We start from the raw sequence: 229,657 nt of genomic DNA on the forward strand, positions 1-229,657 counted from the left end.
CTGGCCGGTCCGGGCTGGCCGGGGCGATAGGTATAAAGGGCCTGCTGGTCCGCAAGGCGGGCGGTGCGTCCATCATTGACAAGCCTTGCCTTGGTGAGTTCCAGGCCCGTGGCGGTCGGGCGTGACCAGGCGATGTCGGCCGATCCATCCGCATTGGGGCTGCGTGCGATCGCGATGTCGCCCATGGCCCCGCTGTTCAGCGAAACAGGGCGGGCCAGCTTCTTCGACATCCAGAAGAGCTGGGTGCGGCCCGCATCGGCCGCGCCGCCGCTGCCGCCTTTCATTCCCGGCGCGGCCTCGATCAGGAAGCTGTTGTCGGGCAGGTAGAAAATGCGGGTGACGAATTGCGTGTCGCCGAACTTGCAGGTCAGGCAGCGCACTTTTTTCGTACGGAGATCAATCTCATAAGCCGGGCTATCGACCAGATCGTCCTTCGTGAAGGCTATCCGGCGGCCATCGGGCGACCAGTTGGGCCGGTTGCCCCAGTCCAGCAGACGCTCCTGATGGAAGGGCGCGGTCAGATAGTCGATCTTGGCATCCTTCGCCGTTGCGGCAGGCGCGGTCAGGGGGAAGGCTACGGTCAGGAGCGCCGCGCTCAAGATGCGGGCGGCTCGATTGGGCTTACGGGCCGCAATGATATGGGTCACGCTTCAGGCTCCTTTGTCGATATTTTTGTGAGTGTGTACGGGAGTGCTGCCCAGGCATTGCAGCACGGTTGCGCGATCGGGGATCGAGGCTGCCGCGCCGAAGGACTGGACAGCGATGGACGCGGCGGCATTGGCTTCGGCAGCGGCCCGCTCGATCGTGTCGCCTCGGGCAAGCCCAGCGGCGAGATAGCCGCAAAAACAGTCGCCTGCGCCGGTGGTGTCGATCACCTTGGCAGGCCGTCCCGCAATACGCTGGACCTTGTTCTCACTTATGATCGCCAGACCATCAGCGCCTAGGGTCACGAGCAGGATTTGGGCAGGCTCCAGTCCGAGCCGAGTCCTGCTCGACAGCAGGCCATTGTCGTCCAGCATGGGTCCAACATCTGATCCGGCAAGCAATGCCAGTTCGCCTTCATTGACGATAAGCAGATCGCAGAGCGGCAGCAACTCACGCGCTCCTGTCGACGCGGGCGCGGCGTTGAGGATGGTGAAGGCGCCGAGCGTACGGGCACGCCGGAACAGGACTGCCGTGGCGGGAGCAGGCGTCTCCATCTGAGCGAGGCAGACGTCGGCCGGGCCAAGATCAACCTCCGCCGCCAGAGCGGCATCGACATCGCTGTTCGCGCCCGCGATGTGAATGATCTGATTATCGTGCGGCGATGTGGCCACCAGCGCGCAGCCCGTGGCGGAGGAGGTGGCACGCACTCGTTCCACATCCACCCCATGACCGGCAAGTGCAGCTGTCATGCTGGCTCCGTCTTCATCCTTTCCGACAGCGGCCAGCAGGATGCAATGCGCCCCCGCGCGCGCCGCGCCGACGGCCTGGTTCGCGCCTTTGCCGCCCAGTTGGCGCGTCAGGCTGCTCCCCGATACGGTTTCTCCCGCAAGGGGCAGGCGCGGCGTGCTAACCAGCAGGTCGACATTGACGCTGCCCAATATGACGACCTTGCCAGCCATGCTCAGCCGCCCTGCTCCAGCAATGTGAGCTTCGCGACGCGGCGGCGGAAATGTTCTTCGTCGCTGAACTGCGCCGACAGAAAATGGCGGATGATGTCGAGGGCGATTTGCGGTCCGGTGATCCACGCGCCGATGCACAACACATTGACATCATCATGCACCACCGCCTGCCGGGCGACATAGGTGTCGTGCGCTACCGCAGCGCGGATGCCGCGCACCTTGTTGGCGGCGATGCACGCGCCCGCGCCGGTGCCGCAGAGCAGGATGACCCGATCTGTCTGCTTGTCGAGGATGGCCTGCACCGCGCGCCGCGTAACGTCGGGAAAGTCGACAGGCTCTTCCGACTGCGCCCCGACATCGATGATCCGTCCGCTATGGCGGCCAAGCAACTCCAGCACCGGCGGGCGCAAAGGGAAACCGGCATGATCGTTGGCAAAGCCGATGACATCCCGATACGGGATAAGCTGTTCGTCACCGGACAATGTTTCTGGTTTGCGCATTGATCCCCGAGCCCCCTTGCCAGTGCCGCTTCCGCAGTCTTTTACCGGCAGAATCGAACTGCCCACTGGCGCTTTGATCCTGCTGTGGTATTACCAGTTTGGAATCCGATCAAGGGGGAGGGCCGAATGACGCAGGGCAGGGAGGAAGCGATGGAGCGCGGCAGGCTCGCGGCCTTTTGCGTCACCGCACTTGCGATCCAGGCTTACGCGACCCTGGTCACGGTGTTCCTGCCTGAATTTTACGCCAATGCGCTGGCGCTGCCGGTGGGCGCGGTCGGCACTGCCTTCATGACGGTGCGGGTGCTGGACCTGATGATCGACCCATTGCTGGGCGGAATGATGGACGCCACGCGATCGCGTTGGGGACGGTATCGCCCCTGGCTAGTGGCGAGCGCGCCCATCCTGATGCTGTCGACCTATGCACTGTTCCAGGCGGAGCGGGGAGTCGGCATGGCCTATCTATGGGCATGGCTGTTCATTGCCTTCATCGGATTTTCGATGATCGTGCTGTCGCATCTTGCCTGGACCGCAACCCTCGCCACGGGAGCAGCGGAGCGGACGCGCATTTTTGCCTGGTGGCAGATTTTCGCGACGGCAGGGCAGTTTTCTATCCTCGCCATATTGCCGCTCGTCGCGAGCGCCTATCCGGGCGACCCGGGAGCGGGGATGCATGCGGCGGGTTGGGTCATGATCGTGCTGATCCCTGCCGCGATCTTGCTGGCGCTCAAGACGACGCCTGAAAAGCAGCCCTCCGAGGGTTCTCAGGCAGCCCTTGCATTGCGCGATTATGTCGCGCTCTTTTCGCAGGGGCCGGTCGTCCGGCTTGTGCTGGCAGACTTGCTGATTGCCCTGTCGACCGGCGTCGCCAACGCCGTGGCGCTGTTCTTCTATATGGGGCAATTGGGGTTCGACCGGGCGGCTGCCAGCACGCTCATCCTGATCGCCTATGCCGCAGCTTTTGCCGGAACGCCGCTGTTCGCGAAGCTTGCCGGGCGGATCGGCAAGGCGCGCGCGCTGCAAGTTGGCGCGTTGATGCAGGCGGCACTGCAACTGCTCATGGCGACGCAGCCTGCGAAGGCCTTCTGGCTGACGGCTGCCAACGTCGCGGCGCTGGGCCTCTGCATACCCATCGCCTGGTTCCTGCCGCGCGCGCTGATGGCCGATGTCGCCGACGCTACTCGCGCCCGCTTCGGCGTCGATCGCACCGGGTTGCTCTATGCGACGCTCAACGGATCGATGAAGCTGGCGTTGGGGCTGGCGGTCGGCCTTGCCTTCCTGCTGCTTGGCTGGCTCGGCTTCGATCCCGCCCATGCCAGCGATCCGCGCAACGCCTTGCCGCTGCGCACATTGATCGGCATCGTGCCCGCGCTGTTTTCCCTTGGCGTGGTCCTGTGCATGATGCGCTATCCCGAAACCTCCTTGCGGGAGGCGAGCCGCAAGGCCGCTCTCGCCTGACCCTTCCAAACTGAAAGATATGCCGATGAATCGCCGCGATCTGCTCAAATCCTCTGCTTTGTTGATGCTGGCGGCGGGCGTGCCCGCGATGGCGCGCCGCAAATCCTCTTCCTTGCTTGGGAAGGATGGGGCGGGGGTCCAGCTTTATATGTTCGATCCTGACCTCAACCGTGACTTCGACGGCGCGCTCGCCAGCATCGCGGCGACAGGCGTCCGGTCGGTGGAGCTTGCGTCGCTACACCGTCGCTCCGCCACTGAATTCCGGGCTGCGCTGGACAAAGCGGGCCTTGTCTGCCGGAGCGCGCATGTCGCCGCATCGTCGACGGTGCCGGGCGCAAGCGGGCTCAACTTCGATGATCTCGACAAGCTTGTGGACCAGCTCAATATCCTGGGTTCGCGCAACGCCGTGTTGCCGCTTTTCCAGTTCCCCAAGGACCCGATCTGGGGTCCACCGATCTCCTTCATGTCGCTGATGAAGCCCGGCGGAGCGCCCATTACCGCCGACCGTTATGAGCGCATGGCCGACTTCCTCAATGAGAAGGGCGCGGTGCTCAAGAAACACGGTATCCGCATCGGCTATCATAATCACAACGGCGAACTGGCGCCGCTGGGGAACGAGACGGGTTTGCAGATCCTGCTTGAACGAACGGACCCGAGCATCGTCGATTTCGAGCTGGATGCTGGATGGCTGGCAGCGGGCGGGCACGACACCGCCGCCTGGCTCGAACGCTATCGCGGCCGCTTCACCCAGATGCATGTGAAGGACATCGCGGCGGGTACGCAGATCAACTATCATATGCAGCAGAAGCCGACGGAGGTCGGGTCGGGCATAATGAACTGGCCCGCAATCCTGAAGGCAGCGCGAAGTGCGGGCGTGCGCAATTTCTTCGTTGAACAGGAGCCGCCTTTCACCGGCGCGCGCATCGACTCTCTCAAGAAGAGCCTTACTTATCTTCGCAAGCTGGAGACCGCATGATGAACCGTCGCCTGATGAGCCGCACGGCGATCTTCGCTTTTCTGATGGTAGGCGCGATGCCCGGGCAGGCGCAGAATGAAGCCGCGTCGACACTGATGTTCGACGATGTGACGGACACGCATGTCCCCGTTTCCAAATATCTCCACGCCCTGGATGTCGCGCTGGTTGACGTGGACGGTGATGGCGATCTGGACGCAGTGCTGGCCGTCGAAATGGGCCCGAACCGGCTCTACATCAATGACGGGCAGGGGCGCTTCACCTGGAAACAGGGCGCGCTTGGCACCAAGGCGCATGATAGCGAACATGTGCTGTCGGCCGACTTCAACCGCGATGGCTTTCCCGACCTGATCTTCGTTGCCGAGGAGGATCATGCGCACCAACTGTTCCTCGGCGGGCCGGGGGGTGTGTTTACCGAAGCGTCGGACCGGTTGCCGAAGATGAGCGAAGGCAATGGGCTGGCGGTCGGCGACGTCAATGGCGATGGCCTGCCCGACATCGCCATCGGCAATTCGGCGGAGGACCGCCCCGGCAAACCGCGCGCTTCGGGACAGAATTTCCTGTGGCTCAACGATCCCAAACAGCCCGGCACCTTCATCGACGCCACGGCAACTCATCTGCCCGCTTATGAGGATGATACACAGGACATCGCGCTGGTCGACGTGGATGGCGACGGCGATCTCGACATGGTGGTCGCTAATGAGAGCCCGCCGAACCGGCTGCTGCTGAACGGTGGCAAAGGGCATTTTCGCGAGTCGTCGAAGGGCCTCCAGTTGCTGACGCCCATGGAGACGCGCGAAGTGCATGTGTTCGATGCCAATGCCGACGGGCGGCCCGACATCCTGTTCCTGAACCTGACCAGCAACAACAAGAAATGGGACAAGGATCCGCAGGCGCGGTTGCTGATCAACAAGGGGCGGGGCAAGTTCCGCGACGAAACCAAGACGCGCCTGCCTGCCAATCGTTTTTCCAGTTGGGGCGGGATGGTGATGGACTTCAACCATGACGGCCATCCCGACGTGATTGTCGGGGCGATCGACGTGCCGGGCTTCAAGCCGTTGCAACTGCGTGCCTATGCCAATGACGGCAAGGGCCGCTTCAGCGATGTGACGGCGACCGTGATGCCCGCCACCGCCGTGGGGCGCAGCTGGAGCATGGCGAAAGGCGACGTCAACGGAGACGGCGTGGAAGACCTTTTCGTCGGCACCTGGGGTACGCAGGCCCGCCTGCTGCTGGGGAAGAAGGCCAAATAGTTCGACGACAATAGCGTTCCGCCAGATGGAATTGTCCTTTTCACGCAAGTTGCGATTTGCAGCTTCCACCTCCGCTTTGTAAGCCAAAGACATAGCGGCGGGCGAGGAACGGACATTGACGGAAGGCGACAGGGGGAAAGCGGCGCGGATTGCGCTGGCGCGGGAGATGTTCGACGTCGCCCTGACAACGGTATCGGCCGCGCGCTGTTTGCCATCGCATCTGCCGCCCCCTCCGGAAGGACGGCGGCTGGTACTGGCAGTGGGGAAGGCCGGAGCGGCGATGGCCAGCGTGGCGTTGCGCCATTCGCCGCCGGGTACGCAGGCGATCGTCCTTATTCCTTATGATCACGGGCTACCGCCAGGCACTTTGCCGGCCGATGCGCTGGTCATCGAGGCGGGGCACCCCTTGCCCGACCAGCATGGCCTGCACGCGGCGCAGATGATCCAGGAAGCCGTACGCGACCTTAGCGAACAGGATCAGCTGCTGGCGTTGATTTCTGGCGGCGGGTCGGCTCTGCTGGCGCTGCCGGTCGATGGCGTGTCGCTGGATGACAAGCGCCGCGTGACACGGGAATTACTGCTATGCGGGGCGACCATCTCGCAGATCAATTGCGTGCGCACGCACTTGTCGCAGGTCAAGGGCGGCCGTCTCGCCGCGCTGGCGCACCCGGCGGAGGTCGTCACCCTCGCCTTCTCCGATGTGCCAGGGGATGATCCCGCGCTGATCGCGTCAGGCCCGACCGTGGCGGATCGCACGACGCTGGAGGATGCGCGCCGGGTGATCGAGCGTTATCGCATCACGGTTCCCGACAATGTGATGGCTGTGCTGAACGATGACCGGCATGCAACGCCGCGTCCCGGATCGCCTGAACTTGCGCGCGCGGACACGCGGATCGTCGCGCGCAACCGCATGGCGCTGGAAGCTGCGGGGGAGGTGGCAGCGGCGGCGGGATATAGGCCGGTCTATCTGGGTGATGATCTGGAAGGGGACGCGACCGAACTCGGCATCGTTCACGCTGCGCTGGCCCTGCATCATCAGCGCAAGGGCGGGCGCTGGGCGCTGCTGTCGGGAGGAGAGACAACGGTGCTGGTCGGCAACCCGTCGGGCAGGGGCGGGCGCAACAGCGAATATATGTTGAGCCTTGCCATGTCGCTGGACGCCGCTCCGGGGATTTCCGCGCTGGCGTGCGACACAGATGGCATCGATGGCGTGGGCGGACATGCTGGCGCGATCGCTGACGAAAGCACGCTGGCGCGGGCCAGAGCGGCCGGCCTGTCAGCAAGCGGAATGCTGCGCGAGAATAACAGCTTCGGCTTCTTCGAGGCGTTGGGTGATCTGCTGTTCACCGGCCCGACCCGCACCAACGTCAACGACTTTCGCGCGATCCTGATCGACGGCTAAGCATCCGGGGTGGTCCCCTGCAGCTTCCACGCGGCGCCGATCGCGAAATGGCTGAGGATCAAATCGTCAGCCATGGACGCGTCGCCAGCGCGGACGGCCTCATAGATTTTGCGGTGATGATCGACCAGATAATCCCGCGCTTTCGGGCTGTCCGCGATGCGCCTGCGGCGTTCGACATGCGACCGTTCCAGCAGATGCGTGATCGTGCCATAAACAGTCGTCAAAGCGGGGGAATGTGCGGCGGCGACAAGTTGGGTGTGAAAATGAAGGTCGGCATGCCCCCCGCTCGACACATCGTCGATGGTCGCTTCTATCTCCTCCAGCGCTCCTTCGAGGTTGCGCTGGTCTTCAGGCGTCGCCCGGGTGCAGGCAAGGCGCAGCGCCTGCCGTTCCAGTGCGATGCGGACCTCCACAATGTCGTCGATGATCGCGGGTTGCTGCGCCAGCGCAAGCGAGAAGAACTCCCCCAAGACCGCCGCATCGGGGATGCGCACGGTGCTGGCGCGTCCGTGGCGCGTTTCCAGCACGCCGATCATCTCCATCGCGCGGACGGCTTCGCGCACGGCGGGACGGCTCACCCCCAGGCTCAACGCCAGTTCCCGTTCGCTCGGCAGGCGGTGCCCTGTCTCCACGCCGCCATTCACCAGCAGGTCACGCAGGTGCGCCAGCACCCGGCGATATCCTGAAGTCTCCGGTTCTGTGGGGACGGCGGCGCACTCGATGGTCATGCATTGGCTTTACCGCCCGCAGCGTTTCCTGACCAGCGGTTAGTCGCGCTGTCCATATGGTGAAACATCCATGACATCAGCTTGACTTGCAGCAGCGGCCAAGCTGCTTGCGCAAGGCTAAGGAGAAAGATCAATGAAGGCAAAGCATGTACTAACCGCCGCGCTCTTTGCGACCGTGCCCTTGTCCGCACTCACCGCGCAGACCTTTACACGCGGCGAGGCCGTGCCCGCGACGATGCCGCTAGGAAACAAGCCGGGCAATCCCATTCAGGACATGCCGCCCGGACAGCGGCTGATCTCCGCCTTCGGAGAAAGGCCCGTGTTCTCGACCAAGGGGGACAAGCTGGCGTTCATCGGCAAATCCTATGGCGACGCTTATGAATATGACATGGCGACCGGCCGCACGCGCAACTTGACCAGCCACTCGCCCAGCGAGGGCTATTTGCGGGTGCATTATCTCCCTGACAGCAGCTACCTTCTGCTTGGCCCCCGTATTCTGGGAAAGACGCGGGAAGAGACCCGGCATGGCCGCATCGAACTGTTCTGGATGGACGCTCAGGCGATGAGTGCGCCTGTTCCGTTGGGCATCACCGTGTTCGAAGGGATAGCGGTCAGCCCGCGCAGCAACATGATCGCGTGGAGCCAGGTGAAAGCGGCGGCTGGCGGCAAGCCGGCATCGACGACCATCTACACCGGTCGCGTCGCCGTCAACGGGCAGTCGGCAAAGCTTGAAGACGTGCGGGAAATCGTGACGACCACCGAATGCTTTGTTGAGGCACAGGACTTCTTGCCGAGCGACAAAGGCCTGACGATGCCTTGCTACGGTTTCGGCAAAGGGCCGACGGGTGTCGAGACGAAAGTTCTTTCGGTCGACTTCGCGACCAGGAAGATCACAGAATATCCCACCCCTTCTACCCTCTATGGCGAAGTTGAGGGGATATTTCCGGACGGAAAGCGAACCTTCGTCGAATGTGCGCAGGACCGTTCGAAGGGCATGGATCTGTGCATATTGGACCTTGATCCTAAGAAGCCGCGCTACACGCGCATGACCAACATAGTGCAATATGGCGGCTGGAAATATGGCAATCCCGTCGTGCGGCCGGACGGCCGGATGGTCGCGGCGCAGGTAGGGTCGGCCGATGTGATCGACGCAGGGGTCGGGCAGGGCATCGTCTTGATGGACCTCGCCCCGAATTTCTGATCCGCATTGGGCGGGGGAGAGGCGGTCAGCCGCCTCTCCCCCGCTCGTCCTTTCAGATCATAGTGAGTTGTACCGCCTCGAACGTATCGACCGGCGGCAGATCGAACCACAGATGATCGCGGTCCCCAGCGCGCCGCTTGCCCTTGACCGCCTTGCCGGCCACCAGCATCCGGGCTGTGCCGCCTACAGGGCCACGAACGCCAAGCTTCAGCCCCTGGGCAATCACCGGATCGCCATAATGGGTGTTGCGCTGGCCCGAATAGTTTATGACGTGGACCAGCATTTTGCCCGCAGCGGGTTGCCGCATCGCCATCATCTCGATCGGGCCTGCGCCTTCCAGAAGAAGGGGCGGCGGTGGGGCGTAGCGAGCGATCAGGCTTTCGAAAAGCACGCGATGCGCGTCGATCCCGTCACGATAATAGAGCCAGTCGGGCAGCCAAGGGATATGGACATGATGCCCCTTGCCATAAGCCATGACCAGCGCGCCCGCGTCGGCGCGCGCCGTGTCACCGGGCCGGGCGTAGGAAAATTCGGGGGGTCCGAAGCGCTGGTCCGGCGCGAACGGGATCAGGCTTGTCGCGCCGCTGCGGGGCGTCACCGGGAAGAATGTCTCGTCGATTGGTATCCGGCCAGGGCCCATGGGAATGGCCGCCTTGCTCATGTCGAGCGACCAGCCATGGCCGTCGCGCGGTTGGCCAAAGCTGCCTACCGGGCTCGATTTCATCGGCGATGCGGAGCGCGGCTTGCCGTCCTTGCCCAGCGCGCCGGTATAGCCAGTGGCAATGATCAAGCCCCCTGCTTCTACGAAAGCATCGAGCGCGGCGGCGTCACCTTCATCAAGGGTCATGATATGCGGCATGATGATGACATCATAGGCCCGATCGCGGGTGGCCTTGGCCACTTGCATGCCATTGGTCATCCAGAATGGCAGGCGCGCATCGACTAGCGCCTGATAGGCGCCCCGCTGCGCATTGCCGCCATAGCGGGCCAGTCCCGTGCCAGCCGACTGGAAGATCGAGCCCATATTGTAGAGTGCGACGCGCGCGCCCGGCTCCAATCCTGCATAGTGCTGCTCATTGGCGGCATGCCAATGATAGAGGCGCGAGATTGGCGGCAGGAAGCGCGGGTCATCCTGATCGCCCAGCGTCCCCATCAGATAAAGATCGAGCTTGGCTCCAGTCCCAAGTGCTTGGGCAAAGCGCAGCATGTGGTTTTGCGTGCTTTCCGTCACCTGCCGCCATGGATAATCCATATGGGCGGTCGAGGTGGCGGAAAAAGCCTTGCCCGGCGCCAGCGCCATCAAGGCTCGCGTCTGTTCACCCATGGCGTGCGGCCATTCCGGCGCCTTGCGCGAAACGCGCCGCTGCACCTCTCCGCGCGCGACGACGCCGCCGAAAAAGTCCATCAGAGGCACGTTTGGACGTGCTGTCTTTATGATGTCGCGCGCTTTGGCCGAAAGTTCCGCCATGATGCGCGATTGGAACTGTTGATAGGCGCCCCAGTTGGGATCAGTGCCGTCTTCGGTCCGGGGTAGTTCCAGCTTGTACAAGTCACGGAACCGCCGCTTGCAATTGTCGCACACGCAAATGCCGTGATCGACGTCAGAATAGTCGGTTCGGACGAAAGCCGTCATGTTGAAGAACAGGCCGTCGACATCGTGCCGCTCGACCCCTTCCTTCAAGATTTGCAGGCTGTAATCCTGCGCCCAACCGCCATTTGGGCATGCCTGGTAAGTGCCGGCATATTCGCGCGGAGTGCCGTCGCGGTTGCGCATGAACCAGTCGGGATGCGCGTCAAAAGCCGGCTTGGTCGCCTTGGAGAGGTCGAAGCGCCCGATATAGGCGAGACCCTCCGCATGTGCGGCGGCGACCATTTCACCCGCGAAATCGCTTTTCATGAAGGGGTTGCGGTAATGGAGCGGCAGCTGAGTGGGATAAAATGCGACGATCCCACCGATGTTCGACACGATGACATTCGCACCGAAAGCGCGCGTTTCGCGGGCGATCGTCCGGGGGTCCTCCAGCGCATCAATCTCACGCAGATTAGTCTGGAGGATGCGATATTCATGCTTCCACCATTGCCGCCGATCAAAGCTGCCAACATCTGCGGCGGCCCAGCTCTGAATGGGAAGGGTGCTCACGATCGCCGTTACGGGCAGGGCGCGCACAAGGTCGCGGCGCGAAATCCCGCCGTTCGCTCTCAACTTCATGCTCGTCACGCTCCTGATTGTTTCGAACTCCCCATGCCCATTCTGCTCCGACAAAGAGCGATGGACAATCATCCGGCAAACTGCATTCCGTCCTGTGGAACGCATGCCGTTCAACGGCGAATATGTTCCGCATCGCGGAAAGACGAGTTTCGTTCGCATGCTCTCCAGCCTAGCGACCGCTGACCGAGGGTGCTGAACCCGCGAAAAGCTGCGGCGCGATGGGAGCGGAAGTTGATCGGGAAAAGGGCAACGGTGGCGCAATGATCTGGGCGCAGAATTACGATCCGTTCGGCAACGGCCTGTTGTCCGCACTTGTCGCCGCCATTCCTGTCGTCGTGCTGCTTGGCGCTATCGGCCTGTTCCATGTGCGCGCGCATATCGCAGCGCTTATGGGCCTGGGTGCAGGTCTGGCGGTCGCAGTGCTCGCATTCGGCATGCCTGCGGGGCTGGCCCTTCGCGCTGCTGGGTTTGGCGCGGCTTATGGACTGCTGCCGATCGGCTGGATCGTGCTCAATATCATCTTTCTGTATCAACTGACGGAGACGACCGGGCAGTTCCATGTCCTGCGCGGGGCGATCACGTCGATCACGGCGGACAGTCGGCTACAACTGTTGCTGATCGCTTTCTGCTTTGGCGCCTTTTTCGAGGGCGCGGCAGGCTTCGGCACTCCGGTCGCGGTGACGGGCGCGATGCTGATCGGGCTTGGCTTCACGCGCTTGCAGGCGTCCGGGCTATCGCTGATCGCCAATACCGCGCCTGTGGCGTTCGGCGCGCTTGGGACGCCGCTGGTCACGCTATCCGGCGTGACGGGTCTCCCCTTGCTTGAACTGTCGGCGATGGTCGGGCGGCAGATGACGCCCTTCGCTATCATCGTGCCCTTTTGGCTGATGGTGGCATATTGCGGGTGGCGGCGAACGATGGAAGTGTTGCCCGCCGTGCTGGTCGCAGGCGTCAGCTTTGCGGTCGTGCAACTGCTCATTTCCAATCTTCACGGTCCCTGGCTGACCTCCATCGGCGCGGCGCTTGCCTCGATCGCTACGCTGATCGGCTTCCTGCGGATATGGCAGCCCGCGCGCATCATGCATGTCAATGAGGCAAAGCTCGCTGCGGGAGACGAGCGGGACGTGGCCGCGACGGTAGATGCGGCCCATGCCCAGCCGCTGCATGATCCTGCCGCAGTCCGCCGTGCGTGGATGCCGTGGATCATCCTGACCGCCTGCGTCTTCCTGTGGGGTCTGCCCTTCATGAAGCAGGGCTTGGACGCGATCTTCGCGCTGCGCCTGCCCTTCGCCGGGCTCGATGGCGTGATCCAGCGACTGCCCCCTGTCGTGACCGCGCCGGAATATGAAAAGGCGGTTTATAATCTCAACCTGCTTTCAGCGACGGGCACAGCGATACTGGTGGCCGCGCTTGCCTCTGCAGTGCTTCTGCGTGTGCCTGCGCGGACGATCGGCCTTGTCTATCTGCGAACATGGAAGCTGGTGCTGCCCTCGCTGCTCACCATCGCGGCGATGCTGGCGCTGGGCTATCTCACCCGATATGGCGGCATCGACGCTTCCATGGGGCTGGCCTTTGCGGCGACGGGCGTGCTCTATCCCTTCTTCGGCACGATGCTCGGATGGCTGGGCGTTGCCGTGACCGGATCGGATACGGCGTCGAACGTGCTGTTCGGCGGATTGCAGAAGATCACCGCCGAACAGCTGAACCTGCCGCCCGTGCTGATGGCGGGCGCGAACAGCGCGGGCGGGGTCATGGGCAAGATGATCGACGCGCAGAGCATCGTCGTCGCCTCTACCGCTACCCAATGGTTCGGGCAGGAAGGCCGCATCCTGCGCCATGTCTTCCTTCACAGCCTGGTGCTGGGGGCGCTCATCGGTTTGTTCGTGATGCTGCAGGCCTATGTCTATCCCTTCACGCTGCTGGTGCCCTGACGGCATGGGCGACCTTCCACAAGCGGCAGCTACCCGCGCGCTGCTGAAAAATATTTACGTGGAGGCGCTGGACGCCGTGCGCGGGGAAAGGCTGGTCGAAGGGCTGGGCATCCCGCAAGGCGACCACTGGCGCATCCGCCACCGGGGCAAGGCCATCAACTGGCCCTTGCACCCGGAAGGCCGCATCTTTGTAATCGGTGCGGGTAAAGCGGCTGGCTCCTTGGCGAAGGGTCTTGAAACACTGCTCGGGGCTCGCCTTTCGGACGGCTGCGTCATCGTGAAGCATGGCCATGCCGAACCACTGACGCGCATCCGGCAGCTACAGGCGGGACATCCCATCCCTGATGCGCAAGGAGTCGACGCGACTGCCGAGATGCTGCGCACGGTCGAAGGGCTGACAGAGCGCGACAGCGTGATCGTTCTGCTGACCGGCGGTGCGTCCGCCCTGATGGTCGCGCCCATCGAAGGCGTCACGTTGCAGGAAAAGGCGGCGGTGACGGACATGCTGCTGCGATCCGGCGCGTCGATCGAGGAGATCAACGCCGTCCGCAAGCGACTGTCGCGGGTGAAGGGCGGTGGGCTGCTGCGCCATCTCCAACCTGCATCTGTGCTGACCCTGCTGATATCCGATGTGCCGAGCGGCAATCTAGACATGATCGGATCAGGGCCGACCTTCCCGTGCAGCGCGGATTTTACGGATCCGATGGCGATCCTGGCGCGCTATGGGCTGGAGCAAGCGGTGCCCGCATCCATCCGCGATGCGCTCGCGAAAGAGATGCAGGCTCCTCCTGAAGCCGGAGGGCGCCACGAGGCGCTGATGCTGGCGGACAGCGCCATGCTTGTCGAGGCGGTCCACGGCATCGCGGCGCGGGAGGGGCTGAGCGCTTACGATGTGGACGCGGGAATGGCGGGCAACACGCATGACGCAGCGCTGAGGATGGCGGACGCTTTGCGGACCGTGCCGCCGCAGGATCGCCCTGCGCTGCTTGTGTCGGCCGGTGAAACCACCTTGCAGGTGAAAGGCAACGGGCTGGGTGGGCGCAATCAGGAGTTCGCGCTGGTCGCAGCCTTGGCGCTGGCCGGGGAGGGAAATGCCGCGCTGCTCGCCGCTGGCACCGATGGCACCGATGGGCCGACCGATGCGGCGGGGGCGTTTGCCGATGGCACCCTGCATGAACGAGCGCGGGCAGCTGGGCTCGACCCGGCAGAGATGCTGGCGCGCAACGACAGCTACCGCTTGTTCAAAGCGACCGGCGACTTGGTCCATACGGGGCCAACGGGAACCAATGTCATGGACCTCGTTCTGGGCATCGCCTTCTGACCGGAACGAATTGAGAGAGAAGAGATATGGTGAAGCTGGCGGCTAATCTGTCGATGATGTTTCAGGACCTGCCGTTCCTCGACCGCTTCGATGCGGCAGAGGCGACCGGCTTTTCCGGCGTCGAGTTCATGTTTCCTTATGACCATAACCCAGCCGACGTGGCGGCGCGCGCGCAGAAGTGCGGGCTTGAGGTCGTTCTGTTCAACCTGCCCGCAGGTGATTGGGCAGGGGGAGAGCGCGGCATTGCGGCACTTCCTGACCGGGTCGAGGAATTCCGCGCGGGCGTGGCTGAGGGGCTGGATTATGCCCGGACGCTAGGCTGCCCGCGCCTGCATCTGATGGCCGGAAAGGCGTCTGCCAGTGCCGAATGCCGCGCCGCGCTGCTCTCGAATATCGGGTATGCCGCCGATCTGGCCGCAGCGGACGGTATCGAGATACTGATCGAGCCTATCAACACGCGTGTCGATATTCCCGGCTATTTTTACAGCACCACTGAGGAAGCGATGTCTGTCATGGATGAGGCGGCTCGTAGCAATGTCCGCCTGCAATATGACATCTATCACATGCAGATCATGGAAGGAGATCTTGCCCGCACGATCGAGCGGCTGCTGCCCCGGATCGGCCACATGCAGTTGGCCGACAATCCGGGCCGCGCCGAACCGGGCAGCGGGGAGATCAACTATCCCTGGCTGCTCAGCCATATCGATGCGCTGGGCTATGATGGATGGATCGGGTGCGAGTACCGGCCTGCGGGCGACACGAAGGCGGGCCTAGGCTGGGCACGCGATTATCTCAAGTCCAGGAGACCATGACATGAAGATCGGGTTCATCGGCCTTGGCATCATGGGCCGTCCCATGGCTGGGCATCTGCAAGCGGCAGGGCACGCGATCTACAGCTGCGCCAATCGCACGCCGATGCCCGAAGAGTTGCGTGAAGGCGGCGCGATCGCATGCGCCACACCCGCGGCGGTGGCGGCAGAGGTGGACTGCCTGATCCTGATGCTGCCCGACACCCCGGACGTCGAACACGTACTCTTCGGCGCGGGCGGCGTGGTGCAGGGTGTGAAGCCCGGCACGACCATTATCGACATGAGCTCCATCGACCCGATCGCCACGCGCGATTTTGCGGCGAGGCTTGAAGCATTGGAATGCAACTATGTCGACGCGCCGGTATCCGGCGGCGAAGTGGGCGCGAAAAATGCCGCCCTGACGATCATGTGCGGAGCGAAGCAGCATGTGTTCGACAAGGTCCGGCCTCTGCTGGAACTGATGGGCAAGAACATCACGCTGGTCGGTGATGTAGGCGCGGGACAGGTCACCAAGGTCGCCAATCAGATCATCGTCGCGCTGAACATCGAAGCAGTGTCGGAGGCGCTGGTCTTTGCATCGAAGGCGGGAGCGGATCCCGCACGGGTGCGCGAAGCGCTGATGGGCGGCTTTGCGGCATCACGCGTGCTGGAGGTGCATGGCCAGCGCATGATCAACCGCACGTTCGATCCCGGCTTCCGCATTCGGCTGCACCAGAAGGATCTCAATCTGGCGCTGGCGGGTGCACGCTCGCTGAGCATATCGCTACCCGCCACGGCGAATGCGCAGCAACTTTTCAGCAGTTGCGTTGCGCACGGCGATGCGGAAAATGATCACAGCGCGATGGTGACGGCGCTCGAACGGGCTGCTAACCACTTGGTGAGTGGTTACTCAACCGCAGACATTTCTCACACCCATAGCTTCTCCGGAGGATGCTCATGACCAACAATCGTCTTAAAGACCGCCGTATCATCGTGTTCGGCAGCGCGACCGGGATCGGCGCTGCTACGGTCAAGCGGCTGGCGCAGGAAGGCGCGCGGGTTTGCGCCGCCGACATCAACGTCGAAGGCGCGACGCAGGTGGCGCAGGAAGCAGGCGGCGAGACTTTCGCCGTTCATGTCGACATCTCCGATGAGGCATCGGTGCAGAAGGCAACCGAGGAAGCGGTGAGCCGTTTCGGTGGCCTGGATGGCGCGCACATCAACGCGGCGGATCTGCGTGTCATCATGGAGGATAGCGATGCGCTTGCCATCGATCTCTCCACCTTCGATCGCACGATCGCGGTCAATTTGCGCGGACATCTGCTGTGCACGCGCGCCGTCGTTCCGCACCTCGTCAAGAGCGGTAAGGGGGCGATCGTCTACACGAGCTCCGGCTCAGCGCATGGCGGCGAGCCGACGCGGCCCTGCTACGCCATGGCCAAGGCGGGCGTGAACGCGCTTGCACGCCATGTCGGTGCGCGCTGGGGCAAGGAAGGCATCACCGCCAATGTGCTCGCACCCGGCTTCACCGTCACTGGCGAAATGAAGAAGGCGATGGAAGCGAATGCCGAAGAAGCGACCAAATGGGCCGACTATTTCATGGCGCGCACCCCGCACACGCGTCTGGGCGAATCCGAAGACCATGCGGGCGTCGTCGCCATGTTGCTTTCTGAGGATGGCCGCTGGATCAACGGCGCGATCTATGACGTCAATGGCGGATCGCTGATGCGCGCTTGACGACACTGGCTGCGGCGCTCGCTCCTGCACGGGCGGGCGCCGCAGCGCTTGTTCAATAAAGCGCGATCACGCGCGCGGGCATGCCAGTGGCGTTTTCCAGCGGCGCCACTCCCGCGAACAACAGACCGCCTGCAGCAGGCGCGCGGTCGAGATTGGCCAACCCCTCCAGCGCCCATCGCCCGCTCCGCAGCCATGCCTGATGCACCGGGAAGGCGGGCATAGCCTCGCCCGCGTCGATCGACATGGCGTCAACGCCAATCCCCCGCACGTCGCGCTTCATCAGAATGTCCATCACTGCAGCGTCGAAGCCGGGGCTCTTGCGCCGCTCGGGCGCAGGCAGGCTGCCGTAATTGGTGAAAGCGCCCAGCGGGTTCCAGCCCGACAGCATGGCGACGCAGGAACCTTCCGGGATGCGGCCATGGCGACGTTCCCAAGCTGCGATGTCCTGCGGTTCGACCCGTGCGTCCCGGTCTGCCTTCGCCTTTTTCCTGATGTCGATGACCACCAGCGGGACGATCAACTGGCTGATCCCCATGTCTCCGACCGATGCTCCGTCCGGCGCGAAGTGGCGCGGCGCGTCGAGATGGGTGCCGGTATGTTCGACGATGGATATGCGGTTGAGCGCCATACCTGCTTTCGTGCCTGATCCCTCGATGGCCTCCAGGGAGAGGCGGCCCGGCGTGAAGGCGAAAGCGCGCGTCAGCCGGTGCGTGAGGTCGAGGATATGCAATTGCCGTCCATGAAGCGGTAAGCTCGTCTGGTCCGGCATCACTGCGGCGGCGTCGGCAGGCGATGATGTGCCGAGGGTGAGCGCACCCAGCGCGCTTAAAGCTAGCATGTCGCGGCGGTCGATCACGGCGGCTGGTTCTTTCTTGAGGAAAGCGTTGGTCAATTTCACGGCGGCGGATTGGGAAAAGCTGCAAAGCTAAGTCAAATCGATCGCAACCACTTCATGGAAGTCGACGTGCGGCACCTCCACCTCGACCCAGCCATTCGCCGCGCTGTGCGTAACGTCGGCCCCGGCCGTCAACAATCGCGCCTGCGCCGCACGCCTACCCTCAGGCAGTTGCAAACGGATGCGATAGGGGCCGGTGCGGATCGCCTCGCGATAGCTGCCGCGCATCGCCATGGGATTGTTGAGGTTGACCAGATGCGCGGTGATCGACCGTTCCTGCCGCCAGCAGGCGATGTCGAGGAGGCCGGGCCCATCGATCTGCAAGGGATGCGCTTCGTCATGCGCCCAGTTGAGCATGGTGCGCAGCAGTGTCAGATGATCGCCATGGCCAAGCTCCGCAAAGCTGCGATCGAGGTCCATCGGCAAATAGACGACGCGCCCGCGCCCGACCTGACGGCAAATCGCCATGGGTATGTCGGTCTCTGTCCGGTCGGTGAAGACCCGCTCCATCGGCAGGTCCGGATAGCTGGGCACCAGCGTCAAGGCGACGTCGCGTTGATCGCGCGCTGTGACGGGCAAGCGGAACAGCGGGCCGATGGTCCGGCTGATGTCGCTCAGTCCAGCCATGGCCGGATGCGCGTGGCGCAAGGTGAGGTAAGCGTTTCTCAGCGGACCTTCCGCCTTGCCTGCGATGGAGCAGCCGAACAGGTCGGCGAGGCCGAAATCAGCCCGCTGCCGTCCTTCACCGTCATAAAGCGAGGTCTGATAGGTTGCGACGACGCTGCCGCCGCGCGCTACGAAGGCACGGATCTGATCGCATTGCTTGTCCGACAGCACCGTTGCGTTGGCGAGGATGATGGTGCGAAAGCGCGACAGGCTGTCGGCATCCAGGAAATCCTCGTCGATAAGGTCGAATGGCACGCGGCTTTCCAGCGCGGCTTGGTAAAAGCCGTCGCCATGCTCCTCCAACTTTCCGCGCCCGGTCCAACCGCCAAGATAGGCGGTGGTCCTAGGCGTATGAACCAACCCGACCCGCGCCAGATTGCGGGTGTTCCGCAGATAGGCTTCATTGGCATGGTGCCAGCCGTAGATTTGCCGGACGACATCCATCCAGCGGCGATCCAGGGGTTTGGCGTTGAACTTGGTGATCCAAGGGCGCGCACCCTGGGCGATCGCGCCAGCGGCCCAGATGCGGATTTCCGCCGGGCTCTGCACTGAGTCCTTCCAGCGATAGGCCTCCTCCACCCCCACCGAAATGATGTGACCGACGGGCTTGTCCTTCATGAAAGCGCGCAGTTCGCGCGTGTAGCGGCCCGCGCCCCAGACCTCCGGTCCCGTCCCCCAGGGAGAGCCATCCGATGACCGCGCCTGACGGTCGCAGAAAGCAAGCGGCAGACGTTTCGACAGGGCTGGACCATTGAGATCGACCAGACCCCGGCGATCACCGCCTGGAATGAAGAAGGCTTCTCGCCGGTGCTTGCGCGCTGCCGCATTCCACAGGTCGATGAGGGAGAAGAGCCGATCTTCGACCCATGCGGCATAGCGTCGCCCCTCCGGTTTGGACGGGTCCGGATCGAGCGGGATGTCCTGCCCAGATGCCGCGCGGTAGAGCGTCCGGCAGCTTTGGCAATAACAGGTGCCGCTGCCGTTCCAGCGATTGCCGAAGAAGCCGTCCACTGGATAGCGCCTGGCGATCTCCTCGATCACCTTGGGCATCAGATCGAAATTATAGGGTCCGTAGGCGCAAGTCAGGGTGAGGTCCGGCGCACTACCATGCCGCTTGATCTTCCCGTCGGGGCCGGTCAGCGCCCATTCGGGATGGGCAGCGGCTGCAGCCGCGTTCATCGCGTGCGGATCAATGCGGGCGAGCACGCGGAGCCCGAGTGTCTTGCATGCCGTAACCATGTCGCCAAACGGATCGACGCCCTTGCCGACCCCTTGTGCCATGCCATGATAGGGGATGGCAGTCGGATAGAAAGCGATGCCGCCCCCGGCGCTAAGGCACACGCCATCAGCGTGAATCTGCCGGAAATAGTCGGTCCAGAATGTGGGATCGTAGCGTCCCGGATCATCTTCTGTGAAGGCGAGCTGGAACCAGCGCATCGGCCCGCTCGCCCAATCAGGGGGTGTAGCGTTGCCTAACCGGCGCGCGAAGGCAGGCTCGATTCCGGACAGCAGGACGCCAGCACCCAATGCGAGCGCTGCGCGGCGATCGAGTGGCAATATGTCGGGCATCATCTCTCCTTGCGGCGATGAAGTTAACTCAAGCAGCGCCATCTACAATTCATCATCCCATCATACGGAACATCCCGATCGAGCGTGGTCCTTGTCCACTACGCAGAAAATATATCGACAAGCATGAGCAAACAGGTCATACCAGTTTGAAAGGTTGTCGCTCGTGCGGTGGTAATCAGGCAAGGTGAGGAACAAGCGTGGCCGATAGTCAGCAAGAGCCGGAAGACGGCCTGCTAGGGCGAGTTCAGTCGCTGGTGCGGGCATTTGGCATTCTCGATGAACTGGCAAAGAGCGACAATATGACGCTCAGCGACCTGTCCCGCGCTGTCGGCCTGCCAAGATCCACCACCCATCGCCTGCTGACGACCATGGAAGCGCTACGTTATGTGGCGTTTGACCGACGCAGGAACGGCTGGTCCATCGGGGTGCAGGCTTTCACGGTCGGGGCCGTGTTCGCGCAAACGCGGGACCTTGGGCAACTGGGCCGTACGATCATGCGATCACTGATGTCCGAAGTGCAGCATTGCGTGAACATCGCCGTGCCGGAAGGCGCTGGCATCTGCTATGTCGGTCAGGCTGCGGCGAACGGGTTCCGCCAGACGGCGGCCCGGCCAGGCGCCGTCCTACCGCTGCACACGACGGCGTCCGGTAAGGTGCTGATGGCGCAGTGGTCCAGGGCCGAGTTCGACCGCTATCTGAACAGCGCGCCGCTTAAGGCCCGCACCGCGCGCAGCATCATCGATGGCGATCGGCTCCGTCGCGAGATGGCGGACATTCATATCCGCGGCTATGCGCTCGATGATGAAGAGCATAGCGACGGATTGCGCTGCGTCGCGGCGGTCGTGAACGATCGCTATGGCCTCCCGAAGGGGTCGCTGTCGATTTCGGATCGATCATCCCATCTGGCCCGCGCACGGCTGGATGAGTTAGGCCCGGCGCTGATCAGCGCGGCACAGCGGATGAGCATGGAAATCGCGGCGCAGAGCTTCTGACCAGCGGTCTGAAGCTGCCGTTTAGGGTGCCTTCCGTCATTTGAGATCATTTCTGCCGGGTTGATGAACAGAAACGCCGTGGCGTGCCCTCGATCCACTGCGGAATAAGAAGCGCAGACGCCAGCGTAACAGCGCGAGGCGGCAGGATAGAGGATGATGAAAGATATGAGGGCTCATGGCCTAAAGAGGTGCGCCGCGACGGGATCGCTGGCGGCGGCCAGCCTGCTGATGTTGGGCGCGTCCACGCCGCAACCGCAGAGTTTCTCCTTCGCGCTGACCAACATCTATGTGGCGGCCTATGAGGATGAAAAGGCGTGCCGGGGCTTGTCGCTAAGCTCAGCCGACCTATTCCTGAAAAGCCTGCCTCCCGCTGAACGGGCGAAATACGAAGCGCCTGAAAAGGTACAGGAGCTGCACAAGCTGATGGGCGAGCGGCTCGGCTTCAAGATGGTGCCGACAGGCAAGGATTCCGGTTCTAACGGCAGCATGGCGCGCCTGACCGAGGCCGAGCAGCAGGCATTGCGGCAGAAATATAACATCCCGAAAGGCAAGGGAATTCCTGCCTTTCTAGGTACGCGGTTCGCCTATGACAGTTGCACCAATCCGGAAGATTTCCCGTTCATGGAAAAGGGGAATGAGGATTATCGCGGGCCTGTCGCCTATGGCATTGATCTCGATGGCCGCAATGGCAAGGAGGATTATGTCGGCCCGGACCAGCAGCCCGGGGTCGACAACCAGCTGATCCGGGCGGTTGGATGCACCTTTTCGACGCGCGACTTCGGTACGCCGAAGGTGGCGGATAATGTGATCACGTCCATGTCTTCGCCCACGCTCGTGGAAGTGAGCGGCATCGACCATCCAGCGAATGACGATGATGTGACGGTTCGCCTTTACGCCAGCGCCAGTCCGCTGGAGTTGTCAGGTGCGGGCAAGCCGTTGGCTTGGGCCAGCCTGGACGTCGATCAGGATCGCCGCTTCATGGCGCAAGCCAAGGGAAAGATTCGCGACGGCGAGTTGATCACCGAACCGTTTGACCTGCAGGTGCGGCTGCGCGAACAGATCATCGACAGCTATCGCGAACTGCGCCAGGCGCGCATCCAGGCGAAGATCAAGCCCGGCGAAGCGATCGAAGGTGGCATTTACGGCTATCACACGCTGGCCAGCATTGAGGATAACTATCATCAATCGACCCAGGTCGGCGCCAATCTGACACGCATGTCCTGCCCGGCGTTGATCAAGGCGGTGCGCCGCTATGCCGATGCCTATCCCGACCCCAAGACCAGACGCAACAGCGCCATCTCGTCCGCGCTGCGTTTCAAAGGCGTGCCCGTCTTTCTGATCAAGCCGCAGCAGGTGGCGTCAGGGAGGCAACCATGATTTGTCCGCTAAATTCTTCACGTGTTCTTCGCGCTTTGTCCGCTGTCACCGCGCTCGGATCGATAGGCGCCATATTGTTGGCGGCAAGTGCCGGACATGCCGATGCGCCATTGGAACACGCAGTTCAGCAGCAACAGCAGGCGCCCAAATTCCGGCGGCTGACTGAAGCGCAATATCGCGCCACCATCGCCGACATATTCGGACCCGATATCAAGGTCAGCGGCCGGTTCGAGCCTGACATGCGGGTCGGAGGCCTGCTGGCGGCGGGTACAAGTGCGGTGTCGTTGACGCCCGCGGGGGCCGAGCAATATGAGCAGATCGCACGGGGCATCGCTGAACAGGTGGTCGACGCGAAGCATCGCGACAAGCTGGTCGGATGCGCGCCCCAGCCGTCCGATCCCCAAGGCGCGGCTTGTGCAGAGGGCTTTTTCAAGCGGGTAGGTCTGCGGATATACAGGAGGCCGCTGACGGAAGGTGAGGTGAAGCTTGCCATTGCCCAGACCGTGGCGGCGTCAGCGACCCTCAAGGACTTCCACGGCGGCCTTGCGATCATGCTCACGGCAATGCTGTCGGATTTGCCTTTCCTGTTCCAGACGGACCGGGAGGTTGCGGACCCTCGCGCCCCGGGAGGCCGCACGATCGACGCCTGGTCGCGGGCCAGCAAGCTCAGCTATTTCCTGTGGAACAGCACGCCGGACGAGCAACTTCTGCAAGCTGCAGCCGACGGTAGCCTGATGACGCAGGCGGGTCTCTCGGCCCAGGTCGACCGGCTTATGGCTTCGCCCCGGTTCGAAACGGGCGTGCGGTCCTTCTTCGACGATTTTCTGCAACTGGAAGGCATGATGTCGCTGTCAAAGGACGGCATCATCTATCCGGCTTTCCGCTCCTCCGCCGCGCCTGCTGCCCGCGAACAAACGTTGCGCACCATCACAACGCTGCTGGTGGCGGAAAATGGCGATTATCGTGACCTGTTCACCACGCGGCGTGTGGCGATGAACCGGCAGCTGAGTCCTCTCTACCGCATGCCTCATGGACCACGCGATTGGTCGATGGTCACGCTGCCGGATGATGATCCGCGCGTGGGCGTGCTGACACAGATCAGCTTCCTGGCGCTCCATTCGCACGAGGGCCGATCTTCGCCCACGTTGCGCGGCAAGGCGGTGCGGGAGGTACTGATGTGCGAGCATGTTCCGGCCCCGCCCGCCAATGTGAACTTCACCATCGTTCAGGACACAAGCAATCCCGCCTTCCGCACCACGCGCGAGCGGCTGAAGGCGCATCTGGATGATGAGGAATGCGCCAGCTGCCACAAGCTGACCGATCCCATGGGACTGACGCTCGATAGCTTCGATGGCGCTGGGCAGTTCCGGGCGACAGAAAATGGCGTGCCGATCGACACCACCGGCATGCTGGACAAGATCGCGTTCAATGACAGCGCGGGGCTCGGCAAGGCATTGCACGACAACCCAAAGGTGACGCAGTGCCTCACACAATCGGCATGGCGCTATGCCGCTGGCCGAGCCTTGTTGCCGTTCGAGGAAACAGTCACAAACCGGCTGCATGAGGATTTCGCCCGGACCGGATATCGCATCCGCTCGCTATTCCGGCGGATCGCCATAGATCCCCAATTCTTCGCCGTCCGGTCGCCTGCGGCGCCCCGTGTCGCGAGCAAGCCATCGTCAGGAAGGAAAGGCTGATGACGTCTTTGAACAGGCGCGGATTTCTGCTGCGCGGCATGTTGGGCGGGGGAGCGGTTGCCGTGGGGCTGCCATTCCTCGACTATTTCCTCGACAATAACGGCGCGGCTTTTGCCGCAACCTATGGCGGCGGCCGCCTGCCGGTGCGTTTCGGCACTTGGTTTTGGGGATGCGGGATGATCCCGGATCGCTGGAATCCCAAGATGGGGGGAGCCAATTACGACCTGCCGCCCGAACTCGCACCGATCAAGCCGGTGCAGGACAAGGTGTCGGTACTCTCCGGCTTCAGCGTCACGCTGGGCGGCAAGAGCAACCAGCCTCACATCTCCGGCAACGTTGGGCTGCGCACCGGTACGCCCAGCGATACCTGGCAGCAGATCGCGGGTCCGACCTTCGACGTCAGTATTGCCGACGCCATTGGCGCAGGCACGCTGTTCCGCAGCCTGGAACTGAGCGCGGACGGCAACCCGCGCACCAGCTTTTCCTATCGCAGCGGGACGGAGATGAACCCCAGCGTCGCGTCGCCGATGGAACTCTACCGCCGGATCTTCGGCGCTGATTTCCGTGACCCCAACGCGGCGGAGTTCACGCCCGATCCCAAGGTCATGGCCCGGCGCAGCGTCCTTTCCGCCGTCACTGAGGAGCGCCGCCGCATGCTGGGCAAGCTGGGTGCTGAGGACAAGGCCCGCGTCGACAGCTACTTTACTTCCATTCGTGAGGTCGAGAACAAGCTGGCGCTGCAATTGGAAAAACCGCCCCGCGCAGAGGCCTGCGTCGTTCCGGCGCAGCCCGAGGACATTGCCGCCAGCACCGATGTTCCGGCCCGCCAGAAATCCCACAAGCTGATGGCGGAAATGCTGGCGATGGCGATGGCATGCAACCAGACCAAAGTGTTCAACATGGTGTTTTCGACCGCCACCGCCGATCTGCGGCAGGCTGGATCGCCAACCGCCTATCATCAGGCGACGCATGAGGAGCAGGTGGATCGCGCCAAAGGCTATCAGCCCACAGTCGATGAATTTTCGACGCAAAGCATGCAGGCATGGGCGGATTTTGTTGCGGCCATGGCAGCAATCAAGGAGGGCGACGGCACCTTGCTCGACAATATGCTGGTGGTCGCCCATTCCGAGGTCAGCTATGCCAAGAATCATGATGTGAACGGCATTCCCGTGATGCTTGCCGGCCGGGCAGGGGGCAAGGTGAAGAGCGGCATTCATGTCGCCAGCCAGGGCGATCCCATTTCCCGCATCGGGCTGACCATGCAGCAGGTGATGGGCGTTCCCGTCGATGCATGGGGCACAGAAGCGATGCGAACCTCGCGCACTTTGTCGGAGATCATGGCGTGAAAAGGGTTGCCCTGATCCTCCTGTCCCTGCTGTTGGCATCCCCCGGCCTGGCGCAACAGGCAAATCCAGCGACGGCATCAGGTTTCAGCTTCCTTTCGCTGGAAGTGGCGGACATGGCGCGTGCAAAGTCCTTCTATGTCAATGGATTGGGCATGAAATCGGTTTTCACCGTCAGCAAACCGGGTGACCCCGCGGAAAAGATCGCCTTCAACTTTTCAGGTGATCCCAGGTCCAGCGAACCGCTGTTGATCCTGATCCATCATGAAAAGCCGGATGCGACGCAGAACCGTTCGACCGGCGCGAAAGTCGGTATTCGGGTCAGTGACAGCCGCGCGGTGGCCCTACGGCTGCAAAAGGCAGGATTTCCCGTGATCAGGATCGCTGCCGCGGATGAAAAGGGACCGGTGATCAACAGTGTGGTGCGGGACCCCGATGGAGTGATTGTGGAATTGGTGGAGTTGCGGACCAGGTAGGACCGCTTTGGCCTGCCAGCGTCTGACCTATCCAGTTTTGGCTTGCGCTAGCCTGCGGCGAAATTCGGTTGGTGCCATCCCGGTCCAGCCACGAAATGCCCGGCGCAACGCATCGGAATCACATAGATCCAGCCGCTCTGCGATGTCTTCGATCGACATGCGGCTGTTGGTGAGCATGTCGATGGCCATTTCATGGCGCAGTTCATCCCGGATTGCCCGGAATGATGTTCCTGCGCTGTGCAACCTGCGCCGCAACGTCATCGGTGCCATGGCAAGGTGCCGCGCCAATTCTTCAAGCGAGGGCAGCTTGCGCCGATCGCGCAGAGCCAGCGCCATGACGTGGCGCGACCGGCGCACGATCTCCAACGGATCTTCGCCGACCCTCAACCCGAACAGAAAGTTAAGCGTCGGCAACGCTTCGCAATCCGACATGGTGCGAATGACCGGCTGGTCAAGCATGGACGCGGCAAAACGCATTTCCAGCTGATCCGCGCCCAGTAGCAAGTTGAATGGGAGCAGTTCGACGTCCAGGTATCGCACGGCAGACTCGGGAAAGTCGAGCGCAACTATGCCCTCCAGAGGCTTACCGATGAGCCAGCTGAAGATTGAATGGAACATCAACTGGCCATGCAGCGTCACGATGAAATCCATCTCTTCATCGCCGCTGCGCGCGCCGGTGTAGGACAGTACAGCTTTTCCGCCGCTACGCTTCAACGTCATGCTGCCCATCCGCCCGTCAATCGCCAGCAGCAATTCCTCGGTGCGCATGATCGCCTCACGCAAGGTGCGGCTGCCAACGAGGCAGTAGAAAAGCAGTCGCCAATCGCCGCCCCGGAAAGGCGGTCGTCCAGCGGCTGCGGCCTGCATGTCCGACAGTTCCACGCTGGCGCGCGACGATAGTTTTTGCAGATCCGCGATATCCAGTTCGGGGAGCGTGCTGACGAGAAATCGCTCCAGCGGTTCGTAAAAACCATTGGTCCGCAACACACCGGCAGCGTTGCCCCTACGCCCGGCAATCAATTTTAACAGCCGCGCCACAATATGACGCCCCGGTTGTCCCATGTTCGTGGACAGCAGGCTACCACCTTCAGCGGCACTTATTGCAGTTTGGGACGGAAACTCGTGCACCCCATTACCATCCATCATCCTATGTCGCGGTTTAAGACAACGAGTTGGTGACACTAAGTCAATGGCATCGACGATCCCCGTCATCCCACATCATGGGATAAGTGAAGGATGCATTTGATCTCGCCCACGCTCCTGGTGTGAGGATGGTGCGCATCTTAAAGGGGGCGTAGCGCCTGGATAGTTCCAGGCGCTACTGCGCCAGCTATCAGCATTGTTCCACATGGTGGGATGCATGCTTATGGCGCGCAAACCCTTCCTCTAAGATGTTCGCTGCCCAGCAACGAATAATCGTCATCAAAATGGAGGGGACTATGAAAGGTCGAAGGGGTCATCATCTCATCAGCTTGTTGAGCTGTGCCTGCGGGCTGGCCATCGCCAGCGGCGCAGCGGCGCAACAAGTGGAGCAGGGCGCGGAAGAACCGAACGCTGCGGAAATCATCGTAACTGCCACACGCCGCGCGGAAACGCTGCAGGAAACGCCAGTCGCAGTCGATGTCGTATCAGGACAGGAAGTCGCCAAGCTTAACCTGTTCGATGTTAAGGAAATCCAGAACGTCGTTCCGGGCCTAACCCTCGAGAATGGCGACGGCCGAAGCAATATCGCCACTTTGCGCGGCATCTCGTTCAATCCGGATAGCGGATCGAGTGACGCAGTTCAGGTCTATTTCAACGAAATCGACGTAGATCCCAACACCTTCTTCAGCGCCATTTACGACATCGGCCAGATCCAGGTTCTGCGCGGACCGCAGGGCCTGTTCCGTGGCAAGGTGTCGCCTGCAGGCTCGATCGTCATCGGCTCCGCTCGCCCGGACCTGGTCAAGCCGACCGGCTATGCACAGGCGGCAGCCAGCGACCTGCATGCATACAATTTCCAGGGAGCGGCGTCTGTGCCGATCATCCAGGACAGCCTCGCTGTGCGCGGCGCGCTTCTATATGACCGCAACCGTGCCGGTCAGGTGAAGAATGTCGACGGACGTAAATCCTACAACGAAACGATGAGCGGACGTATTTCGCTTGCGTGGCAACCGTCGTCAGAATTCCGTGCCGACCTGGTCTACCAATATCTCTGGACAGACACGCGTCCGTTCCGTGCCGTGTTCGGCCCCGGCAACCAGCCGAGCCCGAACAGCTTCTTCCCCCTGCGGAGCGGTCCCGCAATCAGCCTGAACGATCGCTTGGCAGTGAGCGAAGGCGCGTTGCGGTTTACCAATGAAACGCATCTCGTCACTCTCAATACCAACTATGACTTTGGTTGGGGCGAACTGGTTTTCAACGGGGGCTATCAAAAGACCCGTCTGGAACAGCAGCGAGATCAGGACGAGGGCAATGCGGTCCCCGGCTATCAGCTGAACCAGCATGTTCACACCCCCTATGATCTCTGGACCGCGGAAGTCCGTCTTCAGTCGCCGAGCGATTCGCGCCTGAATTGGGCGATTGCGGCCAACTATGATTATTCAAAGTTCAATGACGTCCGCGTAAACCAGAGTAACGACGTCTTTTTCACCGATCCATTCGGGGGCATCTTTCCTGGCATGACTGGGCCCGGTCCTGTTCCACCGCAGATTTTCACGGTCCCTGTGGATGTTGCAGTCACCCTTCCTATCCTAAGTAAGTCCTATGCAGTGTCGGCATTGCTCGGTTATGAGGTGGTTGACGGCCTGACGATCACTGGCGGCTTGCGCCAGACGTGGGGCACGACAACTCGGACGCAGACGACTACCCTCGTAATTGATGGGGGCGCACCTACATCTTCGGTAAAGCCCAGCGTGGTAAAGCCGAGTGCTCTCACCGGTGGCGCGGCGATCAGTTGGGCCGTCAATCCCGATCTTAACCTCTATGCTAACTACGGCCGGTCTTTCCGTCCCGGCGTGGCAGCGACCGGCGTTACTACCGATCTAGACCAGAAATATCTTCAAACCCCTGACGAGACTTCGGACGGCTTTGAAATCGGCTTAAAATCAAGCTTGTTCAACCGGAAAGTAACACTGAATATCGCAGCCTTCTATCAGACGTTTAAAAACTATGTTGATTTCGCGCCGGATCTGAGGACCAACTCTTCACGCGTTCCCGGTCGCACCGATACAGCGACTGCACCGCTGCCGACATTTGGTGATGCGATCAGCAAGGGCGTTGAAGTTCAGCTAGGCTTCCAACCTTCTGAATGGGTGGATTTTAACGTAAACGCTACTTACGCGGACGCTCACTACGATAACGCCAAACTATATTGTAACGATTATAATGGTGACGGCGTGCCGGACTCCATTGGTACGCCCAGCGTTCCTGGAACTGAGCAGGTAGCTGTTTGCACCCGCAACGATCGTATCGCGGATGTTCCAAAATTCAGCCTGACCAGCAATGGTGAAGTTCGCTTCGCCATGGGTTCTCTGACCCCATTTGTTCGGGGGCTGCTCTCGTATCGGCCTGGTTTCAGGTCGCAGAATAGCGACTATACATATCGGGACTTCACTAAGATCGATCTTTTTGTCGGCCTGCGTGGTGAAGATCGTTGGGAGTTCAACCTGTTTGTGAAGAACCTCCTCGACCAAACCCGTGCCCAGCGCGTGTCCCAAGGTAACTTCCAAGTCGGAACGCGCTCGCTGCCCGTGTTTGAAGCCCTTGATCCGATCCCATTCGATTCCGGCTATCGTTTGGCGAACATAACGGCGCCACGCGAATTCGGCGCCACACTGCGCTTCAACTGGTAATTGATCGGCCGGGGATCTGCGAACTGATCCCCGGCCATCAACATGACTTCTTGGATAGTCGCGGCTGGCTGGCGGTTTTGCCGCCCTGACTACAACTTCGTTGAGATTGGGCAGCCTGTCCATTGCGGCCATCAGTGATACAAGGCGATCGCTGCTGCCGGGCACGTGCTGGTCATGTAGCTGCCTTTAGGAGAACCTACACCCGGAAGCTGCAGGTGTGCCTTGGAAACAGCAGATTCAGCGGTGAGCGACCAAGGTCGGTCGGTGCTGACACATGTCTGCGCGTTGATGCGATTGTCGGAGTATGGCATCTATCATCTGACAGAGAGTTCCGGTGAACGAATAGCGCCGTTCCCCGTTCATAGGCGATGACCGAGGACGTATGGGCTCCTGACCCTTATATTGTGGCGCTGACGTTATCAGGTTTTCTGATCGCCCTAGTTGCCTGGCTCCCGCTCGCACTCAAGCGTCTGCCGCTGTCACTGCCGATCGTTTGCATAGGCATCGGCATAGTTATCTTCTCGCTGCCAAAGGTGGGATTTCGGCCATCGCCACTCGCATATCCGGAGGTCACGGAGCGGTTTACCGAGTTCGTGGTGATCATCGCACTGATGGGCGCGGGGCTGAAACTTGATCGGCTCTTTGACTTTCGGCGATGGAAGGTAACCTGGCGTCTGCTGGCGATCACCATGCCACTCAGCATCCTGGCAATAACCTTGGTGGCCGGGTGGGTGCTCGGGTTGCCTTGGGCAGTGGCCTTGCTCCTGGCTGCAGCGCTTGCTCCCACCGATCCGGTCCTGGCGTCGGATGTCCAGGTCGGACCTCCGAAAAGTGGTGAGGAGGATGAGGTCAGGTTCGGCCTCACGTCCGAAGCCGGCCTGAACGATGGGCTGGCCTTTCCCTTCGTCCATCTGGCGATCGCCCTGACGGCCGCTGCGGCAACGGGTGAACCCTGGGCTGCCAGATGGCTCACCTATAACGTGATCTGGGAAGTCGCAGCGGGCGTTGGCGGGGGCTGGCTGATTGGCCGCTTGTTCGGTTGGCTCACCTTCCGCGTGCCTGCAGAAACGAAGCTAGCCAAAACAGGGGATGGCCTCATAGCCATTTCCGCCACGTTCCTGTCATACGGTTTGACCGAGTTGATCCATAGCTACGGCTTTCTCGCGGTGTTCGTCACGGCGCTTACCTTCCGGCATGCCCATCGTGACCATGACTTCCATCACGACATGCACGATATCACTGAGCAGATTGAGCGTATTGCGATGATGGTCCTGCTTCTACTGTTCGGCGGTGCGTTGGTTAACGGATTGCTGGCGCCGCTACAGTGGATCGACTATTTGGCAGCTGCTGTCATCCTCCTTGTCATCAGGCCAATAGCGGGCCTCATAGGTCTTGCCGGATTTGCGGCTGCTCGGGCAGAGAAGCTCACCCTCGCTTTCTTCGGAATACGGGGCGTGGGGTCATTCTACTATCTGGCCTATGGATTGAACCATTCCGACATCGCTGTAGGGGAGCGGCTTTGGGCGATCGTCGGTCTTGTCGTACTTGGATCGATCCTGTTGCATGGGCTCACGGTAACGCCGATCATGCGGGCTCTTGATCGTCAGCATGGACGCAATCCTGACACGGGCGACAAGATGCGCGATGCCGCCTAGACATTCAAATTGCTTCACGTCCCGTTACCTTCACCGGCGATCGTGTGGTGAAGATACATGTGCAACTTGGCATTTCGTAGATCATTGGTTTAATTATCTCTCCCTTATAGCGAAACTCCAATTGGCTCTCAGCCTTGTAGATGGATGCCTCGCGGTTCGCTTGCGTCGAACCGCCGCGCGGTGGCCCCGCAATGCCCTGGCGTGAGAGGGGCAGTTCTACTTCGGCGTCGTTAAACAAACCCTTTATCGTCTTAGCACCACCAGGAGTATGCGCTCTTCGGCGGTCAACGCTATGCCTGCGCGCGACCGTTCCATTAGGGTGCCACCGATCGATTGTTCCAGCTGGGCGATCGCGATCGACACAGACGGTTGTCAATTAATGAGCAGCCGAACGCCGCCGCTGATCGAATGTGCGCGGTATGTGGCCACGAAGGTTTGAGGACGCGAGCGTCAATAATGCTTGGCGTCTTGCTCTCCAATACAGAAAATCCCTTAAAGCCGCTACTTCGATACGTATTAAATCGTCGTACAGATCCTCGTGCAGCACCCATGTCTCTCGCGATCATTCCGATCGAATCTTGGTGAATAACGCTGTGAATTCGCGTCGCGGCCGAAAATTAATAAGAGGCCTGCGAGCAGACTTCGTCAGCGTTCACCGTGCAGCAGATCAACAGACCCTTCATCCTAACATCATCGGACCAGCGCCTCCTTGTGCAAGTAAGGCTCCGCCGCCTGTTAGCGGCTGAGCCTTACTTTTCACCTGCAAAAGTAGAACCGCTATAAGCCGGTCATCACGCCATCAGTCCGACCCGCCGAACTTGTAACGCGCGCGCAGGCCGAACATTCGCGGTTCGCCATACATCTGCGTCCAGGCACCGATCGTCTGGTATGTGCCGGTATTGGTGATCGCATAAAGCTTGTTGGTCAGGTTGGTCGCAAACAGCGACAGGTCCAGCCCGCTGGCAAGAGCATTCTTCCAGTCCAGGGTGGCGTTGAGCAAGCCGAATGCCGGCAGGCGCACACCTGGCTCGTTTGTGGTGCCGTCTGGGAATGTCTCCGTCGAGAAAGGCGCGGTTTCCTGCGCGTCCGTCCAGTTATAGCTGACGAACAGGCTGACGTTGCCGAACTTCTCGGAGGTCGGGATCGTGAAGCGACCGTAGACCGAGAGAATATTGGGAGACAGATATTGCAACGGGCGGCAGGTCATGTCTGCTCCGGCAAAAACCTTGGGCGACGTGATGGACTGAGCCGTGCAATCCCAGACACCCGAGTTCGAGTCGAACTTGAACGACTTGTAGTGGGAAGAGGTATGGCTGTAGTTCAAGCCGAGTTCTATTTCCCGAGTTGGCCGGATCATGGCCTCCACTTCCACACCCTTGATCACGGCCGAAGCAGTGCTGAGCGTGATCGCGCCGTTGCCGCCGGTGGCGTTGTTGCGGTCACCCGCAGCGCGCTGAATGTTCGAATAATCCAGATAGAAGCCGTTGACGTTAAACCGCGTGGCCATACCGCCGACCTCGAAGTCGGATTTGAAGCCTGCTTCATAGTCGGTGAGATATTCCGGCCCGAAGGTCCGGGTGTTCGGGAACACTGCATAGGCGTTGAAGCCGCCTGCCTTGTAGCCCTTGGTCACCTTCGCATAGAGCATCAGGTCGTCATTCGGCCGATAATCGATGCCCACTGTCCAGTTCGGCGCCGAGCTTTTGAGGTTGCCGGTAAACCGGCAATCAGTGAGCGGCGTCGTTGTGAACTGCGATTTCCAGGAGCACAGGTTGATCACGGCACCCCCGCCCACCGGGATCGCCGACCAGGAAGCCGTAAAGCCCTCCACATGATCCCAGGTATAGCGATAACCACCAGTCAGCCGAACACGATCCAGCGCGGGCACGAACGCTCCAAGATCAAGGCTCGCCTGAGCATAGAGCGCCTTTGATTCATTGGTCACCCCAACTTGGCTGGTGCCCAGCGCGCAGCCAGCCTCGGTCTTGTTACTACACACGTTGATGGAGAAGGACTCCATCAGGCCTGCAGGGGACTGTTTGAAGTAGAAGCCACCTACGGTATAAGTAAGCTTGTTGTCCAGGGCATTGCCCTGCAACTGCAGTTCTTCCGTGAACAGCTTGTAGTGATCACGCGGAGACCGGCGACTTTCAACCGTCGTGCCAGTGTTATAGATCGGCGCGATCGTGCCGTCCTGATCGTTCGAGTAATAGGATTTAAAACGAGCATAGCTGATGATGTTGCGTATTTTTATGTTGTCAGTCGCATCAAAATCAGTGGTGTTCGTGATCCCCCAAGTCACTGTCTTGGCGAAATCATCCACGCCATGAGCAGTCTTCCGGGGGCCAAGCTCATTGGCCTGCGCTATCAGATCGGTGTAGTAATTGCAGTTCCCGGCGGAACGACAGAAATCGAATGACGGCACAAAGCTGTCAAGCGCCTGAAAATAGCCCGTGTTGAACCCCTTGGCGATTGATCCCGAACCGTTTGTCCGGGAATAGCCGTAATAAGCCATCGTATAGTTCTGAAGAGTTTCGGTCGGGGTCAACAACAGGCCTAAGCGAGCCATGCGCCAGTGCGTGTCGTCGCGATCCTTGCGCCAATTAACGTCGTAGGTGAAACCGTCACGGTCGCGCGTTGCACCGACCAGGCGAATGCTCACCTTGTCCGTAACCGGCACGTTGAGCATGGCTTCCAGTTCGGTCATATTATAGTTACCGACGCCACCGCCGATATAGCCCTCAAGCCGATCCGTCGGCTTGGCCGGAGTAAGCAGGATCGCGCCACCAGTAGTGTTACGGCCGAACAAAGTGCCCTGCGCACCCGACAAGACCTGCACGCTCTGAAGATCGACGAAGTTACCTGGGCCACCTTGGTTCGACAGTGTGTAGCCGGATGGCAGCGGTACTTCGTTCATGTACACGACAACTGCGGGCGAACCCTGAAACGATGCCGACTGACCTCGAATGGAAGGTGACATGACGTCGCGTGACGCCTGACCATTGGGCGCGATGACCAACGACGGCACCGATGCCTGCATGTCTTGAAGGCTTGTGACGCCGCGCTCCCGCAGCCCTTCACCTGAAACCGCTGTAATGGTGATTGGAACATCCTGCGCACGTTCCTCACGCCGCTGGGCGGTTACGACAATCTCGTCGATCGCAGTTTGGGCAGCCGCGATATCAGGCGCGATCACCGCACCCGCAGCAACACCTGCAAGTAACAGCCGACCCGCATGTCGTCTAAACGCTAGGAATTCAACCCCCATGTCATCCTCTCCCTTATCTTCTCGTGCGAGAACCATTGAATATTGGAAGAAAACAAAGAAGATTGCCGCCAACAACGCACAGCCATCATAATGCCGACCTTAGGGTCGCTGAATTCACTGAGACGTATGATATGGTAGAGCGTTTTCACTCCGACCCTCTCCAACCTGTTTATTCTTTCCGAATATTTTTAATCTACATACCACTAGGATATATGACCTGCAATGGCCATTTATCAGCTATGACAACTTCTCCGACATGAACATTATACGTTATCAACTTATTTAAGGTCTTGCCCCCGATGACCCGACATCGACACGAGCAGCATCGATACGACCACTCCTGACCTTTACTGTCACTGCTGGATCATGATCCGAAGCACAGCAGATGAACAGGTCACGCCCATCCATTCCGCCCAGCATACAGGCATATGGTCGAGCGCCCTCCATCGGTATCTGTGTCAAGATCTCGCCACCTTCGCGCACGCGTATGACAGAGTTCGCGAGGGCAACTGCCACCCAGACGCAGCCTTCCGCATCGAGGCAGATGCCATCTGGTGCATAGCCGCCCAAGTCAGCAAATACCCGCCGATTGGAGAGCCGCCCTTCCTCATCTATGTCAAAAGCTGTCAGGCGAAACGCGAATGTTTCGGCAACGATGAATGTTCGACCATCTGGTGTGATAACGCTGCCGTTCGGGCAATGCAGGTGATCCGCCGCGACTGTAACCATCCCCTCGTCCGCAACCGCAGCGATACATGTTGACCGGGGCGCTTCACCATTGAAATAATCAAATCCGACATTGCCTACGTAGGCGCGGCCCAGATGATCAACGACCATGTCGTTGCTCTGCCCCGAGTGAATGTCCGCCAATTCGGCATGCACCACTAATTGCGCATCCGATCGCCTGCGGTAAAGCCTGCGCTCGTCCATCGACACGACGAGCAGGTCGCCATTCGGCAGCCACCCCATGCCCGACGGCCCGCCCGGCACATCGAAATGCTCGTGAATACTACCATCAGGCTCAAGGACGTACACGGTTCCGCCATGCTGGTCGGCGAACCACAGACGCCCTTCATGCCAACGCGGCCCCTCCGGAAAGGCAAAACCGCGCGCAATGGTTCGGATCATAGGTGCCTTAACGCCGACTGCGGTGAGTTCTTCGGCGAAACCCAAGCTCTTACCTCCCCACTGTCTGCGCTTATTTTGCGCCTTTCCTCCATGTTTACGCACATTGAAACCTCCTGACAAGGGGAGTCTGTCGTTTTGCGGAATGGTAATGCGCTCGAGGCATGCAAATCTTCGCCAATGACCCAATATCTTGGCGCACGCGTAACCAGCCGGTGACCCTGATGCGAATTTTTGCGGCACTAAGATTGCAGCTATTCCAACGCACTATCGTCCGCTGTCACTTCATTGGCATCCCTTACCCGATCACTCCGTTCATCTTAGTTCCCGGATGCGTACGAGGAACTCCTCAAAGTCATGGGGCTGTTCTTTACCTCTGCATAATGCGCATCCATTCAGCTACCAGCACGTCAACCAACAGATATCGCACGCTCCGCGACGAAATCGGGTTCCTGGCAAGATTGCACGCGTCGCGCGGCTTTACATGTTGTTAATCCGCAGAAAAATTTGATCCAAAGCCGACCTCCGCGAGCAGAAATGAAGCTCCCGAAAGCGGCTATTCATACCGGCACTCGGCGCGCCCGACCTCGCGAGAGTATCAGTGAACGCTCGCCGCAAAAGCTCCTATGCCTGTCTCTGCCCGCACCCGTTGGGCAGGATAGCCCGCCTTGTCGATCACAGCGCGCCGGGAACGATCGAATAGCGAGATCAGCCAAATTGCTATGAAGCCCGCAGGCACTGAAAAGATCGCTGCTGAACTATAGGGGAATGGCGCAGTTCCGAGATCGAAGGTGTTGGTCCACACTGCTGGTGAGAGCAGAGTAAGTACAAAAGCACTCAGCAATCCGATTGTGCCGCCACATGCAGCGCCGCGTGTAGTACATCCGCTCCAAAGCAACGAGAGAATAAGCACCGGAAAATTCCCTGAAGCTGCCAGCGCGAAGGCCAGGCTGACCATGAAAGCGACATTTTGCTTTTCGAACACCAGGCCCAACAGCACCGCCATTGCGCCAAGCGCCAGGGTGGTCAGACGTGACATGCGGAGTTCGTCTGCGGACGTAGCGTTGCCGTGTCTAAATACGGTGGCATAAAGATCATGGCTCACTGCCGAGGCTCCGGACAGCGTCAACCCGGCCACGACAGCTAGGATAGTCGCAAAGGCGACCGCTGAAATGAAGCCAAGAAAGGCGTTGCCGCCGATTGCGTGCGCGAGATGGATGGCGGCCATATTGCCGCCGCCCCGCAGCGCTCCTTCTGCGTCTAGATAACTGGGCTCAGTCCCTACGAGCACGATCGCGCCGAAGCCGATGATAAAGGTGAGGATATAGAAATAGCCTATCCAGCCCGTAGCCCAGAGCACGGATTTGCGCGCTTCCTTGGCGTCAGGAACGGTGAAGAAGCGCATGAGAATGTGAGGCAGTCCCGCAGTACCCAGCATCAGCGCCAGGCCAAATGAAATGGCAGAAACGGGATCCTTGATGAAGTTGCCCGGCGCCATGATCGAGCGGCCCTGCGCCGCAGCTTCAGCTCCGTCCACCCCCTTTGCTAGCGCGGCGCCTGCTTTCACCTCTACAGCGCGAGCAAAGAGGGCCTCAAATGAAAAGCCCATATGCGCCATGACCATGAACGCCATGAAGCTCGCCCCGCCGAGCAGCAGCACCGCCTTTATGATCTGGACCCACGTCGTGGCGCGCATACCTCCGAACAACACGTAGAGCATCATGAGGACGCCGACGATCTGCACTGCCAAGGCGTAGGGGAGACCGAACAGGAGCTTGATGAGCTGTCCGGCCCCGACCATCTGCGCAATCAGGTAGAAGCTGACAACCAGCAACGTGCTGATCGCGGCGAAACTGCGAACCGGCGCTTGGGCGAAGCGATAGGACGCCACATCAGCGAAGGTATATCGGCCCAGGTTCCGCAGCCGTTCCGCCATCAGGAAGAGCAGGATCGGCCAACCGACTAGGAAGCCTGTCGAGTAGATGAGGCCGTCATAGCCATCATTGAAAATCTGTGCCGAGATGCCGAGAAAAGAGGCGGCCGACATGTAGTCGCCAGCCATAGCCAAGCCGTTCTGAAAGCCCGTGATGCCACCGCCAGCCGTATAGAAATCCGACGCAGTGCGGTTCTCGCGGCGGCGGCTTTGGTAATCCAAAGTGTCAGCCCGACGAAGGCCACGAACATGGCAATCGCCACCCAGTTGATCGGCTGACGCTGAGCTTCCCCCTCGAGCGCCGCAGCGAATCCAGGTGCCGGCAGGAGGATCAACGGAAAAGTGAGGGCAGCCAAAGCAGCCTTCATGCGCCATGATCCTTCAGAATGTTCGCCATAGCTGCGTCAAAATGGCGATTGGCGTAGACGACGTAGGTGGCAGTCAGAGCGACGGCGAGCAAGATGACACCAAGGCCGACCGGAATACCAAGAGAAGTAACGCCTCCCGCAATGGGCGTTCCCAGCAGCGCCTTGTCGAACGCGATCAGCATCAAATATCCCAGGAAGGTAAGGAAGATTATTGCCGACAACCACCAGCCGAGCCGCGAGCGACGTCTTACCAACATCACATAGCGCGTGTCGGCTGTCATAGCCGAAATCAGCGCCGCTTCCTCTCCATCGGTCATTACCGCACCCCCCCTTTGTTGCGTGACGATAGGGTTGAAGCATGGGATTGCAAGCCCGACCCTTTGTCGCCATTCAACTGCTAATTTGTCGTTCTCAGGTCCAGTCGGCCCGCTTTTCTATTTGGGACGTTTTAATTCTGAAAACCAGAACGGCGATTTGCCACGCCTTTGGAAATTTGCTGGCACGCGATAGGCGAAGTAGCCGGGCATCTCACTTGAGGGTGTTAAACACACCCCCCATGTAGCCCTGCCAATCACCCTGCCTCGTTAATGGATTTCACCTCCCTTATCTTCGAATAGCTGTACAATGCCGCATGAAGTTTCTCGGGTGTGAAAGGCTTTTCCAAAATAGTGACCTCGAGGTCGTCCCGAAGCAGCTCTCGTGCATCTGCATAGCCGGTGATAATCATTGCGGCCAGTCCGGGAAGAATGCGCCGCACCTCCTTCACTAGCTGTGTGCCTGAGATTTTGGGCATGGCATAATCAGTAACAAGTATATCAAACTTGCCTATATCGCTGCGGATCATGTCCAAGGCAGACAATCCGTCTGCCACATCAGTCACCCGATGGCCCATATCCTCCAGCAGGGCCGCCGTTGTCGCACGCACAGCGTCATGATCATCGACCAGCAATATGCGCAGGGCCGTTTGCGGGCTACTTAGATCATCGTTAGACAGAAGGTTCGGTTCTGGCGTTCGCTCCAGCTGCGCCTCAGGCAACCATATCTCAACGCAGGTGCCGGCGCCGAATTGACTGTTCACCCGTACAGTGCCGCCGGATTGTTGTGCAAAGCCGTATACCATGCTGAGGCCCAACCCGGTTCCCTTCCCCACCGCCTTCGTGGTGAAGAACGGCTCCATTACCTGATCCAGCAAATGTGGCGCTATTCCGCAGCCGGTGTCGGTGACGGTAAAAGTGACGTACCTTCCGGCTGACAGGTCGCTCAGATCTTCATTTTCGATCACTTCTGCATTCCGGGCGCCGACCGTGATGATGCCGCCGTCGGGCATTGCATCACGGGCGTTGATGATCAGGTTCATCAGCGCCAATTCAAGCTGCGCGGCATCGGCGAACACATCAGCGGTGCCGTCCTGCACGTCCCATCTGAGTTCGACCAGGCCGCCCAAGGTATGATCGAGCAAGCTTGTCACGGATGTGGCAAGCTGATTGACGTCAATCACACCTGGCGCCAGCTTCTGGCGACGGGCAAAAGCGAGCAGATGCTTCACCAACTCTGCACCCTGTTCGGCAGCGTGACGCATCATGTTGATGATGCTCTTCTGCTTTTCGTCTAGCGCCACCCGCCTCTCGATCATTCCCAGACCGCCAAGCACCGCCGCCAGAAGATTGTTGAAGTCGTGCGCAATGCCGCCGGTCAACTGGCCGATGGCATCCATCTTACGGACCTGATTCAGCTGGACCTCCAAGTCCTTCCGTTCGGTGACATCAAAAAGCGTACCCGCATATTCAACCGGATTGCCGGAGGAGTCGCGAAGCAATACTGCCTGATCTATAAAGTGCCTGTACTGCCCATCGGCACACTGCCAGCGATATTCGACCGACATGGATCGCTCGGTGGGACGCTGTGCAACCGCTTCCAGAACGCGCTCGCGATCTTCCGGGTGGAGCCGGTCGACCCAAAGAGACGGGGAATGCTGAATTTCTTCAAAGTTGAAGCCCGTCACCGCCTTGAAATTGCCACTGACGAACTTGGGCATGCGCGGACTGACGTGGAGCTCCTCCAGATAGAGGATGATCGGCAAGGACTGAAGGATGGCTGCCTGGCGCTGCCCGATCAGGCGCAGTTCCTTTTCGGCGCGCAGCCGCTCAAGATTGGCTTGCAAGGCTGCGTCGAGCAGTGCCTGCTCCTTGCGGGCCTTGCGTTGCACTTCCTTATTCATGGTGAACAGGTCCACGAACACGGCAACCTTCGAGCGCAGCACGACGGGCTCGACGGGCTTGAACACATAGTCAACGGCACCGAGCGTATAGCCACGCAAGAGGTGCTCATTTTCCTTGTTCACGGCTGACAGGAAAACGATGGGCACTCGCTTTGTCTGCTCTCGCGACCGGATCATCTGGGCGGTCTCATACCCGTCCATTCCCGGCATGAACACGTCGAGTAGGATGACTGCAAAGTCACCCTTAAGAAGGTGGCGCAATGCTTCTTCGCCCGACTTCGCGACCACGACCTCTGCCAGATCCTCCAACACATGGGTGATCGCGAGCAGATTGCGTTCATCATCGTCCACCACCAGCACGCGCGCCAGGTCGGACGTCGGTCCTTGCATTTGGTCGCCAGCTTCGGCCCCGGGCGAAGCAATGGCAAAGTTTTCCCGCATGGAAGTAATCATCACCTCAATTGCGCTCCGCCGCCATCAGCGGCAGGACGCTATCCTCCTCGCGAGCTCGCGATATCCACACCCTCAGCAGAGCGAGCAGCAAATCGATGTCGACCGGCTTGGCGATATAGTCCGAGGCTCCAGCGTCCAGGCATTTCTGCCGGTCCCCCTTCATCGCCTTGGCCGTCACCGCGATCAGGGGCAGCGCCGCAAGTTCGGCGCGCTTCCTGATCTGCTGCATCGTTTCATAGCCATCCATTTCGGGCATCATGATGTCGATGAGGGCGATATCGATACCGGGCGTCTGCTCCAGTATCAGGATACCGTCTCTGCCGCGTTCGGCATGCACAACCTCCACACCATAGCTCTCCAGAACGCTGGTGAGCGAGTAGATGTTGCGGATGTCGTCATCGACGATCAACACCTTCGCGCCTTGGAGCTCCGGTACTCCCCGCACGAGTTGCTGTTCTTCCAACCTCGCTCGCGCATCCACTCCGACACTCACAGGCGCGCTCCTCATCGCAGCAGCCAGCTTCTTGAACACTTTCGCCAATTGCGCCCTTTCGGCAGGCTTCTCCGTGACACCGAATGCGCCAAGGTCGAGGGCGCGCGCCACTTTTTCTGCGCCCGAAATCACGTGCACGGGTACATGCATGGATTCAGGATCATGTTTGAGGAGGTCGAGTAGCACGAAGCCGTCAATGTCCGACAATCCGAGGTCCAGCGTGATCGCGCTGGGCTGAAGTTTGCGTACCATTGCGAGTGTACCGGCACCCGCGGCGGACACGACCGCCTTCAGGCCTACCGATCTGGCAATGTCGAGCAGGATGGATGCGAAGGTGGCATCGTCTTCTACGATGAGCACAAAAGGCTCGCCATTCAGATGATCGCGATCGTCTGTCAGTTCAAAAGGAGATGGCAGCGCGGTCGGTACCAATGCCCCGCTATTGTCATAGCGCGGCTGGGTTGCCTGTTGCGGCAAGTCTACAGGGGCAATTGCCTCAAACGGAAGGAACAAGGTGAAGGTCGAGCCTTCGCCAGGTGTCGAGCGAACTTGCAGTTCTCCGCCCAAAAGACGTGCAATTTCGCGGCTGATGGAAAGTCCTAGACCCGTGCCGCCATATTTCCGGCTCGTCGTGCCATCTGCCTGCTGGAAGGCTTCGAAGATCAGTTTCTGCTTGTTCTCTGGAATGCCGATACCTGTGTCGGTAACCGCGATTTCAATCGCCTTATCGACCGCGCGCAACACTGGATGGTTCGAGCTCCACCCTTTGGTGGCGGCCCGGACCGCGAGGGTGACGTTGCCAACCGAGGTGAACTTGAACGCGTTAGAAAGCAGGTTGAGTACGATCTGCTGAAGCCGCTTCTCGTCCGTGCGGATCGTCGTCGGCAGATCGGAGGCGAATTTCACGTTGAAATCCAGCTTCTTGTCCGCAGCAAGCTGCCGGAAGGTTCGCTCCATATGCTGGCGGAGCGTCTGCATGGGCATCTCGCCCACTTCGATTGACACGGTGCCCGATTCGATTTTGGAGAGGTCAAGAATGTCGTTGATGAGGTTCAGCAGGTCAGAGCCGGCCGAGTTGATGGTGCGGGCGAACTCCACCTGCTTTTCGTTCAAGTTGCCCTGCGGATTGTCCGACAACAACTTTGACAAAATCAGGAGAGAGTTTAGCGGTGTCCGCAGCTCGTGCGACATGTTCGCCAAGAATTCGGACTTGTATTTCGAAGTGAGCGCCAGCTGCTCGGCCTTCTCTTCCAGAGCCCTTCTGGCCATTTCGATTTCGAGATTCTTCCCCTCCACCTGCTTCTTTTCATTTTCCAGGAGCTGCGCCTTTTCCTGAAGCTCCTCGTTCGTGTTGTGCAACTCTTCCTGCTTGGTGGTCAGTTCCGTCTGGCGAGCCTGGAGCTCCTGCGTTAGCAACTGCGACTGCTTGAGCAGGCCTTCAGTTCGCATCGTCGCCGCGATCGTATTGAGCACGATGCCCACAGACTCCATCAGCTGATCGAGAAAGCTCTGATGGGTCTCGTTGAATTCCGCGAAAGAAGCCAACTCAATCACGGCTTTCACCTCATCCTCGAACAGCGCAGGGAGGATTGCGACGTTCGCGGGTGTCGCATGCCCCAAGCCTGATCCTATGCGCAGGAAGTCGGATGGAACTTGTTCGAGCAAAATCGGCCGCTTGTCTGCCGCCGCTTGGCCCACCAGGCCCTCTCGCAGCATGAATTTCGATTTCAGTTCCTCTTTACTCTCCGCACCATAGCTCGAAGCGAGTTCAAGAACCGTCTCGTCGCCTTCCCGGGTGCTCACATAAAACACGCCGTATTGGGCATTCACCAGCGGTGCGAGCTCGGACATGATGAGATTTGAGACCGTGGTCAGATCGCGTTCTCCCTGCAGCATGCGGCTGAAGCGAGCGAGGTTCGTCTTAAGCCAATCCTGCTCCGCATTCTTGAGCGTCTGGTCCTTAAGGTTGCGGATCATCTCGTTGATATTGTCTTTGAGCGCTGCCATTTCGCCCGACGCCTCCACAGCGATCGATCGGGTCAGGTCGCCCTTTGTGACGGCGGTTGCCACATCGGCAATCGAGCGCACCTGATTCGTAAGGTTAGCGGCAAGCTGATTCACGTTGTCTGTCAGGTCGCGCCACAAGCCTGCTGCGCCTGGAACCCGCGCCTGTCCGCCCAGCTTGCCCTCGATCCCCACTTCGCGCGCCATGTTCGTCACCTGATCCGCGAAGGTGGCGAGCGTTTCGATCATGAAGTTGATCGTTTCTGCCAGCGCCGCGATTTCACCCTTGGCATCGACGGTGAGCTTACGCTTCAGATTGCCCTGAGCCACTGCGGTCACGACGTCGGCGATGCCGCGTACCTGGTTGGTGAGATTGGTCGCCATCAGGTTGACGTTGTCGGTCAAATCCTTCCAGGTTCCGCCCACACCGGGCACCTGCGCCTGACCGCCAAGCTTTCCTTCGGTGCCGACCTCGCGCGCCACGCGCGTAACCTCTGATGCGAACCCGTTGAGCTGGTCCACCATGACGTTGATGGTGTTCTTGAGCTCCAGGATTTCGCCCTTCACATCGACGGTGATTTTCTTGGATAGATCGCCGCGTGCCACGGCCGTAGTCACATCTGCGATATTACGGACCTGACCGGTAAGATTTGCCGCCATGAGGTTGACGTTGTCGGTAAGGTCCGCCCATGTGCCAGCGACACCACGCACTTGGGCCTGACCACCCAGTTTGCCCTCGGTTCCCACCTCACGCGCCACGCGCGTCACTTCCGAAGCGAAGGAGTTGAGCTGATCAACCATTGTGTTGATGGTGTTTTTCAGCTCCAGGATCTCACCCTTCACGTCCACAGTGATCTTTTTGGAAAGATCCCCCAGCGCCACGGCCGTCGTCACTTCGGCGATGTTGCGGACCTGACCCGTGAGGTTCGCCGCCATGGCGTTCACGTTATCGGTAAGGTCCTTCCAAGTGCCGCCCACGCCGGGGACCTGCGCCTGGCCACCGAGCTTGCCCTCGGACCCGACCTCGCGCGCCACGCGCGTCACTTCGGACGCGAAGCCGTTCAGCTGATCCACCATGACGTTGATGGTGTTCTTGAGCTCCAGGATCTCACCCTTTACGTCCACGGTGATTTTCTTCGAAAGGTCGCCCTTCGCCACGGCCGTCGTCACTTCGGCGATGTTACGCACCTGCCCCGTGAGATTGCCCGCCATTAGGTTGACGTTGTCGGTCAGGTCCTTCCAGGTCCCCGCGACGCCCTCAACCTGCGCCTGCCCGCCAAGCTTGCCGTCCGAACCCACTTCACGCGCCACCCGGGTCACCTCGGAGGCGAACCCGTTCAGCTGGTCCACCATGGTGTTGATGGTGTTCTTGAGCTCCAGGATCTCGCCCTTAACCTCCACCGTGATCTTCTTGGAGAGGTCGCCTTTGGCCACAGCGGTCGTCACGTCAGCGATGTTACGCACCTGCCCGGTGAGGTTCGCCGCCATCAGGTTGACGTTGTCTGTCAAATCCTTCCAGGTCCCGGCGACCCCTGGCACCTGCGCCTGGCCCCCGAGCTTGCCTTCGGTGCCAACCTCACGCGCCACGCGCGTTACTTCGGACGCAAAGCCGTTCAGCTGGTCCACCATGACGTTGATGGTGTTCTTCAACTCCAGAATTTCGCCCTTTACGTCCACCGTGATCTTTTTGGACAAGTCGCCCGAAGCCACCGCCGTCGTCACCTCGGCAATGTTGCGCACCTGACCGGTAAGATTGTCGGCCATCAAGTTCACATTGTCGGTGAGGTCCTTCCAGGTACCCGCAACGCCCGGCACCTGCGCCTGGCCGCCGAGCTTGCCCTCGGTGCCGACCTCGCGTGCCACGCGAGTCACTTCCGATGCGAACCCGTTCAGCTGATCCACCATGACGTTGATGGTGTTCTTCAGCTCCAGGATCTCGCCCTTCACGTCCACCGTGATTTTCTTGGATAAGTCACCGGATGCCACCGCAGTCGTCACCTCAGCGATATTACGCACCTGACCGGTGAGATTGTCGGCCATCAGATTGACGTTGTCGGTGAGATCCTTCCAGGTGCCCGCGACGCCTTCCACCCGCGCTTGGCCCCCTAGCTTGCCTTCCGTACCCACCTCACGCGCCACACGTGTCACTTCGGAAGCAAAGGAGTTCAGCTGGTCCACCATGGTGTTGATGGTGTTCTTGAGCTCCAGGATCTCGCCCTTAACCTCCACCGTGATCTTCTTGGACAAATCACCCGACGCCACCGCCGTCGTCACCTCGGCGATATTGCGCACCTGTCCGGTCAAGTTGGTGGCCATGGCGTTCACATTGTCAGTGAGGTCCTTCCAGGTGCCCGCGACGCCCTTCACCGTAGCCTGACCGCCAAGCTTCCCTTCAGTACCGACCTCACGAGCAACACGCGTAACCTCCGAAGTGAAGGAGGCGAGCTGTTCGACCATGGTGTTCACCACCTTGCCGATACGCAAAAATTCGCCGCGCAGCGGGCGTCCATCAATCTCGACCGTCATCGACTGGGACAGGTCGCCCTTTGCCACCGCCCCGATGACCCGCGCCACCTCTGCCGTGGGCTGGACCATGTCCTCGATCAGTTCATTTATCGCCAGCAGCTTTGTTTCCCATCCGCCGGTTGCCCCACGAACATGACCGCGCTGCGTGATTTTGCCCTCTTTGCCAACGACCCGGGACAATCGGTCGAACTCGTTGGTTATTTCTTCCTCAAGTGTAACGACCTCATTGAACAAGGTCGCAATCTCCCGGTCGGGTCCGTGGACATCCTCTGGCAGGCGAACTGAGAAATCACCCCGGCGGAAACTTCGCAGGGCGGCAACGATTTCACGACGGTCAAGGGCACCGCGGGGCGATTCTGCGTTCACCAAGCACTCCTGCATCTCCATCGAACGTGGAGATATGATTAGGCCCCCCGACCTGCGCTTCTGATAGCAGCGACGAACCGTTACGAGAAGTGGACAAAAATGGCGCAAATTCAATTGCAACACAGGTCAGAGCAGCTAGAAGGCACGCGCATTCGGGGGAAAATCGCAGTGGGAGACGGCAAACGGCATGCCCAGCCGGCAAGAAACCTCGGCCTTCATCCGCTCAGCCTTTCGATCGGTCTGGTCGCTCGAACTTATGTGCGTTCTGCGGAAAGACCCGGAGCGCCCGTGGAGCCAACCAGAGCTTGTTGCAGCCATGCGCAGCAGTGACTTGGTCGTTCAGCAAAGTGTAGACCTGCTTCTAACGGCCGGCTTGGTGGTGACCGATTCAGCCGACCGTGTCCGGTATCAGCCTGCCAATGAGGCTACAGAGCGCATGGCGGCAGCTGCAGAAGCGCTGTACATCCAACGCCCTGACGCCGTTCGAAGGATGATCGTGGCGCCGGCCTCGTCTGCCCGTCTGTTCGCGGACGCATTTCGACTTCGGAGGGAAGAATGACTGGAGCCATTTTCCCCTCGATTGTGTACGCGCTATGCTTTGCGACAAGTTCGGCTTGCGCCTATCTGCTTTGGCGCAGCCACGCGGCAAGTGGCTCACGGCTGCTCTTCTGGAGCACCGCATGCTTCACTCTACTGGCGCTCAATAATCTCTTCCTCGTAATCGATCTGGCACTTATCCCATCCGCCGACCTCCAGCTTGTGCGCCTGCTACTCTCGCTTTGCGCCGTCGGAGCGCTCCTCTTCGGATTCATATGGGAGAGCGAGGAGGATATATGACCTTGCCAGCTTTTCTTTCCGGAGCCGTTTCATTCGGATTTCTGCTTATCTCGCTGTTCTTCTTGCGCTTCTGGAGAGAAACCCGAGATCCTTTGTTCGTTACGTTCGCAGTTTCGTTTTTGCTGCTTGGGGCCGGCCAAATCTTCCTTGCGCTTGGCGGCATACCCGATGAACAGAGGAGCTTCGTGTACCTTGTACGGTTCGCCGCCTTCCTGCTGATCATCCGAGCTGTCGTGGCCAAGAACCGGGCGACTTAGATCTGGATCGGTGAGCGCGTCCCGCAGGTCGGGCGCCTTTATATGGCGGGGTTGCGTGATACGAGCGCTATTTTGCGCTGACATCGGTTATGGCCTCGGATAAGCTTAAAACCTAAGGGATGCTGAACAGGCCGACGGAGCTGAGTTCGCAGTTGTGGCTGCGTTCAGCGGCCTGCTTGCCGACAAGGCGACGATCATGACGCTGCCGCAGGTCGACGCCCGCGCGGTCCTTCGCCGGACGCTCAATCGCCCTTCATGTACACGCGGATCAAGGGCGAGTTGGAGGACGCGGTTACGCGCCCGGAATTCCCATCACTCACCATCGTTCGCCCTGGCTTTATCGACGGAAGGGGACAAGAGCACCGGCCAATGGGGCATATATTAGTCCGTCTCCTTCGCCACCATAGGACCTATCCCGCCGTCCGCCGCACGAATTAGCCCTGCAAGGACGATCGCCGCTTTTCTCGTGGATGCGGCGTTGGGAGGTCCAATCGGCAACCACCGCGTCAGCCCAGCATATATCGCACGTGCCGCGGCCAAATTGGATCCTGATCCGATTGTATGCGTCGCGCATAGATTTAATGTTGGTAAATCTGCGGATAAATGCGACCATTCTTTACCGTTCCCGGCCAATTTCAAGTGCCCAACGGCGGGCCGTCAGGTTTTTCGTCCCGACCGCCCTCGTTGGCCGATAGCCAAATCACCCTCACCTCCATGGGGAAGCCCAAGTTCCTAAAGATCTTGAGCAAGGGGTGCATCACCCCAGTTCACCGATGATTGGACAAACTGCGCACCTGTATCGTGAAGCAGGGACAGCTTCTTCGCGCCCAGGCTGCGACGGGTTCAACGGCACGGAGCGAACATCATGGCCTCGCGCAAGGATATGCGCTTTGCATTCACGTCCATGGGATCATGGCGGCCCGACTGTGCCCCGCATCGATGAGGCCGGTCTTGAGGTCAAAACGCGTCAGGTAGATGGCGCCGGTCCGGCACCAATGATCAGGCGTCGAGCGGCTCAGCCATCGCAGTCTTGTCCTTAGCAGATCAGATCATATGCAGCTCTTTTTGAATGAAGAAGTTCCACTCCTCCGCACTCGCCGCGCTCATCCCGGCATAGCTTGGCAGGCCACTTGTGGAACAGCTGGCGAGCTAAGGAGTTGCAAGAGCGGAGCTTACCATCAGGTCTGGCCCTATGCTGGAAACCGTCGATCATATGGACAGTCAATCAAACGCCACGGCAAACCGCCATGAACGAAGGAAGGCCAAGGCGCTGGCAAGGGAACGGAAGGACAGAGCCTGCAACTGCGGCATGGCACACCATCATCTTCCGGCTCATCCGGCAGGCACTTCATCAGGTTAGGGAGCTTCTTAGTTGGGCGAAGAGGCACTCGACGCGGACTTTTCGTGCCACGGCACAATGCGACTAGTGCATATCGGAACAGCGGGATGGAGCATCTCGCGCGCTTCAGCGGAGGACGTTCCCAGTGACGGAGCTAGCCTTGAAAGATATGCGACAAGGTTCAGGGCTTCAGAAATAAATAGCTCGTTCCATCGTTCACACCGACCCTCCACCTGGGCGCGCTGGCGCGATAGCACGCCTGCAGATTTTCGCTTCTCGGTGAAGCTCCCCAAACGCATCACCCACGAACTTAAGCTTCAAGATTGTTCATCTGTTCTCGATCAGTTTCTTGCTGAGGCCAGCGAGCTGGAGCAAAGTAAGCGGGGTCTGGCGACCGCCTTGCGCAGCGCCCATTAGCCGGGATGATTGCCGCTCTTTAAGCGGGGTGGCCGGTGTCGGACGAGATTGAAGATTCAGCGAGCAGCGCAGCGACTACTCATACGAGCGGTCGTATGAGTAGTCGGATAGAGATCGTTAGCCGGGTGTCAGGCCGGCGGCGGTGGACGGTAGAGCAGAAGCTGGCCGTGCTGCAGGATGCATTCGGCCCGGAGGGCTGCGTGCGCGCGGCCTGTGAACGCCATGACGTCGGCAGCGGCTCGATCTACACATGGCGGCGACAGGCGATGTCCGGTGAGCTCGCCGGGGTGCGCAAGTCGATCAAGCCTGCCTTTGCGGAGGTGCAGATCAGCGATCAGCTGGCCTTGCCTGGGCCAACGGTCGCAGCACGCAGCGAGGGAGTGATCGGCATCGAGCTGCCGTCTGGCATCAGGGTGAACGTGGACGCCACCGTCGATGCCGATGCCCTGTCGCGGGTGATCGGCGTCCTGACGCAATGATCCCGCTGCCGCCCTCAACGCGGATATTCCTGGCCTGCGGCGCAACAGATATGCGTAAGGGTTTTGACGGCTTGGCTGTGATGACGCAGCAAGTTCTGGAGCAGAGCCCGCATTCCGGTGCGCTGTTCGCCTTTCGAGGGAAGCGCGGTGATCTGGTAAAGCTGCTCTGGTATGACGGTCAGGGCATGTGCCTTTTCTCCAAGCGGATGGACCGAGGCCGGTTCATTTGGCCATCGACCAAGACCGGTTCGGTGGTGATGACGGCGGCCCAGCTTTCCATGCTTCTGGAAGGCATCGACTGGCGGCGGCCGGAACGCACTTTCACCCCATCACTCGCGGGCTAAAAACGCCCATTTTCCGGCGCTTTTTCTGGCATTGCGGCGTCTGTTCCGCTATAGGGTCGCGGTGTCGGACGCAGGCCTTTCCACCGCTGATAAAGACGCTCGGATCGCCGAGCTCGAAGCTGCTTTGGCGGCCGCCCATGCCGATATTTCTGCCCGAGACATCCTGATCGACACGCTGCGCGTGCAGATCGCGCGCCTCAAGCGGATGCAGTTCGGCAAGTCGTCCGAGAAGCTCGACACTCAGATCGCACAGCTTGAGCTTGCGCTCGAAGAGCTCGAAGGCGAGGCCATCGTCGCCGCCGCCCGCCGGGCCGATCCGGCAGAGGTTGATCGGCCGTCGCCTGTTCGTGCGCTGCCTGCTCATCTGCCGCGGGAGGAACAGCGGATCGAGCCCGAACAGGGCAGTTGCACCTGTCCAGATTGCGGCGGAGCGCTGCGGCCTCTGGGGCAGGATAGCGACGAGATGCTCGATGCCGTGCCAGTGCAATGGCGTGTCGTTCGGACCATCCGGCCCAAGTATAGCTGCCGGTCCTGCGAGAAGATCGTCCAGGCGCCCGTGCCGGTAAAGGCGATAGCGCGCGGCAAGGCGACCTTCGGCACGCTGGCCCACGTTGTCGTCTCCAAGTTCGACCATCATCTGCCGCTTTACCGCCAGGCCGAGATCATGGCTGCGCAGGGGGTCGAGATCGACCGATCGACACTGGCGGGCTGGGTAGGACAGGCATCCGTGCTGCTCGACCCGATCGTCAGTCGCATTCGCGAGGTGGGCCTCACCGCCTCAAAGATCCATACCGACGATACGCCTGTTCCCATGCTTGATCCGGGCCGGGGCAAGACGGCCACCGGCAGGCTTTGGGCTTACGCCGTCGATGATCGTGGCTCGGGCGCTACGACCCCCTCGCTCGTCTGGTATGAGTTCACCACCGATCGCACCGGTGCGCATCCCCAGCGTCAGCTGGCCAACTTCGCCGGCTACCTGCAGGCTGATGGTTACGCCGGTTATGACAAGCTCTACGACACGAACCGCGTCACCGAGGTTGCTTGCTGGGCGCATTTCCGGCGGAAGATATTCGACATCCACGCCACCAAGCCGACGCCGCTCACCACCGACCTGCTAGAACGCATCGGCCAACTCTATGAGATCGAGGCAGAGGTTCAAGGCCAGCAACCCGAGATCCGCCGACGAAGCCGGCACGACCGCACTCAGCCGTTGATCGATGATCTGCGGCAAGCACTTGACGATGCCCTGCGCCGCCTCTCGCCCAAGTCCGAGATGGCGAAAGCGATCGCCTATGGCCGCAAGCGCTGGGTGGCGCTCACGCGCTTCCTCGATGATGGGCGTCTGGAGATCGATAACAACATTGCGGAGCGTGCCATGCGATGCGTGGCCTTGGGCCGTAAAAACTGGCTGTTCGCCGGATCAAAGGCAGGCGGCGATCGGGCGGCGGCCATCTACTCCGTTATCGAGACCGCAAAGCTCAACGGCCTCGAACCACAGGCCTATATTGCCGACGTTATCGCCAAGATCGCCGGCAACTGGCCTGCCGCTCGCTGGGATGAACTCATGCCGTGGAATTGGCGACCAGATCAGCAACCGATCGCCGAAGCCGCCTGATCTGCGGCCTCCAGCCCACGCTTACGGAGCAAAAGCTAGCCGTGTTGCTGGTTCAGCTGCCGCCCAAGCTCGAGTTTGGCCCCAAGGTAGCCACCGGCTTCTTCAGCGACCTGACATCGAGAAGTCCAGCCTTCACCGCTTGCGAGCCGCGCCACCCAAGTTGGTTCGGAGCCGAGGCCGAAGTGCTTCTCAACCAGCACCGGATTGCTCGTGTGGCAGCCGATCCTGCTGTCTGCCCAGCCGCCTCGTACCCCGGAGGATGGACAGGCTTGCGTTACTGGCGGCTGCATGGCTCTCCGGTCATGTACCGTTCCAGCTATGCCGAGCGCGTGAGCTATTATGCGGAGCAGCTGCTCCGGCAGGAGCAAGCGGATGGGCAGATTTGGTGCATCTTCGACAATACAGCATCCTCAGCTGCTATCGGCGCAACATCGGTAATCTTGATATCTTCGCGTGCGGGCACATTGGCTTGCCCTGGGGCATCTTGATCTTGAGATCCTCGAAATCCTCGGCGATCGAGGCGATGTCTACCTCCAGCCTATAGTTGTTGCACATCGCTCCTCCTTTCTGCCCCCGCTTGCTCCCGCAAATTGTTCCTTGTATGTTCTCGTCATGGACTCGAAAGCCCTTTGATGCCGACGCGCTCGGGAGCTGCCGTGCCATCATCCGGCGCAATCCAGAGGACGTCCAGGAAATGGAGATGATCGAGGCGGTCTGGGGTTCCAATCCGCGCTTCTGTGACGGCGTCCGCTATGAATTCATCCGCTGCGAAGGACGCACATTCCCGACCAATCGCTGCTTGGTGCCCGCGTCGGAGTTTCACATCCGCAACGGCGACAAGAAATTTCGCGTGCATCTGGAGGATGGCAACTTCTTCTACCTTGCTGCCATCTGGGGAACGGCCGTGGGCGAATGGCCGGTCAGCTACCGCATCATCACGGTCGACGCGAACCCGGAGGTGATGCGCTATCAGGAGCGTCATGGCGCGATCATTCAGCGGCGGCAGGTCATGCAGTGGTTGGACCCCAAGGTGCCGGAGGCTGATCTGCTGGTTACGCCGCCGGCGCATTTGTTCTCAGTCGAGGAGATATCCACAAAGCCGTTGCAAACCAGCTTGGCGTTTTAAGCAGAATGCAATGTTCGTTGATTTCGACGGATGAACTTCTGCGGGGCGAGGTGGCTTTCCGGATTCGGGCAACACCGAATGCCAAGCCCGTGCGAAGCATGACTTGGCTTGAGACATTTCTGCCGTTCGCCGCTGTTATTGGGAACGTCAGGCTATGCTAGCACCAGACGTTCACGAGTCGCGAAAGCCTTCCTCCGATGGCTTCAAAACACTTTGGAAGATCTGCTCCGAAAGATCGACCGAGTACTATGGGGCTTCATACGAGCAACGTGATAGAATTTTAATAAAAGTGCCTGTTGGGGCCTCACGCTTTTTGATCGCCGCTTTGAGCCAGTGCGCCATAATACGCACAGCCATAAACGGTGATGGCAGTTGCCAATGCGCAAGCGCTCGCCGCGACCAACGAAAGCGGCATTGCGATATCGCCTCCGCCTCCAAAAAGCTGACGGTCAAGCAGCGGAATGATTGCGGAACCGAGCGACAATCCGACCAGCGCGTTGGCGAGTAGAAACAGGGCAGAATTCGTCGCCCGCATGCGCGGCGGCGTGGCGAGCTGCAGTGCGGCGATGGCGCATCCGAAATAGGCATTGAAGAGAAAACAGGCTGGCGCGAACAAGGCCAGCACCAGCACCGCCGATGGCATCAGCGGCGCCAGCGTCGCGGGCGCAAAGGTGCCGATGGATACGACCATGACCACGCGCAGGTTGGCGTCGCTGCGGCCACGCAGCGCCAGCCGTTCGGACAGGAGCCCTCCGCAGACCGCCCCTGCGCTCCCCAGCAACAGGAAGACAAGCCCGAGGTAGCGGCCAGCCTCCCCCGCTGACAGGCCAAAATTGCGGATGAGCAGCGTCGGATACCAGGCCGTCATGCCGTAACCCATGATGCCGAGGATGCAGGACGAGAGATAGATGCTTGCAAAGGCTCGTCGGTGCCGGGCCATATGGGCGAGCAGCGAAGAAAGCCCGGTTCTGTCATCGTCAGGCCTGCCGGGCTGCCCCGACCCAGCGCCACGCCGGGGTTCGCGGATGGTGGCGACCAGCAGGGCGACGAGAAGGCCGGGGCTGGCGACGATCAGGAAGGTGGCCTGCCATGAGCGGAAGGTGCCGAGCGGACCCATGTCGACATTGCGACTTGTGCCGATAAGGTCGATCACCGTGCCGCCGATCATCAGCGCCAGCCCGCCGCCGATGGTGATGCCGAGCGTGTAGATCGCCATCGCGCGCGCCAGCCGGCTGCGGGAATAGGCATCGCTCAGAAAGGAGTGGGCGGAGGGCGACAGGGCGGCCTCTCCGACGCCCACGGCCATGCGCGAAGCGAAGAGAGCGGCATAGTTCTGGCGAGGCCGCAAAAGGCTGTCGCCACGCTCCAGAAGGCCACGCCCGCCGTGATGATCCATTTGCGCGGCCATCGATCGGCCAGCAGGCGGAGCGGCACCCCCAGGATGGAATAAAGCAAGGCGAACGCCATGCCTTGGAGCAGGCCCATTTGCAGGTCGCTGACACCCAGATCGCGGCGGATGGGATCGACCATCAGGCTCAATATCTGGCGGTCGACGAAGGACAGGATGTAGGCGAGCAGGAACACCGCCAACGCATAATCCGCCTGCCGACTGGTCAACGCGCCACTGGCGGCAGGAGAGGAGTGCATCGCCAATAGGAGCATAGTTCGATAAGATGCAGATGCCCTGCGACCACTGCCGAAAGGTCATCCGTTCGTCCAACATCCTTGCTCGCTCCAATCGTTACGTTAGCGAGAAGATTGCAGCGAAACTGTGCCATGTCACCTGTGGCAGAGGAGAATAAGATTGCTTCCGTTACATTGGCTTACCCCGCCAGCAGTAGCGGATAAGGTGCCATTCGAACGAAGGGGGTCCCGCCGGTCTTCCGGATGCTCGGTAGGACGACTTTGGCCACCCAGCTCTGGAACTCCATGGCCTCCGGTTTGTCGGATCGCATGATGAGCTTGTAGAGGCCAGACTCCGAAACGGCAGACGTATGGGCTTCGCCTTTCAGCCAAGCGAACCCATCCCCCTCACTAATAATGTGGGGGTATCAGCCTGACTGCCACCCCTATTCGGCATATTGCGGGAAACAGCCGCCGCTCCTCGGGGTCCAGCTTCGAAGTATACTGAGCAGTGCCGCGTTCGTATCAAGGTCGAGGTGTGGCGAACGCACCTCGAGTCATGGGTGATTGGTCAAGCTTCGGTAAGAGTCCAATTGCCCGGTCTAGCGGACCCCACAGACGGACCCCACAGAAGGTTCCGATTGCCCTCTAAGCAACTGAAAAACATCAGAAAACTTAAACTGGCTGGGGCGGCAGGATTCGAACCTGCGCATGGCGGTACCAAAAACCGCTGCCTTACCGCTTGGCTACGCCCCAGCATGCGCGCGGCGGTGCCGGGCGCGGGGACGGCATATAGCGTCTCTTGCGCGAAAGGAAAGCCTAGTCATCACAGACTTGCTCCGCCAATATGCGGGCGTCAAAAGCTTCCTGGAACGCCCGGCATGAATGCAAATAGTTCGCCCGCCAATGCACCGGCTTCGCAGGTCACGCCTGCCTCTCCCCTGTTCCTGCGGGAGGACGAAATCCGGCGCGGGATCGAGATGTTGTATTTCGGCTACTCCGCCCTGACGCGGTCCATCGATGATGGGCTTGCGGCGCAGGGGCTGGGGCGTGCGCATCACCGTGCGCTGTATTTCATCTCGCGCCAGCCTGACCTGACTGTGAAGGAATTGCTGCGCCTTCTGTCCATCACCAAACAGTCGCTCGGCCGGGTACTCAACGACCTTGTGGAGCGCGGCTATATCGAAACCCGGCAAGGGGCGAATGACCGGCGGCAAAAACTGCTTCGGCTCAGTGCCTCGGGCAAGGCGCTGGAGGCTGAATTATTCCGTGCCCTGCGTGAAAAGATGGCGGCGGCCTATGCGCAGGCGGGGCAGGGCTCCGTCACCGGCTTTTGGCGCGTGTTGGAAGGATTGATCCCCGACGCCGACCGGTCGATGGTGTTCGGGTTGCGCAGCCGCTGACTGGCGAGCAACCATAATGTCTTGCGGTGGTTAAGCTCAGGCACTCCACGGTAAGATGAGGAAGATCATGAGATTATCACTTCTGGCTGGCCTGGCGATCTCGGCGGGCATGAGCCTGTCCGCTTGCTCGGAAAAGGCAGCGGATAGCCTTGAGAATGCGGGATCGGCGATCGGTAATGATGTCAGCCGGGCAGTGGATCAGGCGGGCGAGAAAATCGACAACGGCCTCGACGATGCGGGGCGGGCGTTTGATGAGGGCGCAAATGAAGTCGGAGCGGCCAGCCGCAATGCAGCTCAGGATGCCCGGCGCGAAGCACGGGAAGCCAAGCAGGACGCGGGCGCCGCTATGGAGCGCGCCGGCAATGACCTCAGGCGAGATTGAACCCGCACCGGGCAGGGCTTTAGGCCTGAGATTGGCCGGAGAGCTGGCTAAGCGCCGCTGCGACATAGCGGCGGCGTTCAGGGTCGCGGCTGATCTCCAGCATGGCGCATAGGCTCGCGCGCGCCGCCTCGACCTCGCCATGCACCAGCTGCAAGCGGGCAAGTGCCCACCAGCCGGCGTCATGTTCAGGCGCGACCACGGTCATCCGCTCATATATGGTGCATGCCCGCCATGTATCACCCGCATCCTCCGCTCGCGTAGCTTGGTTCAGGAGGAGGCGGACGAGGGTCATGCGGTTCGACATCGGCTCGACGGCGGATTGGGCCTGGGGACCGGAAATGGCGGCCCTCGTCAACAACTCTGACAATTGTTCAGCCTGCACCAGTGCGCCACGCCGGAAGGGATCGATGATCGCCGGAGCATCCTCAGGCCCGATGCTGACCAGGACATGTCCAGGCGTGTTGAGGGCGTGGGAACGCCATCCCGCCCGCCGCGCGGCTGCCACATAGAGGATGGACAGGCTGACCGGCAGCCCCAGCCGGCGGTCCAGCACCCGCACCATGTCCGCGTTCAGCGGCGCATCATAGCTCTCACTATCACCCGCAAAGCCGAACTGCGTGCCAATCACGCGCGCGAGCAGGGCGCCTTGGGCCTCACCCGATTGCAGCTCATCGTCCCCGGCGCCGGACCGCTCCGCATCGATGGCTTTGCCAATTCCGCGCAGCAGCTCCAGATAGGGTTCAACGTCGATCCCGTCATGATCGAGCGCACTCAACATCAGCGCGGCGCTGTCGAGTTCGATCTCCTCATCGGCCAGCAAACCGAGATAGGCGATGCTCTCGTTCATCGAAGCACCGATGCGGCGAGAATGGAGGGAGCCCGCAGCTCCCGGAAACTCACGGTCGAAAAACTTGCCATGCCCCCTAGATGGGGCCGCTCGCGCCGCTTTCCACCAACCTATGAGGAAAAAGACGCTGGCGGGACAGGAAAGACATTATTGTACAGCAATGGGGGGCGCTGCGAGGCGAACCATGTCGGCATCTTCGCACAGCTTCGCCGCGCAATTCAGCAAGCCCTTGGGATCAAATGGCTTTCCGATCAACATCCGGTCCTGAAAGTCCTCGGGCAGGCTTTCCCGGCCATATCCAGTCACAAAGGCGAAGGTGATGTTCCTCTGCGCCAGTGCCGCGCCAACATGATCGACGGACATGCCCTGCAAATTGCCATCGAGCAGCGCAGCGTCGAAGTCGGCGCTCTTGATCAATGCCAGCGCTTCTTCGGCCGAGCCAGCGATCGTCACCCCTGCCGCCCCGCCATCCTCCAATAGGCTTGCAATCTCCATCGCCACCAGCGGTTCATCCTCGATCACCAGGAAAGCGCGCCCGGTGATCGCGCCGCCTTCAGCAGCATTCAGCTCTTCGCCAGGATTGATCCCCGGACTTGCAATGTTGACCCGGCTGATGCGCGGCCCCGTGGGCAATGTCATGGTCCAGCAAACGCCGCTTTCCTCATAGCTCACACGCGCCTGTCCGCCTTCCGCCTTCAGGCTGCGTTCGATAAGGGCCGTGCCAAATCCTCTGCGCGTGGGCTCGGCAACGCGCGGACCACCGCTTTCTGCCCAACGGATCGCCAGATGCTCACGCTCCATCTTCCACGACAGCGACACGGTGCCCGCCGGTGTGCAAAGCGCGCCATATTTATGGGCATTGGTCACAAGCTCGTGCAGGATGAGAGCGACATGCAGCGCCAACTCGGGCGCCAGCTCCAGTTCCGGCCCCTCTATCAGCAGCTGCCCCAGATCGATGGCGCCAATGTCGATCTGGCCATTGACCAGTTCGCGCAAAGACGCGCCCTGCCACGTAGTGCTGCTGAGCAAGGAGTGCGCGCGCGCAAGGGCATGGATGCGCCCCGTGAAGGTCGGAGCAAAGTCGGACGGACCCGAGGAATGGCGCAAGGTCTGCACGGCGATGGCCTGCACCGACGCCAGCGTATTCTTGACCCGGTGGTTCAATTCCCCGATCAGCAGGCGCTGCGTCTCTTCCGCGCGCTTCCGTTCGGTCACGTCGAGAATCTGGACATTGACGGACACGATCCGTCCCTGCCCATTGAGCAGTGCCGAACAATAGCATTCGCATTCCAGCGTCAGCCCTTCGGCCGTGCGCATGCGCAAATGCTGGACGGCGCGAACGCTGCGCCCGGCGATCAGGTCGCTCATCAACCCATCGAACGCGGCCTCATCATCGGGGTCGATCCATTTGAGTTCGCTCGTCTTGAACCCGGCCACTTCCGGCGATCGCCATCCGAACAGCCGCTCGGCACCATTGGACCAGCCTATGATATGGCGTGCCGCGTCAAATTCGATGATCGCGAGCGGCGAATTGTCGCTATGCGCGTGCAGCCGGGCGAGGGCGGCGGCAATCTCGTCACGCTGGCGCGCCAGTTCTTCTCGCTGACGGAAAAGCTCGACGAAGACGGTGGTCTTGTTCCGCAGGATATGCGCATCGACGGGCTTCAGCAGATAATCGACGGCGCCCGCCTCATATCCCCGAAATCGCCGCCTTTCATCGGTGGCGACGGCCGTCAGGAAGATGATCGGCACCCGCCGGGTTCGCTCGGTCCCGCGCATCAGTTCGGCAAGTTCGAAACCATCCATGCCCGGCATCTGCACGTCCAGCAGCGCCAGCGCGACATCATGAACCAGCAGCAGTTCGAGCGCCTGCACGCCGGACCGCGCCCTCAGCAGCTCGACGCCTTCTCCAGCGAACAGAGCCTCCAGCGCGAGCAGATTCTCCTCGACATCATCGACCGCCAGGATCTTGGGCTTTTCATGCTGCATGGCGCAGATCCTCCAAGTCCTTCACATTGCGCCGGTAGATTTTCTCTGCCTCATGGAAATCGGCAAAGGCTGCGGAGTAGCGGGAGAAGCGGAGCGTCTCCTTCGACCCCAATCCCAGAAATCCGCCGCGCACCAGCGATCCGCCGAACAGCCCGAGCGCCCGGTCCTGCAATTCGCGATCGAAATAGATCAGTACATTGCGGCTCGACACCAGTTGCACTTCGGCGAACACTTGGTCACTGGCCAGATTATGTTCGGCAAACACCGCCCGGCGGCGCAGCGTCTTGTCGAACACGGCCGCGCCATAGGCAGCGGTATAATAATCGGACAACGACTGCTTGCCGCCTGCCAGCCGGTGATTTTCCGTAAACTGCGCGATCCGGTCGAGGTCATAGATCCCGGCCTCCGCCTTCTTGAGCGCGGCGGGGCTGATGTCCGTGCAATAGAAGATGGTTCGATCCTCCAACCCTTCTTCCCGGAACAGGATCGCCAGCGAATAAAATTCCTCGCCATTGGCACAGCCTGCGATCCAGATCTTGAGCGAAGGATAGGTGCGAAGGTGTGGCACCACCAATTCCCGCAACGCCCGGAAATAGGCGGGGTCGCGGAACATCTCGCTCACCTGGATGGTCAGGAAGCCCATCAGGTCGGCGAACACCGCCGGGTCGCGCAGCAGGAGATGCTGAAGCTGCGACAGGCTTTCGCACCCGTGCCGCTGCTGTGCGCGCGCCAGCCGCCGGTGCAGCGACCCACGCGAATAGCCGCGAAAGTCGTAATGATAATGCCGCCAGAGCGCCTCCAGCAGCAGGTCAAGCTCCAACTCCTCGTGGGGTGCGAATATCTCCTCGCTCATCGCGGCATCCACACGCGCGTCAGGCTGAGTAGCTTGTCGACGTCCAGCGGCTTGGCCAGATAGTCGTTCGCGCCAGCGTCCAGGCAGTCCTGCTGGTCTCGCGCCATGGCCTTGGCGGTGAGCGCGATGATGGGCATCTGCCTGCCCCATGGCTGGGACCGGATTTCCCGCGTGGCCGTGAGGCCATCCATCTCCGGCATCATCACGTCCATCAGCACCAGATCGACAGGATCGGAAAGGCCGCGCGCCGCCTCGTCCAGCGTCTGGAGCGCCTCGCGCCCGTTACGTGCGATCCGCACCTTGGCCCCATGCGGCTCGAATATGGAGGTGAGGGCATAGACGTTGCGGATGTCGTCCTCGACCACCAGGATTTCGCGTCCGTCCAACGCGGCGTCGCGGTTCAACGACTTGGCGATCAGCGCCTGCTGCGGTTCCGGAAGGTCGGACACCACCTGATGCAGGAACAGCGTCACCTCATCCAGCAAGCGCTCGGGCGATTTAGCGCCCTTGACGATGATCGACTTGCTGTAGCGCCTCAGCCGCATTTCTTCTTCGGGAGCAAGGTCGCGGCCGGTATAAACGATGACGGGCGGGAAACCGACAGCCTCATCAGCGCTCAGTCGCTCCAGCAAGTCCAAGCCCGAAGCGTCGGGCAGGTTGAGGTCGAGCACCATGCAATCGAATGTCTCGCGGCCGAGCAGATCGAAACATTGCGCGGCGGAATGCGCCTCGACCGTCTCGACATCACGCGACGCGAGCAGCAGCTTCACGCTCTCGGCCTGCTGCGCATCATCCTCGACCACCAGAACGCGGCGCAGGCGCTGGGACATGCGCGCTTCCAACCCTTCCAGCATATCGACCAGAGCGTCGCGCTTCACCGGCTTGAACAGATAGCCGATCGCGCCGCTGGACAGCGCCGCCTGACTATCGTCATCGACGGATACCACATGCACCGGAATATGACGCGTCCGCACGTCGCGCTTGATCCGGTCCAGCACCGAAAGGCCGGTATGATCCGGCAGGTTCATGTCCAATATCACGGCATTGGGCACATATTGCCGCGCCATCAGCGCGCCTTCGTCGGCGGTGGTCGCGATCAGGCACTGAAAATTCAGCTCATGCGCGACATCGCAAAGGATCTTGGCGAACACCGGATCATCCTCGACGATCAGGATGACGCGCGCATCGCCCGACAGCGTTTCCCGGTCGTCCTGCGCGGCCGGGCCTTTGCGGCGGCGGGCAGGCTTGGGGTTGGACGGGGCAGGGCGGAACTGTTCGACCGGCCGCAACATCTCTGCGGAACCGCTTGCCGCATCATCATAGCGCTCGGGCAGGATCAGCGTGAAGGCGCTGCCTTCGCCAGCGATACTCTCCACCTGCACTTCGCCGCCAAGCAGGCGGGCGAGTTCGCGCGAAATGGAAAGACCAAGGCCGGTGCCGCCATATTTGCGGCTGACGGTGCCATCGGCCTGGCGGAAGGCTTCGAATATCACCTGCTGCTGTTCGGGCGGGATGCCGACGCCCGTGTCCCGCACGGTAAAGGCGATCCTGCCGTTGGCGGCTGCGTTCACGGCCAGAGTGACTGATCCCGTCTCGGTGAACTTGATGGCGTTGGACAGGAAATTCTTCAGCACCTGTTCGATCCGCTGGGGATCGCTGTCCATTTCCGCAGGCGCGCCCGGCTCCTGCTTCACGCTGAACGCAAGGCCCTTCGATTTTGCGGACGGCGCAAAGACCGCCTCCATCTTTTCGGTGAGCGCACGGATGCTCATGCGGCGGGTGTGCAGTTCCAGCTTGCCCGCCTCGATCTTTGAAATGTCGAGAATGTCGTTGATCAGCGTCAGCAGGTCATTGCCTGACGTCTCGATCGTCTCGGCATGCCGCACCTGCTCTGGCCACAGGTTGCCGCCGCGATTTTCCGCCAGCAATCGCGCCATGATCAGCAGCGAGTTGAGCGGCGTGCGCAGTTCGTGGCTCATATTCGCCAGGAACTCGGACTTGTAGCGGCTCGCCTGTTCAAGCTCGCCAGCCTGGTTTTCCAGCGATCGCTGCGTCCGCGTCAGGTCGTCGCGCTGGATTTCCAACTGCCGCGCCTGTTCTTCAAGCTGGGAATTGGTCTGTTCCAGCTCCGCCTGCTGGGTTTCCAGCCTAGCCGCCGATTCCTGCAACTGGCGGCTTTGCTGCTCCAGCTCTTCATTATTGGCGCGCAGCTCCTCACTTTGCGCCTGCAATTCCTCGGCCTGCTGCTGCGTTTCTTCCAGCAGTTCACGCAGGCGCGCACGATATTTGCCTGACCGAATGGCGACGCCCAGCTGCGCACCGATCCTGTCGAGCAATGCCTGTGCCTCGCTATCGGCGTCCTTGGGCAAGCCCAGTTCGATGACGGCGTTGATGGTGCCGTCGGCCTGTGTCGTGCTGATAAGCAGGCTGTCGGGCTTCGATTGGCCCAGTGCCGACCCGTAGGACAGATAACCGTCAGGCACGTCCTTGAGGAAAAAGCTGCGCTTGTCGCGCACCGCTTGGCCCAACAGCCCGTCGCTCAGCGAAAATCGCTCCGGCAGCGGCGCGTCCGCAGGCACCGCATAGGTGGCATAGCGGCGAAAACCTTCCCCATTGGCGATGTACAGCGCGCCCGCCTGCGCCTTTAGATAATCGGCCAGGAATGTAAGCGCACTCGTCGCCAGCGTATCGAGCGGCTGTTCGCCGCCGACCGCCTTTGCAAGGCCGACCTGTCCGCCTTGCAGCCACTCCTCCCGCGCGATCGCCAGCCGGTTGCGGATGAACAGCACGCCGATGATGGCCAGGACCCAGCAGGTAACGCCTGCCAACGCACGGTTGGTGATCGCGACCTGGGGATCGACGCCCGGGGGCGCCAGCGTGAAACCGACGATGGTCAGCAGCGTCGCCAGCGCGGTAACGATCAACGGAACCTGCTGCCGCCGCGCCACATAGGAAAGAACGATGGGAAGCAGATAGGCGACCCATACCGCCGTCCCGAGCGGGAAGATGATGTCGGCTGCGAAGGGCAGGGCGAGAAGAACGGCCAGCGCACCATAAAGCCAGGCCTGCGTGATCGGCGATTTAGACTGCTGCATCCGTTTAAAAAAAGCCCCTGTCGCGCAGTCCGCGCCACAGGAAGCCCACTTCCCCCTTTTTGCCCTTCGCCCGGCATGCACGAATAGCCCCTAAAAAGGGTTTTCGGGCGTGCCTTGAAGGGCTTCAACGACCGGAGTGGCGAATGGTTCCCTCACAAAGTTCGCCGCCCACTCAACTCGCGCTTGTTCCTTGAAGCGCTTCGCCCCTATGCAGATGACCATAGCGAACAAGGGGGAGGGCGGATGAACGCGCAAATGGATGCCGCCGATGGGGCGGTCGGCAAGCGGGAACTAAGGACGGTCGTCGGCGCGAGCCTGATCGGTACGATGATCGAATGGTTCGACTTCTTCATCTATGGCGTCGCCTCCGCTCTGGTGTTCAACCGCCTGTTCTTCCCGTCCTTCGATCCGTTGACGGGCACGTTGCTCGCCTTTTCAACCTACGCGCTCGGCTTCCTCGCCCGGCCCTTGGGTGGGATCGTGTTCGGCCATTTCGGCGACCGCATCGGGCGCAAGACATTGCTGATGATCAGCCTGCTCACCATGGGCCTTTCGACGACCGCCATCGGCCTGCTCCCCACCTATCAACAGATCGGCACCTGGGCGCCGGTACTGCTCGTCCTGCTCCGCCTGCTTCAGGGCTTTGCCGTGGGTGGCGAGTGGGGCGGCGCGGTGCTGATCGTGGCGGAGGTCGCACCCGCCTCGCAACGCGGCTTCTGGACCAGCTGGCCGCAAGTCGGTGCGCCCGCGGGCAATCTGCTCGCCGCCGCCGTTTTTGCCATGTCTTCGGCCCTGCTCACCGAAGCTGACTTCATGGCCTGGGGCTGGCGCATACCTTTCCTGCTGTCGATCGTGCTCGTGTTCGTTGGCTGGTGGCTCCGCCGCGCCGTGTCCGAAAGCATGGTCTTCGCCCGTGAAGCGGCCGCTGGCGGCGTCGAGCGCTTCCCCGCGATCGAGGCGCTCCGCCGCAAGGGCCGCGCCCTCCTCATCGGAGCGGGCCTCCGCTTCGGCGAGAATATCTGCTACTATGTCGCCGCCACTTTCGCGATCACCTATTGGACGGAAATCAAGGGCGGCGATCGCTCGCTCGTCCTCAACGCCGTGCTGATCGGCTCCGCGCTCGAATGTCTCACCATGCCCCTGTTCGCCGCCTTGTCCGACCGTATCGGGCGCAGGCTCGTCTATGGCGCGGGCGCGCTGTGCGTAGCCGCCTGGTTCCTCATCTTCTTCACGCTGCTTGATGGGGGCACGATCTGGAGCGTTGGTATCGCCATAACCGTCGCGATGGTGGCCCATGGCGCCATGTACGCCCCGCAGGGCGCGATGATCACCGAGCTTTTCCCCACGCGCCTGCGCTATTCGGCCGCCAGCATAGCCTATCAGGCGACATCCATCGTCGCAGGCTCGCTCGCCCCGATCATCGCCCTGTCGCTCTACAAGGCGAGCGGGGGCACCGGCATGGTCGCCGCCTATGTGATCGGCGGCCTGCTTATCACCCTCATCGCCGTTGCGGCGGCACCCGAAACGCGCGGGGTGGATCTCAACAAGGTGGGGTGATCGCGAACATTATCGAAGCCCTAACCTATGTACGCGCACCCCTGTTTCCGCTCGCCTAAAAGGAAGATGTTCAGGGAAGAGATGGCGAGAGACCCGGCAACTACCAGCCCGTCTCTCGCCACCCTTTGATACTCTTACGGAACAAGCTGAAGCTCCATCTGTTCACTATCCACCAAGAGGAGGATAGAGATGGCCGAAGTTCACAGAGATCCCTATACCGGAGACCGGACGGTCGTTCACAAAAGCCGCGGCGGGCGCACGCTTGCAATAGTATTGATCCTGATCCTGGCAGTCGTCGGCATCCTGTTCGCCACGGGCTTCTGGAAGGCCGATGTCAAGGGCGGCGACATGCCGGAAGTCAGCGTCCAGGGCGGCGACCTTCCCAAGGTCGACGTCGACTCGAAGGAGGTCGTCGTTGGCTCGAAGAAGGAAACCATCGACGTTCCGACCGTTGGCGTGAAGGATAATGGCGAAGAATAATCCTCGCTAAGAAGCCGAGAAATAGTTTAGCGGGTGAAACGCCTTGGCAGCATCAAAGGGCTGACACGGAGTTTCACCCGCTTTTATTTCAATCAAAAGCGTCGCGGTATCATGCGTCCGCGATGATGACCTCAGCGCCTGCATGTTCCAGCATGGCGATGGCACGCGGCTCGACGCCCCGATCCGTGACCACGACATCCACCTCGTTCAGGCCGCAAACGATCGCTCCTGACGACGACGTGAATTTGGAACTGTCGACCAGCAGGATGACCTGCTCCGCCCGATCGATCAGGCGGCGTTCGGCGGCGACCAGAATGACATCCTGCTGCATCACGCCCTGAGGCCCCACGGCCGCTGCGCCCATGAAGAGCTTGGGCGCGTGAAATCGCGGCATGGACTCTTCGCCCGCAGGCGCCAGGATGATGTTCTGTTCCCTGAACAGCGTGCCGGAAGGAAGGAGTATCTGCGTCCCCGCCTGCGGCAGCAGCGCGTTGGCGATATGCAGCGAATTGGTCAGCACCGACAGGTCCAGCCCATCGATATGCGGGCACATCTGCAACGTCGTCGTGCCGCCATCGATCATGATGCCTTCGCCATGCTGGCACAATTCGGCAGCAGCCCGGCCGATCGATCGCTTCTGCGCCAGATTTTCGGTGATGGATTGGGCAAAAGGCGTGCCCGCCAGCCGTGCCCCGCCATCCGGCTTGCCGCCATGGCTTTCCGTCAGCCGCGCCCCGCCCCGGACGCGGTGGATCACACCCTCGTCCTCAAGCCGGGAAAGGTCGCGGCGGATCGTGGCCGGGGACGCTGCAAGCCGCGATTCCAGGGCGCGATAGCTGACGAAGCCGGTAGGGCCCATGGCTTCGATGATCAGCCTTTCGCGTTCCTCCGCGTGCATTGTCCCCGAACCCCCTTGATCAGGCAGCCGCCCGTTCAGCTTCAAGCTGTTCCAGCGACTTGCCTTCGTTGCGCGGCGCCCAAAGGGTGCCGATGACGCCGCTTATGACGAGGAAGCCTGTCAGAATCCACGCCAGCGTCGTGAAGCCCGTAGCGCTCAGCATCGGAACGAAGAAGCTGAATATGCCAAGGCTGATGCGAACGATCGCAAAGCACAGGCCCTGCGCGGTCGACCGCAGCATGGTCGGGAACATCTCCGAACTCCACAGCTGGAAGAAGCTCTGTGCGCCGAAACCGCCGCCGAACTGAAGTAGGAAGACGTGCAGCAGCGCGATCGGGATGGTCAGCGGGAAGATGGCCAGCAGGACCATGCCGATCACCTGGATGATCGCCGAAATCGCGAACAGCGTCCGCTGGTTGACCTTGTCGGCATAGCGCATGAAGACCAGGCCGATGGATGCCATGCCGATCGCGAAGGACAGCGCTTGAATGGCGACCGACTGCGCCTGCGTCGCCGCGCCCACCGTGCGCAGGATATAGGGGAAGAAGAAGCCATTCGTCCCCGCCCACAGGTTCCAGAAACCATACATGCCGACCAAGCCCAGGATGGACGCCAGATATTTGGGCTGGAACAGCGTGGACACTGGCAGCTTGGTGACGCCTTCCGCCTGCGCGGCTTCCCACCGTTCGGATTCCTTCATCCGCGAACGCAGGAAGGTGAGGCCGAGCGCGATCACCAACAGATGGGCAAAGACGATCCGTGCGCCAAGTTCGCCAAGGCTGGTCAGCGCCAGGCTGAGCAACAGCACGACCACCGGCCCCAGATACCAGAGCACTTGCGCCACGCCGGAATGCTTCCCGCGCCGGTCATCGGGCGCTTGTTCGGCAATCAGCGACCAGGACGCCGGAATATCCGCGCCCACGGCCACGCCGACGATCAGGAAGCCGACCACGATCATCCACGGCGCGAAGGCAAAGACCAGCATCGCCATGCCGATCGCATAGACCAGCATGTCCCACTGGTAGATCTTCTTGCGGCCCAGCTTGTCGCACAGCCGCCCGCCGACATAGGCGCCCACGCCCGCGCCGATCGCGTTCGGCCCGAAAGCGCCGATCAGGCCGATGAAGTCGTTCGACAGCCCATAGCTTTCCTGCCAGAGCGCGAGTGCGGCAGAGCCAGCGACGATAGACCCCGCGTCGATATAGTTGGCAAGTCCAGCAAGGATCGTGTCCCGCCAATTATCCTTCTGTGCTCCCGCACTCATACCATGTCCCTCCCGGTCAAAATGCTCTGGTTTATGTCCGCGATAGTGGAACAGCCGGTGAGCGCCATCGCCACCCGCATCTCCGCTTCGATCAATTGCAACATCTTCGTGACGCCCGCTTCACCCTGCGCCGCCAGCGCATAGGCCCAGGCGCGGCCGAGCAGCACGCCCTTCGCGCCCAGCGCCAGCATGCGCACCACGTCCAATCCCGAACGGACGCCGCCATCGGCAAGCACCGTCAGCTTGTCGCCGACCGCGTCCGCAATCGGGGGCAGGGCGCGCGCGGTCGACAAAACGCCATCCAGCTGCCGCCCGCCATGGTTGGACACGACGATACCGTCCGCTCCCAGCGCAGCCGCCTCCCGCGCGTCCTCGGGGTCAAGCAGCCCCTTGATGATCAGCGGGCCCTTCCATTCGGACCGGATGAAATCCAGATCGCGCCAGTGGATCGACGGATCGAAATTATTGCGCATCCAGGCGAAGAAATCCTCGATACCGGTCTTGCCCTGCAACACCGGCGCGACATTCCCCAGCGTATGGGGACGGCCGCGCACGCCCACGTCCCAGGCCCAGCCCGGCCTCATCATCGCTTGCGCCGTGCGCCAGATCGCGCCCTTTAGCCCCTCCGCGCCCGCAAGGCCGCTATGATAGTCGCGATAGCGGCTCCCCGGCACCGGCATATCGACCGTGAAGACGAGGGCGGAGCATTGGGCGGCCGCCGCCTGCGCCAGCAAATCCTTCATGAAGGCGCGGTCGCGGATCATGTAAAGCTGGAACCAGAAGGGCTGCGACGCGGCGCGCGCGACTTCGGCCAGAGAACAGGCGCCCACCGTCGAAAGAGTGAAGGGCAAGCCCGCCGCTTCGGCAGCGCGCAGCGCTTGCGTCTCGCCGCGCCGTGCATTCAACCCGGCCAGGCCGATCGGGGCGAGCGCCACCGGCAGAGCCTGCTTCCGGCCGAACAGGCTGGTGGATAGTTCTAGGGCCGACACGTCGCGCAACACCCGCTGGCGCAGCGCGATGTCACTCAACTCGCTCACATTCTTGCGCAGCGTCACCTCGGCATAAGAGCCGCCGTCGATATATTCGAACAGGAAACGGGGCAGGCGGCGTCGGGCGGCCTCACGAAAATCGGCGACGCTGGCTATCGGCATGCACGAAACCTTTTAAGAAACAAGCTCACCAATTCCAGCTAACCATCTGGAACGGTAGGAAGAAAGATCCTGATCAAGCGGCTCTACCCGGCTCAACGATCCTTGGGGCTTCAGGCTGGGATCGATCAGGCGGAGCGCGCCGAAGGACACGTCATTATGGGCGTTGGCGGTATAGACCTCCATATCCGGCCGCAAGGAAGCCAGCGCCCGCACGAACACTTCGGCATCGGCAAAGCGGCCCTCGACCAGCAGCCGGTCTCGTGATCCAATCAGGTCCAGCATCGTGTCGGCAACCAGCGCAGCGTAGAGGCAAACCGCCGCCCGCCGCTGATACCAGTCATCCGGGCGCTCCGTCCAATTGCCGGAACCGGCGGGGTAGGGGCCAAAGCCGGGCGCAAGCGTCGGCAGCAGCATGGCCCCGGATTTTAGCACTTCCGGAACCGCCGCGATCAAAGCTGGCTGATCGGGCTTGATGTCGACCCGGCGCGTGTCAAATTCGATCACCGTTTCGATTTCCCGGCCGCCCATGAAGCGGGCTGATGGAACGGCGCTGCCATAGGCGTCGACATTGACCAGGCAATCCCGCCCTTCGGCAAGGCTGCTCGTTGCCAGCGCTTCCTGGGGCAGGCGCATGGCGATGAACCATGTGCCGGTGGAAAGGATGGTTGAATCGCCCTGCGCGATCTCATCAAAGCCGCGCGCCGCCAGCAGGGCCGCATTGGAATCATGCAGCCCGGCAAGGACGCGGATGTCGGCAGAAAGGCCGGTGCGAGCCGCAAGATCGGGCCGCAGCGTACCGATGCTGTCGGCCGCCTTCACCAGCGGTGCGAAGCGTTCAGCCCAGCCCATCCGCTCGGCCAGCGGAGAGAAGCGGCCAGTATCCGGCGTCCAAAGATCGCTATGGCAACCAAGGCTCGTCACCTCGGTGGCCGCCGTGCCGGACAGGAACCAGCCCCAATATTGCGCCCAGGGCAGCAACGTTGCTGCCGCCATTTCGGCCGGGTAGAGGCGATCCAGCCAGAACAGCTGAGATCCGATGTTCAGGCCATCGGGCAGGGCGGGGGAACCTGTGACCGCAAAGGCGTCGCGCTCCTTGCGGTAGGCGCTCATGATGTCGTCCGGAATGGACTGTTCATAATCGAGCGGCGGGAAAGCCAGCTTGCCATCGGTCAGGGCAGCGACGCCTGCGCCATGGGCTACGGGCACGATCACTTCGACATTGCTGGAGGCGTAGCGTGAAAGTGATTCGACGAGCCAGCCGCCGATGCCGTCCGTGTCGAGGCGGCGGATGCCGTCCTGCGTTCGCACCTCGTTCGGGCGCACCTGACGGTCCAGAATCCGGCCGTCGCGCGACCATAGGGACACTTTGCTCAGCGTCTTGCCGATATCGACGATAATGGCGAAGCCGAGGTTCAGTTCGTCCTCCCGCATGAAAATTTTCTCATCTTGTTTGATCGAATATGATCGATTAATAACGCAAAGGATTGATTGAGGAAAGCGCAAATGATAATAGGAGCGCCATGAACATGCAAAATCCCGTCTCGTCCTCGGCACTTCCCTTTGCCGTTCCTTCCAGCCGCTGGGATGACGGCGTCGCCGCGAATCTCAGCCCCGCCGAACTGCTCCTTTACCGATCGAATCTGCTCGGTTCGGACCTTACGGTGACCAATTTCGGCGGCGGCAATACCTCCGCCAAGATCGTGGAAACCGATCCCCTGACGGGTGAGAAGGTGGAAGTGCTCTGGGTCAAGGGCTCGGGCGGCGACATCGGCTCAATGAAACTCGACGGCTTTTCAACGCTCTACCAGGAAAAGCTGCTAGGCCTTGAGAAGCATTATGGCGGCCCCGACGACGACGACAAGATGGTCGGCTACCTGCCCCACTGCACGTTCAACCTCAATCCCCGCGCCGCCTCGATCGACACTCCGCTGCATTCGCTACTTCCTTTTGCACATGTCGATCACGTCCACCCCGACGCCATCATCGCGCTCGCAGCCTCTTCGGGTGGCGAAGCCGCGACCCGTGAAATCTGGGGCGGCAAGATCGGCTGGCTGCCCTGGAAGCGTCCGGGCTACACGCTCGGCGTCCAGCTGCGCGACTTCGTCAGGGCAAATCCCGGCGTCGAAGGCGTCATGCTTGCGGGCCACGGCATCATCTGCTGGGCCGACACCGCCAAGTCCTGCTACGAACATACCGTTCAGCTGATCGCGGACGCCGCCGAATATCTGAACGCAAAGTTGGCTGAAAAACCAGCCTTCGGTGGTCAGGTGGTTGCGCCCAACGCCGACCGTGCAGCGATCGCCGCCGACCTGATGCCGCGTCTGCGTGGCCTGATGACCGGCGCACGCGCCAAGGTCGGACATTATTCCGACGATGTCGAAGCTTTGGAATTTGTGGGTTCAGCCGATTTCCTGCGCCTCGCCGCGCTAGGCACGTCCTGCCCCGATCACTTCCTGCGCACGAAGATCGCACCGCTGCCGCTCGATCCCGCAAAGCTGCAGGATGACGCTTATCTCGCTGACCAGATCGCCGCCTATCGCGATCTCTATGCCGCCTATTATGAGCGGTGCAAGCGGTCCAATTCGCCCGCCATGCGCGACGCGAACCCGATCGTGATCCTCGTGCCGGGCGTCGGGCGTATCACCTTTGCCGGTGACAAAACCACTGCACGTCTGGCCGGAGAGTTCTACGGCAACGCCATCAACGTGATGCGCGGCGCCGAAGCGATCGGCGAATATATCGCGCTCGATGAGCAGGAAGCATTCGACATCGAATATTGGCTGCTGGAGGAAGCAAAGCTCCAGCGCATGCCAAAGCCCAAGCCGCTCGTCGGCAAGATCGCCCTGGTGACGGGCGGGGCGGGCGGCATTGGCGCTGCTACTGCTGCCCGGCTGCTGGCGGATGGCGCTTGCGTAATGCTCGCCGATCGCGATGCCAATGCGATCGAAGAGGTTCGCTCAGGTTTCGCCAAGCAGTTCGGCAAGGATGTTATCCGCGCCGCCGTCTGCGACGTGACCGATGAAGCGCAAGTCCAGGCCGCATTCGACGATTGCGCCCGCGAATTTGGCGGTCTCGATATTCTCGTCGCCAATGCGGGCATTGCTTCCTCGGCTCCGATCGAGGAGACCACGGTCGCGCTGTGGCGCAAGAATTACGACGTGCTGGCAGAAGGCTATTTCCTCACCGCCCGCGCTGCCTTCCCGCTGATGAAGCGGATGAAGGAACAGGGCGGCGCGTCGATCGTGTTCATCGGCTCGAAGAACGGCGTTGCCGCCGCGACCAACGCGTCGGCCTATGCATCGGCCAAGGCTGCCGCCAACCATCTGGCGCGGTGCCTGGCGTTGGAGGGCGCACCCTTCGGCATCCGCGTCAATACGGTGAACCCCGACGCAGTGATCAAGGGCAGCAAAATCTGGGACGGCGACTGGCGCAAGGAACGCGCTGGCGCACATGGGATCGACTCCGGCAAGGAACTGGAGGAACATTACCGCCAGCGCTCGATGCTGAAGCGCGACGTGTTGCCGTCCGACATCGCCGAGGCGGTTTACTTCCTGGCTGGCGACATGTCGGCCAAGTCGACCGGCAACATGATCAATGTCGATGCGGGCAATGCCCAGGCGTTCACGCGCTGATCGGCAACGGAGAGGTTATTATCATGAGCAACCTGCCCATTTCCGCCGAACTAATCGCGGAAGCCAACGCCCGCGATGCGGACGCGCTGGACGAAGATTATGCCGCGCTCGGCCGCAAGCTGTCGCGCACCGGCATCGACATCGAAGCAATCAAGGATCGGGTGGCGGGCTTTTCCGTCGCCGTGCCCAGCTGGGGCGCGGGACGGGGCGGCACGCGCTTCGCCAAGTTCCCGATCGCTGGCGAGCCGACCAACATCCATGAGAAGCTGGAAGATTGCGCCGTCATCAACCAGCTGAGCCGCGTGACGCCGCGCGTGTCGCCGCATTTCCCCTGGGACAAGGTCAGCGATTACAAGGGTTTGCGCGAGGAAGCTCAGAGCCTCGGCCTGGGTTTCGATGCCGTCAATTCCAACACCTTCCAGGATCAGGCCGGGCAGGCGCAGACCTACGCCACCGGATCGCTGTCCTCTACCGTGGAAGCGACGCGCCAGCAGGCAGTTGAGCATAATATCGAGTGCATCGAGATCGGCCGTCAGTTGGGTTCGACTGACCTGACCGTTTGGGTCGGCGATGGCACGAACTTCCCGGGTCAGCAGGATCTGGGCCGCAGCCTGGACCGCTATCTGGAAGCTGCCGCACAGGTTTATGCCGCGCTGCCCGACGACTGGCGAATGCTGCTGGAACATAAGATGTTCGAGCCCGCCTTTTACTCGACGGTCATCTCTGACTGGGGTTCATCGATCCTCGCCGCGCAGGAACTTGGCCCCAAGGCGAAGTGCCTCGTTGACCTTGGCCACCACGCGCCCAACGTCAATATCGAACAGATCGTGGCGCGCCTGCATCGCTTCGGCAAGCTGGGCGGCTTCCACTTCAACGATAGCAAATATGGCGACGACGATCTAGATAGCGGTTCGATCAATCCGCACCAGCTCTTCCTCGTCTTCAACGAACTGGTGGAGGCAGAACTGCACCCGCGCGACGGGTTCAACCCCAGTTACATGATCGACCAGTCGCACAATGTGACTGACCCGATTGAATCCATGCTGTCATCGGCGGAAACGATCACGGCCTGCTTTGCCAAGGCACTGCTGGTCGATCGCGAAGCGCTGCATGCGGCGCAGGAAGCCAACGATACGATGATGGCGTTCCAGGCGCTGCGTCGCGCTTATAATGTCGATGTGGCGCCGATCATCGCCAAGGCGCGACTGGAAGCTGGCGGCGCGATCGACGTGCTGTCGACTTATCGGGCCAGCTTGTGGCGTGAGCGCAAGGCGCAGGAGCGCAAGCCTGTAGGCCTCGGCGCAGGCATCGTCTAAGTTCAAGCAGATTTGGGGCGCTGGCAATATTGTCAGCGCCTTTATCCTACTTTACTATTTAACATAATCCTTATTATCGACCGATCTCGTTTGTAAGACGATCTGGCTTTTCATACCTCACGCAGCAATAGTCTCTCTTCGACGCGCCTCCTCTAGCGCTTCGTGATTGTCGCCGATCCAGTCGCAGATCCCGCTTACCGTTCCCAGGAAGCTTCGGCCTAAATCCGTCAGCCGATATTCCACGCTTGGCGGCATCGTCGGCAGCACCTCGCGTGAGACCATTCCGAAGCGCTCAAGTTCGCGCAGGGTCTGCGTCAGCATCTTGGAGCTGATCGGTGCAGCACATCGCTTGAGATCAGAAAAGCGCATCGCGCCCTCTCCCAAACGATAAGTGACAAGCATTGTCCATTTGTTTCCGACAAGCTCTAGAATCTCGAGGGCAGTCTGGGGGTTCACTCTGGTATCCATAAGATACCTAATACCCGATCGGTGCCTTGTTGCAAATCGAAACTCGAATCGATACCTCTCTCGATCAAGAGGCGCGGCGCGCCCATGGAGAGGACCCTATCATGAAAATTCTCGTCGTCGGCGGCACCGGTATGATCGGTGGTCATGCAGCCCTTCATCTTGCTTCCAAGGGGCACGATGTCACGGTTTCAGGCCGCAAGCCTCCCCAACAAAGCACAGAACTTTCTCGCATGCCGTTCCTTCAGGGCGATTATGTGGAGGGCAGCTTCACAGGGCAGGATCTAGCGGGATTTGACGCAATCATCTTTGCTGCGGGCAATGATATTCGTCATGTTCCCGAAGGCACTGATTATGACGCCCACGTCTATCGCGCCAATGCAGAGGCCGTGCCGCAATTCGCAGCGCTCGCCGAGCAGGCCGGGGTGCGCCACTTCATTCATGTTGGCAGCTTCTACCCCCACGTCGCGCCGGAACTGGTGGAAAAGAGCGTCTATGTTCGTGCTCGGAAAATGGCGACAGACGGAATTGCCGCGCTGGCGGATGAAAGCTTCCATGTCGTCAGTGTGGATGCGCCCTTCGTGGTTGGCACTGTCCCCGGCATGAGCCTGCCGATGTTCGAGGCCTATACCCGCTACGCCGAAGGACAACTCGGCATTCCGCCCTTTGGCCCTGCTGGCGTAACCAACTTCATTTCGACCCAGTCCTTGTCTGAAGCGATCGAAGCCGCGCTCGAACGAGGAGAAAATGGCAAGGCCTATCTCGTGGGTGACGAAAATCTGAGCTTCGCCGATTACTTCAAGCTGTTCTTCCAGGCTGCCGGTAACGACGTCGATGTACCTTCGCTCGACCAGGAACATCCGATGCTTCCCGATGTCGCGATCTTCACCGGGCGCGGCAATGTCGTGCAATATGAGCCTGACGCGCAAACGATGGCTGACTTGGCGTATCGCCGCAATGATGTCGCTCGCGCGGTGAAGGAAGTTGTTGACCAGTTTCGGTCAGTCAAATGAGCGCCGCTCCGCTTGCGGGTATGACAGCAGTCGTCACTGGCGGCAGCGGTGGGATCGGTACTGCCTGCGCCAGGGCCTTGGCGGCTGATGGCGCCCGCGTGCTCATCATGGGCCGCAGGGAAGAGGCGCTTGAGGCAGCACGCAGCCGGATCATCGCGGACCTACCCGATGCGCAGATCGCTGTCTTCGCTGGCGATGCCTTATCCGAAAAGGATGTCGGGGATGCTCTGGCGAAAGCCTATGCCCTGGCCGATCGGCTCGACATATTGGTTCCGGCTGTCGGCGGTGGCGGCTTTGCGCCCTTCCTGTCGAGCAGCGTCGCGGATTTGCGCCGGGATCTCGACCTCAACATCACGAGCGCCTTCATCGCCATGCAGCTCGGGGCCAAATTGATGCGAGAGGGAGGGTCGATCATATGCATATCGTCGACCGCCGCGACACTCCCCTTCCCCGCGCTTGCGGCCTATTGCGCGAGCAAGGCGGGGCTGGAAGGGCTGATCCGGACAGTTGCGGATGAACTGGGGGAGCTCGGCATTCGCGTCAATGCAGTGCGTCCAGGTCTTACCCGCAGCGACGCGACCAGGGATATGTTCGCCAGCCCAGCAGTCATTGACCGCTTTTTGGAGCAGACGCCGCTCAAGCGGACGGGAGAACCGGAAGATATAGCAGCCGCGGTGGCCTATCTTGCCAGCCCTTCTGCATCCTGGGTCACCGGCCAGTCTTTCGCTGTCGATGGCGGGCAGGAATTGCGGCGCAATCCCGATCTGTTGGGCGCGGCGTGATCAACGCATGAATGAAAGCAAGGATTGGATGATGCTGGATTTTACGGGCAAGTCGGTTTTGGTGACCGGAGGAGGAGCGGGCATCGGGCGCGCCTGCGCCGATGCTTTTGCGCGACAGGGTGCGCGGGTTTTCATAGCGGAAATCGATCCGGAGCGCAGCGCCGGTTTCACGGCGGGCACGGCCATTCAGTGCGATGTTACGAAGCCGGAACAGGTTGACGCGCTGGCCAGGAGATTGGAGCAGGAGACAGGCGGGAAGCTCGATATTCTTGTCAACAATGTCGGGCATTTCCTTCATTCCAGACCGTTTTCTGATCTCAGCGGGAATGAGATTCAGGACATTATCGGCGTCAACCTGATCAGCCTCATGCAAGTGACCAACCGTCTGCTGCCGCTGCTCAAAGCTTCGGCCCCCGGATGCTCGATTATCAACATCACCTCGATCGAGGCCTATCGCGGCATTCCCAACTGCGCCGTCTATGCTGCCGCCAAGTCGGGCATCACCGGCTTTACCAAGAGCCTGGCCCTCGAACTCGCGCCGCTCGGCATTCGGGTCAACGACATCGCACCTGAAACCACGGACACGCCGCAGACGCCGATCGACTATATGGTGCCGCCGGAAAATCGCGAGCATGTCGAAAGATGGGTCCCGCTCGGACGCTTTGGCCATCCTGATGATTGCGCTGGCGCTGCCCTCTACCTCGCCAGCCCGCTGGCGTCCTGGGTGACGGGCACGGCGATCCATGTGGATGGCGGTTCATTGGCGGCGGCGGGGTGGATCCGCGACGTCAAGGGCGTCTGGACCAACATGCCGATCGTCACCGGCAATGGCATGAACCTGTGAGCGGCGCCATGAACAGACTGGCGGATGAAGCGGCGCTGCGGCGCACAGCCGACGTTTATGCCCAAGGAGCCGATCGCAAGGACAAGCAATTGTGGCGATCCGTGCTGGCGGAAGATTGCCGGATCGAAGGCCCCGGCTTCGTGACCGAAGGACTGGATGCCACGCTGCAATCCATCGATGCGCTGGGACAGATGTTCCGGTCGACCTTTCACAAGGTCCATAATCAGATGGTTATGATTGATGGCGACAGGGCGAGCGGAGAAACCTATTGCACCGCCGATCATCTCCTCAATGACGCGGATCAACTGCTGCGCTGGACGATCCGCTATGTGGATGAGTGGCGCCGCGACGGCGAGGACTGGCGGTTCACGCGCCGCAAGCTGGAGCTGCTTTGGGAGGAGACGGTTCCCGTAACCGTCCGCCAAGGTTGATGTAGTTGCCAGTTTCATTTGGCAGCAATCATGATCGCGCTACACTGCCGCAAACGGCCCGGATCATCTGACGCACCGTCGGCGTTAAGGGTCTGAGCAAAAAAGTGGAACGCGATGAGCGACAGACGTGCCTGCATAAACGCCATCGGCTGCGCCGTTCCTGATCAGGATGTGCACGTCGCTTTCATCAACTGGGCCAGCCGCCAGATCACGGATGAACGGGCCCGCAGCCTTTTCACCCGGATGGCGGAACGGAGCGGCATCAACCATCGCTGGTCGGTCCTGCCGCCAGTCGATGCGGGCGGGTCGCCGGTCGATCCCGGCGGCTTCTATGCGGATGCCATGCCTTCGACATCGAAGCGCATGCAACTTTACCACCGCTTCGCGCCGCCGCTGGCCCTGCGTGCGATCGAGGACCTGCGCGCCAGGACAGCGCTGGACGGCATCACTCATCTCGTGGTGGCAAGCTGTACCGGCTTCGTAGCGCCCGGCATCGATCAGATCATCGCGGATGCGCTTGGCCTGGCAGGTGTCGAGCGGACGCTGGTCGGCTTCATGGGCTGCTACGCGGCAGTCGCGGCGTTGCGGACGGCGCGGCATATCGTCCGGTCGGAGCCACAAGCCCGTGTGCTGGTCGTCACGGTCGAACTATCCTCCCTTCATCTTCAGCCCGAGCAGCAGGTCGAAAGATTGCTGATGATGCTGCAGTTCGGCGACGGCGCAGCCGCCGCCCTGGTCAGCGCGGAAGATCATGGTTTCGCCATGGATGCGCCCTTTGCGATCAACCTGGAAGCTTCTGCCGACCTCATTCGCTGGGAAATCGGCGACACTGGGTTTGTGATGCACCTGTCGGGCGAAGTTCCGTCGCGTATTCAGGCAGCGCTGCGGGACGATGGCATAAGAGAGAAGATCTGCGGTTCGTCCGATCCAGCGTCGATCGGGAACTGGGCGGTTCATGCCGGAGGTCGATCGATATTGGATGCGGTGCAGAATGGCCTGGATCTGGGGCCGGATGCCCTGTCGGTCTCGCGCGGGGTACTCGGCCGGAACGGTAATATGTCATCCGCCACATTGATGTTCATCCTCCATGACCTGCTTCAGGAAGAGCGGCGCGGCAATGGCGTCGCGCTTGCCTTTGGCCCCGGCGTCGCTGCCGAGGGTTTCCGCCTTTCCAGAGCAGGCTGATGCCGGAAACGCTGATCATCGGCGGCGGTCCTGCTGGCTCGGCAGCCGCCATCACGCTGGCGCAGGCGGGCATGCGGCCGCAGTTGATCGAGCGCCACCGGACGGCCCCGGCTGGCGTGTGCGGCGGCTTTCTGGGCTGGGATGCCATTGCGGGACTGGAGGAACTGGGAGTCGATCCCTGGAAACTTGGAGCGCGGCCTATCACAGGGTTCCGGCTGGCCTCGGCCAAACGCTGCATCGAAGCCTCCCTGCCTGCAACGGCTGCCGGAATTTCCCGCCGCACCCTGGACGACGCATTGATCGAAGCTGCCGGAAATGCTGGCGCTCTCGTCAGCCGGGGCCGAACCGTACGGGCCATCGATCCGGACACACGCACGGTGCGCTTCGACAATGGCCAGGACAGCGCGGCCGACGCTGTTTTCATCAGCGTGGGCAAGCATGAGTTGCGGGGCGTTGGACGCGATTTTTCATCTTCGTCCGTCGGTTTGCGAACCACCCTCCCCCCGTCCCACATCCTGCATGATGCTTTGGAGGGCATGGTGGAATTGCACCTGTTCGACAGGGGCTACGCGGGGCTGCTGTTGCAGGAGGATGGATCGGCCAATCTCTGTCTGTCAGTCAGCCGGGAGAGGTTGACCGAAGCGGGCAGCGTTCCCGCGCTGATCGATCAATTACGGCAGGAGGCACCGCTGCTGAAGGCGCGGTTGCAGGGTGCGTCCTCCCGCTTCGACGCGGTAGCTGGCGTCCCCTATGGCTGGCGTGCGAGCGTGACGCACAAGGGCATCTTTCGTACCGGCGACCAGAGCGCCGTCATCGCATCACTCGCAGGCGACGGCATCGCCATAGCATTGGCCAGCGGGACGAGCGCCGCCCGGGCGATGCTGACGGGCGGACCTGATGCCGCCCCGGCATGGCAGCGCGCGTGGCGCAGGCAGTGCGGCATGCCCGTTGGCATCGCCGAAGCGCTGCGCCACGGCGCCGCCGCGCCGCTTCCGCGAAGCCTGCTCATGACGGTGCTGAATTGCGCCCCGGCGCTAGGAACGAGCGCCGCCGCCTTCACCCGGATCAGGAGAGTGTGAGCGGCTCTTCCCTCACCCGCTCGACACACAGGCGAAAGGCGAAGCGGCGCACGATGCGCACCTGATCGGCCGTGATGCCCGCCTCCGCCAGCGATCCGATCCAGTCGGCACGGCGGAAGGAGCGGGCGATCGAAAGCTGGCCATCCTCACGCACGATCCGGTGGACGCGCAGCAGCCGGGCCAGGATGGGATAGCCCCAATGGGCAAAGCCATGGCGGTGCAGATCACAGATCAGCCAGCCCATCCGCGCCTTCGCTTCCATATGATGGAGAAAGGTCATCAGCTGTGCATCGGTCATGTGATGCGTGACCTGGCTGGAGATGATGAAGTCGAAGGATTCAGGCTGGTCCTGATAATCTCCTGCTCGATAGTCGATGGATAGCTCGGGAGGCGTCGCGCTCCGAGCCGCCGCCAAGCTCTTTTCGTTGAGGTCCACGCCGACAAGCAGGGCATCGATGCCCTGCTTGCGCGCCCAGCGCGCTATCGCGCGGAGGACATCGCCATCGCCGAACCCGACATCAAGCAGGCGGAACTGCCTGGCGCTTCCCACCGCCCGCCGGAGGAAGGCGATGCTTGGCCAGGCCGTGAAGGTCCAGCGGTTCACCCGAGCGAGATCGTGCAGCACCCGCTCATATATGGCGGGGTCAAGGTCAGGCGCGTCCATCTGCTCTTCCTGACGCGATCTTGTGCTTAGGTCGGCCATGGTTCATTCACTCCCCTCACCCTCCTACACCGGGAACGGGGTTGATGCGCCAGACTTTTGGGATCACCGTGAAGGCGAGATGATGGGAGAATGACGATGTTGGCGGCTGCCCTGCTCATGCTGGCATCTTCGGCTGCGGCTCCTGCTGCCGACGTGACCGGGCTTTGGATGACGGACGATGGCAAAGGGCTCGTCCGGATCGCGCCTTGCGGCGCAAAGCTGTGCGGGAGGATCGTCAAGGTGCTGGACACACGGCCTGACGTCCCAAGGACCGATGTGCACAATCCTGATCCGCGCCTTCGCACGCGTCCTTTGGCGGGGCTGCTTACGCTGTGGGATTTCACCCGGTCGGGATCGGCCTGGACCGGAGGGCGGGCCTATGATCCCAAGAGCGGGAAAAGCTATCGCTCGTCCCTTGCGAGAAACCCGGACGGGTCGCTGAAGCTTACCGGCTGCGTGCTTTTCATCTGTGAATCGCGGCGCTGGACGCGAGGCGGCTAGATCGCCTCCCACTGAAATATCCCATAGCGCATCGCCCCCGTTCGCAGGGCGAGGATGAGGCGCGGCAGGCTCAATATGAAGTCACGGCTGGTGGTGGCCCGGCTGAGCGCCAGCTGGCGGATGCCGCGGTCGCTGAACAGGCTCTGCGAAAAGCGCGCGAGGCAGATCGACCAAGTGCGCCGAACCTCCCGGCTGACGTCCTGATAATCCATCAGGCGAAATCCGGCGGCGGAGGCCCACTCCAGATAGTCTTTCCGGCTCCCCATGCTTGGCAGCCTGCCCTCGCGGCAGATCGGCAGCAGCAGGTGCCGCACTTGCCAGGCAGGAACGGCCTCTCCTTCCAGCCAGGCGCACACGATCAGCCGCCCGCCCGGGCGCAATATCCGCCTGGCTTGCCCGAAGAAGCGCGGCTTGCTCGTCATATGTTCCGAGCTTTCGATGGCATAGGCGCCGTCGAATGATCCCGGATCAAGGCCGTTGTCGAGCCAGTCCCGCAGCAGGCAAGTGAAACGGGGCGAGCGGGCGCTCCCGATCCTGTGCTGCGCGGCCGAAAGGGTAAGACCGGTGATCGACACGTCATGGCGGGCCAACAGATCGGCTGCGGTCGCGCCATAGCCGCAGCCGATGTCGCAGAGTCTTTGCCCCGGCTCGATGCCAAGCCTCCGCTCTACTTCGGCCACCAGCTGCCCAGCTGCCTGCTCCGGTGTCTCGTCGCCTCGGCGCCAATAGCCATGATGGACATGATCTCCCCAGATGCGGCGATAGGCGAGGTCTAGCTCGTCATAATGAAGGGCGACGCTCGCCGTGTCTGACGGTTGATCGGGGACGATCATGCCGGTCAGGGCACCGGCCGGTCTGCATGCGTCGTCGTGAGGAAAGAAGGATAGAGCAGCGTCACCGAAGCCGCCGCTATGATGATCAGCGCCGCGATCAGCGCGATGCCGCTATTCACCCTGCCCCTGTTGCGCGCGTAGAGCACCAGGCCCAGCAAGGCCGCGGCGATCAGGATGATGATGGCAGTAAGACCTGTTAGCGACATCGATCACACTCCTGAGGTGGGAAGATCAGCTCGCCGGGATCGCAAACACTGCAATCACCGAGCCGCCAATTCGTTCCGGCTCTCATCCCCTGGCGCCGCTGCCGAGGACGCAGGAACCTGGGCATCTGACGTACGGGATGCCGGGTCCGGCGCCCTGAGGCTGGTATAGGCGATCAGCGCAGCAAGGGCCAGGCACGCAGCCACGATCGCCCACAGCCATCGCTTGGCACTGCGCCTTTGTCGTCGCTCTGGATCGCGGGGCATTGTTTCACCTTTCCATACATCGGCGCGCGGATGATCGGGCGAAAGGTCCTGATGTCCTAACCTGGGTAAGTGATCGAAGCGGATCAGCGGCTTTGCCCACGCGTTTCCTCAATCGAACGACGGGCGAACCAGTTCCCGGCTGATGAGGATGACTATTATGAATGACCGCAACGCATTTCTTCAGGGGCAGGGCTCTCCGATCAAGGACGATGCCGCGCCGCCCGAACAGGGATGGCGCGGGGAACGATCGGCCAATGAGGTGGCGGGCGCGCAATCGCAGCGCCGCCATATTCCGGGCGTAGGGCCCGAAGTGGAGGAGATTTCCGGCACCGCCTTTGCCGAGGCGCAGGGGCTCGATCCGCACCCCCAGGATGAGGACGGGTACGAAAAGCGGACCTTGCCTGAATCAGGATCGCGGGGCGAGCAAGGCGGCGATGGCGTCAGCGATCTCAGCATGGCGGGGAGCAGCCCGGGTGGCGAAAGCGCCGGAGCCCCCTACCCGCACGGCCGCCGCAAGACCGGCAATGATCCGGGCAGCATCATGGGCCATGGCGGGCAGAGCGAGATCGACTATCACGGTCCCGGCCATCTCGGATCGACCAACACGGGCGACGACGACAATCGCAACGGCGTCGCCGAAAAGGATGACTGACGGGCTCATCCACAATAGCCAAGCCCGGCTAGGCGGGCGGTTCGGCAATCGGGCCGAACCCCCCTTGCCTTCGCGGCGCGATAGGCAGAACATCGCTCCCTTACATAGACCGTCTTGCCCGACAAAGATGGATGAGGAGAGCAAGGATGAGCGGCACTCAATCGCGCTCCATTGCGCTGATCGGCCCCGCCGGCGCGGGTAAAACCAGCCTCGCTGAAGCATTGTTGCACATCAGCGGGGCTATCACGCGACAGGGAACGGTAGAGGCGGGCACCAGCGTCGGAGACGCGAGTCCGGAAGCGCGCGAGCGGGGAAGCTCGACCGAAATCAACTTCATGCAGTTCGAATGGATGGGCGATCCCTTTTCGCTCATCGACATCCCCGGCTCCCCGAGCTTTGCGGACGATGCGGCCATCGCGCTCAACGCTGCCGATCTGGCCATCGTCGTCATCGATCCGGACCCGGCGCGAGCGCCCCTGGCAGAGCCCGTCCTGCGCAAGCTCGAACGTGCAGGCGTCCCGCACGCGCTGTTCGTCAACAAGATCGAGCAGGCCCGGGGCAGCATCCAGGAATTGCTTGCCGCCCTCTCGCCAATGAGCGCCGCCGCCCTGGTCGCGCGGCAAATTCCCATAAGGTCGGGCGATCGGGTAGATGGTTTCGTCGATCTCGCGCTGGAACGCGCCTATCATTATGAGGCAGGCAAGCCATCGCAACAGATCGCCCTGACCGAAGAGTTGAAGGCTGATGAAAGCGACGCGCGCTTCCACATGCTGGAGCAGCTTGCCGACCATGACGACATCCTGCTCGAACAGCTTCTTTCGGATGAGCAGCCACGCCTCCAGACCATCTTCGCCGATCTGGCGCAGGATACCGCGAGCGGCCTGATCGTGCCGGTGCTGTTCGGCTCCGCCGCCAACGGCTTCGGCATCCGCAGGCTGCTCAAGATGCTGCGCCACGACACGCCTTCACCGGAACAGACCGCCGAACGGCTTGGGATCGACGGCGCGGCGGCGCAAGTGCTGAAGATTTCCCATGCAGCCACCGTCGGTCGGCTGGCGATCGCGCGACTGTTCGGCGGAAAGCTGGCAGACGGCGCGGAGTTGCAGGATAGCGCGGGCCAGACCTTGCGCGCAGGCGGCCTGTTCGCGCTTCAGGGCAGTGCCACCGCCAAGATCGCCTCCGCCGATCCCGGCGCGGTGCTGGGCATTGCAAAAGTCGACACGGCAAAGGCGGGCGATCTAATCGGCATTTCGGCAAAGCCCGGCGGCGGCGCTCTTCAAGCCGATCGCCCCGCGACCAATTGCGCCATCGCAATTGCCGCCAAGGATCACAAGGATGAGGTGCGCCTGTCCACCGCCCTCAATCGGCTGGCTGAGGAAGATCACGCCCTTCACTGGACGCAGGATGAGGCATCGCGCGAGACGCTGCTGCACGGGGTGAGCGACGAGCATCTGAACGTCGTGCTGGCTCGCCTCAGGCGCCGCTATGGCGTGGCTGTCACGGCGCAGCCACCGACGATCGCCTACCGGGAGTCGATCCGCAAACCTGTGACGCAGCGCGGACGGCACAAGAAGCAATCCGGTGGCCATGGCCAGTTTGGCGATGTGGTGCTGGAGGTGCGTCCGCTGGAGCGCGGCGAGGGCATTCGCTTCGAAGAACGGATCACGGGCGGCGCCATTCCCAAACAGTGGATACCCGCCGTGGAAAAGGGCGTCCAGGACGCCATCGCCAAAGGTCCCCTTGGCTTTCCGGTGGTCGATGTCGCGGCTATCTTGGTCGATGGCTCATTCCACAGCGTCGATAGCTCCGAACTCGCATTCCGTACGGCAGGGCGTATCGCGATGAGCGACGCGCTGGCCGCGGCCTCCCCCTATCTGCTGGAGCCAATCGCACATGTGACGATCATGACGCCCGGCTCGGCATCGTCCCGCATCACCTCCGCCGTCGCAAGCCGGCGCGGCCAGATGCTGCGCATGACGAGCCGGGAAGGCTGGTCGGCCTGGGACGTGATCGAAGTGCTATTGCCGGAAGCAGGGCTGCAAGGGCTAGAAGCGGAGGTCCGATCCATGAGCCAGGGCATGGCTTCCTTCGAAACGCATTTCGATCATCTCGCTGAAGTGGCGCCAAAGCTCGCCAGCAGCATCGTCCAGCGCGTCAAGGAACCGGCCTGATCACGCCGGGAGATGCTGCCGTGCCCAGTTGACGATGGCAGCCGTGGGCATCGCCCCGGCGTTGCGGGCAATTTCCCGTCTCTTGTGCACGATCACCAGCGACGGGATGCTGCGGACCGCATAGCGGGCGGCAAGATCGGTTTCCGCCTCCGTATCGACTTTCGCGAGCCGGACGCGCGGTTCCAGCTGCGCGGCGGCAGCTTGGAACGCGGGCGCCATCTGGCGACACGGCCCGCACCATCCAGCCCAGAAGTCGATAAGAAGCGGAATGTCGCTGCTTGCGGCATGCTGGGAGAAATTGCCGCTGGTGAGCGTGATCGGCCGTCCTTGAAACAAGGCCTGCTTGCACCGTCCGCAGCGCCCCTCCCCCAGCCGCTCCTTCGGCACGCGATTGAGCGCGGCGCAGGAGGGACAGCTGACGAGGAGAGGGCTGGTCATGCGGACTGCCTTTCCGTTACGCTGCCAGCCCGCGCGAGCGGAGCAGGGCGTCGACTTCCGGTGCGCGGCCCGCAAAGGCGCGGAAGTTGTCCGCGGCGGGGCGGCTGGCACCCGCCGCCAGGATTTCCCGGCGGAACGCGCTGGCCCCGCCACCTGGCAGATCAGCGTGCGAGAAAATCTCGAAAGCATCTGCCGACAACAGTTCAGCCCAGAGATAGGAATAATAGCCCGCCGCATATCCGCCCGCGAATATGTGGCTGAAAGCATGAGCGAAGCGATTCCACTCAGGCGGACGGACGACGGCCACCGCCGCGCGCACCCGGTCCAGCGTCTCGATGACACGCGCTCCCTGGGCGGGATGATAGTCGCGATGCAGCGTCAGGTCGAAGGTCGCGAACTCGATCTGGCGCAAGATTGCGAGCCCGGCCTGAAACTGACGCGCGGCCAGCAAACGATCGAACAGTGGTTCAGGCAGCGGCTCGCCTGTGTCCACATGTCCGGACAGACCGATCAGCGTGTCCTTTTCCCACGCGAAATTCTCCATGAACTGGCTGGGCAGCTCGACCGCGTCCCATTCGACGCCGGAAATGCCACCGACCGAAGGCAGATCGACCTCCGTCAGCAAATGATGCAGCACATGACCGAACTCGTGGAACAGCGTCACCACGTCATTATGGGTGACAAGCGAGGGACGATCCCCCGCAGGCGGCGCGAAATTGGTGGTCAGATAGGCGATCGGCCGGTGGAAAGCGTCCGCGTCCCGGAACCGCGCCCGGCACACATCCATCCAGGCGCCACCCCGCTTGCCCGCCCGAGCAAACAGGTCGAGATACACGCCCGCGACGACCTCGCCGCTCGCATCCTGCACATCATAGAACAGGACATCGGGATGCCAGGTCGAAACACCGCTCCGCTCGACCAGGCGTACATCGAAAAGCCGCTCGATCAGCTTCTGCGTCCCCGCAAGCACGCGTGGCAGCGGAAAATAGGCCTTCAGCGCTTCCTGGTCGACGCCGTGCAAGGTCCGCCGCATGGCTTCTGCCACATAGGACAGGTCCCAGGGATAGAGTTCGGTCAGACCGAAATGTTCAGCGGCAAAAGCACGCGCCTCTTCCAGCTCCTTCTCACCCACCGGGCGCGCGCGCCTGGCAAGGTCGTCAAGAAAGGCCAGCGCTTCATCCGCATCCGCCGCCATCTTGGTTTCCAGCGAATGCGCGGCAGAATCGTTGAAGCCCAATATCTGCGCGGCTTCATGCCGCAGCGCCATGATCTGTTCGATCCGATCGCTATTATCATGGCTGCGGTCGTCCGACTGATCGGACGCGCGCGTATTATGGGCGCGATAGACACGTTCCCGCAGGGCGCGATCATCGGCGTGCAGCAGGATCGCCAGCACGCTTGGCTGGCGGAGGGTGATCAGCCAGCCGGGCAGGCCCTTTTCCTGCGCATAGGCGGCCAGTATCGCCTTGTCGCTTTCCGGCACCCCGGCGAGTTCCGCTTCGTCAGTGACATGCTCGCTCCATGCTTCCGTCGCGTCGAGCACGGCGTTGCCGAAGCGGGTGCTAAGATCGCTCAGCGCCACGCCGATGTCGAGGAAGCGCTGGCGGGCTTCGCCTTCCAGCGCCACGCCAGCCAGGCGGAAGGCCCGCAGCGCCAGATCGACGGCACGCTTCTGCGCAGGCGGCAGGCCGGCAAAGTCCGGCCGTGCAGCCACGCGCGCGACGGCATCATGATGCGCGCGGTTCTGCCCCGCTTCCATCAGGTAACTGGTCATCAGCGCCTGCGCCGACGCATGGGCCTCCCGCAACTCGGGGGTGTCGGCCACGCCTGCGAGATGGCCGACGGGCGACCATGTCCGCGACAGCAGGAAGTCGGCCCGCTCCGCCGCCAGAATGACGCTGCCGAAATCGTCCGCCTGCCCTTCGGTGATCTGCGCGATCGCAGCGCGATGCTGCTCTATCGCTTCTTTGATCGCGGGAACCACATGGGCCGCCTTGATGGCGGCGAAGTCGGGCAGGTCGGTGTCGGCAAGGAGGGGATTGGGGGAGGTCATGGCTACTCTTGGCTGAGGTGTCCCGAAGGACTGAAGAGTTGCCTAATTGGGCGATCCCCCTCCGCTGTTCAAGCTCCCATCCCGCCCGAGAAGCTCAGCGCTCCGTGATTCCGTTGATCGCCAGCACCGACAGGGCAAGAGCCATGGTCCCGCTGCGGATCGCGGGCGCGGCGGCCGGTGCATAAAGCGGTGAATGGTTGGTCGGCGGCGCGACACCCTTCGCCTTGTAGTCGGCCAGCTTTTCGGGCGTATCGCCACCGATCATCAGATAGGCCGATGGAATACCGGCGGCTCCGAACTCCGAAAAATCCTCGCTTCCGGAAAAGCCGGGTGCACTCGCGGGAATGGAGACCACGCCCGGTCCGAATGCGGATTTGAGCGCGGGCGTAATCCGGGCGACCAGCACCGGATCATTGAGGGTGGCGGCCGCGCCATTCAGGCGCGTGATGGTCGGTTCGGGGGCGCCAGCCATCATCGAGGCGGCCTGAGCGGTTTTCTCCACGCCATTCAGCAGCAGCTTGCGCACCTCAGGCGTGAAGGACCGCAGGCTAAGCTTCAGACGCGCTTCATCAGGAATGATGTTGCCGACCGTGCCAGATTGAAAGGCGCCGACCGTGATCACGCCGAATGTGGCTGCATCCTTCTGGCGGCTGACCACGCTTTGCACGTCGGATACGAAATGCGCGCCCATGACGATGGGATCGATCGACGAGCTTGGCGCCGAACCATGCGCGCCCTTGCCATGGAAAACAACCTCCAGCGCGTCGGACGCCGACAGGATCACGCCCTCCTTCATCACCACCGTGCCCAGTGGCATAGCCCCGGCGATGTGGGCGGCGAGCGCATAGTCGGGCTTGGGGAAACGGGTGAACAATCCATCCTTCACCATGGCACTCGCCCCGCCGAGCACTTCCTCGGCCGGTTGCGCGACGAAGACCAGCGTGCCCTTCCATTGCTCCTTCAATGACAGCAGCGTCTGCGCGGTTCCCACCCACCAGGCCATATGCGCGTCATGGCCGCAGCTATGGGCAACGAAGGTCGGCTTGCCATCCAGCACGGCCTGCGCCTTGCTGGCGTAGGGAAGTCCTGTCTTCTCCTCCATGGGCAGCGCGTCCATGTCGGTGCGCACCAGCGTGACGGGACCGGGGCCATTGCGGTACACCGCGACGACCCCGGTCGTGCCGACCTTCTCAGTGACCTCGAACCCCAGCGCGCGCATCTTTGCCGCCAGCAGCTTAGCCGTCCGTTGTTCCTGGAAGCCGAGTTCGGGATGCTGGTGAAGATCCTTGTAGAGAGTTTCCAGCGCCGCGATATTCTTGTCCAGAACCGCATCGATCGCCGCCTTGCCCGGTGTGGGCGCAGCCTGCACCAGCACAGCCGGCGCCAGGAGCAACGATAGTGACGAGATGGCTAGGCTCTTCAACATGCTGACGCGTTTCAACCACAATCTCCTGACAAGATAATCTGCTTTTGGGCCGAAGCCGGGTAGGCTTTTCAGCCGGACTTACTGTTCGGGGCCAAGGTCGGGCGCCCAGGCGACCCCGTTGATATGAGCCCCGCCGTCCACAAAAAGGGTGTTTCCCGTGACATAGCGCGCATCCTCGCTCGCCAGGAACAGGGCGACGCCACCGATATCCTTTTCCGGATCGCCCATGCGCCCCATCGGGTTGGCGGCGGCGGCCTGCGAAGCCTGCTCCGGCTGAAGCTCTGCAAAATGGCGGAAACTGGCGGAAGCGGCGGCCGGGCAGATGATGTTCGCACAAATCCCATGTTGAGCCCATTCGCGGGCAGCCGAGCGCGTGTAGGCGCGAAGCGCTTCCTTCCCGACATTATATTCCGCAGTGCCGATATGCGCGTTGACGCCGTTTAGCGATCCGATGTTGATCACCCTTCCCCAGCCCCGCTGGCGCATATGCGGGAATGCCGCCTCCATCGACCATTTGACGGCGTACAGGTTGAATTCCAGGCTGTCCGCGAAGATGTCGTCGCTCTTCGTCTCGATGCGGGTCATTTGGTCGCCGCGATAGGCATTGTTGACCAATATATCGATGGAGCCGAACTCCTCGACACAGGCGCCCACGATGCTCACGATCTGCTCGCGGTTCCTGACGTCGCACCGCCGGAAAGCTGCCCGCGCGCCCATGTCCCGGAGGCTCGCGGCTACCGCCTCCCCCTTCTCGACATTGATGTCGACCACCAGCACGGCAGCCCCTGCAGCGGCGAAGCGGCGGGCAATGCCTTCGCCGATGCCGTCACCTGAACCAGTGATGACGGCCGCACGGCCAGCCAGTAGAGCATCAGTCATATTTCTCTCCCTGATACGGCACGATGCAGCCGTCATTAAAGCAACGCCTATTGTATTAACATGGTCGGGCTGGCACAGCCCATGCAAGCAAAAAAGACGTTGAGGAAGAACATGCAGAAGACCGCATTGGTGACAGGCGCCACCCGTGGGATCGGCCGCGTGATTGCCCTGGCTCTTGCCCGCGCAGGATTTGAGGTTGTCGTGACCGGCCGTACGCTGACTGCCGGAACCGGCCATCATGACGCAATGGGCGGCGTCCCGATCCCAGGCAGCATCGAGGAAACTGTCGCCGAGATCGAAGCAGCGGACGGGGCCGCCTATGGCGTACGGCTCGACCTGGCCGATCGGGCGTCCATCGACGCCGCGGTGGAAACGGTGCTCCAGCGGTCCGGACGAATAGACCTGTTGGTCAACAACGGCATCTATCAGGGCCCTTCCATCATGCAGAAGGTCCTGGATATCGACCTGGCCGATGCCGAGCGCGCCACCGCCGGGAATTTCATCAACCAATTTCATCTCAGCCGCCTTGTGCTGAAGGCGATGATCAAGCAGGGCGGCGGCCGCATGATCTTCATGTCGACGCGCTCCTCCGTCGACCCGACCGAGACTGGCGGCGCGCTTTTCTATACCGGCCCAAAAGCGGCCTTCAACCACATCCCCGACTATATCAATTTCGAACATCGCGCCGACGGTGTCAGTGCATTCCTGATCGAGCCTGCCTTCACCATGACGGACACGTTGCGATACGCATGGGCAGATGCCGAGGCGGAGGTGGGTCTGGGCACGAAGGCTCATGATCCGCAGGAAACGGCCGACACGGTGGTTTGGTTGGCGACCAACCCCGAAGCCGTGCGCTTCGCCGGGGCGCAACTGCATAATGCGCCCGACTTCTTTGAAAATCATCAGATCTCGCCCGGTTGATGCGGCACTGAGCCTGATCAGAAGCGCTTGAGCGCCAATCCTGAGAATGCTTCTTTATACCGCATGCTAATTGTCGCGTGATGAAAATCCCCTGGCCAACAGCATGGATTAACAATTTGCCGCAATAGCCCGGAGGAAGCGGAACTCCACATGATCCTTCCTGTTCACTTGCTGGATTTGGACAGGAAGGATCATATATGCAGCAGCCCCCCGAAACATCGGGCGATCTGCGCGAAGAATTGCGCGGGGACGCCCAAAAACTCACCAGCACCGCCGCTGAGCGCCTGCAAAGCGAGGCGGATGCCCGCAAGGGTCCTGCGGTAGAACAGGCACGCTCGGTAGCCTCGGCCCTGAACAAGGCCGCCGAAGACCTGGGTAGCGGGCAAAGTCCCGGCTGGCTCAAATCGCTGTTCGAACAAGGCGCGCAGCAGATACAGCGCCTTGCCGATACGGTGGAACAAAAGGATTCCCGCCAATTGATGAGCGATCTTCGTCAGGTCGCGCGCGATAATCCCACGACCTTCCTTGCCGCCTGCGCCGCCGCCGGGTTTGCCGCAAGCCGCGTGCTTCGGGTAGAACCCGCCGTGCCAAGCAGTCAAAGCTTTTCTGCGCCACAGGGTGGTTGGTCCGAGCCTCCAAGTCCAAGCGTGGGGGCGATCTGATGGCAGACACGATGAACAGAACGGCAGGGCCGCCAGTCGAGGGCGCTACGGCATCGGGACGGGACGACAATATCGTCTCGCTTCTTAGGGACTTGACCAGTCAGGGGTCTCATCTGGCCGAACAGCAACTCGCGCTGATCAAGGCCGAAGTGCGCGAGACCGGCAATGACATGAAGAAGGCGATCGGCGCGATGGCAGGCGCGGCGGTCGTCGGCATTGCGGGCCTTGGCGTCCTGTTGATGGCCTTCGCCTATCTTCTTGCCGACGCGATCGACCATCTCGGCCTTGCGACCTTGATCGTCGGGGTCGTGACGCTGATCGTCGCCTACATTCTTTACAGGGGCGGCGCGGCGAAGATGCGCGATGTCGATCTGGCCCCCGAACGCACCCAGCACAGCCTTGAAAGAACGCCCGCGGCCCTTCGCGGAGACCTTCACCCGGAGCATAAAAGATGACCGACACTCTCGAACGGGACCCCGATGCGATCGAGCGCGACATCCGCCGCACGCAGGAGGATATGAGCCGGACGATCGACAAGATCGGCGATCAGCTTACTCCCCGCAAGATTTTCGACGCTTTGCTGGACAAGGCAGACGAAAATAATGTCGATGCCCGCATGCTGCTCGACGGCGCGCGCCGCAATCCCATTGCCCTGGGATTGATTGCGGCAGGCACGATCTGGCTGATCAGCGACAAGGACTCCAAATTCCCCAGCCTTCCCTCCCGGAGTGGGGGGCGTGAGCAGCAGCCCCGCGACCTTGACGTGCATCACCGCGATTATGTCAGCCACATGTCGGCGGTCGAGATGCGGGATGGCGAAGATTTCGCCGCCTACCAGCGCCGCCGCGATCAGGCGCGCGCCAATTACCTGATGCTGGAACGGCGTGCCGATGAAGATGACAGCAGCTTCCGCCAACGGCTTGACGAACTGACCGACCGGTTCAGGGAGAAGCGCCATGCCTGGGCGGAAAGCTCCAGCAGGGCCGGGCAGGCAACGGCGCGCGGTGCGAGCCAGGCGGCAAGCAGAGCGCAGGATCTGTACGAAAGCAATCCGCTGGTCGGCGGCCTGATCGCCGCGGCTGTCGGCGCTGCCCTTGGTTCAGCCCTGCCGATCAGCCGGGTCGAGCAGGAAAAGCTCGGCTCCCTGGGCGAAAAGGCGCGCACGATGGCCAGCGAGCAGAAGCAAGGCCTGACCGACACATTGCGTGAAAAGAAGGACGATCTGGTCGGCCGCGTCGATGACAAGCTGCAACAGGGCGACAACACGGGAAGCCAGCCCGGCAACCAATCGACGGGAGACGCCTTCCACGCCCAACATGATCAGGGAAGCGCCCGGGATTTCGGAGCGCCCAAGATCTGACGACCGGCGGACATGGTTGGGAGTTGGCGGCGCGGGCTTCACCCATGCCGCCACTCATATTATTTGGCCAGAAGCTCGACGACCTCGATCAGATGACCTTCGGGATCGGTCACGAAGGCGACCTTTACGCCATGCGCTTCCTTGACCTCGATCGGCTGCACCACGCCACCGCCAGCTTTCTCGACCCGTTCGACAAAGGATACGAGATCGGTAGTCTGGAAACCCAGAATGACCTCATCTTTCGCGGGAGCGTCACGGTCGAGGAACTTGAACAGCACGAAGGTCGCGCCGCCCTCACCCGTGGCATTGAACAGGATTTCATCGATCTGCCGATCGCCGACCGCATCCTGCACGCGCGCCATTTCGACCAGGCCTGCGACTTCCTTGTAGAAGGTGCCCATGGCTTCGAGGTCCTGCACAACAAGCTTCGTGAAACCGAAATGTGACGTCATTCCATCCTACCCTTGGTCATGCTTATGAAGAAGGGGCCGGTTGGTGATCCAACCGGCCCCTGCCTTTATCTTTAGAACTTGAAGTTGCCCGTCAAGCCAAACTCTCGTGGGTTGGTCACGTTGACCAGGCGATAGCCCGAGTCATAATCCAGTCCGGGCGTAGCTGTGCCAACGGTCGCATTGCCAAGGCTGATGTTGGCAATCCGCTTCTGGTTCAAGGCGTTCTTAGCGAACAGCGTGAACTCCCAACTGCTGTCCGGGGCGCGGACACCGATAAACAGGTTCAGCAGTTCGCGGCTGCGATAGTTGTAATCCACCCGATCCGAATAAAAGCCCGGGCGATAGGTGAACAATCCGCGCACGAACGGCGTGACATTGTCCATCGGGAACCGGATTTCCGTATTCGCGGTCAGGCTGAAGTCCGGAGTATCGGCCAGACGGCCATTGCTGACGCAATAGCTGACATTGCCCGGACCCGTGACGGTCGCCGGTCCATCCTGGTTGGGTGTGCCGGTGCCCGCGAAGTCGTTGCAGGGCAGGAGCGCATTCTTGAAGCGGGCCCGGGTATAGGCCGCGCTGATCCCGAAGTCCCAATCGCGCGTGATACGGCCGTCCAGCGATCCTTCGATGCCCTTGATCCGGGCATCGCCATTATAGTTGAAATCGAAGAAGCCGGTCGGCGGCGAGGCGATGGTCGATTCGTAATAGATGTTGGTGAAGCGGTTCAGGAAGTTGTTGAGCTTCTGATAGTAGACCGACACCGCATAATGCAGACGGCGGCCAGCGAAGCTGCCCTTGATGCCTGCTTCGATCGCGTCCGTCTTTTCCGGCTGGCCGACGATCAGATCATCGCTGAGCCCATCTGGCAGGCCGACACCGACAACGCCGGCACGGAACGAGTGGCCATAAGAGGCAAAGATGTTCATCGACGGCATCAACTGGTAGCTGATGGTCAAACCGCCGGTGATCGGCGTATCTTTCGTGCGGCGAAAGCGATCAGGAATGATTTCCGTAGCCGGATAGGTCGCAGGCAGGCAGCCGAAGGATACCGCATCAACCTGCGGATCGCCCGTGCAGGCCAGAATATTGCCCGGAGTGCTCAAGGTGAGCTGACTGCTGTTTACAGACTTGATGATCGAATAGCGGATGCCTCCTTCGATCGACAGGCCACCCCCACGGAAGTTCGCATTGGCATTGAACGACCAGACGCTACGGTCGACCGGCACTGCAATGGCAGTACCGATAGGCAGATAAGGCAAGGCACCGGCGGTATTCAGGCTGTCGTTCGGCTCCAGCGGGAAGAAGAAGCTGTCACCCGGCTGGTTGAGGCGTGTCGTACCACCCATCTTGTTGTAGAAAACGCCGATGCCGCCGCCGAAGCCTTCCTTGTTGTTCGTCGCCAGGCGCAGCTCGACCGTGTCATATTTGAAGGGAATGGATCCCGTCGAATTGGAGATGTAGTTCGGAACGGCATTGGCGACATCCAGGTCGCGCTGGGTCTTCAGCTTTGTATATTGATGCGCGCCGACAAACGACAAGGTCGCCGGGCCCAGATCCCAATCCACCGCCAGGTTGACGATGTGACCTTCATTCTGGTTGCGGACCCTGCCTTCGCTGACTGCGGCATAGTCATCCGCCTCAAGCGGCGGACCTGAACGCACCGACGTGTTCGGCACAAGGACGCCGCCGAAGAACGGGCCGGCCTCAAACGTCGAATTATTGCCTGTCCCGATAACCTGCTGCGGCTGGAAGTTGTCTGCATACAGATACTGATAGGTCAAATAGGCTGTGACATTGTCCGTCGGACGCAGGCCTAGCGTCAGACGCGCGCTCTGGGTGCGGCTGCGCGAGCGTTCGCCGGTCGTGATGTTGCGCACGTTGTTCAGACGATTGCCATCCACCAGCGCCGCGACGCGCAGTGCCACCTTGTCAGAAAACGGCAGCGAAACGCCGCCCTGGACGTTGAAGCCGTCGCGCGTGGTCGCGGTAGCTTGCGCATAGCCTTCGATCTCGTCGAAGCTCGGGCGCGCCGTGGAAATGGTGATCGCACCGGCGGGGGCGGAGATACCACGCAGCAGGCCCTGCGGGCCGCGAAGCACTTCGATCTGCTTGATATCGTAAAGCGCCGTATAGACCGTCTGCGCATCAGTTGGAATTTCGTTGAAGTAAACCTGAACCGCCGGATCGGTACCCTGGTCAGGATCGAACGAAATACCACGCAGTGTGGTGGAATTGTTGCGGCCCGTGGTATTGGTCATTTCCAGCCCCGGAGCGAGCTGCTGCACGTCCTTGGCATCGAAAATGTTCAGTTTCTGCAACTGCTCGCCAGTGGCCACATTGACGCTCATGGGTACTGACTGGAGCGAGCGGGCTTCGCGCGTCGCCGTAACGACGATCTCGCCACCGCCATCGGCCGCATCCTGCGCCCAGGCGGCGGCAGGCACGATCAGCGCTGCACCGCACAACAACGCAGAAACATAATTCCCCTTTTTCATGACTGCTTCCTTCTATCTAGCAGGGCCAAGTCCACAATGTTGACAGTTGCTAACCATCGTGCAGGCACCCCGCAATCCACGCAGTCATTTTTTTGTAAATTTTTCGAAATCCGCGTGCTGTATGAGCAACATCCCCTAATTCCGCAGCCGTGATCTACGCGCATAAATCCGACAAGAGATGCGCATTTCTATGGAATATCACCAATATTATCGTGGAAATCGTGATATGCCCCTCCCGTCGCTTCGGCGGCTGATCCGCACCTGAAACCTCTCCCCTTGTTATTGATACGACGACGTGCGATTGTGTCGAAATTATCCGAGGGGAGCAAAATGATCGACACCCGCAAGACAGTTTTCCTTACCGGGGCCACCGGCAATATGGGCCGCGAGACGGTGAAGCGTATCGCCGCGAAGGCGGATTCGCTGCACTTGCGAATATTGGTGCGACCGGAAGAAAAGGCGCATCCTGTGGTAAAGGATGTTCAGCGCCGGGGCCTGGCGGAGATCATCTGGGGGGATCTTACCGATCCGGCATCGATCCGCGAGGGCGTGAAGGGCGCCGACATCGTTCTGCACGTGGGCGCGCTGGTCTCGCCGCTCGCAGACCGCCTCCCCGTCGAGCTGGTGACCCGCGTCAATGTGGGCGGCGCCCAGAACATCGTCGACGCGATCCACGCCGTGGGTGATCCCAAGCAGACCCGGCTCATATATATCGGGACGGTCGCCGAAACCGGCAGCCGCAATGCGCCTGTCCATTGGGGCAGGACCGGTGATCCGATCAAGATCAGCGCTTACGATCATTATGCGGTGACGAAGACACAAGCAGAAGCGATCGTCGCGCAGAGCGGGATCACCCATTGGGCCTCAATACGCCAAAGCGGCATGGCGCATTTCGAGATGTGGAAGATTTTCGACCCCATCATGTTCCACAATCCGCTCAACGGCGTGTTCGAATGGTCTACTGCCAATGACAGCGGCCGCCTGATGGCCGCGCTCTGCGGCGATGATGTGCCCGGCACGTTCTGGCGCAACTTCTACAATCTGGGCGGCGGTGCTTCTTCGCGGGTGGTGAACCATGAGTTCATGGAGAAATCCATGCCCAACTACCGCAAGGTGCTGAAGCCGCACTGGTTCGCCACGCGGAACTTCCACGGCCAGTGGTACTCGGATTCCGATCGGCTCGAAGCCCTGGTGCCGTTCCGCGAACAATCGCTGGATGACTATTTCCGCGAAGCGCCCCGCCATATTCCATGGATCGCGCGCACGGTGCCAAAGCTGATGCCCGGCGTCGTGTCGAAGCAGATCGACAAGCTGGCGAACGGGCCGGACGGCAGTCTCAACTGGTTCGCCACCAACAACGAAGCCAAGATCCGCGCTTATTTCGGATCGCGGGCAGCGTGGGAGGCCATTCCCCGCAACTGGGACGAGTTCCGCTTCGCGCAGCCGTCGCGGGAACCGGCCTTGCTCGACCATGGCTATGACGAGAGCCGCTCGCCCGACGACTGGCGCGCCGACGACCTGAAGGCAGCGGCGGAATATCGCGGCGGCAAATATCTCGGCAGCTCGTTCGACGGCCCGGATGCGCCGGTGGAATGGCAGTCGGCGGCAGGCCATCGCTTCACCATGACGCCGCGCCTTTATCTCCAGGGCGGCCATTGGTGCCCGGTCACCATGCTGGATCCCGCAGCCTATGAAGCAGAGGCCGCGCGCAATCCCTTCTTCGCGCAGGTATGGGGCGACGCAGCCGGTTAAGCTGGGCAGGGCCGGGGTGATCGGCCGTTCCGTCGGAGCGCAATTGACGATCCGCGTACCGCCAGCAGGGTGCGATCACCCAGGAGTGGACGGCGGGTTGTTCCGTTAAATCGACCTCAATGGCTTCGGGGCGAAGGACGCCCCGAAGCGCTGAGTGCGCTGCCCCTCTAGCGGAGCGGCACCTTGAGCTTTGTCGTCGTGCGAGTGAGCGGATAGCGCTTGCCGTTCCAAAGGAAATCCCCCGGCAATGCGGCTGGCCGGGTGATTTGCGCATTCAGGGTGGTGCCGGAAACCCGATAGCGAACGCTGACCGGCCCCTGCGGCGTGGCAGCGGTCGCGGACAGGCTCTTGAGCGAGCCCAGCGCAGGCTCGACCTTCAGCCTCGCATAGCCCGGCGCGGCGGGGCCGACGCCTGCCACGATGCCGAGTAGATCGGCGCTTGGATGCGCGCTCCACGCGTGGCTGTCGGAACGGGTCGACTGCCCCTTCCCGCCTTGGCCCGCATCGTCGCGCTCTTCCGGCCAGGTCGTATAGTGCATTGCCAGCAGATCGCGCCACGTCTTGAGCATGTCGAGATAGCGGTCGTTCTTCCCGGCATGGACCAGAGCCTGAGCCAGATACCATGAGAAATAATAGCTGACGCTGGTGATCCCTTCCGGCGCATCTATGCCTTTGCCCGGCACCATGATCCGGTCGATGATCGCCCCGGCTTCGTCGCGGGTGGCGACATCATAGAGGATGGCCAGCGCATTCATATGCTGGCTGAACCGGTCGCCATCGGGATTGTCCGCGTAGAGACCCCGCGCCGGAACCCAGCAGCGGTTGCGGATCGCGGCCTTGACGGTGTCGGCACGCGCCGCGTAGCGCCGTGCCACGCTGCTGTCGCCAAAGGCCGTCTCGATCGCCGCCCCCTGCTGAAGCGCGCCAAGCCAGCTGACGCTCATCAAACAGCTTTCATCCGTCTTTCCGTAGGACGGGAAGATGGTGCGGTCGGTCGCCGGCTGGCCTACCCAATCGATGAAATTCCATTGCGGGTTCTTGCCGAGCAGGCCGCTCGGGCGGCGGTATGTTTCGAACCAGTCCAGCACCCGGCGCATGCGCGGGATATTGCGGACGATCGGTGCAGCGTCAGGCTGGCGCAATCGCCAATCGTCCAGCATGCCCACCCACATCAGCGCGAAGGGCGCGATCACATTGTTGCCGCGCGTCGGCCATGCGCCTTCCATCAGGCCGCCTTCGGCATCCGACGCGGCGAAGGCGTCGATCGCCTGCTCGGCCAGGCGCGGATCGCCCGAAACGGCATAGGAAATCAGCATCTGAAGGCGCGTGTCGCCGGCATATTGCAGCTGTTCCCAATAGGCCGTGTCCATATAGGTTTCATGCGCGTCGATCCGCGCAGTGCGCCAGCCTATGTCAAAAATTCGTGCAAGTTCAGGATCATCACTCGCGAACTTACCGACCTGTTGAAACGGGTAGCCAGTTTCGTAGGCGCGCAATCCCTCCAGCACCAGCGGCTGATCCTTGGTTTCGACCGTGATCTCCGCGTAGCGCCAGGTCCGCCACCACAGCGGCGCGAAGCCGCGCTTTTCCCCATCGGCTATGAAGCTGTCCCATATGCCGATCGGCTTGCGGTCCTCGATCAGGTTCCGGTCGCCCTTGCGGCTCTTCGCATCATACAGCGCCTCTGCCCACAGCAGCTTGATCGACGCACCCTTGCCGCCCGACACATCGAGTTGCGGATAAGCCGAGACCATCGCGTCGCGCTGGATTAGCAATGTCGCCTTGCTGTTGGCGGGGATCGTCACCGCCCGCGCGGGGAAGGTCATGGCGGCGGGCAGGTCCGTCCGCACCACCTTGCCCGCTGCCACCGGGGTATAGGATTGCTGCGGCAGCCGGTCGGGCACCAACGTCCGCTTCGCCGCATCGGGAGCGGGAACCGCGTCCTGCCAGCCCTCGCCTTTCTCCTGCGGCCCGGCGGCGTCGAAGTCGGCCTTTGCCGCGTCGATCTTTTCGGGGTTTCCGGCTACATAATACCATCGCTTCACTTGCCCCCAGCCATTGGCAAAGCCGCGGCCCTGGTCGCGCTTCACCCGCCAGCCCGCACGATCTGTGGACAGCTCCGCCGCATCGCCTTCACCGATCAGGCGAAAGCCGGTCGCGACGCTCTGTTGAAACAACGGCGCTGTGTTGGTGAACAGCGAATTTCCCTGCGCCGCCGAAACTTGCGCAGGCGTTGGGTTGGCGGGCAGCTTCAGCGGCTGCACGCCGTTCCACACCGTCGCCGCGACGACATTGACGCCGCGCTTCATATAGGGGGCGAGGTCGATGCTTTCCTCTCGCCAGTGAAGGATGTCGCCAGTCGAAGGACCGGTCGCAACGCGGGCGCCGTTCACGAACAATATGAAGCGGTTATCGGCCGTCACTCGCACCTTGTAGGCGCGTGGTTTGCCGGGCAGCGTGACGGTGCGGCGGAAATGCAGGACGATCGGGCGCACCGCTGGCCCCGCCTCCGCATGACTGATCCAGCCCTCGGCTCCACCGGGCTGAGCGATAGCGGCGGGCGCAGCGCCCATCATCAGCGAAGCGGCCAGAAAGGTGCGCATTTTCATCATTTCTTCTCCGGCGATAAGGCACGGGCAAGCGCTGTTTCCAGCGCGGCATTGAACTGCTGGGATATGGCCGCGCGCGGCGCGATCATCTGAAACCCGTGGAAGGCGCCCGGTATCACCAGCAATTCGGTAGGCACCTCGGCATCGATGAGGCGGCGGGCGAACTCCACATCCTCGTCGACGAACAGGTCGATCGACCCGACGCCGATGAAGGTCGGCGGAAGAGCCTTGAGGTTTTTCACGCGCGCGGGCACCGATCCTTCAGGCTGGGTGGCAGCACCGGGACGCCGCCCCAACAGCGCCTGCCAGCCCTTGCGGTTCGACTCCGCCGTCCAGATCAGCTGGCCGATATGCGGCGGCACCGGACGCGACGATCCCGTCCGATCGTCCAGCATGGGATAGACAAGCGCCTGGAACGCGACCGGCACCTCGCCCCTGTCCCGCGCGGCGATCGTCAGCATGGCGGCCAGGCCACCGCCCGCGCTTTCGCCCATGACCACGATCCGGCGCGGATCGACGCCCAGCGTAGCGGCACTGCCATGCAGCCATTTCAGGCCCGCATAGGCATCCTCTAGCGGCCCGGGAAAGCGTGTCCCCGGCGCCAACCGGTATTGCACCGATACGATCACGCAGTTTAGCCGCTCGGCCAGGCTCTTGAGCGCAGGCAGATTCTCCCGCGCGTCGCCGCCGATGAAGCCACCGCCATGGACGAAGAAGATCGCCCCGCGCGGCGGCCCCTGCTCCGCACCGGCGTTCACGACGTAGACCGGCACCGGCGGATGCCCGCGCGATCCCGGTGCCTGCCGTTCCTCAACCCCTGCGGGCAGACGGCCGGGCTTCCAAGGCTTGTACGTCGCTCCTTTCCGCTGCGCCTGCATGATGCCGCGCGCGATCGGCCGCAACTCCGGGTTGACCGACTTTAGCTCCGCATCTGGCGAAGGGGCGGCCGGGGCAGCCGCTATCAGCAGGCAGGAAGCGAGCGCGGCAGCGAAGCGCCGCCCTCTCAACGCTGTGCCTCCAGTTTCGCCGGTCCAACCCATCCCGCCGCAACGGGCTTCAGCTTCTTGTAGATCGTGTCCTTGGGATCGATCATCGCATTTTGCGGAACGTTGGCGATCGCGACACTGATGTCGTTCTTGCCAGCGCGAACCAGCTTCGTCACATCGACGCGGAACGGAGCGCTGAACAGCGTGGGCAGGCTCTGCCCGTTGACCGTGACCGTCGCGACATCATGCACCTTGCCAAGGTCGAGGATGACGCGCGTACCCTTGGTCAGCCACCCGGCATCGACATTCATCGCTCGGCTATAGGTCGCCGTTCCCGCAAAGCGCGACAGTTCCGGCACCTCCGCCCAATCCTTCAGGCTGACCGAAGCGAAATCATGCGCATAGGGCTCGCGCTGCACATGACCATTGGCCTTAAGCCGCCAGCCATCCACCGGCAATGCCACGCTGCCCACCGTCGCCGCAGCCGGGATGGTGACAGCCTTGGTCTGCGGATCAAGCATCAGCAGGGCGCTTTCCCCCGCCTTTAGGCTAAGCGGCACGTCCGTGCCTTGTCCCCCGGCCTGCGCGGAAACGGGCGTCACCGTCCCATCCATCGCATTCCACCGTGTGACGCCGCCAGCGCCCGGCAGCGTCACCGTCACCTGACGGTCGGCCTGCCCCCGATTATAAACGAAGGTCGCCGTCCGGCCGTCGACGCGCCGCTGAACGAAATACAGGTCGGCCGCGTCGCCGGTGAAGCGCAGATTGGCCGGGATCGCCGCCGCGCGCAGACTATCCGTCAACCCGGCAGCAGGCACCACCTTCGCCCCCGCCTTCAAAGCGGCCGCGATCGCCTTCTTCACCCGTGCATCGCGTTGGCGCGCCTCAGCCAACCCCTCGTCACGCGATGGAGCGCGGTCGGTGAAGAATATCGGCAGCCCCGCCTTTGCGAAACGCGCGATTGCCTCCGCCGTCTCTGCCTGGATGCCGTCGATCGGCGGCAGCACCAGCACCGGATAGCGCTGGCCGCCCTGCGAAACGAGCTGCTTTCCTTCGATCCGGGCATGCGCCATCGAATCGGGATTGATCCGGTCGAAATCATAGCCACCCGCCAGGAACGCCTTCTCGGCTGCCTGCTTGCCAGCGCCATCATCCTCGATGCCGATATAATAGCCGTAGCGGCCGTAGAAATAGGCGACCGGGACCACTGCCTCGCCAGCCTGCATCACGGCCTGCAAGCGGCCGATATAGGTCGCCATCGGCTTCATCGCGGGCCACACCGGGTTGGTCTCGTTCAACATGCTGGAAAAGCCGCCCGCAAAGGGGCTCGGCTGAAAAGCATGCCAGCCAGGCCAGTCTTCGGCATGGAAACGGTAATTATAGCCGTGCAGGATCATCGAATTGACCCCGCCCGAAATCAGCGCATCGATCCTGCGGCGCATCTCATCCGGCGTTACCTCATAGGGGCGGTTCGGCCATGCCAGGCTCTCTGCCGACACGATGGGCCGCCCATAAAGATGCGCGCCCGACCGCGCCATCCGCATGAAGAAGGGATCGCCTTCATGCGGCAGGTCCTCGGTCTCCGGAATGTCGGCCAGCCCATATCCCCGGATCGTGTCGAACGCGCCACCATGCGCCTGGAACTTTGCCTTGAGCCCTCGCGCATGGTTCCATGCGACGAAAGGTTGGATGAACCCCTCGATCATCATGTCGGACACCGTGCGGCGATAGTCGGCGCGCACCCGCTCTGCCAGATCGCTGTTCGGCGTATCGAAATAGGGGGGCGACCAATGTTCGGCCCAGGCCTGCATCCATCCTGGCTGCACGACGAAAGGCAGATAGGGCGTCAAGTCATAGCCGCGCCGCTTCCCGAACTGCTGCAGCAATTCAGGTCCCCACTGAATATCCTGCATCAATTCCAGGCTGTCGACGAATGTCGACCGGATACCCGCCGGGTTCTTGCCCAATGGATCCCCGACCCTCGCGGCATGCGTCGCAAAGGCTTGCGGGTTCATATGATCCAGGATCAGCTGCGGCCCCTGTCCCGCTGCGCCCAGCACGCCGACATCGGACGCATATTGGCGGAACACGAAAATCTGCCAATCGCCCGGCGGCGGGGTCCAGTTCAGCGTGCCGTCATCGCTCATCTTGTCCGTCAGGAGGATGCTGGAGGACGGGTCCAGCGTTCCCGCCGTCACCACGTCCCGCCATGGCGTCAGTGTAAGGCCCATCGCGCCGGGTGCGGACGGCTGAAGCACGGGCGCCTTCCCCTTCACGGCAACCACAGCCACCGTGCGGGCGCGGGCGTCCATCCGCTTGCCCCAATCGGCAACCTTCGGGTCCTTGACGCGCGCATCCAGGAAACTCAGCGCACCCAGGCGGCGGGTGCGCTTGGGGATGTTCAGCTTGATTGGTCCTGCCTCGCCACCCTTCACCTCAGTGCTCGCCATGGCAAGCTCGGTGAAGGCCAGTTCCGGGGTGATGGCAAAGCCGCCGCCCGATGGCCAGGATGAACCAAGCGTGTAGTCCAGCGTCAAACCAGCCTGCCTTGCGGCATCCGCAACGGTGCGGACGTGCGCGAAGAAGGACGGTTCGGCATATTGATTGACGCGCAGCTTCTCGTCCGGCGTCAACGTCACGAAATTGGGCGTGAAGGACTGGATTTCGGCACCGGCAAAGCCCGTGTCCGCCATCAACTTTATCTCACGCCGCAATTCCTCGTCCGTCACGGCATCGCCCGGCCACCACCATCGCAGCCGGGGCCGCGCCTCCATGGGGGGTTGCTGGAAATGATCGTCCAGCGGACCTGCAAAGGCGGGGGCATCCGCAAGCGCAAGTATCGCGGTGGCTGCCAGCAGGCAGGTCTTCATCAAACGCTTGGACATCATGGCTCAGGGCCTCCGGGTCATGCGGTTCAACCGAGCCGTGCCGGTCAGCACCGGATCGGCGGCAGATGTGCCCACCTCCACCTTGACGTCGCCCGCCGGGACAACCCAGCGCTTCGCCTTCGCATCATAGTCGGCCAGGACGCGCATGTCAGCGGTCACGGTAACTTCCTTGCTCTCGCCAGGCTTCAGGTTCGGTTTCGCCCATCCGATCAGCCGCTTGGCCTTGCCGGGCCGGGTCACATAGACCTGCGGCACGTCGGCGCCTTCCCGCTGGCCGCTGTTGGCCACGGTAAAGCGCACCGACAGCGTCTTGCCGCCGGTCACCTTCAACCCTTCATAGCGGAACTGCGTGTAGCTGAGGCCGTGGCCGAAGGGATAAAGCGGCTTCAACCCCTTTTTGTCGAACCAGCGATACCCGGCGTCCGAACCTTCGGGATATACGATGTCGAACGGCTTCAGACCAGCTTGCAGGCCATAAATGGCGCGGGTTTCCTTGTCCGCTGGCGGCGCGTCGGATCCCGGCAGCACCGGATTTGGCAACTGATCGACAGAGGCCGGGAAAGTCACGGGCAAGTGGCCGGACGGGTTGACCTTGCCGCTGATGACGCGCGCGATGGCTGCGCCGCCGCGTTGGCCACCATACCAGGCCGAAAGGATCGCAGGCACCTTGGCTTGCCAGGGCATCAGCACGGGATTGCCGGTTTCCAGAACGACGATCGTCTTGCCGTTCGCGCTTGCGACTGCATCGATCAGTTCATCCTGGCCTTCGCCCAGCGACATGTCCTTATGGTCCATTGCCTCGGTCGCATATTTCTCGGCAAAGGCGATGACGATGTCCGCAGCCTTCGCGGCCTGAACGGCGGCAGCGACGTCCTTACCGTCCAGATAGGTGATCGCCGCATTGGGTAATTCCGCGCGCAGTCCGTCGAGCGGCGGTGTGCCGCCATAGCCGCGCCGCGCAAATCCGGCGGCCGGACCACCCTCGGCAGGCTTGGAGACGCGCTTCAACCCACCCACGGGATTGACCTGGCTCGATCCGCCACCGCTTGGGACGCCGACGTCGGCATTGCCCCCGACGACCAATATCTTCTTCGCCGTTGCGGCCAGGGGCAGGATGCCGCCTTCATTGCGCAGCAGGACGATGCCTTGTTCGGCGGCCCGCTGTGCGATGTCGCCATTGGCGTCATAGTCGATCGGCTGCCCTGCCTTCAGCGGATTGTCGGCCACCCCATAGGCATAAATCGCGTAAAGTACGCGTCCTGCTGCCTTGTCGACAGCCGACTGCGGCACCTTGCCAGCCTTCACCGCTTCGACCATCAGACTGGAGAAATAGGGCTTTCCATCGATCTGCTCGCCTGATTGCTGGTCGAGCCCCGCGACGATCGCTTCGGTCGAGTGCACCGCGCCCCAATCCGACATCACATAGCCCTTGAACCCCCAGTCGCGCCGCAGCACGTCGTTCAGCAGGAAGGGGTGCTCACATGCATAAGTGCCGCCAACGCGATTATATCCGCACATGACCGACCCCGGATTGCCGCGTTCCATGCCGATCTGGAAGGCCAGCAGATCGCTTTCGCGCATAGCCTGCTCATCCATGTTCACCGACGCGATATTGCGTCCGGTTTCTTGATCGTTGAGCGCGAAATGCTTGATCGTGCCGATGATGTTGTTGGACTGCACGCCGCTGATCTGATTGCCAACCAGTTCACCCGCCAGCAGCGGATCTTCGCCCAGATATTCGAAATTGCGGCCCGCACGCGGATCGCGGACCAGATTGACGCCGCCAACCAGCATCACGTTGAAGCCCTTGGCGCGCGCCTCGGCACCGATCATCGCACCGCCCGCGCGCGCGATTTCCGGGTCCCAGGTGGAAGCCAGCGAAAGTCCCGATGGCAGAGCCGTGGCCACGTCACCCTTGCGCTGTTCCATCAGATTGGACACGCCCAGACTCGCATCGCTTTCGACCAGCATCGGAACGCCTAGCCGCTCGACGCCCTCGATATATCCCGCGCTGATGGGCACGTCCTTCGGCCTCTTGGCTACAGGCACCAGCGCGGTCATCGGCCCGTGGATCAGCCGGATCTTTTCTTCATCCGTCATTTTCGCGAGCGTTTCCGCCGCCCGGCGCTCTGCAGCGGTCTTGGTATCACGGGCATGTCCCGCAAGCGGCGTCAGCATCGTCCCGGCTATTGCGAGCAACAGGATTGATGAGGAATTCTTCATGGATGTTCAGCCCTCTCCGCTGGTGGGACATTTTGAGCATGTCGGCAGTTTTCATACTATGGGCTGAAACGACGGGCGTCAATATTCGATCGGGGGCGTTCGATTGATTTGGGACAGGCCATTGCTTCCGCCGATGGCTTGAGTCAGAGAAGTGATCATGCCAGCTACCAAGATGGAAAAAACCTTTACCCCCAAGCGGGGCCGCCCCGACGCAAAGCAGGTTGCGGCGATCGACAAAGCCATCCTCGCGACGGCGACGCGCATGTTCCTGGAATTGGGCTATGACGGCGTCGCGATGGAAAATATCGCGACGGAAACCGGCGTGTCCAAGGGCACGCTCTACGCGCGCTACCCTTCAAAGGAGGCGCTGTTCACCACGGTCATCCAGGACCGGGTCAGTCAATGGTCCCTCGCCTCGGCGCGGGAGGATCACCTGCTCACCGACGACATTGCCGAGCGGCTCCACCATCATGCCCAGACCATCGCCAGGTCCGTCCTTCAGACGGAGGTTCATGCGTTTCAACTCCTGACGCTCGCCAACCGGGAGCGATTCCCTGAACTTGCCCGCGCGATGTATGAGGCAGGCTATCTCTACATCGTCCGCCTGATCAGCAACGACATCAGCGAAGCGGCGAAGCGTGACGGCATTCCTGCGCGCGATCCCTCCGCGATCGCGCGGATGTTCGTATCCGCCATCACCGGGTGGGAATTGCAGGAAAGCAGCGCAGGCCCCATCAAGGAAGCGGAGTTCATCAAAGCTGCGCGCCAGACGGTCGAACTTTTTATGGCGGGCCGCGCAAGTTGGTGACTTGAATTTAGAACGTAGCCGTGCGATATAGGCCCGGTCATAATGGAGGATCCTGTTTATGCGTCTTTTGATTCTTGCCGCTGCTGCTTTGTCGGTTGCCACCCCCGCGCTCGCGCAGACGGCTGTCACCCCGGCCCCCGCACATGCGGCCCATGCCAAGCTTAACACGACCGACACCGAACTTGGCGTCCTGCTGGACAACCCCGCTGCCAAGGCGATCATTGAAAAGCATATCCCGGGTATGACGGCCAATGATCAGGTCGACATGGCCCGCGCCATGACGCTGAAGTCGATCCAGCAATATGCGCCTGACGATGTCACCGACGCGCGCCTTGCCGCGATCGATGCGGACCTTGCCAAGCTGCCCTGAACCGGTCACCCTACAAGCAATGAAAAGAAAAGGGCGCGAAAGCGCCCTTTTTTGTGTCCGCTCCTCTTCCGTCCCATTGCAACAGGCAAAGAAAAGGCCGGCTTTTGGCCGGCCCAAGTAGGTGTAGGAGAGTGCCTAAAAGGCATCTCTAATTGAACATGCTTCTATGATAGGTCAAGCAATTAGTGAGCGTCCGTCAACAATTTCATCATGTGGGAAATGGATCGTCGTCCCCCGCTTGACGCGGCGTCACCAGGCGAGCGGCACGCGGCGCGATCCATCTTTCGATGCTATCGACGATCTCATAAATCACAGGAACGAAGATGAGCGACAGGGCCGTCGAGGTGATCAGCCCCCCGATCACCGCCAGCGCCATCGGCTGACGAAACTCCGCGCCCTCGCCGATCCCCAGCGCAGTGGGCAACATGCCCGCGGCCATCGCGACCGTCGTCATGACGATCGGCCGCGCGCGCTCACGGCAGGCATTGCGCAGCGCCTGCGTCATCGGCGTTCCCGCCCGCTCCTCCTCGATCGCGAATTCCACCAGCAGGATGGAGTTCTTCGCGCACAGCCCCAGCAGCATCAGCAGGCCGATCATCGCTGGCAGGTCCAGCGTCTTGCCGAACAGCACCAGCGCGGCAAAGGCGCCAAGCAGCGACAGCGGCAGCGCCGCCAGAATGACGGCCGGTTTGAAGAATCCCTTGAACAGCAGCACCAGCACCGAAAATGTCAGCCCGATACCCGCCACGATCGCCAGCATGAAGCCGCCGAACAGCTCCGACATCGCCTCCGAATCGCCAACCTTGGCCTCTTGAACACCCTGGGGCAGGTTCCGCATCACGGGAAGCGCGGCGACCTCCTGCAGCGCCTGGCCAAGCGTTCGCCCGGCCACAAGGTCAGCCTCGACTGACACGCGCCGCTCCCGGTCATAACGCACGATCTTGCCCGGCCCCGCCTTGAACTGAATGTCCGCGACCGCCGACAAGGGCGTCGTCTGCCCATCGAGCGTGGGCACCCGCAGGTTCGCGATCGTGTCCAGATCCTGACGCGCTCTTTCGGGCAGGCGCACGCGAATCGGCACCCGTTCGTCGCCATCCGAATATTTGGCCACGCTCGCGTCGATGTCGCCAATGGTTGCGATGCGCAGTACCTGGGCAAGCGTCCGGCTGTCCACGTTCAGCCGCGCGGCTTCCTCTGCCCGCGGCGTCACGATCAGTTCGGGACCGGCAGGCGGAGGCGCCGGGCGCGGGTCGGAAATGGACGGCACCTTGCGCATCTGCCGCAGCAATTCGGTCTGCGTGCGCTCCAGCGCCTGGCCATCCTCACCGGCAAGGACGATGTTTACCGATGCCGATCCGAATGTGCCCTGGTTCGATAGACGGACGTCCGGAATGTCGCGCAATTTCGGCCGGATGATCGATCGGAATTCGTCGGTCGTCACATCACGATCATGCTTCAACACCACCGTCAGCGTGCCGGTGCGCATGTCGTCACCCGCGCTGAAGCCGCCCGATGTCGATCCCACCTGGGCGAAGACGCGTTCCACGGCGGGCTCTGCCGACAACATGCGGGTCGCATCATTGACGGCCCGCGCCATGTCGTCCCGCGTCGCGCCCGGCGGTCCCTGCACGGCGATATAAAGATAACCCGGATTGCCGACTGGCTGGAAACCTACCGGAGCGAAGCTTGCGAGCAGGATCGACAGGGCGAAAATTCCCGCGCCGATCCCCATCGTCTTCCAGCGGTGCGCCAGCGCCCAATCCAATATGCGGCCATAGATCGGGTTGACCGGCCGCTTCTCCCGATGCGCGCGATCCTTCAGCGGCACGAGGAAATAGGCAGCCATCAGCGGCGTCAACAGACGCGCGACAACCAGCGAGAACAGCACCGCCACCGCGACCGTCAGGCCGAACTCGCGGAAAAACTGCCCCGCCTGTCCGGGGATCAGCGACACCGGCGCGAACACCGCGATAATCGTGGCGGTGGTGGCGATTACCGCCAGCCCGATGGCATCGGCACCGATCAGGGCGGCGCGATAGGGCGTCTCTCCCGTCTCGATCCGCTTCTCGATATTCTCGACCTCCACGATCGCGTCATCTACCAGAATGCCGATGACCAACGTCAGTGCCAGCAAAGTGATGCTGTTGAGGCTGAACCCCATGGCCGACATCAGGACGAAGGTCGGGATCAGCGACAGGGGCATGGCCACAGCCGCTATGATCGTCGCGCGCCAGTTGCGCAGGAAGATATAGACGACGATCACCGCCAGGAAGATGCCCTCGATCAGCACGTGCTGGGTCGATGCAAAGGTCCGCCGCGTCGAATCCACCGTCGATACGAGCTTGGTGAAGGTGACGCCGGGATGATCGGCCTGAAGCTGGGCAATCACCTTGATCGCCCGGTCCTCGACGCTGATGTCGCTCGCTTCACGCGTCTTGCTGACCTGGATCGCCGTCACCGGCCTGCCGTCCAGACGCGCAAAGCCGCGCTGCTCGGCCGATCCGTCGCCAATCTCCGCGATGTCGGCCAGGCGGACGTAGCGGCCCTGCACCGGAATGGCGAGTTCGCGCAGCCGGTCGATGGTCATGGACGATCCAAGAACACGGATCGTCTGTTCCACCGCGCCCACATCGGCGCGGCCGCCCGGATCATCGCTGTGGAACGCGGCCAGGGCATTGTTCACCTGCGGCGCCGTAACGCCCAATGCCGCCATGCGCTGCGCATCCAGCACGATGTTGATTTCGCGGTCGGCCCCGCCAATGCGGTGAACCTGCGCGACGCCGGCCTGCGCCTGCAACGCGCGCGTCACCACCTTGTCGATGAAGCGCGACAGTTCCGTGTCGCCCATTCCCGGCGCACTCACGGCATAAGTCAGGATCGGCGCGCTATCGATGTCCAACCGTTGCACCAGCGGCGGGTCGATGCCCGGCGGCAGATCGATGCGCGCCCTCTCGACAGCGGTGCGGACATCGTCCGTCGCCTTCTGCATGTCGCTGTGCAGTTCGAACTCGACCGTCGTGGTCGATGATCCCAGCACCGCCGTCGAACTGATGTGCTTGACCCCCGCGACGCTGCTCAGGGCATTTTCGATCGGCCGGGTGATCTGGTTTTCGACTTCGCTCGGCGCCGCGCCATTTTGCGTGACCGTCACGCTGACGACGGGAAAGTTCACATTGGGGAACTGCTTGATGGGCAGTCCCACATAGGCCACGATCCCCGCGATCGTCAGCAATATGAACAGCGAGACGACGGGAATCGGATTCCGGATCGCCCAGGCGGAAATGCGCATGTCTATGGCCTCCCGCTTGGCGCGATCCGCACGCGGTCGCCTTCAAGCAGGAAAGCGCCGCCGCCCAATACAGCCCGAACACCGGGCTTCGCGCCGCTCACTATCTCCACCATCCCTGCCGCGCGCCGTCCCGTGCGCACCGATGCGCGATGCACGCGGTCCTGCTTGTCGAGCAGCAGCATATAGGCGCCATCGGCATCATAATGCACCGCGCGTTCGGGCGCGCTCAGCACCGATCCGGTGGCCTTCACGAAATCCGCCTTGGCAAAACCGCCAGGGCGCAGTTCGGGATTTACCGGCAGCGCGATGCGCGCGCGTGACAAGCCCGTCTGATTATCCACACGCGCGCCCAGCAGCCGGACCTTGCCGGTCAGCTTCGTGCCCGACGCCAAAGTCACCGCGACCGGATCGCCGATCGACAATGTGCCCATCGCCGCTTCGGGGACTTCAGCCTCCAGTTCGACCAGATCGTCCCGCGCGATGGTAAAGAGTATCGTGCCCGAGGCCGATGGTTCGCCCGGCCGTGCCGACCGCTGGAGCACGCGTCCCGCGACGGGCGACCGCACGATCAGCCTGCGCTGACGCGTCAGCAGGTCGTCCAACTGCGCCTTTGCCACGCCGACGGCGGCTTGTGCCGACCGGGCAGCGATGCGGCGCTGGTCAATGGCCTCCTGTGAAAGCACCCCCTGATTATCGAGCCCCGCGACGCGTCCTGCTTCCATGCGCGCTCGTTCATAGGCCACCTGCTGCTGGCTCAATTGCGCGCGCGCCTGATCGATCTGCGACCGCAGGAGTGTGTCGTCCAGCACCGCCAGCACCTGTCCAGCGCCTACGCGGGCATCCTCCTCCACCATGACGCGCGCAATGCGATAGCCGGAAAGCTCGGGCGCGACCGCCACTTCCTCGCGCGGGATCAACCGCCCCGAAGCGCTGAGCCCTCCTGCCAATCCCCGTTCGCCGACCAGCGCGACACTGACGGTCGGCGGCGGCGGCTCCTTCGCCCCGTCCGTGCTCCCCCCGCAGGCCGCGAGCAGCAGCGTCAGGGAAAGCGTCATGGCAAGGGGACGCGGCTTGAAGATCACGGCAGTTCCTTGGATTGGATAGGCAGGGCGACGGCGGGCTGTTCAGGCGCCGTCGCGGGATCATCGGGATTCCATCCGCCGCCCAGCGCCCGGAAAGCGCCAACGACATTGGTCAGCGCTTGCGTCCGCGCATTGGTAAGCGCCCGGCGCGCGGCGCGCCAGGTCTGTTCGGACTGGAGCAAGGTGGTGAGGTCGGTCAGGCCTGCGGCAAAGCCCTTGCGCCCAGCGTCGAACGCAAAGCGCGCCCGCTCCTCTGCAAAGCTGAGGTCAGCCAATCGCGCCCGATCGGCTGCAACCAGCGCAAGCGCGATGTCGGCATCGCGAAAGCCTGCCTGCACAGCCGCCTCATAGCTTACCACGGCCCGCTCACCTTGTGCCTGCGTGGCGCGCAGCTGTGCCATCAGCCGCGTGCGATCCAGCACCGGCAGGCTCAATCCGGCTGCGATCGACCAGATGCTCGAAATGCCCACGGCCGGGCCGGCGGTGCGGCTGATATTGCCATTGCCTTGAAGGGTGAAGCGCGGGAACAGGGCCAGCCTGTCCACCTTGACCGCGCTCGTGGCTGCCGCAACCCGCGCCTCGGCGGCCAATATGTCTGGACGACGCGCCAGCAGCATGGCGGGCATCGAGGCCGGGACCGGCGGCGGCGTGTCGAGCCGCGCGTCGATGGCGAGGCTGCTCGTCGGCGCATCCGGCGATCCGATCAGGACCAGCAGCGATCGCTTGGCGTTCCGCAGCGCTGTCTCGATTCGGGTAAGCTCTGCCTTGGCTGTCGCCTCGTCGCCTTCCAGCCGCGCGGTTTCGGACGCTGCGATCAGCCCGCGATCGCGCCCGAGTTTCGACGCGCGTGCCAGATCGCGCGCGATCCGCAAACCTTCTTGCGCATCGTCGCGCTGTACCGCCAGGCCGCGCGCCTCGAACAATGCGCTGGCGACGTCAGCGGCCAGGCTCAACCGCGCGGCGTGATAATCATAGGCTGCCGCTACATAGGTGGCTCGCGCCCCTTCCCCGATCGCACCCAGCCTGCCGAACAGGTCGATCTCCCAACTTGGGCTGAAGGCGAGCGACTGGCTGTCGCTCTGTGCCGTGGAACCGAACAGGTCCACGCCGGACAATTGGCGGCCATTCTGCAGCTGCGCCGATCCGCTGATCGCGCCCGTGGGCAACCGCTGCGACAGCGACTGGTCGCGTATCGCCCGCGCCTCGCGCAACCGGAAATAGGCTGACCGCGCGTCGGTACTCTGCGCCAGCGCCTGTTCCACAAGTGCGGAAAGTTGCGGATCGCTGAAACGCTCCCACCATCGGTCGAGCTTTTCGTCGGCCACCGCTGCGGGCGCGGCCTCGAAGCGCTCGGGCAAGCTGATGTTCGGACGCGCCAGCTTGACCGACGGCGCACAGCCGCACAGCAGCACACCCAGGAAGAGGGACAGGGGGCGCGAACCCGGCAGGTGCGGCAAGTGGATGACCTCCAATCTAGATCAACGGCCTCTCGAATAGCGGACCGAAAAAAAGAAACAAGATTGTTTATTTTCATCCCAATCTTTTTTTGCCAATGCTTTCCTTCATGACTTCCCCTCCCCCCAACCGCCGTCCGGGCCGCCCCCGCCGCGAAGAAAGCGGCGACGTCGAACAGCGCCTGGTCGACACCGCGATGCAAATGCTCGCCGAACATGGTCCCAGCCTGACGATGAACTCCATCATCGCCGCGTCCGGTTTGTCGCGCAAAACAGTCTACGCCTATTATCCCAACAAAACGGCGCTTTTTGCCGCTGTCGTCCGGCAAATGCTCGGTTACGCGCTCAGCCCCGTCACCATTCCCCCGCGCCCCGACTGGCGGGAAAGTCTGCTCGCCTTCGTCGAAGCCTGCCTGGTGGAAGTCTGCGAACCCTATGCCACCAGCATGCGCCGCCTCCTTATGTTGAACCCGTCCTTCATGGAAGAAGCGCGGCCGCATATCGAGCAAGTGGTCGTGCGTCGTTATCTCGACCCGCTGATCGCTTTCCTCCAGTCATTGGTGGATCAGGGGACGATCCCCGAACAGGATGTCCCCTTCGCAGCGGAGTCCCTCACCAGCCTGATCCTGTCGGAATCACACCGGCGCTTTTTCACCGGGGAAGCGGACAATATCATTGATCCGGTCCATCTGAACGCGCACGCGCGCCGCCTGACAGGCCTTTTCTGCGGCGGCGTTTTTGCGCCGGGGGCCGTTCATTGATCAAGTGGCAGGCGTAGCCTGGACTACTCCTAACGCGTTGCGAAATCTTGCGCATGAGGTTCATTTCGCACGTAGCCGTTCAGAAAAACTATTGCCTGCGTTTTTCCCTCCGATATAGTGCACGCAAACGGCCAATTCATAAGAGCCGTTTTATCAACAACACCTCTGGGGAGGATTATCGATGCGAATGAAGCGTGCCACACGCGCAGCGCTCCTGTGCGCTGGCGTTTCTGCTTTTGCTGTACCTGCGCTGGCTTACGCCCAGGCTGGGTCTGAAAATTCGACTAGCGACATCGTCGTCACGGCCACGCGCCGCGCTGAGAACCTCAAAGACGTGGCTATGTCGGTCAACGTCGCGACAGGCGAGCAACTTGAGAAGTTCAATATCTTCGACGTCAAGGATGTTCAGCAACTCGCGCCTGGCCTTGAACTGACCAACACGACTGGCCGTAACAACACGACGACCCTTCGCGGCATCACGTTCGATCCAGACCAGGGCACCGATCCGGCAGTCCAGCTCTATTACAACGAAATCCCAACCGATGCGCAGACTGCCTTTACGGCCATCTACGACATCGAACAGATCGAAGTTCTTCGCGGTCCTCAGGGTTTGCTGCGTGGTATATCAGCGCCCGCAGGCTCGATCACAATCCGCACCCGGCGCCCGAATTTCGATCAGATCGAGGGCTACGGCCAGGCGACCGCGACGGATCGTGGCGGCTATAACGTGCAGCTCGGGACGACCCTGCCATTCAATGAAAACCTGTCGCTACGGGTCGCAGGCCTGGTTGACGGGAACCGCATCAACCACGTCTACAATATCCCGCGTGACAAAAGGTCGTACGGCCAAACCCAGAGCGCCCGCGTCACCTTGGGCTGGCGGCCTACGGAAAACCTGACGACCTATCTGACCTATCAGTATCTGCAGGCAGACAATAACCAGTACACTCAGTCGTTCGGCCCCGGCAACACGCCGTTCTCCGCCGTTCCAGTGGCAACTCTGGCCGGTATCTTCATCCCCGATACGACGGTTCGTTCCGGCCCACCTTTGTCTGCGACCGACTATGCGTCGGTTCAAGAAGGCGGTTTCCGCACACGCAACCGGACCCACCTCATCAATCTTGCCGCGGATCTGGACTTGGGTTGGTCCACCCTGTCCTTCGTAGGCGCCCACCAGTACAGCAAGCTCCAAACCAATCGCGACCTGGATACCACCAATGCGATCCCGGGCTATATACAATATTCCAATGTTGTGACCCCTTATAAGGTCGACACGGGCGAATTGCGCCTGCAGTCAAATAATGACGAAGGTCTTGGCTGGGGCGTTGGCGCTTTCTATTCACGACAGACTGGAACCACCACCGTTAATCAGGATGCATCGCAATTCTGGTATGCGGCCGCGCCAGGGTCGTTTAATCCGGTGCCGGGTTGCATCCTTGATCCCACGGCGCCTTGCGATACACTTACGCCCTTCCCGATCCCCAACACTTTGGCCATCAGGACGCTGGTCGATGTACCGGTCAATGTCAAAACCGCATCGTTCAGCGCTAATCTGCGCTACAAGGGCGGCGGCCTGACCGTAGAAGGCGGCCTGCGCTACACCATCAGGAAGCAGGTCGACTCAACTATATTGACCTTGGTCGGGGACGTGAACAGCGGTCCGGAGGAAATCATCCCGGCTTCGTTGCGGCGCAGCACTGACAAGCCACTCACAGGCGGCCTCAGCGTCAATTATGCACTTACCGATGATCTGAACGTCTATGCGGCCTATGGCCATTCATTCCGTTCGGGCAGCACCGGCGTCTCTGTTCCTGCTGGCGTCTCGAGCGATTTGATCCGGACCGATCCGGAAAAGACCGACTCCTATGAGGTCGGCTTGAAGGGATCGGTATTTGACCGGAAGGTGAACTTCACCGTCGCGGCCTTCTATCAGAAGTTCGACGGCTTCCTCAGCCGGTTCACGGGCATATTCTATAACTGCCCTGATTTCGGAGACGGTACGTGCGCCCTCGGCGCGCCACCGATCGACAATGCGACTGACGTGCCTGCAACAAATGGCGGTTTCGACTTTAACTACAATGCTCCTGCCAAGGTAAAAGGCATCGAAGTCACCATCGACGCAAGGCCTACGCCTAACTGGGACCTGAACATTGCCGCATCCTACGCGCGTGCACGGTTCAGCAACGCACTGGTTCCCTGCAATGACTTTGCAGGCACCGGTACGCCGAACCAGGACGGCACGCCGCGTATCACCGGAACAGGCAATGTCAGCTTCTGCCGCACCAATGGCCGACTGGCGGAAGCCCCCGATTTCGGCCTGACCGCAAACACGGAACTACGGTTCCCGATGGGCGACTACACGCCATTCATCCGTGGCTTGTTGGCCTATCGTCCGGGGTTCTATTCGGAGCGCGTGCAATATGATTATCGTAGCCGTGAACAGATCAACCTGTTCGTCGGCTTGCGTGGTCCGGAATCCAAGTGGGAACTGACCGGCTTCGTCCGCAATCTGCTTAATCAGAAGCGGATCAGCAACATCGCCGGTGGCGAGGGTCAGGTGAATGCCCTGCTTGGAAGCACGTTCAACTCGGGCTACCGCTCGGTAAATGTTACGGTTCCGCGGGAATTTGGTATCACCGCTAACGTGAAGTGGTAAAGAATTGCCAGCCTCCGCCTCCTACGGGAGGCGAAGGCTGGCATCCTTCGGCTAATGTGCCCCCCTGCGCCTGCACTTATTCGGCTGCAACGGGCGCAATCTCCTGATCTTGCGAACTCGGCATCAGGCATGCGCCAATGTCGATGAAGAAGAGGGCTTATCCAGCAAGCTTCTGGATTCCCACTCCCCCGCCACTATCATGACGGTAAGCTGTCGGCGAATGCCCGGTCCATGCTCGAAATGCCTGACGAAAGGCGTCGGAGTCACAATAATCGAGCCGCCCTGCAATATCTTCGATCGACATGCCCGTGCGGCGTAGCAGGTGCAGCGCCAACTCGCGGCGGCAGCTTTCGCGTACTTGCCGGTAACTGGTGCCCTCGCGCGCCAACTGACGCCGCAGCGTCGCCTCGCTTCCTCCCAGGGCGTTGACGAGTTCCCCGAAGGCGGGCAGCCGCCCCTCGCTCTTCAGCGCCGCCATGGCGATGCCCCGCACACGTGTTTCAGTCGGCATGCGATCCGTCTCTCTGACGCTGGAGACGAACAGCAGATTGCTGAGCGGCCGCCGCTGTTGGTCTTCCCAACTGCGCATGACGGGATAATCAAGAAGGGAGGCGCTGAAATCAAAACCGCTCCAACGCTCGGCGAGCCGGACCGGAAAAGGCAAAGGGGGCAAATCGAGCGAAGCGAAGACTCCCGGCGGATGATTGAGCCAAGCACTCCGGACACCGATCGGATGGTCGATCAGCCAGCCAAGAAGACCATGAATTTCCATCACGCCGAACAGGTCGATCAAACAGCCTGTCGAAGTCGATCCGCCCGCCCGCACCGCTTCAAGTTCAAGCTGAGCCGTGTCGCCATGGGTGCGAAGCGCCATCTTGCCGCATCTCCAGTCGATCGCCTCGAAACATTCGCAACATCGCACGATTGCTTCACGCAGAGTGCGTGCGCTCGTCAGGCTGTACATCACCACGCGCCAGTCGCAACCGCGTAAACCTTGGCGGCCCGCCATCACCGCGTCGCGACGAGCCAGTTGATTGATGGCGAAGCTGGTCATGCGGGCAAGATCTGCCACGGGCAGGCTGCTCAGCGTACGTCGGCCGTCAGGCCTCTGCCCCACATGTTCGAAAAGGGGTTCAATCGATCCAAAAGCTTCGGAATAGATCGCGAAAACACGTTCGGCGACGCTTTCGGCCAAGTGCCATTTGCTTAATTCCGCCTGTGCTGACCGCATCACCGCCTCCCGTTATTTTCGATCAGTCTATTATATGACGCGTGCAAGATAAATCTTTCGCTTTCCTACACCGCTCAGCTTCCCATGCGCGAAATTGCCGCGTCGGATGATCGTTTTTGGGGTGGTGGCCAGTTGCGGGAAGAGTCATGAAAATAGCAATGCCCGTTGAAGCGGCATGAAAGGACGACATGAAGGGCAGAGAGGACTTAACCGGCCATATGCCGGCCAAGGCATATTGGGCCTTACCCCTGATCGCTGCATCCCTGGTTGGCGCCGACGCGCCGACAGGCGGCGAAGAGGGCGTGCACGCCTTTGTCCTCAGCAATGTCTATCTTGCGCAGGGGGGTGAAAAGGACAGTTGTCCCAGCCCGGACATCGGTGATCTTGATCGTTTCTACGCCATGCTCTCGCCCGCGGAGCAGGCCAAATATGCGGGCAAGGAAAAGCGGCAAGCACTTGAAGAGCGGATGAATGAATATTTCAAGTTCCGCCGCATATTCATCCGCGGCGAACGCGCCTCTTCCGTGAAATTCCCGCCGAACTATGATCCGAAGGCAGAACCGACACAGGAACTTGCGGCAGCGATCGGCGCGCTGAATGGCCTGCCCAAAGGCGCCGGCCGCCTCGCGTTCCAGAAGCGCGAGGTAGTCTATAGCGCCTGCTCGAACCCTGCTGACTTCCCGATGTTGGGGAAAGGCTTCAAGACCTACGAAGGCAAGATCGCGGCAGGCATGAACCTCGACGGCAAAGTCGGGAAATCCGACTTTGACGGGCCAAATGGTGAAAAGGGAATCGACAATCGGCTGTGGCGCGCTGTCGGGTGCGTTTCTGCATTTCGCGAGAGCAGCAAGGAAGAGCTCGCGCGCAAGACGATGATGTCCATGCGCGCGCCTACCGTGGTAGAGTTGAGGGGCGTCGATAGTCTTCAGGATGATCCTGACGTGACTGTGACTGTTCTGGCCGTCAACGAACCGCTGACCCGCGACGGCCGCGGAGAGCCTCTCGCCCGCGTAACCTTCACGCCCGATCCCAACCCGCAGCTTCGCGCATCGGTGAAAGGGCGCATCACAGGCGGGGTGCTGACGACCGATTCGGTCGATCTGACGCTGAATTACAAGGAACAGATATTGGACACGCCGCGCCATATCCGGGGCGCGCGGATAAAGGCGAAGTTTGGTGCCGATGGCTCCATCAACGGCAGCATATTCGGCTATTACACGCTCGACAGCTTCTATGACTCGATCGAGCAGATGACGCAGAACGGCGCCAACCTGTCGCACGTCTCCTGCCCCGGCATTCGAAGGGCCATCGACCGCTTCGCCGATGGTTATCGCGATCCCCGCACCGGCCGGTTCACCGCCATATCATCCGCTTATGACTTCGTCGGCGTCAGGGCGTTCCTCGCCAAACCCGATCAGGTCGCGCAAAGAGAGACATTGCCATGAAGATCAGGGCACTGCCGTCGCTGGCACTTGCAGGAGCTTGCCTGACCCTCGGCCTCAGTATCGCTTTCAGTGGAGCGCGCGCCGACGAAAGCCACGCCGATACGCCGCCCAGCCAGATCCGCCGCCTGACCGAAAGCCAATATCGCAACGTCGTCGCGGATGTTTTCGGACCGGACATCAAGATTGTCGGCCGGTTCGAACCCGATCTGCGGATAGATGGACTTCAGGCCGTCGGGACCAGCGCCGTTTCGGTAACTGCCGCCGGGCTTGAACAATATGAAAATTTGGCGCGCAGCATTTCGGCGCAGGTGACGGACGAACAGCATCGCGCTAAACTGGTCCGCTGTGTGCCCACCCCCGCCGATCAGAATGGCGCTGCCTGTGCTCGCCAGTTCTTCCAACGCGTGGGCTTGCAACTCTACAGGCGGCCTCTAAGCGATGCGGAGGTCACGGCTCTCACGAAAGCCACCACTGACGCGACAACGACGCTCGGAGACTTCCATGCGGGGCTCGCTGCGACGCTCAGCGGCATGCTGACCAGTCCCGAATTCCTGTTCCGCATCGATCGGCCCGCGCCGTCCCGCCGCAATATCGATGCCTGGTCGAAAGCAAGCCGCCTCTCTTTCCTGTTCTGGAACAGCATGCCTGACCAGACGCTGCTTGACGAAGCGCGCAGCGGAGCGCTCGATACGCAGGCGGGGCTCACGAAAGCAGTCGATCGCCTGATCGCCTCTCCGCGTTTCGAACAAGGTGTCCGCGCCTTCTTCACCGACTATCTCCGCCTCGACGGAATGGACGAGCTGGCAAAGGACTCGCTTATCTATCCCGCCTTTTCGCAGGCGATCAGCACATCGCTGCGCGAACAGACGCTCCGCACCATCAGCTGGTTTCTGGTGGAGCGCAAGGGCGACTATCGCGACCTGTTCACGACCCGGTCCATCGCCATGAACCGCTCGCTCGGCCCGATCTACGACATACCGGTCAGCAAGGCCGACTGGTTCATGTATGAATTCCCGCAGAGTGATCCCCGCAGCGGGCTGCTCACCCACGCCAGCATGTTGGCGCAACATTCCCACCCAGGCCGTACATCGCCCACGCTGCGCGGCGTGGCGCTGCGCGAGATATTCCTGTGCGAGAAGATTCCCGCTCCCCCAGCGAACGTGAATTTCGCGGTGGTGCAGAATGTCGATAACCCGACGTTAAAGACCACACGGGCACGGCTGCAGGCGCATCTGGATGACGAGGAATGCGCAAGCTGCCACCGGCGCACTGATCCTATTGGTCTAGGCCTCGAACAATTTGACGGTGCGGGACAGTTCCGCAAGGTCGAACATGACGAGGTGATCGACGTCAGCGGCGATTTCGAAAAGCAGGCGTTCAATGGTGCAGCGGCGCTCGGTCAGCTGTTCCGCAACAATCCGCGCGTCAGCAGCTGCCTCGTTCAGTCCGCATGGCGCTACGCTAATGGCCGCAATCCGTCCGGCAAGGATGGGGCGGAAATCGCCAAGCTGGACCAGAGCTTTGCGGCAGGCGGACATCGCTTTCCGTCGCTGATGCGCGCCATCGCTCTTGATCCCGCCTTTTACACGATGCCGCGCCTTGGACCGGAGCGCCGCTTGGCTACTGTTCGCAGAATGAAGGAGACTGGCTGATGCTGATGCATGGAACGACGCGGCGCGGTTTCCTGCTGCGCGGCATAATGGGCGGCGGCGCGGTGACGCTTGGCCTGCCCCTGCTCGACGCATTTCTCGACAATAACGGCACCGCCTTTGCCGCGACGCTTGGCGGAGGGCGCCTGCCCGTCCGCTTCGGCACATGGTTCTGGGGATGCGGGATGATCCCGGATCGCTGGCAACCGAAAAAGACCGGGACGGATTACGACCTGCCGCCGCAACTCGCGCCGATCGCCAATGTGAAGCAGCATGTCAGCGTCCTCACCGGCTTCGACGTGGTGCTGGACGGCAAAGGCAATCTGCCGCACCTGACGGGCAATACCGGCGTGCGAACGGGCGCCCCCACCGACGACTGGCTCGCGATCCGCGCGCCCACGATCGATGTGCTGATCGCCGACGCGATAGGCAGCGGCTCCTTCTTCCGCTCGCTCGAACTGTCGGCGGATGGCAATCCTCGTACCAGCTATTCCTTCCGCGACGGCCGCAGCATGAATTCGGCGACGCCCAACGCTGTCGAATTCTATCGCAAGATTTTCGGCCCCGACTTCAACGATCCCAACAAGGCTGACTTCAAGCCGGACCCCCGGATCATGGTTCGGCGCAGCGTCCTCTCCGGCGTGACGGAGCAGCGGCGCGCCTTGGAAAGCAGCCTTGGCGCGACCGACAAGGCGCGTCTCGATCAATATTTCACCTCCGTCCGCGAGATGGAAGGAAAGCTGGCCCTGCAACTGCAAAAGCCGCCCCCGGCCGAAGCGTGCGTCGTGCCAGCGGACGCTCCTGCCGTATCCGGAGACACGACGGATGTGGAGCAGCGCAAGATTAATCACCGGTTGATGGCGCAGATGCTGGCTATGGCGCTCGCCTGCAATCAGACCCGCGTATTCAACATGAGTTTCTCGACGGCAGCGTCCGATCTGCGCCAGGCAGGGCAGACGACCGGATACCACCAGAACACGCATGAAGAGCTGATCGACCGCTCCATCGGCTATCAACCGACGGTCGATTTCTTCGCCATCCGCAACATGGAGGCATGGGCCGATTTCGTGTCGGCACTCGCGGCCATCAAGGAAGGCGACGGCACCCTGCTCGACAATACGCTGGTTTTTGCTCATTCCGACGTTTCCTATGCGAAGAACCATGATGTGCTTGGAATCCCGGTGATGCTCGCCGGGCGCGCTGGCGGAAAGGTGAAGACCGGCCTGCATATCCAGGGCAATGGTGAAACGATCAGCCGCGTCGGCTTGACTCTTCAACAAGTCATGGGAATTTCGATGGATAGCTGGGGTATCGATGCGATGAACACCAAACGGCCCATCAGCGAAATATTGGCGTGACGATCACAGAAAGAATGAGGCAGATGATGAAGCTCCCCTACTCCCTGGCCTTGGCGACCGCCGGTTTGGCCGCAAGCTATGCTGCTTATGCCGCCACGCCCGCGGTCACCAACGCGATCAAGGCGCGCCAGGCCAGCTACAAGGAAATCGGCGGAGCGTTCAAAAGCGTCAATGACGAAATCAAGTCCGGATCGCCCGACATGAACAGCGTCCGCCCGCTCGCGCGCGACCTCGCCACGCGCGCAGCGCTGCTGCCCAAATATTTTCCGAAGGGCAGCGGCCCGGAATCGGGCGTGAAGACCCGCGCCAAGGCTGAGATCTGGAAGGACAATGCCGCCTTCGTGAAGCTTCAGGGCGACATGATCACCGCTGCAAAGGCGCTTGATGCGGCCGCCGCCAGCGGCAATGTCGCGGGCCTTACTGCGGCCCGCAACAGCTTGGGCGGCACCTGCAAAAGCTGCCACGACCGCTTCCGCGCGGAGCTCTGATGGTGAAGGCGGACGCGAGCAGCGGGGCTGTGCGCCTGCGCATCTGGGATTTGCCGACCCGCCTCTTCCACTGGACGCTTGTGCCGCTGCTGGCCTTCGCCTGGTGGACTGCTGAAGAGCGCATGCTCGACTGGCACCGGCTGGCTGGCTACAGTATCTTCACCCTGCTGCTGTTCCGCATCATCTGGGGCGTCGCGGGCAGCAGCACGGCTCGCTTCGCCAATTTCGTGGGCGGCCCCTCCAGGCTATTCCATTATATCCGCGGCCATATGTTCAACCGGTCCGCCGCTCCAGCGCCGGGGCACAATCCCGTGGGTGGATGGAGTGTGATCGCGATGATCGCCATATTGGCGGTTCAGGTGGGCCTCGGCTTCTTTTCCGTCGACATCGACGGCATGGAATCCGGCCCCTTCTCCTATCTGGTCGATTTCGAAACAGGCAGGGTTGCCGCGGAGTGGCACGCCTTCATCTTCAACATCATCCTTGCCTTGACGGCCTTGCACGTCGTCGCGATCCTCTTCTACCTGCTTCACAGGCGGGACAATCTGGTCGGTCCGATGATCAGCGGACGGCGAAAATGGACGGGAGACCATCCCACTCTGCATTTCGCGTCATCCTGGACAGCGCTCGTCCTCTTCCTGCTGGTCGCGGGCGGGACATGGTGGCTTATCGCTCAGTTCGGCCGGGCCTGAGCCCGATCCAAATCTTTTGAAGGACATTAAAAACCTCTCCTTGCATATGCGAGGAGAGGCTTTTTCTACGCATGACCGGCCGGTCAGGCTTTGAGATGCTTCGCCAGGTGCTTGTTCATCTCGAACATGCTGGCCTTCTTGCCGCCGAAGATTTTCTCCAGCTTGTCGTCCGCCAATATTTCCCGCTTGTCCTTCGGGTTTTGAAGATCATTGGCCTTGATATAGTCCCAGATCTTCTTGACCACCTCACTACGCGGGATCTTCTTGTCGCCGATGATGTCCGCGAGTTCCGGCGACGGCGTGACCGGAGCCGTAATGCCGCCACGCGCGCCACCCGTCGCCTTGCCGGTCTTCTTCACCTTGGCGACAGCCGCCTTCGTCTCCTGTTCGCCACGTTGCTCACGAGTCCGCGCCATGAAATTCTCCCTTGCTGATCGCTCGCGGGTCCATGATCACGCTAAGTCATGAGCAGCGAAAAAGTTGCCTCTCCTGTAATAATCGCTGATCAAGGCACCTTTCCAACCGTATCGGCGACATAGGCGTCCCGCTCGCCCATCGGCTTTGGGCGGCCGACTGTCGTGTCCTCCGCCGTCTGATGTTCTATCTCGCTGTTCAGTTCAGCGCCAAGGATCAGGATATAGGCGGACAGATACAGCCACATCAGCGTCACCACCACCGCGCTCAGCGCACCGTAAGTAGCGCCGTAATTCCCGAAGTTGGACGCATAGAGGCCAAAGCCCAGGCTCACCGCCAGCCAGCCCACGGTCGCCAGCAGGGACCCGGGCGTCAGCCAGCGCCAGCGCGCCCGCTTACGATCCGGAGCGAAGCGGTAAATGGTGCTGAGCAACATGCTCGCGGCCAGCGCGGCTAATATCCAGAAGCCGATGCGTATCGCCGTGATGAGGATCGCGGGCGCACCAGGCATCAGCTGCTCCAGGAAAGCGAGCGCAGCGATCGCGAAAATGGCGATTATCCCTGCCAGCAACAGTCCAAGCGTCATCAGACAGGCCAGGGCCGTCAGCCTGATGAAGCTGCGGGTCTCTTCCTCATCATAGGCAATGTTCACCGCCGTGACGATCGCGCTCGCGCCGTTCATCGCACCGTAGATGGAAAGCGCCAGCGAAAGAACGAGCCCAAACCCCTTCTTTCCGTTGCCCGTGTTGACCACCGACAGAAGCTGCTCCCCGATCAGCCGAGCAGCTTCTTCCGGGAGCAGCCGGAACAGGGATTGCAGATGTCCGGCGATCGCCGCCGGGTCAGCGAACAGGCCGTAGCATAATACCAGCGCTGCCAAGGTAGGGACAAAGGCGAGGAAGCCGTAAAACGCCACCCCTGCGGAGATCAGTCCGATATTGTCGCTGCCACTTTCATTCCACGTCCGGATCAGAATGTCCCGCCAAGCGGCCTTGGGCATTTCCCGTGGGCTCGTCGCCGTCCGGCCTCGAGCGCTATCGGTATCTGACATCTTAACTCCCTCCTGTGTTGGGGAGCAAACAACTGAGGGGCGAGACTGATCCAGTGATTGGTGGGAGTTGATTATCGCCGCCCGATCCCGCGACCTCTTCTCAAACCATCGCGGTCACGCAAAAGCAGTCCCGTCCAGCGCTCGCACGGGCACGTTCAGCCGCTCGAGAAGGCGGAGGCTGCGGACGATATTGCCGCTGAGTTCGCTCGCGGGCCGATGGCAAAGCTGAAGCGCGGCTTCCGCCATCGCCTCGACTGGTTCCAGATGATCGCGTTCATCCCATCCACCGACCGACAAGGCCCCCTCGCTCGCGACCGCCCCGACGGGGGCAAGCGAATTGACGGCAATATTCTCGCGCGACAGCTCCACCGCCCATCCGGCAGTCAATCGGTCGAGCGCCGCCTTGGTCGTCCCGTAAAGCGTAGCGTGACCATCGCGATTGAACCGGGTGTAGCGATCTTCTGGATCATAGGGCGCAGGCGGCGGCACGTCCGCAGTCGCGCTGGAAATGTTCAGGATCCATCCTTGGCCCCGATCGCGAAAATGAGGCAGCGCCTGCTGCGATAACTCCTGCGGCGCATGGACATTCATCTGGAACGCCAGGTGAAAATGCTTGGGCTGAGCCTCCCAGATCGGCACGAAACGCGACCAGGCGGCATTGTTCACCAAAATGTCCAACCTGCCGAAATGCCCCACGGTTTCAGCGACGATACGGGACCGATCATCCGCATCGGCAAGATTGGCGCCAATGGAGAGGCACTCGCCTCCGGCTGCGCGGATCAGCGCGGCTGTTTCGGCTAATGAACCCGGCAGGCTGCTGCCTCCAGCCTCTACCGTCCGTGCGACAATGGCGACCCTCGCTCCCTCAGCGGCGAAGCGTCGTGCAATGGCGGCGCCGATCCCCCGGCTGGCACCGGTGATGATCGCGACCCGTCCATCCAACAGCGCCATGGCTCTCTCCCTTTTCGTTCTCAGTCCAGCAGCAGATGCATCCGACCCGTGGCGATCGGCTTGTCCCGATCCGCCTGCCAGCAAATCGCATCGGCATTCACCACCCGGCGCCCCACGCGAACGAGCCGCGCCTGCCCATAGCTATCGACCATCCGGCCACCGCGCAGGAAATCGAACGACATGTTTATCGGCTTGGGCCAAGGCTCCCCCCGATCCTGGGCGACAGCCTCAAGACATGCGAGTTCCAGAAGGCTGGCGATGACGCCGCCATAAAGGAACCCCGACCGTCCTTCGAGCGACGCGGCAGCTGGCATCATCAGGACGGTGTCGCCATCCAGCCCAACGCTTCGGATGCCCAGCATCTGCGCATAGGGTGTGCGAACGATCATGACTCGTCCGTGAAGAAGAAGCTGGCGGTGGCCGTTGCGATCGGCGCCTGCGGATCGCCATCATGCACATCGCAACGGGTGAAAGCGACCTTGCGGGTGATATGATGGCAATGGGCGCGCGCATGAAGGCTGTGCCCTGCCCTTGCGGGCCGCAGATAATCGATATGCAGGTCGAGCGTGGCCATGGGCCGCCACTGGCGCGTGCGCGCGATGATGGCAGAACCGGCCGCCGCATCGACCAGCGATATGATCGGCCCGGAAGATACCAGGCCCGCGTCCGCATCCATCAGAAATCCGGGAGCGAAAGGACAAGCCAGTTCCGCCCAATCCGGTCCGTGATCGACATTGTAGATGCCCAGCAACGCATGATGGCCCCGCGGTGGCAGGTTCTTCAATCGCTCAAAGGCATCTTCCTCCTCCACCGTTCAGGCGTTCCCGCGCGGCTCTCGCGGCAGGCCCAGTCCCCGCTCCGCGATCAGGTTGCGCTGGATCTGGTTGGTGCCGCCGTAAATCGTGTCAGCGCGGGAGAAGAGGAACAGGTTGGGCAGCGTATCCCATTCATATTCGGCATGATCGCTGATCTCACCGCCTTGGCCAAGTACGTCCATGGCCAGTTCCCCAAGGCTGCGGCGCCAGCTCGCCCACTGGATCTTGTAGGTCAGGGCAGCGCCATCGATCTTGGCATGATCCGTTTGCGACAGCATGCGCAAGGCCCCGTACCGCATCAGACGCAGGCCCACTTCGGCCTTGGCGAGGCGCTGGCGGATCAGCGGGTCATTCGCCGCGCCATTGGCTTTGGCCGCCGCGATGATCTCGTCCAATTCATTGCGGAAGCCCATTTGCTGGCCCAACGTCGACACGCCACGCTCGAATGCCAGCAGGCCCATGGCGATGCGCCACCCATCGCCCACTGCGCCGATCAGGCTGTCAGCCGGGCACCGCGCATCGGTGAAGAAGGTTTCGTTGAACTCTGCGTCGCCATTGATCTGGCGGATGCCGCGTATCTCGATACCCGGCTGGTCGATCGGCATCATCAGGAAGGTCAGGCCCTTAGGCCCCTGCGACCCTTCCTCCGTGCGTGTCACGACAAATATCCAATCGGAAATATGGGCAAGGCTGGTCCAGATCTTCTGGCCGTTCACAACCCATTCGCCGTCTTCAAGCCGCGCTTTCGTTCGCACGCTCGCCAGGTCCGAACCGGCATTGGGTTCGGAAAAGCCCTGGCAGAAAATGGTCTTACCGCCTGCGATCCCCGGCAGGAAGCGCTGCTTCTGCTCCTCGGTGCCGAATGTCAGGATCGTAGGACCGGCAAGCTCGATGCCGATATGGTTCACCCGCCCTGGAACGCCAGCGCGGGCATATTCCTCGGCAAAGATCACCTGCTGCGCCAATGTCGCGTCGCGCCCGCCCCATTGTGACGGCCAACCGATGCAGGACCAGCGGTGCTCGGCAAGCTGCTGCTCCCACTCCTTGCGCCGTTCGGGACTGCCGGTCAGCTTGGTGATGCCCTTGATGTCGCGAAATTCGCCCGCCATCTGGCCGTTCAACCAGTCCGCGCACTCCTGCCGGAACAGTTCCTCTTCCGGGGAAAATCCGAGTTTCATGCCGCTTCTCCCAGGATCATCGTGGCGATCTTCTCGCGATGCCAAACATTGGTGCCAAGCATCGTCTGAAGCGCACGGGCGCGCTTGAAATACAGATGCGCGTCATGCTCCCACGTGAAGCCGATGCCGCCGTGCAGCTGGATCATGTCACCGGCGCAGCGGAAAAATGTGTCCGTGGCGAAGGACTTGGCGGCGTGAATGGCCATTTCGGCCTCTTCCGCGCCCTCGTCCACGGCGCAGGCAGCCCAATAAACCGCCGACCGGGCCTGTTCAATCTCGATCATCATGTCCGCCAGCCTGTGCTTGTAGGCCTGGAACGACCCGATCGGCCGACCGAACTGGATGCGCTCCTTGGAATAATCGACGGTCCGATCCAGGCACGCCTGCGCGCCGCCCAACGCTTCTGCGGCCGTAGCAATAAAGGCCGCGCGATGAACAGCGGCCAGAGCCGCCGCCGGATCGCCAAGCCGCTCGCCCGTCACATTGTCCAGCTGCACATGAGCCAAGGGACGGGTCTGGTCCATGCTCGTCTGGATCGTCACACTAACGCCGGGCGCATTCGCGGGGACAATCCAGACCTGCCGCATGTCGGTAACCACGAACATGTCGGCAGAGGCACCATGGGCAACGAAACGCGATCCGCCCGTCAGCCGATCGCCATCCGACTGGATATCCGCACCATAGAAATAACCGCCGATCACCTCGCCAGAGATCAGGCGCGGCAGCCATTGATCCTGCTGCTCGGCATCGCCGCCCGCCGCAATCGCCTGAGCCGCTTGCACAAGACTGCTGAGCATGGGCAATGCCGCCACCTGAGCGCCTGCCGCTTCCGCGATGATCGCCAGTTCCACCATGCCCAGACCCGCGCCGCCAGCGCTTTCCGGCAGCCCGATGCCGGACAGGCCCAGCTCCTGGCAGAAAGCCTGCCAAAGCGCCCGGTCAACGCCGTCGCCCGCCATAGCCTTGCGCGTGCGCTCGCTTGTGGCATTCTCCGCGAAGAAGCTGCGCGCCGTCTCCGCGATCATCTGTTGTTCGTCGGTAAATGCGAATTCCATCTCGGCCGCCTTTAAATATGTTGGCGGAGCTTCTCGCCCCGGCACTCGTCGGGGTCGGATGTCAGCCGCCCGGTAGACCGGCCGCTCTCTCCTGCCATCGACGGTTGACGACAATATGCCGCAAACGCCGTTCAGATAGTGCTATATGAGCTTAATTTTCTTTTCAAGCACTCATATGCGGAATTTTGAAATATTTAAATTCCGAATTTATTTGTTCGACCTAGCCTCACAAGCTGCTGACGGTTTGCGCGTCCGTGATCCGCACTACCCGATTGCTGAACTTGACAGTCCTGACCGCCAGCGAGGTTTCGACATGATTAACCCCCTCCATTGCCAGGATCTGTCCCGATGCCATCCTGTGAAGATTGTCGAGGTCATCATAAAGGCATGTCGCCATGATGTTGCACGGCCCCAATGTGATCATCACGGCCTTGACCAGTGGGATATGCGCGATGTCACGTGCGATCTGCCGGACATGACTGACATCGGCCTGCACAGCGATGAAGGCCACATTGGTCGCCTTTTCAAGCTTCAACCCTGTCAGCGCGGTGAAGGCAATCAGCTTTTCCTGCTGCAGCCGCTTGATGCGGCCCCTGACGGTGCCTTCATTCACGCCAAGATCCGCTGCGATCTTGCGGTTGGAAACGCGCGCATCCTGCGCCAAGATGGCGATCAGCTGGTGGTCCAGCTCGTCCAGGTCCGGCCTCCTCATGCAAGCCTCCTGCGATCGATCGGAGCGGTGTCCAAGCCATAGCGGACGATATCGAGCCCGATCGCGGGTATCATCGATCTTATTCCCGGCACCTTCGATAAACGATCCGTTATCAAAGAGGGAAGCTCGTCAATGTCATGGAGCGTCAGGAGCAGGCTGATCTCATAACTACCCGTCACCAGATGCGCGGCAAAGACTTCAGGAAATACAGCGAGTTCTTCCGCTACGTCCAATGCCGACCGGCCACTCACCTGCACCGCCAGGTGGATGAGGACATGATATCCGTGCACCGCGAAATCGGACACTGCCACGACGCGCAGCATCCCCGCATCCTCCATCCGCCGGATGCGCGTCGAAACGGTGGAAGCAATCAGGTTGAGGGATTCCGCGATCTGCTGATTGGTGGCTCGGCCATTTTGCCGCAGCTGTTCGACAATCTTCCGGTCCGTCTCATCGAACGCAAAAGTCTCACTCATATTCCCGCTCAACCTCTTTCTGCCGCCACTCTTGCCAGCAAAGGGTCAGAAGGTCGAATCGAAAGAGCATCATTCAGTCGCGCACGGTCCTGCTCCACCCGGCTCGCCGCCCCCCAACCGAGCAGCGCTGACAGGAAGCCGAAGGGAATGATGAGGGTCAGCGCCATGCGGAGCGAAGTCGCGTCATGGCCCAGCATCTGGCTGATCGCTCCGGTCGCCCATGGTCCCACGAAGAAGCCCAGCAGCGTCGTAACCGCCAGAAACAGAGCCGTCGACGCCGCCCTTATGCGCGCAGGCAGCATATATTGCAGTGTCGCGATAAACCCGACGGACCAGCCTCCGCCCAGCAGCCCGGCAGGGATCGCCGCCAGCTTCGCCATATCGAAGCTGCCAGCCCAGCTGGACATCAAGATCGCGCAGGTGGCGGCGCCCAGCGCCAATGCGGAAAGGCGCGACGGCCAGATCATGCTGCGCTTGGCGAGCCGGTCGGACAGCGCGCCGAACAACAGCATGCCGATCAGCCCAGACAGACCGAAGTTGATCGCGAAGGCCGACTTGGCCGCCACCGGATCAAGCCCATAAGCCCGGGTGAAGAGTTCCGGACCCCAAAAGCCAAAGGACACACCGGACAAAACACCAAAGCCAAAGGCGAACATCATCAGCAGATAGGCTGGACTGCGGACGAGGCATCCGACCAGCTGGCCAAGCGGCAACGCTTCCACCTGCTCTCCACTCGTACCGCTACGCCGCGGCTCGCGGATCAGCAGGAGCGCGCCGAGGCCCAGAAGGACCCCGACAAGGCCCATGCTGTGAAATGCCATGCGCCAATCATGCGCAGCCGCAATCGCTGGCCCTCCCGCCTGTCCCGCAATCTGGCCGACATAGGCTGCAAGTCCCAATATCGCGAAGGCGAGCCCACGCCTCTCCGGCCGGAAATAGTCGGATAGCAGCGAATAGGCCGGCGCTACGAAGGCCGCTTCCCCCACGCCCACGCCAACCCGGGCGAGGGTCAGGCTGACCGGGCCGCTCGAAAGGCCGGTGGCGACCGTCGCCGCGCTCCAGAGGATGCAGCCAGCCGCGATGATCCGCACGCGCGACGTGCGATCCGCCAGCCGCGCGAAGGGCACGCCGAGCACCACATATAGCAGCACGAAGGCGGGGCCCATCAACATGCCCATCATCGCATCGCCGATGCCGAACTCGGCCTTGATCGGGCCGATCAACCCGGTGATCAGGTAGCGGTCGGCATAGTTGACGATGTAGATCGCCAGCAGCATCGCCAGCACGACCCAGGGGTTGGAAGCACGGCCCATGTCTTTCAATCTCGCAAAAGCGAGCCGCCATTGACGTGCCAGAGTTGCCCGTTGACCCATTCCCCATCATCGGAGGCCAGGAAAGCGACCGCGCCTGCAATATCGTCCGGCTTGCCGAGGCGGCGGTGCGGCAGATTTTCCAGCATCCTGTCTACATAGTCCTGTGTCAGATGCTGTGCGACCGCTTCTGTCAGTACCACGCCAGGGCAGATGCCGTTGGCGCGAATGCCCTGCTTCCCGAATTTTCTGGCGACGTGGCGGACAAGGGCATGCAGCGCATTCTTGGTCATCGGATAGGCGACCTGCAACGGGTTGCCTGAAATCGCCGCGCCAGAGGAGGTGTAGATCATCGCGCCGCCGCCCCGCTCCAGCAGCACTGGAAGAGCGGCCTGCGTCGCCAGGAAATGGCTCTTGGCATTGATCGCGAAGGACCGGTCCAGCACCTCTTCCGTGCAGTTCAGCACGTCGATGTCGCCTTCGGTCCCACCCGCCAAATTGCTGTGGTAGAAGTCGAGCCGCCCGAACTCGGACAAGGCCGCCTCCACGATCGCGCCCTGCGACGCTGCCTTGGTCCCATCGAGTACGACGCCGATCGCCCGCCCGCCTTCCTCACGGATCGCGCGCGCCGTTTCCTCGGCCCAGTCGCCAACGATGTCGCCGATTACGACCGATGCGCCTTCGGCGACCAGCCGCCGCGCCGTGGCCGCGCCGATACCGCGCCCGCCGCCCGCGACGATCCCTGCCTTGCCTTCCAATCCGCGCATCATTCTCTCCAATATCTTAAACCGCCGGACGCCTGTTCTTCCAGGGCGCAGCGCTTTCCAGCTGACCGGCTAAGCGGAACAGCGTCGCCTCGTCGCCATAACGGCCCGTGAACATCACGCCGATCGGCAGACCTGCCGACGACATGGCGAGCGGCACAGACATGGCGGGCTGGCCGGTCATGTTCGCGACCTGCGTAAAGGGCGAGAAGACCGCCGCCCGCTGTCCCCATGCCGCAAAATCGACATCGGGAGTGAGGTTGATCTGGCCCAGCTTCAATGGCGGAGCGGCCAGTGTCGGCGACAGGATCACATCATAATTCGCCATGAACTGCGCCATGCTGATAGCCGCAGCCTGAAGCGTGTTGTTCGCACGGGCGAAGTCCATGCCGGCCGCCTTCTGCCCATAGCCGACGAAACCCAGCGTGATCGGTTCCAGCACGTCCGGCCCTATCGCCATGCCGGTCGCCTTCGCGCGATCCGTCATGTCCGCTGCAACCGATGAACCGATCAGCACGAAACTCGCCGCGCCCATCGCCGCGACGTCCAGCTTCGGCGCAGCTTCCTCGACATGATGACCCAGGCTCTCGCACAGCCGTGCCGCCTTGCGCGCCGCTTCGACGCATTCGGGGTCGACGGGCGATCCCGCAGGCGCATTCAGCATCAATGCTATCCGCAACCGGCCCGGAGCCTTGCCGACTTGCGACAGGAAAGTCTCGCCCGGCGTCGGCGCGGCATAGCGGGCGCCCGGTTCAGGCCCCTGCGTCGCATCCAATATGGCGGCGGAGTCCCTCACGCTGCGGGTGACGGCATGATGCACCGACAATCCGCCCCACCCTTCGGTGCGCGGCGGTCCCATCGGCACGCGCCCCCGGCTCGGCTTCAGCCCAAAGAGCCCGCAGCACGACGCCGGAATGCGGATCGACCCGCCACCGTCGGTAGCGTGCGCGGCGGGGAGCACGCCCGCCGCCACTGCCGCTGCAGCGCCGCCTGACGATCCGCCTGTGATCCGGCTCCTGTCCCACGGGTTGCGCGTGTCACCGGTCAGCTTGTTTTCAGTCGTGCCGGTCAGGCCCAGTTCGGGCACTGTCGTCTTGCCGAAGATGACAAAGCCAGCCTTCTCGATGCGCCGGACCAGCTCGGAGGTTACCTCAGGCATGTAGCCCTTGTAGAAACGGCTGCCATTCTCGGTCGGCAGGCCCGCGATATAGGTGTTGAGATCCTTCAGCAGCCATGGAACGCCGCTGAACGGCCCTTGCGGCAACCCCTTGGCGATTGCCGCGCGGCCATAGTCATAATGTTTCTGCGCAAGGAAGTTGAACCGCGGGTTCAGCGCCTCCGCCTTGCCGATCGCCGCCTCCAGCAATTCGCTTGGCGAAACCTTGCGCTTGGCGACCAGTTCGGCCAGCCCGAGCGCGTCGTGCGTGTCGAGCGGAGTGGAGCGCGGCGTCGCCGCCTTGGCAGTGCCGGCCAGCCCCACAAGCACCGCACCGCCCGCCATCGTTTCCCGGCGTGTCATGTCCATTCCTATCTCTCCAAGAGCTTCTTTTGGCGTGACAGCCATAGGGGATCATCTATCCCCCGCCCCGCTCGCCCTGAGCTTATTAAAGGGCTTAGCCAGGACGGGAGTGGCGGTGCAGCTACTCGTAATCCGCTTTATTCCGCGGCCGCCACGCTCTGATCCGCATAGTAGCGCGCATAATATTTGCGGAACTGCGGGATGGGGCCGTCACCATCGCAGATGATCGGGTTGGGCTCGAACTTCTGCCGGTCCCACACGACCTTATCCTGGTCGAACTGCTTGCAGATGTCGCGGATGATCGCCTTGGCGACCCCCGCCCGCTCGCCTTCGGCCTGGGCCTTGGGCTGGGTAAAGCAGAAGCGGACATGCACATGGTCCAGCTCCACCGGCGCGAGGCAGGCAACCAGCAGCGTCTCCGAAATGCCGGTAAAGCGCGTCCAGCTTTGTCCCGGCCCCATCGTGTCGTAGCTGATGCAGCCATCCACCTCGCCCCATGGCGTGCCCATTTTCGCCTTCACGTCAGCGCCGCGGCCCCAGTCTCCCCAACGCAGTTCGCCCAGCGGCACGTTGGCGGTGCCATGGATGAAACGGAAATGCGCCACGTCGACGCCATTTTCCGCCATGTTCTGCAGCGATCCCCAGACATTCCATTCGTGAACCTCATAGTCGGTCCATTCAGGATCGCTCGCCTCGGGCAGCACCGCGACTTCGAACAGCGGCGCTTCATCCTGCGGGTGATACCAGGCCCAGATGAAACGATTGGCTTCGGTAATGTGCCAGTTGCGCGTGCACTTGCGCTTCACCTGCGGCGGGATATTGCGGGCATAGGGCACGTCCTTGACCACCGCCTCGTCGCCATCATAGCGCCAGGCATGGAAGGGGCACTCCAGCAGATTGCCGTGCACCTTGCCGCCATGCCCCATATGTGCGCCCAGATGCTTGCAATAGGCGTCGAGCATGCGGACCTTGCCGTCCTCGCCGCGCCAGATCGCCAGGTCCTGCGAGAAATAGCGCAGCGGCTTCACTTCTCCGACCTGCAGTTCCGAAGACAGGAGGATCGGATACCAGCCAAAAGGAATGCCGATATCGAGGTTGCGCTCCTTGATCGAAGCGCGGTCCTTCACTTCGGCCAGCCGCCAATCGAGCAGGTCCTGCCCTTTGAGCTTCTCAAGGATCTGCCATACGGCAACCGGCGGCGTGCGCGCATCGGATGCGGCGGCGATTTCGGGGTTAGACATGGAAAAGGCTCCGTCAGATTATTTGAGGTCAAAGACCTTGATGGCGTTTTCACGCAGGAACTTCGGCCATACCTCGTCCTTGAAGGGGACGTTCTGCATGTCGCTGAAGATCCGCTCCAGGCTGAGGCCCATGGGAAAGTAGCCCGCATAGATGATCTTGCCCGCGCCGCGCGTATTGGCGTAGTCTATGATCGCCTTGGGATAGTGCTTGGGTGCAAATGCGCTGGTCGAATAATAGAGGTTCGGCCATTTCAGCATCAGCTTGACCGCCAAAGCTTCCCACGGCTCCGCGCCATGACGCATGACGACCTTCAGGTCCGGGAAGAACCAGCAGACCTCGTCCAGATGCTCGACCTTCTGCGTTTCCATCGGGATACGCGGACCCGGAATGCCCGCATTCAGCAAGACCGGCAGCCCCAGTTCCGCCGCACAGGTATAGAGCGGGAACATATATTTGTGATTGATCGCCACTTGCGGCAACGTGCCCGCCGGAAAGACGCTGATCGCCGACAGCCCGACTTCCGCATGGATGCGCTTGATCCGCTTTACTTCCTCCATGCCCCGGTTGGGATCACAGGGCAGGTCGAAGAAGAAGCGGTCGCCATACATTTCCTTGGCGCGGTAGGATGTCGCATTGTCGTTCCATCCGACCAGCGCCTTGTCGATACCATATTGGTCCATCTGCTCGACGGTCCATGATACGAAGTCATCAACCTTGCCGGTCTGCGGAATGTCCTTGAACATATATTGCGCGGGCATAGCGAACTGCTGGAGCGTCTGCTGGTCCTTGATCAGCGGACGAAAGGGATCGAACCATGCGGAGCGGTCTTCCGCCTCCGGAATGCCCAGCATGCAGTCGATTATCTTTATGTCCTTGGGCATGCCCATGCGGAACTCTCCTGTTCAGTTGTTGCCGGCCAGTTCAGGCCACAGCGCACGAAGCGCGATCTTGTTGATTTTCTGCGATTGGTTGCGCGGCAGGGGCTCGGCGGAAAAGGCGACGCGCACCGGCGCCTTGTAGGGCGCAAGCCTGCCCGCCACCCAATCGATGACGCTGCGTTCGTCCAGGCCATCCGCCTGAACCACCGCGACCAGCGCCTCGCCCAATCGCTCATCCGCTATCCCGAATGTCGCGCATTCAGTGATCTGCGGCATTTCGCTGAGGACGCGCTCGACTTCGGCGCAATAGATATTCTCGCCGCCTGAAATGACCATGTCCTTGGCGCGATCGACGATGAAGATGTACCCGTCCTCATCCTGATAGCCGATGTCGCCGGTACGCAGCCAACCGTCAGGCGTGAAGGTCTTCGCCGTATCCTCCGGCCGGTTCCAATATCCGCTCATGATCATGGCGCTGCGCACGATGATCTCGCCGGTTTCATTGGGACCGCAGACAGTGCCGTCCTCCCGCTCGATCCGCAAGTCGACCAGCGGCAGCACCCGTCCCGCCGAAGCCCGGGCCGCCAGGAAGTCCGCTCCAACAGCCTGGGCGATCGCGCCCGATGTCTCGGTCATGCCATAGCCGGTCCCGATCATCGAATGGGGGCACAGCTTCTGCACCTCCTCCAGCAGATTGAGCGGCAGCGCCTGGCCGCCCGATCCGATGTTCCGCACCGAACTGAGGTCAGCATCCTTGGTGCGCGCCCGATGCACCATGTCCCACAGCATGGTCGGCACGGTCGAAAGCTGCGTAACCCGCTCCCGCTCGATCAGCCGGACAGCCTCTTCCGCATCCCAGCGGCGCATGATGACAATCTTGCCGCCTGACAGGAATGGCGCGAGGAAACCGGAGCCCAGCCCCGAAATATGGAAAAGCGGATAGACGAGCAAAATGGCCTGGGGCGGCACCTGCGACGCAATGGCGTCCACCGAAACCCCATATTGTTGGGCCATGTTATGCAGCACCATCGTTCCGGTCAGCTGCGTGCCCAGCAGCCCGGTGATCAGGCTGCGATGGGACAGAACCGCGCCCTTCACCCGTCCTGTCGTGCCTGATGTAAACAGAATGGCGCAGGGATCATTCGGCGCTGCGGTCTTATCGGGTTCTACGGCAGTGGGCGCATCTCCCAAAGGCCGCGTTACATCGATCAACCGGCCCGCATAACCGCCATCGCGCAGAAGCGCGGCTCTGTCGGTATCCGCCAGCACAAGCTCCGGCGTCACCTCTTCGACCATCGCGTTCAGCTCGGCGGGCGATCCCCGGCTATTGAGCAGCGCTGCAACGCCGCCCTGCTTCACAACGGCGAGAAAGGCGACCATCCATTCGGCACGGTTGCGCATGCAAATCGCAACCCTCTGCCCCCGCGTGATGCCGAGCCGAGCCGCCAAATGGTCGCGCCAGGCGAACAACTGGGTGAAACTCACCCGCCGCTCGCCCTCTGCGCCGTCAAAATCGACGATGCATGTCTGGTCGCCGAAGCGCCGCGCCCCTTCGATTAACTGGTTGAGGTCCGAAGGCGCGTTTACGAAGAAGCGGAGGCCATCCTGCTCGCCGATTTCGAAAGGCGTGCCGGGTGCGGTGACGGCCGCGAAAATGGGATCGATCTTGCTCATGCTATCCTTGGGGATCACCTCACCGCCGCAGGGATCGTCCGACGGGGAATTGCGCCGGAGCCTTGGCCCCGGTTCGATTCCGGCATCCTCTATCCTCGACTCATCGCCGTTCTGCTTGAACACGACTCTATTCCGCCGCCCGCGTAATTCAACAACATTTTTTTTCCGCATGATCAGTGCACTTGATTGATGCCAGCATTTTCTAGGCCAACAACGTGATTGCCCCTGTATTTACTAGATTTTCTCTAAGCCGGGAGCTGCCCATATCACGATCTATAAATGGCTCATTTGCCTGCAAGGCCCCTTCCATATCACCTCCAGAACATTCAAGTTCGGAATTTATCGATTTACAAATTCCGTATTTTTGGGAATCTTGAGTCGCATCGCACCCACACTCGGAGCAGAGTGCGATTCTGTTAGGTGAGGTTCTGGACGTCGACATGAGCGAGGATTTTCAAGGCCGCGTCGCCATCATCACGGGCGGCAGCGATGGCATCGGCCTCGCCACTGCCAGCTTGCTGGCGCAGCGCGGCGCGCATGTCGTCATCTGTGGGCGCAGGCAGGCGCTGCTGGACAGCGCGCGCGACAGCATTTCGGCGCAAGGCGGCCTGATCGAGGCGATCCAGTTGGACGTCGCCGACACGGACGCGCTGACGGCGATGATCGAGGGCGTAGCCCAGAAATATGGCCGGCTCGACATGCTGGTGAACAATGCCATGTCGACCCATTATGCGCCGATCAGCAAGTTGACGCTCGAACATTGGCGCAAGGATTTCGCCGTCAACAGCGACGCCGCATTCGTCAGCACCAAGGCCGCGCTGAAAGTGATGGCTGCGGCGGGCAAGGGGTCGATCGTCAATATCGCCTCGACCTGCGGCATCCGCGCGACCGTGAACATGGCCAGCTACTCCGCTTCGAAGGCCGCGCTGGTGCATTTCACGGCCGCCGCCGCGATGGAAGCCGCACCCCTTGGCATCCGGATCAATGCCATCATTCCAGGGCAGGTTCAGACAGCCCCCACGGAACTGTTTTCCGCGCGCGCGTCCGACACCGCCGCTCGCACGACGGCCGCCATACCGATGCAGCGTGGCGGCCAGCCTGAAGAACTGGCGCACGCCATCGTCTTCATGCTTTCCGACGCTGCAAGTTACATCACGGGAACGGCATTGCCTGTAGACGGCGGAAAGGCCGCTCAACTGTATATGCCCGGCTGATACCTTCCAGGATCAGATCAACACTGCCTGATCGGCGCATGCACGAAGATTTCGTGCGCCCACGTTCATCCTCATCACCATCTTCATAATATCCAAGGGAGAGATATTCATGGCCAAGACATATAGATATGCTGCGCTACAACTGATCATGGGGGTCAGCGGCCTCGCACTTGCCAGTCAGTCGATGGCGCAGACCGACGCCGAACCGGCAACGTCCGGTCTCGAGGAAATCGTCGTCACCGCCCAGAAGCGCGCCCAGAATCTTCAGGACGTTCCCATCGCCATCAGCGCGATCAGTTCTGAAAAGGTGGAGCAGCTCGGCATCCGCGACAGCCGCGACTTGAGCGGCCTGGCGCCCAACGTCGTCGTGACCCAGGGGACGACCAGCAACGCCGCCGCCGTCTTCTCCATTCGCGGCATCTCCAACGGTGGCAGCGAAAGCTTCGGCATCGACGCTGCCAACGGCCTGTATGTGGACGGCGTGTATATTGCTCGCGGTGGCGCCCTGGGCCTTGGCGTCACTGACATCGAACGCGTCGAAGTGCTGCGCGGGCCGCAGGGCACCTTGTTCGGCCGCAACACGACTGGCGGCGCGATCCATTTCATCACCCGCGCGCCTTCATCCACCTTCCGGCTGAAGGCCGAGGCTGGCTATGGCAATTTCAACGCCTGGAACGGCAAGCTGTCGATCGATCCGGGTGAGATTGCGGGCATATCAACCAGCTTCTCCTATAGCCACAGCGAACGCGACGGCGTCATCGACAACATCTTGCAGCCCCGCGACTCTCGCGATCCGGGCGCCCGCACGTCCGACGCGTTCCGCGGTGCTGCCCGCATCGATCTCGGCGGAACCGGCAGCATCCAGTATATTTTCGACTGGAACCGGATCAAGGGCACGCCCCTTCCCTTCATCCTGACCAATGTTGCGGACGGCACGCCCAACGCGCCGATCACGGTCGATGGCCGCCAGGCCTTGGTCACGCAGCAGGCCCCGGTGGCACAGTATCTGGCGGGCGCGACCTTCGCCGATCCGGAATGCGCAGCGCTCGCAACGCCGGAGCGCAGATACCGCCATGAAGTCTGCAACAACATCCTCAGCCGCGCCGTCGACAAGACCTGGGGTCACAATCTGCAGGTCCAGAATGATTTTGGCGGCTTCAAGGTCAAGTCGACCACCGGCTACCGGTTCTGGAACAGTGACAATGTGACCGACCTGGACGGCCTCGGCGCGTTCAGCGGCCCGGCCTTCTCCAACGCGACCCTGTTCAACGGCATGCCCGCAGACCTCTTGCGGCGTACTGGCGCACTGCCGGCAGCCGCTATTCCGTTCATCTCCGCTGCACCAGTGCCGACGATCACGCAGGATCTGTTCTCCGTTGAAAATAGCCGGCGGCACAAGCAGTTCAGCCAGGAAGTCGAAATCTCCGGTGACAGCAGTTCACTGGACTGGGTCGTCGGCGGCTTCTATTTCTGGGAGAAGGGCTCCGAAAATGGCCGTCAGAATAGCGGCTTCATTCTCGACACCAATTCCGTTTTCCTCGGAAACTTCGGCCCGCTTGGCCCTGACTTAGCGGCTGAAAATCCGGCACGCTACCGCCTCGTCCAGACGCTCGCCCGGCTGAGATACACGGCATGGAGCGAAAGCACCGCAGTTTATGGCCAGTTTACCTTCTATCCGGGTGGCCGTGACAGTGGCATCCGCCTGACCGCGGGCGGCCGCTACACCTGGGACGAAAAGAAGATGCTCCGCCTCCAGAACGGCGCAGTCGCACCCGCCGTGCCGGAATATGGCAAAGCCAAGTTCAGCAAGTTCACCTGGAACCTGATGGCGGGCTATGATGTCGCCGACGGCATCAACCTGTATGCCCGCGCGGCCACCGGCTATCGCTCGGGCGGCTTCAATTCTCAGGATCCGGCAATCACTGGCACGAGCCAGCTCGGCAGCTTCGAACCGGAAAAGGTGACCTCCTATGAAGTTGGCGTGAAGACCGAGCTTCTCGATCGCCGCCTGCGCCTGAACCTTGCAGCCTATCATAACATTTACGACAATCTTGCCGTCATCGGCCCCGTCACCAACGCTCCCGTCGGGACGTTCGCCACGCGCATCATCAATGCGGGCAAGGTGGTTTACAACGGCGTCGAAGCAGAGGCTCAGGCTGTCCTTTCGGACAATTTCTCTCTCGACGGCAGCATTGGCTATATCGACATTAAATATAAGGAGTTCCTCGCAGGCCAGTCGCCCGTAGCCGGGGAGCCGCCGGTCAACATCGCGTCGATCGCAACGCCCGGTTATACGTCTCCGCTCACCGCCAATGTGGCGCTGAACGCGCAGTTCCCGTTGAACTGGCGCAACGCCACCCTGCGCGCGCGGATCGGCTACACGCATGAAGACGGCAAATATAATTTCAGCAGCCCGCTGGGATCGCCGTTCAATGAGCAGATCAAGGGCGACGATATCGACCTGATCGATGCCCAGATCGGCATCGACGGCTTCGCGCTTGGCTCGGGCGAAGGCGAAGTCCGCCTGTGGGTCAAGAACCTCACCAATGCGAAGGATTTCGTCCGCGGCATCGACTATGGCCAGCTTGGCTTTGCAGGCGGCTATTATGCCGAACCGCGAACCTACGGCATGACCGTGGGCGTCAAATTCTAAAGCATCGTGCGCAAAAGTGGGAACCGGTTTTGCGCTTGTAACGATGTGACAACAGACAACTGGAGCGCGCGACCTGCGTCCGATTAAACGCAGCGCGCTCTAACAAGCTTTCGGGGCATTCGTGCCTCCCTCCCCATGCCCCGTCTCCTTTTTGGAGGCGGGGCTTTTTTTGCTGGTTTCGGCTGCCCATTTCACTTCGCATTCAGCCCGGCGGCGCTAAAAACTGCCTGAGGTCAATAGCAAAGTGAGAGGGTAAAGTTGCTGAAATCATTGGGTGCTGCTTCGCTTCTTGCCCTGTCATTGGCGGCTACCGTCGCCCATGCCGAAACCTATTATGTCAGCTCGACGATTGGCGATGACCGTTCCACAGGTACGTCCCCCACACAGCCATGGGCGTCGCTCTCCCGCGTAGCCGCCTTCCCTTTGCAGCCCGGTGATGAAGTCAAGCTGATGGCCGGATCGTTGTGGCGCGAACCGCTCACTCTCACCCGATCAGGTAGCGAAAATGCACCGATCCTCGTCACGGCCGAAGGCATAGGATCCCTTCCGCGCATCGACGCAGGCGGCATTTCTCCCTACGGCGTCGCCATCATCGACGCCGATTATGTGACGGTCAGCGGCCTGGAAGTCACGAACGACAGCATGACGCCAGCCGCCCGCACCGGCGTCCTCGTATCGGCCGAAGATCGGGGCATCACGCGCGGCATCCGCATACGCGACATGTATATCCATGATGTGCGCGGGACGAACGATCGCAAGGACAATGGCGGCCTAGTCTTCCGCGTAGCAGGGCAGAAGACACCGACGAAGTTTGAAGACCTCATCATCGAACGGAACATCGTCTGGAACGTGGACCGTTCGGGCATTGCAGGCATCAGCGACCAGGTAACGTCCGCCAACTGGTTCCCGAGCGAGAAGGTCGTCATCCGCGACAATTATGTGGAGGATGTGGGCGGCGACGGCATCGTGCCGCGCGGAACCAATGGAGCGCTCATCGAACATAATATTGTTCGCTATGCAGGCAGCCGCGCGCCCGGCTACAATGCGGGTATCTGGCAATGGAGTACCGACAACAGCCTCATCCAGCTCAACGAAGCCGCCTATACCCGCACCCGCTATGATGGCCAGGGCTTCGATTCAGACTTCAACTCCCGCCGTACGACATTCCTCTACAATTACAGCCATGACAATGCTGGTGGCTTTCTGCTCATCTGCTCGCCCCGGCATGATGACAGCGGCAATATCGGCAATCATGGAACGGTCGCCCGCTTCAACGTCAGCCGCAATGACGGCACGCGCATATTCCAGATCGCAGGCAATGTGACGGGAGCATTGGTCGAAAGAAATGTCGTCCATGTCGGCAAGGCGATGGACGTTCAGATGGTCGTCGCGACGCAGTGGGACGGATGGGCGCGCGACATCCGATTTCGCGACAATGTCTTCAAGGTCGCGGGCACTGCCCGGTACGGCAGCGAGATCGGACGGAAAGGCCCCGATTATCTGATCAAGGCTGGCTTCGACCCGGCGGAGTCTTTCCGATTCAAGGGCAACAGTTATTTCGGCAGCCATGTCGATGCCCCGGACGACGGATCAGCCCGAATCGAAGCGAATTACGAGGAACAGCCATCGGACTGGCAGGTGCCCGTCTTCGATCCATCCAGCGCCAGGGGCTTTCCCGAATTCATCGCGAACCACCGCAGCTGGATGCTGGCCATGCTCCGCCGGGAACTCGGCACCTTCGTCAAACTGAAGCAGCCCCGCCGCCTCCAGCTCTCAGAGGAGCGGCGGTAATGCGCCATCCGGAATCCAGTGCCCACCCCCCATCCGTTCGGGCTGAGCCTGTCGAAGCCTGCCCGCTCGCCCCGACAGCCTCAGGGCGAACGGGGTCTTTGGTGCGGACAAATCCGCCTATCCTCCCCTCACTCCGAGCCAAGCCGCGCCGCATGCCAGCGCAGATGATCCGTCATGAAGCTCGATATGAAATAATAGCTATGGTCATAGCCCTCGCGCATGTTGAGCGTCAGCCCGATCCCCGCCGCATCGCAGGCCGCCTCCAACAGTTCCGGGCGCAACTGCTGCTCCAGAAACTGGTCGGCTGTCCCCTGATCCACCAGTAAGTCGGGCACGCACGCGCCATCCTCGATCAGGGCAACGGCGTCATGCTTGCGCCACGCGGCCCGATCGTCCCCCAAATAGCCGCCCAACGCCTTCTCGCCCCAGGCCACCTGGCCGGGCGCGACGATCGGCGCGAAGGCAGACACCGCCTTGAACCGGTCCGGATGACGCAAGCCGATGGTCAGCGCGCCATGGCCGCCCATCGAATGTCCCATGATCGACTGGCGGCTCATGTCGGCCGGAAAATGCTCCGCGATCAGGGCAGGCAGTTCCTCCGTCACATAAGACCACATGCGATAATTGCGATCGAAGGGCGCCTGAGTAGCATTGACGTAAAAGCCGGCGCCAAGACCGAAATCATAGGCGCCCGCAGGATCATCGGGCACGCCCTCTCCCCGCGGCGACGTGTCCGGTGCGACAAAGATGAGCCCCAATTCCGCACAAGCTTTTCTGAACTCGCCCTTTTCCGTCACATTCGCATGCGTGCAGGTCAGGCCCGACAAATACCAGACCACGGGCAGCTTCGCGCCCTCTTCATGCGGCGGCACATAGACCGAAAAGCTCATGTCCGTCGCGGTTTCAGCGGAGGCATGGCGATAGACGCCCTGCACGCCGCCAAAGGCCTTGTTGGCGCTGACCTGTTCCATGCCGCTGCTCAAAACACGACAACGCTGCGGATGCTCTCGCCCGCATGCATCAGGTCGAAACCCTTGTTGATCTCCTCCAGCGTCAGCACATGGGTGATCATCGGGTCGATCTCGATCTTGCCGTTCATGTACCAGTCGACGATCTTGGGAACGTCCGTGCGGCCCTTCGCGCCGCCGAAAGCGCTCCCCTTCCACACGCGGCCAGTAACCAGCTGGAAAGGCCGGGTGGAGATTTCCTTGCCCGCTTCCGCCACGCCGATCACGGTCGAAACGCCCCATCCGCGATGGCATGCTTCCAGCGCCTGCCGCATCACTTCCGTATTGCCGGTGCAATCGAACGTGTAATCCGCCCCGCCGTCGGTCAATGCGACCAGATCAGCAACCACTTCCGCCGTGCTCTTCCCCCTGGGGTTGTAGAAATGGGTCATGCCGAAGCGCTTGCCCCACTCGGCCTTGCCGTCATTCACATCGACACCGATGATTCGGTCCGCCCCCACCATGCGCGCCGCCTGCAGGACATTGAGGCCGATACCGCCCAGGCCGAAGACGATGACATTGCTGCCGGGCGTCACCTTCGCCGTATTGATGACCGCCCCGATGCCGGTCGTCACGCCGCAGCCGACATAGCAACTCTTGTCGAAAGGCGCGTCTTCCCGGATCTTCGCCACGGCGATCTCGGGCAGCACCGTGAAGTTCGAAAAGGTCGAGCAGCCCATATAATGGAAGATCGTCTGCCCCTTGTAGCTGAACCGGCTCGTCCCATCCGGCATCAGCCCCTGGCCCTGGGTCGCGCGGATCGCCGTGCACAGGTTGGTCTTGCCCGACAGGCAGCTTTTGCACTGGCGGCATTCGGGCGTGTAGAGCGGGATCACATGATCGCCCGCCTTGACCGAAGTCACGCCCGGCCCAACCTCACGCACGACACCTGCGCCCTCATGGCCAAGGATCGACGGGAATATGCCCTCGCTGTCGAACCCGTCGAGCGTGTAGGCATCGGTATGGCAGATGCCGGTCGCCATGATCTCGACCAGGACCTCGCCTGCCTTCGGGCCTTCCAGATCGACCTCTACGATCTCCAGGGGCTTCTTCGCTTCAAATGCGACGGCGGCGCGGGTCTTCATGCAGCGTTCCTCAGATCGAATGTGGGGCTGCACCAGCAGTGGTTCAATTTGGCCGCGCGATCAAGCCGCCGGTCTGCTTCATCCGTCAGGATTTGCAGCGATCATGACGAAGTTCTTACGCCTTCGCCGGTAAAAAATGAAGCACAGCGTCCCGGGTGGGGAGATGGGTCTTTGGGACGCTGTGCTTCTCTCCCATAGTGCGACCCGAGGGAGTTAAAGGAGATAGTGCCCGGCAGAACCGGCCAAGAAATGCTGCAATCTGGCTGGTGGCGAGCTGGCCTGATCAAGGCCCGCGCCATCCAAAACGAATAGCGAGTTTAAGGCCGACGCCATATTGCGCGCCCAGGCGGCCCGAAAATCATGAATGAAGAAAAGAGGCTGAGCGACTGCATTGCGTCATGTCCTGCTTCGGTAACCCCGCTGTCTCAATCATGAGACCGGAAGCTTTGCGTCTTGCCGTCACCGGCAGTTTGCCTTTTCGGTCAGATCACTCGCTATCGCGCGCTTTTCTGCCTTAGCAATTGCTTAACCCAATTATGCCCTCGGGTCAATGATTTGTGGCGGAAAAAAGATGCGTCGTGGAAACTATGCCATCGATCCACCTGTATTTGTTCACCGCTCATCGGCAGGCCCGATGCGCTGCTCCAATTCTTCAAGCCATAGCGTCGCCGTGCCGTCCGAAGGCGCTCGCCAATCCCCACGCGGCGACAGCGCGCCGCCTCCCGAAACCTTTGGCCCGTTCGGCAGCGCGGATCGCTTGAACTGGCTGATCGTGAAGAAGCGGTAGAGGAAATTGTCGAGCCAATGCCGGATCGTGGGCAAGTCATAGGCCTGCTTCGCACTGTCGGGATATCCGGGCGGCCAACTGCCCTCCTTCATGTCGCGCCACGCATGCCAGGCGAGGAAGGCCACCTTGGACGGCGGCTGTCCCCAGCGCACGATATGGTGCAGGAAAAAGTCGTTGAGCGCATAAGGCCCGACCCTGCTCTCCGTGCTCTGCATCGCACCCGACGCATCGGCGGGCACCAGTTCGGGCGAGATTTCCTGATCGACGATCGCCTGCAATATCCGGTCCGTCTCCGCATCGAACTGGTTCGTCGCGATGCACCAGCGGATCAGATATTGGATCAGCGTCTTGGGCACGCCGCTGTTGACCGCATAATGGCTCATCTGGTCGCCGACGCCATAGGTGCACCAGCCGAGCGCCAGTTCGGAAAGGTCGCCCGTCCCGACGACGAAACCGCCATGCCGGTTGGCCAGGCGGAACAGATAATCGGTCCTCAACCCCGCCTGGACATTCTCGAACGTCACGTCATACACCGCCTCGCCGCGCGCAAAGGGATGGTTCATGTCGGCCAGCATCTGCCGCGCCGCCGGACGGATATCGATCTCTTCGCCGGTCACGCCCAGCGCCTTCATCAGCGCCCAGGCATTGGCCTTGGTCGTCTCACCCGTGGCAAAGCCGGGCATCGTGTAGCCAAGGATAGCCGATCGCGGCAGCCCCAGCCGGTCGCACGCCTTGGCCGCGACGATCAGCGCATGAGTGGAGTCCAGACCGCCCGAAACGCCGATCACCAGATGCTTGCCGGACGTCGCGCGGAAACGGGTGACCAGCCCCTCCACCTGAATGTTGAACGCCTCATAACAGTCCGCATCCAGCCGCGCCGGATCAGCCGGGACGAAGGGGAAGCGGCGCACGGGCCGGTAAAGCCCTTCCCGCATCCCAGCGGCCACAGCCTCGAACGCCACTTTCCGGAACCGCTGCTCGGGATGCCCCATCGCCTCGGCCGTATCGTTGAACGTGCCGTTGCGCATCCGCTCCAGCCGCAGCCTTTGCGCATCGATATCGGCATAGATGATCTCCGGCGCATCGCCGAAGCGTGCCGATTCCGCCAGCAGGTCGCCCATCTCATGCACCATCGCCTGCCCGTCCCAGGCCATGTCCGTCGTGCTCTCGCCATAGCCCGCCGCCGAATAGGCATAGGCAGCGATGCACCGCATGGATTGCGCCGCCGACAAAAGGTCGCGGTCCCGCGCCTTGCCCACGATGATGTTGGACGCCGACAGGTTGCACAGGATCAGCGCGCCCGCCAGCGCGCCAAAGGTGGACGGCGGCAGCGGCGCCCAATAATCCTCGCAAATCTCGACATGGAATATGAAGTCGCCGCGTCCCTCTGCCTCAAAGATCAGGTCCGGCCCGAACGGCGCCCGATGCCCTGCGAGGTCGATCTCCAGCCCGGCCAGCCCAGCTCCCGGCGCAAACCAGCGCTTTTCATAATATTCCCGATAATTGGGCAGGTAGCTTTTGGGGACGATGCCCAGCAGCTTCCCCCCGGCAATCACCAATGCGGCATTGTAAAGCCGCCCCGCCCGCCGAACCGGCGCGCCCACCAACAGCACCGGCAGATCAGCGCTCTCCTGAACCAGCCGCCCGATCTCCGCCTCCACCCTATCGAGCAGCGCGTCCTGCAAATGCAGGTCATCGATGGCGTAGGAGGACAGGGACAGTTCCGGAAACAGGATGATGTCCGCCCCATTGCCAGCCGCCTCACGCGCTAGCCGCAGGATCGCCGCTGCATTCGCGCCTATATCGGCAACGCTCGCTTCGGGTGTCGCGGCAGCCAGCCGCACCAGCCCATGTGTTTCAATCGCCTCGAACCGTTCAGCCCCCATGCACCGCCTCCCTCATCATGTCCAAGGCGACCGCGATCGTTTTCAACCGGATCGGCCCGCGTCCCAGATCACCGAAATGCTCCTCCCGATGCCGTGTCCTTCCGCCGCGCCGGGCGCACCCGAAATGCACCAAGCCCGGCTCATCTCCCGGCGGCGCAGAGCCCGCATAGCCCGTCACCGCCAAGGCGATGTCGGCACTCGACTGGGCTATCGCACCCTCTGCCATTGCGATCGCGACATCGCGGCTCACCGCGCCGCACGAATCGATCTTCTCCCGCGCTATGCCCAGCAGCTCGCACTTGGCATCCTCGCTATACACGACAAACCCGCGCTCGAACGCATGGCTCGCGCCTTCCACATCGGTCAGCAGCGACGCCAGCAGCCCGCCCGTGCAACTCTCCGCCGTCGCGATTTTCAGGTCGGCGTCGCAACAGAGTTTCAGCAAGGCTTCGGCGGCCTCTTCCGTCTCGTTCGGCAGAGCAGGGGACAGGGTTTCAGCAGGCCCGCCGCCATTCGGATCGCCGTTCATCCTTTCCTCCCTCTAATGGACACTCGCTTTTTCAACGACACGGGCCGCGCCGCCGTTCCCTGCCGGGCCCCTTCCCCGGAACGATCTGAACCGATAACAGCTGTTCGGATAATCTAGATAAGAAGCTCGGACGGCAGGCAGGATGAGAAATGACTGATCAATTGATCATCTTCGTGCAAAATGGCGTCGGCCGCATCCGCCTTAACCGGCCAAGGGCTCTCCATGCGCTGACGACCGAAATGTGCGCTGCCATGATCGATGCGCTGCTCGCCTGGCGTCACGATGAAAACGTGTCCGCTGTCATGCTCGACCATGCCGTTTCCCCCGATGGCGATCCCAAATTATCGCGGGGCTTCTGCGCGGGCGGCGACATCGCCATGATCGCCAACAGCGCGAAGGGTGACTGTTCGGAGGCCGAACGCTTCTTCCACATCGAATATCGGCTGAACCATCTGCTCTTCATATATGAAAAGCCGGTCATAGCGTTCATCGACGGCATAGTGATGGGCGGCGGCGTCGGCATATCCGATCCCGCGCGTTTCCGCGTCGCCACGGAACGCACCATCTATGCCATGCCCGAAACGGGCATCGGCCTTTTCCCCGATGTTGGCGGCGGCTGGTTCCTGCCGCGCATGCCGGGCCGGACGGGCACCTGGCTCGCCACCACCGGAGCGCGGATCAATGGAGCCGATTGCGCGGCGATCGGCATCGCCACCCATTATATGGCCTCCGAAAAGCTCGACGCCGTCAAGGCACGGATCATCGCCGACCCGGATGGCATCGGCGAGATTCTGGATGAAATGAGCGACCCGCCGCCTCCCTCCCCTTGGGAAGCACAGCGCGCCGACATAGACCGGCTTTTTGCCGCCCGCCGCTATGAAGATATCCTCGCCGCCTTGCGTGCAGACGGCTCACAATGGGCCGCCGATCAACTGGCGGTGCTCGCGACCAAATCGCCGCAGACGATCAAGGTCGCCTTGCGGCAAATGGCCGAGGGCGCTGGCTTCACGGACTTTGCGGCGAACATGCGCAATGAATATCGCATCGCCTGCCATGTCATCCGCCGCCCCGATTTCATCGAAGGTGTCCGCGCCGTCATATTCGACAAGGATAATGCGCCGCGATGGAACCCCGCGACTCCCGAAGAGGTCACGGATACACTCCTCGACAGCCTCTTTGCCCCCCTGCCAGCGGACAGGGAGTGGACGCCGCTTCCCGAACTGAATACGGGCGTCTAAGGTGCAATCGCACGCGTCCATGCGATTGATACAAAATAGATGGAGAGGAGACCCATTCGATGAAGCGTCTTGCCCTGATCACCCTGGCCCTGGCGATTGCCGCCCCCGCCGCCGCCCAGATGCAGATCACGCCGATCGCCAAGCCCAAGCTCGCCGAAATCCCGCTCTATCCAGCCTCGAAGGATGCGGACAACGAACAATGGGAGCATTACAGCATCCATTATGGTCAGCTGAACATGGAAAATGACATTGTCCGCAATGTCACGCGGCCGACGGTCACGCCCTATCTCCCCGACCCGGCAAAGGCGACAGGCGCGGGCGTTGTGGTGGCGCCCGGCGGCGCCTTCCTTCAGCTTTCCATGGTCAGCGAAGGCGAAGAGATCGCTCGCTGGCTCGCCAGCCAGGGCATCGCCGCCTTCGTCCTCAAATATCGCCTGAATGAATCGCCGCGCGATGCGAAGGCGTACAGCAAATTCATGGGCCAGCGCATGGCCCAGGCGACCCAGCCGGGAGCCGTCGACAAGATCAAGGAACCCCGCGCGACGCAGGACGCATTGACGGCACTCGCAATGATCCGCAACCGCGCCAAGGAATTTCGCGTCGATCCCGCCCGCCTCGGAATGATCGGATTTTCCGCCGGTGCCATGACGGCGCTCAGTGCCGCGCTGGAGGGACAGGGCGACGCGCGCCCCGCCTTCATCGGCTATATCTACGGCCCCATGACCGCCGTCACCGTTCCCGCCGACGCCCCGCCGATGTTCGCCGCCATCGCCATGGACGACAGCCTCTTCAAGAAGCAGGGCTTCGCCATTGCCGACGCATGGCGCAACGCCCGCCGCCCCGTCGAACTGCACGCTTATGAACGCGGCGAGCACGGCTTCGGCGCGGGACGCCCCGGCACCACCACAACCGGGCTGCTGCCCCAGTTCGCTGACTGGATGCGCATGCACGGCTGGCTGAAATCCTCCGCGACGCGAACGCATTGATCCAAACCGATGAAGATAGGCGCCTCGGCTTCGCACCACCTTCCCTCTCCCCTTCAGGGGTCGGCCAGAGGCGCGTGACTGTGGCCGAGGTGCCGAGCGCAGCGAAGGCGGGAGAGGCGACCGCCTTCATCCCCCTCGCAAGCGTTCAAACAAGGCACGTAACTCGTCTGAAGGACCAGAGCCGCGAGCTTGATCAAACCGTCCAAACGCCACTCGCCGCTGCATCCCGCGCATAATCTGCAAACCGACGCGGCTTCCGTCCCAGCACCCGCTCGACGTCATCGGTCAAATAGGCAAGCTTGCCATCCGCGATCCCGGAATAGGTATAGGCATATTCCTCGGGCAACCCGCTCGCCACTACGCCCTCGCGATAAGCATCCAGACTGATCGGGACAAAGCTGATCTTCCGCCCCGTTGCTTCTGAAAGCGCCCTCGCAGCCTCCTCAAAGCCCAACAGCTCGGGCCCGGTCAGCTCGTAAATCTGCCCGGCATGCCGCCCGTCTAGCAAAGCCGCCACCGCCACGGCGGCGACATCTTCGACATCGATGAACGGCTCTTTCGCGTCCCCCACGGGCAAAACCAGTTCGCCCGCCAACACCCCGTCAACAAAGAACATCTCGGAAAAATTCTGCATGAACCAGGCCGGGCGCAGGATGGTCCAGTCAGCCCCGCTGGCCCTGAACCCTGCCTCGACCGTATCCATGAAGCCTACATCGGCGCGCCCGGACAGCAGCACCTGCCGCTTCGCGCCGCCATCCCGCGCCACCTTCGCCAACCGGCCGATCTGCGCGCCCGCGTCAGGATGCGTGTTGTCGGGATGGGCGATATAGACGCCGTCCACTCCGTCCAGCAGGGGTTGCCAGCTGGCCTCTTCCTCCCAGACGAAAGGCGACTTCGCCTGCCGCGACCCGGTGCGGACCTCATGACCCAGGCCCGTCAGTCGATCCGCCACGCGGCGGCCCGTCTTACCGGTCGCGCCGATGACGGCAATGGTCGATTTCTGGCTCATTCCTGTCCCCTTGTCCAACATCAGCGCTCAGCAGAGCCGCTGGTCTTTCGATGGGGATATTCTGTCCAAGCCAACCCCGCGTCACAAGGGCAGTCCGACATAATTCTCCGCGATCGCCGTCCGCGCCACTCGCGAGGCGACTGGCGCGCTACGCGGTGACAGGCTATCAGTCCGCCATGAGCGAGGATATCCGCCACATTCTCGATCGCCTACGCACGCCGCTTGACAACCCCGTCGCCCGCGCCCGCCGCATGGTCGAGGCCTATGTGCCCGAGCATCGCCGCGGCCCAGGCTGGGATCGCCACTGGCGCGAGCTGGAAGCCTATATCGAACTGCCAGGCCGCTGGATCGGCGGAGAGAAAGCCGAAGATGACGTCTGACAAGATCATCGACCTGCTGGTCGCCCGACTGGTCCGCGACCATGGCCGCAGCAAGCATCACTGGCGCAAGGTGCTGGGCGCGGTCCGCCTTTACAGCCGCCACACCCACCCCCATTGCAACTGGACGATCACTCCCACCGGCACCAGTCACGAAATCTCGGTAATCGAAGGTCTGATGGACGACCTGCGGATGAGGCATCCTACGCTCAGCAGTTAAGCTCGGCCCGTTTGGAGCCTGGCTCAGCTTCCCGCTTGCGTATTCACCGGCGGCGCGAGCGGATTGGCGTCATCGACCTCGCCTTTCTCGATCTTTTCCTCAGCCTCGCCGCTTTGCTGATCGCTGCCGTCCTCTGGCGATCCCCGTTCGGGCGGCGGGATGTCGTTGCTGCCCTCTGCCGGTTCATCTGGCGATTGGCCGCGTTGCCTGTCCTGCTGCATGAAAATTTCCTCGGTTGCTATCTTCGGTCCAACGCTGCGGTGGCCGCAGGTTTCCCGGCGCCGAGCCTGCCGCTAACATGGATGAGCCCGTCGGCATGGCACCCTCGGCCATCAGGAGCGTTCAGCTCCAATGGCACGCGCGCTAAAGGTTTATCGCACTCCGATCGGGTTCCATGACGCCTATGTCGCGGCCCCGAGCCAGAAGGCCGCGCTCGAAGCCTGGGGCACTGACGCCAATCTTTTCGCTCGAGGGTCAGCAGAGCAGGTCACCCAGCCGGACCTGATCCGGGAGCCGATGGCGCACCCTGGCACCGTCATCAAGCGGCCACGGGGTAGCGAAGCAGAACATCTCGCCTCCCTTTCCAAATCTCAGCAGGCGCAAGGACGAAAGGCGCCCCGCAGCAAGACGCCCGCCCAAACCAGGCAGCAAGCGCAGAAGCGCACCCCTCCCCCTCGCCCTCGGCCCAGTCGCGACGCCCTGAACGCAGCAGAAGAGGCGCTCGCCCGGCAGGCGATCGAGGCCAAGGCCGAACTGAAACCGCTCGAGGAGGAACAGGCCCGGCTGCGCGCGCAGATCGAAAGCCTGCGTAAAAGGCAGCAGAAAGCGAGTGACGAGCTCGAACGCCGCGCCGCCGCCGAACGCCGCAAATATGATGCAGCCCTCGAACGCTGGCGCGCCTCATGACCAGTCATCTTTCAGTGGGATGTGACGGATTTTTGCCATTCCGGCACAATAGCTTGGCACCAGACGCGCTTTGCATCGTTATCGACAGTCAGGAGGGGTCTTGAATGGACACCCGTGACGACATTGTCGCAATAGGCCTTTTGACGCAGAATGATATTCAGCGGCTCGGTGACAGTTTTTCCCGCCTCTTTCCCCTACCGCGCGATGGCGCGTTCGAGGATTTGATCAAGGCGATCGATGAAGCGGATCGCGAGCGGGAGCAGCGTTCAAAACCCTGATCGCTCTTCAGCATCTCATGATCAGATCGCGGCAGAATTGGGCCCGGCTGTAAATCGTCGACCTTCTTCATGGTCGGGGCAGCCGGGCCCGGTTCCGCAAGCTTGGGGGTATCTTGCGGACGCCGCAGGCTCCCCGAGCACCAGCGACTGAGGGCATTGTACAATTGACAAGACCCGCAGGCACTGACGCTTAATGCTGCCCGGCCGACGATTAGGGACGAAGCCGCGTCTCCTTTAGGAGAATTGAACAGGAGCCGCGCTATCCCCATGGAATCGTGACTAGCTATCCGGATAGCCGCCGCGCTTGAGATCGCCTCCGCAGTGGCATTATGACGATAAAATGTTATCTCTTCATCGTGCCATAGCAGTGCTGCCTCTGCTCCTGACAGCCTGCGCATCCTACCAACCCGTATCCGACACCCCAGTCCGCGTCGGGCCTGCCTACACGGTGCGCGGCGTCACTTACGTCCCGGCCCAGCAGCCAGGCTATGACGAGGTCGGCTATGCCAGCTGGTATGGCAATGAATCCGGCAACCGGACCGCGCGGGGAGAGAAATTCCGGGCCAAGGGGATCAGCGCCGCTCACCCCACATTGCCGCTGCCCTCCTATGTCGAAGTGACGGAGCTTGGCAGTGGACGCACCCTGCTGGTCCGCGTCAATGATCGCGGGCCTTTCTCACGGGGGCGGATCATCGACCTGTCTCGCGGGGCTGCCCAAGCACTGGGGATACGCGCCGCAGGCCAGAGCGCCGTGCGCGTACGCCTGGTCGATCCGAGCGAGAAAGATCGCAAGCGCTTGCGCAAGGGCAAGGCCGCCAGCGAACGGCCGCCGCTGACGGGTGACGCACTTGAAGCGCAGCGCAACCGGCTTTCCTTGCCCCGCTGATCCCGCTCCCGGCACGTACAACTCCAATTTCCCCATCGCCATGGCTGGGAAGCGCTGTATAGCGGCATATATATCTCCGGCTTTGGACAGCATATGCGTCGCCTCCTCTTTTTCCTTCTCATTCTGTCGGTTTTTGCAGGCCGATCCGCTGAAGCCCGTGAGCGCGGCCCTCTTGTTCTGGCTGCGGCCAGCCTTCAGGATTCCTTGACCGCTGCGGCCGACGCATGGACCGCACAGGGGCATGAACGGCCCATCCTGTCCTTCGCCGCGTCTTCGGCCTTGGCCCGGCAAATCGAAGCCGGAGCGCCTGCCGACCTGTTTCTGTCAGCTGACGAACCCTGGATGGATGCAGTCGCCAAAAAGGGGCTGCTACGCCGAGGGACACGTGCCACGCTTCTCACCAACAAGCTCGTCCTGATCGCGCCCGCGGGGACGATGAAAGTGATCCCAATCCGGCGCGGCTTCCCGCTCGCCCGCGCGCTCGGCAATGGCCGTTTGGCGATCGCAGACCCCGGCAGCGTTCCCGCTGGCAAATATGGCAAGGCATCGCTCACCGCACTCGGCGTCTGGCCTGAAATAGCCGTGAAGATCGCTGCGGCGGAAAATGTGCGGGCGGCGCTCGCAATGGTAGAGCGGCGGCAGGTGCCCCTGGGCATCGTCTACGGAACCGATGCACGCGCCAGCAAGGCGGTGAGGATCGTCGGCGTCTTTCCGGCGGCCAGTCACCCGCCGATCACCTATCCCTTAGCGTTGCTCAGCCGATCGACCCACAGGGAAGCGGCAGGATTTCATCGCTTCCTTTTTTCCGCGCGCGGCAAGGCAATTTTCCGCCGCTATGGCTTCGGCACGCGGTGACGGTAGCAGCGCTCGGCCCGGAAGAATGGGAGATCGTGATGCTCTCCCTGAAGGTCAGCCTCGCGGCCATGCTCATTACCCTGCCGCTGGCCTTCGCCCTCGCCTGGGTTCTCGCGCGTTGGCGCTTTCCCGGCAAGCTTCTGCTGGATGCGGCCGTGCATCTGCCGCTGGTCCTGCCCCCCGTCGTAATCGGATGGATGTTGCTCCTGACCTTCGGGCCCGCTGGTCCAGTGGGCGGCATGTTGGAGCGCTGGCTCAACCTGTCCGTCATGTTCCGCTGGACGGGTGCTGCCGTCGCAGCGGGAATCATGGCGCTCCCGCTGATGGTCCGCGCGATCCGGCTTTCGATCGAAGCCGTCGATCACCGGTTGGAAGAAGCGGCCCAGACCCTCGGCGCCAGTCCTGCCCGGTGCTTTTTCACGATCCTCTTGCCGCTGTCGCTGCCTGGCATCGCAGCAGCCTTCATCCTCGGCTTTGCCCGGTCCCTGGGGGAATTCGGCGCGACCATCACCTTCGTCTCCAATATCCCGGGGGAAACGCGCACCCTGTCCCTCGCCATCTATAGCGCCCTTCAGGTGCCGGGCGCGGACGCGGCCGTCTGGCGATTGGCGCTGATTTCGATCGGCCTTTCCCTGGGCGCGCTTCTCCTCTCGGAAGCTCTGGCCCGACGGACGAGCGCAACGGGAACGCGCCATGTCCTTTGACGTCGATGTCCGTAAAACCCTTGGCGATCATGTCGTGGCCGCGCGCTTTGTGGCGTCCGACGGCATCACGCTGCTCTGGGGCCCATCTGGCGTCGGGAAAACGTCGGTCCTGAACATGATCGCGGGCCTGATGCGCCCCGATCAAGGCCATGTCAGCATCGATGGACAGATGCTGTTCCATGACAGCGCCGCCATAAACCTTCCTCCCCACCGCCGCCGCATCGGCTATGTCTTTCAGGACGGACGTCTGTTCCCCCATCTTCGGGTGCGCGCGAACCTGCTCTATGGCTATCGCCTCGCGGCTCCGGAAAACCGGTGGATGTCATTGCAGGGGGTCATCGACTTCCTCGGCATCGAACATCTGCTCGGTCGCTGGCCTGGCACCCTGTCGGGCGGCGAGGCGCAGCGGGTCGCCATCGGCCGGGCGCTTCTGTCCGGTGCCAGGGCCCTCCTCATGGACGAGCCCCTAGCGTCGATCGACCCCGCCCGCCGGGAAGGCATCATGGACGTCATCCTGCGCATTCGTGATGAGCTTCGGCTCCCGATCGTCTATGTCACGCATAATCCGGCGGAGGCCGACCGGTTGGCGACGCGGAAGATCGAGCTTATGCCTTCATCTCGATAGTCGCGATCAAGCCTCCTTCTTCGGCATTCATCAGCCGAACCGACGCATCGAAAGTCATAGCCAGCGACCGGGCGATGGTGAGGCCAATGCCCGTTCCCGGCCGCCCCCCCGGTTGCCCTGAAGCACCCCGGGTGAAGGGTTCGAACATCTGGTCGAGTTGATCCGGCGGAATGCCGGGGCCTTTATCCCTGATGTGGATAAGGACGCGCCCGCCTTGCCGGGAACAGCCTACCTCTGCCTCGCCGCCATATTTGATGGCGTTGCTGACCAGATTGCTGATGCACCGGCTCAGGGCATTGGGCTTCACACGAATGGTGCCCCCGCATCCGCCTGAGAACCGCAAGGGAGCGCCCAGGTCCTGCGCATCCTCAACCATGCTCTCCAGCAGGGAATCTATATCGACGACTGACCATTCTTCCTGTGTTTCCGTGCTGGCAGCCAGGTCCAGCCCTTCCTTGACCAGCGTCTGCATCGCCTGATGGTCCTGCAACAGCCGCGCGCGAAGGTCGTCATTCTCGACAAGTTCGAGCCGCAGCCTCAACCGGGTGAGCGGCGTCTGCAGATCATGGCTGATCGCCGCCAGCAACTGTGTACGCTCGGCAAAACCCGCACGGGCGCGCCTTTGCATGACATTGAATGTCGATAGCGCCGCCCGCACTTCCTCGGGACCGCTTTCGGGAATTTCCTCCGGATCGAGCGACAATGAAAAGGACTCGGCGGCATGTTTGAGTCGGCGCAAGGGCTCGGCCACGATCCGCGCCACGACGATGGCGAGGCCCGCAGAGGCGATGACGATCAGCAGCATGTAGAGCGGGTTGGCCATCATGCTCGCTGGCCGTTCCATGCGCGGCAGGTTGAGCGCCATGGACCTTCGCGCACCTGTCCTGTCGGTGAAGCGCACGATCCAGCAGGAAGGGCGTGGCGCGTCCACGACGCCTGCCGCACCTACCGAAGGATCATAGCGTTGGCGGGGGAAGCAGAGGCCTGCGGGGACCTGACTTGCCTCCGGGTTCGATCCTCGTCCAAACCTTACCCTGAGCGCTTTGGCCAGCGCGGCGTCTGGTTCCGCGACCGCAATGCCTTCGGGCGCCAGAGCTGCGCCCATGATCTGCTGGGACGCCAGCATGGCCTCCACCCTTTTGGGATCGCGTTGCAGGCGGTGCGCTATATCCTCTGCGCTCGCGACGACGCGCTGGATGCGCCAGCTTTGAAAATCCCGGCTGCGGCTATGTTCGGCGACCAGCAAGGCGAGCATCGCGGCCAGGGACATGCCGATCGTCAACAACAGGAATATGCGCCCGGTCAGCGACCGCAAAAAGCTCCGGACGCGGTGCCATAGCGGCCTGATCATTCGAAGGATACCGGACTGGCAAGCACATAGCCTTCACCCCGCACCGTCAGGATGAGCTCTTCGCCCCCCGGCATCGCCGCGAGCTTCTGCCTCAACCGGCTGACCTGAAGATCGATGGACCGATCGAAGGCGGCCGTGGCGCGGCGCTCGGGGACCAGGTTCTCGCGAGAGAGCACGACATTGGGTTCATCGATGAAGCGCGACAGCAGACGAAATTCAGCGGACGACAGCATGACGAGGCGGCCATCCTCCGCGATCAACCTGCGCTGAAACAGGTCAAGCCGCCAGGGCCCGAAGCAGGCCGTTCGCGCGCTCTTGTCGCGCTGCCGCTCCGGATCGTCGATATGCGCGCGGCGAAGCAGGTTGCGTATCCTCACCAGCAATTCGCGCGGCTCGAAAGGTTTGGTGAGATAGTCATCAGCCCCCAGTTCAAGCCCAAGTACCCGATCGATCGCGCTGCCGCGCGCCGACACCATGATAATGCGAACGTCGCTGCCCTGTGCACGTAATTCCCGGCACAGGTTCAGGCCATCTCCATCGGGCAGGTTGAGGTCCAGCACGATAAGGTCGGCAGGGTGCACGGCAAGCGCGTCCTGAAGCTCCGCCAGGCTACCGGCAGGCACGACATCATAATGTTCCTGCTGAAGCTGCCGGACGATCAGGTCGCGAATATCAGGGTCATCATCAACAACGATCAGGCGTGCTGGGCGGCTGTTCATCTGGTCAGGCATGGCCGCCTTCTAAGGCTTTAGGCAGGAAAAGTCTGCCCATCTCAAAGGGGCTGATACGTGCTGATACATTCCGACATATTGCGATGCACAATGGAACATCATCGGCCTTTTAATGGACCTGCCGAAGAGCGAATAGGAAGCGTCGGAGCATGGCCCGTGACGCTCGTCATCAAGGTCGGCCCGTCCTTCACCCGGCGCTCCCCCTCCCCCTGCGCCGGGTGAAGTTCTCGCAATTGTTGATTTCCTTATTGGATTTGCCCGCCGCCATGCCGCTGCGCTTCGCTCCCTCATCATTCCCCGGCGTTCAATTGAGCCTAGCGCTATGCATGCTCGCGACCGCCTGCAGCCAGAACAAGCCGCCGGAGAAGAAACAGGTCGAGGTCGGCGTAGTCACGCTCCGCGCTCAGGATGTGACCGTATCAACCGAACTCCCCGGCCGCACAGTTTCAACGATGATGTCGGAAGTACGCCCACAGGTGGCAGGCGTCGTCCAAAAGCGCCTTTTCACCGAAGGCTCATACGTCCGCGCGGGTCAGCCGCTCTATCAGATCGATCCGTCACTCTATCGCGCGTCCCGTGACGAGGCGCAGGCCGCCCTCGCCAACGCGCAGGCTACGGCGGTTGCGGCTCAAGCCAAAGCGCGCCGCTATCAGGCTCTCGGGAAAACCGAGGCCGTAAGCGCTCAGGAACGTGACGATGTGGTCGCCGCTGCCCGGCAAACGGGAGCGGCGATCCAGCAGGCCCGTGCTTCGCTTCAGACCGCAAACATCAACCTGCGTTTCACGGAAGTCAGGGCACCGATCAGCGGTCGGATCGGCCGATCCTTGTTCACGCCCGGCGCGCTGGTGACTGCCAGCCAGGCGAGCCCGCTCGCCACCATCCAGCAACTCGACCCCATTTTCGTCGACATCACGCAATCCAGCGCCCAACTGCTTGCACTCCGGCGCAGCCTGGCTGCCGGCAAGACGCTGCCGGCAAGCGCTACCATCCGTCTGAAACTCGACGATGGCAGCGAATACCCGCTCGAAGGGCGCGTCGAATTTGCCGAGCCCATCGTGGACCCGAACAGCGGCACGATCACCCTGCGCGCGCGCTTCCCCAATCCCGACAGTCTTCTTCTTCCAGGCATGTTCGTGCGCGTCGTGGCGCCTCAGGCCGTGATCCCCGGAGGCATACTTGCGCCCCAGCAAGGCATCAGTCGTGATCCAAAGGGAAATGCCACGGCATTGATCGTCAATCGCGCGAACAAAGTCGAGCGCCGGACAGTCACCGCGGCTCAAGCCATAGGCGACAAGTGGCTGATCACCTCAGGCCTCAAGGCTGGTGAGCGGCTGATCGTCGAGGGGACCGACAAGGTAAAGCCGGGCGACACAGTCCGCGCCGCCACGATCAGCCAGGGGCGTTAGGATCTCGAAATGATCAGCCGCTTCTTCATCGATCGCCCGATTTTCGCATGGGTTATCGCCATCGGCATCATGCTCGCCGGTCTGGGCGCCATGCTGGCACTGCCGATCGCACAATATCCCGACATTGCCCCGCCCGCCGTCAATATCCGCGCGAATTATCCGGGCGCTTCGGCGGATACTGTCGAGACCAGCGTTACCCAGGTTATCGAGCAGCAGCTGACCGGCATCGATGGCCTGATGTATTTCTCCTCGACCTCCACGGCCAACGGCCAGTCGCGCATCAACGTCACCTTCAACAAGGGAACGGACCCCGACACCGCGCAGGTGCAAGTTCAGAACAAGGTGCAGCAGGCGCTAAGCCGCTTGCCGAATGCGGTTCAACAGCAAGGCCTGACGGTCACCAAGTCGCAGACCGACTTCCTGATGCTGGTCGCGCTGTACGACCGCACCGATCGATCCACTCAGGCCGACATTTCGGATTACCTCGTCAATAATTTCCAGGATCCCATTTCCCGCCTGGAAGGCATTGGCGACGTTCAGATCTTTGGTTCGCAATATGCCATGCGCATATGGCTGGACCCCTATAAGCTCGCCACCGTCAAATTGATGCCGTCGGACGTGGAAAGCGCCATCCGGTCGCAGAATATCGAGGTCTCGGCTGGGCAGATCGGCGCTGATCCAGCGCCTGCCGGGCAGCAGCTCAATGCTACCGTGCGGGCCCGTTCCCGCCTCCAGACGCCAGAGCAATTTCGCAACATCATCGTCAAGACGCAGAATGACGGTTCGGTCGTCCATCTCTCCGATGTCGCCCGGGTTGAACTTGGCAATGAAAGCTACACGTCTTCCGCGACGCTGAATGGGCATCCGGGTTCAGGCATCGCGCTGCAGCTTGCCCCCGGCGCGGATGCGCTGAAAACTGCCGAACTTGTAAAGGCCAAGGTGGAAGAATTGTCCACCGGACTGCCCTATGGCTACAGCATCGCATTTCCCCGCGACACGACACCTTTCATCCGGCTTTCGGTGAACGAGGTCATCAAGACGCTCATCGAAGCGGTCGGGCTGGTCGTCGTCGTCATGTTCGTCTTTCTGCAAAGCTGGCGCGCGACCCTCATCCCCGCAGTCGCAGTGCCCGTGGTCCTGCTCGGGACCTTCGGTGTGCTTGCGCTCTTCGGCTATTCCATAAACACGCTCACCCTGTTCGGAATGGTGCTGTCGATCGGCCTGTTGGTCGATGATGCCATCGTCGTCGTCGAAAATGTCGAACGCTTGATGCATGACGAGGGGCTGGACGCGCGATCCGCCACGATCAAGTCGATGGAAGAAATTGGCAGCGCCCTGGTCGGCATTGCGCTTGTCCTGTCGGCCGTCCTGTTGCCGATGGCGTTCTTTGGCGGATCGACCGGCGTGATCTACCGGCAATTCTCCATCACCATCGTCTCTTCCATGCTCTTGTCCGTGGTCGTGGCGCTCATTCTTTCGCCTGCCCTGTGCGCCACGCTACTGAAACCGACGAGCGAGGAGCGCCGCCAGCAGGGTTGGGCTGGCAAATTCAACCGCTGGTTCGAACGTATCACCGGCGGCTACATGCGCCGGTTGGAAAAGGTCATGCATCGGCGTGCCCTTTTCTGGGGTGTTTATGTGCTGATCCTTGGCATCCTTGCCCTGTTGTTCGTTCGCCTTCCGACCAGCTTCCTGCCTGTCGAGGACCAGGGACAGGTCATGGTGCAGATGACGCTTCCCGCAGGCGCTAAGTCAACCCGGACAAGGCAGGCGATCGACAGCGTCCGCAACTATTTTCAAAGCGAGGAAAGCGAAAATGTCGGGAGCGTCTTCATCGCACAAGGTTTCAGTTTCGCTGGGCAAGGCGAAAATACCGCACAAGGCTTCATCAATCTGAAGCCTTGGGAAGATCGATCGGGCAAGGCGAACAGTGCGAGCGAGATCGCGAGCCGCGCCACGAAGCAACTGGCAGCGGTGCGTGACGCAAAGATCCTCGCGATGACGCCGCCTGCCATCCGCGGCCTCGGGCAATCAAATGGCTTCACCTTCGAGTTGCTCAACACGGGCGGTCTCAGCCGCGACAAGTTCCTGGCCTTGAGGAATCAATTGCTTGCTGCGGCTGAGGAAAGCCCCCTTCTTGCCGGTGTCCGCGCGGCGACGCTGGAGGACACGCCACAGCTCAAGGTCGATATCGATAGTGAGAAGCTTGCGGTACTTGGACTTACGCAGAGTGACGTCGATGACGTACTGAGTTCTGCCTGGGGAAGCACCTATATCAACGACTTCATCGACCGCGGCCGTGTGAAGCGGGTCTACATGCAGGCTGATGCGCCATACAGAGCTTTGCCGACCGACATCGACAACTGGCAGGTCCGTTCGGCGGCGACAGGAGAAATGGTTCCTTTCTCAGCCTTCGCGACGACGCATTGGGAGATGGGTCCTACGACTGTGGCTCGCTTCAATGGTCAGTCCTCCTATGAAATACAGGGTCAGGCCGCGCCTGGGGCAAGTTCCGGCGAAGCCATGGATGAAATGGTGAGGTTGCAAAAGCAACTGCCCGCCGGCACAAGCTACGCGTGGAGCGGCCTTTCCTATCAGGAACAATTGTCGGGTGGGCAGGCGCCATTGCTCTATTCCCTTTCGGTGCTCGTCGTGTTTCTCTGCCTCGCCGCGCTGTACGAAAGCTGGTCAGTGCCGCTCGCCGTGCTGTTCGTTATTCCGCTTGGTCTCATCGGTGCAGTCGTTGCGGTATGGGGGCGCGGTCTGGAGAATAATGTGTTTTTCCAGGTTGGGCTGCTCACCACCATGGGGCTCGCCGCGAAGAATGCGATCCTGATCGTCGAGTTCGCCGAATTTGCCTATCGGGAGGGCAAGGACGCCATGAGCGCGGCGATCGAGGCCGCCAAGCTTCGTTTCCGCCCGATCATCATGACGTCATTGGCGTTCATCGCGGGCGTTCTCCCGTTGGCGCTTGCCCATGGCGCAGGCGCGCAGAGCCGGGTCGCTATCGGCACAGCAGTGGCGGGGGGCATGCTGACCGGCACGGTGCTGGCCATCTTCTATGTGCCTTTGTTCTTCTTCACCATCGTGCGCCTGTTCACCCGCAAACCTGCATCACCTACGACCGGTTCGGAGGTGCCAGCATGAAACGCCTCGTCCTCCTTGGCCTTACCGCCGCCTTGACTGCCTGCAATCTCGCGCCAACCTATAAGCGGCCTGCCGCGCCCGTCCCGCCGGCCTGGCCTGCTGGAGCAGCCTATCCTGCGGCCATCTCCACGAAAGAAGCAGGGCTGCCATGGACGGCGCTGCTGGGCGATCAGCGGCTGCGAACCATCATCGGGCGAGCGCTCGCGAATAACCGCGATCTGCGCGTCACGCTGGCAAATCTACTCGCCGCAAGAGCGCAATATCGCATCCAGAGAGCGGCGCAGTTGCCCACAGTCACGGCGGATGCAGGCGCTACCTTCTCGCGCCGCAATGATCAGCGGCAGGATAGCTACAGCGCCGACGTCGGGTTCAGCGCTTTCGAAATCGATCTGTTCGGCCGATTGCGCAACTTGAGTGAATCCGCGCTCCAATCCTATCTGGCGACCGAAGAGGGAGCGAGGGCAGCCCGCATCGCACTCGTCGCGGAAACGGCCAGTGCCTATGCGGCGCTCGCTGCTGATCAACAATTGCTTGCTGTCGCGCGCGACACGCTTGCCAGTGCAGAACGAACGCTGGCGCTCACCAGATCGCTCAACGGCGTAGGCCTTTCCGGTAAGCTCGACGTTCACCAGGCCGAGACCGTGGTAGAGCAGGCGCGGTCCGATGTCGCGGCCGCTGTCACACAGGTGGCGCAGGACCGCAATGCACTGAACTTGCTCGCCGGAGCCCCGGTCGAAGAAGCACTCCTGCCCCTCTCCCTCTCATCATTGATCGGAACGACCGCGCAGGTGCCCGCAGGGACTTCATCGGACGTCCTGCTGCGACGGCCGGATGTGCTCCAGGCTGAGCACCAACTGCAAGCTGCCAATGCCGACATCGGCGCAGCGCGCGCCGCGATGTTCCCGCGCATCAGCCTGACCTCAGCAATCGGCGTGGCGAGTTCTGCGCTATCGTCTCTTTTTACAGGCAATGCCTTCACCTGGTCAGCAGCGCCCTCCGCCAGCCTTCCCATATTCGGTGGCGGCGTCAGGGCCAATGTCGAGTTCAGCAAGGCGCAGCAGCAGGCAGCGGTCGCCAATTATGAAAATGCCATCCAGAACGCATTCCGCGAAGTAGCCGATGCCTTGGCCCGCGCTGGCACCATAGGGGAACAACAGCGGGCTCAGCGGGCCTTGGTTGTTTCCAACGAGAACGCCTATGCTCTATCCGAGCAGCGATATCGCGCGGGCATTGACCCGTTCCTGACGACGCTGGTCAATCAGCGATCGCTCTATTCGGCGCGGCGAAGCGCGATCGCCACGGATCTTGAACTGCTGCAAAACCGGATCAGCCTCTATCGCGTGATAGGGGCCGATTTTTAGTAGGCGGTTGATAGTCTCCTTCCGGACTAAAAGCTGAAGTCACTTAATTGCTAATGACTTGCATCATACCCCCATCGCAGTATGAAGGGGGGCATGAAAGCGAAGGCTGGACCCCCTGCTCCAAAGCGCTGGAGCCGCATCCTTTTGGCAGGACCAGGAGCGATCTGCGTCACCGTCATCGTGATGGCGGGCATGACCTTGTGGTTGCCCGGAGGACGGGCGGGAATCGACAATCTGGTCTTGCCGCTCGTGCTCGCGCCACTGATCTGGGCTGTGCTTTTCTTTCACGCCTGCCTTGATCGCAGCGTCGGCCGTGTCGCGCTCATTGCGCTGGCGCTGCTGCTGACACATGGCGGGCTGCTCGCGCATAAATGGGCCAATTGGCCATCAACAGCCAAGGAGCGTGGCAGATGATCCATCTCCCGAAAAATGAAACCAAGCTGATGGTGGCCGTTCATGGCTGGTCGGGAATATTGCTCGGCCTTGTCCTCTATGCCGTGGTCCTGACTGGCACGGCTGCCGTGTTCGCGGAGGAAATCGGCATTTGGTCTTCGGGCCATATGTCCAGTACATCAGCGTTCGAGCGCCCGGTCGGGCAGAGTGTCCAGGCACTGGGAAGCCAGACCCCAACCAAATATCATGAAGGCGTCGATCTCTTCGAGGTTGGCGACCATGATCTTGGCGCCTTCTTCCACCGGCATGAGATTGACCCGGACGGTGAACTGGTAAGCAGGGGCATCTTCTACAGGGTCAACAGCAATGGCCAAGTCATCGATCGTCAAGCCGGCACCAGCGAGGAAGTTTTTGGTCCGCGCAACGACGATGCGCTCAGCCATTTTCTGGTCGACACACATGTCCGTCTGCATCTGCCCAATCCTTGGGGCCTGCTGCTGACCGGCATACTCGGACTGGCGATGCTGGTGGCGGCGGTGTCCGGCCTGATGATACACCGCCACCTGTTCAAGGACATATTCACCCTGCGGCGAAAGGCAAATCCGGTGCTTTTCAATCGCGACCGGCACAGTGTCGCGGGCACGTGGAGCTTGCCCTTCGCCTTCATTCTCGCTTTCACGGGGAGCTTTTTCTCCTTCTTTGGCACGGTAGGCGTTCCGATCGTCGCCATGGCCGCGTTTGGCGGCGACGTTCAGGCTCTTAACAGCAGCGTATTCGGCAATCCGGGGCAAGCGGACCCCCGCCCGGCCCCCACCAGCGGCATTGATAGGATCACGCGCGACGCCATCCAGCGGACCGGTGAAATCCCGACCTTCGTGACGATAGAAAATTTCGGCCGCGCAGATGCCAAGGTCACGACTTTTCACCCGCCGGAGAAGGGCGGCGTCCTGCCCATCAGCCTGCTATATGACGGTGCGGACGGCCGTTTCGAGCAGGTGAAGCCGCTGATTGGGACAAAGCCGTCAGCCGGTGGCGCCCTGGCAGGGATCATGTCGCCACTGCACTTTGGCAATTTTGCTGGCATATTGTCGAAAGCGGTCTGGTTCGGGCTTGGCTTTGCGATGTGCTATGTGACCTTGACCGGTCTGCGCCTTTGGGTCGTTCGCCGCGCAAACGAGACGAGGTCATTGGGCTGGCTTGATCGGATGGTTACAATCGTCGGTCTCGGCCTGCCCTTTGCACTGCTTTGTACCGCTGTCGCATTCCTGTGCACCACCTCGTCCGGAAGCGCCCTTTTCTGGACACCGGCTGGTTTCCTGATGGCGTCCGCTCTGGTGATCATAGGCGGAGCATTCATCAGGGACCGGATAAAGCTCAGTATCCTTCTTGAATGCGGCATGGGCATATTGATGCTCATCCTGCCTTCCCTCCGCCTGTTCATGGGCGGTCCGGGATGGGTCATCGCCATGAAAGCAGGTCAGCCCATTATAGCCGCGGTCGATATCGCACTTCTGATCGCAGGCGTCTGGATGCTTGCCCGCCATTTCCCGCAGCGCGCCCCGCGTTCAGGCGAACTTACACTTCAGGCGGCCGAATGATGATCTGGCTTGTTCTGGCCGCAACGGCATTTTCCATCGGCCTGCTCACCATCCTGGGCCTTGGTGATCCTAAGCGGAGGCGGGCTGCGGGATTAAACGGTGGCCAAGGTCAGCCAATGCGCCATCTCTATGTAGTTGGCGCTATCGTGCCCGGAGTGGTCATCGCCTACACGGGCGATGCCGCAATGTGGTTGATCTGGTTCGGCGGCTGTGCCGTCGCGGGATGGATCGTGGCGCTTTGGCTCGCCCAATCTGGTGCGGAGCGTCAGGACAAGAGCGCGCGGTAATCGCGGCGGCTGATGCCTTCAGTCGTTGGGACGGCCTATGCTGCTAAGGCCTTCGAGGGGTGACGACGCGCAGCCGCCGATATCGGGCTTCCACCAAACTGAACAACCCAAATAACGCGAGTCCGGCGGCCACGATCAGCAGCAGGATAGGACCCTGATCCTGTTCGCGCACTTGCCTGAGCGCCGCGCCTAATCCGCCAGCCTCATCAGGATTGCGATGAAGCACGACATTGATCAGAAACCACCCGATCATCGCAAAGACCAATGCGCGCGCAGCATATCCGATCCGGCCGAGCCAACGCACTTGCACCGGGGCTGGTACGTCGCCTGCCAAGTCATCGAAGCTGGCCTTGTAGGCCTTGAGCGCCTGAGCGGCCGCTGTCGCGAAGAATGCTATCGCCACCAGAGCCAGCAAAACCGGCCCGGCCGGCTGTTCGAGCAGCCAGGCGGACCAGCTTTGTGCTGCCTGGTCGCCGGGGCTTCCGCCCGCAGGCGCGGCCTTTCGCATGGCAAGCTTTGCAGCTGCGGTAGCCAGCCCGACATGGATGATCCCGCTCACGGCATATCCCGCGCGCTCAAACCGGCCTTTCATGTTCTCGCCCCTATGTTCGGGGTCCAAGGCCGCCTCTGTAAGCCGCCAGAAAGCATAGCCAGCAAAGCCCAGGGCGCAAAGAACAAGGAGAAGTCGTCCCATCGGCGCTTCCGCGATCGTGCCCATCACGCCCTGATTGTCGCTGGGACGACCTCCATTGAGCGCAGCGTCGATGGCGAACACGCCGATCAACAGATACACAATACCGCGCGCGGCAAAGCCAAGCCGCGCCAACGTGGTCAGCCAGCCAGCGGGATCTTCTCTCATCATTTTCATCAGCATCTCCTTCCGCCGCAACGCAGGGGAGCCGCCGAAGTTGCTGCGCTCATGACATCGATCATGCAACCGGATGCTCAAACATACGTTGCGCTAAAGCAACGGGTCAGGAGATGCCGATGAAATACCTTGCCTTTCTGATCGCCGTGGCGGGAGGAGCTTCGGTGGTGCAGGCTCAACTTCCAGCGGCAACGCCGGTTCTTACACCGGATGAAACGCTACTCGTCGTCAGCGGCGAAGGGCAGAGCCGGCAGGTGCCCGATCTTGCCGTTTTTTCGGCAGGCGTGGTCACGCAGGGAAAGACTGGAGGCGAGGCTCTGGCGGCCAATGCCACGCGGATGGACCAGGTGATCAAAGCGCTCAAACGTGCGGGCATCGGAGACAGGGATATTCAAACCTCGGCGCTCTCGCTTCAGCCGCAATATTCCAATCCTGAACAGGAGGCGCAGCTGAGGGCGCGAATGGCGCGGGAACCCTATGTCTCGCCGGTTCAGCCGGAGGCGCCGCGCATAATCGGCTATGAAGCGCGCAACAATGTTCAGGTGCGTGTGCGCAAACTGGGCGAGATGGGGCGCATCATCGACACGCTGGTATCGGCAGGCGCCAACCAGGTGGATGGTCCTTCCTTCACGCTGGACGATCCAAAGGCCGCATTGGACGAAGCACGGGTCGCCGCTGTCAAGGATGCTCGCGCTCGCGGCGAGCTGTACGCCCGCGCGGCAGGCCTCAGGATTTCGCGAACCATCTCCATCAGCGAGGGCGGCGGCTACTATCCGGTTCAACCCATCATGGTGACGGGTCGCATGGCAGGAGCGCCCCCTCCCCCGCCTCCACCCAGTCCTGTAGCGCCGGGCGAATTGACTTTGGGTGCGACCGTCTCGGTCCAGTTCGCCTTAACCAGATGAAGTTTGAGCCACGCTGCGCGCTCGCGGCGTGGCTCAATTCAGTTCATGCAGATATCAGGCGCTGACCTGTACTTCGCTTATCAGGCTCAGCACCTGCTCGGCATGTTCCTTCCGGCAGATGAGCAGGTCGGGCAGATACACATCTTCCTGATTGTATATCAGCGGACTGCCATCGATGCGCGAGCAGTGCAGGCCGTGCGCCTGCGCCACCGCGACCGGGGCCATGCTGTCCCATTCATATTGGCCGCCGGAATGGAGGTATATGTCTGCCTGACCCAGGATCACGGCCATCGCCTTGGCGCCTGCCGATCCCATCGGCACCAGCTCAGCGTCGAGCCGTTCGGCGACCGCCACCGCTTCCTTGGCGGGGCGGGTGCGCGACACGACCATGCGCAGCTTTTCGGGCGCGGGCGGCAGCGGGCGCGGCTGATCGGACCGCAACACGGTGCCGCCTCCGCTGCCGGTGAGGTCGAGGCCCGGTAGCGCGACCGCGCCCAGCACGGCCTCGCCATCGACAGCCATGCCGACATGAACCGCCCAGTCGGACCGCTCTTCGCCATATTCACGGGTGCCATCGACCGGATCGACGATCCAGACGCGGCTCTTGGCGAGCCGTTCGGGATTGTCCTTCTCCTCCTCCGACAGGAGGCCATCTTCGGGACGGACCTCCCGCAGGGCGTGGACGAGGAACTGGTTGGCGGTCTGGTCGCCCGCCTTGCCCAGCGCCTTGGGGCTGAACAGCCCCGAGGCCCGCACGTTGATCAGGATCCGTCCCGCGACCTCGGCGAGGTGCGCGGCGAGATCGCCATCGCTCATCGGCTCGCTCATGGGATCAGCCTCGCGATGATGAGGTCAGCGGCCTGGTCTGCCGTCAGCGACGTGGTGTCGATGCGGATTTCCGGGTCCTCTGGCGGTTCATAAGGGCTGTCGATGCCGGTGAAGTTCTTGAGCTCACCAGACCGCGCCTTCTTGTAGAGACCCTTGACGTCGCGCGCCTCTGCTTCGGCGAGTGGCGTGTCGATATGCACTTCGACGAACTCGCCAGGCTGCATCATTTGCCGCACCATTTCGCGCTCCGAACGGAAGGGCGAGATGAAGGCGGTGATGACGATCAGACCCGCGTCGGTCATGAGCTTTGCAACCTCGCCAACGCGGCGGATATTTTCCACGCGGTCGGCATCGGTGAAGCCAAGGTCCTTGTTGAGGCCATGGCGGACATTGTCACCGTCGAGCAGGAAGGTGTGGCGGTTCATCCGCGCCAGCTTCTTTTCGACAAGGTTGGCGATGGTCGATTTGCCAGCGCCCGACAGACCCGTGAACCACAGCACCGCAGGCTTCTGGTTCTTGAGGCCCGCATGGAATTCGCGGGTGACGTCGGTCGCCTGCCAGTGGACATTCTGCGCCCGCCGCAGCGAGAAGTGCAGCATGCCTGCGGCCACGGTGGCATTGGTGATCTTGTCGATCAGGATGAAGCCGCCGAGCGTCCGGTTCTGCTCATAAGGCTCGAACACGATCTGCTTGTCGGTCGACAGGTTCGCGACACCGATGGCGTTCAGGTCCAGCGTCTTGGCCGCCAGATGCTCCATCGTGTTGACGTTCACCTGATATTTGGGTTGCTGCACCGTCGCGGTGACGGTCTGCGTCCCCACCTTCAGCCAATAGGGACGGCCGGGCAGCATTTCCTCGTCCGCCATCCAGACGATGGTCGCTTCGAACTGGTCGGCGGCCTGCGGCGGATTGTCGGCAAGTGCGATGACATCACCGCGAGAGCAATCGATCTCATCGGCAAAGCAGATGGTCACGGACTGGCCCGCCACTGCTTCCTCAAGATCGCCATCCAGCGTGACGATGCGGGTGACGGTGCTGGTCTTGCCGGAAGGCAGCACGCGCACGGCGTCGCCCGGCTTCACCGTGCCGGTCGCGATCAGGCCGGAAAAGCCGCGGAAGTCGAGGTTCGGGCGGTTCACCCACTGCACCGGCATGCGGAAGGGCTTTTCCGCGTCGGTCGCGCTATTGACCTCGACAGTCTCCAGATGCGTGATGAGCGACGGACCTTTGTACCAGGGCGTGTTTTCCGACGGACCGGTGATATTGTCGCCCTTGAAGCCCGAAATCGGCATGGGCACGAAATGCTGGATGCCGATGGAGCGCGCGAACTCGGTATAGTCCTTTACGATGCCGTCGAAGACCGCCTGGTCATAATCGACCAGATCCATCTTGTTGACCGCCAGCACGATATTCCGGATGCCGATCAGGTGCGCCAGATAGCTGTGACGCTTGGTCTGCGTCAGCACGCCCTTGCGCGCGTCGATCAGGATGACGGCGAGGTCCGCGGTCGATGCGCCCGTCACCATGTTGCGCGTATATTGTTCGTGGCCGGGGGTGTCAGCGACGATGAACTTGCGCTTTTCGGTGGCGAAGAAGCGATAGGCGACGTCGATCGTGATGCCCTGTTCCCGCTCGGCGGCGAGGCCGTCGACCAGAAGGGCGAAGTCGATCTCCTGACCCTGCGTGCCCACGCGCTTGCTGTCCGCCTCCAGCGCTGCCAGCTGATCCTCGAAGATCATCTTGCTGTCATAAAGCAGACGGCCGATCAGCGTGGACTTGCCATCGTCCACCGACCCGCAGGTGATGAAACGCAGCATGGTCTTGTGCTCATGCACCTTCAGATATTCGTCGATATCCTCGGCAATGAGGGCGTCGGTCTTGTAAATGGGTTCGTCGAGAGTGTCGGTCATGTCATCTGTCCCGTCATCCCAGTGCAAGCTGGGATCTCGTTGATCTGGTTAAGAGGGTTCACGCGGAGCCGCAGAGACGCAGAGAGGCCGCGCACGCGGCGAAGCCGCATTGTCGGACAAGTCGCAGCATCAGGCGGCACCATGGTCAAAAGGAGAAAGCCTGCGGCTTGATGCAGCCCCTCCGCGTTTTCGCGTCTCCGCGTGAGCAAAGATGGGCGCACCGCCGCCATCAGAAGTAGCCTTCCTGCTTCTTCTTCTCCATGCCCGCGCCGCCCGCGTCCTTGTCGATGGCGCGGCCCTGGCGTTCGGATGTGGTGGTCAGCAGCGTTTCCTGAATGACTTCCGGCAGCGTCTGCGCGTTGCTCTCCACCGCGCCGGTCAGCGGATAGCAGCCGAGCGTCCGGAAGCGGATCGAGCGCATCACCGGCTCTTCGCCCGGCTTCAGCGGGAAGCGCTCGTCATCCACCATCAGCAGCATGCCGTCGCGCTCGACCGTGGGCCGTTCCTGTGCGAAGTAAAGGGGCACGATCGGCACATTGTTGAGGTGGATATATTGCCAGATATCCAGCTCGGTCCAGTTGCTGATCGGGAAGACGCGGATGCTCTCACCCTTGTTCTTCTTGGCGTTGTAGAGGTTCCACAATTCGGGACGCTGGTTCTTCGGGTCCCAGCCGTGCGAAGCAGTGCGGAAGGAGAAGATGCGCTCCTTGGCGCGGCTCTTTTCCTCGTCGCGGCGCGCGCCGCCGAAAGCTGCGTCGAAGCCATAGAGGTCGAGCGCCTGCTTCAGACCTTCGGTCTTCCACATGTCGGTGTGCAGCGGGCCGTGGTCGAACGGGTTGATCCCCCGCTCCTTCGCCTCGGGATTTTGATAGACCAGCAGTTCCATGCCGCTCTCCCGCGCCATGCGGTCGCGCAGGTCGTACATCGCCTTGAACTTCCAGGTCGTGTCGACGTGGAGCAAGGGAAATGGCGGCGGCGAAGGATAAAATGCCTTGCGGGCGAGGTGCAGCATCACGGCGCTGTCCTTGCCCACGGAATATAGCATGACCGGCTTTTCAGCCTCGGCCACAACCTCTCTCAAAATATGAATGCTCTCCGCTTCCAGGCGCGCCAGGTGGGTGAGCGTGCTATTGTCTGTCATCGTCTTTTCCAGCCTTTCGCCGATCCAGATGACAGAAGGTGCGAATCATCAAACCTCCCAAATGGGAGAGCTTCATTTTCTCTCGCGAAAGTCAGGCCCGGCGCGCTTTTGGCCCCAGGGATTGCAGATCCGCCTCGTAGCCCGAAATGATACGTTCCAATGTAATCCGGTAATCACCGAGGATCGCTGGCAACGGATCCCATTCATTCTCGTCTTCGGCGATCAATTGAGCGAGTCCCTCTCGCCGCATCATGCTGATCGCAGCGCCAATCACGACCTGGTTGACTTCGATATATGCGTTGACTGCCAAATTCGCAGGAAGGCCTCTGTTTTCCAGCATCATGAGCACCCTTGCAGAATAGTCGAACGAATGCTGCTCAGGTTCTTTGGCCATCAGGTTGGTGATGAGTTGAGGGAGTGATTGAAACAGCCGATAGGTAATCGTGGCATGCTCGCGCAATATTTCTTGCCAGCTCTGCCCTTCATCCTTGATCAGTGCCTGCCCGACAAGGCGCTGCGCCACGAGTTCAAGCAGATGCTCGCGGCCACGGACATAGCCATATAATGTTGCGACGCCGGTATTCAGCTTTTCAGCGACCAGACTCATTTCCAGCTTGGCGATGCCCACTTCGCAAGCGGCATCGACAATCGCTTCCAGCGTCAGTCTTCGGGGACGCCCTACCGTCCGTTTCGACTGCCTAGGCATGCCGCTCTCCAACTCCATTTCAGAGCGATTCTAACGCTCCTGCCGATATTGACAACGCTTCCCGTCGGCCCAGACCGAACCGGTTGATCTAAGGATAGATTATATCGATGGCTTCATCCCGCCGGTCTGGCGTGTCCGCACGCCATCGCACAGAACCGGTCGGCCGTTCAAGCCGCCGCCGCACCCGACCTTCATTACTGCCCTCATGAAATATGTTGACCGCGTCTTCCACCTGCCGGTCGCTGATGGTCATGCGGTCGCGCTGGCGCAGATAGTCGCCCCAAGTCGGACAGTGATAATGTTCCGTCCAAAGCGCAGGATCGGCGATGTCGCGCGCCACTGACCAGCCAAAGGCACCGCTACGCAGGCGAGCACTGCGCAGCTTCTGCACGGCCGCGTAGAAATCGCGAGCCTTGTCAATATCGACCCTGTAATCGATCTCCACGATGATCGGCCCACTTCGCGGCGTCAGCGCCAACCCGACCTGCGGTTGATGGGTGAGGATGCTTTCTTCCAGGCCGTCAGGCAGCGATGGGGCAAGTGGAATGATGAGGCCCAGCAGCGCGCTCAACATCATAGCCGCTCCCGACAACATCATCGCTTCACCAGTGCCGAATGCACTGGCGACCGATCCCCAAACCCACGCCCCCAGCGCGAGCCCGCCCGTCAATGCCGAGCCGTAGCAGGCAAGCGCGCGCGCCGTGACCCAGCGAGGTGCAGACATTTGAACCGCGACGTTGAACTGCGCGACCAGGATCATCCAGGCTGCTCCGGCGATCATCAATGCCGTGCAGGTGAGAAGCGTATTGCCGCTGACTCCCGCTAGAAGGATCATGGCGCCGAGCAGCAGGGACAGAGACCTGGCAGCCTTTTCCGGCCGCAATCTTTGACGGACAAAATCAAGTCCGGCAGCCCCCAACACAGCGCCTACGCCATAGGCACCCAGCAGCAATCCATAGGTGCTCGCCGTGCCCTGCAGCAGATCCTTTGCGATGAGCGGCGTCAGAGCGGACACGGATGCCCCGGCAAGCCCCACGACATGGGTGCGGATGAGCACCACGCGGATGGAGGGTGCGTGAAGTGCGTAGCGGACGCCCGATATGATCGCCCGGTCGATCCGCTCCGGCGGCAAGCGCGAAGGCTTATGCTCTCGCTGCCAAAGCAGGAAGGCGATGATCAAGGGGAGGTAGAAGACGGCATTGGCCGCGAAGGCGGCCATCGCTCCAAAGGCAGCCACGATGATGCCGCCGATCGCCGGACCGAAGCTGCGGGCAACATTGTAGCTGATCGTTCCCAGGGCAATGGCTGCAGGAAGATGTTCGCCGCTCACCTGCTCGCCGATCGATGCCTGCCATGCAGGCCCGAACAGAGCGACCCCTGCCCCGATCAGAAAACAGAAGAGCAGCAATGTCCAAGGAGAGAGCAACCCGGCGCCCGCAAGCAGCGTTAGTCCCACGGCCATCAAGGACGCGAATATGAGCCCGGCCAGCGCCACCTTGCGCCGGTCGAACATATCCGCGATCGCCCCAGCGGGGAGCGCCACCAGCATCAGGGGCAGCATGAGGGCGGTCTGCACCAGAGCCACCATTTGTGGCGATGAACTGAGCCGCGTCATCAGCCAGGCAGCACCGACGCCTTGGATCAACTGGCCGAAATTCGAAAAGAGGCTGGCAATCCAGATGGTGCGATAGGTCCGCTGCCGCAGTGGTTCCAGCAGGGTGAAGCGCCCTGCCGGGGTTGGCACTGGATCAGCCATGGTTCCGGCCTTGTCGCTCATCCCTATTCCCGTTTCCTGCCCTGAACCCGGTTCGCATGGCTGCTTGAACGAAATCGCGCTGACCGTCCTGGACTTTTCTAGCGCGGCGCGCGTCCTGCATCTTCGCTATCAGGTCCGGCGGAACTTGGGCGGGCGTTTTTCGAAGAAAGCGGCGAAGGCTTCCTGAGCTTCTTCCGACTCCAGCATCTGCTCGAAAAGCCGCGCCTCTTCGTCGATGCGACCAAGCAGCAGCGCCTGATCACCCTTTAGCAGACGCCGAGTGGCGGCCAAGGCCAAAGGCGGCTTTTGCATGAGAGCGGATGCCTTTGCGCGAGCATGCTCGATCAGTTCGCCGCCGTTTATGACAGCCGTTACCAAGCCCGCGCGATCTGCCGTTTCGGCATCCATCGGTTCGCCCAACAACAACATCGCCGCTGCCTTCGCATAGCCCAGGATGGCAGGCGCTAGCAGGCTTGAGCCTGCTTCCGGCACGATGCCGAGATTGACGAAAGGCATGATGAAACGAGCGTCGGGCGCTGCATAGACAAGGTCGCAGTGGAACAGCATCGTCGTGCCCACGCCCACCGCCAGTCCCTGGACGGCCGCGACCAGCGGCTTGTCGAAGCTTGCGATCGCGCGGATGAAGGCGAATGCCGCGGCGCCGCCCTGCGGACCTTGCGTGAAGTCTTTAAGGTCATTGCCCGCGCAGAAGGCGTCTCCCTTTCCCGCGATCAGGACCGCGCCGATATCCTTCCGCGCCGACGCATCGGCAAGGGCGGCTGTCATGCTGTTGTACATGGCCGCGGTCAGCGCATTCTTCTTGTCCGGGCGATCGATATGGATTTCCAGGACGCCGTCCCGTTCGATGATACCGATCTCGTCGCTCATGTCAGTCTCCATTTCCAGACTGTCCACTAATCGGCGAATTGGCCCGGCGTCTATTCTTTTCCCGCCAGACTGCCTACAGCCGCAGGGATGAGCCGTCTTCGGGAAATTGCCGACCCATTCCTCATGCTGCTGATTGCGATGGTGGCGCTTGCCTCCTTCATGCCCGCGCGGGGAGAGGGCGCGCATGTCGTCGGGATATTTGCGGACGCGGGTATCGTACTCCTGTTCTTCCTGCACGGCGCGAAGCTGTCACGTGACGCGATCTGGAACGGCGCGAAGGCGTGGAAGCTGCATCTGGCGACGCTGGGAACGACATTTGCGCTGTTCCCGCTGATCGGGCTGGCGACGCAGCAGGTGGAGGCGATCCCAGTTCAGATGCGGGCGGGATTGCTGTTCCTGACGCTGCTGCCATCGACGGTGCAGTCGTCGATCGCTTTCACGGCGATTGCCCGCGGGAATGTCGCGGCGGCGGTGGTGAGTGCGTCCTTTTCCAACCTTTTGGGCATCGTGCTGACGCCGTTGCTGGTGGCGCTGTTGATGCAGAAGGCGGCGGGAGGCGCAGGCAGTCTGATCTCCCTGTCGGCGATCGAGGGGATCGTGCTGCAATTGCTCCTGCCCTTCCTGCTCGGTCATCTGGCGCGGCCGTGGATTGGCGGCTTCGTGTCGCGGCACAAGGCTATGCTGGGACGGGTGGATCGGGGATCGATCCTGCTGATCGTCTACTCCGCATTCAGCGCGGCCGTGGTCGAGGGACTGTGGCACAAGGTTTCGCGTGGTGAATTGATGCTGATGGCGCTGTTGTCGATCGCTATTCTGGCAGTGGTGCTGCTGTTTACCTGGGGACTGGGAAAACTGCTGGGACTGTCGCGGGAAGATGCGGTGGTGTTGCAGTTTTGCGGGTCGAAGAAGAGTCTGGCGACGGGGGTGCCAATTGCGGGGGTTCTTTTTCCGGCAAGTGCGGTGGGACCGATATTATTGCCGGTCATGCTGTTCCATCAGATTCAGTTGATGGTTTGCGCGGGATTGGCGCGGCGGTATGGAAGTCGTGAAGGAAGTAGTGAATTAAAAGAGTTTTGAGGAGAACCCTCCCCCCGCCAACCGAGTTGTTGTACATATGTATAAATATGACGCGGTCATTATCGGGGGTGGGCATAACGGGCTGGTCTGCGCATTCTACCTGGCGCGGGCGGGGTACAAGGTGCGGATACTGGAGCGGCGCGGCATAATCGGCGGCGCTGCGGTGACGGAAGAGTTCCACCCCGGCTTCCGCAATTCCGTCGCGAGCTACACCGTCAGCTTGCTGCATCCCAAGGTGATCAAGGACATGGCGCTCGCCGATCACGGCTATCGCGTGATCGAGCGGCCGATCGCCAATTTCCTGCCGCTGCCCGACGGACGCTATCTGAAAGTGGGCGGCGGGCTGGAAAGGACGCAAGGAGAGTTCGCCAAGTTCAGCAAGAAGGATGCGGCCGCCCTTCCCCATTACCAGGCAACGCTGGAGAGGATCGCGGACGTGCTGCGCGGGCTGATGCTGGAGACGCCGCCCAATGCGGGCGACGGGCTGCCGATGCTGATCGCGGCCCTGTCGCAGGGCAAGCGGGTGGCGGCACTGCCGCTGGAGGCACGGCGCGACCTGCTGGACCTGTTCCTGAAATCCGCCCGCGCGTTCCTGGATGGCTGGTTCGAAAGCGATCCGGTCAAGGCGGTCTTCGCCTTCGACGCCGTGGTCGGCAACTACGCGTCCCCCGACACGCCCGGCAGTGCCTATGTCCTGCTGCACCATGTCATGGGACAGGTGAACGGCAAGAAGGGTGCGTGGGGCCATAGCGTCGGCGGCATGGGCGCGATCACGCAGGCGATGGCGCGGGTCGTAAGAGCGATGGGCGTCGAGATCAGCCTGGAAGCGCCGGTCGAGCATGTGCTGGTGGACGGCGGGCGCGCCGTGGGCGTGCGCCTGGAAAGCGGCGAAGAGGTCATGGGCGCGGCGGTGATCGCCAATGTCGGACCCAAGCTGTTGTACGAACAGATGATGAATCCCGCCGACCTGCCGCAAGACTTCCGCAAGCGCATGCGCAACTTTAAAGTGGGGTCGGGCAGTTTCCGCATGAATGTCGCCCTGTCGGCACTGCCCGATTTTTCCTGCCTGCCCGGCAAGGGCGAACATCTGGAAGCCGGGATCATCATCGCGCCGGACATGGACTATATGGACCGCGCCTTTTCGGACGCGAAGACAGACGGATGGTCTCGCGCGCCGATCGTCGAAATGCTGATCCCGTCGATCATCGACGACAACCTTGCCCCGCCGGGATGCCATGTCGCAAGCCTGTTCTGCCAGCAATTTGCGCCGCAATTGCCCTATGGACGAAGCTGGGACGATGCTGGGCAAGCAGCGGCGGACGATGTCATCGCCACGATCGATGCTTATGCGCCGGGCTTTGCCGCGTCGGTGATCGCGCGAGACATATTGTCGCCGCTCGACCTTGAGCGGAAGTTCGGCATGGTCGGCGGCGACATCATGCACGGCGCCATGACGCTGGACCAGTTGTGGGCGGCAAGGCCCGTGCTGGGCCAGGGCGCATATCGCGGACCTGTCGAGGGTCTTTACATGTGCGGCGCGGGCACGCATCCGGGCGGAGGCGTGAGCGGCGCGCCGGGACATAATGCGGCGCGCGCCGTGCTGAAGGACAAGGCGCTGGGTGGCCGGCTGTGGCAGCGGCGGAGCATTTGACGCGGCTTGAGGCGATCAGGAGTCGTCCGGGACGCCCGGGAATCACCGTGGCGGAGAGAGGATCGGAAGGTCCGAACGGGCCAGGAGCGCTCTTTAACCCCCGGATTAGGTCGAATCCGGCATGAAAATGTCGGTTAATCGGCAAAAACCCCTCTAGTTGCGGGCGATAAGACAGGTTAAGACCCGTCGTCCACGAAAGGGAGACGATCGATGAACAATACCGAACTCGCCGAAGCAGTTGCAGCCGAGCATGGCCTGACCAAGGCCGACGCCCGCAAATATGTGGACGGCGTGTTTGCCGCTATCGCTGGCGCCGCTGCCAAGGGTGACGAAGTTTCGCTGAGCGGCTTTGGGAAGTTCAAGGTCAAGGACCAGCCGGCTCGTGAAGGCCGCAATCCTTCGACTGGCGCGACCATCCAGATCGCAGCGTCGAAGAAGCTGACCTTCACCCCCGCCAAGGCGGTCAAGGATCAGCTGAACGGCTAATAGGCCAGGCACTCGTCCGGACAGGATGCGTGCCGGATATGTTACGATTGCATGACTTGCAATCGAACTGCCGATCTAAACAATTGTCAGGAGGGGGCCGCGGCGGCAAATGCCGCCCTGCCTTTCAGGCATCCTCTCCTAAAAACTCATTAGGCCGGTCCTTCGGGATCGGCCCTTTTTTTTGCCGTCTTCGGGAAAAGCGGGATCATTGTCCCGCCAATAGGGTTTAGCCGCGATAGACCGAACGGCACCGCGTAATGCTTCCGCTGTTCGATCCTGGGGGATGCTCGCCCAAGTTATTGCAGGCCGTAAACCATTCCGCGCAGCCGGAAATCAGAGGCGCTTCCCGTGCAGCAATGCATAGGATGATTACAGGCCCAATTCTAAGCTGAAGCATGTTCAATCACTATGCTTGCTTGCCGCGTCAACAATTCGGCGGGCCAAGATGAGCAGTCTTGTGAGGCGGCCATGGGCGCAAAACATCTGAATCGTCCATCATAGGGACAGATATCGTGAGACTAAAAGAGCAAAGCTTATTTACATTTGAATTGAAAGCGCGCAGAAGGTCGCCCCAGTTATTCGGTGTGGAGAAGCGTACCAATGTCTGAAGAATCGCAGCCCGACATCACGACGCTCACAGTTCAGCTTTTGAGTGCGTTTGTCTCCAACAATTCGGTTACGAGCGAAGGGCTGGCCGAGCTTATCCGTACGACGCGGATCGCCTTGACTGAAGATCCGGCGGCGGATGCTAACGAAGCGCAGGCGGCGACTTACACGCCCGCGGTTTCCGTCCGCAAAAGCCTGTCTTCGCCTGATCACATCCTGAGCATGATCGATGGCAAGCCTTACAAGACGCTGAAGCGTCATCTGGCGACGCATGGCCTGTCGCCCGATGAATATCGCGAGCGCTATAACCTGCCCAAATCCTACCCGCTGGTCGCGCCGAGCTATTCCGAAGCCCGCCGCGCGGTTGCCACGCGTCTGGGCCTTGGCCGCAAGCCTGCCGCCGCCAACGGTGGAGAGAAGGCCGCAGCACCCAAGCAGGCAGACGCCGCAAAGGCCGCTCCCAAGGCTGCAGCCGCAGACGCTGGCGACAAGGCTCCCGCGCGCAAGCCTGCCAAGCCCGCAAAGGCAGCGGCAAAGCCCGCCGCCAAGGCTTCGCCCGCTAAGGCTGCCGACGCGGCCGGTGGCGCAGAGCCCAAGGCCGCCAAGGCGCCGCGCAAGGCACGTGCCAAGGCAGCTCCGGCTCCGGCCGAAACCAACAGCTGAGATAGCGTCGTTCAAATCTTCCGGCATGTGCCTTTTAAGGTGCTGCCGGGAGGTTGAAAGAAATGGATATGAGGCGCGGTGCTGATGAGCATCGCGCCTTTTTTCTTGGCTATCGATGGTGGTGGGTCAGCGTTGTTCGAATTTTGGTAACGACGGGCTCGGCAGGCGCGGCGAGGAACTGGCATTAGAGCGTTTGCACGTGCCCCTTCTCCCCTCTGGGAAGAAGGATATGGAGCCTTGGCGGCGGAGCCGCTTAGGTGGAGTTGGATGAGGGGGAAGGAGCCGCATATCCTCTCTTCTTCGCTCCCCCCTCTCCAAGTTCGCCTAGCTGCTGGCGCAGCAAGGCTTCCTATCCTCTCCCCTGAAGGGGAGAGGAGAAGTGAGGTGCTCTGCCGTCATTCATGTTGCTCGTATAATTGAACATCATGATAAATATTGAGCAGTGCAATTTATTGCTGAAGGAACTTAGGCCTTTGGCTGAACTCAACCCAGTTCAAGTGATTTGTCCGCGACGATCGTGATGCCGACAATTATTCTCTTGGCTTGAAGACCTATGATCGCAGCTAATGCCGCAGTCCTGATCTGCTTTTCCGGGACTTAACTCTGCGTAGCGGTAACGTGCGCGGTGATATGGCCGACGCGATGGATCAGTTCGGCGGGATCGGTCAACTGGAGCCGACCCGCGCGCAGGACGACCTCACCACGGCGGCGTAATTGCTGAAGCGTGCGGTTGACATGGACCGGGGTGAGGCCGAGCGTGTCGGCAAGGGCGCTTTGCGTCAGGGGCCATGCGAAGCCGCCGTCGCTCACAAGACCGCACAGCGTCAGACGGTCACGCAGTTCCAGCATGAGATCGACCACCCGCTCTTCCGCGCTGAAGCGGCCCAGGCGCGTGATCTGTGCCAGCAGATAGGCTTCATCGAGCGCGTGGCTGACATGATAGGCTTCTTCGAGCGACGGGGAGCCGGGGGACGGAGCCGCGCAAACGGTCAGCGGGCTCAGCGCCACGATGCTCGATACCGACAAGGGGCGGCTGTGGCGGCAATTGCCGATGAGATCCCCGGGCAGCAGGAGGCTCATGATCTGCCGCCGCCCATCGGTGAGGAAGCGGACGCGAGCGGCCCAGCCGCTAAGGATCAGCAGCGGATTGGCGATCGGCGCTCCTTCGGCGAGCAGTTCGCGCGCAGGCCTGAGCGCGCGGCTGCGCAGGGCGGCATCGGCAAGGGCAGCTCGCGCGGACGGATCGAGTGGAGCCAGCGCGGCCAGCCTGCGGATCGCCGGATGCGCCGGGTCGGCAAGGCGGGAGAAGGCGGTCATGTCTGATCGGCCGGACTGAGGGCCGTCAATTCATTGATCAACTGCGCCATTGCAAACGGCTTCCCGAGCCGGGGCACCTCCCGATAGGCGGGCGGGAGAGCCCATTCGTCATAGCCGGTCAGAAAGGCGAAGGGCACCGAGCGGTCGCGCAGCCTGTTTGCCAGCGGATAGCTGTGTTCGCCGTCCAGATTGACGTCCAGGAGGGCGAGGTCGATATCTTCCTCGGCCAGTATTTGCGCGGCCTCCATCGTTCCCGCCGGGCCGACGACGATCGCTCCTGCTTCGGTAAGCGCCCGCTTGAGATCGGTAGCGATCAGATATTCATCCTCGATGATGAGGATGCGCTTGCCAGTGAGACCTTCGGTCATCGGCCGTCCTCCTCTTCCAGGATGGGGAAGCCGCTGTCATCGTCATGGATGACGAGCGGCATGGTGATGCGGCAGCAAATGCCGCCGCCTGAAAATTGCGGACTGGTGGTGCCCCCGAACCGGCGGGGCAAAGCTTCCTCGATCAATTCCCGTCCGAACCCTTCTAGCGCTGGTCTGACCGGAACTGCCGGTATTCCCCGTTCCCGCCATCTAAGATCGAGAATGGGATCGGCACTATCATCCATGTTAACAAGCCACGGAATATCCCGCCTTGGCGAAGAGTCAGCGCCGCAGATGCGCGGCAAGGGGCCGGGCAGGCCGCTTTCCGCCTGCAACGGATGAGCGCACCTTTCGGAAATGCCGGTCCGCATGCCGCTGACCTCCAATAACGCCCGCCGCCTTCCCTCCCCGAACGAGAAACACGGATAGTGCCTTAAGCTATGCGTGAGCAGAAGGGAAACAATGGGGAAGAGGATTGGCTCCCGCCCGTCGCGGCATAATCGACGGGTTAACCTAAAGCAGGGCCAGGCAGGTGAAGGGCTGATTTGTGCAGCGCAAAAATTTCGCTTGCAGCCTGGGATGATCGATGACAGCTTGATCCCAGTCGAAGCAGGGACGCTTCGACAAGAAGGCCGGGACCGCCAATGATGGTAGGGACCAGCCAAGATCCAGCAGGATCGATATCGGCAAGGACGCCGCCCGAACTGGTCAACAGGCCAGCTCAGGCGGCTTTTTTTGTTTCTGACGCGGACGCGAAGGCACGCTGCGAGCTTCCGGAGTCAGGCAAGCTACAGAGGGGGAAGAATGGGTGGATTGAAGATGTTGCTCGGGGCGTCCGCGTTGGCGGCGGTTGGAGCGCCAGCCCTGGCGCAGGATATGGTGCTCAAGCCCATCGTCGAAGCGCGGTTGCGTTACGAGACGGTTGATCAGGACGGCCCACTGCCGTTGACCAGCAGCCGGGACGCTGATGCCGTCACCATGCGCTTGCGGGCTGGCGGGGAATTGTCCAGGGGGCCCTTCGCCTTTCTGGCTGAAGGCGAAGGGACGCTGGCGATTGACGAGCATTATAACAGCGGGGTGAACGGCAAGACACTCTACCCGCTGGTGCCCGACCCCCAGACCGTCGAGTTGAACCGGCTGCAACTGCAATATCGCACCAAGCCGTTGGTCGTGACGCTTGGCCGCCAGCGCATCAACCTCGATGACCAGCGCTTCGTAGGCTCTGTCGCATGGCGCCAGAATGAGCAGACATTCGATGCCCTGCGTGTCGAATATATGGGGATAAAGAACCTGAAGGTCGACATGACCTATGCCATAGCCGCGAGAACCATCTGGGGCATCGACGGGGGCAAGTTCGGGGCGGCCAACCGGCCTACCGAAATTGAGGGCGACGATGTCTTCCTGAACGTCTCCTACAAAACGAAGTTCGGAACGCTGACCGGGTTCGCCTATCTTATCGATGAAGATGAGCCCGTGGCGGCGCTGCTGCGCAACAGCAGCCAGACCTATGGCGCGCGCTTTACAGGAGCGGTGCCCATCGCGCCGAGGGTGAAGCTCAACTATCTAGCCAGCTACGCGCGGCAGAGCGATTATAGCAAGAACCCGGTAGACTATAAGGTCGACTATTTCGCGGCAGAACTGGCGGTGGACGTCGCTTCATTCCGGCTGACCGGCGGATATGAACTGCTGGGTGCCGACGGCGGGGCAACGGGAGTAGCGGGCGGTTTCGCCTTTCAGACGCCCTTTGCGACCCTGCACAAGTTCAACGGATGGGCCGATAAATTCCTGACCACTCCGGGAAGCGGCATTCAGGACTATTATGGCGGGATCGCCTATACCGTGCCGAAGATCGGGACATCAGGACCGCTGGTCGCATCGTTCATCTACCATCATTTCAGCAGTGACCGGTTTTCGATCCATTATGGCGACGAATATAATGCGCAGCTTGCGTTGAAGATCGACAAGCATCTCAGCGCACTCGTCAAATATGCAGATTATCAGAGGAAGGGGATCAGCAGCTTTGCCGGTGATGCTGACACCAGGAAGTTCTGGGCACAGCTGGATTATGCCCTCTGAACAGCTTGCATATGCAGGGCGGCCCGGTGAAATTCACCGGGCCGCCCATGGCCATGATCAGAAGCTGACCTTGACGTCACCGCCAAACGTGCGCGGCTTCTTGTAGGAGCCCGCGCCGAAGCCGAGCCCGCCGAAATCGATGCCGAAATCAAGGTTGCGTTGATTGGTCAGGTTTGCGCCCCAGAGACCAACATCGATTTTGGCGTTTCCGGCCTGAATATCAGACAGCGAGATGCGAGCGCTCAGATCATAGTCGGGCCGCGAGCTGACTTCGCGGTTGAAGGGATTGACCCGGTCGAGCGCAAAGAAATAGATGCGGCTGCGATAGGCAAGGTCGCTGCGCAGCATCAACGTGCCGATGCCCACATCTACCGAATATTGGCCGCCGATGCGCGCGTTCCACTTGGGCGTTTGCGACAAGTGCGCTTCATCCCCCACGTTGATCAGCTGGTTGAACGTCGGGGATGTGAAGTCCGGATCGCGGTACAGATATTCCTTGAAATCCGGGTGGACATAGCCGACCGAACCGTCGATTTGCAGCCCGGCGAAGGGAATGGCCGTCGCTTCCGCCTCGAACCCGCGGAACCGCGCTGAACCAGCATTTGAAACGACCGATGTGGCGCCGCCGCTTCCGCTCTGGAACTGCTGAATCTGCAGGTTGGAATAATCGGTTTGGTAGACGGACAGGTTGAGCCTGAGATGACGGTCGAACAGTTCCGACTTCAGGCCAAGTTCGTAGGCCGTCACCTTTTCCGGCTTGTAGGTCGTCAACTGTCCTTGAGGGTTTTGCGGATCGATGCCGCCCGAACGATACCCGGTCGATACGCGCGCATAAGCCATGATATCCGGCGTGAAGCGATAGTTGACCGAACCCAGCCAGGAAATATTGTCATTGTTGACCACAGTGGCCGCGGTCAACGTAGGCAGGTCCGTGCGCTGCAACGTCTTGCGATCCTGCGTGTAGCGTGCGCCACCCGTGATTTCGAGCTTGCCGTCGAGCGCCGAGGGTTTCCAGCTCGCCTGACCGAATATGGCGGCGGACTCCGAGGTCGCCCGGAAGCCCAGGGTGGGCGTCAGGTTGATGCCGATGAGGCCGCCGGGCGTGAGTTGCGGGTTGGCCAGGATGTTGGCCGCCGTCGTCGCAGGAACACCGAAGGCTTCCAGGAAGGCCGTGGGCGCGACAAGCGTCAGTGCCTGGCGGTTGTTCTGCGACGCCTTTTCGTAGAAATAATAGACGCCTGCCACATAATTCAGGTCGCCCGATGAGCCGAGCGCCTGAAATTCCTGGCTGAATTGCCATTGTTTCTGCGGCGCGTTGTTGCCGTTGTAGAGGCCGACATCGGCCACGGTCACGCCGGTCGGCGAGGCAGGGTCGAAATCGACGACCGGCCCACGCAGATAGCCGTTGCCATCAAGCGTCAGGATGGTGTCCTGCCAGAAGCGGCGGTAACCGGTGATCGACTTCAGCGTCAGTTCGTCGATCGGTTCATAGGCTATGGTAAGCGAATGGCCGTAAATGCGCGACTTGGCACCATAGCGCAGATTGCCAAAGCGATCGACGAAGCCGTCCTGCAGCCCCGGATTGATGCGGTCCGGGCTGATGAGAAATGGATCGCCTCCGAAATTGGGGGACTGGCTGAAATAATTGAAGACGCTCGGCGTTGCGGCCAGCAACTGGAAATAGGGCGCGGTGCCAGACCGGTAGTTGAAGTCGAAATTGTAATTAACCGTCACATTGCCGAGGTCGGCTTCGACGCCTGCATATATAGCATCGCTGCGCAGTGCGCCGGGATCACGGCTGTCCGGGGTGTAAAGATTGTCGATATAACCGTCACGTTCACGATGCATGGCTGCGAGCGAAATCTTGATCGGCGACCCGCCGATGAAGCCGGTATCGACACGGCCACGGACAAACCAGTCGTCATAGCTAGCATAGCCGGCCTTTGCTTCCAGATGCATCTCATCTGTTGGCTTTTTGGTGACAAGCTGGATAGCACCGCCGATCGTGTTGCGGCCGAACAATGTGCCCTGAGGGCCGCGCAACACTTCGATCCGCTCCAGATCGACAAGGTCGAAGATCGCGCCCGCCGCGCGCGCAATATAGACGCCGTCCAGATAGACGCCCACCGCCTGATCGGTCGCCGCGTCAGGCTGCTGATTGCCGACGCCACGGATGAACAACGAAACGGCCGTCAGGCTGGTTGATTGTTGCAGAAGCGAAAGGTTGGGCGTGAAGCGCGGGACGCTTGTGACGTCGAGCACATTCTGCTGCTCCAGGAATTCGCCGGATAGAGCCGTGACCGAAACCGGGACCGTTTGCAGTCTTTCCTGGGTGCGACGCGCCGTAACGATGATGTCGGAAAGCCCGGTCCCATTTGGCTGCGCCTGGGCTTCCGCGCCCTGATTACCAGGAGCTGTCGTTTCCTGAGCAAGAGCCGGTGAAGCCAGCACCATCGCCAGCACGCCGGATATAAATGATCGATTGATACCGCCCATTTCCTCATCCTCCCTGTCATGACACGCTATTTTATAGCTTTTTTGCCCTGCACATCGGCAGGCCAGGTCTGATTATGGTTGCAGATTCGTACCAAATGCGGTTTTCGTCAACTATCTTCGTGGGTGATGCCGATTATTTCCCTGGGTGTGACAACTAGGCCCATCTGATCTCTTCAATGCCGTCTGTGGATAACGCGGTCGGCAAAGCGGCTGATCGCGTCCTTTTTCACGGAAAGCTGGCTGATGTCCGATCCTTCCGCGACATAGCTCTCCATTTCCCAGGGCGTCGGCATCCACGGGATCACGACCATATCGTTGATCCCATGCCCTGCGAGCCGCTCTTCACTACTTTCGAGCAGTGGTTCGATGAGGGATATGACAGGCGAAAAACCAGATGCCGGCAATCCCATCTCTGTCCGAAGCGCCTGGAGATGTTGGACAATGGCGATCGTGTGGTCCACCGTGGCAGGCAATCCCAGCCAGCCGTCATTGGCCGCCGCGCGCCGCAGCGCTGGTGCTGACTTTCCTCCAACCCAGACAGGCACCGGGCCGGGAGGCAAGGGACGGAGCAGCACAGCGTCGAACTGGAAGAATTCGCCGTCATGGCTGACCGTTTCGCCCGCCCACAGCCTGCGGCAAATCGCCAGTATTTCGTCCAGGCGCCGACCACGAGATTTGAAGTCGACACCCGCGGCGTCATATTCTTCCTTCAGCCAGCCGGCGGATACGCCGCAGATCACGCGGCCGGACGTGTAGGCGGACGCGGTGGCGACCGCACGGGCGACCGTGAATGGGTCGCGTAGAGCGGCCAGATAGATGTTCGTCGCCAGCCTCAACTCGCACGTTTCAGCCCCCAGCAGCGTCAGCGTGATCCAGGGGTCGGGCCATGGCGCATCCATGGGCCAGAAGATCTCCCCGGACTCGGTATAAGGATATGGCGTCTTGATCGAGGCTGGCATGATCAGATGATCGGCATAGGTAACACCGTGAAATCCGCAACTTTCCGCGTGCTGCGCCAGTGCGATCATCTGATCAAGCTCAGGCACCGCCATCATCGATAGCCAGAAACGCATGCTTGCCTCCCCTTAAGTCAACAAAGCTTCGCCTGCCCTTGATGAACATAGGCGGTCAAAAGACCCTATACGCCATCTGGCGCATATTTTCGATTAGAAGCGGGATTCAATATTCGAAAGTCAGTTCAAGACCATAGGTGCGGGGGTCGCCAAAGATCGCGCTTGGCAGCCCTCCATTAAAATGGGCGATATAATATTCCTTGTCGGTCAGGTTTTTGCCGAAAGCCGACAGGCGCCAGCTACCGAAGCCGACGGGTATGTCTGACAATGTAAGCCGGGCATTGAGCAGACCATAGTCGCCGATGACATAGCGGGGATCGGCGGTTGACGTCGACACCTTGCTCTTGAGGAAATAGTCGATGTTGGCGGTGAGCACGCCGATTGGCGTGTCAGGGAAGCGATATTCAAGAGACGTGGTCAGCGTATGTTTTGGAGCCTCCACGAAGGTGTAGCGCGACGTGATGTCATTGCCAGCTTGATCGAGGATTTGCTGGAACTTGGCATCGAGGTAGGCATAGTTGACCGAAAGGGTGAGTGCATCGATCGGCTTGGCGATCAAATCCAGTTCAAAGCCCTGGATGCGCGCCTTACCCGCATTGAAGACATCGGTAATGGCGACGTTCGTCGGGTCCGACTGGATATTCGTTTGAATATCCTTGTAGTTCGACCGGAACAGGGCGAGGTTGGCCTGCAAGTGATTGTCGAGCCAGCTAGATTTGATACCCAGCTCGAAGGAATCGAGTGTTTCGGGGCCGAATCCTTCGTTGAAGCGTGCGATGCTGCTTGCGCGGATATTGTAGCCGCCCGTCTTATATCCTCTCGCATATTTGGCGTAGATATTGAGATTTGCATTGGCGTTGTAGCCGATGACGAGGCTGGGGCTGATGTTCGAGAAATGATTGTCGCCTGCTCCGCGAGGCAGCACGGTGGGTAAACCCGTCGCAGGGACGATGGTCTGGTCGAGCGTCGCCTTGCGTTCGTCCCGAGACCAACGCAGCCCGCCGGTCAGATACAGCCCCTCCATGAAGGCCGGACGCAATGTGGCCTGGCCGTACAGCGCATAAGCACGGTTATGGATCGTTGCGACCCGATCCATGCGGGGACGCCCGGTGATCGCGGAATAATCCGAGCTCTCGCCGTCCTCATCGAAATAATAGGCGCCGAGGACATAGTCCAGGCGGCGGTCAAAGGTGGAGCCGACAAGTTGCAGTTCCTCGCTCCACTGATCCTGCTTTTGATCAAAACCAGTCAGGATCAAGGGAAATGGCCCCGCCACCCCGGTCAGATAATTCTGATTGGTGATGCTGGAGAGCTTCCGGTAGCCGGTCAGCGACCTGAGCGTCACATCGTCAGCGACTTCCCAGCTGATGGTCAGATTATGCCCCTGCGATGTGGCATCATTGGGCATGAGGTTTCGGACGAGCGGCGACCCTGCTGTCGGCCGATCCGCCATGCGGGGGTAGAAGGGCGCGGCAACCATGAAGACGGGCGTGTCGTTGATGTCGGAACGATCATAGGTGTACCGCAATTGCAGGGCGTCTGTCGGTTGCCACAGCACGGCCGCGCGATATGCGTCGCGGCGCTGATCACCCCAGCGGTCGACGCCGGTGCCGGGGTTGTCGACGAAGCCGTCTTTCTGGCTGTGCAGATAGCCCAGTTCCACCGCGAGCGTTTCTCTGACGGGAATATTGACGCGTGTGCGGGATCGGAACTGGTCGTAATTGCCGATGGCAAGAGTCTGCTTTGCAGAGAACTCCCCCAGCTCGGGCGCGCGCGTGATATAATTGATGGCGCCGCCTGTCGCGTTGCGTCCATAGAGCGAGCCTTGCGGTCCGCGCAGCACTTCGATCCTTTCGACCTCGGCGACTTCTGCGGAGAGTCCCTGGTTGCGGGCGATGTAGATGCCGTCGAGATAGACGGCAACGCTGGGATCGACGGTGATCTGGTCGTCATTGTTGCCGATTCCGCGAATGAATACGCGAGCCGTTGTCGCGCTGTTCGGATGGGGAGTGACGGCAAGACTGGGGACAAGGGTTCGCAGGTCGGTGATGTCGGCAATGCCCTTCTTTTCAATGTCGGCGCCGGTCATCGCCATCATCGAGATGGGCGTTTTCTGGAGGGATTCGGATCGTTTCTGTGCTGTAACGACGATCTCCTCGATACCCCCCGCTTTGGACGGAGGCGTCGTCCTGCGCGAAGGCGGGTGACGTGGCCGCAGCAAGGCACATTGCCAAAGCGCCGAGCGAGATGAAGCTGTTCATGTTAATTACTTCCCTTTAAGGCCTGAAAGCGCGTATTTGTACGAAGTTGTTTCGTACTAGCTAGCGTATGACCAGATTGATCGGTTGGACGGTCAGGTCGAGAGAGCTGAAAATCTGCTTCAGCGCTGCCGAGCCCCGGCCCGTGATTGCGCCTGCCTTCACCAGTGCGTCCACCGTCTGGTTGCCGGAAACCAGTTCCCCCAACGCATTCCGATCAAGCCGCACGACCGGCGCGCCGTCCGCCTCACCGCGGCGGAATTTCAGCGTGCTGTTGCGCAGTTCAAGCAGCCATGTATCGCTTTCCCCGGCGATGGTCAGGGCGACGGCATGACCGCCAGCTCCGGCGCGCTTGGGATCAACTTTGTAGCGGATTTGCTCAAGCATCAGCGCGACTGGCATCTTGCGGATATTATCCGGGTTCATATAGCGCGCGGTCAGGCCTGCCTGTTGCAGCTTTCCTTCCAGTTCCAGCGCGCCCATCAGGTAGAAGCCGCGCCGGTTGCTATTATAGGTAGCGTAGCCGAGTTTGCGGAAAGCGGCGGCCTTCAGCCGTCGTGCCTCCATATCCTGATGATCAATGGCGATCAGCAGCGCCGCAAGCTCCGCCGCCCATTGCGCGTCCCCCTGTTCGAAAGCGCGGTTGGCGGCGGCAAGCACGGGTGTCCGCCCACCCATCAACGTGACCTCCCGCCGGGCCCGCTCCACGCGTGGCGTGGGCGCAAGGTCGGTCGCATCGCCGGAGAACCAACTGATATAGCCGACATAATAGCTGCGCGCCGCGTCGGCGGCAGTGCCGTAATATTCGGTGGTATAGGGCTCCGAGCGCAGCCAGTCGGGCAACGGCCCAAGAGCGTCAGGCAAGTCGTCCTGCGTCATGCCCTTGTTGATCAGACGGATCGTCTGGTCATGGGTATATTGGATCGCATCTTCATAACGGGTCAGGAGCGCCTTGATCTGCGGCGCACCTTCCACGACCGGGCCGTGCATCGGCACCATCCAGGCTGCGCCATAGCGTTCCATCCTGCGCAGCGCCTCGATCCAGCGGTTGGCGTCGCGCATCTTCGTACCGCGCATCGAATGGAGATTGGGAAATGTCGGTCCCTGCACCTCATCGCCCGAAATCAGCACCTGATAGTCGGGGAGCCATGCCGCGATGTGCGACGCGGCCTCTCCCCCGGTGTGGAACAGGTGCAGCTTCACCCCGGCGATTTCAATGTCGCGCCCGCCATCCACATCGACGAACTGAGTGGGCGGGATGTACGCGGACTCATTCTTCCCCGCCTTACCCAAAGCGCCGCAGCAGCCGACATGAAAATCCTCTGCTTCCTTTCCTGCAAGGCTGAAGCCGAACATGTAGGCCGAGCGCGCGGCGACGATGGGCAGTGTGGCGACCCCTTCGTCGGAAAGCTCCTTCAGGAAATTCGAGGCCGCGAAGATCGGCACCTTGCCGCTGGCGACGTCGGCTGGCGGTACGAACACCCCTGCCCCATTCACATGATCAGGATGATGGTGGGTGTAGATGATGGCCTTGATCGGCTTGGTGGAAATCTGCGCCCTGATCTTGGCCAGAGCGGCAGTCGCAACATCGCGATTCATGCCGGTATCGAGCAGGACGAGCCCGTCGCTGCCCTCGACCACGACGAGGTTCATGCCCTGAAATTCGATTTGCCAGACCGGCGTCTTTCCTACGCGGGTGACGCGTTCCTGGAACAGCCGGGCATGGGCGGTATAGTTGGATGGAGCGGAAAAGGGCACGTTGAGATCCGGCGCATGAGCGATCACCGGTGCGGCCATGCCCGCCAGCACAAGCGCCGAGAGCCCGCGCATGAGAGCTGCGCCACCCATCAAATGCAGCCTGCGAGCGACGCGCCGACGCGCGCCGCGGTCAAGGACCTCCACGGTCATATCCTCTCCTACACAGATATATTGTTCGTTATGGCCGCTTGTACTGTACGAAACTCATCCGTACAAGATGCGAAAGCATAGGGAGTGGATGAAAGATGAGAAAGCGGTCAGGACTGAACTATAAAGCTGGATTTCTGGCACTTATCATGGGAAGCGCGGCGCCGCTCGCGGCACAGAATGTGCTCCCGCGAGCGCCAGAACCCTTTGGGGGCAAGATCGGCGAAACCTATGCCGATTCGGCCCCGGCCTTTCCCAAAGCTGTCACCGCCCCTGCTGGCGCACCCAATGTGCTGCTGATCCTGACGGACGACGTCGGTTTCGGCGCGGCGTCCACGTTCGGGGGTCCGATACCCACGCCCAATCTGGACCGGCTGGCAGCGCGCGGGCTGGTCTACAACCGTTTCCACACGACGGCTATGTGTTCCCCGACCCGCGCCTCTCTGCTGACCGGGCGAAATCATCATGCGGTCGGCAACGGCATCGTCGCGAACCTGTCCACGGGCTTTCCCGGCTATACCAATATCCTGCCCAAGAGCGCGGCGACGGTAGCGGAAGTGTTGCGCCAGAGCGGCTACAATACGGCGATGGTCGGCAAGCATCATAATGCGCCCGAAGCCGATGTATCACCGGCCGGTCCTTACGACATGTGGCCGACCGGATTGGGTTTCGAACATTTCTACGGCTTCATGGCGGCGGAAACCAACCAGTTCACCCCCGCCCTTTATCGCGGCACCACCGCCATCCCGACCCTCAAGGAAGGGGTGCTGGACAAGGCGCTGGCCGACGAAGCCATCCAATGGATCCATAATCAGAAAGCAGCTGCGCCCGACAAACCCTTCTTCCTCTATTATGCGACCGGATCGGCGCATGCCCCGCTGCAGGCGCCCGCAGACTGGATCGCCAAGTTCAAGGGGCAGTTCGACAAGGGATGGGACGCTGTTCGCGCGGACACAGTGAAGCGGCAGAAGCGGCTGGGCATCATTCCTTCTGCCACCAAGGATTCAGCACGGCCCCAAGGCTTGACCGCCTGGAGCGCGCTCACCCCCGATCAGCGCCGGATCAATGCGCGCTTCATGGAAGTCTATGCAGCCATGCTGGCCTATCAGGACGCACAGATCGGCCGTGTCCTCGACGAACTCGACCGTATGGGCGAGAGCGGCAACACGTTGATCATGTTCATCGAAGGGGACAATGGCGCGGCGGCCGAGGGCGGAGAGAATGGCAGTTCGAACCCTATGTCATCCTTCGCCAATGCGATGCAGGAGGATGACAGGATGCTGCTCGCCAATCTTGACAAGATCGGCGGGCCCGATGCGGTGGGCAATTGGGGCTATGGCTGGGCATGGGCGACCAACGCGCCCTTTCCCTGGTTCAAGCAATATGCCTCTCACCTGGGCGGGACGCGCAACGGGCTGGTCGTATCCTGGCCGGATCATATCAAGGAACGCGGCATCCGGTCACAATTTACCCATGTGGTCGATGTGATGCCGACCATATTGGAGGCTGCGGGCCTGCCAGCGCCCGACAGCGTCAATGGCGTTGCACAGCAGCGGATGGATGGCGTCAGCTTCGCCTACAGCTTTGCCGCGCCCCGCGCCCCAGAGCGGCACGACACCCAATATTTCGAGATGATGGGCAATCATGCCATTTATCATCAAGGCTGGCTGGCAAGCACCACGCCAGTCAACCTGCCATGGAAGCGTGGCGACGGCTCCATTCTGCCCAATCAGTATAAGTGGGAGCTATATGACCTGCGCAAGGACTTTTCCCAGTCGCGCGACCTGGCCGCCAGCCAAGGCGCGAAGCTGAAGGAGATGCAGGCCCTTTTCCGCAAGGAGGCCGAGCGGAACCAGGTGCTGCCGCTGGACGACCGCCTGACGCTTGCCCGGTTCCGTGCGACCGAAGGGCAACGGCCCCATCGTTCGACCTACAGCTATTGGGGCGGAGGGATCAGCATACCGTCGGTCAGTGCCGCGCCACTGCTGGCGCGCAGTTTCCGCATCACCGCTGATGTCGACATGCCGAAGGAGCCCGCGACCGGCGCGCTCGTCGCGCTGGGGAGCAAGTTCGGGGGCTGGAGCTTCTATCTGAAGGATGGACGACCTGTTGCGATGATCGCGGCATCGCAACTGGCGGGCGACCAGTCACGGGTGGCGGCGACCCAGCCTCTCCCAGCGGGGAAGAACAGGCTGGTCTTTGACTTTCACTATGATGGCGGCGTGAATGCCGGGGGTGACATGATCATCAGCGCCAACGGCACCAAGGTGGCACAGGCCCGCATCGCGCGGACCATATCGAAACTGCCGGAAATGAGCGACACGCTGGATATCGGTTTCGACGCCGATACGCCGGTCACGTCCGATTATAAGGATGGCGGTCACTTCCCTGGTGGGATTGAGAAAGTCGACATTTCGGTGGGTAAGCCCGGCGCGCCCGGCAAGGCGCCCTGAACGGAACAATCCTGATGCCTGCGGACATGCGCCGCAGGCATCAGGAGACGCTTTTCGGCTTTGCCCGTTGACGGCGCGCCCCGTCCGGCGGTTAAGATAGGCCCAGATGGTCGAAATCACTTCTCAACCCGTGCATGCCGAGCGCGATAACCGGACCCAGATCCTGAACGCCGCGGGCCAAGTATTCCTGGCCGATGGCTTTGAGCGAACGAGCGTCGATCGGATCGCCGCCGTCGCCCATATGAGCAAGCAGAGCATCTACGAGCTTTATCCAAGCAAGCTCGCTTTGTTCGAGGCCGCCGTCCGCAGCAAATTGAACGGTGCGTGGCTCAACCTCAGGGCCATCGATCGCGGGGCAAATGCGGAAGACACGCTGACGCGCTATGCCATGCGGCTGTTCGAGGGTTTTGCCGAGCCCGTGAATTTCGGCCTGTTCCGCGCCAATATCGCGGCTGCTAACCATGTTCCGGAATTGGCCGCGGAGCTGCACGAGAAGCGTCTGGCATCGTCGCAGCCACTCGCCGATCATCTCGCGCAGCTTATCGACGACGGCGTAATCATAGCCTGCGATACGATGGCCATGGCCATCCGCTTTGGCGGCATGGCGGTGGAAGGCGCGCGCTATTTTCTGGGTACGGAACTGCCCGGCAAGGCCGCGCAGAAACGCATCGTGGATTGTGCGGTGCATCTGTTCCTGGACGGCTATCGCGGCGTGACGGACGTTGCGCGCGACACTGCCCCTGCCCCCGCGATCGAGCCGCCTGCACGCGAGGGCGGACCCGCGATGCGCCTTTCCGCTGACAAGCTGCTGGCGCTGCTGGATGCGTCGACGAGCGAATTTCTGGAACATGGCTATCGCCGGGCCAGCATCGACCGGATCGCCGCTGCGGTGCGGGTGAGCAAGGCTACGATCTACCGGCAGTTCGGCAACAAGGAAAATCTGCTGCGCTATATCGTGCAGCGCGACATTTTCGAGGCGAGCCAGCGCCCGTTCACGCAGGTGCCCGTGAGTGACGAGCCCGAAGCGGCGCTTGCCGCGCTCGCGCGGGAGGCGCTGGACCGGCATCTTGAACCGGCGAACTTGCGCATGCACCGGCTGTTGGTAGTGGAGGCTGATTTCCTTCCCGATCTCGCTCAGCTATTTTATGAAGGCCGCGTGCGGCGGCTGGGCGATGCGCTGGAGACGCATCTGCATGCCCTGGGGCTGCCACGCCCGAGCCATATGGCGACGCGCATCTTCTACACTCTCGCGACATTCGCGGTCCGTTTCTTCACGGCGAGCACGCCGCCTGCGGAGAAGGATCGCGAGATCTACGCCCGGGAATGTGCGCTCCTGTTTCTTGAAGGTCTGCGGGCGGACGGGCGCAGTTAGTTGCCCTGTGAGAAGGCGCTAGCGCCAACCTCTTGTGTTGCAAGATTAATCTTGAAGACCTAGCCTTCCTCCCGCTCCGTTGCGGCCAGCGAGGGGGCGTTGGAATCGACCCGAGAAGCCGGAAGGACGCCCGTGGATTTCTATTTCAATCGCTTTGAGGATCGACGACCTCCAGAGCCGCTGCCTCATTCGCGATTGATCGAGTTGATCTGGCAGACATTGGCGCTGCTGATGCTGTTGCTGGGCGCGCGCTATCTGTTGTGGCGCTGGACGGATTCGCTGAACTGGGACGCCTTGTGGTTCGCCATTCCCTTGGTGATCGCGGAGACTTGCGCCTATTTCGGGCTCATCCTTTTCACGCTCAACCTGTGGAAGGTGAAGGATTATCCGCTGCGCGCACCCCCAGCGCGGACCAGCGAATGCGTGGGGTCGGCGGGCAGCGAGGATGATCGGCCCATCTCGGTCGATATCTTCATCGCCACCTATAATGAGGATGAGGAATTGGTGCGGCTGAGCATCCGCGACGCCAAGGCCGTGCGCTACCCTCATCCCATCAACGTGAAGGTGCATATACTCGACGATGGCCGCCGCGACACGATGCGGCAGGTCGCGGACGAGGAAGGCGTCAATTATATCAGCCGCGACAATAATGTCGGCTTCAAGGCCGGCAATCTGCGCAACGCCATGGAGCAGACGAGCGGCGACTTCATCGTGATCTGCGATGCTGACACGCGGCCATTTCCAACGATGCTGGAGCGGACGCTCGGCTATTTCCGCGATCCTGACGTGGCTTTCGTGCAGACGCCGCACTGGTTTTATGATCTGCCCGAAGGCGAGCGGCTGAAGGACTGGATGGGCCGCAAATTTGGAGGGGTGGGCAGCGTGATCGGCGGAGCGGTAGAACGGCTCTTTGGCGAGATACGCATCGGCGAGGACCCGTTCGTCAATGACCCGCAGCTGTTCTTCGACGTGATCCAGCGCCGCCGCAACGCCTATAACGCTGCCTTCTGCTGCGGGGCGGGATCGATCCACCGGCGCGAGGCCGTGATGTTCGTCGCGCTGCGTGCCTATGCCGATGCCATCGCCCACGCTTCGGGCGATGCGAAATCGCGCATCGCCAAGCTCGTCCGCCGCCGCGCCGATCCGGCGGCGCAAGCGCTTGCCCGCTGGCAAGCCGCGCAGGCCGAGGAGCTGACGCCCTATAAATTCCATGTGTCGGAAGACATCTACACCACGATCGTGCTGCATCAGGACCGCGAACGGCGGTGGAAATCCGTGCTTCACCCGCATGTGGAATCGAAGATGCTCTCGCCGCAGGACCTGCTCAGCTGGAGCATCCAGCGGTTCAAATATGCAGGTGGAAGCCTGGACATCTTCTTCCACGACAATCCCGTGACGGCCAAGGGTTTGTCGCTCGGCCAGCGGCTCATGTATTTGACGACCTTCTGGTCCTATATGGGCGCGCTCTGGAACCTTGTCTTCCTGCTGGCGCCGATCGTCTATCTGATGACGTCGGTCGCGCCGGTTTCCGCCTATACGGGCGACTTTTTCGATCGGGCGCTGCCGTTCCTGATCGTGACCGAGCTTGCCATCATGTTCGGGACCTGGGGCATTTCCGGCTATAAGGGGAAGGTCAGCTATATGGCGTCCTTCCCGATCTCGCTCCAAGCACTCTGGGCGGTGGTGCGAAAGCAGAAGATCAAGTTCCCGGTCACGCCCAAGGATCGGCAGGACGGCCATTATCTGCACCTGGTCTGGCCGCAGCTGGCTTTGATGATCGGAACCTTTGCCGCATTCTGCTGGGCGGCGGCAGCGCTATGGCTGGGCTTTGGCAATTACACGCTCGGCGGCCTGATCGCCAACGGCCTGTGGGGTCTCAACAACATTCTGGGCATGTCGATCATGGTCCGTGCGGCCCTGTGGCAACCCAACGAGGAAGAGGCAGGATGAACTGGAAAGAAGGTTTTAGAAGAGGGCGGAGCCATTTGCTGATGGCAGCCATTCTGGCCATCGCCGGGAGCATCGTCGTCAGGATGGAGGATGATGCGCTTCGCCAAGAGACCGGGAAAGCTCCGCCTCAATCCATGACGGACAAGTTGCCTGCCAGTTTGAAGTGACGGCGGGCGATTGCTGCGGTAGCCCTTCGAAAAGCTCATGGCGAACGGTGTTAGCGGATGGCGCGCCGGTCAGCCGCGCAGGCGCTTTGTGAGACGCAGTCGGTTCGTGCCGCCTTCGCTCCGATAATCGATCTGGTCGATGCACGACTGGATGATCCCAACACCGCGGCCGCTCTCCGCATCAGCGGAGATGGTGCGGCATCTGGAAAACAGTCCTTCGGGAACCGCTTCGCCCTGATCCTGGAGTTCGAGCGATACGGAGCCGGGCATAATTTGCACCCCCACGCCGATCATGCCGTCGTCCCGACCGCGATAGCCATGGATGATGATGTTGTTGGCGGCCTCTGCAAGCGCCAACTCGATGTCGATCATCACTTCGGGTGGAACAGCGGCGGCTTCGCAGAGGGCGCGGACATGCTCGCTCAACTGACCGACTTCTTCCAGCCGGGCGGGGTACAGGCGGACAGCCCCCTCGTCAGCCACGCACGAGCGCTCTTGCATCCGGGACCGTCTCGGCAAGCCGGAACACAGCGTCGAGGCGCGTCAGTTCGAACAGGCGGCGCACCGCAGGCTGCGCCCCCGCGATGGCGAGCGAGCCGTCCTTGCCCAGCATCTTGAGGAGCGACACCAGCGCGCCGAGCGCCGTGCTGTCCATGAAAGCGACGCGCGTGAGGTCCAGCACGACCTTGCGCGGACCACCATCGATGCCCTTGGCGAGGTCCGCCTTGAATGCCGGGGCTTCGGCGGCATCGAACCGCGTCGCCTGCACCTCTACCAGGGCCACATCCCCATCCATAGTGATGATCGCCGTCATTCCTTCACCCTTGTCTATCTATGCCATTTCAATCGCGAGAAGCGAGATATCATCGTCAAAACCGCGCGTGCCCCGCCGCATCGCGACGGCGGCCTTCACCCGTTCGACCGTCAGTTCCAGCGGCTCGTCGGCCCCCTCGCGCAGCAACTCGCTGAGCCCCGCGACCTCCAACTGCGTGCCGTCGCGATCGGCGCATTCGGTAACGCCGTCGGAAAAGAGTATCAGCCGTGTCCGGGGTTCCAACGTGACTTCTTCGGGGATGAAAGTAGCGTCACTGAACCAGCCGAGCGGAAAACCACCGTCCAGGCGCAGGGTGGACACGCCGTCTGGCCCGACGATCAGCGGATCGGGATGGCCAGCACGGATGATCCACGCGCGCCCTTCATGCGGCGAGAGCAGGCCGCAGATCAGCGTCGCGTAATTTTCATTGGGCTGCCCCTCGATCTCCCGATTGAGCTGCTCGATCGCGGACGCCAGCGCCGCCGGATCGCCGGGTGCAAGCTGGACCAGCCGGTGATGCAGGTGAAAGGATGCGAGCGCGGCGGGCACGCCATGCCCCTGAACATCGGCGAGGAAAAAGAGAATCTTGTCGTCCTGCCGCGACACGCCCAGCGTATCGCCGCTCATGTTCATCGCTGGCTGATGCGCCCAGGCGATGCGCACGCCGTTCATTTCCTTGTCATTGGGCAACAGCTTGTGATGCAGCGCAGCCGCCGCATCGAGGTCAGCCCGCACATGGCGATAGGCCGCGCGGATACGATCATGCGCCTGCGCCAAATGGCGGTTCCGCCGCTCCAGGCTGCGATGCAGGCGCACATTGCGCCGGGCCGAGGCTACCGTCAGTTCCAGTTGCAGCGGATCGAGCGGCTTGAACAGGAAATCGTCGACGCCCGCAAGCGTGGCGGCCCGGATCGTGTTGCTGTCGCCGCGCGCGGTCATCATGACGATGTGGAGAAAGCGGTTCTGCACCGCCGCCGCCCTCACCTGCCGCACGAGTTCAAGGCCATCCATGCCCGGCATCTGCCAATCGGTGATGAGGACATCGACCGGCGCCAATTGCACATGCGCAAGAGCGGCCGCCCCATCGCCTGCGACCTGCACCGAGCAGCCGAGCGCCTCCATCTCCAGCGCCAGCACCTCAAGGAACAGGTCATCGTCGTCGACGATGAGTATGTTGAGGCTGGTAATGGGGAGCGGCTCCGCCGTCATGAGATTCCTGCGTTTCTCCAAAAACAAGCCTGCCCCACCCTCCCCATCTAACGGCCAAGCCGCCGGACAGGAAGGCTTTGAATGGCAAAGATTTTCCGAAAATACGGTAAATCGAGCGTTAACGCCGTTTTTGGGCTGTCCCTTCCACCCCATCGCACGTTATGCAGCGGCAACAATCCGCCGTCGGGAAACAATCGAATGATTTCACTTCGCTTTCTGGCCCTCCTCGCCGTTTCAGCGCTTTCGGGGCAGGCGGCGCTGGCGCAGGACCGGGGCGTGATCTACGCGGGCGGTTCTGTCGGCGACGGCGCGGGAGGATATGGCGGCGGGTTGATCTCTCTTCCCGGCAACTCGCTCGGCCACGGCCTTGCCGTCCGCGCCGGGGTAAATGGCGGGACGTATCGCTATCGCACCACCGAACGGATCGAGGCCACCTATATCGGCGCGGAAGCCGCCCTCGTCTATCAGACGTCCGGGTCCTGGGGCTGGGCGAATATCGGTGCGGGGCCGCGCTTCACGAAAACCGATCTCGACCCCAATGATCCGGGCAATAAGCTGCAGGGTTCACGATGGGACGTGGGCGTCCAGACGGATGGCGTGTTGGGTGATCGCCTGCGCCTCGGCTGGTTCGGAAGCTGGGGCATCCGCAATGAAAGCTACATGGCGCAGCTCCGCCTCACCCAAGCGGTCAACCGGCAGAGCGATACGCGGCTGGGCTTGGAAGCGACTTTGCAGGGCGATCCCACCTATAAGCGCGGCGGTCTGGGCGCCTATATTTCGACCGCGATCGGCGGCGGCTGGACGGGGCAGCTTTCAGCCGGCGCGACCGAACAGAAGGGCCGCAATGCGCGGCCTTATCTATCCATAGGGCTCAGCCAGGTCTTTTAAGCGCTGTTTGCCGGAGAACGCCGCCGATGACCATGCCTGGTCTTCGACAAACCATGCTGTGGGTGGTGGCGGTCGCCATTCCGGTCATCATATTGGCTGTCGGCCTCATCCTTGTGGCGCAGGCGGACAATGCGGCCCAGCTGCGCCTTGAGGTCATCCGCTCCTATGACCGCCGGTCGCTGATGCAGGACATGCTGTCCGAGCATCAGGATGCGGAGACAGGGCAGCGCGGCTATCTGATGACCAATCGGCGTGAGTTTCTCGAGCCCTACGAAGCCGCTCTCCACGCAATTCCGGACAGCTTCAATCGGATGCAGGCGCTTTCGGCGTCGGCGGAGCAGCAGAAGGGCCTCGACACGCTCCGCACGCTGTCGCGTGAAAAGCTGGCCTTCGTGCAGGAGGCGATATCCTCCAACGCCCGTGGCGGCAGGGATCGGGCGCTGGCCATGGTGGTCAGCGGGCGCGGCAAGCTGCTGATGGATCGCCTTCGCGCCGAGATTGGTCGGCAGCAAGCGGTCGAGGCCAAGCAGCTGGCGCACACATCCGCACTGGCAGACAAGGCGCAGAAGCAGCTGCGTGGCCGTGCCTTTTCCCTCCTCAGCTTTCTGGCCATCCTGCTCTGTGCGGCAGGAATCGTCATTCTCCGGACGCTGAAAGCCAGGGGGGCCGCCCTCGCGCGCCTGGACGATGTGTCCCGTCGCCGCAAAGCCATTCTCGACGCGGCGATGGACGGCATCCTCATCCTCAATCCGAGCGGCAGCATCGAGGGCGTGAACCGGGCGGGTGCGAGGATTTTCGGCTATGAAGATAGCGACATGCTGCGGCGGGACGTCGGCATGCTGTTCGCCAACCAGCCTCCGCGAGGACAGGTCGCAGCCTATCTGCGCAGCATGAATCTGAGCGAAGGGCATCCGGGGCATATTCAGGAGATACCTGGCCGCCGCAAGGACGGCACGGTTTTCCCTTCCGACGTTGCGATAACCGCTGTCGAACTGAATGACGGCACTCATTATGTGGCGGTGGTTCGCGACATCAGCGAGCGCAAGCGGGTCGAGCGGATCAAGTCGGAATTCGTCGCAAGCGTCAGCCATGAATTGCGGACGCCGCTCACATCCATCGCAGGGTCCCTCAGCCTTCTGGCCGGGGGCGCGGGCGGGGAACTGGGGGACCGGGCGCAGCGGCTGATCACGATCGCGCACAGCAACGCCGAGCGGCTCGTCCGCCTGATCAATGACATATTGGACCTGGAGAAGATCGACAGCGGGCGGATGGTCTTCAAGAACCAGCTGATTGACCTGTCGGATTTCCTGAAGCAGGCGATCGAGGCCAATCGCGGCTTCGCCGACCGGTATCAGATCAGCCTGGAACTGAAGATCGACGGACCGCGCGCCTATGTGTGGGCTGATCCCGACCGGCTGATGCAGATCATCACCAACCTGATTTCCAACGCAGTCAAATTCTCTCCGGCGGGCGCGGCGGTAGAGGTCGTTCTGCAACCTTCAGGCGCGGCGCACAGGATCAGCATCTGCGATCATGGCCCCGGCATCGACGAAGATTTCCGGGAACGGGTTTTCAGCCGTTTCGCGCAGGCCGATAGTTCAGACAGTCGGGCCAAGGGCGGCACCGGGCTCGGGCTCAGCATCGTTCGGGAGATGGTGACGCGGCTCGGCGGCAGCGTCAGCTTCGACACGGAGACGGGCGTTGGCACCCGCTTCCACATCGACCTGCCAGCGACGGCGCCGGACAAGGCGGAGGAAGAAGGCCGTATCCTGATCTGCGAAGGGGATCGGCAGACCTCCACCGACATGCAGGAGATATTGGCGAATGCCGGATTCCCCTGCGACGTGGTGCATGACGGGTCCGCTGCATTGGCGGCGGCGCGCGCGCGCAGCTACCGCCTGATCCTCATCGACTCCGACCTGCCGGAGGGCGGCGGCATCTCGCTCGTCCGTTCGCTGCGGGCGTTGGAGGACGGGTCCCACCCGCCGATCCTGATGATCTCCGCCGACAGCCGGGCGGGCTCTGTAGAAGCAGAGGCGCTGCCGATCATCGATTGGCTGCAAAAGCCCTTGCCCACGGACCAGATGCTGGATGCGGTCAAGCACACGCTGTTCGGCGGGCAGCGCGACGGGAAGCCGCGCATCCTGCATGTCGATGATGATCCGGACGTACTCCGCCTGATCGCCACGGCGCTGGAGGATCAGGTCGAACTGACATCGGTTGCGACCCTGCGCGAGGCGCGAGCGGCGCTCGGGCGCCAGCCATTCGACCTCGCGATATTGGACCTGGGCCTGACGGATGGGCCGGGATCGCTCCTGCTTCCCGACCTGAAGGCGGCGGGACAGATACCGGTCATCATCTTTTCCGCACAGGATGCCGACAATGAGGCTGCGGCCAGCGTGCAGGCCTTCCTCACCAAATCGCAAACGTCGATCGATCATCTGGTGGCGACGGTCGAGCGTTTGTGGCGGCAGACCAGCTCCGAAGGAGGGAAATGACCATGGTCCGCATCCTTTATGTGGATGATGAAGAGGATATCCGCGAAGTCGTGGATATAGCGCTGAGCCTCGACCCGGAGCTAGAGGTGCGGCTGTGCGACGGCGGTCAGGCCGCCTTGGAAGCGGCGGCAAGCTGGCGGCCCGCGCTCATCCTGCTCGACTTCATGATGCCGGGCATGGACGGGCCAGCCACCTTAGCGCGGCTGCGGGAGGACCCCGAGACCGCCGATATTCCCGTGGTATTCGTCACGGCCCGAAGCGCGCGCGCGGACGTGGAGCATCTCATCTCCCTGGGCGCGGCGGGCGTGATCGCGAAGCCGTTCGATTCGATGGCGCTCAGCGCCACGGTTCGGGAATATCTGCCGTGACGACGGACGCAGACGCGCGGATGATGGCGGTTCGCGACAAGTTCGTGGCCCGCTGCCGCGAGGAACGCGCGCAGCTTTCGGCCCCTGAGAGCGTGCGCGAAAGCGATCTCGAACGGATCGGAGCGGCCGCCCACAAGATTGCGGGCCTGGCGGGCACCTTGGGCTTCAGCAGCCTGGGCGAAGCCGCCGCGCAAGTGGACCAACACATTGCGAGCCATGGGGAGATTGGGCCCGCCTATCAGCTCTACATCGAGGAATTGAACCGCCTTTTGGACATATAATGGTGATCAGCACCATTGCGCCGATGCGGTGGCGGTATCGGCCATTCGTACGCCCCTCACCCCCAGCTTCTCGCGGGCTTGATCCGGCGTCAGATCGAACACGTCTTCGTAGCGCATCATGTAAAGCGGATCGGACTCCCGCCCGACCTTCGCGCCCCTTTCCACCGCGTCCTGAACCACCAGCCAGGTCTGGGGGTAATGGAGAACCGCGCGGGTAATGATGCGCGTGGAACCGAGAATGGAGAAGGCCGAAAGCTCCCCCGCCAGTTCCGGGCTCAGATGTACGAACAAGTTGGTCAGCCGCATATAATAGGGCACCAGTTCGCCGATGAAGTCAAAGCCGCCGCCGCCCAGAATATGTTCAAGATCGTGCGTCTGCCCGGCGCGCAGCTGGAAATATTCGAAGTCGTTGCGCGGTGTGAATGGTGGGACAATGTCGACCTGTAGATCATTGCCGGTCAATTGCGCATAGAAGATACCCCCAACCGTGTCCGAGCCATAATGTTTGAGGTTATCGCGTCCGAAGATCGAGACGAAGCCTTCGCGGAACCATGCATCGAGTGCAGGATTCTTCTGCCGTTCTGCGGCGAACAGGGCGTTGATATGATCGATGTCCTGAACCTCGCGAAGTATCTGCACGAGCTGGATCGAATCCGAAGGGGTGGGCACGTCAGGTCCGTTTCGCCGCAGCAAATGGGTCGCCACCCAATCGCGGACGCGTGCGTCATTCAGATAGCGGGAGGAACTGACGAGCACGCTGCTGTCGGTTTCCACCGTCTTGATGCCCCTCATCAGATAGGAATAATCGGCCATCTCAACGATCTCCGTTAGCGAAGTCATGCCCGCCGATCGTGGCAGCCAGATCGGGAGGAACAAGGACGGGAAAGCGAAGCAGCATTTGCGCCATCCCCTTGGCGGCGGGGTCGAGCCGGGTACTGGCATCGATGCCGCCAGCAAGGGCGTCGTGAACCACGAAATTGAGAGCGTGCAGCCCCGGCGCTTCATAGCGATGGACCCGAGGAAGGCCGTCGCCCGACGCCAAATGGCGATACCAGTCCGCCACCGCTTGAGGGGTTAGAGACATGCGGAGCCAAGGCAGATATTGCGGGTGACGCGCGATGACGGCGACGTTGAACAAGTGCCCCTTGTCGCCGCTGCGCGCCCATGCGAGCCGGATCAGGTCGACGGCGACCGCTCCGGGTGGCGTATCGGGGACTGGTTGCGGTGCCCTCGGCAGGACAGATGCAGGCTGGCCCACAGGCACTGGCACCGGCCAGGTTTCACCACGAACGGTCACCCGTGGCACGATGCCGCTCTTGCTGACCAGGAACAGGAATATCTCGGTCTTGGGCAGTACCGTGGTGGCGAGGTTGATCGTGGTGCCGACCGCCATGCCGCTGATGCCAGCCCATTGTTCGCGGGCGAATATATCCGCCCCCCGGCGGTCGGGATGATCGACGACCATCTTGCAGATGACTTCCCGTGCGCCCGCCCCGCCACCATGGGGTCCAAAGCTTGCATCTTCACCAATGATGACGGTGTCGGTTTCGGTGAAGTCGGCCAGATTATGGGCGCGCAGCAGCGCCCGGCTGCGCGCATAGAGCGCTTCGGACTGCCGCCTCGCTTTTTCTGCGGCCTGCTCACCGATGATCGGCTGGTAGGCGACGGCGCGCCATCCGCCGTCCGAGGTGACGCAAACCTTGTAGCTTTCGGTCGGCGGGCGGCCCTTCGCGCCGGATACTTTCACCCGATCCTTGCCTTGCTGCTCCAGCCTGACCTCACTGAAATCGCAGCAGACGTCGGCGACGATATAGTCCGCCGGATCGCTGACTTCGTAGAGCAGCTGCTCGGCAACAGTGCCGATCGAGACGAGGCCACCCGACCCTTCGGGCTTGGTCAGGATCATGGTCCCGTCCGCATGACATTCCCCGATCGGAAAACCGATATTTGCCCAATCCGGCACATCGCGCCAGTCGGTGAAGGTGCCGCCCGTGACCTGAGCGCCGCACTCCAGCAAGTGACCCGCCAACGTCCCCGCCGCCAGCAAGTCGAAATCCCCTTCGCCCCAGCCAAATTCGTGGATCAGTGGCCCCAGGACGATGGCGCTATCCACCACCCGCCCGGTGACGACGATGTCCGCGCCCTTCTCCAGCGCCACCGCAATGGGAAAGGCGCCGAGATAGGCGTTGGCGCTGATGACATTGTCGGGGAAAGCGGCGCCCGTGAACATGTCGCGGTGGCCAGCGGCCCTCAGCTGCTCGACTTGCGAGCGCAGATCGTCGCCCTCGACATAAGCGACGGTAAGAGAGAGCCCCGCTTCCGCGATCATACGCTCGAGGGCCGCCGCCAGTCCTGCCGGATTGACGCCGCCGGCATTGGCGACGACCTTCACGCCTTGAGCTGCGATCTGGCGCAGATGAGGTCCGACATGAACGGTGAGAAAATCGGTGCCATATCCCGCTGATGGATCAGCGGCCTGCATCCGCCCGAAGAGGCCCATGGATCCTTCGGCCAGATAATCGAAGACAAGATAATCAAGCCTGCCGCCGTCCAGCAGCTGCGGCACCGACAATGCCGTGTCGGAAAAGGATGCGGTAGCCCCACCGATCCTCACGACCTTCTCTGTTGCGGCGGTCATGGCACTCTCTCCATATTTTTGCCGCAGAGGCTAGAGAAGTTTTTGGCGGAAGAATGTCACCCCTGTTACATTCAATCGGGTGAAAATCAGTGAGCGCACATCGGCGCTGCGTCTCTTGCGCGGCACGGACTGGCTGCGGGATTATCCCGCCGCGCTGGCGGAAGAACTCCTCGCGCACGGGCGGCTGATCCATCTTGGAACGGGTCAATGGGCGCAGACGCAAGGGGATGAGCGGGGCGGGCTTTTCATCGTGATCGACGGCCTGTTCCATTCCTACTGCACCGCGCCGGGCGACAGGCAGGTGATGATCGGGCTTTCCGGTCCTGGATCGGTTCTGGGCCACGCAACGAAGTTCAGCGGCGGCCCGCGATTGGTGACGGCCATATCGGTGCGGCCGAGTATCCTGCTGGAGATCAGCGAGGCGGCGCTGGAACAGATTGCCGAGAACCGGCCGGAAATATGGCGGGCCATTGCCGACTTTGCCTACACGAACATGCGCAGAACCCTGCACATGCTGGCGGAACTGATGGCCCTGCCGCCACGGCAGAGGATCGCTGCACGCCTACTGGCTTCGGCCAGCCCGTCGGAGCGCGGGCTGATCGTCAGTCTGAGCCAACAGACATTCGCGGAAATGATCGGCGTCAGCCGCAAGACCGTGAACCTGCACCTTACCGCATTTGAACGAGCCGGGCTGATCCGTCTGGGTTATGGCTGGATCGAACTGATCGACAGCGGTCGTCTACGCGAGGTGGCGGATCGGGAGTGACGCGGGACGCCGCCGTCAGTCCTGCGGAGCCACTGCCACCCGGGCGAGGCGATGCATCATCGAGCGGAACTGCGCCAGTTGGGCGGGATCCGCCGGGTCATAGGAACGTGAAGGCCCAAGTTGATGCGCGTTGCAGACATAATGCAAGGCGCTGCCCGCGACGCTGTTGAGTAGAACCATCGCTGAGACAGGGTGGAACTGCCCGCTGGCCACACCGGCCGCCACGACATCCTCCAGATCCTGGAGCGCGGATTCGGAGAAGCGCACAGGATTGTTGCCGTAGGCGGCCGAGTCCGCGATGAGGCGCTGGATTATCCGCGCAGCGGTGGGGCGGCTGACGAGGAAATCCAGCCAGGCGTCCAGCAGGGCGAGCAGTCGCTCCATCGGTTCGGTGACGTCTTCGGTCCGGTTGAGGACGAAGGCGTGCATCGACGCGAAGATGTCCGCTTCGACTTCGTCGTAAAGCTGCTGCTTGCCGGGGAAATAATAGAGGATCGACGGACGGCGGATGCCGACGCTTTCCGCGACATGATCGAGGCGTGCGGCGGCGAAGCCGATTTCGGCGAAGATGCGTTCGGCGGCGTCGAGTATCTGTTGCCGAGTGGCGTCGCCCTTGGCCTGGCGGACTGTCTGTCTGGTTGCTGTCATGATCATGTTCTTATGCGGTGGAGCGGGACGGTGGCAACGCGGATTGCATGAATGAAGTAGCGGCAAGAATGGAGTTGCACAACTATCTACGAACTAGTAGGTAGATTCGCACATGCTCGATGAGAATGCGGCCGGATGGCCCGCCGAAGCATGGAGTTTCCCGGGGAGGATATATGCCGAATCACCTGATTGCCCGTTCCGTCGTCACGCTGCTCATGAGTTCGACCGCCCTGCCCGCACTGGCGCAGGATCAGGCAGGCAGCGCGATCGAGGAGATCGTCGTCACCGCGCAGAAGCGCGAGGAATCGCTGCAGGACACGCCGATTTCGATCGCCGCATTCAGCGCCCAGGACCTGGAGAATAAGGGCATAAACGGGCTGACAGACCTGCGCGCCCAAGTCCCCAACCTTCAGCTGACCCCCTTCCCCAACAACGCCGCGACGACGCAGATCTTCATGCGCGGCGTGGGGCTGTCCGATGACCAGATCACCCAGGACGGCGGCGTCGCGGTCTATATGGACGGCGTCTATGTCGCGCGCAGCCAGGGCCTGGCGATGGAAGTCGCCGATCTGGAGCGCATCGAAGTGCTGCGCGGCCCGCAAGGCACGCTTTATGGCCGCAATGCGACCGGCGGCGCGATCAACTTCATCACCCGCAAGCCCGACCTTGGCGACTTCGGCTTCAAGGGTCAGGTGACGATCGGCAATTATGACAACCGGCGCTTCAAGGCGGCGGTCAACATTCCGCTGGGCGAGACCTTCGCGGCCCGGCTGTCCTATGTGAACCAGCGGCAGGATGGCTTCATCCGCAATCCCGGCACGGGGATCGAGCGGTGGGGCGACAAGGATCGGGAAGCGATGCGCGCTGACCTGCTGTGGCAGCCTTCGGACCGGTTCAGCCTGCGCTACAGCTATGATCGCACGGAGATCGGCGACACGCCCTATTATGTCGCGCTCTCGCCGCTTCATCCGCGGGTGCTCGAACGGCCCGAAGCGGGAAGCCCGCTGGTGCGCGACGTCCTGCCCAACGACATCACCGCGCAAGGCCACAGCCTGACGGCGGAATGGGAAGCCAGCGACGCGCTGACGCTGCGGTCGATCACCGGCTATCGCAAGCTCGATAATTTCCAGAACCAGGATTATCTGACCGGCGCCCTTGGCCCCAATCCGCTGCAAAAGAACAGCAGCCGCGCCAAGCAGGACCAGTGGAGCGAGGAAGTGCAGCTGATCGGCGACGCGCTGGACGGTGGGCTGCAATATGTCGCGGGCTTCTATTACTTCACCGAGAGCGGCGACAATTTCAGCAACAGCTACAGCCCGCCGACACTGACGCGCAACTTCACCACCGCGACCATCGAAAACCGTTCCTACGCGCTGTTCGGCCAGGCGACCTATACGCCGCAATGGCTGGACAACCGCCTGCATCTGACGGTCGGCCTGCGGCAAAGCTGGGACAAGCGCGAAGCGACGCTGTCGCGCCAGACACAGGTCAATGGCGGCCCGATCACGACGGTGCCGGGCTTTGGCGATGGCAGCCAGACGTTCAAGGATTTCAGCCCCAGCTTCGTCGTCGCCTTTGACGCGTCGGAGGACGTCAACGTCTATGCCAAGGCGGTGAAGGGCTACAAGAGCGGCGGCTTCAACGTCCGCGCCAGTTCAATCGGGCGCTTCAACGAAGGCTTCGGGCCGGAGACGCTCTGGTCCTATGAGGCAGGCATCAAGAGCCAGTGGCTGGACAATCGGCTGCGCTTCAATGCAGCGGCGTTCATTTCAAAATATTCCGACATTCAGGTCAATGTTCAGTCGGACCCGACAAATATCCGCCTGACCGACGTGCTGAATGCGGGCAAGGCGACCGTGAAGGGCGTGGAGGTCGACCTGACCCTGGCGCCGGTGCGCAACCTGCGCCTGTCCGTGAATTATGGGTATCTGGACGCGCGCTATGACGAGATTCTGGACGCGACCGGCGCGAATATCGCGGACAATTACCGCTTCACCAACGCGCCCAAGCACACCATCGCGCTGGACCTGACCTATGACCTGCCCCGCCTGCCGATCGGTCAGCTGAGCGCGAACGTCAACTATACCGCGCAAAGCGACAAGTTCACCAACAGCACGATCAGCAGCGGCAAATATATCATTGGCGACTATGGCCTGCTGAACGCCCGCCTGACGCTGGGCGACATTCCCGGCGTGAAGGGCGTCCGCGCGAGCCTATGGGGCCGCAATCTGACGGACAAGAATTATTACATCATGCAGTTCAATGTCGGCCGCCCCGGCGCATTGTTCGGCGAGCCGCGCACCTATGGCATCGACCTGAACGTCGAATTTTAAGGGGGAGGGACAGTGAAGCTGATCCGCCTTGCGCTGCCAGTCCTGGCGCTTGCTTGTTCGGCGGCCGGTGTCGCTGCGGGTGATTATCAACCGGGAGCGAAGGATGTCGCGCGGACAGCGCGCCCCTTTGCCGGGGTGGACAGCCTGCGCTTCGTCGTCATCGGCGATCGCACGGGACAGCACCGGCCCGGCATATTTGAGAAAGCGCTGGCGCAGGTGGATCGGCTTCACCCCGACTTCGTCATCAATATCGGCGACCTGATCGAGGGGAATACGGAAGACCGAGCACAGATCGAGGCGGAGTGGAAGGAGGTCAACGGTGCGATCGACCAGCTCCACACGCCCTTCTTCTATGTGCCGGGCAATCACGATCTGACCAACGACGTGCAGCGGCAGATCTGGCGCGCGAAGCTGGGCGCGGACTATTATCATTTCCGCTACAAGGGTGCGTTGTTCATCATCCTCAACACCGAGGACCCACCACAGCCCAAGATAGCGCGCAAGAAATTGCTGGATGCATATGGCGTTGAGGCGATGGGCAAAGTGATGGGCGCGTTGCAGGGCGACCCTGCACAGGCCGAGGCGCTGTTTGCCCGCGAGCCCAAGCTGGGCGAACTCGCCACCAAACTGCGCGCGTCCGAAAGTGTCGCGATCAGCACGGCGCAGATCGAGATGGTGCGCAAGGCGCTGGCGGACAACCCGCGCCCGAGTTGGACCTTCGTGTTGATGCACCGGCCCGCGTGGAAGGTCGCGTCGCCCGCCTTCGAGCGCATAGAGGCGATGCTGAAAGGCCGTCCCTATACCATGCTGGCGGGGCATTTTCACAAATATGCCTATGAGCGCCGGAAGGAGCAGGATTATATCCAGCTGGGCGTTACCGGCGGAATGCCCGGAGCCAAGGCGGACGATCCTGCGGCCCAGGATCATATCATGTGGGTGTCGCTGGCCGATGGCGCACCGCAGATCAGCAACATCCGCCTCGACGGCTTTTTCGACAAACAAGGCCCATCGCCCAAGTGAAGGAACGGTTTTCCATGTCGCTCAATCCTGCTCTCGCATCGCCGTCTTCGCCCGTCATCATAACCGGGGGCGCGTCCGGCATAGGCCTGGCGTCCGCCCATGCGCTAGCCGCCGTGGGACGCCCGGTCGCCCTATGGGACATCGATGGCAGCAAGGGCGCTGAAGCGGCCCGCGCCATCACGGCGGAGCATGGCACGGCGGCGACCAACATTGCCATCGACCTGCGCGACCTGGGCGGCATCGAAGCAGCGCTTGCGGCAACGCGCGAGGCGATCGGCGCGCCGGGCGGGCTGGTCCATGCCGCAGGCGTCGTGGATACGGCGTCGATCGACGGGCTGACGGCCGAAAGCTGGGACAGCGGGATCGCGATCCATCTCCGATCGCTTGCCTTCATCGTGCAGGCGATCCGGCAGGACCTCGCCGCGCAACCGGGTTCGGCCATCGTCGCGATCGCGTCGATCAATGCGACGCTCGGCAATGCGCTCAATCCGATCTACAGCGCCGCCAAGGGCGGGATATTGTCGCTGGTCCGGTCAATGGCCGACCGGCTGTCGACAGATGGCATCCGCATCAATTCGGTGTCGCCCGGCCAGATCCTGACACCCATGATGCGCCCGGCGGTCGAGGCCATGCCCGACGGCCATTTCGAAAAGCGCATCCTGCTTGGCCGCCTGGGCGAGCCGCAAGAGGTGGGACGGGTCGTGCGCTTCCTCCTGTCCGATGAGGCAAGCTATATCACCGCGTCTGAAATCGTCGTAGATGGCGGCAATATTTCTTCCCAGAGAGGGTGATCGCAGGATGACCGCTTTGCTGCTCGACCGCCGTGCCTTCGTCACTGCTGCTCTGGCCGTTTCTGTTGCCGGATTGGCGGGTTGCGCCACCCCTGCTTCCGAAGCGCGCAGCGGGCCGATACCGTTCCTGACCGCGACGGCGGCGAAGGTTGGGACGAGCGACGACTATCAGATCGCGTGGGAAGCAGCGGGGGTGGACCATGTCGTCATTTATGCGGGGTCAACGCCCTCACCCGTGCTGACAGGCAAGCCCGTGGCCCGTGGGCGCGGGAAGGACAGCATCACGGTCAGCATGCCAGCGGTGGGCGCGCGGCCTTATTTCACTTTGGTGCCAGACCGTGGCGCGCCGCTGGTCATCGCAGATCGGGCGCTGCATTTGCCGAGCATCGCCAATCTGCGGGACATTGGCGGCTATCGCACCACCGATGGGCGGTGGGTGAAGATGGGCCTGCTGTTTCGGTCGGACCAACTCGATCGGGTGAGCGATGCCGACCTCAAGGCCATGGAAGAGCTGAGGCTGCGGCTGGTCGCGGACCTGCGGACCCAGAGCGAGAGGACGAGGGAGCCCGACCGGCTGCCGCGCGGAAGCCAGCCCCTGATCCTGGATGTTGCAGGGGACAGCGAGGGATCGCTGGGCGGTGACATGCGCAAGGCGATGGCTGCGATCGCGGCGGGCAAGGGCGCGGAGCTGCTGACGGCGGCGAACCGCGATTTCGTGTCGCTGGGAAGCGCGCGGCGGGCCTATGCCGGCTTGCTGGATGAGCTGAACGGCGCGCCCATCCTCTATCACTGCACGGCGGGGAAGGACAGGACCGGCTGGGCAAGCGCGGTCATATTGACGCTGCTCGGCGTGCCGCGCGAAACGGTGATGGCGGATTATCTGGCGAGCAATGTCTATCTCCAGGCGAAGAATGAGCGGGCGAAGGAGATGCTGGCCAAGTCGAACAGCCCGATCGATCCTGCCCATCTGGACCCAGTCATGACTGTGCGGGCCAGCTATCTGGAGGCGGCATTCGATGAAGTGGCGAAGCGCTATGGCAGCTTTGACGCCTATGTTCGCGAGGGGTTGGGCTTGGGAGATGCGGAGATGGAAGCGCTGAAGTCGACCTATCTTCAGGGATAATCCAGGCAAAAAGACTTTATCTGCGTAATTCTTTGTGGCCGCATCGGCCTTGCTCGTCTACGAGTGATTCATAAGCGAATTTTCGAAAGAAGGACCGGGCTGGGGCACCCAGACTGCGGCCTCTATCCAGGAGAGAGCTATGGTCACATTATCACATCGCGGGATTTGCGTGAGCGACATCGAAACCTCTGCGCGCTTCTATCAGGATGCGCTTGGTTTCGAACCCTATCAGGACCATGGCGTCATCGAAGGCGCCGACATGGAAAAGACCATGCAACTGCCCGGCGTGCGGTTGCGGGCGGTGATGCTGAAGCGGGCCGATGGGCCGGTGATCGAACTGCTCCAGTTTCTGGCACCTGCGGCGACTGGCCCACGGGAAAAGCGATCGACGCTGCAATATGGGCTGGTGCACATTTCCTTTTACGTGGACGACATCGATGCCTGGGCCGCGCGGATCCGTGAGGCGGGGGGCAAGGTCTATGAAGAAACGCGCGCTTATTTCGCCGGGAACGACACGACGATGCTCTATTGCACCGACCCTGATGGGGTGCGTGTCGAGTTGATGAAAGCGCCGGGCGAGGCGGAACGCTTCTCGCACAGCGGCATCTGCGTGCAGGATATCGACGTTTCGCTCCGCTATTATGAGGCGCTGGGCTTCACGGCGGCGGAGAATTATGTTCTGGATCAGGGGCTTGATTGGCTGGGCGTGATCAACGAGGTGCCCGGCATCAAGCTGCGCGCGCAGATGGTCCGTGATGCAAAGGGGAACACGGTCGAGCTTTTGAAGGTGTTCGAACCGGACAGCTTCGGATCGCGCGAGCGCCAGCCGCTCAATCGCTTTGGCCTGACGCATCTGGCCTTCTGGGATGATGAGCCGGAAAAGACATCGGCAGCGCTCAGCGAGCGGGGCGGCTATTTCGTCGAAGAGGCGCATGTGAAGACGCCGCAGATCGAATTGCTGCACGGCGCTGATCCCGATGGGGTGCGGATCGAGCTGATGCGGCCGGTATCGGGCTGAATTAGAGGGTTTCCGGGAAGCTGGTGTGGATCAGGTGAACCAGCTGCAACTGCCGGTTTATCCCGAGCTTGGAGAAGATCGAGTGCAGATGCGCACGGACGGTATTTTCCGCCGTGCGCGGTCGTCGGGCGGCTTCCCAGAGGGACGCGCCGTTGGCAAGCGCTGCCGCGATCGCGCCTTCGGTGGGGGCGAGCGCGAACGGGCGGCATCGAGCAGGATCGTGCCGACTGCGAACTGCTCGACAGCCTCGATCATCACGGCCCGTTCCGACCTTGATTGTTCAAGCCGCTGATAGAGTTCCGGCGCCCGGACCATGCCTTCGCTCGCGCATTGATCCGCGATTAGTCCATATGGGGGAGGCGGCATCGTCCCCATCCTGCTTGGCTATCCGCCTGATACGACGGAGAACATGATGGCAGAGCTGCCCGGCATCGCGAGTGACATGGCCCCGCAGGAGAGCAAAGGGCCGCCTGCCGACCATATAAGGTCCGTTTTCGCAGCTTATGCGGAACGGCAAAGCGCGGGCGATGTCGAGGGCATCCTTGCGCTGTTCGCGGAGGAGGCGGTGGTGCGCGATCCGGCCAATGCGCCTTCCCATCACGGCAAGGCTGCATTGCGGTCCTTCTTCGAGGCCGGCTTTGCCGCATCGGGCGGCGCGAATGACATGAAGCTGGAAGGCGCCGTGCGCATCGCCGGCAATCAGGCAGCGGCGGCCTTCATCGTCCGGACCCTTCGCAGCCGCCCTGTGTACCGTGTCGAAACGCTCGACGTCATGACTTTTGACGACGCGGGACTGATAGCGGAAATGGTCGCCTATTGGGGGCCGGACAACTTCACGCGCGAAGATTGAAGCAACACATCATCCCGCCTTTTGTGACGGGGTGATATGTTAGTCATGAACTTATCGCCTGAGGTCGCTCAGCTTCACGACCTTTGCCGTTGGCAAGGGATGATCAGTCGCCCCCGCCCAGCGAAGCAGTGCCGTTCCTTCCTCATGACCGGCAGTGTCGAGCCAGTTGCCAAAGCCCGGGTCCTGAGCGGCGACGACCATGATGAGGCGTCCGTCCGGCTCCAGACGCGCGCTGCTCTGGTTCACGGTGACTTTGAGGAAACGATAGTCGAGCGATTCCATCCACCAATTGTCGATCTGGAAGTTCCAATAATAGCAGTCCGGCGGGGTGACTTCGATCACCCAGGCTTCATCGGGTGCGAGTTTCCAATAGGCATGAGCATAAAAGATATCCTTGGCCCCGCCGCCCTTCTGGAACATTGACTGGTCGATGTCGGGAAACTGGTTAGGCGTTTCGCGGAACAGCTTCGACCAGTCGATGAAGGTGCTGACGATGCCACGAATGAAGGCCGTCGTTTCCTTCAGCCCCGCGCCCAGTGCAGCAGCGTCGAGCGGCGTGGGCGTCGCGGGGCCATCGATGCGTTCGATCCTGAACTCGCCGGGCTTCTCGCTGGACCGATCGAGATAGCTTTGCCGGACGATGATCATGCTCGCATCAGGCTCCAGCCGCAGCCAGTTCTTCGGCTGGGGCGTCGTGCTGGCGATGATGTCGGCGGCGCCATTCTCGTCCCATATAATCTCGCTGTCGACGAGCGCGCCCGTCGCCTTGTTCGTGCCATCCTCATGATAGCGGAAGGCGTTGGCGACGATCGAAAGGTAAGCCATCGTGCCGCGCTTCACCGTCAGACGATAATCGAACCGGCCGTCGATCCGGGCATTCCAATAGACATTGTCGGGATTGTCGGCGCCGATTTTTCCGGTCGGATGGCTGAGCTGGTAGAAGAAGGGAAAGCTGGTATCGCGCGCCTCCACATGCTGCTCCAGCCCAAGGCGCAGGAGGCGCGTCAGGTAGCGGTAGCCCTCCGCCCGGTCGAGCGGCGAGGCGGGATTGTCGGGATCGAGGACAAGGTCCCCCAGGTCCGCCAGTTCGTTGCAAAAGGCGCGCCAGGCCTGACCGTTTGTCACCGGATCGTCGCTCATCATGTCTCTCCTTTTTATGGCGACGATTCTAGCAGCCGCCTTGGCGCTACCGCTTCCCAGATGGGAGGTTGGCCAAGAGTTTCTGCTGCATCTGGTCAATTTGTAGGTGTCCCGGATGCTCGCCGTGACCGCACTCTCTCCCGCGCAAAACAGAAGGAGAGCCAGGATGAATGTAGCCGACATGCCCGTGGCATCTTTAAGCACAGTCAGAGCACAAGCCGCGAGGTTGGCTGTTCTCCTTGGGAAGTGAAGGCGGCGCTGCGCTATTCTGACAGCGGCCGTGCGCCATTCGCGCGGGTCGGCTGGATGATGCCGAAGTCGCGCCCGTGACGGGACAGGTCGCCGATCAGGTCATTGCCCATGGTCCGTTCGACAATGCGCCACCGCCCGTCGATCTTTTCCAGCCGGTCGAGATAGTCGCCGCCGATGACCGGCTGAAGCGGGCCGCCATCCGCCTGTTGGAAGACCATGACGTAGGAACTGACTTTCGCCCTCCCCTCGCCTTCGGGCACGATCATCACATTGGCCAGCATGTGGCGCGTGCGCGGCGATCCGTCGGCATAGGTCAGCACCCAGTCGCGAAATGACTTTGCGACCGCGGCGGCATCGCGGTCCGCCATGATCGCGCCACCACTGCGCACCACGGCATCGCCCAGCAATTCACCCACCGCATCGAAATCACCGGCATCGAGCGCAAAGGGATAGCTGAACAGCACATTCTGAATGGCGAAATAATCGTCGGCGGTCATCGTCTCTCCTTACCGGCCCTTGAGAAGGCCCATACCCCCACTTATGCGGGTGGCGAGCGGCATTATTCCCTGCCAGCTTCGTGGCGACCACCCACAAATGGACTAAGCCCGACATGATGAGTGCGCGAACGCCCTGAACGCATCAAGCGCATGTCGACGCGCATCCATCCGGCGCACGAGACGCTCCAATGGCCGAACATGTAAGGGCAAGAATAGGCTGTTCATGTAAGAGAAAGGTTGGCAAGAACAGGCAAGGCGCACGTGGCGCTATTTCTGGCGCCACGCGGCATATCTTGTGAAGTAATGGAGGGGGTTCTGACAGCTGAATACGCCATCACGCGATCGGCGGTCGGACGAAAAGCTGCAATGAAGCAGGCCCGACTGTCCGGATCTTAAAAGGAGTAGCGTGATGACTGTCTTTTCAAAGGGATATAATTGTCTCTTAATGCTGACCCTGCTTGGCGGGGTGTCTTCGGCCAGCTTGGCGCAGACGCAGGAGCAGACCCAGGAACAGCCTGCGGCGGATGTCTCGGCGACCGCCTATGTTCCTTCGGCCGAGACCGTCAAGGGCCCCGAGGTCAAGGGAATCATCTCCGCGCGCAGCGGTGACCGGATGCAGGTGACGGCGGAAGACGGCACCAAGTCGGTGATCACCATCAACGACGCGACGAAGATCAGCGCCGTCAAGGGCTTCCTGGGCCTTGGCCGCGCGCGGCTAGCGTCGACCTCGCTGCTGAACGGCGTGCCGGTGACCGTCCAGACGCTTCAGTCGGGCGATGGCCTGGTGGCGAGCGCGATCAAGCTTCAGAACAAGGATCTGAAGACCGCGTCGATGATCTACAACGGCACGGACCAGCGCTTCGCCGAGCAGACCGCAGCCACCGATGCGCTGCGCGGACGCATGAGCGAGATCGACCAGTATAATGTCAAAGCCACGACCAACGTGAATTTCGACACTGGCAAGGCCGTGCTGTCGCCGCAGGCCAAGAATGACCTGTGCGCAGCGGCGAGCACCGCCGAGGGCATGAACAACGCCCTGCTGCTGGTCGTGGGCTACACCGATTCCGTGGGTGACGAGGAATATAACCAGGAGCTTAGCGAGAAGCGCGCTGGCCGGGTCGTCAACTATCTGCAGCAGGCCTGCAAGTGGAAGCCCTACCGCATGCTGACGCCGACCGGCATGTCCGAAGCCGATCCGGTCGCGAGCAACGATACGCCTGAAGGCAAGGCCCAGAACCGCCGCGTCGCGGTGAACATTCTGGTCAGCAAGGGTCTGGACGGCCTATAAGATGTGCGGGGTGGGCTGCGGCCCACCCCCTCATCACTGGACGCTGCTGGCCGCTTGAGCCACCGGAGCCGCGTCCGTCTGCCAACCGCCGCCGAGCGCCCGGAACAGGTCGATCTGGCTGGCGGCGACCTGCGCATCGGCATTGGCAAGGTCAGCCTCCGCGCCCGCCAACGTCCGCTCCGCATCGAGGACGGTGAGCGAGTCCGCCCGCCCTTCGCGAAGCTGCGCCCGGCTGATCCGCGCCGCGACGCGCGCCTGCTCTACGGCAGATTGCAGCGCCTGCCGCTGTTCCAGCCTGTGCGCATAGGCAGACAGCGCCGTTTCCGTCTCCTGAAGCGCCTTCAGCACCGCCCCGTCGAATGTCGCGAGCGCCGATCGGGTGGACGCTTCCGCCTGCGCCACGCGCGCGCGCCCTCCTTCCATATTGGGGAAGGCCCAGCTGAGCAGTGGCCCGGCAAGCCAGCGCAGCGGTCCCGCCCCGAACATGTCGCTTATCGTGTTGCTCGTCGATCCGATCGATCCGCCCAAGGTGATGCGCGGATACAGATCAGCCGTTGCCACGCCGATCCGGGCGGTCTCAGCCGCAAGTCTGCGCTCCGCCTCCCGCACGTCCGGCCGCCGGGCAAGTAGCGCGCGGCCATCCCCGACCGGAATGGGGCGATCCAGTCTGAGGGTGACCGCGCGCTGGCCGACCTCGGGGGGGAGGTCAGCCGGCGCTCTTCCGGTGAGGAGGGCCAACCGGAACAGCGCTGCGTCGCGCTGGGCGCGAAGGGGTGGAATGGTCGCCTGCTGCTGGCTCCGCAGCGCAGTCACGCGCGCGACGTCGAGGCGGCTGGTGCGCCCGGCGGCGAAGCGCTTGGCGCTGAGATCGACGGTGCGATCGAGCAGGTCCAGCGTGCGCTCTGCCACCGCGATCCGCTCGGCCGCCGACGATGCGTCGGCATAGGCCCTGACCGTCTCGGCAACCACGGTGACGCGCACGGCATCGGCGGCGGCGACAGCGGCACCCACATCGGCGCGTGACGCTTCGAGCGCGCGGCGAACGCGGCCGAACAGATCGACCTCATAATTGACGTTCAGGCCCGCATCGATGCGCCAGTCTTCCGCTGGCAAGCCGGGCGCCCGCTGGAGCGCGGAGGTGCGGCCATAGGTAGGCTGTGCCGAAACGGTGGTCTGGGGCAGCAATTGCGTGCGGCTTTCCCGCAGCGACGCCTGCGCTCGTTCCAGATTGGCGATCGCTACCCGCAGGTCGGTATTGGCGGCCAGGGCGTTGCCGACGAGGCCGTCAAGCACCGGGTCCTGATACAGGCGCCACCAGCCGTCCTGCGGCGCATCAGGCGTGGTGATCGCGGGGCGTGCGGCGACGAACTGGCCCTGCGCGCTGGCCCCCGGCTGCGGACGGACATAGTCTGGCCCCGCAGCACAGGCGGCGAGCGTCAGGGAGGCTGCGCCGATCAGCAGATATCGTGTCGTCATCATTTTTCTCATTCCGCTGGGCCCAGCACGGGCACCGCATGACGTGGCCCCTTCCGCTCCCGCCAACGCTGCATCCGTTCCGACAGCGCGCGGGTGACCACGTAGAAGGCTGGTGTGAAGACAAGGCCGAAGAAGGTGACGCCGAGCATGCCGGAGAAGACCGCCGTTCCCAGCGCCTGCCGCAACTCCGCACCGGGACCGCTTGCGATGACGAGCGGCACAACGCCAAGGATGAAGGCGAAGCTGGTCATCAGGATCGGTCGCAGCCGGTTTTGCGCCGCGCGAACCACGGCGTCGATCGGACCCATGCCTTCTTCTTCCGCCTGCTTGGCGAACTCGACGATCAGGATCGCATTTTTGGCGGCGAGGCCGATCAACACGACAAGCCCGATCTGCGTCAGGATATTATTGTCCATGCCGCGCAGATTGACCCCGATCATGGCAGCGAGCAGCGTCATCGGCACGATCAGGATGATCGCCAGCGGCAGCATCAGGCTTTCAAACTGCGCCGCCAGCACCAGGAAGACGAAGAGCGTTGCCGCGGCGAACACCAGTATCGCCGCATTGCCCGCCACCTTCTGAAGATAGGCGACCTCCGTCCATTCGGTGGTGACCCCGGTCGGAAGCTTGGCCGCCAGACGCTCCATCGCCGCCATCGCCTGACCCGAGGAATGGCCGGGCGCGACATCGCCCTCCACATCGATCGCGGGATAGAGATTGTAGCGAACGGCGCGATAGGGGCCCGTCTTGTCATGCAGGGTGGCGACGGCGCCCACCGGCACCATCTCGCCCGAGGCCGAGCGCGTCTTCAGCTGCGCGACGTCGCCCGCATCATCCCGGAACGGCAGGTCGGCCTGCGCGATCACGCGATAGGTGCGGCCGAGCAGGTTGAAGTCGTTCACATAAGCCGAGCCCAGATAGACCTGCATCGCTTCGAACACGCGGGCAGGCGACACGCCGATCATGTCCGCCTTGGCACGATCGACATCGGCAAAGATGCGGGGAGCCGACGCCTCGAACTTCGTATGCACGAAGAAGAGGTTGGGATCCTTGTTCGCTTCGGCGAGCAACCCGCCGATGATCTTGTTCAGTTCCGCATAGCCGCGCCCGGAACGGTCCTGGATCATCATCTTGAAGCCGCCGCCGGTGCTGATGCCGCGGATCAGCGGCGGCGGGATGACGAATACCCGGCCTTCATTGACTTGCGCCGCGATCTTGCGCGCCTCGGCCATGATGGACTGTTCTGTCCAGCCATGCTTGCCGCGCTCTTCAAAGCTGTCGAAGACGAGGAAGGCCGCTGCGGCGTTGGGGGCGACGGTTCCGCTCGGCGCATGATAGCCGGTCAGCATGACGGTTCCCTTGACGCCGGGGATCTTGCCCATCTTGGCCGCTGTTTCGCGCAGCACCTTGTCGGTCTGGGCGAGCGACGTGCCGGACGGCGTGAACACCGCCGTGATGGCATAGCCCTGGTCCTGCGCGGGCACGAACCCTGCCTTGGTGGACATGAAAACCAGCGCCGTCAGGCCGACCAGCCCGACATAGATGAGCAGCACCAGCTTCAACCGCCCCAGCATCGCGCGGGTGACGGTGGCATACCAGTGGCTGAGCCGATCAAAGGCGGCGTTGAACCGCTTGCCCCCGCGATAGGCCATGCGCTTCCACCGGCCTTCGGGCTCATCCTCCGCCTTCGGACGGAGCAGCAAGGCGGCGAGCGCGGGCGACAAGGTCAGCGACAGGATGAGCGAGATGATCGTCGCCGCCGAGATGGTGACGGCGAACTGGCGGTAGAATTCACCCGTCAGGCCAGTCAGGAACATCGTCGGGATGAACACCGCGCACAGCACCAGCACGATGGCGACCAGCGCGGTCGACACTTCGTCCATCGATCGATGCGACGCCTCGCGCGGGGTCATGCCATGTTCCAGATTGCGCTCGACATTTTCGACCACGACGATGGCGTCATCGACGACGATGCCGATGGCGAGCACCAGCCCGAACAGCGACAGGTTGTTGAGCGAATAGCCAAGTCCCGCCAACACCGCGAAGGTGCCGACCAGCGACACGGGGATGGCAAGGACGGGAATGATCGCAGCGCGCCAGCTTTGCAGGAAGACGAGGATGACGATGACGACCAGCACCACCGCCTCCAGCAGCGTGTGCTGGACCGCGCTCACCGATTCCCGGATGAAGTCGGTGGGATTGTAGATGACGCGATATTCCATGCCCGCCGGGAATTTGGCGGACATCGTCTTCAGCTCGGCAAGCACGGCGTCCGCGGATGCCAGGGCATTGCTGCCCGGACGCTGGAAGATGCCGATGCCGACCGAAGGCTGGCCGGATAAATAGGTGTTGATGCCGTAATCCTCCGCGCCAAGCTCCACTCGGGCAACGTCGGACAGACGGGTCAGGCGGCCATCGCCATCGCTCTTGATGACGATGTTGGCGAACTGATCGGGCGCGGTGAAGCGGCCCTGCGTTTCCAGGTTCACCTCATAGGCGGGCGCGCTGCTTTCCGGCGGTTTGCCGATGGCGCCGGCGGCGACCTGCACATTCTGGGACCGAAGCGCCTCGACAATCTCGCCCGCCGTCATGTTGCGCGCGGCCGCCCGGCCGGGATCGATCCACACGCGCATCGCATAGTCGCGCGCGCCGAAGATGCGAACCTCACCCACGCCGTCGATGCGCGCGAGCCGGTCCTTCATCTGGGTCAGCGCATAGTTGGAAAGGTAAGCGCGATCGAGCGTGTTGCCGGGCGAAATCAAGTTCGCGACCAGCAGAAAGTCGGGTGTGGTCTTGCGCGTCACCACGCCCTGCCGCCGCACATCTTCGGGCAGCCGGGGTTCGGCGAGCGCTACCCGGTTCTGCACCAGCACCTGCGCTTCATCCAGGTCGGTGCCCTGCTTGAAGGTGACCGTGATGGTCAGCCGTCCGTCGCCGGTCGATTGGCTCGACATGTAGAGCATGTCGTCGACGCCATTGATTTCCTGCTCCAGCGGCGCGGCCACGGTGTCGGCGATCGTTTCCGACGATGCGCCGGGATAGTTGGCGCTGACCGTGACCGTGGGGGGCACGACGTCGGGATATTGCGCGACGGGCAAGCCGAAATAGGCAAGCGCGCCGACGATGGTGATGATCACTGCGATGACGCCGGCGAAGATCGGCCGTTTGATGAAGACGTGGCTGAGACGCATGATCTCTTCCCTTATTCCCTTTCCCAGGCAGGGGCCGCCGTGGCGCCGTCCGGCGCTGCGGCTCCCATGCCGGCCCTATGGTCAGTCGGCCAGCGTGGCCTGCGACGCGACCGGCGCGGAAACCGGTTCGCTGGTCGATGACGGTGCTGCTTCGATACGCCCCGCGACGGGTTTGACCTTCGCGCCGGGCTGGATGAACTGGCTGCCCTGAATGACTACCTGATCGGATGGCGACAGGCCCGACCGGATGACCCGCAGGCCATTGGCGAGCGCGCCGATCTGGACCGGCTTGGCCGTGGTGCTGCCATCCTTGTTGACGACATAGACCAGCTTGCGCGCCTGATCGGTCATGACGGCCCCATCCGGGACCAGCAACGCGCGATGCGGCGCGCCAGAGCCCAGGCGCATATTGCCGAACATGCCGGGCACCAGGAAGGATTCAGGATTGGAAACGACCGCCCTGCCCCGGATGGTGCCCGACCCGCGATCGATCGCATTGTCGGTGAAGTCGACCCTGCCCTTCCACTTGTAGCCGGTTTCGTCCTGGAGCCGGATCTCCACCTGCTGGCTCGCATCCGCCTGGCGGCGATGCTTCAGGTAGAGTGCTTCGGAACCGTTGAAGGAGAAGTAGATCGGATCGAGCGCGTTGATCGTCGTCAGCACCGTTGCGCCAGCGGCCGTGTCACCCGCCACCAGATTGCCGACATCCACCTGCCGGTCGGAAATCCGCCCGGTGATCGGCGCGCGAATATAGGCGAATTCCACGTTGAGGCGGCGCGCCCGTACGCCTGCCTGGGCGGCGGCAAGCTGCGCCTGCGCCGATCGAACCCGGGCGCGGAGGGAATCGACTTCCTCCGCGCTGACGGCCTCGTCAGCGATCAGCCGCGTGGCACGGCCAAGCTCAGCCCGCGCGAGACCCAATGCGGTCGATGCACTGGCGACCTGTGCCTGCGATTCCTGCAACGCGGCTGTGAAGGGTCGCGGGTCAATGGTGAAGAGCAGTTGCCCCTTCTTCACCACATCGCCATCGCGGAAGTGGATGCCGACAAGCTGGCCTGACACGCGGGGCCGGACCTCCACTGCCTTGCTTGCCTCGAACCGGCCGACATAATCGTCCCAATCGACGACCATCCGGGACAGAGGCGTGGCCACGGTCACCACGGCCGGAGGCGGCGCGGCGGGTGCGGGCGTGCCGTTCCACCAGCTCATGCCCGCCCATATGGCGAGCACCCCTGCCGCCGGAAGCAGAAGGTAGGCAGGCTTCCAACGCCGTCCTTCAGGCGCATCCTGTTGGATTTCCGAGTCGGCTTTGACTTTGGAAAGATACATCGTCTGCCCCACACTTATCTTACGGTTATGTTACTGACCGGTACGTCTCTTGCGCGGTACGTACCGATCTGTTACATGGCCGTCAAGCGAGAGGATGCGGAATTTTTGTTTATGGGCCTGACATTTGGTTCCGATTGCGGCTGCGCGGAAGGAACGCCAAGGAAAACAGCAGCTTCGAAGATATTCGAGACCGCCAAGGACCTCTTCTACAGGCGCGGAATCAGGGCCGTGGGGGTGGATGAGATCGTCTGCGAGGCAGGCGTCACCAAACCCAGCCTGTACCGCGCATACCGGTCAAAGGACGAACTTGTCGCCGCCTGCCTGCGGGAAGATGTGGAGGCGGGCCGGGCGAGTATTTACGCGGCGCTGGACGCGGCCGGTCCGGACCCGCGCGATCGGTTGGACGCCGTTATCCGGCACAAGGCGGAAAAGATGCGCCGGGCCGATTTTCGCGGCTGCCTGATCAGCAATGTTGCGGTCGAACTGCCCGAGCCCGGTCATCCGGGCCGCCTGATCGTGGAAAGCTGTAAATCCGATTTCCGTGCGCTGTTTTGCGATCTCAGCCGGGATCTGGGCGTGGCCGAGCCGGAAAAGCTGGCTGACGGGCTGATCCTGGTCATCGAGGGCGCGATGGCGACCCATCATGTTTTCGGCAGCCAGGGTCCGGCACAGGCGCTGGAAGACACCTGCGCGGCCCTGATCGATTCCCATTTGGAACATGCGCGGGCCAAGGCCTGAAGGCCTCATCACACGCCATCAGGCTGCATTGAGGCGGGATCGATTTCCTACCCACAAGGTTGAGCCTGCAAACCGCTTGGGAGACGCGCATGAACTCGATCGCCGCTGGCCAACCGCATGTCTATCGCGACGGCGATGTCGAATTGATCGGCGAAATCTACCGCCCTTCGGGTCAGCCTAATGGCAGGGCGATGCTGGTCGTCCATGAAGCAGACGGGATCGGCGGCAATGTCCGGCGTCATTGCGCCCTGCTGGCGCAGGACGGCTATTTCGTGCTGGCGGCGGACATGCATGGCGGCGGCCATGTATTGCAAGGCGAGGCGATGTTCGCGGCTCTTCAGCGGTTCAAGGACGATCCTCCGCTGCTGCGGCAACGAGTGCGGGCGGGATTTGACGAACTGCTGGCGATCTCCGGCGTGGATGCGGCGCGGTGCGCGGCGATCGGCTTCTGCTTTGGCGGATTCACCGTGCTGGAACTGGCGCGGTCGGGTGCGCCGGTCGCCGCTGTCGGCAGCTTCCACGGCCTCTTGACGACGAACGCACCGGCACGCCCTGATCAGAAGATGGCGCGGATAGCTGTATTCACCGGTGATCGTGACCCGCTCGTGCCGCCGGAAGATGTGGCCGCTTTCGAGGAAGAGATGCGGCATGCGGAGGCGGACTGGCAGCTGACGAACTACGGCCCAGCCTTCCACAGCTTCACCAATGAAGATGTCGGTTCGCTCGGCGACCCCCGCATGCGCTATGATCGCGCCGCGCATATCCTGTCATGGAAGGCGCTGAAGGACTTTCTGGGCGTCAGTCTCGCGCCTTCCTTGCCGGGATGAACGGCCCAAATCCTGGCGGTTATTGGTAGCCGCCTTCGTCCTTGCGCTTTTGAGCGGCATTCTCCTGCGCTTGCATCTGCTTGTCCTTGCCCTTCGAAGCGGACTGCGATCCGCGCGCGTTGTTGCCGCCGCCGCGTCCCGTGCCCGTGCTTCCGCTGGCGCCATCGCCGCCCTTCTTCGTGATCGCCCCCGGATTACCGCCTGCACCTTTTTGAGCCATGAGAACCTCCTTGCCAGCGCGCATGATGCGCCAGGTCTACAAGCGACTCCTTTCATGGGGGCCGGGTTCCGCCGATCGAAACAGCCGCCATCTCAGGTTAGGAAATGGCATCGCCTAAGAGGGCATGCATCCTCCTTTACGGCAACCGAACAGTTGAGTACCACTCCTCCACAAGAGGCATGAGCATCGAGAGGAAGAGACGCTCCTCCGCTGCATCAATGCCCGGCAGGAGAGACGTGGCCAGTGGCGCGAAAGCATTTTGACATCATCATCGTCGGCGCCGGGTCCGCCGGTTGCGTTTTGGCCAATCGCCTGACGGATGGCACGGGATTGCACGTGCTGCTGCTGGAGGCTGGCCCTGCCGATCGCAGCCCCCTGATCCATATGCCCGGCTTCTTCACCGCCATGTACCGGCCCGGCAAGTTCGCCTGGGTCTATCCCACCGCCCCGCAGGTCCATGTCGATGGCCGGATCATGCGCGATGTGCGCGGCAAGGTGCTGGGCGGGTCAAGCTCCACCAACGGCATGCTTTACTGCCGTGGCGCGGCGCAGGACTATGATGGTTGGGCCGCGATGGGGAATGATGGCTGGAGCTACCGGGAGGTGCTGCCCTACTTCAAGCGCGCGGAAGATCATGCATGCGGTGGGGACGCCTATCATGGCACGGGAGGACCACTGCATGTGCAGCGGTCGCCGGTGAACAACCCGCTGGCAAAGGCCTTCATCCAGGCGGGGGTACAGGCAGGCTATTCCTATAATGAGGACATAAACGGAGCGCGCAGGGAAGGCTTCGGGCCTGCCGAGTCCACGATCTGGCGGGGGCGGCGCTGGAGCACGGCGTCAGCCTATCTCCGTCCTGCCCGCCATCGGCCGAACCTGACGGTGATGACGGGTGCGCACGTCACCCGCATCATATTGGAGAAGCAAAGGGCCACCGGCATCGAACTGCGGCAAGGCAGGAACCGGCATCGCTTCTCCGCAGGCGAAGTGATCCTGTCCGCCGGGGCGTTCCAGTCTCCACATCTGCTTCTGCTTTCCGGCATCGGCGATGGCGACCAACTGACCTCCCACGGCATTGCCGCTCATGCGGACCTGAAGGGCGTGGGCCGCAATCTGCACGATCATGCCAGCATCACCGCCCACGCGACCTGCACTGCGCCCTTGTCCCAGGCCAAGCTGCTGAACCCGCTCTATGCCGGAAAAGAGTTGATGCGCGGGGTCTTTGGCCGAAGTGGCTTCATGGCGGAATGTTCGATCGAGGCGGTGGGCATGATCCGATCGCTGCCGGAACAGGCGGTGCCGGACATCAAATATCAGTTCGTCCCCATCAGGCTCGATCATTTGACGGGCGATCCTTTGCCCGAACATGGCATGGTCAACCGGATGGAGCTTACCGTGCCGGAAAGCCGGGGCGAGTTGCGCCTCGCCTCCGCAGATCCGTCGGCCTTGCCGATCCTCGACGCCAACTATCTGGGGGAAGAAGCGGACCGGAAGCGTTTGCGAGCGGCCTTGCGTACGGCGATCGAGATTTACCGCAAGCCAGCCTTCCAGGAATTTGGCGTGAAGGCAGACATTCCCGTTCGCGACTTGGACGATGATACGGCACTCGACGCCTATATTCGCGCGACCCTGACCAACGATCATCATGCTGCCGGGACGTGCAAGATGGGCAGCGGGGATGACGCAGTGGTGGACGCCAGCCTGCGGGTGCATGGGATCGAGCAACTACGCGTCGTCGACGCTTCCATCATGCCGCAGGTGGTTTCCGGCAACACCAATGCGCCGACGATCATGATTGCCGAGAAGGCTTCCGACATGATCCTCGGGAGAGCCCCTTTGCCCGCCGCTCCAGTCTAGCTGGCAGGATCGATAACCATTGGGTTATGTCCCATGGGGCACATAGTCGAAGCCCACGACATGCGCATCTCGCCTCAGCGCGCTGGTCAGGAGCTCCATCCTCTCCTCATTATCACCCGCGACCGTCGTGCTGAATTCCAGATAATCATCCTTAAGCTGCTGCCGTATCGAACTGGGATGCAGATAAGCGTCCAGGAGAAGAGAGCGGAACGCCGTCTGCGAAACCGGCGAACCACGATCATAGCGCACCTTGACGAGGGCATGGCGCCGTTGCGGCAGGAAGCGGTCGGATATGGTCACCGCCGTGAGGACGAGCAAAGTCGCCACCGTTCCCGCGATGGCGAGGCTGTAAAAGCCGACACCGAACAGCACGCCCAGCGAGGATGTGGACCATAGCGATGCGGCGGTGGTGAGGCCCCGGACGTTGAACCCTTCGCGAAATATCACGCCGCCACACAGAAAGCCGATACCGGTCAGCACGCCATGCGCCATGCGCACGGGATCGATCCGGATGATATCGTCCGGCGTGTCGCTGAGCCACCGAACCTGGTGCACGGCCGCCAGCATCAGCAGCGCGCAGGACAGGCTGACCAGAATATGCGTGCGAAACCCGGCGGGGCTGGCGCGATATTCCCGCTCGGCACCAACGATACCACCGGCGACGATTGCGCCAAGGATTGGCAGAGCAAGGTCGAGGTCAAACAGGTTCATTTTATGCGTTCAGGACAAGGCAGAGACCGAAACAGCGGCTCCGTACAGGCTGCCGCTGCAGGGCCGTTATTTATCGGTCTTCGCCTCCAGATCACGCGCCATCTTCAAATGGCCTTCGACAACCGGCGCGATCTCGCCCGCTACCGCCTTCAACGCAGCATGCGTGCCGCCGGATGCGTAGGATCGCATCAGCGCCAGCGCATCCTCATGCGCATCCACCTGCCCATCGACATATTCCTCATCAAAGGCCGCACCCTTCTTTTGCCGCAGCTCGTCCAGCTCTTCCTTCTGATCCGCCGTAAGCGTCGGGTCGGGCGCCACAGCCGGGCGGGACTTGCCAGCAGCCGCCTTGATCTTCGCGGTAGAGTCCGAATGCGCCTTGATCATCTGCTGTGCGAACGCCTTCACCTCGGGCGACGCGGCATTGGTCGCAGCCAGTTTCGCAGCGGCGATTTCGAACGCATCGCTCTTGGCGGCAAGGTTCACGAATTCCTGCGCGTTCGGTGCCGGTTTCAAGGAGTTAAGCGCATTGTCCGCCACATTTTCGATGCGGTCGCCCGCGCGCTCTGCTGTATTCGAAGCGGAGTCCAATGCGTCGGCGGTGCGTTGTTCACTCGCCTGATTACAGGCCGCGAGCGTGAGCCCGGCGCCGACGATCATCAATGTGATGCGCATTTTTTCATCTCCCTGTATTTCAAGACCGCAAACGCGCCTTTGATGAAGCCGTTCCTTGGTCTTGCTGGCCCGGCGTTCAGTCAGACCACACAAGCCCGGTCGGCACGGGAGTGTCAGGCGATAATCTGCTGCCGGTATTTGTTGGGGCTGGTCCCCGCCTCACGCCTGAACGCGGCGGAAAAGGCGCTTGCGTTGGCAAAGCCCAGACGGTGAGCAATCCCCTTCAGCGGCAGCGTCCTGTCGGCGAGCATCGCCTTTGCGCGTTCCAGCCGAATGCCTTCGACATAGGTGCTGACGGACGTGCCCATCGTTGCCCTGAACAGGCGCCGCAGATGGGACGCGCTGATGCCGCATTCCTCGGCCAGCCGACACACGGTCAGTGGACGGCCCTCAACGGTTTCCACAAGATCGCGGATGCGGCGCAGTTGCCATGCGGCAAGCTTGCCCTTCCCGCCTCCGCCTGCATCGGGGCTCGCGCTGTCGAGTTGCCGCGCCAGTTCCACCAGGATCAGCCGGCACAGCGAGTCCACCTTCACGGCATGGGAAAAGCCCGGCGCGCGAAGCTCATCCGCCAGCAACCTCAAAGCCTGTTGAGACACATCGCCATTCTCGCACGCCATCAACTGCTCAGTGCAATGATGTGGATCGACGCCGGTCGTCTCGTAAATATAGTCATTTTCAAAGTCGCAGAAGATCGCAGGCTTCAGCGGACCTGACTCCTCGACTTCGGCGACCCAGTCGATTTCGGCGGGGACGAACGTCGCCTGCTTCATTTCATGATAATCGCGCTGGTTGGCGTAGCGGAAACGCCCGCGTGGCCGGTGGATGCTGGACGTCCAAAGCCCTACCTGATGAGTTGCTACGCGTCCCGCCAAATGGTGCGGCAGATGCCCGCCATGAGGAAGGTTGAGCCGGACGAGCACACCCGGAAGGCGCGACGTCGCAAGCCGTTCCTCCGTCCAGCTGACATATTCGTGCACTGCCGCGCTCTCCATCCGCCGCGCCTTATGCGGGCTGAGTCTTTCCCCTCTCTTATTGGAAAGACGCGGCGGCGGCGACAAGATTGATCAGCCGCCGCCGGGCAGGTCATTTGGGCAAGGCGTAGGCGACCAGTGAATCCCCA

The 229,657-nt window shown here is 61.8% G+C and carries 196 protein-coding genes, 1 tRNA gene and 1 riboswitch (2 of these 198 cut by a window edge); of the genes, 97 read left to right on the forward strand and 100 right to left on the reverse strand.

Going from position 1 to position 229,657, the window contains the following annotated elements; all coding sequences use genetic code 11:
* The 3 genes in view from ACYU8T_RS13685 to ACYU8T_RS13695 are tightly spaced (at most 3 nt apart) and all read right to left on the reverse strand, a layout consistent with a single transcriptional unit that may run on beyond the window.
* Positions 1–647, reverse strand: partial view of a hypothetical protein gene (locus tag ACYU8T_RS13685; RefSeq protein ID WP_461159903.1) — the 5' portion only. 514 nt of this gene lie to the left of the window's left edge; only the first 647 of its 1,161 coding nucleotides appear in the window; its start codon is at positions 645–647; the stop codon falls past the left edge of the window.
* Between the two features lie 3 nt (positions 648–650).
* The gene (locus ACYU8T_RS13690) at positions 651–1,604 is read right to left on the reverse strand and encodes a ribokinase (protein ID WP_461159904.1); all 954 of its coding nucleotides are present in this window, start codon (positions 1,602–1,604) and stop codon (positions 651–653) included.
* A 2-nt stretch (positions 1,605–1,606) separates the two neighbouring features.
* Complete coding sequence (locus ACYU8T_RS13695) at positions 1,607–2,104, reverse strand: RpiB/LacA/LacB family sugar-phosphate isomerase (protein WP_097093450.1); 498 nt, start codon at positions 2,102–2,104, stop codon at positions 1,607–1,609.
* 126 nt (positions 2,105–2,230) lie between these two features.
* Here ACYU8T_RS13695 and ACYU8T_RS13700 point away from each other — a divergent pair, with 126 nt between their 5' ends.
* The 4 genes from ACYU8T_RS13700 (at position 2,231) to ACYU8T_RS13715 (ending at position 7,187) form a co-directional block, all read left to right on the forward strand.
* Positions 2,231–3,559, forward strand: coding sequence for an MFS transporter (locus tag ACYU8T_RS13700; protein ID WP_461159905.1), 1,329 nt, complete (start codon positions 2,231–2,233; stop codon positions 3,557–3,559).
* Positions 3,560–3,584: 25 nt separating this feature from the next.
* Positions 3,585–4,535 (forward strand): sugar phosphate isomerase/epimerase family protein, encoded by a 951-nt coding sequence (locus tag ACYU8T_RS13705; protein WP_461159906.1) that lies wholly within the window; start codon positions 3,585–3,587, stop codon positions 4,533–4,535.
* Positions 4,535–5,785, forward strand: coding sequence for an FG-GAP repeat domain-containing protein (locus ACYU8T_RS13710; protein ID WP_461159907.1), 1,251 nt, complete (start codon positions 4,535–4,537; stop codon positions 5,783–5,785). The genes ACYU8T_RS13705 and ACYU8T_RS13710 overlap by 1 nt, the downstream gene beginning before the upstream one ends.
* 115 nt (positions 5,786–5,900) lie before the next feature.
* On the forward strand, positions 5,901–7,187 hold the full coding sequence (locus ACYU8T_RS13715; RefSeq protein WP_461159908.1) for a glycerate kinase type-2 family protein: 1,287 nt from the start codon (positions 5,901–5,903) through the stop codon (positions 7,185–7,187).
* Here ACYU8T_RS13715 and ACYU8T_RS13720 read toward each other — a convergent pair.
* Positions 7,184–7,915, reverse strand: coding sequence for a FadR/GntR family transcriptional regulator (locus ACYU8T_RS13720; protein ID WP_461159909.1), 732 nt, complete (start codon positions 7,913–7,915; stop codon positions 7,184–7,186). The genes ACYU8T_RS13715 and ACYU8T_RS13720 overlap by 4 nt on opposite strands.
* Positions 7,916–8,048: 133 nt before the next feature.
* Here ACYU8T_RS13720 and ACYU8T_RS13725 point away from each other — a divergent pair, with 133 nt between their 5' ends.
* Complete coding sequence (locus ACYU8T_RS13725; RefSeq protein WP_461159910.1) at positions 8,049–9,116, forward strand: TolB-like translocation protein; 1,068 nt, start codon at positions 8,049–8,051, stop codon at positions 9,114–9,116.
* Positions 9,117–9,168: 52 nt separating this feature from the next.
* On the opposite strand, the gene ACYU8T_RS13730 is transcribed toward ACYU8T_RS13725, so the two are convergent.
* Positions 9,169–11,325, reverse strand: a complete 2,157-nt coding sequence (locus tag ACYU8T_RS13730; protein WP_461159911.1) for a hypothetical protein — start codon at positions 11,323–11,325, stop codon at positions 9,169–9,171.
* A gap of 218 nt (positions 11,326–11,543) precedes the next feature.
* Here ACYU8T_RS13730 and ACYU8T_RS13735 point away from each other — a divergent pair, with 218 nt between their 5' ends.
* Genes ACYU8T_RS13735 through ACYU8T_RS13755 form a run of 5 tightly spaced genes read left to right on the forward strand, consistent with a single transcriptional unit; the run spans position 11,544 to position 17,102 of the window.
* Positions 11,544–13,256 (forward strand): L-lactate permease, encoded by a 1,713-nt coding sequence (locus tag ACYU8T_RS13735; RefSeq protein WP_461159912.1) that lies wholly within the window; start codon positions 11,544–11,546, stop codon positions 13,254–13,256.
* Between the two features lie 4 nt (positions 13,257–13,260).
* The gene (locus ACYU8T_RS13740; RefSeq protein WP_461159913.1) at positions 13,261–14,577 is read left to right on the forward strand and encodes a glycerate kinase type-2 family protein; all 1,317 of its coding nucleotides are present in this window, start codon (positions 13,261–13,263) and stop codon (positions 14,575–14,577) included.
* A 26-nt stretch (positions 14,578–14,603) separates the two neighbouring features.
* Positions 14,604–15,389 (forward strand): 2-oxo-tetronate isomerase, encoded by a 786-nt coding sequence (gene otnI, locus ACYU8T_RS13745; RefSeq protein ID WP_461159914.1) that lies wholly within the window; start codon positions 14,604–14,606, stop codon positions 15,387–15,389.
* Between the two features lies 1 nt (position 15,390).
* Positions 15,391–16,326, forward strand: coding sequence for a 2-hydroxy-3-oxopropionate reductase (locus ACYU8T_RS13750; RefSeq protein ID WP_461159915.1), 936 nt, complete (start codon positions 15,391–15,393; stop codon positions 16,324–16,326).
* Positions 16,323–17,102 (forward strand): SDR family NAD(P)-dependent oxidoreductase, encoded by a 780-nt coding sequence (locus ACYU8T_RS13755; protein WP_097093657.1) that lies wholly within the window; start codon positions 16,323–16,325, stop codon positions 17,100–17,102. Before ACYU8T_RS13750 ends, ACYU8T_RS13755 begins: the two co-directional genes overlap by 4 nt.
* Before the next feature lie 52 nt (positions 17,103–17,154).
* Here the strand turns inward: ACYU8T_RS13755 and ACYU8T_RS13760 are convergent, their stop codons facing one another.
* Both ACYU8T_RS13760 and ACYU8T_RS13765 read right to left on the reverse strand, forming a co-directional pair.
* The gene (locus ACYU8T_RS13760; protein WP_461159916.1) at positions 17,155–18,000 is read right to left on the reverse strand and encodes a cyclase family protein; all 846 of its coding nucleotides are present in this window, start codon (positions 17,998–18,000) and stop codon (positions 17,155–17,157) included.
* Between the two features lie 27 nt (positions 18,001–18,027).
* On the reverse strand, positions 18,028–20,232 hold the full coding sequence (locus tag ACYU8T_RS13765) for a ThuA domain-containing protein (RefSeq protein ID WP_461159917.1): 2,205 nt from the start codon (positions 20,230–20,232) through the stop codon (positions 18,028–18,030).
* Positions 20,233–20,429: 197 nt separating this feature from the next.
* Here ACYU8T_RS13765 and ACYU8T_RS13770 point away from each other — a divergent pair, with 197 nt between their 5' ends.
* The 5 genes from ACYU8T_RS13770 to ACYU8T_RS13790 all read left to right on the forward strand — a co-directional run bounded on the left by ACYU8T_RS13770 (position 20,430) and on the right by ACYU8T_RS13790 (position 26,117).
* Positions 20,430–21,224: an IclR family transcriptional regulator gene (locus ACYU8T_RS13770; RefSeq protein ID WP_461159918.1), complete on the forward strand. Its 795-nt coding sequence runs from the start codon at positions 20,430–20,432 to the stop codon at positions 21,222–21,224.
* 156 nt (positions 21,225–21,380) lie between these two features.
* Positions 21,381–22,601 carry a hypothetical protein gene (locus tag ACYU8T_RS13775; protein ID WP_461159919.1) on the forward strand — a complete coding sequence of 407 codons (1,221 nt, stop codon included), beginning with the start codon at positions 21,381–21,383 and terminating at the stop codon, positions 22,599–22,601.
* Positions 22,598–24,298 (forward strand): DUF1592 domain-containing protein, encoded by a 1,701-nt coding sequence (locus ACYU8T_RS13780; protein ID WP_461159920.1) that lies wholly within the window; start codon positions 22,598–22,600, stop codon positions 24,296–24,298. Before ACYU8T_RS13775 ends, ACYU8T_RS13780 begins: the two co-directional genes overlap by 4 nt.
* Positions 24,298–25,644, forward strand: coding sequence for a DUF1552 domain-containing protein (locus tag ACYU8T_RS13785; RefSeq protein WP_461159921.1), 1,347 nt, complete (start codon positions 24,298–24,300; stop codon positions 25,642–25,644). The genes ACYU8T_RS13780 and ACYU8T_RS13785 overlap by 1 nt, the downstream gene beginning before the upstream one ends.
* Entirely contained in the window at positions 25,641–26,117 is a 477-nt protein-coding gene (locus ACYU8T_RS13790; protein WP_461159922.1) for a VOC family protein, read from the forward strand. Before ACYU8T_RS13785 ends, ACYU8T_RS13790 begins: the two co-directional genes overlap by 4 nt.
* Positions 26,118–26,144: 27 nt before the next feature.
* On the opposite strand, the gene ACYU8T_RS13795 is transcribed toward ACYU8T_RS13790, so the two are convergent.
* Entirely contained in the window at positions 26,145–27,329 is a 1,185-nt protein-coding gene (locus tag ACYU8T_RS13795; RefSeq protein ID WP_461159923.1) for a helix-turn-helix domain-containing protein, read from the reverse strand.
* Between the two features lie 179 nt (positions 27,330–27,508).
* On the opposite strand from ACYU8T_RS13795, the gene ACYU8T_RS13800 reads away from it, so the two are divergent.
* Together ACYU8T_RS13800 and ACYU8T_RS13805 are read left to right on the forward strand one after the other, a co-directional pair.
* On the forward strand, positions 27,509–29,950 hold the full coding sequence (locus ACYU8T_RS13800; protein WP_461159924.1) for a TonB-dependent receptor: 2,442 nt from the start codon (positions 27,509–27,511) through the stop codon (positions 29,948–29,950).
* Between the two features lie 368 nt (positions 29,951–30,318).
* Positions 30,319–31,605 carry a cation:proton antiporter gene (locus tag ACYU8T_RS13805; protein ID WP_461159925.1) on the forward strand — a complete coding sequence of 429 codons (1,287 nt, stop codon included), beginning with the start codon at positions 30,319–30,321 and terminating at the stop codon, positions 31,603–31,605.
* A 243-nt stretch (positions 31,606–31,848) separates the two neighbouring features.
* Here ACYU8T_RS13805 and ACYU8T_RS13810 read toward each other — a convergent pair whose 3' ends face one another.
* From ACYU8T_RS13810 to ACYU8T_RS13840, 7 genes are all read right to left on the reverse strand, one after another.
* A complete protein-coding gene (locus tag ACYU8T_RS13810; RefSeq protein ID WP_461159926.1) occupies positions 31,849–31,968 on the reverse strand; it encodes a hypothetical protein in 120 nt (39 codons plus the stop codon).
* Positions 31,969–32,404: 436 nt separating this feature from the next.
* Positions 32,405–34,945 carry a TonB-dependent receptor gene (locus ACYU8T_RS13815; RefSeq protein ID WP_461159927.1) on the reverse strand — a complete coding sequence of 847 codons (2,541 nt, stop codon included), beginning with the start codon at positions 34,943–34,945 and terminating at the stop codon, positions 32,405–32,407.
* A gap of 210 nt (positions 34,946–35,155) precedes the next feature.
* Positions 35,156–36,046: an SMP-30/gluconolactonase/LRE family protein gene (locus ACYU8T_RS13820; RefSeq protein ID WP_461159928.1), complete on the reverse strand. Its 891-nt coding sequence runs from the start codon at positions 36,044–36,046 to the stop codon at positions 35,156–35,158.
* 550 nt (positions 36,047–36,596) lie between these two features.
* Positions 36,597–38,153 carry a cation acetate symporter gene (locus tag ACYU8T_RS13825; RefSeq protein WP_461159929.1) on the reverse strand — a complete coding sequence of 519 codons (1,557 nt, stop codon included), beginning with the start codon at positions 38,151–38,153 and terminating at the stop codon, positions 36,597–36,599.
* Positions 38,154–38,295: 142 nt separating this feature from the next.
* Positions 38,296–38,616, reverse strand: a complete 321-nt coding sequence (locus ACYU8T_RS13830; protein WP_097093089.1) for a DUF485 domain-containing protein — start codon at positions 38,614–38,616, stop codon at positions 38,296–38,298.
* A 254-nt stretch (positions 38,617–38,870) separates the two neighbouring features.
* On the reverse strand, positions 38,871–40,970 hold the full coding sequence (locus ACYU8T_RS13835) for a response regulator (protein ID WP_461160392.1): 2,100 nt from the start codon (positions 40,968–40,970) through the stop codon (positions 38,871–38,873).
* Positions 40,971–40,974: 4 nt separating this feature from the next.
* The gene (locus ACYU8T_RS13840; RefSeq protein ID WP_461159930.1) at positions 40,975–46,359 is read right to left on the reverse strand and encodes a HAMP domain-containing protein; all 5,385 of its coding nucleotides are present in this window, start codon (positions 46,357–46,359) and stop codon (positions 40,975–40,977) included.
* A 555-nt stretch (positions 46,360–46,914) separates the two neighbouring features.
* Between ACYU8T_RS13840 and ACYU8T_RS13845 the strand changes: the two genes are divergently transcribed.
* The 8 genes from ACYU8T_RS13845 (at position 46,915) to ACYU8T_RS13880 (ending at position 52,773) form a co-directional block, all read left to right on the forward strand.
* Positions 46,915–47,196, forward strand: a complete 282-nt coding sequence (locus tag ACYU8T_RS13845; protein ID WP_097092259.1) for a DUF5985 family protein — start codon at positions 46,915–46,917, stop codon at positions 47,194–47,196.
* Positions 47,193–47,453 carry a DUF5985 family protein gene (locus ACYU8T_RS13850; RefSeq protein ID WP_097092260.1) on the forward strand — a complete coding sequence of 87 codons (261 nt, stop codon included), beginning with the start codon at positions 47,193–47,195 and terminating at the stop codon, positions 47,451–47,453. Before ACYU8T_RS13845 ends, ACYU8T_RS13850 begins: the two co-directional genes overlap by 4 nt.
* Positions 47,454–48,870: 1,417 nt before the next feature.
* Entirely contained in the window at positions 48,871–49,209 is a 339-nt protein-coding gene (locus ACYU8T_RS13855; protein ID WP_461160393.1) for a DUF72 domain-containing protein, read from the forward strand.
* Between the two features lie 95 nt (positions 49,210–49,304).
* On the forward strand, positions 49,305–49,688 hold the full coding sequence (gene tnpA, locus ACYU8T_RS13860) for an IS66-like element accessory protein TnpA (RefSeq protein WP_041380262.1): 384 nt from the start codon (positions 49,305–49,307) through the stop codon (positions 49,686–49,688).
* Positions 49,685–50,032 carry an IS66 family insertion sequence element accessory protein TnpB gene (gene tnpB, locus ACYU8T_RS13865; RefSeq protein WP_011950829.1) on the forward strand — a complete coding sequence of 116 codons (348 nt, stop codon included), beginning with the start codon at positions 49,685–49,687 and terminating at the stop codon, positions 50,030–50,032. The genes tnpA and tnpB overlap by 4 nt, the downstream gene beginning before the upstream one ends.
* A 61-nt stretch (positions 50,033–50,093) precedes the next feature.
* A complete protein-coding gene (tnpC, locus tag ACYU8T_RS13870) occupies positions 50,094–51,647 on the forward strand; it encodes an IS66 family transposase (protein ID WP_461158394.1) in 1,554 nt (517 codons plus the stop codon).
* A gap of 41 nt (positions 51,648–51,688) precedes the next feature.
* Positions 51,689–52,135, forward strand: a complete 447-nt coding sequence (locus ACYU8T_RS13875; RefSeq protein ID WP_461159931.1) for a DUF72 domain-containing protein — start codon at positions 51,689–51,691, stop codon at positions 52,133–52,135.
* A gap of 212 nt (positions 52,136–52,347) precedes the next feature.
* On the forward strand, positions 52,348–52,773 hold the full coding sequence (locus tag ACYU8T_RS13880; protein WP_461159932.1) for an SOS response-associated peptidase family protein: 426 nt from the start codon (positions 52,348–52,350) through the stop codon (positions 52,771–52,773).
* Between the two features lie 304 nt (positions 52,774–53,077).
* On the opposite strand, the gene ACYU8T_RS13885 is transcribed toward ACYU8T_RS13880, so the two are convergent.
* From ACYU8T_RS13885 to ACYU8T_RS13900, 4 genes are all read right to left on the reverse strand, one after another.
* Positions 53,078–54,079: an MFS transporter gene (locus ACYU8T_RS13885; protein WP_461159933.1), complete on the reverse strand. Its 1,002-nt coding sequence runs from the start codon at positions 54,077–54,079 to the stop codon at positions 53,078–53,080.
* Positions 54,025–54,390, reverse strand: coding sequence for an MFS transporter (locus ACYU8T_RS13890; RefSeq protein WP_461159934.1), 366 nt, complete (start codon positions 54,388–54,390; stop codon positions 54,025–54,027). Before ACYU8T_RS13890 ends, ACYU8T_RS13885 begins: the two co-directional genes overlap by 55 nt.
* 206 nt (positions 54,391–54,596) lie before the next feature.
* Positions 54,597–54,815 (reverse strand): BRO-N domain-containing protein, encoded by a 219-nt coding sequence (locus ACYU8T_RS13895; protein ID WP_461160394.1) that lies wholly within the window; start codon positions 54,813–54,815, stop codon positions 54,597–54,599.
* Between the two features lie 262 nt (positions 54,816–55,077).
* Positions 55,078–55,152 (reverse strand) — tRNA-Gln (locus ACYU8T_RS13900).
* 125 nt (positions 55,153–55,277) lie between these two features.
* Between ACYU8T_RS13900 and ACYU8T_RS13905 the strand changes: the two genes are divergently transcribed.
* The gene (locus tag ACYU8T_RS13905; RefSeq protein WP_097093491.1) at positions 55,278–55,799 is read left to right on the forward strand and encodes a MarR family winged helix-turn-helix transcriptional regulator; all 522 of its coding nucleotides are present in this window, start codon (positions 55,278–55,280) and stop codon (positions 55,797–55,799) included.
* 67 nt (positions 55,800–55,866) lie between these two features.
* Positions 55,867–56,181: a hypothetical protein gene (locus tag ACYU8T_RS13910; RefSeq protein ID WP_247233330.1), complete on the forward strand. Its 315-nt coding sequence runs from the start codon at positions 55,867–55,869 to the stop codon at positions 56,179–56,181.
* Between the two features lie 19 nt (positions 56,182–56,200).
* Here ACYU8T_RS13910 and ACYU8T_RS13915 read toward each other — a convergent pair whose 3' ends face one another.
* From ACYU8T_RS13915 to ACYU8T_RS13930, 4 genes are all read right to left on the reverse strand, one after another.
* Positions 56,201–57,028: a transglutaminase family protein gene (locus tag ACYU8T_RS13915; protein WP_461159935.1), complete on the reverse strand. Its 828-nt coding sequence runs from the start codon at positions 57,026–57,028 to the stop codon at positions 56,201–56,203.
* Between the two features lie 147 nt (positions 57,029–57,175).
* Entirely contained in the window at positions 57,176–59,017 is a 1,842-nt protein-coding gene (locus ACYU8T_RS13920; RefSeq protein WP_461159936.1) for a response regulator, read from the reverse strand.
* Positions 59,007–59,870, reverse strand: a complete 864-nt coding sequence (locus ACYU8T_RS13925) for a CheR family methyltransferase (RefSeq protein WP_176502317.1) — start codon at positions 59,868–59,870, stop codon at positions 59,007–59,009. Before ACYU8T_RS13925 ends, ACYU8T_RS13920 begins: the two co-directional genes overlap by 11 nt.
* Complete coding sequence (locus tag ACYU8T_RS13930) at positions 59,867–62,965, reverse strand: response regulator (protein ID WP_461159937.1); 3,099 nt, start codon at positions 62,963–62,965, stop codon at positions 59,867–59,869. The genes ACYU8T_RS13925 and ACYU8T_RS13930 overlap by 4 nt, the downstream gene beginning before the upstream one ends.
* A gap of 243 nt (positions 62,966–63,208) precedes the next feature.
* Between ACYU8T_RS13930 and ACYU8T_RS13935 the strand changes: the two genes are divergently transcribed.
* Positions 63,209–64,522: an MFS transporter gene (locus ACYU8T_RS13935; protein ID WP_461159938.1), complete on the forward strand. Its 1,314-nt coding sequence runs from the start codon at positions 63,209–63,211 to the stop codon at positions 64,520–64,522.
* 189 nt (positions 64,523–64,711) lie between these two features.
* The gene (locus ACYU8T_RS13940; protein ID WP_201515948.1) at positions 64,712–65,002 is read left to right on the forward strand and encodes a hypothetical protein; all 291 of its coding nucleotides are present in this window, start codon (positions 64,712–64,714) and stop codon (positions 65,000–65,002) included.
* 109 nt (positions 65,003–65,111) lie between these two features.
* On the opposite strand, the gene ACYU8T_RS13945 is transcribed toward ACYU8T_RS13940, so the two are convergent.
* From ACYU8T_RS13945 to ACYU8T_RS13960, 4 genes are read right to left on the reverse strand one after another with little or no spacing between them, the layout of a single operon-like run.
* A complete protein-coding gene (locus ACYU8T_RS13945) occupies positions 65,112–65,900 on the reverse strand; it encodes a DeoR/GlpR family DNA-binding transcription regulator (RefSeq protein ID WP_461159939.1) in 789 nt (262 codons plus the stop codon).
* Between the two features lie 19 nt (positions 65,901–65,919).
* Positions 65,920–67,164 (reverse strand): MFS transporter, encoded by a 1,245-nt coding sequence (locus tag ACYU8T_RS13950; RefSeq protein ID WP_097093498.1) that lies wholly within the window; start codon positions 67,162–67,164, stop codon positions 65,920–65,922.
* Entirely contained in the window at positions 67,161–68,315 is a 1,155-nt protein-coding gene (gene lldD / locus ACYU8T_RS13955) for an FMN-dependent L-lactate dehydrogenase LldD (protein WP_461159940.1), read from the reverse strand. The genes ACYU8T_RS13950 and lldD overlap by 4 nt, the downstream gene beginning before the upstream one ends.
* A gap of 12 nt (positions 68,316–68,327) precedes the next feature.
* Complete coding sequence (locus tag ACYU8T_RS13960) at positions 68,328–69,746, reverse strand: FGGY-family carbohydrate kinase (protein WP_461159941.1); 1,419 nt, start codon at positions 69,744–69,746, stop codon at positions 68,328–68,330.
* An 89-nt stretch (positions 69,747–69,835) separates the two neighbouring features.
* Between ACYU8T_RS13960 and ACYU8T_RS13965 the strand changes: the two genes are divergently transcribed.
* Together ACYU8T_RS13965 and rhaI are read left to right on the forward strand one after the other, a co-directional pair.
* On the forward strand, positions 69,836–71,947 hold the full coding sequence (locus ACYU8T_RS13965) for a bifunctional rhamnulose-1-phosphate aldolase/short-chain dehydrogenase (protein ID WP_461159942.1): 2,112 nt from the start codon (positions 69,836–69,838) through the stop codon (positions 71,945–71,947).
* Positions 71,948–71,970: 23 nt separating this feature from the next.
* A complete protein-coding gene (gene rhaI / locus ACYU8T_RS13970; protein ID WP_461159943.1) occupies positions 71,971–73,263 on the forward strand; it encodes an L-rhamnose catabolism isomerase in 1,293 nt (430 codons plus the stop codon).
* 117 nt (positions 73,264–73,380) lie between these two features.
* On the opposite strand, the gene ACYU8T_RS13975 is transcribed toward rhaI, so the two are convergent.
* Positions 73,381–73,731 (reverse strand): winged helix-turn-helix transcriptional regulator, encoded by a 351-nt coding sequence (locus tag ACYU8T_RS13975; RefSeq protein WP_201515953.1) that lies wholly within the window; start codon positions 73,729–73,731, stop codon positions 73,381–73,383.
* A 101-nt stretch (positions 73,732–73,832) separates the two neighbouring features.
* On the opposite strand from ACYU8T_RS13975, the gene ACYU8T_RS13980 reads away from it, so the two are divergent.
* The 6 genes from ACYU8T_RS13980 to ACYU8T_RS14005 all read left to right on the forward strand — a co-directional run bounded on the left by ACYU8T_RS13980 (position 73,833) and on the right by ACYU8T_RS14005 (position 79,062).
* Positions 73,833–74,741, forward strand: coding sequence for an NAD-dependent epimerase/dehydratase family protein (locus tag ACYU8T_RS13980; protein ID WP_461159944.1), 909 nt, complete (start codon positions 73,833–73,835; stop codon positions 74,739–74,741).
* Positions 74,738–75,523 (forward strand): SDR family NAD(P)-dependent oxidoreductase, encoded by a 786-nt coding sequence (locus tag ACYU8T_RS13985; protein WP_461159945.1) that lies wholly within the window; start codon positions 74,738–74,740, stop codon positions 75,521–75,523. The genes ACYU8T_RS13980 and ACYU8T_RS13985 overlap by 4 nt, the downstream gene beginning before the upstream one ends.
* Positions 75,524–75,530: 7 nt before the next feature.
* On the forward strand, positions 75,531–76,367 hold the full coding sequence (locus ACYU8T_RS13990) for an SDR family NAD(P)-dependent oxidoreductase (RefSeq protein WP_255254872.1): 837 nt from the start codon (positions 75,531–75,533) through the stop codon (positions 76,365–76,367).
* Positions 76,368–76,375: 8 nt separating this feature from the next.
* The gene (locus ACYU8T_RS13995; protein ID WP_461159946.1) at positions 76,376–76,798 is read left to right on the forward strand and encodes a nuclear transport factor 2 family protein; all 423 of its coding nucleotides are present in this window, start codon (positions 76,376–76,378) and stop codon (positions 76,796–76,798) included.
* A 114-nt stretch (positions 76,799–76,912) separates the two neighbouring features.
* Positions 76,913–77,983 (forward strand): type III polyketide synthase, encoded by a 1,071-nt coding sequence (locus tag ACYU8T_RS14000; protein ID WP_461159947.1) that lies wholly within the window; start codon positions 76,913–76,915, stop codon positions 77,981–77,983.
* Positions 77,983–79,062 carry an NAD(P)/FAD-dependent oxidoreductase gene (locus tag ACYU8T_RS14005; RefSeq protein WP_461159948.1) on the forward strand — a complete coding sequence of 360 codons (1,080 nt, stop codon included), beginning with the start codon at positions 77,983–77,985 and terminating at the stop codon, positions 79,060–79,062. The genes ACYU8T_RS14000 and ACYU8T_RS14005 overlap by 1 nt, the downstream gene beginning before the upstream one ends.
* Here the strand turns inward: ACYU8T_RS14005 and ACYU8T_RS14010 are convergent.
* Positions 79,049–79,765, reverse strand: coding sequence for a methyltransferase domain-containing protein (locus ACYU8T_RS14010; RefSeq protein WP_461159949.1), 717 nt, complete (start codon positions 79,763–79,765; stop codon positions 79,049–79,051). The two genes, ACYU8T_RS14005 and ACYU8T_RS14010, sit on opposite strands and share 14 nt — an antisense overlap.
* Before the next feature lie 90 nt (positions 79,766–79,855).
* On the opposite strand from ACYU8T_RS14010, the gene ACYU8T_RS14015 reads away from it, so the two are divergent.
* Positions 79,856–80,266, forward strand: coding sequence for a DUF2147 domain-containing protein (locus ACYU8T_RS14015; RefSeq protein ID WP_461159950.1), 411 nt, complete (start codon positions 79,856–79,858; stop codon positions 80,264–80,266).
* On the opposite strand, the gene ACYU8T_RS14020 is transcribed toward ACYU8T_RS14015, so the two are convergent.
* Positions 80,263–81,099 (reverse strand): class I SAM-dependent methyltransferase, encoded by an 837-nt coding sequence (locus ACYU8T_RS14020; protein ID WP_461159951.1) that lies wholly within the window; start codon positions 81,097–81,099, stop codon positions 80,263–80,265. The two genes, ACYU8T_RS14015 and ACYU8T_RS14020, sit on opposite strands and share 4 nt — an antisense overlap.
* A gap of 5 nt (positions 81,100–81,104) precedes the next feature.
* Positions 81,105–81,305, reverse strand: coding sequence for a hypothetical protein (locus tag ACYU8T_RS14025; protein ID WP_097093510.1), 201 nt, complete (start codon positions 81,303–81,305; stop codon positions 81,105–81,107).
* Positions 81,306–81,717: 412 nt separating this feature from the next.
* Between ACYU8T_RS14025 and ACYU8T_RS14030 the strand changes: the two genes are divergently transcribed.
* Together ACYU8T_RS14030 and ACYU8T_RS14035 are read left to right on the forward strand one after the other, a co-directional pair.
* Complete coding sequence (locus tag ACYU8T_RS14030) at positions 81,718–82,221, forward strand: hypothetical protein (protein WP_461159952.1); 504 nt, start codon at positions 81,718–81,720, stop codon at positions 82,219–82,221.
* 146 nt (positions 82,222–82,367) lie between these two features.
* Positions 82,368–84,392: an elongation factor G gene (locus ACYU8T_RS14035; protein ID WP_461159953.1), complete on the forward strand. Its 2,025-nt coding sequence runs from the start codon at positions 82,368–82,370 to the stop codon at positions 84,390–84,392.
* Here ACYU8T_RS14035 and trxC read toward each other — a convergent pair whose 3' ends face one another.
* From trxC to ACYU8T_RS14055, 4 genes are all read right to left on the reverse strand, one after another.
* Complete coding sequence (trxC, locus tag ACYU8T_RS14040; protein ID WP_461159954.1) at positions 84,393–84,830, reverse strand: thioredoxin TrxC; 438 nt, start codon at positions 84,828–84,830, stop codon at positions 84,393–84,395. It abuts the gene before it with no gap.
* A 16-nt stretch (positions 84,831–84,846) separates the two neighbouring features.
* Complete coding sequence (locus tag ACYU8T_RS14045; protein ID WP_461159955.1) at positions 84,847–86,883, reverse strand: M3 family metallopeptidase; 2,037 nt, start codon at positions 86,881–86,883, stop codon at positions 84,847–84,849.
* Positions 86,884–86,977: 94 nt separating this feature from the next.
* On the reverse strand, positions 86,978–88,309 hold the full coding sequence (locus tag ACYU8T_RS14050) for an amidohydrolase (RefSeq protein ID WP_461159956.1): 1,332 nt from the start codon (positions 88,307–88,309) through the stop codon (positions 86,978–86,980).
* Positions 88,310–88,387: 78 nt separating this feature from the next.
* Complete coding sequence (locus ACYU8T_RS14055; RefSeq protein ID WP_461159957.1) at positions 88,388–89,188, reverse strand: SDR family NAD(P)-dependent oxidoreductase; 801 nt, start codon at positions 89,186–89,188, stop codon at positions 88,388–88,390.
* 111 nt (positions 89,189–89,299) lie between these two features.
* Between ACYU8T_RS14055 and ACYU8T_RS14060 the strand changes: the two genes are divergently transcribed.
* The 4 genes from ACYU8T_RS14060 (at position 89,300) to ACYU8T_RS14075 (ending at position 92,131) form a co-directional block, all read left to right on the forward strand.
* On the forward strand, positions 89,300–90,109 hold the full coding sequence (locus ACYU8T_RS14060) for an SDR family NAD(P)-dependent oxidoreductase (protein WP_461159958.1): 810 nt from the start codon (positions 89,300–89,302) through the stop codon (positions 90,107–90,109).
* 197 nt (positions 90,110–90,306) lie between these two features.
* The gene (locus ACYU8T_RS14065) at positions 90,307–90,771 is read left to right on the forward strand and encodes a hypothetical protein (protein WP_461159959.1); all 465 of its coding nucleotides are present in this window, start codon (positions 90,307–90,309) and stop codon (positions 90,769–90,771) included.
* Positions 90,771–91,226, forward strand: a complete 456-nt coding sequence (locus tag ACYU8T_RS14070) for a phage holin family protein (RefSeq protein ID WP_461159960.1) — start codon at positions 90,771–90,773, stop codon at positions 91,224–91,226. Before ACYU8T_RS14065 ends, ACYU8T_RS14070 begins: the two co-directional genes overlap by 1 nt.
* Positions 91,223–92,131: a DUF3618 domain-containing protein gene (locus tag ACYU8T_RS14075; RefSeq protein WP_461159961.1), complete on the forward strand. Its 909-nt coding sequence runs from the start codon at positions 91,223–91,225 to the stop codon at positions 92,129–92,131. The genes ACYU8T_RS14070 and ACYU8T_RS14075 overlap by 4 nt, the downstream gene beginning before the upstream one ends.
* Positions 92,132–92,190: 59 nt before the next feature.
* Here the strand turns inward: ACYU8T_RS14075 and ACYU8T_RS14080 are convergent, their stop codons facing one another.
* Together ACYU8T_RS14080 and ACYU8T_RS14085 are read right to left on the reverse strand one after the other, a co-directional pair.
* A complete protein-coding gene (locus ACYU8T_RS14080) occupies positions 92,191–92,583 on the reverse strand; it encodes a VOC family protein (protein WP_097093520.1) in 393 nt (130 codons plus the stop codon).
* 71 nt (positions 92,584–92,654) lie between these two features.
* On the reverse strand, positions 92,655–95,078 hold the full coding sequence (locus ACYU8T_RS14085) for a TonB-dependent receptor (protein ID WP_461159962.1): 2,424 nt from the start codon (positions 95,076–95,078) through the stop codon (positions 92,655–92,657).
* A gap of 330 nt (positions 95,079–95,408) precedes the next feature.
* Between ACYU8T_RS14085 and ACYU8T_RS14090 the strand changes: the two genes are divergently transcribed.
* A complete protein-coding gene (locus ACYU8T_RS14090; RefSeq protein WP_461159963.1) occupies positions 95,409–96,830 on the forward strand; it encodes an NAD-dependent epimerase/dehydratase family protein in 1,422 nt (473 codons plus the stop codon).
* A 167-nt stretch (positions 96,831–96,997) separates the two neighbouring features.
* On the opposite strand, the gene ACYU8T_RS14095 is transcribed toward ACYU8T_RS14090, so the two are convergent.
* Genes ACYU8T_RS14095 through ACYU8T_RS14110 form a run of 4 tightly spaced genes read right to left on the reverse strand, consistent with a single transcriptional unit; the run spans position 96,998 to position 105,536 of the window.
* On the reverse strand, positions 96,998–99,439 hold the full coding sequence (locus tag ACYU8T_RS14095; RefSeq protein ID WP_461159964.1) for an alpha-L-rhamnosidase-related protein: 2,442 nt from the start codon (positions 99,437–99,439) through the stop codon (positions 96,998–97,000).
* A complete protein-coding gene (locus tag ACYU8T_RS14100) occupies positions 99,439–100,446 on the reverse strand; it encodes an alpha/beta hydrolase (RefSeq protein WP_461159965.1) in 1,008 nt (335 codons plus the stop codon). The genes ACYU8T_RS14095 and ACYU8T_RS14100 overlap by 1 nt, the downstream gene beginning before the upstream one ends.
* A complete protein-coding gene (locus tag ACYU8T_RS14105; RefSeq protein WP_461159966.1) occupies positions 100,443–103,310 on the reverse strand; it encodes a glycosyl hydrolase in 2,868 nt (955 codons plus the stop codon). The genes ACYU8T_RS14100 and ACYU8T_RS14105 overlap by 4 nt, the downstream gene beginning before the upstream one ends.
* 6 nt (positions 103,311–103,316) lie before the next feature.
* Positions 103,317–105,536 (reverse strand): glycoside hydrolase family 3 C-terminal domain-containing protein, encoded by a 2,220-nt coding sequence (locus ACYU8T_RS14110; protein WP_461159967.1) that lies wholly within the window; start codon positions 105,534–105,536, stop codon positions 103,317–103,319.
* Positions 105,537–105,708: 172 nt separating this feature from the next.
* On the opposite strand from ACYU8T_RS14110, the gene ACYU8T_RS14115 reads away from it, so the two are divergent.
* Together ACYU8T_RS14115 and ACYU8T_RS14120 are read left to right on the forward strand one after the other, a co-directional pair.
* Positions 105,709–106,344 carry a TetR/AcrR family transcriptional regulator gene (locus ACYU8T_RS14115; RefSeq protein ID WP_461159968.1) on the forward strand — a complete coding sequence of 212 codons (636 nt, stop codon included), beginning with the start codon at positions 105,709–105,711 and terminating at the stop codon, positions 106,342–106,344.
* A 58-nt stretch (positions 106,345–106,402) separates the two neighbouring features.
* Positions 106,403–106,714 carry a hypothetical protein gene (locus ACYU8T_RS14120; protein ID WP_461159969.1) on the forward strand — a complete coding sequence of 104 codons (312 nt, stop codon included), beginning with the start codon at positions 106,403–106,405 and terminating at the stop codon, positions 106,712–106,714.
* Between the two features lie 208 nt (positions 106,715–106,922).
* On the opposite strand, the gene ACYU8T_RS14125 is transcribed toward ACYU8T_RS14120, so the two are convergent.
* From ACYU8T_RS14125 to ACYU8T_RS14135, 3 genes are read right to left on the reverse strand one after another with little or no spacing between them, the layout of a single operon-like run.
* Complete coding sequence (locus ACYU8T_RS14125; RefSeq protein WP_461159970.1) at positions 106,923–110,003, reverse strand: efflux RND transporter permease subunit; 3,081 nt, start codon at positions 110,001–110,003, stop codon at positions 106,923–106,925.
* A 2-nt stretch (positions 110,004–110,005) separates the two neighbouring features.
* Positions 110,006–111,085 carry an efflux RND transporter periplasmic adaptor subunit gene (locus ACYU8T_RS14130; RefSeq protein WP_461159971.1) on the reverse strand — a complete coding sequence of 360 codons (1,080 nt, stop codon included), beginning with the start codon at positions 111,083–111,085 and terminating at the stop codon, positions 110,006–110,008.
* The gene (locus tag ACYU8T_RS14135) at positions 111,082–112,542 is read right to left on the reverse strand and encodes an efflux transporter outer membrane subunit (protein WP_461159972.1); all 1,461 of its coding nucleotides are present in this window, start codon (positions 112,540–112,542) and stop codon (positions 111,082–111,084) included. Before ACYU8T_RS14135 ends, ACYU8T_RS14130 begins: the two co-directional genes overlap by 4 nt.
* Positions 112,543–112,649: 107 nt before the next feature.
* Here ACYU8T_RS14135 and ACYU8T_RS14140 point away from each other — a divergent pair, with 107 nt between their 5' ends.
* A complete protein-coding gene (locus ACYU8T_RS14140) occupies positions 112,650–113,300 on the forward strand; it encodes a TetR/AcrR family transcriptional regulator (protein ID WP_461159973.1) in 651 nt (216 codons plus the stop codon).
* Positions 113,301–113,487: 187 nt separating this feature from the next.
* Positions 113,488–115,956, forward strand: a complete 2,469-nt coding sequence (locus tag ACYU8T_RS14145; protein ID WP_461159974.1) for a TonB-dependent receptor — start codon at positions 113,488–113,490, stop codon at positions 115,954–115,956.
* A 157-nt stretch (positions 115,957–116,113) separates the two neighbouring features.
* Here the strand turns inward: ACYU8T_RS14145 and ACYU8T_RS14150 are convergent, their stop codons facing one another.
* Positions 116,114–117,187: a helix-turn-helix domain-containing protein gene (locus ACYU8T_RS14150; RefSeq protein ID WP_461159975.1), complete on the reverse strand. Its 1,074-nt coding sequence runs from the start codon at positions 117,185–117,187 to the stop codon at positions 116,114–116,116.
* A 188-nt stretch (positions 117,188–117,375) separates the two neighbouring features.
* Between ACYU8T_RS14150 and ACYU8T_RS14155 the strand changes: the two genes are divergently transcribed.
* The 5 genes from ACYU8T_RS14155 to ACYU8T_RS14175 are packed head-to-tail and all read left to right on the forward strand — an operon-like array spanning position 117,376 to position 122,819.
* Positions 117,376–118,632, forward strand: a complete 1,257-nt coding sequence (locus ACYU8T_RS14155) for a hypothetical protein (protein WP_461159976.1) — start codon at positions 117,376–117,378, stop codon at positions 118,630–118,632.
* On the forward strand, positions 118,629–120,284 hold the full coding sequence (locus ACYU8T_RS14160; protein ID WP_247233486.1) for a DUF1592 domain-containing protein: 1,656 nt from the start codon (positions 118,629–118,631) through the stop codon (positions 120,282–120,284). The genes ACYU8T_RS14155 and ACYU8T_RS14160 overlap by 4 nt, the downstream gene beginning before the upstream one ends.
* Positions 120,284–121,639: a DUF1552 domain-containing protein gene (locus ACYU8T_RS14165; RefSeq protein WP_461159977.1), complete on the forward strand. Its 1,356-nt coding sequence runs from the start codon at positions 120,284–120,286 to the stop codon at positions 121,637–121,639. Before ACYU8T_RS14160 ends, ACYU8T_RS14165 begins: the two co-directional genes overlap by 1 nt.
* A 26-nt stretch (positions 121,640–121,665) precedes the next feature.
* Positions 121,666–122,127, forward strand: a complete 462-nt coding sequence (locus ACYU8T_RS14170) for a c-type cytochrome (RefSeq protein WP_176502325.1) — start codon at positions 121,666–121,668, stop codon at positions 122,125–122,127.
* On the forward strand, positions 122,127–122,819 hold the full coding sequence (locus ACYU8T_RS14175; RefSeq protein ID WP_097093536.1) for a cytochrome b/b6 domain-containing protein: 693 nt from the start codon (positions 122,127–122,129) through the stop codon (positions 122,817–122,819). The genes ACYU8T_RS14170 and ACYU8T_RS14175 overlap by 1 nt, the downstream gene beginning before the upstream one ends.
* An 83-nt stretch (positions 122,820–122,902) precedes the next feature.
* Here ACYU8T_RS14175 and ACYU8T_RS14180 read toward each other — a convergent pair whose 3' ends face one another.
* From ACYU8T_RS14180 to ACYU8T_RS14250, 15 genes are all read right to left on the reverse strand, one after another.
* A complete protein-coding gene (locus ACYU8T_RS14180) occupies positions 122,903–123,235 on the reverse strand; it encodes an SWIB/MDM2 domain-containing protein (protein ID WP_097093537.1) in 333 nt (110 codons plus the stop codon).
* Between the two features lie 89 nt (positions 123,236–123,324).
* A complete protein-coding gene (locus tag ACYU8T_RS14185) occupies positions 123,325–124,284 on the reverse strand; it encodes a YihY/virulence factor BrkB family protein (RefSeq protein ID WP_097093538.1) in 960 nt (319 codons plus the stop codon).
* 114 nt (positions 124,285–124,398) lie between these two features.
* Positions 124,399–125,235 carry an SDR family NAD(P)-dependent oxidoreductase gene (locus tag ACYU8T_RS14190; RefSeq protein WP_461159978.1) on the reverse strand — a complete coding sequence of 279 codons (837 nt, stop codon included), beginning with the start codon at positions 125,233–125,235 and terminating at the stop codon, positions 124,399–124,401.
* 20 nt (positions 125,236–125,255) lie between these two features.
* Positions 125,256–125,624 (reverse strand): PaaI family thioesterase, encoded by a 369-nt coding sequence (locus ACYU8T_RS14195; protein ID WP_461159979.1) that lies wholly within the window; start codon positions 125,622–125,624, stop codon positions 125,256–125,258.
* On the reverse strand, positions 125,621–126,019 hold the full coding sequence (locus ACYU8T_RS14200) for a PaaI family thioesterase (protein WP_281494488.1): 399 nt from the start codon (positions 126,017–126,019) through the stop codon (positions 125,621–125,623). The genes ACYU8T_RS14195 and ACYU8T_RS14200 overlap by 4 nt, the downstream gene beginning before the upstream one ends.
* 30 nt (positions 126,020–126,049) lie before the next feature.
* Positions 126,050–127,228 carry an acyl-CoA dehydrogenase family protein gene (locus ACYU8T_RS14205; RefSeq protein WP_201515988.1) on the reverse strand — a complete coding sequence of 393 codons (1,179 nt, stop codon included), beginning with the start codon at positions 127,226–127,228 and terminating at the stop codon, positions 126,050–126,052.
* Positions 127,225–128,283, reverse strand: coding sequence for an acyl-CoA dehydrogenase family protein (locus ACYU8T_RS14210; RefSeq protein ID WP_461159980.1), 1,059 nt, complete (start codon positions 128,281–128,283; stop codon positions 127,225–127,227). The genes ACYU8T_RS14205 and ACYU8T_RS14210 overlap by 4 nt, the downstream gene beginning before the upstream one ends.
* A 226-nt stretch (positions 128,284–128,509) precedes the next feature.
* A complete protein-coding gene (locus ACYU8T_RS14215; RefSeq protein ID WP_247233517.1) occupies positions 128,510–128,995 on the reverse strand; it encodes an Lrp/AsnC family transcriptional regulator in 486 nt (161 codons plus the stop codon).
* A complete protein-coding gene (locus ACYU8T_RS14220; protein ID WP_097093545.1) occupies positions 128,992–129,471 on the reverse strand; it encodes an Lrp/AsnC family transcriptional regulator in 480 nt (159 codons plus the stop codon). Before ACYU8T_RS14220 ends, ACYU8T_RS14215 begins: the two co-directional genes overlap by 4 nt.
* An 8-nt stretch (positions 129,472–129,479) precedes the next feature.
* A complete protein-coding gene (locus ACYU8T_RS14225; RefSeq protein ID WP_461159981.1) occupies positions 129,480–130,784 on the reverse strand; it encodes a spinster family MFS transporter in 1,305 nt (434 codons plus the stop codon).
* A gap of 5 nt (positions 130,785–130,789) precedes the next feature.
* The gene (locus ACYU8T_RS14230; RefSeq protein ID WP_097093667.1) at positions 130,790–131,548 is read right to left on the reverse strand and encodes an SDR family NAD(P)-dependent oxidoreductase; all 759 of its coding nucleotides are present in this window, start codon (positions 131,546–131,548) and stop codon (positions 130,790–130,792) included.
* 16 nt (positions 131,549–131,564) lie between these two features.
* Positions 131,565–133,064 (reverse strand): amidase, encoded by a 1,500-nt coding sequence (locus ACYU8T_RS14235; protein ID WP_461159982.1) that lies wholly within the window; start codon positions 133,062–133,064, stop codon positions 131,565–131,567.
* Positions 133,065–133,201: 137 nt separating this feature from the next.
* Positions 133,202–134,305 carry a Rieske 2Fe-2S domain-containing protein gene (locus tag ACYU8T_RS14240; RefSeq protein WP_461159983.1) on the reverse strand — a complete coding sequence of 368 codons (1,104 nt, stop codon included), beginning with the start codon at positions 134,303–134,305 and terminating at the stop codon, positions 133,202–133,204.
* Between the two features lie 18 nt (positions 134,306–134,323).
* Positions 134,324–135,193: an amidohydrolase family protein gene (locus tag ACYU8T_RS14245; RefSeq protein ID WP_461159984.1), complete on the reverse strand. Its 870-nt coding sequence runs from the start codon at positions 135,191–135,193 to the stop codon at positions 134,324–134,326.
* A gap of 15 nt (positions 135,194–135,208) precedes the next feature.
* The gene (locus tag ACYU8T_RS14250) at positions 135,209–136,858 is read right to left on the reverse strand and encodes a class I adenylate-forming enzyme family protein (RefSeq protein ID WP_461159985.1); all 1,650 of its coding nucleotides are present in this window, start codon (positions 136,856–136,858) and stop codon (positions 135,209–135,211) included.
* Positions 136,859–137,298: 440 nt separating this feature from the next.
* Here ACYU8T_RS14250 and ACYU8T_RS14255 point away from each other — a divergent pair, with 440 nt between their 5' ends.
* The 3 genes from ACYU8T_RS14255 to ACYU8T_RS14265 all read left to right on the forward strand — a co-directional run bounded on the left by ACYU8T_RS14255 (position 137,299) and on the right by ACYU8T_RS14265 (position 142,516).
* The gene (locus ACYU8T_RS14255; RefSeq protein WP_201515994.1) at positions 137,299–138,072 is read left to right on the forward strand and encodes an SDR family NAD(P)-dependent oxidoreductase; all 774 of its coding nucleotides are present in this window, start codon (positions 137,299–137,301) and stop codon (positions 138,070–138,072) included.
* 109 nt (positions 138,073–138,181) lie between these two features.
* Entirely contained in the window at positions 138,182–140,725 is a 2,544-nt protein-coding gene (locus ACYU8T_RS14260; RefSeq protein ID WP_461159986.1) for a TonB-dependent receptor, read from the forward strand.
* Positions 140,726–140,983: 258 nt separating this feature from the next.
* A complete protein-coding gene (locus ACYU8T_RS14265; RefSeq protein WP_461159987.1) occupies positions 140,984–142,516 on the forward strand; it encodes a right-handed parallel beta-helix repeat-containing protein in 1,533 nt (510 codons plus the stop codon).
* 128 nt (positions 142,517–142,644) lie between these two features.
* Here the strand turns inward: ACYU8T_RS14265 and fghA are convergent, their stop codons facing one another.
* From fghA to ACYU8T_RS14285, 4 genes are all read right to left on the reverse strand, one after another.
* Positions 142,645–143,487 carry an S-formylglutathione hydrolase gene (gene fghA, locus ACYU8T_RS14270; RefSeq protein WP_461159988.1) on the reverse strand — a complete coding sequence of 281 codons (843 nt, stop codon included), beginning with the start codon at positions 143,485–143,487 and terminating at the stop codon, positions 142,645–142,647.
* Between the two features lie 8 nt (positions 143,488–143,495).
* Entirely contained in the window at positions 143,496–144,608 is a 1,113-nt protein-coding gene (locus tag ACYU8T_RS14275) for an S-(hydroxymethyl)glutathione dehydrogenase/class III alcohol dehydrogenase (protein WP_461159989.1), read from the reverse strand.
* A 407-nt stretch (positions 144,609–145,015) separates the two neighbouring features.
* A riboswitch (cyclic di-GMP riboswitch) is annotated at positions 145,016–145,093 on the reverse strand.
* Between the two features lie 127 nt (positions 145,094–145,220).
* Positions 145,221–147,281 carry an NAD(+) synthase gene (locus ACYU8T_RS14280; protein WP_461159990.1) on the reverse strand — a complete coding sequence of 687 codons (2,061 nt, stop codon included), beginning with the start codon at positions 147,279–147,281 and terminating at the stop codon, positions 145,221–145,223.
* Positions 147,271–147,810 (reverse strand): CinA family protein, encoded by a 540-nt coding sequence (locus ACYU8T_RS14285; RefSeq protein WP_461159991.1) that lies wholly within the window; start codon positions 147,808–147,810, stop codon positions 147,271–147,273. Before ACYU8T_RS14285 ends, ACYU8T_RS14280 begins: the two co-directional genes overlap by 11 nt.
* A gap of 149 nt (positions 147,811–147,959) precedes the next feature.
* Here ACYU8T_RS14285 and ACYU8T_RS14290 point away from each other — a divergent pair, with 149 nt between their 5' ends.
* Both ACYU8T_RS14290 and ACYU8T_RS14295 read left to right on the forward strand, forming a co-directional pair.
* Positions 147,960–149,048, forward strand: a complete 1,089-nt coding sequence (locus ACYU8T_RS14290) for an enoyl-CoA hydratase/isomerase family protein (protein ID WP_461159992.1) — start codon at positions 147,960–147,962, stop codon at positions 149,046–149,048.
* 59 nt (positions 149,049–149,107) lie between these two features.
* Positions 149,108–150,034 carry an alpha/beta hydrolase gene (locus ACYU8T_RS14295; RefSeq protein ID WP_461159993.1) on the forward strand — a complete coding sequence of 309 codons (927 nt, stop codon included), beginning with the start codon at positions 149,108–149,110 and terminating at the stop codon, positions 150,032–150,034.
* 193 nt (positions 150,035–150,227) lie between these two features.
* Here ACYU8T_RS14295 and ACYU8T_RS14300 read toward each other — a convergent pair whose 3' ends face one another.
* Positions 150,228–151,043, reverse strand: a complete 816-nt coding sequence (locus tag ACYU8T_RS14300) for an NmrA family NAD(P)-binding protein (RefSeq protein ID WP_461159994.1) — start codon at positions 151,041–151,043, stop codon at positions 150,228–150,230.
* Between the two features lie 176 nt (positions 151,044–151,219).
* Here ACYU8T_RS14300 and ACYU8T_RS14305 point away from each other — a divergent pair, with 176 nt between their 5' ends.
* Both ACYU8T_RS14305 and ACYU8T_RS14310 read left to right on the forward strand, forming a co-directional pair.
* The gene (locus ACYU8T_RS14305) at positions 151,220–151,423 is read left to right on the forward strand and encodes a hypothetical protein (RefSeq protein WP_097093560.1); all 204 of its coding nucleotides are present in this window, start codon (positions 151,220–151,222) and stop codon (positions 151,421–151,423) included.
* Positions 151,413–151,640 carry a hypothetical protein gene (locus ACYU8T_RS14310; RefSeq protein WP_097093561.1) on the forward strand — a complete coding sequence of 76 codons (228 nt, stop codon included), beginning with the start codon at positions 151,413–151,415 and terminating at the stop codon, positions 151,638–151,640. Before ACYU8T_RS14305 ends, ACYU8T_RS14310 begins: the two co-directional genes overlap by 11 nt.
* A 23-nt stretch (positions 151,641–151,663) precedes the next feature.
* Here the strand turns inward: ACYU8T_RS14310 and ACYU8T_RS14315 are convergent, their stop codons facing one another.
* Positions 151,664–151,861, reverse strand: coding sequence for a hypothetical protein (locus ACYU8T_RS14315; protein ID WP_097093669.1), 198 nt, complete (start codon positions 151,859–151,861; stop codon positions 151,664–151,666).
* 130 nt (positions 151,862–151,991) lie between these two features.
* On the opposite strand from ACYU8T_RS14315, the gene ACYU8T_RS14320 reads away from it, so the two are divergent.
* The 6 genes from ACYU8T_RS14320 (at position 151,992) to ACYU8T_RS14345 (ending at position 155,894) form a co-directional block, all read left to right on the forward strand.
* Positions 151,992–152,546, forward strand: a complete 555-nt coding sequence (locus ACYU8T_RS14320) for a hypothetical protein (RefSeq protein WP_461159995.1) — start codon at positions 151,992–151,994, stop codon at positions 152,544–152,546.
* Positions 152,547–152,650: 104 nt separating this feature from the next.
* Positions 152,651–152,824 (forward strand): hypothetical protein, encoded by a 174-nt coding sequence (locus ACYU8T_RS14325; RefSeq protein ID WP_176502327.1) that lies wholly within the window; start codon positions 152,651–152,653, stop codon positions 152,822–152,824.
* Between the two features lie 340 nt (positions 152,825–153,164).
* Positions 153,165–153,710, forward strand: coding sequence for a septal ring lytic transglycosylase RlpA family protein (locus ACYU8T_RS14330; protein WP_461159996.1), 546 nt, complete (start codon positions 153,165–153,167; stop codon positions 153,708–153,710).
* 93 nt (positions 153,711–153,803) lie between these two features.
* Positions 153,804–154,565 (forward strand): molybdate ABC transporter substrate-binding protein, encoded by a 762-nt coding sequence (gene modA, locus ACYU8T_RS14335; RefSeq protein WP_461159997.1) that lies wholly within the window; start codon positions 153,804–153,806, stop codon positions 154,563–154,565.
* A gap of 38 nt (positions 154,566–154,603) precedes the next feature.
* Positions 154,604–155,269: a molybdate ABC transporter permease subunit gene (gene modB, locus ACYU8T_RS14340; protein WP_461160395.1), complete on the forward strand. Its 666-nt coding sequence runs from the start codon at positions 154,604–154,606 to the stop codon at positions 155,267–155,269.
* Positions 155,259–155,894 (forward strand): ATP-binding cassette domain-containing protein, encoded by a 636-nt coding sequence (locus ACYU8T_RS14345; RefSeq protein WP_461159998.1) that lies wholly within the window; start codon positions 155,259–155,261, stop codon positions 155,892–155,894. The genes modB and ACYU8T_RS14345 overlap by 11 nt, the downstream gene beginning before the upstream one ends.
* Here the strand turns inward: ACYU8T_RS14345 and ACYU8T_RS14350 are convergent.
* Together ACYU8T_RS14350 and ACYU8T_RS14355 are read right to left on the reverse strand one after the other, a co-directional pair.
* On the reverse strand, positions 155,875–157,245 hold the full coding sequence (locus ACYU8T_RS14350) for an ATP-binding protein (RefSeq protein ID WP_461159999.1): 1,371 nt from the start codon (positions 157,243–157,245) through the stop codon (positions 155,875–155,877). The genes ACYU8T_RS14345 and ACYU8T_RS14350 overlap by 20 nt on opposite strands.
* Positions 157,242–157,976, reverse strand: a complete 735-nt coding sequence (locus tag ACYU8T_RS14355) for a response regulator transcription factor (protein ID WP_461160000.1) — start codon at positions 157,974–157,976, stop codon at positions 157,242–157,244. The genes ACYU8T_RS14350 and ACYU8T_RS14355 overlap by 4 nt, the downstream gene beginning before the upstream one ends.
* A 326-nt stretch (positions 157,977–158,302) precedes the next feature.
* Between ACYU8T_RS14355 and ACYU8T_RS14360 the strand changes: the two genes are divergently transcribed.
* The 6 genes from ACYU8T_RS14360 (at position 158,303) to ACYU8T_RS14385 (ending at position 166,168) form a co-directional block, all read left to right on the forward strand.
* Positions 158,303–159,382, forward strand: a complete 1,080-nt coding sequence (locus ACYU8T_RS14360) for an efflux RND transporter periplasmic adaptor subunit (protein WP_461160001.1) — start codon at positions 158,303–158,305, stop codon at positions 159,380–159,382.
* A 9-nt stretch (positions 159,383–159,391) separates the two neighbouring features.
* A complete protein-coding gene (locus ACYU8T_RS14365; protein WP_461160002.1) occupies positions 159,392–162,529 on the forward strand; it encodes an efflux RND transporter permease subunit in 3,138 nt (1,045 codons plus the stop codon).
* On the forward strand, positions 162,526–163,890 hold the full coding sequence (locus ACYU8T_RS14370; RefSeq protein WP_461160003.1) for an efflux transporter outer membrane subunit: 1,365 nt from the start codon (positions 162,526–162,528) through the stop codon (positions 163,888–163,890). The genes ACYU8T_RS14365 and ACYU8T_RS14370 overlap by 4 nt, the downstream gene beginning before the upstream one ends.
* Before the next feature lie 93 nt (positions 163,891–163,983).
* The gene (locus ACYU8T_RS14375) at positions 163,984–164,304 is read left to right on the forward strand and encodes a hypothetical protein (RefSeq protein WP_461160004.1); all 321 of its coding nucleotides are present in this window, start codon (positions 163,984–163,986) and stop codon (positions 164,302–164,304) included.
* A complete protein-coding gene (locus ACYU8T_RS14380; protein WP_461160005.1) occupies positions 164,301–165,881 on the forward strand; it encodes a PepSY-associated TM helix domain-containing protein in 1,581 nt (526 codons plus the stop codon). The genes ACYU8T_RS14375 and ACYU8T_RS14380 overlap by 4 nt, the downstream gene beginning before the upstream one ends.
* Positions 165,878–166,168: a hypothetical protein gene (locus tag ACYU8T_RS14385; RefSeq protein ID WP_461160006.1), complete on the forward strand. Its 291-nt coding sequence runs from the start codon at positions 165,878–165,880 to the stop codon at positions 166,166–166,168. The genes ACYU8T_RS14380 and ACYU8T_RS14385 overlap by 4 nt, the downstream gene beginning before the upstream one ends.
* Positions 166,169–166,211: 43 nt before the next feature.
* On the opposite strand, the gene ACYU8T_RS14390 is transcribed toward ACYU8T_RS14385, so the two are convergent.
* Positions 166,212–167,036 (reverse strand): DUF1206 domain-containing protein, encoded by an 825-nt coding sequence (locus tag ACYU8T_RS14390; protein ID WP_461160007.1) that lies wholly within the window; start codon positions 167,034–167,036, stop codon positions 166,212–166,214.
* Positions 167,037–167,155: 119 nt separating this feature from the next.
* Between ACYU8T_RS14390 and ACYU8T_RS14395 the strand changes: the two genes are divergently transcribed.
* Positions 167,156–167,941, forward strand: coding sequence for an SIMPL domain-containing protein (locus tag ACYU8T_RS14395; RefSeq protein ID WP_461160008.1), 786 nt, complete (start codon positions 167,156–167,158; stop codon positions 167,939–167,941).
* 54 nt (positions 167,942–167,995) lie between these two features.
* Here ACYU8T_RS14395 and ACYU8T_RS14400 read toward each other — a convergent pair whose 3' ends face one another.
* The 6 genes from ACYU8T_RS14400 to ACYU8T_RS14425 all read right to left on the reverse strand — a co-directional run bounded on the left by ACYU8T_RS14400 (position 167,996) and on the right by ACYU8T_RS14425 (position 175,170).
* A complete protein-coding gene (locus ACYU8T_RS14400; RefSeq protein WP_461160009.1) occupies positions 167,996–168,769 on the reverse strand; it encodes a 3'(2'),5'-bisphosphate nucleotidase CysQ in 774 nt (257 codons plus the stop codon).
* Complete coding sequence (gene cysN / locus ACYU8T_RS14405; protein ID WP_247233610.1) at positions 168,766–170,679, reverse strand: sulfate adenylyltransferase subunit CysN; 1,914 nt, start codon at positions 170,677–170,679, stop codon at positions 168,766–168,768. The genes ACYU8T_RS14400 and cysN overlap by 4 nt, the downstream gene beginning before the upstream one ends.
* Positions 170,680–170,908: 229 nt before the next feature.
* The gene (gene cysD / locus ACYU8T_RS14410; protein ID WP_461160010.1) at positions 170,909–171,820 is read right to left on the reverse strand and encodes a sulfate adenylyltransferase subunit CysD; all 912 of its coding nucleotides are present in this window, start codon (positions 171,818–171,820) and stop codon (positions 170,909–170,911) included.
* 91 nt (positions 171,821–171,911) lie between these two features.
* Positions 171,912–172,544: a TetR/AcrR family transcriptional regulator C-terminal domain-containing protein gene (locus tag ACYU8T_RS14415; protein WP_461160011.1), complete on the reverse strand. Its 633-nt coding sequence runs from the start codon at positions 172,542–172,544 to the stop codon at positions 171,912–171,914.
* 70 nt (positions 172,545–172,614) lie between these two features.
* A complete protein-coding gene (locus tag ACYU8T_RS14420) occupies positions 172,615–174,303 on the reverse strand; it encodes an MFS transporter (RefSeq protein WP_461160012.1) in 1,689 nt (562 codons plus the stop codon).
* Positions 174,304–174,411: 108 nt separating this feature from the next.
* The gene (locus tag ACYU8T_RS14425; RefSeq protein WP_461160013.1) at positions 174,412–175,170 is read right to left on the reverse strand and encodes an enoyl-CoA hydratase; all 759 of its coding nucleotides are present in this window, start codon (positions 175,168–175,170) and stop codon (positions 174,412–174,414) included.
* Positions 175,171–175,257: 87 nt separating this feature from the next.
* Between ACYU8T_RS14425 and ACYU8T_RS14430 the strand changes: the two genes are divergently transcribed.
* From ACYU8T_RS14430 to ACYU8T_RS14445, 4 genes are all read left to right on the forward strand, one after another.
* Positions 175,258–176,247, forward strand: coding sequence for a bile acid:sodium symporter family protein (locus ACYU8T_RS14430; RefSeq protein ID WP_097093577.1), 990 nt, complete (start codon positions 175,258–175,260; stop codon positions 176,245–176,247).
* 37 nt (positions 176,248–176,284) lie between these two features.
* Positions 176,285–177,898, forward strand: a complete 1,614-nt coding sequence (locus ACYU8T_RS14435; protein ID WP_461160014.1) for a phytoene desaturase family protein — start codon at positions 176,285–176,287, stop codon at positions 177,896–177,898.
* Positions 177,899–178,108: 210 nt separating this feature from the next.
* Positions 178,109–178,384 carry an HU family DNA-binding protein gene (locus ACYU8T_RS14440; RefSeq protein WP_097093579.1) on the forward strand — a complete coding sequence of 92 codons (276 nt, stop codon included), beginning with the start codon at positions 178,109–178,111 and terminating at the stop codon, positions 178,382–178,384.
* Between the two features lie 600 nt (positions 178,385–178,984).
* Positions 178,985–179,653, forward strand: a complete 669-nt coding sequence (locus tag ACYU8T_RS14445; protein ID WP_097093580.1) for a Ros/MucR family transcriptional regulator — start codon at positions 178,985–178,987, stop codon at positions 179,651–179,653.
* A 597-nt stretch (positions 179,654–180,250) separates the two neighbouring features.
* Here ACYU8T_RS14445 and ACYU8T_RS14450 read toward each other — a convergent pair.
* From ACYU8T_RS14450 to ACYU8T_RS14460, 3 genes are read right to left on the reverse strand one after another with little or no spacing between them, the layout of a single operon-like run.
* Positions 180,251–180,970: a Crp/Fnr family transcriptional regulator gene (locus ACYU8T_RS14450; protein ID WP_461160015.1), complete on the reverse strand. Its 720-nt coding sequence runs from the start codon at positions 180,968–180,970 to the stop codon at positions 180,251–180,253.
* Positions 180,967–181,338, reverse strand: coding sequence for a response regulator (locus tag ACYU8T_RS14455; RefSeq protein WP_461160016.1), 372 nt, complete (start codon positions 181,336–181,338; stop codon positions 180,967–180,969). The genes ACYU8T_RS14450 and ACYU8T_RS14455 overlap by 4 nt, the downstream gene beginning before the upstream one ends.
* On the reverse strand, positions 181,335–181,583 hold the full coding sequence (locus ACYU8T_RS14460) for a hypothetical protein (RefSeq protein ID WP_461160017.1): 249 nt from the start codon (positions 181,581–181,583) through the stop codon (positions 181,335–181,337). Before ACYU8T_RS14460 ends, ACYU8T_RS14455 begins: the two co-directional genes overlap by 4 nt.
* Positions 181,584–182,142: 559 nt before the next feature.
* On the opposite strand from ACYU8T_RS14460, the gene ACYU8T_RS14465 reads away from it, so the two are divergent.
* Positions 182,143–183,414 carry an alginate export family protein gene (locus tag ACYU8T_RS14465; RefSeq protein WP_461160018.1) on the forward strand — a complete coding sequence of 424 codons (1,272 nt, stop codon included), beginning with the start codon at positions 182,143–182,145 and terminating at the stop codon, positions 183,412–183,414.
* A gap of 57 nt (positions 183,415–183,471) precedes the next feature.
* On the opposite strand, the gene ACYU8T_RS14470 is transcribed toward ACYU8T_RS14465, so the two are convergent.
* The 5 genes from ACYU8T_RS14470 to ACYU8T_RS14490 form a co-directional block, all read right to left on the reverse strand.
* Complete coding sequence (locus ACYU8T_RS14470; RefSeq protein WP_461160019.1) at positions 183,472–185,910, reverse strand: TonB-dependent receptor; 2,439 nt, start codon at positions 185,908–185,910, stop codon at positions 183,472–183,474.
* Positions 185,911–186,083: 173 nt separating this feature from the next.
* The gene (locus tag ACYU8T_RS14475; protein ID WP_461160020.1) at positions 186,084–186,983 is read right to left on the reverse strand and encodes a TIGR03619 family F420-dependent LLM class oxidoreductase; all 900 of its coding nucleotides are present in this window, start codon (positions 186,981–186,983) and stop codon (positions 186,084–186,086) included.
* Between the two features lie 106 nt (positions 186,984–187,089).
* Positions 187,090–189,078, reverse strand: coding sequence for a TonB-dependent receptor (locus ACYU8T_RS14480; RefSeq protein ID WP_461160021.1), 1,989 nt, complete (start codon positions 189,076–189,078; stop codon positions 187,090–187,092).
* A complete protein-coding gene (locus tag ACYU8T_RS14485) occupies positions 189,053–189,244 on the reverse strand; it encodes a hypothetical protein (RefSeq protein ID WP_461160022.1) in 192 nt (63 codons plus the stop codon). The genes ACYU8T_RS14480 and ACYU8T_RS14485 overlap by 26 nt, the downstream gene beginning before the upstream one ends.
* Positions 189,245–189,304: 60 nt before the next feature.
* The gene (locus ACYU8T_RS14490; RefSeq protein ID WP_461160023.1) at positions 189,305–191,149 is read right to left on the reverse strand and encodes an alkyl sulfatase dimerization domain-containing protein; all 1,845 of its coding nucleotides are present in this window, start codon (positions 191,147–191,149) and stop codon (positions 189,305–189,307) included.
* 146 nt (positions 191,150–191,295) lie between these two features.
* Here ACYU8T_RS14490 and ACYU8T_RS14495 point away from each other — a divergent pair, with 146 nt between their 5' ends.
* The 3 genes from ACYU8T_RS14495 (at position 191,296) to ACYU8T_RS14505 (ending at position 196,921) form a co-directional block, all read left to right on the forward strand.
* Entirely contained in the window at positions 191,296–193,599 is a 2,304-nt protein-coding gene (locus tag ACYU8T_RS14495; RefSeq protein ID WP_461160024.1) for an arylsulfatase, read from the forward strand.
* Positions 193,600–193,705: 106 nt separating this feature from the next.
* Positions 193,706–194,971 (forward strand): TetR/AcrR family transcriptional regulator, encoded by a 1,266-nt coding sequence (locus tag ACYU8T_RS14500; protein WP_461160025.1) that lies wholly within the window; start codon positions 193,706–193,708, stop codon positions 194,969–194,971.
* A 132-nt stretch (positions 194,972–195,103) separates the two neighbouring features.
* Positions 195,104–196,921 carry a glycosyltransferase family 2 protein gene (locus tag ACYU8T_RS14505; RefSeq protein WP_461160026.1) on the forward strand — a complete coding sequence of 606 codons (1,818 nt, stop codon included), beginning with the start codon at positions 195,104–195,106 and terminating at the stop codon, positions 196,919–196,921.
* A 236-nt stretch (positions 196,922–197,157) separates the two neighbouring features.
* Here ACYU8T_RS14505 and ACYU8T_RS14510 read toward each other — a convergent pair whose 3' ends face one another.
* The 3 genes from ACYU8T_RS14510 to ACYU8T_RS14520 are packed head-to-tail and all read right to left on the reverse strand — an operon-like array spanning position 197,158 to position 199,111.
* Positions 197,158–197,571 (reverse strand): ATP-binding protein, encoded by a 414-nt coding sequence (locus ACYU8T_RS14510; RefSeq protein WP_247233729.1) that lies wholly within the window; start codon positions 197,569–197,571, stop codon positions 197,158–197,160.
* Positions 197,564–197,902: an STAS domain-containing protein gene (locus ACYU8T_RS14515; protein ID WP_097093590.1), complete on the reverse strand. Its 339-nt coding sequence runs from the start codon at positions 197,900–197,902 to the stop codon at positions 197,564–197,566. The genes ACYU8T_RS14510 and ACYU8T_RS14515 overlap by 8 nt, the downstream gene beginning before the upstream one ends.
* Before the next feature lie 18 nt (positions 197,903–197,920).
* Positions 197,921–199,111, reverse strand: a complete 1,191-nt coding sequence (locus ACYU8T_RS14520; RefSeq protein WP_461160027.1) for a PP2C family protein-serine/threonine phosphatase — start codon at positions 199,109–199,111, stop codon at positions 197,921–197,923.
* A gap of 198 nt (positions 199,112–199,309) precedes the next feature.
* Between ACYU8T_RS14520 and bcsS the strand changes: the two genes are divergently transcribed.
* Genes bcsS through ACYU8T_RS14540 form a run of 4 tightly spaced genes read left to right on the forward strand, consistent with a single transcriptional unit; the run spans position 199,310 to position 203,146 of the window.
* The gene (gene bcsS / locus ACYU8T_RS14525) at positions 199,310–199,999 is read left to right on the forward strand and encodes a cellulose biosynthesis protein BcsS (RefSeq protein WP_176502332.1); all 690 of its coding nucleotides are present in this window, start codon (positions 199,310–199,312) and stop codon (positions 199,997–199,999) included.
* A 26-nt stretch (positions 200,000–200,025) separates the two neighbouring features.
* The gene (locus ACYU8T_RS14530; protein ID WP_461160028.1) at positions 200,026–202,497 is read left to right on the forward strand and encodes an ATP-binding protein; all 2,472 of its coding nucleotides are present in this window, start codon (positions 200,026–200,028) and stop codon (positions 202,495–202,497) included.
* A gap of 2 nt (positions 202,498–202,499) precedes the next feature.
* Positions 202,500–202,865 carry a response regulator gene (locus tag ACYU8T_RS14535; RefSeq protein WP_461160029.1) on the forward strand — a complete coding sequence of 122 codons (366 nt, stop codon included), beginning with the start codon at positions 202,500–202,502 and terminating at the stop codon, positions 202,863–202,865.
* Positions 202,862–203,146 carry an Hpt domain-containing protein gene (locus ACYU8T_RS14540; protein ID WP_461160030.1) on the forward strand — a complete coding sequence of 95 codons (285 nt, stop codon included), beginning with the start codon at positions 202,862–202,864 and terminating at the stop codon, positions 203,144–203,146. The genes ACYU8T_RS14535 and ACYU8T_RS14540 overlap by 4 nt, the downstream gene beginning before the upstream one ends.
* Before the next feature lie 6 nt (positions 203,147–203,152).
* Here the strand turns inward: ACYU8T_RS14540 and ACYU8T_RS14545 are convergent, their stop codons facing one another.
* Together ACYU8T_RS14545 and ACYU8T_RS14550 are read right to left on the reverse strand one after the other, a co-directional pair.
* On the reverse strand, positions 203,153–203,959 hold the full coding sequence (locus ACYU8T_RS14545) for a hypothetical protein (RefSeq protein WP_461160031.1): 807 nt from the start codon (positions 203,957–203,959) through the stop codon (positions 203,153–203,155).
* Position 203,960: 1 nt separating this feature from the next.
* Positions 203,961–205,784 carry an acyclic terpene utilization AtuA family protein gene (locus ACYU8T_RS14550; RefSeq protein ID WP_461160032.1) on the reverse strand — a complete coding sequence of 608 codons (1,824 nt, stop codon included), beginning with the start codon at positions 205,782–205,784 and terminating at the stop codon, positions 203,961–203,963.
* Positions 205,785–205,863: 79 nt separating this feature from the next.
* Here ACYU8T_RS14550 and ACYU8T_RS14555 point away from each other — a divergent pair, with 79 nt between their 5' ends.
* On the forward strand, positions 205,864–206,550 hold the full coding sequence (locus tag ACYU8T_RS14555) for a Crp/Fnr family transcriptional regulator (protein WP_461160033.1): 687 nt from the start codon (positions 205,864–205,866) through the stop codon (positions 206,548–206,550).
* 15 nt (positions 206,551–206,565) lie between these two features.
* On the opposite strand, the gene ACYU8T_RS14560 is transcribed toward ACYU8T_RS14555, so the two are convergent.
* Positions 206,566–207,198, reverse strand: coding sequence for a TetR/AcrR family transcriptional regulator (locus ACYU8T_RS14560; RefSeq protein WP_247233745.1), 633 nt, complete (start codon positions 207,196–207,198; stop codon positions 206,566–206,568).
* Between the two features lie 173 nt (positions 207,199–207,371).
* Here ACYU8T_RS14560 and ACYU8T_RS14565 point away from each other — a divergent pair, with 173 nt between their 5' ends.
* The 5 genes from ACYU8T_RS14565 (at position 207,372) to ACYU8T_RS14585 (ending at position 213,483) form a co-directional block, all read left to right on the forward strand.
* Positions 207,372–209,531, forward strand: coding sequence for a TonB-dependent receptor (locus tag ACYU8T_RS14565; protein ID WP_461160034.1), 2,160 nt, complete (start codon positions 207,372–207,374; stop codon positions 209,529–209,531).
* Between the two features lie 12 nt (positions 209,532–209,543).
* Positions 209,544–210,551 carry a metallophosphoesterase family protein gene (locus ACYU8T_RS14570; RefSeq protein ID WP_461160035.1) on the forward strand — a complete coding sequence of 336 codons (1,008 nt, stop codon included), beginning with the start codon at positions 209,544–209,546 and terminating at the stop codon, positions 210,549–210,551.
* A gap of 14 nt (positions 210,552–210,565) precedes the next feature.
* Positions 210,566–211,342: an SDR family NAD(P)-dependent oxidoreductase gene (locus ACYU8T_RS14575; RefSeq protein WP_461160036.1), complete on the forward strand. Its 777-nt coding sequence runs from the start codon at positions 210,566–210,568 to the stop codon at positions 211,340–211,342.
* 7 nt (positions 211,343–211,349) lie between these two features.
* Complete coding sequence (locus ACYU8T_RS14580; protein WP_461160037.1) at positions 211,350–212,465, forward strand: tyrosine-protein phosphatase; 1,116 nt, start codon at positions 211,350–211,352, stop codon at positions 212,463–212,465.
* Positions 212,466–212,604: 139 nt separating this feature from the next.
* Positions 212,605–213,483, forward strand: a complete 879-nt coding sequence (locus ACYU8T_RS14585) for a VOC family protein (protein WP_461160038.1) — start codon at positions 212,605–212,607, stop codon at positions 213,481–213,483.
* A gap of 1 nt (position 213,484) precedes the next feature.
* On the opposite strand, the gene ACYU8T_RS14590 is transcribed toward ACYU8T_RS14585, so the two are convergent.
* Complete coding sequence (locus ACYU8T_RS14590; RefSeq protein WP_461160396.1) at positions 213,485–213,760, reverse strand: LuxR C-terminal-related transcriptional regulator; 276 nt, start codon at positions 213,758–213,760, stop codon at positions 213,485–213,487.
* Between the two features lie 135 nt (positions 213,761–213,895).
* Between ACYU8T_RS14590 and ACYU8T_RS14595 the strand changes: the two genes are divergently transcribed.
* The gene (locus ACYU8T_RS14595) at positions 213,896–214,333 is read left to right on the forward strand and encodes a nuclear transport factor 2 family protein (RefSeq protein WP_461160039.1); all 438 of its coding nucleotides are present in this window, start codon (positions 213,896–213,898) and stop codon (positions 214,331–214,333) included.
* 51 nt (positions 214,334–214,384) lie between these two features.
* Here the strand turns inward: ACYU8T_RS14595 and ACYU8T_RS14600 are convergent, their stop codons facing one another.
* Positions 214,385–215,473, reverse strand: coding sequence for a hypothetical protein (locus tag ACYU8T_RS14600; protein ID WP_461160040.1), 1,089 nt, complete (start codon positions 215,471–215,473; stop codon positions 214,385–214,387).
* Positions 215,474–215,736: 263 nt separating this feature from the next.
* Complete coding sequence (locus ACYU8T_RS14605; RefSeq protein ID WP_461160041.1) at positions 215,737–216,222, reverse strand: nuclear transport factor 2 family protein; 486 nt, start codon at positions 216,220–216,222, stop codon at positions 215,737–215,739.
* Positions 216,223–216,631: 409 nt separating this feature from the next.
* Here ACYU8T_RS14605 and ACYU8T_RS14610 point away from each other — a divergent pair, with 409 nt between their 5' ends.
* Positions 216,632–217,510 (forward strand): OmpA family protein, encoded by an 879-nt coding sequence (locus ACYU8T_RS14610; RefSeq protein ID WP_461160042.1) that lies wholly within the window; start codon positions 216,632–216,634, stop codon positions 217,508–217,510.
* Between the two features lie 33 nt (positions 217,511–217,543).
* Here ACYU8T_RS14610 and ACYU8T_RS14615 read toward each other — a convergent pair whose 3' ends face one another.
* The 3 genes from ACYU8T_RS14615 to ACYU8T_RS14625 form a co-directional block, all read right to left on the reverse strand.
* Positions 217,544–218,989, reverse strand: coding sequence for an efflux transporter outer membrane subunit (locus ACYU8T_RS14615; RefSeq protein ID WP_461160043.1), 1,446 nt, complete (start codon positions 218,987–218,989; stop codon positions 217,544–217,546).
* Between the two features lie 5 nt (positions 218,990–218,994).
* Positions 218,995–222,177 carry an efflux RND transporter permease subunit gene (locus ACYU8T_RS14620; protein ID WP_461160044.1) on the reverse strand — a complete coding sequence of 1,061 codons (3,183 nt, stop codon included), beginning with the start codon at positions 222,175–222,177 and terminating at the stop codon, positions 218,995–218,997.
* Positions 222,178–222,258: 81 nt separating this feature from the next.
* Positions 222,259–223,506, reverse strand: coding sequence for an efflux RND transporter periplasmic adaptor subunit (locus tag ACYU8T_RS14625; RefSeq protein ID WP_097093605.1), 1,248 nt, complete (start codon positions 223,504–223,506; stop codon positions 222,259–222,261).
* A gap of 111 nt (positions 223,507–223,617) precedes the next feature.
* Between ACYU8T_RS14625 and ACYU8T_RS14630 the strand changes: the two genes are divergently transcribed.
* Both ACYU8T_RS14630 and ACYU8T_RS14635 read left to right on the forward strand, forming a co-directional pair.
* The gene (locus tag ACYU8T_RS14630; RefSeq protein WP_461160045.1) at positions 223,618–224,244 is read left to right on the forward strand and encodes a TetR/AcrR family transcriptional regulator; all 627 of its coding nucleotides are present in this window, start codon (positions 223,618–223,620) and stop codon (positions 224,242–224,244) included.
* 89 nt (positions 224,245–224,333) lie between these two features.
* A complete protein-coding gene (locus tag ACYU8T_RS14635; protein ID WP_461160046.1) occupies positions 224,334–225,071 on the forward strand; it encodes a dienelactone hydrolase family protein in 738 nt (245 codons plus the stop codon).
* A gap of 19 nt (positions 225,072–225,090) precedes the next feature.
* Here the strand turns inward: ACYU8T_RS14635 and ACYU8T_RS14640 are convergent, their stop codons facing one another.
* Complete coding sequence (locus tag ACYU8T_RS14640; RefSeq protein ID WP_141397896.1) at positions 225,091–225,291, reverse strand: hypothetical protein; 201 nt, start codon at positions 225,289–225,291, stop codon at positions 225,091–225,093.
* 243 nt (positions 225,292–225,534) lie between these two features.
* Here ACYU8T_RS14640 and ACYU8T_RS14645 point away from each other — a divergent pair, with 243 nt between their 5' ends.
* The gene (locus ACYU8T_RS14645) at positions 225,535–227,148 is read left to right on the forward strand and encodes a GMC family oxidoreductase (protein WP_461160047.1); all 1,614 of its coding nucleotides are present in this window, start codon (positions 225,535–225,537) and stop codon (positions 227,146–227,148) included.
* 24 nt (positions 227,149–227,172) lie between these two features.
* On the opposite strand, the gene ACYU8T_RS14650 is transcribed toward ACYU8T_RS14645, so the two are convergent.
* The 4 genes from ACYU8T_RS14650 to ACYU8T_RS14665 form a co-directional block, all read right to left on the reverse strand.
* Positions 227,173–227,859, reverse strand: coding sequence for an MgtC/SapB family protein (locus ACYU8T_RS14650; RefSeq protein WP_461160048.1), 687 nt, complete (start codon positions 227,857–227,859; stop codon positions 227,173–227,175).
* Between the two features lie 66 nt (positions 227,860–227,925).
* The gene (locus tag ACYU8T_RS14655) at positions 227,926–228,534 is read right to left on the reverse strand and encodes a DUF4142 domain-containing protein (RefSeq protein ID WP_461160049.1); all 609 of its coding nucleotides are present in this window, start codon (positions 228,532–228,534) and stop codon (positions 227,926–227,928) included.
* Between the two features lie 113 nt (positions 228,535–228,647).
* The gene (locus tag ACYU8T_RS14660; protein WP_461160050.1) at positions 228,648–229,529 is read right to left on the reverse strand and encodes an AraC family transcriptional regulator; all 882 of its coding nucleotides are present in this window, start codon (positions 229,527–229,529) and stop codon (positions 228,648–228,650) included.
* A gap of 91 nt (positions 229,530–229,620) precedes the next feature.
* A protein-coding gene (locus ACYU8T_RS14665) for a pyrroloquinoline quinone-dependent dehydrogenase (RefSeq protein ID WP_461160051.1) crosses the window boundary here: on the reverse strand, positions 229,621–229,657 show its 3' portion. 2,027 nt of this gene lie beyond the right edge of the window; 37 of the gene's 2,064 nt are visible here — the last part of the coding sequence; its start codon lies beyond the right edge, outside the window; it ends in the stop codon at positions 229,621–229,623.

It is taken from the genome of Sphingobium sp. TomMM35A, from assembly GCF_054771735.1.

Bases quoted from the DNA above. Each gene is read 5' to 3' on its own strand.
- ACYU8T_RS13690 (WP_461159904.1), bottom strand. From the start codon at position 1,604: ATGGCTGGCAAGGTCGTCATATTGGGCAGCGTCAATGTCGACCTGCTG.
- ACYU8T_RS13695 (WP_097093450.1), bottom strand. From the start codon at position 2,104: ATGCGCAAACCAGAAACATTGTCCGGTGACGAACAGCTTATCCCGTAT.
- ACYU8T_RS13700 (WP_461159905.1), top strand. From the start codon at position 2,231: ATGACGCAGGGCAGGGAGGAAGCGATGGAGCGCGGCAGGCTCGCGGCC.
- ACYU8T_RS13705 (WP_461159906.1), top strand. From the start codon at position 3,585: ATGAATCGCCGCGATCTGCTCAAATCCTCTGCTTTGTTGATGCTGGCG.
- ACYU8T_RS13710 (WP_461159907.1), top strand. From the start codon at position 4,535: ATGAACCGTCGCCTGATGAGCCGCACGGCGATCTTCGCTTTTCTGATG.
- ACYU8T_RS13720 (WP_461159909.1), bottom strand. From the start codon at position 7,915: ATGACCATCGAGTGCGCCGCCGTCCCCACAGAACCGGAGACTTCAGGA.
- ACYU8T_RS13725 (WP_461159910.1), top strand. From the start codon at position 8,049: ATGAAGGCAAAGCATGTACTAACCGCCGCGCTCTTTGCGACCGTGCCC.
- ACYU8T_RS13730 (WP_461159911.1), bottom strand. From the start codon at position 11,325: ATGAAGTTGAGAGCGAACGGCGGGATTTCGCGCCGCGACCTTGTGCGC.
- ACYU8T_RS13735 (WP_461159912.1), top strand. From the start codon at position 11,544: ATGGGAGCGGAAGTTGATCGGGAAAAGGGCAACGGTGGCGCAATGATC.
- ACYU8T_RS13740 (WP_461159913.1), top strand. From the start codon at position 13,261: ATGGGCGACCTTCCACAAGCGGCAGCTACCCGCGCGCTGCTGAAAAAT.
- otnI (WP_461159914.1), top strand. From the start codon at position 14,604: ATGGTGAAGCTGGCGGCTAATCTGTCGATGATGTTTCAGGACCTGCCG.
- ACYU8T_RS13750 (WP_461159915.1), top strand. From the start codon at position 15,391: ATGAAGATCGGGTTCATCGGCCTTGGCATCATGGGCCGTCCCATGGCT.
- ACYU8T_RS13755 (WP_097093657.1), top strand. From the start codon at position 16,323: ATGACCAACAATCGTCTTAAAGACCGCCGTATCATCGTGTTCGGCAGC.
- ACYU8T_RS13765 (WP_461159917.1), bottom strand. From the start codon at position 20,232: ATGCCCGACATATTGCCACTCGATCGCCGCGCAGCGCTCGCATTGGGT.
- ACYU8T_RS13775 (WP_461159919.1), top strand. From the start codon at position 21,381: ATGAAAGATATGAGGGCTCATGGCCTAAAGAGGTGCGCCGCGACGGGA.
- ACYU8T_RS13780 (WP_461159920.1), top strand. From the start codon at position 22,598: ATGATTTGTCCGCTAAATTCTTCACGTGTTCTTCGCGCTTTGTCCGCT.
- ACYU8T_RS13785 (WP_461159921.1), top strand. From the start codon at position 24,298: ATGACGTCTTTGAACAGGCGCGGATTTCTGCTGCGCGGCATGTTGGGC.
- ACYU8T_RS13795 (WP_461159923.1), bottom strand. From the start codon at position 27,329: ATGACGGGGATCGTCGATGCCATTGACTTAGTGTCACCAACTCGTTGT.
- ACYU8T_RS13800 (WP_461159924.1), top strand. From the start codon at position 27,509: ATGTTCGCTGCCCAGCAACGAATAATCGTCATCAAAATGGAGGGGACT.
- ACYU8T_RS13805 (WP_461159925.1), top strand. From the start codon at position 30,319: ATGACCGAGGACGTATGGGCTCCTGACCCTTATATTGTGGCGCTGACG.
- ACYU8T_RS13830 (WP_097093089.1), bottom strand. From the start codon at position 38,616: ATGACCGATGGAGAGGAAGCGGCGCTGATTTCGGCTATGACAGCCGAC.
- ACYU8T_RS13835 (WP_461160392.1), bottom strand. From the start codon at position 40,970: ATGATTACTTCCATGCGGGAAAACTTTGCCATTGCTTCGCCCGGGGCC.
- ACYU8T_RS13845 (WP_097092259.1), top strand. From the start codon at position 46,915: ATGACTGGAGCCATTTTCCCCTCGATTGTGTACGCGCTATGCTTTGCG.
- ACYU8T_RS13850 (WP_097092260.1), top strand. From the start codon at position 47,193: ATGACCTTGCCAGCTTTTCTTTCCGGAGCCGTTTCATTCGGATTTCTG.
- ACYU8T_RS13855 (WP_461160393.1), top strand. From the start codon at position 48,871: ATGCGACTAGTGCATATCGGAACAGCGGGATGGAGCATCTCGCGCGCT.
- tnpA (WP_041380262.1), top strand. From the start codon at position 49,305: ATGAGTAGTCGGATAGAGATCGTTAGCCGGGTGTCAGGCCGGCGGCGG.
- tnpB (WP_011950829.1), top strand. From the start codon at position 49,685: ATGATCCCGCTGCCGCCCTCAACGCGGATATTCCTGGCCTGCGGCGCA.
- ACYU8T_RS13880 (WP_461159932.1), top strand. From the start codon at position 52,348: ATGATCGAGGCGGTCTGGGGTTCCAATCCGCGCTTCTGTGACGGCGTC.
- ACYU8T_RS13885 (WP_461159933.1), bottom strand. From the start codon at position 54,079: ATGGCCGTGGGCGTCGGAGAGGCCGCCCTGTCGCCCTCCGCCCACTCC.
- ACYU8T_RS13905 (WP_097093491.1), top strand. From the start codon at position 55,278: ATGAATGCAAATAGTTCGCCCGCCAATGCACCGGCTTCGCAGGTCACG.
- ACYU8T_RS13910 (WP_247233330.1), top strand. From the start codon at position 55,867: ATGAGATTATCACTTCTGGCTGGCCTGGCGATCTCGGCGGGCATGAGC.
- ACYU8T_RS13915 (WP_461159935.1), bottom strand. From the start codon at position 57,028: ATGAACGAGAGCATCGCCTATCTCGGTTTGCTGGCCGATGAGGAGATC.
- ACYU8T_RS13920 (WP_461159936.1), bottom strand. From the start codon at position 59,017: ATGCAGCATGAAAAGCCCAAGATCCTGGCGGTCGATGATGTCGAGGAG.
- ACYU8T_RS13925 (WP_176502317.1), bottom strand. From the start codon at position 59,870: ATGAGCGAGGAGATATTCGCACCCCACGAGGAGTTGGAGCTTGACCTG.
- ACYU8T_RS13930 (WP_461159937.1), bottom strand. From the start codon at position 62,965: ATGCAGCAGTCTAAATCGCCGATCACGCAGGCCTGGCTTTATGGTGCG.
- ACYU8T_RS13935 (WP_461159938.1), top strand. From the start codon at position 63,209: ATGAACGCGCAAATGGATGCCGCCGATGGGGCGGTCGGCAAGCGGGAA.
- ACYU8T_RS13940 (WP_201515948.1), top strand. From the start codon at position 64,712: ATGGCCGAAGTTCACAGAGATCCCTATACCGGAGACCGGACGGTCGTT.
- ACYU8T_RS13945 (WP_461159939.1), bottom strand. From the start codon at position 65,900: ATGCACGCGGAGGAACGCGAAAGGCTGATCATCGAAGCCATGGGCCCT.
- ACYU8T_RS13950 (WP_097093498.1), bottom strand. From the start codon at position 67,164: ATGAGTGCGGGAGCACAGAAGGATAATTGGCGGGACACGATCCTTGCT.
- lldD (WP_461159940.1), bottom strand. From the start codon at position 68,315: ATGCCGATAGCCAGCGTCGCCGATTTTCGTGAGGCCGCCCGACGCCGC.
- ACYU8T_RS13960 (WP_461159941.1), bottom strand. From the start codon at position 69,746: ATGCGGGAGGACGAACTGAACCTCGGCTTCGCCATTATCGTCGATATC.
- ACYU8T_RS13965 (WP_461159942.1), top strand. From the start codon at position 69,836: ATGAACATGCAAAATCCCGTCTCGTCCTCGGCACTTCCCTTTGCCGTT.
- rhaI (WP_461159943.1), top strand. From the start codon at position 71,971: ATGAGCAACCTGCCCATTTCCGCCGAACTAATCGCGGAAGCCAACGCC.
- ACYU8T_RS13975 (WP_201515953.1), bottom strand. From the start codon at position 73,731: ATGGATACCAGAGTGAACCCCCAGACTGCCCTCGAGATTCTAGAGCTT.
- ACYU8T_RS13980 (WP_461159944.1), top strand. From the start codon at position 73,833: ATGAAAATTCTCGTCGTCGGCGGCACCGGTATGATCGGTGGTCATGCA.
- ACYU8T_RS13985 (WP_461159945.1), top strand. From the start codon at position 74,738: ATGAGCGCCGCTCCGCTTGCGGGTATGACAGCAGTCGTCACTGGCGGC.
- ACYU8T_RS13990 (WP_255254872.1), top strand. From the start codon at position 75,531: ATGAATGAAAGCAAGGATTGGATGATGCTGGATTTTACGGGCAAGTCG.
- ACYU8T_RS13995 (WP_461159946.1), top strand. From the start codon at position 76,376: ATGAACAGACTGGCGGATGAAGCGGCGCTGCGGCGCACAGCCGACGTT.
- ACYU8T_RS14000 (WP_461159947.1), top strand. From the start codon at position 76,913: ATGAGCGACAGACGTGCCTGCATAAACGCCATCGGCTGCGCCGTTCCT.
- ACYU8T_RS14005 (WP_461159948.1), top strand. From the start codon at position 77,983: ATGCCGGAAACGCTGATCATCGGCGGCGGTCCTGCTGGCTCGGCAGCC.
- ACYU8T_RS14010 (WP_461159949.1), bottom strand. From the start codon at position 79,765: ATGGCCGACCTAAGCACAAGATCGCGTCAGGAAGAGCAGATGGACGCG.
- ACYU8T_RS14015 (WP_461159950.1), top strand. From the start codon at position 79,856: ATGACGATGTTGGCGGCTGCCCTGCTCATGCTGGCATCTTCGGCTGCG.
- ACYU8T_RS14020 (WP_461159951.1), bottom strand. From the start codon at position 81,099: ATGATCGTCCCCGATCAACCGTCAGACACGGCGAGCGTCGCCCTTCAT.
- ACYU8T_RS14025 (WP_097093510.1), bottom strand. From the start codon at position 81,305: ATGTCGCTAACAGGTCTTACTGCCATCATCATCCTGATCGCCGCGGCC.
- ACYU8T_RS14030 (WP_461159952.1), top strand. From the start codon at position 81,718: ATGACTATTATGAATGACCGCAACGCATTTCTTCAGGGGCAGGGCTCT.
- ACYU8T_RS14035 (WP_461159953.1), top strand. From the start codon at position 82,368: ATGAGCGGCACTCAATCGCGCTCCATTGCGCTGATCGGCCCCGCCGGC.
- trxC (WP_461159954.1), bottom strand. From the start codon at position 84,830: ATGACCAGCCCTCTCCTCGTCAGCTGTCCCTCCTGCGCCGCGCTCAAT.
- ACYU8T_RS14045 (WP_461159955.1), bottom strand. From the start codon at position 86,883: ATGACCTCCCCCAATCCCCTCCTTGCCGACACCGACCTGCCCGACTTC.
- ACYU8T_RS14050 (WP_461159956.1), bottom strand. From the start codon at position 88,309: ATGTTGAAGAGCCTAGCCATCTCGTCACTATCGTTGCTCCTGGCGCCG.
- ACYU8T_RS14055 (WP_461159957.1), bottom strand. From the start codon at position 89,188: ATGACTGATGCTCTACTGGCTGGCCGTGCGGCCGTCATCACTGGTTCA.
- ACYU8T_RS14060 (WP_461159958.1), top strand. From the start codon at position 89,300: ATGCAGAAGACCGCATTGGTGACAGGCGCCACCCGTGGGATCGGCCGC.
- ACYU8T_RS14065 (WP_461159959.1), top strand. From the start codon at position 90,307: ATGCAGCAGCCCCCCGAAACATCGGGCGATCTGCGCGAAGAATTGCGC.
- ACYU8T_RS14070 (WP_461159960.1), top strand. From the start codon at position 90,771: ATGGCAGACACGATGAACAGAACGGCAGGGCCGCCAGTCGAGGGCGCT.
- ACYU8T_RS14075 (WP_461159961.1), top strand. From the start codon at position 91,223: ATGACCGACACTCTCGAACGGGACCCCGATGCGATCGAGCGCGACATC.
- ACYU8T_RS14080 (WP_097093520.1), bottom strand. From the start codon at position 92,583: ATGACGTCACATTTCGGTTTCACGAAGCTTGTTGTGCAGGACCTCGAA.
- ACYU8T_RS14085 (WP_461159962.1), bottom strand. From the start codon at position 95,078: ATGAAAAAGGGGAATTATGTTTCTGCGTTGTTGTGCGGTGCAGCGCTG.
- ACYU8T_RS14090 (WP_461159963.1), top strand. From the start codon at position 95,409: ATGATCGACACCCGCAAGACAGTTTTCCTTACCGGGGCCACCGGCAAT.
- ACYU8T_RS14095 (WP_461159964.1), bottom strand. From the start codon at position 99,439: ATGAAAATGCGCACCTTTCTGGCCGCTTCGCTGATGATGGGCGCTGCG.
- ACYU8T_RS14105 (WP_461159966.1), bottom strand. From the start codon at position 103,310: ATGTCCAAGCGTTTGATGAAGACCTGCCTGCTGGCAGCCACCGCGATA.
- ACYU8T_RS14110 (WP_461159967.1), bottom strand. From the start codon at position 105,536: ATGAAGAATTCCTCATCAATCCTGTTGCTCGCAATAGCCGGGACGATG.
- ACYU8T_RS14115 (WP_461159968.1), top strand. From the start codon at position 105,709: ATGGAAAAAACCTTTACCCCCAAGCGGGGCCGCCCCGACGCAAAGCAG.
- ACYU8T_RS14120 (WP_461159969.1), top strand. From the start codon at position 106,403: ATGCGTCTTTTGATTCTTGCCGCTGCTGCTTTGTCGGTTGCCACCCCC.
- ACYU8T_RS14125 (WP_461159970.1), bottom strand. From the start codon at position 110,003: ATGCGCATTTCCGCCTGGGCGATCCGGAATCCGATTCCCGTCGTCTCG.
- ACYU8T_RS14140 (WP_461159973.1), top strand. From the start codon at position 112,650: ATGACTTCCCCTCCCCCCAACCGCCGTCCGGGCCGCCCCCGCCGCGAA.
- ACYU8T_RS14145 (WP_461159974.1), top strand. From the start codon at position 113,488: ATGAAGCGTGCCACACGCGCAGCGCTCCTGTGCGCTGGCGTTTCTGCT.
- ACYU8T_RS14150 (WP_461159975.1), bottom strand. From the start codon at position 117,187: ATGCGGTCAGCACAGGCGGAATTAAGCAAATGGCACTTGGCCGAAAGC.
- ACYU8T_RS14155 (WP_461159976.1), top strand. From the start codon at position 117,376: ATGAAGGGCAGAGAGGACTTAACCGGCCATATGCCGGCCAAGGCATAT.
- ACYU8T_RS14160 (WP_247233486.1), top strand. From the start codon at position 118,629: ATGAAGATCAGGGCACTGCCGTCGCTGGCACTTGCAGGAGCTTGCCTG.
- ACYU8T_RS14165 (WP_461159977.1), top strand. From the start codon at position 120,284: ATGCTGATGCATGGAACGACGCGGCGCGGTTTCCTGCTGCGCGGCATA.
- ACYU8T_RS14170 (WP_176502325.1), top strand. From the start codon at position 121,666: ATGAAGCTCCCCTACTCCCTGGCCTTGGCGACCGCCGGTTTGGCCGCA.
- ACYU8T_RS14175 (WP_097093536.1), top strand. From the start codon at position 122,127: ATGGTGAAGGCGGACGCGAGCAGCGGGGCTGTGCGCCTGCGCATCTGG.
- ACYU8T_RS14180 (WP_097093537.1), bottom strand. From the start codon at position 123,235: ATGGCGCGGACTCGTGAGCAACGTGGCGAACAGGAGACGAAGGCGGCT.
- ACYU8T_RS14185 (WP_097093538.1), bottom strand. From the start codon at position 124,284: ATGTCAGATACCGATAGCGCTCGAGGCCGGACGGCGACGAGCCCACGG.
- ACYU8T_RS14190 (WP_461159978.1), bottom strand. From the start codon at position 125,235: ATGGCGCTGTTGGATGGACGGGTCGCGATCATCACCGGTGCCAGCCGG.
- ACYU8T_RS14195 (WP_461159979.1), bottom strand. From the start codon at position 125,624: ATGATCGTTCGCACACCCTATGCGCAGATGCTGGGCATCCGAAGCGTT.
- ACYU8T_RS14205 (WP_201515988.1), bottom strand. From the start codon at position 127,228: ATGAAACTCGGATTTTCCCCGGAAGAGGAACTGTTCCGGCAGGAGTGC.
- ACYU8T_RS14210 (WP_461159980.1), bottom strand. From the start codon at position 128,283: ATGGAATTCGCATTTACCGACGAACAACAGATGATCGCGGAGACGGCG.
- ACYU8T_RS14215 (WP_247233517.1), bottom strand. From the start codon at position 128,995: ATGAGGAGGCCGGACCTGGACGAGCTGGACCACCAGCTGATCGCCATC.
- ACYU8T_RS14220 (WP_097093545.1), bottom strand. From the start codon at position 129,471: ATGAGTGAGACTTTTGCGTTCGATGAGACGGACCGGAAGATTGTCGAA.
- ACYU8T_RS14225 (WP_461159981.1), bottom strand. From the start codon at position 130,784: ATGGGCCGTGCTTCCAACCCCTGGGTCGTGCTGGCGATGCTGCTGGCG.
- ACYU8T_RS14230 (WP_097093667.1), bottom strand. From the start codon at position 131,548: ATGCGCGGATTGGAAGGCAAGGCAGGGATCGTCGCGGGCGGCGGGCGC.
- ACYU8T_RS14235 (WP_461159982.1), bottom strand. From the start codon at position 133,064: ATGACACGCCGGGAAACGATGGCGGGCGGTGCGGTGCTTGTGGGGCTG.
- ACYU8T_RS14240 (WP_461159983.1), bottom strand. From the start codon at position 134,305: ATGTCTAACCCCGAAATCGCCGCCGCATCCGATGCGCGCACGCCGCCG.
- ACYU8T_RS14245 (WP_461159984.1), bottom strand. From the start codon at position 135,193: ATGGGCATGCCCAAGGACATAAAGATAATCGACTGCATGCTGGGCATT.
- ACYU8T_RS14250 (WP_461159985.1), bottom strand. From the start codon at position 136,858: ATGAGCAAGATCGATCCCATTTTCGCGGCCGTCACCGCACCCGGCACG.
- ACYU8T_RS14255 (WP_201515994.1), top strand. From the start codon at position 137,299: ATGAGCGAGGATTTTCAAGGCCGCGTCGCCATCATCACGGGCGGCAGC.
- ACYU8T_RS14260 (WP_461159986.1), top strand. From the start codon at position 138,182: ATGGCCAAGACATATAGATATGCTGCGCTACAACTGATCATGGGGGTC.
- fghA (WP_461159988.1), bottom strand. From the start codon at position 143,487: ATGGAACAGGTCAGCGCCAACAAGGCCTTTGGCGGCGTGCAGGGCGTC.
- ACYU8T_RS14275 (WP_461159989.1), bottom strand. From the start codon at position 144,608: ATGAAGACCCGCGCCGCCGTCGCATTTGAAGCGAAGAAGCCCCTGGAG.
- ACYU8T_RS14280 (WP_461159990.1), bottom strand. From the start codon at position 147,281: ATGGGGGCTGAACGGTTCGAGGCGATTGAAACACATGGGCTGGTGCGG.
- ACYU8T_RS14285 (WP_461159991.1), bottom strand. From the start codon at position 147,810: ATGAACGGCGATCCGAATGGCGGCGGGCCTGCTGAAACCCTGTCCCCT.
- ACYU8T_RS14290 (WP_461159992.1), top strand. From the start codon at position 147,960: ATGACTGATCAATTGATCATCTTCGTGCAAAATGGCGTCGGCCGCATC.
- ACYU8T_RS14295 (WP_461159993.1), top strand. From the start codon at position 149,108: ATGAAGCGTCTTGCCCTGATCACCCTGGCCCTGGCGATTGCCGCCCCC.
- ACYU8T_RS14300 (WP_461159994.1), bottom strand. From the start codon at position 151,043: ATGAGCCAGAAATCGACCATTGCCGTCATCGGCGCGACCGGTAAGACG.
- ACYU8T_RS14305 (WP_097093560.1), top strand. From the start codon at position 151,220: ATGAGCGAGGATATCCGCCACATTCTCGATCGCCTACGCACGCCGCTT.
- ACYU8T_RS14310 (WP_097093561.1), top strand. From the start codon at position 151,413: ATGACGTCTGACAAGATCATCGACCTGCTGGTCGCCCGACTGGTCCGC.
- ACYU8T_RS14315 (WP_097093669.1), bottom strand. From the start codon at position 151,861: ATGCAGCAGGACAGGCAACGCGGCCAATCGCCAGATGAACCGGCAGAG.
- ACYU8T_RS14320 (WP_461159995.1), top strand. From the start codon at position 151,992: ATGGCACGCGCGCTAAAGGTTTATCGCACTCCGATCGGGTTCCATGAC.
- ACYU8T_RS14325 (WP_176502327.1), top strand. From the start codon at position 152,651: ATGGACACCCGTGACGACATTGTCGCAATAGGCCTTTTGACGCAGAAT.
- ACYU8T_RS14330 (WP_461159996.1), top strand. From the start codon at position 153,165: ATGTTATCTCTTCATCGTGCCATAGCAGTGCTGCCTCTGCTCCTGACA.
- modA (WP_461159997.1), top strand. From the start codon at position 153,804: ATGCGTCGCCTCCTCTTTTTCCTTCTCATTCTGTCGGTTTTTGCAGGC.
- modB (WP_461160395.1), top strand. From the start codon at position 154,604: ATGCTCTCCCTGAAGGTCAGCCTCGCGGCCATGCTCATTACCCTGCCG.
- ACYU8T_RS14345 (WP_461159998.1), top strand. From the start codon at position 155,259: ATGTCCTTTGACGTCGATGTCCGTAAAACCCTTGGCGATCATGTCGTG.
- ACYU8T_RS14350 (WP_461159999.1), bottom strand. From the start codon at position 157,245: ATGATCAGGCCGCTATGGCACCGCGTCCGGAGCTTTTTGCGGTCGCTG.
- ACYU8T_RS14355 (WP_461160000.1), bottom strand. From the start codon at position 157,976: ATGCCTGACCAGATGAACAGCCGCCCAGCACGCCTGATCGTTGTTGAT.
- ACYU8T_RS14360 (WP_461160001.1), top strand. From the start codon at position 158,303: ATGCTCGCGACCGCCTGCAGCCAGAACAAGCCGCCGGAGAAGAAACAG.
- ACYU8T_RS14365 (WP_461160002.1), top strand. From the start codon at position 159,392: ATGATCAGCCGCTTCTTCATCGATCGCCCGATTTTCGCATGGGTTATC.
- ACYU8T_RS14370 (WP_461160003.1), top strand. From the start codon at position 162,526: ATGAAACGCCTCGTCCTCCTTGGCCTTACCGCCGCCTTGACTGCCTGC.
- ACYU8T_RS14375 (WP_461160004.1), top strand. From the start codon at position 163,984: ATGAAAGCGAAGGCTGGACCCCCTGCTCCAAAGCGCTGGAGCCGCATC.
- ACYU8T_RS14380 (WP_461160005.1), top strand. From the start codon at position 164,301: ATGATCCATCTCCCGAAAAATGAAACCAAGCTGATGGTGGCCGTTCAT.
- ACYU8T_RS14385 (WP_461160006.1), top strand. From the start codon at position 165,878: ATGATGATCTGGCTTGTTCTGGCCGCAACGGCATTTTCCATCGGCCTG.
- ACYU8T_RS14390 (WP_461160007.1), bottom strand. From the start codon at position 167,036: ATGAAAATGATGAGAGAAGATCCCGCTGGCTGGCTGACCACGTTGGCG.
- ACYU8T_RS14395 (WP_461160008.1), top strand. From the start codon at position 167,156: ATGAAATACCTTGCCTTTCTGATCGCCGTGGCGGGAGGAGCTTCGGTG.
- ACYU8T_RS14400 (WP_461160009.1), bottom strand. From the start codon at position 168,769: ATGAGCGAGCCGATGAGCGATGGCGATCTCGCCGCGCACCTCGCCGAG.
- cysN (WP_247233610.1), bottom strand. From the start codon at position 170,679: ATGACCGACACTCTCGACGAACCCATTTACAAGACCGACGCCCTCATT.
- cysD (WP_461160010.1), bottom strand. From the start codon at position 171,820: ATGACAGACAATAGCACGCTCACCCACCTGGCGCGCCTGGAAGCGGAG.
- ACYU8T_RS14415 (WP_461160011.1), bottom strand. From the start codon at position 172,544: ATGGAGTTGGAGAGCGGCATGCCTAGGCAGTCGAAACGGACGGTAGGG.
- ACYU8T_RS14420 (WP_461160012.1), bottom strand. From the start codon at position 174,303: ATGAGCGACAAGGCCGGAACCATGGCTGATCCAGTGCCAACCCCGGCA.
- ACYU8T_RS14425 (WP_461160013.1), bottom strand. From the start codon at position 175,170: ATGAGCGACGAGATCGGTATCATCGAACGGGACGGCGTCCTGGAAATC.
- ACYU8T_RS14430 (WP_097093577.1), top strand. From the start codon at position 175,258: ATGAGCCGTCTTCGGGAAATTGCCGACCCATTCCTCATGCTGCTGATT.
- ACYU8T_RS14435 (WP_461160014.1), top strand. From the start codon at position 176,285: ATGTATAAATATGACGCGGTCATTATCGGGGGTGGGCATAACGGGCTG.
- ACYU8T_RS14440 (WP_097093579.1), top strand. From the start codon at position 178,109: ATGAACAATACCGAACTCGCCGAAGCAGTTGCAGCCGAGCATGGCCTG.
- ACYU8T_RS14445 (WP_097093580.1), top strand. From the start codon at position 178,985: ATGTCTGAAGAATCGCAGCCCGACATCACGACGCTCACAGTTCAGCTT.
- ACYU8T_RS14450 (WP_461160015.1), bottom strand. From the start codon at position 180,970: ATGACCGCCTTCTCCCGCCTTGCCGACCCGGCGCATCCGGCGATCCGC.
- ACYU8T_RS14455 (WP_461160016.1), bottom strand. From the start codon at position 181,338: ATGACCGAAGGTCTCACTGGCAAGCGCATCCTCATCATCGAGGATGAA.
- ACYU8T_RS14460 (WP_461160017.1), bottom strand. From the start codon at position 181,583: ATGGATGATAGTGCCGATCCCATTCTCGATCTTAGATGGCGGGAACGG.
- ACYU8T_RS14465 (WP_461160018.1), top strand. From the start codon at position 182,143: ATGGGTGGATTGAAGATGTTGCTCGGGGCGTCCGCGTTGGCGGCGGTT.
- ACYU8T_RS14470 (WP_461160019.1), bottom strand. From the start codon at position 185,910: ATGGGCGGTATCAATCGATCATTTATATCCGGCGTGCTGGCGATGGTG.
- ACYU8T_RS14475 (WP_461160020.1), bottom strand. From the start codon at position 186,983: ATGCGTTTCTGGCTATCGATGATGGCGGTGCCTGAGCTTGATCAGATG.
- ACYU8T_RS14480 (WP_461160021.1), bottom strand. From the start codon at position 189,078: ATGGCGATGACCGGCGCCGACATTGAAAAGAAGGGCATTGCCGACATC.
- ACYU8T_RS14485 (WP_461160022.1), bottom strand. From the start codon at position 189,244: ATGAACAGCTTCATCTCGCTCGGCGCTTTGGCAATGTGCCTTGCTGCG.
- ACYU8T_RS14490 (WP_461160023.1), bottom strand. From the start codon at position 191,149: ATGACCGTGGAGGTCCTTGACCGCGGCGCGCGTCGGCGCGTCGCTCGC.
- ACYU8T_RS14495 (WP_461160024.1), top strand. From the start codon at position 191,296: ATGGGAAGCGCGGCGCCGCTCGCGGCACAGAATGTGCTCCCGCGAGCG.
- ACYU8T_RS14500 (WP_461160025.1), top strand. From the start codon at position 193,706: ATGGTCGAAATCACTTCTCAACCCGTGCATGCCGAGCGCGATAACCGG.
- ACYU8T_RS14515 (WP_097093590.1), bottom strand. From the start codon at position 197,902: ATGACGGCGATCATCACTATGGATGGGGATGTGGCCCTGGTAGAGGTG.
- ACYU8T_RS14520 (WP_461160027.1), bottom strand. From the start codon at position 199,111: ATGACGGCGGAGCCGCTCCCCATTACCAGCCTCAACATACTCATCGTC.
- bcsS (WP_176502332.1), top strand. From the start codon at position 199,310: ATGATTTCACTTCGCTTTCTGGCCCTCCTCGCCGTTTCAGCGCTTTCG.
- ACYU8T_RS14530 (WP_461160028.1), top strand. From the start codon at position 200,026: ATGACCATGCCTGGTCTTCGACAAACCATGCTGTGGGTGGTGGCGGTC.
- ACYU8T_RS14535 (WP_461160029.1), top strand. From the start codon at position 202,500: ATGGTCCGCATCCTTTATGTGGATGATGAAGAGGATATCCGCGAAGTC.
- ACYU8T_RS14545 (WP_461160031.1), bottom strand. From the start codon at position 203,959: ATGGCCGATTATTCCTATCTGATGAGGGGCATCAAGACGGTGGAAACC.
- ACYU8T_RS14550 (WP_461160032.1), bottom strand. From the start codon at position 205,784: ATGACCGCCGCAACAGAGAAGGTCGTGAGGATCGGTGGGGCTACCGCA.
- ACYU8T_RS14560 (WP_247233745.1), bottom strand. From the start codon at position 207,198: ATGACAGCAACCAGACAGACAGTCCGCCAGGCCAAGGGCGACGCCACT.
- ACYU8T_RS14565 (WP_461160034.1), top strand. From the start codon at position 207,372: ATGCCGAATCACCTGATTGCCCGTTCCGTCGTCACGCTGCTCATGAGT.
- ACYU8T_RS14575 (WP_461160036.1), top strand. From the start codon at position 210,566: ATGTCGCTCAATCCTGCTCTCGCATCGCCGTCTTCGCCCGTCATCATA.
- ACYU8T_RS14580 (WP_461160037.1), top strand. From the start codon at position 211,350: ATGACCGCTTTGCTGCTCGACCGCCGTGCCTTCGTCACTGCTGCTCTG.
- ACYU8T_RS14585 (WP_461160038.1), top strand. From the start codon at position 212,605: ATGGTCACATTATCACATCGCGGGATTTGCGTGAGCGACATCGAAACC.
- ACYU8T_RS14595 (WP_461160039.1), top strand. From the start codon at position 213,896: ATGGCAGAGCTGCCCGGCATCGCGAGTGACATGGCCCCGCAGGAGAGC.
- ACYU8T_RS14600 (WP_461160040.1), bottom strand. From the start codon at position 215,473: ATGAGCGACGATCCGGTGACAAACGGTCAGGCCTGGCGCGCCTTTTGC.
- ACYU8T_RS14605 (WP_461160041.1), bottom strand. From the start codon at position 216,222: ATGACCGCCGACGATTATTTCGCCATTCAGAATGTGCTGTTCAGCTAT.
- ACYU8T_RS14610 (WP_461160042.1), top strand. From the start codon at position 216,632: ATGACTGTCTTTTCAAAGGGATATAATTGTCTCTTAATGCTGACCCTG.
- ACYU8T_RS14615 (WP_461160043.1), bottom strand. From the start codon at position 218,989: ATGATGACGACACGATATCTGCTGATCGGCGCAGCCTCCCTGACGCTC.
- ACYU8T_RS14620 (WP_461160044.1), bottom strand. From the start codon at position 222,177: ATGCGTCTCAGCCACGTCTTCATCAAACGGCCGATCTTCGCCGGCGTC.
- ACYU8T_RS14625 (WP_097093605.1), bottom strand. From the start codon at position 223,506: ATGTATCTTTCCAAAGTCAAAGCCGACTCGGAAATCCAACAGGATGCG.
- ACYU8T_RS14630 (WP_461160045.1), top strand. From the start codon at position 223,618: ATGGGCCTGACATTTGGTTCCGATTGCGGCTGCGCGGAAGGAACGCCA.
- ACYU8T_RS14635 (WP_461160046.1), top strand. From the start codon at position 224,334: ATGAACTCGATCGCCGCTGGCCAACCGCATGTCTATCGCGACGGCGAT.
- ACYU8T_RS14640 (WP_141397896.1), bottom strand. From the start codon at position 225,291: ATGGCTCAAAAAGGTGCAGGCGGTAATCCGGGGGCGATCACGAAGAAG.
- ACYU8T_RS14650 (WP_461160048.1), bottom strand. From the start codon at position 227,859: ATGAACCTGTTTGACCTCGACCTTGCTCTGCCAATCCTTGGCGCAATC.
- ACYU8T_RS14655 (WP_461160049.1), bottom strand. From the start codon at position 228,534: ATGCGCATCACATTGATGATCGTCGGCGCCGGGCTCACGCTCGCGGCC.
- ACYU8T_RS14660 (WP_461160050.1), bottom strand. From the start codon at position 229,529: ATGGAGAGCGCGGCAGTGCACGAATATGTCAGCTGGACGGAGGAACGG.